The following is a 221,563-nucleotide window of genomic DNA, read 5'->3' as shown; positions in this document are numbered from 1 at the left end:
CAGTCACAAAACAGCTTACAATTCATCACTTCTCTTAGGAAGTGGGGTGGCTAATGGGACTCGAACCCACGACAACTGGAATCACAATCCAGGGCTCTACCAACTGAGCTATAGCCACCATTACTTCTTAACTTCACGCGGTAATACTACCACCGCAGCTCTTGCACACAAACTTAATGGTGCGCCCGACAGGATTCGAACCTGAGACCTCTGCCTCCGGAGGGCAGCGCTCTATCCAGCTGAGCTACGGGCGCATAGCGCCGTTGCGGGAGGGGATACTACGGATTTAACCCAATCCTGTCTAGTGCTTTTTCGCAGAAATGTTGCGTTTGATTACGCTTTGCTCACTCCCGCGCAGGAAAGCGCTATCCGTAGCCCCTTTTTACCGGTTATTGCTGCATTTCTGCCCGCTTTTCAGCCGGATGATGTTTCTTGTGCATGCCGAAAGCAAAGTAACACAGGCTAACACCCGCTAAGAAAATCGCCCCGACCAACAAAGAAATTCGCGTATCCGGGTTAATTCCCATGCCAATCAGCACGCAGACCAGAAAAGCGATGGTCAGATAGTTCACATACGGGAACATCACTGACTTGAAACTGTGGGTTTTGATCGCTTCTTTATGAGCGCGACGGAAATACAGCTGGCTGATCAGCACCACAAACCACGGCACCATACCAGGCAGCACGCTGGCGCTGTAGACGTAAACAAACACCTGCTGCGGATTCGGAATGAGATAGTTCAACCCGGAGCCGACCAGCAGGCAGACGATGGTCACGGCAATGCAGTTCACCGGCACGCCGCTGGCGGACAGCTTGGTCAACGAAGCGGGCAGTTGGCGGTTCTTGGCCAGGGCGTACAACATGCGGCCACCGCTGTACATGCCGCTGTTGCAGCCGGACAGCGCCGCAGTCAGCACCACGAAGTTAATGATACCGGCGGCGGCGACGATGCCGATCTTGGCGAAAGTCAGCACGAACGGGCTGCCGGTAGTGCCGATACCGTTCCATGGGAAGATAGTGACGATGACAAAGATGGCACCGACATAGAAGATCAGAATGCGCCACAGGATATTGTTAATCGCGCGTTTCAGCGTAACCTGCGGGTTCTTGGCTTCGCCGGCGGTAATGCCGACCAGCTCAACCCCCTGATAGGACGCCACGACAATACACAGCGCAAACAGGAAGCCCTTCCAGCCGCCGGCAAAGAAACCGCCGTGCTGCGTAAGATTGGCAAAGCCGATCGGCTCACCGCCGTTGCCAAAGCCAAAGAAGATCACTCCCAATCCCACCAGAATCATCACAATGATGGTGGTCACCTTAATCATGGCAAACCAGAACTCCAGCTCGCCATACAGGCGCACCGCCGCCAGGTTGGCCAGCGCCACCATCGCCACGGCGATCAGCGCCGGCACCCACTGCGGGATTTCCGGGAACCAGAACTGGACATAGACCCCAATGGCAGTGATTTCGGAGATGCCAACGGCAATCCACATAAACCAATAGCCCCAGGCGGTGAGGTAACCGAAATACGGCCTCATATATTTATGCGCATAAACGGCAAAAGAGCCCGCTACCGGCTCCAGAAACAGCATTTCGCCCATCGAGCGCATAATAAAGAACACGAACAGCCCGGCGATGATATAGGCCAACAAGACCGATGGCCCCGCCCATTTCAACGTGCTGGCCGACCCCATAAACAGACCGACGCCAATGGTGCCGCCCAGAGCAATCAGCTCAATATGCCGGGCTTCGAGCCCCCGGTGCAGTCCTTGCGGTTTTTCAATGTGTGCCATAAATCCTCAATGATGTTTTTTTGATTGTGTTTGCATGCCGGCCGCTGCCGGTCGTTATTGTTTTTTGATGAAAATAGAGTAAATCATCCCCCGCCGCTTTGGCTGACATCAATATGTGATCGGGGCAATCTTACGGCGAGAAAAACGTCGTTCAGCACTACCGCACCGGGCGCCGGCAACTGGGGATAATTTCCGGACGGTATCGTTTCGCATTTTGCTGCTATAAGCAAACCGCAACTTAAAACTTTATGGAATAAATGAGGGTGGGCTTAGGGTCTGAGGTTATAGAGGTGCTGGCTAATACGTCATAAAGCAGGTTATTTGAACAAGCGAATACGTCAGGGCAGCACTAAACACCCCGACGCAGTTATCACATCTTACCGCGGTAGTAGTAACTCACAAACTTCAGCAGTTTCAACTGACGGCCAATCCGGCTGGGTTGACTGAGCAGCCGGTAGAGCCACTCCAGACCCAGATTCTGCCAGACCCTTGGCGCGCGTTTCACATGACCGGTGAACACGTCGTAGGTCCCGCCTACGCCCATATACAATGCCTGCGGATGCACCTTGCGGCAGTCGCGCATCAGGATTTCCTGTTTCGGCGATCCCATGGCAACCGTCACTATAGCGGCGCCGCTGACGCGGATGCGTTCAAACAGCGCATCGCGCTGTTCAGGCTTGAAGTAACCATCCTGGCTGCCGACCAGGTTCACATTCCACTGGCTGCGCAGCTTCTGCTCGGTTTCCGCCAATACCGAAGGTTTGCCGCCAATCAGGAACACCGGCGTCCCCTCACGACCGGCACGCTGCATCAGCGCTTCCCACAGATCGGCTCCCGCTACGCGCGACACCTCGGCACCCGGATATTTGCGGCGGATTGATCGCACCATGCTGATACCGTCGGCATATTTGTATTCCGCTTCGTCCAGCAACGCATGCAACGCCGCATCTTCCTCCGCCTTCAGTATCTTTTCTGCGTTCATCGCCACCAGCGTGCCCTGCTTTACCTGGCCGCCGTCAAACAGAAAATCCATGCATTGCGCCATATCGCGAAATCCCCAAAGGCTGAAACCGCGCAGCTCGTATTTGGGAACCCTAATCGTTGCTTCCATCGTTATTCTTATCCTTACAGAAGACCGTCGGCGCGTGGGGAGGATACCGGCGATGCCAGCCTGCGTGAACGCAGCACCCGAGCCTTAATCAAACCGGCAGTGTCAAACAGCCAGTACAGCAATTTCGCCATCAACAGACAGGCGCCAAAAATAAGGCAGAAGAACACCACCCGCGAGACAAACGAATCCACTCCTTCCCTCGCCAATACGATAATGTTGAACACCGCGCCAAAGCAGAAACTCTGCAATATCGCCGCCTTGTAGCGGTTAGGCTCGCTTTTGCCCATTTCGTACAGCCAGTCGAACCATTTGATGATCATGCCAACCAGCACGGCACCGACAGGGATGAACAACGCCCCCCCCATCACCACCAGCGACCCGATCAGCGTCGGTGAGATCGCCAGGCCGGAATGGTTATCCAGCACTTCCCAGGTGAAGTAGTTAGCGGTATTCAGCACCGTATCCGGACGACCCGGCCACAGCCAAGCCGGAATGAATACGTAGAAATCACGCACTATCGGCGCCAATCCCTGGAAGTCGATTTTGTCGTAGTTTTGCAGCAACAGAGCCAGGTTTTCCCATGGCGAGAAGGTATCTCGCGTCAGGTAAAGGAAGGTGTAGAACGCTTCAGAGCCGCTGACGTCGAGGCTATAACGTTTTAACGCCAGCCAGAACATGCCGACGATGCCGAACACGCCGGCGGCCACCAGCATCCACAGCGAGATCCAGCCTCGTACAATGCCGATAAACAGAAACAGCGAGAAAGCGATGATGATATTGGCGCGGGTGCCGCCGACAATCACGTAGGTCAGGATGCCGAAGGCCACCGTAGCCGCCAGGAAGAAGAACCAGGCGCGCAGATCCTGTTTCAGGAAATACACCACCAGCATTGCCGGAATAAAGAAATAGAAGAACCGCTTGAGCGCTACGCCAGACACATCGCTGGAGAAAATCTGGCTATAAGAGTTGAGCTTGAACAGCAGGAAACCGTTTTGCATGAAGAAAATGCCCACGGTACCGATCGCCACCAGCGCCAGCAATATCCAGGTCAGATTGGTTTCCACCCGGTTCATGGTAAAGACCGGCTTACGCGGCCGTACGCTGGGCTTACGCAGCCGGGTTTTATAGCTGACGTAATAAATCGCGTAAAACGCGGTAGCGGAGAGAATGGCGTACAGCAAGAACTCGACCGGCACCACCTCGACGTCGAACTGAAACACCAGCAGACACGTCAGCGGAAAGCCGAAGTAAAACGTCAGCAAGTACAACAGGGAAAAGAAAACGTTGAAGTTAAAGCGGATACGCCGAAACTCCTGATAAGTCAGCGTAAGAATAAACAGCACGCTGACCAGATAGACGACAAACAATCCGCCAAATTGCGCCAACGTCATGAGCCTTCCCCCGCAGCCAGAGCCAATGCCTGTTGCCAGCCATCAATGTAGTTTGGATTAAAGAAGGCGATCGCCTGTTTATCTACCGACGCCAGTTGGCGCTGCGCCTCGCGCACCACCGCCTCATCCAGCGAATCGCCGTAGAACAGCACCGGCAGATGCTGCTCCGCCAAATCCTGCCAGAACGGGTTCTGCCGGCTGAGCACGAACGGCACGCCGAACTGAATCAGCAAACACAGGGTACCGATACCCTGCTGGCGGTTAAAAATAAAGTAGCCGAGATCGCACTCACGCAAAATGTTCAGGTAATCGTCGAACGCCACCTGTTGCGTCAACAGCTGCAGGTTCTTGTCGCCGAACAATTGCAGCCCGGCGCTACGCACCTGGTCAATATAGGCGTCGTTGTTGGCCGGATAACCCATCGGCAGGATCACGCGCACGTCCGCGCCGAACTGCTGGTGGATCGCTTTCAGCGCTTCAACATGACGGTTGGTGCGATCGCCGGAATTCCCTACCAGAATGGTCATGGGTCCGGCCAGGTTCTTCTCAACGCGGATGCCGGTCAGTGCCGGGTCCATTCGCGTTGGAAAATACAGCAGGGAGGCCGGCACGCGCGCATGGCGCTGCTGGTAATGGATCACATCGCCGCGGGTCGCAAATACACGCCCCACCCGCCCTTGCGCGATGCGGCGCAGTACATAGAACAGGCGGAATTTCCAACTGGTGGCGTCCTCGTACAGATCCGCGCCCCAGATATGCCAGCTCACCTGGCGAGCTTTGATTTTACCGCTCAGCAACGCCAACCACAGCGTAGGATTAAACTGGCCATGCAGGAAGAAACGCTGATTACGATCGGCCTGAGCGCGGGCAATCACCGCCGCCGCCAGGCTTTTTTTATCCGGGAAAGCCTCGATGCTCAACTCGGGGAAATCGCCCAGCGCCGCTACGTCTCTGGCTGCCACCATAAAATGGCGCGTCTGTTCGGACGGCAGGCGCTTCGCCAACACGTCGTTGAAGAAACGCAGCACCGTCTGATTGTGATGCGGGATATCAGAACCCAATACGTGAATCAGTATGGTCATACTCGTCTACGATAAAGAAGAAATACGCAGCTACAGAGCGCGAAATACACAATGTAGGTTGCCATGTAAGCCTGCGCCGCACCCAATGCGCCGTGCAGCGGTATCAACCAGTGCGAAAACAGCGTCAGCAGCAGAAATTGGCTGACTTCCGTCAGAATGTAAAAACGCAGCGACGCCTTGGCGATAACCAGGTAGCCAAAGACATAGGCGCCCACCTTCAGTACATCGCCCACCAGTTGCCAGGCGAACAGATCGCGCATGGCGACGAACTTGTCCGTGAACAGCAACCAGATGGCGAAGTCGCGCAGCAGCCAGACGGTGAAACTTGCCGCCGCCACGGCGGGCAGCACAAACTTCAGCGAACGTACGATCTCCTGCGAGATGGCGCTTTTTTCCTTCAGCCGCGACAGCGTTGGCAGCAGGTAGACGGTAAACGAAGCGGTGATAAACTGCAGATAAGCGTCGGAAATGCTGCTGACACCCTGCCAAATCCCCACCTCGTCCCAACTGTAATGGCTGGCCAGCAGGTTACGCATCATCACATAGGCCACCGGCAGCGTCACTGAGGTGATCAGCGCCATGATGGTGAACTTGCCGAGATGACTGGCCAGCGCCTTGTCCCAGGCCAGCGCCAGATAGCTCAGCGGCAAGGTTTTGCGCCGCCACAACATGAAGCCGGCGGGCAAGACCGCCAAGGCCGGCACCAGTGCCAATCCCGCCAGAGCGCCTTCATAACCGCCCAGCGTAAAGCACAGGTAGTAGGCCACCACGCCAATCAGGCTGCCGCCAATCACCGCCAACGCGTTGCCCATCGCATCGCGGTAGCCTTTCAGCACCGCCATAAACAGGTTGGCGTAGGCGATGCCCATCTGAATAAAGGCCACCGCACGCACCACGTTCACATACTCGGCGTGACCGAACAGCGCGATGCTGATGGGAACGGCTGCGAATAAAAACACCAGCGCCAACAGCGTGGAGAAGCCCAGCACGATAGTCGACGCCGTGCCGACAGCCAGGCGCAACCGCTGCGGATCCTGATGGTATTCGGCAACGTATTTCGTGATGCCGTTAAAAATCCCGGCACCGGACAACACGCCCAGCACGGTGATCAACTGGCGGAAGTTACCCGCCTGCCCAACACCACTGGGGCCAAACGCCACCGCCAGCAGTTTCACCACCAATAACTCCACGCCAATTTTGATCAGCGTGGAGCCGGCGGTCCAAATCGATGCTTTTGCCAACGACATATCAGGCGAAGAAACTAAGAATGGTATTGATCACCGTACGCTGATTAACGTCAGACATATTATAGAACAGCGGCAGGCGCACCAGACGCGCGCTTTCCTGGCTGGTGAAGCGGTCTTCACCGGCAAAGCGGCCGAAACGATCGCCCGCCGGGCAGTCATGCAGCGGAATGTAATGGAACACCGCCATGATTTCGGCTTCTTTCAGATAATCGATAAACGCCGTGCGGTCTTCAATATCACGCAGTTTGATATAGAACATGTGCGCATTCTGCACGCAGTCCGCCGGAATGGTCGGCAATACGATGCGGCCGGCCTCGGCCAGCGGCAGGAAGCTGTCATAATAGTTCTGCCATAGCGCCAGGCGGCGCTGGTTGATGCGATCGGCAACCTCGAGCTGGCCCCACAGGTAAGCGGCCTGCAGATCTGACATCAGATAGCTGGAGCCGATATCGCGCCAGGTGTACTTGTCGACCTGCCCACGGAAGAACTGGCTACGGTTGGTGCCTTTCTCGCGAATGACTTCCGCCCGGTCGATCAGCGCCGGATCGTTAATCAGCGTGGCGCCACCCTCACCGCCTGCGGTGTAGTTTTTGGTTTCGTGGAAGCTGAAACAGCCAATATGGCCGATGGTGCCGAGCGCTTTACCTTTATAGGTCGACATCACGCCCTGAGCAGCATCTTCCACCACGTACAAATTGTATTTTTTCGCCAGCGCCATGATGGTGTCCATCTCGCAGGCCACGCCGGCGTAATGAACCGGCACAATGACACGGGTCTTATCGGTGATCGCCGCTTCGATTTTGCTCTCATCGATGTTCATGGTGTCCGGGCGCAGATCGACAAATACCACTTTAGCGCCGCGCAGCACGAAGGCGTTGGCGGTTGAAACAAAGGTGAAGCTCGGCATGATCACTTCATCGCCCGGCTGAATATCCAGCAGGATCGCCGCCATCTCCAGCGAGGCGGTGCAGGAAGGCGTCAACAGCACCTTCGGACAGCCAAAACGCTGCTCCATCCACTGCTGGCAACGACGGGTAAAACCTCCATCGCCACACAGTTTGCCACTGCTCATTGCAGCCTGCATATACTCAAGTTCGGTGCCAACAACCGGTGGTGCGTTAAATGGGATCATGTTTTCCTCTGTATAACCAATACGAGGTGCTTTCGATAGCGGCACCCTGTCGTTGATAGAGCCGTAACGCGGCGATATTACCTATCTGGGTGGCGACCCGCAGGCGCTGCAGCGACCGGCACTCTGCGATAGCAGCCGCCATCAATCGGGAGCCAATCCCTTTGCCGGATGCACCGGGGAACGCCGCTAAAAGGCCGATTCGCGCCTCCTGGCCACCGATATCACGCAGGCTGACAAACCCTTCAGGCTGCCCGGCATCGTCCAGCGCCAGCAAGCACTGGTGGTCAAAAGTCCCCAATACCGCTTTTTCTATCCACATGGCATAGAAACGGCCACTGTCATGAACGCCATACCAGGGCGCGCGAAAACGGCTGGCGGTAAACACCTTGGCCGCCGCGTCACGCAGCGCCGGGATATCGCCCGGCACTGCCGGGCGAATAGCCCCTGGCGGCACGGTCTGAGATGAAGCACATTCCGTGCCGATGTTCAGTACCAGATCGACTTCACCTTCAACCAGTTGAAACCCCAACCTGGCCAATCCATCCGCCCAGGCCGTTTGATGGGCAGGAATTTTGGCCTGCACCAGCGTGTAGGCGTTCAAATCGGTTTCAGCGAGTATGGGGGCTGCCGTGGCAAAATTGAGCTTTGCGCTGTTAAGGGCAAAAAACTCGGTTTCCCAGGCTAAGGGCTCAATACTGGCGCGGACGTGCATGCAATAAATCCAGCAGGTACTTACCGTAACCGGTTTTGAGCAAGGATTGCGCGGCGCGTTTCACGCCGTCATCGTCCAGCCAGCCATTGCGCCAGGCTATCTCTTCCAGGCAGGCAATTTTAAAGCCCTGACGTTTTTCCACCGTCTGCACAAAGCTGCTGGCTTCCAGCAGGCTGTCGTGGGTGCCGGTATCCAACCAGGCGAAACCACGGCCCAGCAGCTCGACGGTCAGCTCACCACGCTCCAGGTACATCTGGTTAATGCTGGTGATTTCCAACTCGCCACGCTCGGAAGGTTTGACCTGTTTGGCAAACTCCACCACCTGATTATCGTAGAAATACAGGCCGGTCACCGCCCAATTGGATTTAGGTTGCTGCGGTTTTTCCTCGATCGACAGTGCGCGGAAATTATCGTCAAATTCCACCACACCGAAGCGCTCGGGATCCATCACCTGATAACCGAACACGGTAGCGCCTTGCGTACGGGCGGCGACAGTTTTCAGTTTCGGGCTAAAACCTTGGCCAAAGTAGATATTATCACCCAGCACCAGGCAGCTCGGCTCGCCGGCCAGGAATTCTTCACCAATTAAAAATGCCTGTGCCAACCCATCTGGGCTAGGTTGTTCGGCATAACTGAGGGTAATGCCGAACTCTTCTCCAGAGCCCAGCAAACGTCTGAATGAGGGTAAGTCTTCCGGGGTGGAGATGATCAGAATGTCGCGGATACCCGCCAGCATCAGCACCGACAGCGGGTAGTAAATCATCGGCTTGTCATATATAGGCAGCAGTTGCTTAGACACGCCACGGGTAATCGGGTGCAGGCGTGTGCCGGAGCCGCCCGCCAGAATAATACCTTTCATACTCACTCCAGACTCCACAGAGCCGCCAAACGGCAGCGGCTTCGCTAAATTTAGTCGGATAAACCTAAACGTTCACCCGCATAGGAACCGTCCTGAACGCGCCGCCACCAGGTTTCGTTGTTCAGATACCAGGAAACCGTTTTGCGGATGCCGCTTTCAAAGGTCTCCTGCGGGCGCCAACCCAGTTCCCGGTCAATCTTTCCGGCATCTATCGCATAACGCATATCATGGCCAGGGCGATCCTTGACGTAAGTAATCAGGTCGCGGTATTTCTCAATGCCCTGCGGCTTGTTCGGTGCCAGTTCTTCCAGCAAATCGCAGATGGTGTGCACCACCTCGATATTCTTGCGCTCGTTGTGGCCGCCGATATTGTAGGTTTCGCCTACCACGCCTTCGGTAACAACCTGGTACAACGCGCGCGCGTGGTCTTCAACATACAGCCAGTCGCGCACCTGCGCACCGTCGCCGTACACCGGCAATGGCTTGCCGGCAACGGCATTGAGGATCACCAGCGGGATCAGCTTCTCCGGGAAGTGATACGGACCGTAGTTATTGGAACAGTTGGTGACGATGGTCGGCAGGCCGTAGGTACGCAACCAGGCGCGCACCAGATGATCGCTGGAAGCTTTAGAAGCCGAATATGGGCTGCTTGGTGAGTAAGGCGTGGTTTCAGTGAACAGATCGTCCGTGCCGTGCAGATCGCCATACACTTCGTCGGTGGAAATGTGGTGGAAACGGAAATTCTGCTTTCTCTTCGCATCCAGCGGATGCCAATAATGGCGAGCCGCCTCCAGCAGGGTGTAGGTCCCCACCACGTTGGTTTCAATAAATGCCGCCGGGCCGTCGATCGAACGGTCAACATGGCTTTCCGCCGCCAGGTGCATGATCACATCCGGCTGATACTGGGCAAGCACCCGATCCAACGCCGCGCGATCGCAGATATCCACCTGTTCAAACGAATAACGTTCGTTGTCGGCAATCACCGCAAGCGACTCAAGATTGCCCGCGTAGGTGAGTTTATCTACCACCATGACGCTGTCTTGCGTAGCGTCGATGATATGCCTCACGACCGCGGAGCCAATAAAGCCGGCCCCCCCAGTGACTAAAATACGTTTCAACGCCATACCCCTTTGGTATCCACTACCCAGGATTGCGTAATTTCTTCCGGCTTGATCGCTTTGAATTGCTTATGGTCGACCAACATTACGATCACATCCGCCTGCTGCAAGGCATCAGCCAACGCTTTCAACGTCACATGGCCGGCCAGGGATTTCGGCAGATGATCAACATTGGGCTCCACCACCAGCGTTTCGCCTACGTGCCAGTCTGCGATCAGATGCGCCACTTCCACCGCCGGGCTTTCGCGCAAATCGTCGATATTCGGCTTGAAAGCCAAACCGAAACAGGCAATTTTCACTTCTGAAGCGCGCTTGTCGCTGGCCGCCAGGCAGTCGGCAACGGCGGCTTTCACACGATCAACCACCCACAGCGGTTTCCCGTCATTCACCAGACGCGCGGTATGGATCAGGCGCGCCTGCTGCGGATTTTGCGACACGATAAACCACGGATCGACCGCAATGCAGTGGCCACCGACGCCAGGACCCGGCTGCAGGATATTCACCCGCGGATGGCGATTCGCCAGGCGGATGAGTTCCCAGACGTTGATGCCCTGTTCGGCGCAAATCAGCGACAGCTCATTCGCAAAGGCGATATTCACGTCGCGGAAGCTGTTTTCGGTCAGTTTGCACATCTCGGCGGTGCGTGAATTGGTCACCACGCATTCGCCTTCAAGGAAAATCTTGTACAGCTCGCTGGCGCGAGCGGAGCATTTTGGCGTCATGCCGCCAATAACGCGATCGTTTTGAATCAGCTCAACCATCACCTGCCCCGGCAGCACACGCTCCGGGCAATAAGCGATATTGACATCGGCGGCTTCACCCACCTGCTGCGGGAAGCTGAGATCGCTGCGCGCCTCGGCCAGCCACTGCGCCATCTGTTCGGTCGCCCCCACCGGCGAGGTGGATTCCAGGATAACCAGATCACCCTTTTTCAGTACCGGCGCCAGTGATTTGGCGGCGGCCTCGACATAAGCCAGGTCTGGCTCATGATCGCCTTTAAACGGCGTCGGTACCGCAATCAGAAAAGCATCCGCGGCCAAAGGTTTGGTCACCGCTTGCAGGTAACCGCCGTCGACGGCCTCTTTAACCACTTTATCCAGATCGGGCTCAACGATATGAATCGCACCGCGGTTAATGGTATCTACCGCATGCTGGTTAACATCTACGCCCACCACTTTTTTCTTGCGAGAGGCAAACGCCGCCGCCGTTGGCAGACCGATGTACCCCAGGCCGATAACCGAAATAGTGTTAAAACTCATAGTGTCACCTGATGATTCTTCAAAGCTGCGAGAATACGCTGGCAGGCATGCCCGTCACCGTAAGGGTTATGCGCCCGACTCATGGCGTGATATTCCTTTTCGTCCGTCAACAGCCGGGTAACCGCATCGACAATTTTAGCCACGTTGGTACCGACCAGGCGGACCGTGCCCGCATCCACCGCTTCCGGCCGTTCGGTAGTGTCACGCATGACCAGCACAGGTTTGCCCAACGACGGCGCCTCTTCCTGGATACCGCCGGAGTCGGTCAGGATCATATAAGCGTTAGCCATCAAATACACAAAGGGCAAGTAATCCTGCGGATCGATCAGGATGATGTTATCGATCCCTTTCAGAATGCGGTTGACCGGCTCGCTGACGTTCGGATTGAGATGCACCGGATACACCACCTGTACGTCAGGATGGGTGCGGGCAATTTCCGCCAGCGCGCTGCAAATCCGCTCAAACCCGCCGCCGAAGCTTTCGCGGCGGTGGCCGGTCACCAGGATCAATTTCTTGCTGGCATCCAGGAACGGGTAGCGCTGCGCCAGGCTGTCATGCAATGCGGCATCGCCCATTACCCGATCGCGCACCCAGAACAGCGCGTCGATAACCGTGTTGCCGGTAACGAAAATATGATCGTCCGGCAACAGTTCACGCAGCAGGTTCTGGCGTGAATTTTCCGTCGGTGCAAAATGATACATCGCCAGATGGCCGGTCAACTTGCGGTTGGCCTCTTCCGGCCACGGCGAGTACAGATCGCCGGTACGCAAGCCCGCCTCCACGTGTCCGACCGGGATACGCTGATAAAAAGCCGCCAGGCTGGTCGCCAGTGTGGTGGTTGTGTCACCGTGGACCAGCACGACATCCGGTTTGAAATCTTCCAGAACGCCTTTCAGGCCTTCCAAAATACGGCAGGTAATCTCACTCAGTCCCTGGCCGGGCTTCATGATATTCAGATCGTAATCCGGCACGATTTCAAATAACCGCAATACTTGATCCAACATCTCACGATGCTGTGCCGTTACGCAGACTCTTGATTCAAAGGCTTCATCCTGAGCCAGGGCATGTACCAGCGGTGCCATTTTGATGGCTTCAGGCCTGGTGCCGAAAACAGTCAACACTTTCACAGCGAATCTCTTTTGGTCGGTTAACCGCAGGCATACCTGCGAATTGGGCGTTCGCACGCCCATAAGCGAATTATTATATTATTTTTAATTACGCGGGCGGCGCACCAGGGCAATACCTGCGCCAACCAAAGCGCCCATCGCGCCCCACATGATCAACCAGAATACCCGCCGCGGGCTGTCACGTTTTACCGGTTCTTCCGGGGTCCGCAAATAGCGGTAAGTCTGAAATTTCTCATCCAGCGTCGGGCCAACATTCAATGTCGACAGCATCGCACGATTTTGATCGTAATCCAGATCGTAAGTTGGCCCTGAAGCCTGCAGCCCTTCCAGACGCGCCTGCAGCATAGGTTTCCCCAGCAGGAACAGATCGGAATCCGGCAATTGTTCGGCCGGCGTATCGGTTTGAGTCCGGCTGATGCCCTGCGTATCGGCAATTTTCAGCGCCTGCTCAATAGTGTTCAGCTCGCGCTTGTAAACCGCGTCCGCCACCGCCTCCTGACGCTTCACCTGCGCCTTCATCGAAGTCGTGCGGGCAGCCCATGCGCCCTGGATTTCTTCATTCAGGTGCTGGGCTGCGCGATGGCTGGCGAATGCCACGTACTGGCGCAACAGGTGATTGGCGTCCGCCGCAGTTTCCGCCGTCAGCTTCACACCGTCGTTGGGCACTTTTTTGTCATCGCGCGGCGTGAACTGAACGTTGTTAATCAGTTCATCGAGCAATGCCGCATCGGCGCGCGCATCACCTTCCTGACGCTGTTTGTAATAATCGCTCTGCAGCCAGAAATCGCGACGCGTATCGTACGCCGCCAGCTGCATAATGAATTCATTATAGGCTTCGTCAGCAATGCCCGGCTGCTCAGCCGAGACCGCCGGCAGAGTGCGCACATCCAGATTACGCAGGAATTGTTGCTGGGAATAATAGCCGCCCAGCGCATTCACCGTTGGCCGGTCGGTAATCGCCGCGGCGCTCCATTCCTGTTTCACCAGGTAGGAGACGACCAGCGCAACCACCGCGAACAATGCCGCAGTGCCGATAATCCATTGCTTGCCGCGCCACAGGGTACGACACAGGCCACGGATATCGAGTTCGTTATCCACTGCCGGGATATTCTTGTCAGACGTTGTTTCTGGATTCATCACTGCCCAAAAGCCTCTGGTTAAGATACTTGCTTATTGTCGGTCGAACGCCGTAAGCGGCGCTTGATACGCTTAATGTAACGTGCAACACGCCAGGCGCGTTTGATGCAATAACCGTACAAGAAGAAGGCAAGCAAGAATAATGCCAACATTACCCATTCAGGAACAAAAGTAAGACGCTCGCCAAGCACGCCAATTGCCGCCAGCAGCGCTGCCGCCAGGGTAATCAGTACGAAAGCCTGCCGCGGCGTAAAACCTGCGCGCATAATCAAATGGTGGATGTGTTGACGATCGGGGGAGAAGGGGCTCATCCCCTTGCGTAAGCGACGGTACATGATCGCAATCATGTCCATCAGCGGAATAGCGATAATCCACAGGGCGGTAACCGGATTGATGGAGTGGACTTTACCCTGCGAACTTTGCAGCAACAACCAGATGGCGGTGAAGCCGATCAGCGTACTGCCTGCATCCCCCATAAAGACCTTATACCGGCGGCCAAGAATGCCGAGGTTAAGCAGGATATAGGGAACGATGGTGGCAATCATCGCGAAGCACCAGAAAGCCAAATCGGCGTGGCCGCTCAGGTACAGCAAAATACCCAGCGCACCGAAAGAAACGCACGAAAGCCCACCCAGCAGACCGTCAATGCCGTCCACCATGTTAAAGGCATTAATCGCCGCCCAAACGGCAAACAGCGTGACCAAATAGCCGAAGGGCCCCAACTGCATTTCCCAGTCGCCCAGCACATGGCCGAAACTGCGCAGATAGAGCCCGGCGAAGGCCATCATCGCAATGCCAACCAATGCCTGAACCAACGCGCGAATTTTCACGCTGATATCGAAACGATCGTCGAGAGCACCAACGAACACCAATATACCCGCACAGGTGAGGTAAAGTTTACCGTGCGCAATCGTTTGGTCAGAGATAAGGAAGGCAAAGCACAGCCCGGCATAAACGGAAATACCGCCGACAAGAGGAATTAACCCCTGATGACGTTTACGGTAATTAGGTTTATCAACCAGGCCAATACGTTTTGCTGCTTTACGGGCAACAAAGAGAAACGCCAAAGAAAACAGGAAAACAAATAGAATTTCAGTACTCATAGTGAGTAAGTTCACAGTTAACAGATCTCTGTAGAAGATAAGGCAGCTTAACACGGGCGACAGGTTGCGCCATGGGATCCCGCTACCTTTCAGTCATTTCCTATGACAACAGCCATTCATTCTTACGCCAATGTGTGTGTGCCCGCCGTTTCGACAGCAACAAAGCGCGAACGGCAAAACGCCGACCGCAAATAAGATGAATTCTCAGTAAGTCACAAAAAACTTACATTTCCATTTCTGTTACTTATCGTATCCGCCAAATGCAAAAAACGCCACGACTAGGCGTGGCGTTCTCTGAATTTTTTACTCAATTATGAGCGCATCGTCATTATGAGCGCTTCATCATATCGAAGAATTCATCGTTGGTCTTGGTCATGGCCAACTTGTTAATGAGGAACTCCATCGCATCAATCTCGCCCATCGGGTGAATGATTTTACGCAGGATCCACATTTTTTGCAGTTCTTCAGACGTGGTGAGTAACTCTTCTTTACGGGTACCGGAGCGGTTGTAGTCGATCGCAGGGAATACGCGCTTCTCAGCGATTTTACGCGCCAGATGCAATTCCATGTTGCCGGTACCTTTGAACTCTTCGTAGATAACCTCGTCCATTTTGGAACCGGTATCTACCAGCGCGGTAGCGATGATGGTCAGGCTACCGCCCTCCTCAACGTTACGTGCCGCACCGAAGAAACGCTTAGGACGATGCAGGGCGTTGGCATCCACACCACCGGTCAGCACTTTACCGGAAGCCGGGACCACGGTGTTGTAGGCACGCGCCAAACGGGTGATGGAGTCAAGAAGGATGATAACGTCTTTCTTGTGCTCAACCAGGCGCTTGGCCTTTTCGATCACCATTTCCGCAACCTGGACGTGACGGGAAGCCGGCTCGTCAAAGGTAGAGGCGATGACTTCACCCTTCACCAGACGCTGCATCTCGGTCACTTCTTCCGGACGCTCGTCGATCAGCAGCACCATCAGCACGCAGTCTGGATGGTTGTAAGCGATGCTCTGCGCAATGTTCTGCAGCAGCATGGTTTTACCGGCTTTCGGTGGAGCAACAATCAGACCACGCTGACCACGGCCAATCGGAGAAGCCAGGTCCAGCACGCGGGCTGTCAGGTCTTCGGTTGAACCGTTGCCGCGTTCCATCCGCAGACGGGAGTTGGCATGCAGTGGGGTTAAGTTCTCGAACAGGATCTTGCTGCGGGCGTTTTCCGGTTTGTCGTAGTTGACTTCGTTGACTTTCAACAGGGCAAAATAGCGCTCGCCTTCTTTTGGCGGACGAATCTTACCGGAAACGGAGTCACCTGTACGGAGGTTGAAACGGCGGATTTGGCTAGGGGATACGTAGATGTCGTCGGGGCCTGCAAGGTAGGAACTGTCTCCAGAGCGGAGGAAACCAAATCCATCCTGCAATATCTCCAACACGCCATCGCCGAAGATATCTTCTCCACTTTTCGCATGCTGCTTAAGGATGGAGAAGATAATGTCCTGCTTGCGCATACGGGCAAGGTTTTCCAGCCCCATATTTTCGCCGAGAGTAATCAGCTCAGAAACCGGCGTATTCTTTAATTCGGTAAGATTCATAGTGGTGGGTTCTTAAACTCGGGGTGTGTCTCGAACTTCTATCGTGAATGGTATGGCAGCGTGATACGTGCCTGTTTACTGGACGTTCGACCACCGGGCGCTAGCTGTCAAGGTAAGAAATGGCTTACAGGAGACGCGCGCATTGACGGCTTAAGATCGAAGGTACCTTAAAATTGATTTTGCAAAACCGTTTGATTGCTAAAACACGGGTTGAGTTCATTTTACTTTCAACACCAGCGGTTCAGCACAGAGTATAGCTTTAGATTCAAACTCTTTAGATTTAAAACTTCGGGCAAGTTCTATATGCAGTGTGGCTAAACTTAACACGCTTATTGGCAGGCGTCTAGCGGTGAATTTAAATCCCCGCAAGACGCCTGAATATCCCCATTGTCTCTGAAGCGACAGCGTGATTGGCTGTTGCTTTAAACCCATAGGATATAGGACGTTACGCCCGATTACAGATTCGCGTTAAGGAAATCTTTGAGCTGACCTTTGGACAGTGCGCCCACCTTGGTCGCTGCCACTTCACCGTTTTTGAACAACAACAGCGTCGGGATACCACGGATACCGTACTTAGGTGCGGTTGCCGGGTTTTGGTCGATATTCAGCTTGGTGATGGTCAACTTGCCTTCGAACTCAACGGCAATTTCATCCAGAATCGGAGCAATCATCTTGCACGGCCCACACCATTCAGCCCAGAAATCGACCAGGATTGGCCCTTCAGCTTGTAGCACGTCGGTGTCGAAGCTGCTGTCAGTCAGGTGAATAATTTTATCGCTCATGTTCTACTCCACAGGATGTATGTCTACCTTGTTGGTGTAGCATTAACCAACCCAAGGTGATTTTATTTCACCGCGTTTATTTCAACGGATGTGCTTTCGTAAAGCAATAGTTAGCTGATATTCTACCACACTATGAGCAAAACACACTTGACCGAACAGAAGTTTTCCGACTTCGCCCTGCACCCGTTAGTCCTTGAAGCCCTTGAAAAAAAAAGGGTTTCACCATTGCACGCCTATCCAGGCGTTAGCATTGCCGCTCACGCTCTCCGGGCGTGACGTTGCAGGTCAGGCGCAAACCGGTACCGGAAAGACGTTGGCATTTTTAGCGTCTACTTTTCACTATTTGCTTTCTAACCCGGCGAAACAGGATCGCCAGACCAACCAGCCGCGTGCCTTGATCATGGCGCCAACGCGTGAACTGGCGGTGCAGATCCACTCCGATGCGGAAGCCCTGTCCCAGTCCACCGGCCTGAAACTTGGCCTGGCTTACGGCGGCGACGGCTACGACAAACAGCTGAAAGTGCTGGAAAGCGGCGTGGATATCCTGGTGGGTACTACCGGTCGTTTAATCGATTACGCCAAACAGAACTACATCGATCTGGGCGCGATCCAGGTTGTAGTGCTGGATGAAGCCGATCGCATGTACGATCTGGGCTTTATCAAAGACATTCGCTGGCTGTTCCGCCGCATGCCTGCGGTCGATCAACGCCTGAACATGCTGTTCTCTGCCACCCTGTCCTATCGCGTACGCGAACTGGCTTTCGAGCAGATGAACAACGCTGAATATGTAGAAGTGGAACCGGAACAGAAAACCGGCCACCGCATTAAAGAAGAGCTTTTCTACCCGTCCAACGAAGAAAAGATGCGCCTGCTGCAGACACTGATCGAAGAAGAGTGGCCGGACCGCTGCATCATCTTCGCCAACACCAAGCATCGCTGTGAAGACGTCTGGGGCCATTTGGCGGCCGACGGGCACCGCGTAGGCCTGCTGACCGGCGATGTGGCGCAGAAAAAACGCCTGCGTATCCTGGAAGACTTCACCAAGGGCAACCTCGATATTCTGGTCGCCACCGACGTCGCCGCCCGCGGCCTGCACATCCCGTTGGTTACGCACGTATTCAACTACGATCTGCCTGACGACTGCGAAGACTATGTTCACCGCATTGGTCGTACCGGCCGTGCCGGCGAAAGCGGCCATTCCATCAGCCTGGCCTGCGAAGAGTACGCGCTCAACCTGCCGGCGATCGAAACCTATACCGGCCACAGCATTCCGGTGAGCAAGTACAACAGCGACGCGTTGCTGACTGACTTGCCTGCGCCGAAACGCCTTGCGCGTCCACGCGGCGGCAACGGCCCACGCCGTAATTCCGCACCGCGCCGCGGTGGCAGCGCGCCACGCAATAACCGTAAACGTCCAGGCTGATAACCATGCTCAGTTCCAGCACGCTCTATGCCGCTATCGACCTCGGCTCCAACAGCTTCCACATGCTGGTGGTACGGGAAGTGGCCGGCAGCATTCAGACCCTGGCGCGCATCAAGCGTAAAGTGCGTCTGGCGGCCGGGCTGGATCAGAACAATCACCTGTCGCATGACGCCATGCAGCGCGGTTGGCAATGCCTGAAGCTGTTCTCCGAACGCTTGCAGGACATCCCTCGCGCCCAGATCCGTGTGGTCGCTACGGCCACGCTGCGTCTGGCGTCAAATGCCGATGAATTCCTGCAGACCGCCGAGCACATTCTCGGTTGCCCGATCCAGGTGATCAGCGGTGAGGAAGAAGCGCGCCTGATTTATCATGGCGTTGCCCATACCACCGGCGGGCCGGACCAGCGTTTGGTGGTCGATATCGGCGGTGGCAGTACCGAGTTGGTCACCGGCACCGGCGCTCAGGCCGCCCAGCTATACAGCCTGTCTATGGGCTGCGTCACCTGGCTGGAGCGTTTCTTCAGCGACCGCAATCTGGGGCTGGATAATTTCGAACGCGCCGAACAGGCCGCGCGCGAAATGGTACGTCCGATAGCGCCGCACCTGCGTCAGCACGGCTGGCAAATCTGCGTCGGCGCTTCCGGCACCGTACAGGCGTTGCAGGAAATCATGGTGGCGCAAGGCATGGATGAACGTATCACCCTGCCCAAGCTGCGCCAGTTGAAACAGCGCGCCATTCAGTGCGGCAAGCTGGAAGAGCTGGAAATCGAAGGGTTGACGCTGGAACGCGCACTGGTGTTTCCAAGTGGGCTGTCGATCCTGCTGGCGATTTTCCAGGAACTGGGCATTGAAAGCATGATGCTGGCCGGTGGCGCGCTACGCGAAGGGCTGGTCTATGGCATGCTGCATCTGCCGGTTGAACAGGATATTCGCAGCCGTACCATCCGCAATCTGCAACGGCGCTATCTGCTGGATACCGAACAGGCCGAGCGCATCAGCCAACTGGCTGCCAACTTCTCGCAGCAGGTGAGCAATGAGTGGCAGTTGGACGCACGATGTCGCGAGTTATTGCACAGCGCCTGTCTGATCCACGAAATCGGCCTCAGCGTTGATTTCAAGCAGGCGCCGCAACACGCCGCCTACCTGATCCGTCATCTGGATTTACCCGGTTTCACACCGGCGCAAAAAAAGCTGTTGGCTACGTTGCTGCAAAACCAGAGCAACCCTATCGATCTGCCGCTGCTGAGCCAGCAAAACGCCCTGCCGCCGCGTATGGCGCAACGTTTATGCCGCATTTTGCGGCTGGCCATCATCTTTGCCAGCCGACGCCGCGACGACACGCTGCCTGCGGTGCGCCTGCGCGCCAATAACGATGACGAACTGACGGTGATCCTGCCGTCAGGCTGGCTGGAACAGCACCCGCTGCGTGCAGAGGCGCTGGATCAGGAAAGCCACTGGCAAAGCTATGTGCACTGGCCGCTGATGCTGGAAGAACAACGTTGATATGACAAGGGCGCCGCCAAGCGCCCTTTCTTTTTAGCCTTCGCCTTTGGCCTTGGCCAGTTGCGCGCGAATATTGGCCAAATGGCTCTGCCCTTTTTGCATCCGCTCCTGCGGGCTGACCACCTTACGTTCGCTTTCCCACGCCAGATCATCCTGCGGCAGTTCCAGCAAGAAACGGCTCGGTTCCGGCCGTACCAGCTCGCCATATTGGCGGCGCTCGCGGCACAGCGTAAAAATCAGCTCTTTTTGGGCGCGGGTGATCCCCACATAGGCCAAACGCCGCTCTTCATCGACATTATCCTCATCGATGCTGCTCTGATGCGGCAATAATCCCTCCTCCATCCCCACCAGGAACACATAAGGGAACTCCAGCCCTTTGGAGGCATGCAGCGTCATCAATTGAACCTGATCCAGCTCTTCATCGCTTTCACCGCGTTCCATCATGTCCCGCAGGGTAAAGCGCGTCACCACCTGGGTCAGCGTCATTGGCTCATCCAGCTCGCTACCTTCGAGCATTTCCGTCATCCAGCCAAACAGCGTGTTGACGTTTTTCATGCGCATTTCGGCGGCTTTTGGGCTGGGTGACGTTTCAAACAGCCAGCTTTCATAATCCACACCGTGGATCAGATCGCGCACCGCGGCCACCGGCTCACGCTCCGCCAGTTGGGCGATACCGTCCAGCCAATGGGTGAAGCGTTGCAGAGACTCCAGCCCGCGGCCGGTCAAATGCTGGCTCAGGCCCAGATCGAAACTGGCGCGAAACAGGCTTTTGTTGCGCTGATTGGCCCACTCACCCAGTTTTTGCAACGTCGCCGGGCCAATTTCACGCTTTGGCGTATTGACGATACGCAGGAAAGCGCTGTCGTCATCCTGGTTGGTCAGCACACGCAGATAGGCCAGCAGATCCTTGATTTCCGGCCGCGAGAAAAACGAGGTGCCGCCAGAAATCTTGTAAGGAATACGGTTCTGCATCAGCATTTTTTCAAACAGCCGCGACTGATGGTTACCGCGATAAAGGATCGCATAATCGCCGTAATTGGTTTTCTTCACGAAGTGGTGGGCAATCAGTTCCCCCACGACTCGCTCGGCCTCGTGATCCTCGTTATTCGCGGTCACCACTTTCAGTTCTTCACCGTAACCCAACTCGGAAAACAGCCGTTTTTCAAACACGTGCGGGTTATTGGCGATCAGAATATTCGCCGCTTTCAGGATACGTTCGCTGGAGCGGTAGTTCTGCTCCAGCTTGATCACCTGCAGCGCCGGGAAGTCTTCCTTCAGCAGCACCAGATTTTGCGGCCGCGCGCCGCGCCAGGAGTAGATCGACTGGTCATCGTCCCCCACCACGGTAAAGCGCGCGCGGTTACCCACCAGCAGTTTTACCAGTTCATACTGGCTGGTATTGGTATCCTGATACTCATCCACCAGCAGGTAACGAATACGGTTTTGCCAACGCTCGCGCACTTCTTCATTACGCTGCAGCAGTAAGGTCGGCAGCAGGATCAAATCGTCGAAATCCAGCACGTTACACGCCCTCATATGGGCGTGATACAGGCCGTAGCAATGAGCGAACAGCTTGTCGCGCTCGGAGCGCGCCAGCTCCATGGCCTTTTTGGGATCGACCAGGTCATTTTTCCAGTTGGAGATAGTAGAGATCAGCTGCGCCACCAGCGTTTTATCATTCTCCAGCCATTTTTCGGTCAGCTCTTTCAACAACGCCAGCTGATCCTGATCGTCAAACAGCGAGAAGTTGGACTTCATCTCCAGCGCAGCGTATTCACGCTTGATGATTTCCAGGCCCAGCGTGTGGAAAGTGGAAATCATCAGCCCACGCGCTTCTTTGCGCCCCATGGTTTGCGCCACACGCTCTTTCATCTCACGCGCCGCCTTGTTGGTAAAGGTCACGGCGGCGATATGCCGCGCCTGATACCCACAGTTGTGGATCAGGTGAGCGATTTTATTGGTGATGACGCGCGTCTTGCCGGAACCTGCACCGGCCAGCACCAGGCAAGGCCCGGTAACGAATTCGACGGCTTGTTGTTGGCTGGGGTTTAATCGCATGGCGCTTTATTGCTCGACTTTATCACGTGGAAGGGGATTGTAGCAGAAAGCGCCGATGAGATTTAACGGGTATACTCGGCACAATTTCTGTATCGATAAGGCAATACCATGGCAAAGACGGCGTGCGCCCTGCACATTCTGGTAGATAACGAAAAACTGGCCAACGATCTGCTGGCCAAGCTTAAGCGCGGCGTCAGCTTCGACACGCTGGCGCGCAAATATTCAAGCTGCCCGTCAAAGCGCAACGGCGGCGCCTTGGGCGAATTCAACAAGGGCACCATGGTGGCGGCCTTTGATAAAGCGGTGTTCAGCATCCCGCTGCTGAAACCTTATGGTCCGGTGAAAACCCAGTTCGGCTACCACATCATCAAGGTGCTGTACCGCAACTGAGGGGGCTGACCGCCCCCTCCGCTTTTACTGTGCGCTGGTCTCCGGTGCCGGAGCGGTGTCGGTCGGCTTGGCCTCTTCCGTCACCACCGCCGGTGCCGGTGCCATAATGCCGTTATAGGTTTCCTGTAACTGCTTCATGCTCATTTCCGGCTCGCCCTTCGGCTGCATCAATACCAGCGTCGCATCCTGCGAGAGCTGAAGCTTCAGCTCCTGGTTCAGCGCTTCCAGCGTTAATCCGGAGAGGAACTCCTGACGCAGCTTCTGATACTGTTCCGGCGCGATGTCCACAACGCCACTTTGTTGCGAACGCAGACGCTGGCTCATCAGCACGTCAGTGTCGGTGCGGGCGTAGGTGGCGAACAACTTGCTCAGTTGATCGTTCTTCTGCGCCAACAGGCCGTTAAACTCGTCCTGCGACAACCCATTGTTACGCACGCTCACCAACTCGCGGGCGATAAAGCCCAGGCTTGTTGTTCAGATTGTTGTTCGGCGTATCAAGGTGAATGCCGCACTGGCCACGCTGGTACTGCACGCGGCAATCGAAGCCCAGATGCAGGTTTTTCTGGTCACTCTTTTCCAGCACCTGCTGAAGATGCCAGAACAGGGCCTCGCGGGCGATGTCGCTGCGCCAGTAACGGCTAAGGTTCTGCGAATCGCGGATCGGGTGCCATGGCGCGTCCCACATGATCGACAACGTATCCTGCTTCACCTGCTCGCTGATCAGGCTGACCGGCTGCGGCGGCAACGGCGTCAACGTCGGCATGGTTGCCGGCGTTTCGCGTTTCCCTTTCAGCGGCGAGAAGGCTTTGTTGATTTGCTCGCCCAGGCTGCGGCTGTCCACTTTACCCACCACGTACAGCGTCATCGCATCCGGCGTGTACCATTGCTGGTAGAACTTCTTCAGTTGATCGATATTCACCGGCCGTTTCACCGGCTGGGCCGGATCGTGCGCCAGCAGCGTCGAGCCTTTCAGGCGATAACGCCACCAGGCATCTTTGGGGTTCGGCGGGAAAGTACCGACCGGGTCGACGCTGGAGTTCATCACCGCATGCACGGTATGTTCGTCGATCGCCAGTTTGCCGGTGGTATCGGAAAGCCACGCCAACGCTTCTTTCAGCAAGTCTGGGCGGTTATTCGGCAGGCTGAGGTTATAAAGGGTGAAATCGTAAGAGCTGATCGCCGGCGGCAAAGGCCGCTCGCTGTCCACACTCTGTTGCCACAGCGAGCGCAACTGCGGAGGCGTAAAGCTTTCGCTGCGCGCCAGCGACAGGCGCGGCAGCAGGTGCGCAAAACCGATCTGCTGGGAAGACTCCACCAGCGAGCCGGTATTGACCATCAACCGCAGCTCGACGCGATCGCTCGGTCGCTGCGGCGTATCAAGTATCTGCCATGAAAACCCGTTGTCGAGCTTACCCTGCTGCCAGGCAGGATCGGGTTGTAGTGCTTCAGCCTGCACGCTGCCGTTGGCGGCAGCCAACAACAGCCCACCGACTATAAGATGAATTCTGGTGCCCTGCATGTGAACCCCTACTTAATTACTATCCAATTTCTGTATACAAATGCGGATATTCCATTCACCGGAATATTAGGCTGTGTCGTACAGCCTACAAATACGCCCTGAGTTTCACAGTGGGGCGGAAAGCGGAAAGTGTACCACTCTGTTAGACCGCATGCCTTTGCGGATGTCACTCATTGAAGTGAAAAATAATGGATAGTCGGGTTTTTAATGCAAGAATGAGTTACTCGGAGGAATAAAACATCACCGGCCACGGCCGCAGCCGGTGATTTGAAGCTAAAATCAGGCAGAAGGCAGTGTTTTATCGGCACCTCCGCCGTGCTTGTTGGACAAGGTGTCTTTCAGCTGTTTTTCATCCAGCTGTTTGCACCATTTCGCCACTACCACGGTTGCCACGCCGTTACCGACCAGATTGGTCAGCGCGCGGGCTTCGGACATAAAGCGGTCAATGCCCAGAATCAACGCCAGGCCGGCCAGCGGCAGATGGCCCACTGCGGAAATGGTGGCAGCCAACACGATAAAGCCGCTACCGGTCACCCCGGCAGCCCCTTTCGAGGACAGCAACAGCACCACCAGCAGAGTCACCTGATGCACGATATCCATATGGGTATTGGTCGCCTGAGCGATAAATACCGCCGCCATGGTCAGGTAGATCGAGGTGCCGTCCAGGTTAAAGGAATAACCGGTCGGGATAACCAACCCCACCACAGATTTTTTACAGCCCAACTTTTCCATTTTGTCGAGCATGCGCGGCAGCACCGACTCGGAAGAAGAGGTCCCGAGCACAATCAGCAACTCTTCTTTGATATAGCGAACAAATTTGAAAATGCTGAAACCATTGGCGCGAGCAATGGTGCCAAGCACCACCACCACGAACAGTACGCAGGTAATATAGAAGCAGGCAATCAACTGGCCGAGTTGCAGCAGCGTACCCACGCCATACTTGCCGATGGTAAACGCCATTGCCCCGAACGCACCCAGTGGCGCCAGGCGCATGATCATATTGATGATGCCGAAAATAACGCGCGAGAAGCTGTCGATCACATTGAAGATCAACTGGCCTTTATCACCCAAGCGATGCAGGGCGAAACCGAACAACACGGCAAACAGCAGCACCTGCAGAATGTTGCCGCTGGCGAAAGCGCCGATGACGCTGCCGGGAATGATGTCCAGCAGGAACGGAATGATACCCTGCTGCTGAGCCTGTTCGGCGTATACCGCCACCGCTTTGGCGTCCAGCGTGCCCGGATCGATGTTCATCCCCGCACCCGGCTGTACCACGTTGACGATCAGCAGGCCAATCAGCAGCGCCAGGGTGCTGACAATTTCAAAATAGAGCAGTGCGATCGCACCGGTGCGGCCTACGGCTTTCATGCTCTCCATGCCCGCGATGCCGGTCACCACGGTACAGAAAATCACCGGCGCAATGATCATCTTGATCAGCTTAACGAATCCATCGCCCAGAGGTTTCATCTGTGCGCCAATCTCAGGATAGAAATGGCCAAGCAGGACGCCCAGCGTAATCGCCGTCAGCACCTGAAAATAGAGGCTCTTAAAGATAGTGATTTTCATATGAACATCCTTTGGGGGGGAAGACACGCACCAGGCGGTAGTCTAGTTATCTCGCCTGTTCATCGCTTGCGCGGAAAATAACACCCACATAACAGCATGGAAATAATTTGTTGCAGCCACAGACACATGTTGATACGAATTTAAGAGCTGAAACGCGCCAGCCCGAATGTAAGGCGGCGAATTGCGTAACTATTTCTTTGCACTAACGCAAAAGGGGTAGCTGATAATCAACGCTTTTTGGGCAGGATAGGCAACGGGCGACGCACGCGCCGCCCGAAGAGAAAGGCAAAGGCGGAGAGCTTAAGCTGGCGGTTGGCAGAACTGCGCTTCAAATTCCGCGCGCGGCAACGGACGGGCAAACAGGAACCCCTGACCACTGTGAATACCGTGCTGCAACAGCCAGTCGCGCTGCCCGGCATTTTCGACGCCTTCAGCCATCACCGGCAGATGCAGCACCTCAGAAATCGAACTGACGATACGCACCATCGCGTCATCCGCCGGCAATCCCTGAATAAAACTCTTGTCGATTTTAATCAAATCGATCGGCAGGCATTTCAGGCGGTTAAGGTAATTAAGGCTGGAATATCCCATACCAAAATCGTCCAGCGCAATCGACAGCCCCAGGTCGTGCAGTTCCCGCAACAACGCCAACGCACGATCGAGATCGTCAATGCGCACCGTTTCGGTAATTTCCAGCAGCAGCTTGCGCGGATCAATATGATGCTGCGCCAACATGCTCTTCAGGTGTGGAATAAAGTCGTCATGCTGCATCTGGGTGGCCGAAATGTTGACCGCCAACGGCAGCGTAATGCCTCTGTTCTGCCAGTCCGCCAGAATGCGGCAGGACTCCTCCAGCACCCAGTTGCCGAGCGGCACAATCACGCCAAGCTCCTCGGCTAACGGAATGACGTCTGCCGGCAGAGTAAAACTGCCGTCGTATTGCTGCCAACGCAGCAGCGCCTCGGCGCCGATCACCGCATTGGACTGCATGTCCATCTGCGGCTGCAAAAACAGGGTGAAGCGGCGTTGCTCAATGGCGTGCAGGATTTCACTTTCCTGCGTCAGGCGCTTTTGGGTGCGTTCCGTCAGGCTTGGCTCAAAGAACAGGATCTGGTTCTTGCCTTCACGATGCGCCGACATCATCGCCGAAGTGGCGCTGCGCAGCAGCTGTTCCGCACTCTCCCCGACATTGAGATAGTGGGCGATGCCGATGCTGGCACTTGGCCGCAACGGCATTTCCTGCAGGCTCAGCGGCGCATTGATCTGCGCCATGATACGGCGCGCCAACTGCATGGCGTGGAACGGTCGCTCGATACCTTTGGCCAAAATAGCGAACTCGGTGTGGCTCAACTGCGCCAGCACGCCGTTCTCATCAAGACATTCACGCAGCGTCTTCGCCAACGCCAGCAACAGCGCTTCGCGCATCGCCGGATTGAGCACGCCGGATGCCTCATGCAGCGTCTCAATGCCGATGACCAGCAGGTTAAAGCGATCGGGCCGCAGGCTGGAGGCGATATGCTGCTCCAGCAAGGCGGTAAACAGCGCCTGGTTAGGTAGCCCGGTTACCGGGTGGCGCGTGCTCAGGCGGCTCATCTCGGCATAGGCTTTGGCCAGCCGCTGCTGATTGCGGTTGTAATTGCGCACCAGCAACCCCAGTTCATCGTCCTGGTGCAGGGCCGGCAGCATCAGTTGGTGATACGGCGCTTCGTCCTGCGAAATATTTTCCAGCTCTTTCGCCATGGCGCGCAGCGGATGCACCATCAGCCGGTTCATACACCAGGTGATGGCGACCGACAGAATCAACGCCAGCAGCAAATAGGTCGACAGCATGGTCGACAACATGCTGAGAATGAATTGGTACATGCGAAACGAATCGGCCTGCAGCACCAGATAGGCCAGAGGCTGCGGATTGGCGGGCACGCGCTCCAGCGAATAGAGTGGAACGGAAATTTGGATCGGCAGCTCGAAGAGACGGGCGATCAACGTAGGCACCGGGCGTTCCGGCGGGAAGTTGGCGTGCAGTGCCTGAAATTCATTCGGCAGCACGATATCCGCACGGGTCAATATGCCCACCGGCAGCAGGGTATTCAGCACCCGCTTGGTTTCCGGCACGTCCATGCGCAGTACGGCTTCCGCTAGCGGTTGGCGTACGGAATGCGCAATGTTTTCCAGTTGCTGGGCATAGTCATCCCTGCGCTGCTGCACAAAGTGGAATAACTGGATCACGATAAATATGCAGATCGTCACCAGCGCCACGCCGGACACCGTTGCCATCTGTTTAATCGTTAATGAACGCCTGACCCGCAAACCTGCTCTCCGCTAATTCGGGCTGAAATAAAAAAGAGGTTAAGAAGCATCCTACCCCCCTTCGGACCGGTCCGAGTATACTCGATTGTCTGCCGTTTTTATCTTGCCATACCCATGGCAGAACCAAGAAAACTGCGGGTTTCAGTCTTTTCTTAATCGAAAGGCCCTATCTCGCCCCGGCACATGCACACCGGTGGCGGAAAATGGCAGGACGCAGCCTTAACACAGGGTAGCAAAACTACCCTGTGTACGACACTCCGAATCTGACTGAGCCGGGTTATTTGAAGTCTGCGTAAGGCGTGAGCGGCTGCGGCGGCAAATCGAGATCGCCCTGCCAGCCAGCCAACGAATAGCGGAGATAAATCAATGCATGGCTCGGTGTATAATCTTTCGCCTGCTGAATATCGATGCCGGCGCCCAGTGTCCAGTGCGAGCTGAGACGGCGCTCAACGATCGCCCGCAAAGTATAACCAACGCCGGAAGAGGAGCTGCCGTCTTCCACCGCGAACTTGTCCGGCAATGAATCCGGTATCAGCCCCTGCAGCGGATAACGCCGTTGGCTGTTGGTTTTCGAATGGGACAGCGATACCGATCCGCCCAGTTCCCACGACCAGTTCTCGGTACGCTGGCGATAATTTACCGGCACCGCCAGCGACATATATTGCTGCGGGCTGTAATACCCCCCCTGGCCGAGCGAGTAACCGCTCAAATCCTTTTGATAGTGCCACAGCATGGTGTTCAGCCCGACGGTGACGCGGCGGTTATCTTCGTTGATCAGCTTGTAGTAATAACCGGCCATAAAGCGCTCGCGCTGGTTATCTTCGACGTTTTTGCCGGTCAGTTGGTGCGCGCTGAGGTCAGCCCAGACGCCGTGAGCTTCGCCGCGATCGTAGCTGGCGCTAAGGCTCACCCCGGTGGCACGCACGCCGCCCCAAGTGGTGCCGGTGTTCGGATCCTTAGTGCCGCCAAACGCCAGCAGCGAGCTGGAAATCGGCCGGCGTGACGCCGCCAGCGTCCAGCCAATGTGGTTCCAGTCATTGCTGTAGGCCAGCCCGCCTACCCAGTCGACCACCTCAAAGCCCATCGGCGTGGTGCCGATGTCCCCTGCCCAGCGGTCGTTTTTCCAACCGGCCGCCACGCTGGTGCCGGTGGTTTTCTGATGTTCATCGCCGCTGCAGCCCTGGGTATGGCAGGTGCCGAAGGTTTCGTAATATTTGCCGCTGCTGTCGGAGGAGAAACTACCGGCATCCAGCTGCACGGTATCGGTCCGCAAGAAGGCCCGCCCGTCGTACAGCGGCATGTCCACCTGCAACATGGTGTCGTGCGCTTTGTAGTCGGAGATGCCGCCGGTACCGCTGGAACGCCAGTAATCGTGATCGAGCGTGACGTTGACATCCTGCTGGCGGTACAAATCCGCCGCGTCTGCTCGAATGCCGCGCTTGAGCCAGTCGTCACTCGGGTTGTTGCGCGTCAGATAAGTGTAACTGTCGTTATCCTGCGGCACGGTTGGCGTAATGCCGCCGGCGACCATCGCCTGCTTATAATCCTGTTGCGCCAATTCCGGCTGCCGCTGTTCACGTTCAATCCTGGCCGCGTCGCGGTAAATCAGCGCTTTCGCCTGCCCCACCGGCTCCTGCTGCGCCGCCGTTTTCAGTCGGGTAAAAATGTCGCTCGCTTTCTGCGGCTCTCCAACGGCATACCAGGCATTGGCCACTCGCCGCCCGCTGTTACTGGAAGGTTCCGGCTCCTGCGGTTCGGTTTGCAGGCGCTGACGCGCTTCGCTGAGTTTGCCCTGTGCCACATAGGCCTCAATCTCACCCAACCGCGCATCCGGGTTGTTCGGCTCACGGGCCCGCACCCGCTGATAATCGGCCAGCGCGGCATCATATTCACCCCGCGCCAGCGCCCAATCGGCCAACTGAAGATCGATACGGGTATCCGCCGGTTGTCGGCGCAGATAGGCTACCGCGCCAGGTTCGTCGCCTGCCGCACGCAGCCGTTCGGCCTGTTCCAGCGTCGCCTGCATTTTCAGCCGCTGCGCCAGCTCGAGCATGTTGTCGTTCCACTGCGCGGCGGGCAAGGTATTCAGTTGCGCCAATGCCTGCCGATCGCGATCGCTGCCGGAGAGGTATAACGCATAGGCATAGGCCTGCTGCGGGTTGTCACGCTGTTTCTGCGCCAACCGGCTGAACAAGGCGTCCGCCTGCTGCGGTTGCCCGGCCTGACGCAGCGTCTGCGCATAGTGATAGGTCAGCCAGACGTCATCAGGGTCCATCAACTGGGCGCGGCGGTATTTTTCCGCCGCCTGAGGCCATTGCTGCTGCCCGGCCAAGTCGTCAGCCTGCTGTTTAAGCATATCGAGCTGCAGGCCGTCGAGCGTACTGCGCAGCTTGTTTTGCTGGCTGCGCGGCAGACTATTGAGATAGGCCAGCGCCTTTTCCGGCGACTGACGCTGGTAGATATTCACCAGACCACGCACCGCACTGCCGTTACCCGGCTCCAGCCTCAGCGCCTGCTGATAATAACGTTCCGCAGCGGCGTCATCTTTACGCGCCACCGCAACGTCACCCAGGCCGAGCGCCGCACTGCTGTCGCGGCCGTCAATCTGGCCCGCCTGCTGGTATTTCTGCTGAGCCAATGCCAGATTGCCGGCTTTCAGCGCCTTGTCGCCTTCGTCAATCGCCAGCCAGTAAGCGTTGCTCTTAATCAGGCTCTGCCATTTACTGCTGTTATTGCCACCTTTATCGGCCTGCAGCGCCTGACGGAACAAGCTCAACGCCTGTGGGCGATTACCGGCGCGTGAATAGGCCTGGCCCAGCGCCCCCAGCACTTCGGCATCATTGGGCGAGGCCGCCAGCGCTTGTTTCAGTTCGGGGATCGCCGCACGGCTGCCGCCCTTGTCCACCTGCGCCAACCCGCGCACTCGCGCCAGATAGGTGGGATCCGACAACAACGCTTGCTGCCGGGCCAGTTCCTGCCGGGCGCTCACCGCCTGATCGCCGGTTTCAAATACGCCGAGGAATCGGTTGAGGGCCGCTACGCTTTGCGGGCTGACCGGCATGGCTTTGACCTTTTCCAGCCACAGATCGGCGGCATCGCCGCGTCCGGCGGGATCGGCGGCCACTTTTTGCAGTAAATCATAAGCCTGCGCGTCACGATCCTGGCTGAACAGCATCCGCGCCAGCGACATGCGCAGCGGCACGTTACCGGAATAGCGTTGATCCAATGACTGTAACTGCTTCAGCGCAGCCGCTTGCTGACCCGGCAGACGAGCAACCAGACGCCAGTATTCCACCGCCAGTTCCAGCGTCGGCGGATCGCCATGGAACAGGTCGTCATACTGCGCTTTCGCCTCCGGCAAACGGCCGGCAGTGGCCATCAGCCGCGCCTGTTGCAGTTTTTGGCGGGTTTCCGGCTGGGTCAGCAGCATGTTCATTTCCGCCTGGCGATAAGCGCTGGACTGCGGCGCAATCTGCTTGAGCTTATCCAGTTGCTGCTGTGCCAGTGCCTGATTGCCCTGCCGCAACGCCAGGCGCATGCGCGCCGAAATCACGTCCGGGTTATTCGGATCCATCAGTTCAAGCCGATAAAGCGACTGGCGCACCAGTTCATCCTTGTTACTGGCCTCCCCGACGCGCACCTGTTCCAGCAACCACTGTTCCGGCGCGACGGCTTCCGCCCCCTGCGCCTGCGGCAGCATTGCCAGGCTTAAAGGCACCAGACCCAGCCAGTTTATTTTGAAGTTACGCATTGGCCGCCCCAGGCGGGTTGAAGTTCACCCTGCCGATTAAAACGATAACGTTGTTGATCCCATCCCTGGCCGAACAGCGTCAAAGAGGCGCTGAAATAGGCATCGTCGCCCGGAGGGTGTTGATTGATGCGTTGGCGCTGGACGTCCAGCGCAGCCGTTTGATTGGCCAGCATCGGCAGCATGACCGCGGAGAAACCCACCGGGCCGTCGCCGCTGGTTTTGCCGCTGGCGGTGTCGGTTTTTTCCGGCGGTACACCCTGTTGAGCGATCGATTGCGCCATCGGCAGCAGCTGTTTGACCAAGGCGGCTTTATGCTCGTCATCGTCCGCCAACATACCGACCCACAGATAAACCCGGATGGCGTCGTAACTGCCGACATCCGGTTTCACGGTATCCGGTTGCCAGCCTTTGCCGGCCTGCCACACCACCCAATCCGGGGAGAAGCCGTGCGGTGCGGTTTCCAGCAACAACCGCTGATTGGTTTTCTGCATCGCTCGCCATGGGCCGTTCAGGGCGGCAAAACGCGCCAGCAGCTGCGGCGGCAGGTAGCTCGGATTGAGCCGCCAGTGATCTTCCGCCACGAACCCGACCTTGCCCGGCAGCAGCATCAGCCCCAGCCCGGGGATATCGGCCACTTCTTCGCGGCCGATACGCTGCAACAGCAGCGTACCCAGGGTTTGATAACGCCGGCTTTTCCACAAACGACCGGCTTCCAGCAGATTGTAGGCAATCCACAGATCGGCATCGGACGCCGTATTGGTGTCCAGCACCGTCCAGCGCTTTTTATCGTCCTCGCCCCACAGCCAGGCGGGCAAATGGGCGCTGAGATCGCCCGCCGCCAGGTTGTTTTCCGTCCATTCCAGCAGCTTGTCGAACGTCGGCCGATCGTTCGCCACCAGGGCGAAGAACAGGCCGTAGCTCTGCCCCTCCGAGGTGGTGATGCGGTTCGGGCTGCTCGGGTCGATCACCCGTCCTTCGTCGCTGATATAAAACTGTTTGTACTGTTGCCAGGCCGGCCACTCGCAGGCCGCCGCCGCGCCGAATGCGCACAGCAGCAGCATACCGAACGTCAGGCGTTTCAGCGTTGCAGACATGGTGATTAATCCCGATCTTCAGGCGACAGGCGACGGCGACTAAAGGCCTTCAGACCACGCCACAGCATCAGCGCCAGAATCACCACCACCGCCACCGCAATCACCGCCAGCAACACCGGATGGGTCGACAACGCGTGCCAGATGCGCTCCCACCACGGCAGGTGACCGACATAATAAACGTCGCCTACGCGCAGGCTGTTCACCCCCGATTCGCGGATCACCGCCACCGAGCCAAACACCGCCGCACGCTTGCCGCTGTCCAACAGCGCCGTGTTCAGCAGATCATAGCCGCGTGGGCTGTCGGCCAGCAGCGCCACAATGCTGCGCTGATCGTTAAACGGCGACTGCACGCCGATAATCGCCGACATCGCGCCTTCGGAACTGATGGTGGTCTGGCTGTCCGGCTTGCTGTCCTCCGGCAGCACCTCCATGGCCGGCAGCGGCAACTGACGCGTTGGCTGTTTCACCCAGCTTTGGGTGGCATCCACCAGCAGACTGATTTTTTTGTCGTCCCGCAGTTCCGGCGGGATAGTGCCGATCATCAGAATATCGGCATCGCGATCTTTGGCCTGCGACCAATCGTCACTCAGCGTCATTGCCAACGCCGGGTAACCGGTTTGGGCGCCGATGATCCCCAGTGCGTTCAGCATGGCGCTGACCTGCGCCGGCTGCGGCTGTTTGTTGACCAGCACCAGCGTCTGCGACAGATCGGCCAGACGGCTGAACGGGAAACCGGCATTGGCGAAGGCGCGCAGATCCGGCATCGCCATAAAGTGACGGTAACCGGAGAAATCAATGGTCGACGAACCGTCGATGACCGCGTGGTTTTGGGTGAACGAATACGTCTCGCAGCGTCCTTCCGCCCCACTGGCCAACAGCGTGGTGTAATCAAAGTCGAACCGCATCTGGTTGCTGGCACCCAACCGCAGCGCCGGAATATTGACGCTCTTGTCGGAGTCGATCAGCCCCTGGGTCAGCGGCAGACGCAGCAGCTGAGCGCCCTGTTCGTGTTCCGGCACCAGCGAATAGGCCTGCACGAACTGGTTGTTCAGGCTAACGCTCAGGCGCGAGCCGTCCTGAATGCGCGGCGCGGTATAGCGGTATTTCAGGTGCATATCGATGCCGGTGCTGCGGATCAGGAACAGATCCGGCGGCAGGTTCATGGTCAGCGAGATCGGGCCAGGCTCGATACCGCTGGTTTGCAGCTGTTCGGCGTACTGTTGCAACTCGGCAAAGGTCATTGGCCGATCGGTGCGCACCCAATTAGGCGCATCGTATGGCGTGCGCGGCGCCAGTTGTTCAACCTTATCCACCGTGACGTTCTGGCCGCGGAACAGAATGTTGCCCTGTGCAATGCCTTTTACCGCGGTGATCAAATCGTTGTCATCGCGCCCCTGCACCAGCAGCAGTTTGACGTAGGGATTGTCAGGATGGCTGATCATCTCCACCGTTGGCCCGTTGACCGCCGGGTAATCGCGCAGGAAATCCGGGCGCTGCTTATTGGTGGCGAAGACGATGGCGTGCTGGTCCGGCAGTTTGTTATACAACGTCGGGAACGACTGGCCTCGCCACTGCGCCTTGCTGCCGAACCACGAGGCCAACATGCCCGCCGCACGCTGCTGAGTGAGGTCCGGCGAGCCGGCGAACACCATCGGCAAGGTCAACGACCGGTTGTCGCGGCTGTCCAGGAAGGGTTCCGGGAAATGCGACAGTTCGTTTTTCAATGGCAGCGTCTGGAAACGCAAATTCAGCGAGCTGGATTTGCTGACGTCGAGCCACAGCGTACTGTTGGCCGGATTTTCGCAGATGTTCTGGTAATGGCCGACGAACACCAACCGCACACGGTTAAAATCGGTGATATAGCGCGGGTCGATCGCCATCTGGATACGATTTGGCTTGCCGAGCTGTTCTTTGGTGAGGGTGGTCACGCCCATCAGTTCGTCATTGAGGTACACCTTGACGTGCGACTCCACCGGGATCAGCGACGGCGAAGGCGTGAACTCCAGATCGAGCGTCGCCTGTGACACCACTTCGTCACTGCGGACGCCGAACTCAACCTGGCCATCTGGCCGGGTGCCGCGCAGGGTAAAGGTCCCCGGCGGCGGTGCTATCTGGGCAAACGGCAATTGCACGTCGCGGACCGGCGCATTCGCATCCTGCGGTGCGGCCATTCCCATGGGCGTGGTGACCGGTGCATCGGCCGGTACACTCGCCGGTGGCGCGACGACGGTCGGCGCGGTGGCGGTTTCAGCCTGAGACAGGGTGCTGATGCCTAAGGCCAGGGCGGTAAACCAGGTTATTTTTCTCGTCATCGTATCATCATCAATGTTAGAGCCTGGGAGCCAGGCAAGTGAACGGGGCGGTTTGCCTATACCACTGTCTCTTTTTGGCTGAAAGCCGGGTTCCTGCCAACACCGTGCGGGATGAATGACGCTATCCACGCAATCATCGTCGTGAATCCGACCAGCAGGCTGCGCACCATCGGCGGCGCATAGTCCGCCATGCGCAGGTAACCCCGGAAGCCCAGCGCCAGAACGTCGCGCAGGCTTTCGATCGGTTTATCTTCAGGGAACCCGTCCTGCCACAGCGCCCAGGTATCGGCGCGGGCAAAGGTGCACTGAATAAAATCAATATGTTCACGGGTGGTGAGATCGACCATGCGGATCCCCACCTTACTGCCGAAGGCGCGCGTGACCACGCACGGGAAGCTGTATTCCTGCTGGCCACGTTTTAGCAGCAGCGATGCCTTGTCGCCGTCTTTCAGCGCATCCGACACGCGCATTTCAATCCCTACCCCGCCGTCGGAATAGTCGCGCAGCGTGCAAGGAAACAGGTGACCATCGGCCCGGGCTATCGCGGCCGGCATGGCAATCTCCACGCGGTGCGCCTGGCGCACCTGCTTGGCCTCTACCGCCACCGCCACCGCGCCGCCGAGAATCGTCATGTTGTACAGCACCCACACCAGGCTGACGATCACTGTCATGACTTCGTCCGTCGGGCCGTAGGCCATCCGCCAGGCGCCGAAGATCAGGCCGGCCAGATTGAGCACCACCAGGAACATGTAAGGGCGGGTAATCACCCAATCGACATGTTCCTCTTCCACCAGCCCGCCTTTGGCGGTCACGTTGAATTTACCCTTGTGCGGATTGAACAGCGCCACCGTGGTAGGGCGGGCGATATACCAGGCCAGCACGGTCTCGTAGATCTCGCTCCAGAAAGAGTGACGGTATTTACCCTGGATGCGCGAGTTGGTCAGGCTGGCATGGATCATATGCGGCAACACATAGAGCGCGATCGCCAGCGCAGGGGCGAAAATGATATAGGCGTGCAGCAGCAGGAACGCCAAAGGCGCGGTGAGGAAAATCAGCCGCGGAATACCGGACAAGAAGTGCAACATGGCGTTGGCGTAACACAGCCGCTGCGCCAGTTTCAGCCCCTTGCCGAACAGCGGGTTATCCAGCCGGAAAATCTGCACCATGCCGCGCGCCCAACGAATGCGCTGGCCAATGTGCGCCGACAGGCTTTCGGTCGCCAGCCCGGCGGCCTGTGGAATACGGATATAGGCCGAGGTGTGCCCGCGACGATGCAAACGCAACGAGGTATGGGCATCTTCGGTGACGGTTTCCACCGCGATGCCGCCTATCTCATCCAGCGCGCTGCGGCGCAGGATGGCGCAAGAGCCGCAGAAGAAGGTCGCGTCCCACATATCGTTGCCGTCCTGCACCAGGCCGTAGAACAGCGTGCCTTCGTTCGGGGTCTGGCGGAAACGCCCGAGGTTGCGCTCAAACGGATCCGGCGAAAAGAAGTGATGTGGGGTCTGCAACATCGCCAGCTTCTTGTCTTTGAAGAACCAGCCCATGGTCAATTGCAGGAAGGAGCGGGTCGGTACGTGGTCGCAGTCGAAGATCGCCACAAACTCGCCGGTGGCCTGCTTCAGTGCGTTGTTGATGTTACCGGCCTTGGCATGCTCATGGGTCGGCCGGGCGATATATTTCACCCCCACCTCTTCGGCGAAGGCTTTGAATTCCGGTCGGTTGCCGTCATCGAGGAGGTAAATATTGACCTTCTCTTTCGGCCAATCAATACCCAGCGCGGCGTAGATAGTCGGTTTCACCACCCCAAGATCTTCGTTGTAGGTCGGCACCATAAGATCGATCGTCGGCCAGGTCGCGCTGTCGGCAGGCAGCGGCACCGGCTGGCGGTTAAGCGGCCAGACGGTCTGGAAATAGCCCAGAACCAACACCACCCAGGCATAGGTTTCCGCCGCCAGCAGCAGCAGGCCACAGGTCAGGCTGAGCGGATCGTCCCAGTTCAGCGTGGCGGTGTAGCGCCACCAAAGGTAGCGGCAGGAAACAGTCAGCGACAGTACGATCAGCATCAGCCCCGGCAAACGGCCCGGTACCCGGCGCACCACCATCGCAATGCCCCACAGCAGCACCACAAACACAAACTGCGCCTGCAAATCGAAGGGTTGCGAAATGCACAGCATGGCGAGGATCGCCGCCAGCACGCCGACAATAATAAACAGCACGCGGCGCATGCGCCGGCTCATCTGGCTCAGGCGTTCCACCGAACGCTGTTCCACCCCGGCGCTCTGCAATCGGTGCGGGAGCCTTTGCAACCAGTTGGCGTAACGCAGTTGCAGACGGTGCCAACCGGCGAAATAATGACGGCCCATCGGCGCGCGGCCGGTACGAAACAGCAACAGCCAAAGCCCCTGCAACAGATAACGCAGCCCATCCGCAGGGCGCGGGCGGCTGAAGGATAAATGCGGGAACCAATAGGCGCGGCTGGCGCGCACCCGCTGCCAGTCCGGGGATTCAAAACGCAGGAAAATCCAGCCCAACGCCACCAGCAGCGTGGCAAGGAAAGCGCTAAAGGCCGAGGATCCGTTACGGCGGTAGGTTCGATAGCGCGTCTGCACCGCCTGATGGACCGGCGGCACCAGCAACAGACTCATCACCCGGCTCATGGTGCCGCATCCTTGAGATTGATCAGACACCAGTTGGCCAGCGTCAGCACCTCATCGGCAGCCAGACTTTCCGGGCGGTACTCGCCCAACGGCTGCTTCACCGCCATTGCCTCGGCCATCGCCTCATCGCGGTGGATAGCCACCGGCAACAGGCCGCCCAGCGTTTGCAACCACAACTGATGCAAATCCTGCTGCAACTGGCTGGCAGCGAAATATTGGTTAATCAGAAAGCGGCAGCCTTCCGGCAACGCCTGTTGATGCAGGCGGATTTGGCAGTTGGCGTCCGGGGCGATCAGCATGAAGATGCTGTCTGCCAGCGCCAACGCCTGACGCGCCAGTACGCTGTCGTCCGCCGGCACGTCGAGCAGGATCCAGTGATATTGACCGCCGGCGGCCAACTGCGCCAGCCTATCTTGCCAGTGGGCGGGGGATTGCAGATTCAGTCGTTCCGTGGCCGTTAGCCGGCCAAAAGGAAGAAAATCGAGCTTTTCGCAATAGCGCATCGCGCCCTGCTGCCAGTCGCCGCCGTCTTGCTCAGCACGGGCCCAGCCGCGCGCCAGCCCAAACGGCATATTAAAATGCAGGCGTAATAGATTATCCGGCGCGAAATCAATCGCCAGCACCGATTCACCCAACTGTTGTAATGCCCAGGCGAGTGCCGCCGTCACTGACGTCGTGCCCATTCCGCCTCGCAGACCCTGCAGAGCAATCACTGGCATAAACTAGCGACTCCCCGTTATCTGCGCCAATTCGGCCAGCAGCGGCCAGCGCGTCATCATCTGAGTTAATCGTTCCTGACGCGAAATATCGACATAACTTAATGTCGGCAGAGAAAATGCCTCGCTAAGGGCCAGCAGATCATCCTGAGTTTCCGACGGTGCCACGGTTTGAAAGCGCGTTAATTGATTATTCATTCTGCCGCCTTTAAAAATAGGCTAATGTTAATTAACTATAGCAACGTAAAAAAAAGACATGGCCAATAAGATGATTCCTAACAGATATTATTACACAGATTGTCAGATTTGTTATTATTGATCCCAATGATACGATGACTGACTAGCATTACTCAGTTGGCCGCAACGACACTTTCAACGAAAGTAGAAAAATATCCTATGGCGCAATCTTTCTCATTAGGTATTCGGCAGATTTGGGAAGAACTGTCAGTGATGCAGTCCCCCGGGCTCTATTGGGTGAATGTCGACCGTCAAACTGATGCCACTCTGCTCTGCCAACAAACCCTGGCTGCCCAGGCCGCAACCAGCCAGGTCGCGCTGATCTGCAGTGGAGAAAAACCCGACAAACTGCTGGCGGAGCTGGCCTCCCCCGCGCTGAAAAAAATTCCGCTGTACCAGTTACCGGAAAAAAAAGCGGCGCTAACGCATTTCTGCGATGACCTGATGCGCGCCTTAAAACCGCAAAACCGCTTATTAATCCTGCTGGCCCACGCAAGCCTGTGGCAAACCTTCACCACCGAAGAGTTACGCGATTGGGCCCGCAACACCGGCAACTGGCTGCGGCGGCAAGGGTGTACCCTGTTGATCCTCAGCCATGGCAGCGGCGTGAATAAACTCAAAGGGCAGCTCAGCCCCCAGCACCGCATTCTTAACGGCCTGTCCAGTTTGCAATGGCAGCAAGACAGCGCGCAGTATCTGGTTAACTGGTGGTGCACGGGAAACGGCATCAACGCCAACCAGTTGCTAACGCTGTATGTCGGTGAAAACGGCTGGCAGGGTGACGATGACAACAACCAAGCCTCGCCCACCTCGATACGCAGCGACGAAGGTCTCTACCTGGCCCAGCAAAGCATTCTTGAGGGCGCACCGCCGCTATCGGCCCACTGGCAACTGTTGGAAAGCAATGAGCAACTGGCTCAGCACGGCATGCTGACGCTCTCGGCGACGCTGATATTTGCGCTGTACCAAAGCGATGAGATCGATGTGCTGGCCCATCAAATTCACAGCCTGCGCCGCCACCGCGGCAACGGGCTGAAGATCGTGGTGCGCGAGATGAGCGCCAGCCTGCGCTACAGCGATGAACGCCTGCTGCTGGCCTGCGGTGCCAACCTGACGGTGCCGCACGTTGCGCCGCTGTCGCGTTTTCTGACCATGCTGGAAGGCATCCAGGGGCAACGCTTCTCACGCCATGTTCCGGCGGATATCGACACCCTGCTGCACGGCTTGCGACCGCTGCAATTGAAAGGCTATATGCGCCCGGACGACTTCAGCCAGGCGGTCATTTCGCTGATGGAAAACACGCTGCTGCCGGAAGACGGCAAAGGTGTGATGGTAGCACTGCGTCCTGCGCCGGGGCTGCGCGCCGAACAGGCGATGACCTTGTGTCATCTGCGCCGCTTCGGTGACGTGATGACCGTGGTGCAAGGCCGGCTGGTGCTGTTTCTCTCCACTTGCAGGATTAACGATCTGGACACCGCGCTGAAATTTATCTTCCGCCTGCCGGTGAACGAGGCGTTCAGCAACCGGGTAATGTGGCACCAGGATGTGGATATTACTTCAGAAATCAAACGGCTGGCGCACAGCGCCAATATTCCGTTAGCGCCGCAGGCCACCAAGCCATCCGCGCCGCGCCAGAGCGCCGCCGTGGCTGACAGCCCGCAGGAGCGCCGTCAACCGGTGGCCTTCACGCTGACTACCGGCGCACAGGAGAACAAGCATGCTGAACCTTAACGATATCGTGCAGTTGATCCTGCTGTGCGCGATCATTTTTATTCCGCTGGGGTACTTCTTTCATCGCCGTTTCCCGCGCTGGCGTCAATATTGGCAAAACCTGTTTTTATCACCGCGCTATTTAAAACCCACCGGGTTATGGGTGCGCGAAGGTTCTTCATCTCAGATTAAGCGTAAAAAACAGCCATGAAGCCAAAAAACAACACCCAAACCGATAACTCCCTGTGGCGCTACTGGCGCGGACTCGGCGGCTGGAACTACTACTTCCTGGCCAAATTCGGCCTGCTGTGGTTCGGCTACCTGAATTTCCACCCGCTGCCGAACCTGGTGTTCATGGCGTTCCTGCTGATGCCGATACCGGCGATGCGTCTGCACCGCTGGCGGCACTACGTCGCCATTCCTGTCGGCATCGCCCTGTTCTATTACGACACCTGGCTGCCGGGTATTAACAGCATTCTCAGCCAGGGCTCGCAGTTGACCGGCTTCAGCGCCCAATACCTGCTGGAACTGGTGACCCGTTTTATCAACTGGCAGATGATCGGCGCCGCCTTCGTGATGCTGATTGCCTACCTGTTCCTGGCCCAGTGGGTGCGCGTCACGGTCTTCACCGTGGGGGCGCTGGTGTGGCTGAATGTCCTGACCATCGCCGGCCCGGCCGTGTCGCTGCTGCCCGCCAACACCACCGCAGCCACCACCACGCCGGCAACGACTGCGCCAGCCGCAGCAGGCGGTGACAACGCCCCGACCGACAGCGCACCGCCGACCAGCGCTAACCTGACAGCCTACCTGAATCAGTTTTACGATCGGGAAAAAGCCCGCACCACCGCCTTCCCGGCCGCCCTGCCGGCCGACGCTCAGCCGTTTGATCTGCTGGTAATCAATATCTGTTCGCTGGCCTGGGCCGATATGGATGAAGCGAAGCTCCAGAACCACCCGTTGTGGTCGAAGATGGACATCATGTTCGACAACTTCAACTCGGCGACGGCCTACAGTGGCCCGGCGGCGATCCGCCTGCTGCGCGCCAGTTGCGGCCAACCGTCCCATCACGATTTGTATCAACCGGTGAATCAGCAATGCTATCTGTTTGATAATCTTGCCAAACTTGGCTTTAAAGAACAGCTGATGCTGGACCACTCGGGCGTGTTCGGCAATTTCCTCAAAGAGCTGCGCGAGCAGGGCGATCTGCAGGCGCCGCTGATGTCGCAAGCCGGTATCGGCAATGAGCTGGCCTCTTTCGACGGCGAACCAATTTACAACGATCTGGAACTGCTCACCCGCTGGCTGGATCAACAGCAGAAGGCCGGAGATACCCGCAGCGCCACCTTCTTCAACGTCATTCCGTTGCATGACGGCAACCGTTTCGTCGGCTCGAACAAGAGCGCGGATTATCAGCCGCGGGCGCAAAAGCTGTTTGACCAGTTGAATACCTTCCTGGAACAACTGGAAAAATCCGGGCGCAAAGTGATGGTGGTGATTGTACCGGAACATGGCGCGGCGTTGGTCGGTGACAAAATGCAGATGTCCGGCCTGCGTGATATTCCAAGCCCGAACATTACCCATACGCCGGTCGGCATCAAACTGGTGGGCATGAAAGCGCCGCATCAGGGCGGCCCACTGCAAGTTAAAACGCCGAGCAGCTATCTGGCGCTCTCAGAGCTGGTGTCCCGCCTGGTCGACGGTAAAGCCTTCACCGCGCCGAGCGTAGACTGGCAAGCGCTGACTCAGAATCTGCCGCAAACGCCGGTTATCTCGGAGAATGACAACGCCATCGTGATGCAATATCAGGGTAAACCTTACATTCGCCTCAACGGCGGCGACTGGGTACCTTATCCGCAGTAAGCGTACAGCCCACCCCGCAGTTAATTCTCAGGCACGCCTTCGGGCGTGCTTTTTTATGGCTTGCAGAATAAAGGATGACTGCAGCGCTGAACCGCCAGTAATTAAACGTCGGGCTATTACAGTGCGATGACGGATATCATGATTTAAAGGACACTCCGAATATAAGTAATATTTTTTAGGATTAGGGTAATAAAACCAATATTTATGAATATATCAGAAAGAATTATTCAATAAATAAAGTTAATGGCTCCGGGAATTTCCCGAAAAAAAATGCCGGCGTAAATGCCGGCATGTTCATTAATTATCAGCGATAACAAAGTTATGCCGCAGGATTTTCATCCTGATCGACCGCGAAACAAGCCACCATCTGGTCGCCGTATTGCTTAAGCTGCGGTTGCAACTGGGTGCATGGCCCGAAGGCGCGACGGCAGCGAGCATTGAATGCACAGCCTGGCGGCGGGTTCATCGGGCTGGGCAGTTCGCCGGTCAACTTGATACGTTCGCGGCGCATATCCGGATTCAACCGCGGCGTGGCGGACAGCAGCGCCTGGGTGTACGGATGGCGCGGATTGTTGAAAATGGCGTCTTTACTGCCCTTCTCCACGCAACGCCCGAGATACATCACCATGACCTCGTCGGCAATGTGCTCCACCACCGACAAATCATGCGAGATGAACACATAAGACAGCCCCAAATCCTGCTGCAGGTCCATCATCAGGTTCAGCACCTGCGCACGCACCGACACATCGAGTGCAGACACGGGTTCATCGGCGATCACCACGTCCGGGTTCAGCATCAGCCCACGCGCGATGGCGATGCGCTGACGCTGGCCGCCGGAAAACATGTGCGGATAACGATCGTAATGCTCGGTTTTCAGCCCGACCTTCGCCATCATCTCCAGCGCCTTTTCACGGCGCTCCGCGCTGGTCAGCGTGGTGTTGATCTGCAAGGGTTCCTCGAGGATCTGCCCGACCTTTTTACGCGGGTTGAGCGATCCGTAAGGATTCTGGAACACAATCTGGATCTTCTGGCGCCGCAGCTTCTCGGCGGTGACGTCCGGTTTCAGCAGATCCTGCCCCTGATAGTAAAGTTCACCGGCCGTCGGCACTTCGATCATCGTCAGCAGGCGGCCAAGGGTCGACTTGCCGCAGCCTGATTCGCCCACCACCGCCAGCGTTTTACCGCGCTCCAGCGTGAAGGAAACGCCGTCCAGCGCCTTGACCAGCCGTTCCGGGGCAAATATCCCCTTCTTGACCGCATAGTGTTTCTTCAGGTCAATCGCCTGCAATAAGGGTTGATTCTGGCTCATACGGTCGGCCTCCCCGCATCATCCAGCGGTGTGTGACATTTAACCTGGCGGCCGGGAATGCTGCGCAGTTCCGGCTCCTCGGCGCGGCAACGCTCATTGGCGTACGGGCAGCGCGGGTTGAGCAGACACCCGTCAGGACGGTCATATTTGCCCGGCACCACGCCCGGCAGCGATGCCAGACGCGCCTTGTCGGCGGCGAATTCCGGCAGTGCGCGCAGCAGTGCCTGGGTGTAAGGGTGACGCGGCGCGCGGAAAATCTCTGCGGCCTTGCCGGATTCCACCACCTGACCGGCGTACATCACGATGATGTGGTGCGCCGCTTCGGATACCAGCGCCAAATCGTGGGTGATCAGCAAGAGCGCCATATTCTCGCGCTGCTGCAACTCCAGCAGCAGTTCGATAATTTGCGCCTGGATGGTCACGTCGAGCGCCGTGGTCGGTTCATCGGCAATCAGCAGCTTGGGCCGACAGGCGATCGCCATGGCGATCATTACGCGCTGGCTCATCCCGCCGGAAAGCTGATGCGGGTACACGTCCAGCCGCGAGGCCGGATCGGGAATGCCCACCTGGGTCAGCAGATCCACGGCCCGCTGGCGGCGAGTACTGCGGCTACCGCCCTGGTGTACCTTCAACGCTTCCATAATCTGGAAACCGACGGTGTAACACGGGTTCAGGCTGGTCATCGGGTCCTGGAAGATCATCGCCACTTCCGAGCCCACCAGTTGGCGGCGCTCTTTTTCGGAAATCTTGCGCAGATCCTGGCCGTTAAACTCCAGTTTTTCTGCCATCACCTTGCCGGGGAAATCGATCAATCCCATGATCGCCAGCGAGCTGACGGACTTGCCGGAGCCGGATTCGCCGACGATGCCGACCACCTGGCCCTGCTCAACGCTGTAACTGATACGGTCGACCGCGCGGAACGGTGTCCCTTCGTCACCGAAGTGCACCGAAAGCTTGTCTACATTTAATAACGCCATCTCTCTCGTCCTCTGTTACTGCTTGAGTTTGGGGTCGAGAGCATCACGCAAGCCGTCCCCCATCAGGTTGAATGCAAGCACCGTCAGCAGAATCGCCACGCCGGGGAAGGTCACGACCCACCAGGCGCTTTGGGCGAACTGCAGCACGTCGGAGAGCATGGTGCCCCACTCCGGCGTTGGCGGTTGCGCACCCATGCCCAGAAAGCCGAGAGCGGCCATATCCAGAATGGCGTTCGAGAAGCCAAGAGAGGCCTGGACGATCAAGGGTGCCAGGCAGTTTGGCAGAATGTTGATGAACATTTGACGCATCGCACCGGCGCCCGCCACGCGTGAGGCAGTGACGTAGTCGCGGTTCACTTCCACCAGCACCGCCGCGCGGGTTAGACGCACATAGTGCGGCAAGGCGACGAAGGTCAGCGCCAGCGAGGCGTTGACGATCGACGGGCCGAAGATCGCCACCAGCACCAGCGCCAGCAGCAGGCTTGGCAGCGCCAGCATGATGTCGACGATACGCATGATGACGGCATCCACCACGCCGCCGAAGTAGCCGGCCAGCAGGCCCAGCACCACGCCCATGATCAGCGACAGCACCACCACCAGGCAACCGACCAGCAGTGACAACCGCGCGCCGTACATCAGGCGCGACAGCACATCTCGGCCCACATCGTCGGTACCGAGGAAATACTGCCAACTGCCCCCTTCCTGCCAGGCCGGCGGCCTGAGCAGCGCGTCGCGGAACTGATCCGCCGGGGCATGCGGTGCCAGTACGCCGGCGCCAATAGCAATCACAAACATCAAAACGATATAAACCAGGCCGACAACGGCCCCTTTGTTGCGCTTGAAATAGTGCCAGAACTCCTGGAACGGGCTCATGGGCTTCGGCGCACCTTTAACAACAGGCTCAGTGACTTGAGACATTAGAGCGCCCCTTATTTCTTGTGGCGAATACGCGGGTTGACCACGCCGTAGAGCACGTCTACCAGCAGGTTAACCAGAATAATCATACAGGCGACCAACAACACGCCGCCCTGAACGACCGGGTAGTCGCGGCGTTGCAGCGCGTCCATCAGCCAACGCCCCAGGCCCGGCCAGGAGAAGATGGTTTCGGTCAGAATGGCACCGGCCAGCATGGTGCCGACCTGCAAGCCGATGACCGTCACTACCGGCAACAGCGCGTTGCGCAGCGCATGCACCACAATCACCCTCATACGGCTCACGCCCTTGGCGCGTGCGGTGCGGATGTAATCTTCGCCGAGCACTTCCAGCATTGAGGAGCGCGTCATGCGCACGATGACCGCCAACGGAATGGTGCCGAGCACGATGGCCGGCAGGATCATATGCATTACCGCATCGGTGAAGTCGCCCGGTTCGCCCCAGATCAGAGTGTCGATCAGCATAAAGCCGGTCAGCGGCAAGCTGTCATCGAGGAACACCGTATCGCTGACGCGCCCCGATACCGGCGTCAGGTTTAGCTGCACCGACACCAGCATGATCAGCATCATGCCCCACCAGAAAATCGGCATCGAATAGCCGGTCAGCGAAATGCCCACCGCGGTATGATCGAATATCGATCCCCGCCGGACCGCCGCCAGCACCCCTACCGGAATGCCCACCAGCACGGCGAAGATCATCGCGCAGAAACCGAGCTCCAGCGTGGCTTTAAAGCGTGGAACAAACTCTTCCCACACCGAGATGCGGCTTTTGAGGGAGGTACCCAAATCGCCATGCAGCACGTTGGATACGTAATGGAAGTATTGTTGATAGAGCGGCTTATCCAGCCCCATTTCCGCCATCAACTGCGCATGGCGTTCTGCGGAGATCCCGCGTTCCCCGGCCATGATGGTCACCGGGTCACCGGGGATCATATGGACGAATGCAAAAGTCAGCAAAGTTATGCCGATAAACGTTGGGATAACTAACCCCAAACGTCGGAGTATGAACTGCAACATATCCCGAACTCTCTGTATCAATGCCCGGCAGCTCATCGTCCGCCAGGCTTATTAAAGCTCACACACTTTGAACAACCCTGATGCCATACGCCGGGGACGACTCAGCAGAAGCGCAACCTGTTGCGCCCCTGCCAAGTCCTTTTGTGCACCCCGGCCGAAGGGCCAGAATCAATCTAGAGAGACGTTCTCAAAGTGATGCTTGCCAAGCGGATCCACGACGTAGCCTTTCACTTCTTTACGCACGGGCTCATAAACGGTGGAGTGGGCAACAATCAGCGCCGGAGCCTGATCGTGCATCACGACCTGAGCCTGTTTGTACAGTTCTACGCGTTTGTCGTGGTTTGGTTCGGCGCGCGCCGGTTGAATCAGATCTTCAAACGGCTTGTAGCACCAGCGGGAGTAGTTGGAGCCGTCTTTCGCTGCGGCGCAGCTGAACAGCGTGGCGAAGAAGTTATCCGGATCCCCGTTGTCGCCGGTCCAGCCCATCATCACCGTCTGATGTTCGCCCGCCTTGGCGCGCTTGAGGTATTCACCCCACTCATAGGTCACGATTTTGGCTTTCACGCCGATTTTCGCCCAGTCGTTCTGGATCATTTCCGCCATGCGACGCGCATTCGGGTTATACGGACGCTGTACCGGCATCGCCCACAGATCGATGGCGAAACCGTCAGCCATACCGGCTTCTTTCAGCAGTTCTTTGGCCTTGACCGGATCGTAAGTGTAATCCTTCACCGCGTCGTTATAGCCCCACATGGTCGGTGGGATCAGGTTCTTGGCCGCCTGGCCCGCACCCTGATACACCGCGTCGATGATCGCCTGCTTGTTGACCGCCAGGGTCAACGCCTGACGCACTTTCAGGTTATCCAGCGGTTTTTTCTCGACGTTGAACGCCAGATAGCCGACGTTCAGCCCCGGTTTTTCCATCAGGTTGATGGTTTTGTCCTGCTTCATACGAGCGATATCAGCCGGGTTCGGGAAAGGCATCACCTGGCACTCGTTTTTCTGCAGCTTGGCGTAACGCACGGAAGCGTCAGGCGTAATGGAGAAGACTAAACGGTCGATCTTCGGCTTGGTACCCCAGTAACCGTCAAATGCCTTGTACAGGATTTTGGAGTCTTTCTGGTATTGCAGCAGCTGGAACGGGCCGGTACCGACCGGGTTCAGATCCACTTTTTCCGGCGTGCCGGCTTTCATCATGTTGTCGGCGTATTCGGCTGACAGGATGGACGCGAAGTCCATGCCCAGATCGGCCAGGAACGGTGACTCCGGACGGTTCAGCACGAAGCGCACGGTGTTATCGTCCACTTTTTCGATTTTGGCGATCAGCTTCGGCATATCCATGCCTTCAAAGTACTCATAGCTGCCGCCGGAGACTTTATGATAGGCATTGTTCGCGTCCAGCTGACGTTCGAACGAGAACACCACGTCGTCGGCGTTAAAATCGCGGGTCGGTTTGAAGTCTTTGTTGCTCTGCCACTTCACGCCTTTACGCAGGTGGAAAGTGTAGGTTTTGCCGTCTTCGCTGACGTCCCATTTTTCGGCCAGGCCCGGCTCCAGTTCGGTGGTGCCGATTTTGAATTCGACCAAACGGTTATAGATAGGCACCGAGCTGGCATCATAGGTGGTACCCGAGGTAAACAGCTGCGGGTTGAACCCTTCCGGGGACCCTTCAGAACAGTAAACCAACGTTTTGGCTTGTACGCTGGCCGCTACGGTCAACGCAATCAGCCCAATCCCGAATTTCAGAATCCCTGTTTTTCCCAAGGAACTTGTCATCGCTGTGCTCCGTTATGTGATGTGATGTGTGTATTACTGCCAGACCCTATATTTTTTATTGCACGGCCTGTGCAGTCAGCGCCCAAAGGCAGAAGGGATAATCGCGCGTGAGAGGCCGGGGGAACGTATCCCGGCGGGGCGTCTGAGCGTGTGGAATTCACTCAAACAACTCTAGCTCTTACCCCTGAGACTACCAAATTGCCAACTGTTTGGGGTGTCGTCAATATAACCAGTGGGGATTTACGCAGACTGTGAGAAACAGCAAACAAACATAAAAAAAACCTTTTTTTAACAGTTACAGCATTAAAAATTATGCTATACGGTCATTTTTAGCTCGATAGGCTGCCTTTCGAAAAGTTATTGGTATTTAACTCCGAGAAAAAACTAAAAAAGTTTGTTGCTGAATGATGAATATCTGAACGGTTATTTTCGTTATCTGGGTTAAAAACAGGATGAAATGCTGATTACTCACTCGAAAGGGTGAGGCGGAGTTGTCTTTTTTGCGCCCTGTGACATCACAATCTGTGCGGCGTGAAAAAACTTTCGTCTGTCAAAAAGCCGGGGGCGAAAGGATATCCCCCGGCAACGTGCTACAACCGAATTATTGCGCGCCGGCGCTATTGCCCAGGCTGGTATTCATATTGTTCAGAATATCCCCGTTGTCGGCGTCAATTTCCCAAGAGAACAATCCCCCCAGCTGCTTATCCAGCACATACTTGCCTTTCGCCTGCACCGAGCGCGGATCGTCGAAGGTGATCAGGTCGCCGGTAGATGGCTTGAACACATAAGGCGCTTCTGCGGTGGCGTCATAGTTGTACTGCCATTCGCCACTCATAAACTCGTTGGCGATCTGACGGTAATCCACGATGCCATTTTCCCAGGTGCCTTTCACCGGCCCGGTGGCGGTGCCGGTAAACGGATTGTTGTTCTGGTAACCGCTCACGCCGGTCCAGCCACGGCCGTATTTGGCCGCACCCACCACAATTTTGCCCGGCTTCACGCCCTGTGCCAGCAACGCATTGACGCCGTTAACCGTGGTATAAGCCGTGTCCGGTTTCCAGGCCGGCGCTTTCAGCGCGGTCTGGTGGCCCAGATTTTTCAGATCAAAAGCGCCATAGAAGTCGTAGCTCATCAGGAAGATGTGGTCCATCGAGTTCTGCGCGGTGTTGTAATCCACTTTGTCGATCTTGTCCTTACCGGCGCTGATAGCGGAGGTCAGCTCATACTTGCGGCCGGTTTCCGCCGAAAGCTGATCCAGCATGGCACGCAGATCTTTCATCAACTGCACATAGGTCGCCCCGTCCTGCGCGCTGCCCAGTTTCGGGTTAGCGCCCTCTCCACCCGGGAATTCCCAGTCGATATCCACGCCGTCAAAGAACTTCCAGGTCTGCAGGAACTCTTTCACCGAACCGACGAAGCGATCGCGCTTCACCTTATCGCCCATAAAGAAGAACGGGTCGGACAGCGTCCAGCCGCCGATAGACGGCAGGATTTTCAGATCGGGACGCGCCTGTTTGAGCGCCATCAACTGACCGAAGTTGCCTTTGTAGGGGTCATCCCAGGCGGTGACGCCCTTTTGCCCTTTCTGCAGCGCGGCGAACGGATCGTGGATCGACACCTTGAAGTCTTCACGGCCCTGGCAGGAACGTTGCAGCGCCTGGAAACTGCCTTCGATCTCTTTGAGACTGTCGTTAATGCCGTCACCGCCGCAGACCGGGATAAAGCCGTACAGCAGGTGCGTCAGGTTCTGCGCCGGAATTTTATCGACGGTGAAGTTACGGTTATAAACGCCCCATTCAACGAAATAAGAACCGACGACTTTGCCGGAGTCTTGTTTATAAGGTTTATTCTTTTCCAGTAACGGTTCTTTTAACGGCGCCAAATGGCTGCCGTCAGTATCCGCCACCACAATTTCTGTCGCGTCGCTGGCGGTGCAGCCCTCGGCATTACATAATGCCACCTGCATTTGATAACGGCCGCCCTTATTCACCTTAAAGTTTGCCGTGCCCGAAGCGCCGGTTGAGGCACCGCTCCAGACTTCCTTGCCGTTTAATAACACTTTTGCCGTGGTGCCGGTATCGCCATTCCATAAATTCCATGAAACGGAAACATCCGCGGCAGTTTTTACTTTCACCAGATTATTATAAGCCGTCGCCGCCTGATCAACCTCGACAATGGCGAACTTGGTATTGCCCCAGGCCAGCGTGGGCTTGCCCGGCGTAGCGGCCTGCGCCGCAGAACACAGCGTGCTGCCGATCAGCAACGCCAACAGCGGTTTATTAAATTTGCGCATAACTGATTCCTTTATTCCGAGAGGATAAACGTAAAAGAGTTAATGACGGCCGCCTATTGTCGGAGCAAAATAATTCCGAAATAATCCTGGCCGATTAAAGTAAAAAATATTAAATATCTTGCCACACAACAGGAATTAATTAATCCCGCTGTATGTACTCAGACTATAGATAAAACCGCCGACAACACAATAGCGCTATCAACCGGGTTTTATTGGGCAACGGTGAATTTATTTAAATATGAATAACAGAAGTAGCCAGGAATAAGGAGAGTAAATTAATTAGTGAGAAAGGATGAATGTTTTTTATGGGGTTGATGTCATCGTTGACATCAAAATAAACTTGATGGTAGCTTAAACATCAACAAGGAATGTTAAATGCCGGCAATACTCATAATGAAGAGACGCATCTGGCTGGACAGAAGCAGTTTGCTCAGCCTGGTTGTCTGGGACGTAACCCCCTCGGTAAGAGGAAGCAACCACAGATACAAGTACCGTTTGGCCTATGTTGTGCAAGATGTGTGCGTATTGCGCTACGACAACGAAGCAGGTAAAGGCGACCACAAACATCTCGGCGCAGCCGAGGTACCCATAGAGTTTATTGACATCAACCAATTGGTTGATGATTTTGTTACCGAAGTAAACCAGCTAAGGAGGCCACAATGAGCATTCTGACGGTAAATGTACTGCCTGCCGAACAGGCGATCAACAGGCTTAAAGCCGATTTTTCCAAAGCATTATCTGGCGCGGATATGGGAAGCGTGCTGACATTTCCAGATATCGAAACAATGACCTATGTTTTGCTGAACACTAACCGCATGGCGCTTATCAGAGAAATGACCGGTGCTGAGCCGATGTCAATCCGCGAACTTTCCAGGCGGGTAAGCAGGGATTTCAAAGCTGTACATACGGATGTTCAAGCGCTACTGAATGCCGGCGTTTTAGAGAAGAAAGGGACGAAGATTGTGTTCCCTTACGACGAAATACATTTCGAATTCGTGTTCGGTAAGGCCGCCTGAACGGCACAAACGACAGGCGAAAAAAAACCTGCTTAAAAAGCAGGTTTCTTAAATGTGGTCGGCGAGAGAGGATTACGCGCATCTTTGATGCTTGCCCTGCGGGCCGTTGCTAAAGCAACGTGGTCTCGCTGCGCTCGGCTCAAACCTCCTTCGGAGGTTCTCATCCTCTTGAACGACAGACGAAAAAAAACCTGCTTAAAAAGCAGGTTTCTTAAATGTGGTCGGCGAGAGAGGATTCGAACCTCCGACCCACTGGTCCCAAACCAGTTGCGCTACCAAGCTGCGCTACTCGCCGATGGGGGCGCATGTTACTGCCGGCCATCATAGGCGTCAATGACTTTTTCAACTGCGCCCGTCAAGTGGCGATAAAAACGGCATAAAGCGCTGCACCAGAGCCTGTGCAGCGCTTTTGCGTTATGCCTTGGCGGTTTTCAGCGCCGGCGACTGGGCGCGCAGGAACGGCAACAGGAACAGCGCGGACAGGCAGGCGGCGATGGAAATCACCACGAAGAAACCGTTCCAGTGCCAGATTTCCATCACCCGGGCGATCGGATAGCCGGACAGCGCCGCGCCTAGGTAAGCGAACAGGCCGACAAAACCGGTTGCCGCGCCGGCGGCATCCTTGTGCGAACATTCCGCCGCCGCCATGCCGATCAGCATCTGCGGGCCAAAGATGAAGAAGCCGATGGCAAAGAAGCAGGCAGCCTGCAACAGGAAGGTGACGCCCGGCATGATCCACAGCGCCGCAACCGACAGGAAAATACCGATGGCGAAGATCAGGTTCATTGGCCCACGGTTACCGCGGAACAGCTTGTCAGAACCCCATCCGGCCACCAGCGAGCCGATAAAACCGCCCACTTCGAACAGCGAGATCGCCGAGTTGGCGGTCATCAGCGAATAGCCTTTCTCCTGCGTCAGGTACAAGTTTCCCCAGTCGTTGATCGCGGTACGCACGATGTACACCAGCACGTAAGAGACCGCCAGCAGCCAGATGTACTTGTTGGTCAGCACGTAGCGCTTGATGATTTCCCGGTTGGTCAGCCCCTGGCCTTCCGATTCCTGCACCAGCTCCATGGCGTCGTTGCGCCATTTACCGACGCTCGGCAGACCCATGGTGGACGGCTTGTCACGCAGGCGCCAGCACATCAGCAGGCCCAGCACCACACCGATGATGCCCGGAATGATCATGCCGTAGCGCCAGCTGAAGTGCAGTGAGATAAAGCCGACCAGCAGCGGGATCAGCGCGCCGCCAAAGTTGTGCGAGGTGTTCCAAATAGCCCACCAGCCACCGCGCTCGGAGCGCGAGTACCAACTGGTGAGGATTTTGGAGCATGGCGGCCAGCCTCAGCCCTGGAAGAAGGCATTGAGGATCCACAACGTGCCCAGCATCATCAGCGAAGAGCTGAGGCCGAAGAAGATGTTGAGTATCCCGGTCATGATCAGGCCCAACCCCATGAAATAGCGCGGGTTCGAACGATCGCTGATCATACCGGAGATAAACTTCGAACAGCCGTAGGTAATGTAAAACAGCGTGCCGAGGATGCCGACATCGGACATCGTCAGGCCAAGATCGCTCAGCATTGCCGGCATGATGAAGTTGAAGCTTTTGCGCGTGAAGTAAAACGCGGCATAGCCGATGTACATCGTCCACATCAGTTGGATACGCCAGTATTTATAGCTGGCATCGATCTGTTTTTGATCGGTGACCTGCGGCACATCCTGGCGGCTTTTAAGGAAAGACCACATGTGAAACCTCAGAAGAAGGGGGAAAGTGCCGCTATCATGCTGCGCGCGTGCGCGAATGGCTTACGCCGGATTCCCGACGCGGCTAGGAGTATTTCCTAGTTTTGCCCTTCTGTCAGTGAAACTGTGGGTAAGATCACATTCAAACAGGTGCCCTGCTCTGACGTCAGCCGCAGCCGGCCACCCAGCGCGCTGATACGCTCCTGCATGCCACGCAGACCGTAGCCCGGCTCGTGGCTGGCCAGATCGATACCCACGCCGTTATCGCGAATGGTCAGCAGGATTTGCGGCGGCCGCCCTTTGCGACGGCCAAGACGCGCATCCAGCTCAATCCGGCTGGCGGCCGCGTGGCGGCAGACATTGGTCACCCCCTCCTGGCACACCCGATACAACGTGATCTTCAGCGTCTCGTCCAGCAACTCATCCGGCACCTGCCACTGCATCACGCTAACCAACGAGGCATCTTGCGGCAATGATTCACGCAGCATCGCCGCCACCGCCGCCGACAGCGGCAGGTTATTCAACGCCGCCGGCCACAGCTGGGTCAGAACGTCATGCACGCCGTCATAGACCCGCAGCGCCAGCGTATCTATGACTTCGGCGCAGCCAATCACCTGCGGCTGCGGCGCCAGGCGTTTAACGATGCTGGCCTGGGTGCGGATGACGGTGATGGTCTGGCCGACCTCGTCGTGCAGCTCCCGCGCCACCTCACGCCGGGTCTGTTCCTCTGCGGTGACCAGCGCGCGCGCCAGTTGGCGGTTTTCCGTCAGCCGCAACCGCAGTTGCTGGTTCAGTTCGCGCTGGCGCTGGATGCCCGCACCGAGCAACAGGCCGGTCAGGCTCTGGGCCAGCAGCGACAGCAGCAGATCGCGGTGTGATTCAGGCTGCGGCGGCTCGTTGGCCACCAGCACCACGCCGTTGAGCAGCGTCGCCAGCAGCGCGCCCTGCCAGCCATAACGGTAGGACATAAAGACAATCGGAATAGCCAGGCAGAACGGCGCGAAGCGGCGCAGCTCGGCGGCGTTCACTTGCTGCTGCAACCAGATACTGAGCGCAAACAGCAGCAGATAGCTGGCCAGATGACGCAGACGCAGCGTCACCGGTTTATGGATCAGGCCCGGCTCGAGCGGTACCCAGATTTGCCGCGCCAGATAGTGCCACAGCAGCAGGCAGGTCGGCGCAATGGTGAAACCGCCCGCCAGGCCAAGCAGCAGCGCACGCGCGCCCTCGCCGTTCACCAGTTGCCACACCATGGCCTGCAACAGGGCCGCCGCCGCGACTACCGCGCCCTGCAGCAGCGGCCATTGCCATTCACTGTCGCTTTGCTGATGGCGCAACAACCAGGGGGAAGCCAGCAGGCTGAGCAGCACCGTCAGCGCCAGCACCACGACCGAAGCCCACAGTGCCGGGCCATAGCCGAACTGATCCGCCAGCAGCACCATCAGCAGCAGATCGGCCAGCAAAATTCCTGGCCAGAAACGGTAAGGGCTTTGCAGCAAAATGCCCATCCGCAGGCCAAACGGGAACAGCAACAGCGCCTGCCACGGCGGGTCGATCAGCGCAGTACCTATGCCCCACAGGCAAAAGGCGCTGGTGGCGTAGATAAAGAACAACGCCAATTGGGTGATCAGGCGTTGCATCACAGGTTCAGCATCCGCTTGGCCAGCTCGACGTTGTTATTGATGCCCAGCTTGGCGAACAAATTGGCGCGATGCACGTGCACCGTTTTCGGCGACAGCCCCAGCACAACGGCAATCTCCCGCACTTCCTGCCCCTGCGCCAGCAACAGCGCGATTTCGCGTTCGCGGCGGGTGAGAGGATCGACCTTCACCCGCGCCAACTGTTGGGCGATTTCCGGCATCAGGTACACGCCACCGCTGGCGACGGTGCGCACTGCGGTGATCAAATCCTCCGGCTTGCAGCGCTTGGACAAAAAACCGCAGGCGCCGCGCTCCAATGCCAGCTCCACCAGCGCCGGATTGTCATGCATCGACAGCATCACTACCCGGATCCCGGAGGGAATGTCCGCCAGCAGATCCAGCCCGCTGCCGTCCGGCATCGAAATGTCGCAGATGCAGATTTCCGCCTCCAGGCCCGGCAAGCCGGCGCGCGCCTGAGCCGCACTGCTGAACTCCCCGACCACCTGAATATCCGCCTCCAGCGACAGCAGTTGTACAAAGCCCGATCGCACAATGTCATGATCGTCAATAAACGCCACGCGCAGGGTCATGGAAATCTCCGGTCCAAGGGGAAAGTGCGCAAGTATACCGCAAGCCTGAGCCGGATGAGTTGAAGAGGGGGACATGCATCCCCAAAATAATTGGAGTCGCATCAAGGCGGCAAGACCGTTCATCCCCAGGAGCTTAGTAAACTAAGTGACTGGGGTACACGGGCACAGCCAACACAGATGCAGCTTCAAGTATGACGGGGATATTAACGCCGGGCGCAGCCGCGCCCGGCGGGAAGAAAATTACAGCGGGGTCGCCGCCGCTTTTTGCTGCGGGATGTTGCACCAGTTGTTTTTATCCACGATGCCGCCATCCGGCGAGGTGTAACCGAGACAACCGAGAATGGTATCAAACAGCTCGACGTGACGGTGGGTCTTGCCGATACGCTGCTGCGCCTGCAGTTGCTCAAACGCGCTGCGATGCTGCGGGTCTTCCAGGAACTTGTCGGAGGTCCATACCATCATCGGCACGCGGAATTGCTCCGGCGGCGCCATTTCGCGTGGCGTGCCGTGCAGGTGTGAATTCTCGCCTATCGACTCGCCGTGATCGGACGAATAGAACACAATCGCCTTCTTATCGCGCACCTGGTCGATCACATTGGCGATAAAGCTGTCGGTATACAGCACCGAGTTATCGAAAGCGTTAACCAACTGATCTTTGGAACAGAAGTCGTCAACACCGATGCACTCCGGCTGATAGCGCGCGTAGCTGCGCGGATAACGCTGCGAATAGAGATAATGCGAGCCTTTGGTGTGCAAAATCACCATGTGCTTGCCTTTCGGGTAACGCGACAGCGACTCTTTCATTTCGTCCACCAGCAGCATGTCGTCGACCGATTTGCCGTCGTTGCGTTTCTCGGAGGCGATCATCTCGCGGAACGAATAGTTGTCCACTTCGGTATTGTTGTAGAACCAGACCTCGCTCTGCATGGCGAACAGCTCGGAGGTGAAGCCCAGGTTTTTCAGCACCGCAAACACGTTTTGTTCTTTCAGCGTGCGCTGCGGGTTGTCCGACGTGCCGCCTTCGCGCACAAACATGCAACGCAGCGACAGCTTGGTGGCGGTATCGCAGGATTCACCGCGGAACGCCACCAGGTTTTTCTCCTGCGACAGCCTTGGCGTGGTATCACGGTCATAGCCGAGAATGCCCATATGATCCCAACGCGTGGTCTCACCAATGATGAATACCACGTAGGTGTCATCGATATCCGCCGGCGGCACATAGGTAAAATTCTTGGCCGGATCGAACAAGTTGGCCTGATCCAGGCTTTCGTCGTAGCGGGTATAGGCAAACAGCCCCAGCGCCGAGATCCAGTTGGATGGCAGGTAGGAATGCGCCACCACGCCGCCGTAGCTTGGCAGATCGACGTTAGTGATTTTTTCCTGCGCGCTTTGCTCTTTGTCCAGCATGCGCAGCGGCAGCCAGACCAACGCCACCACCGCCACCAGCACCATCAGCGGTTTCACCCGGTGTCCGGGAGTTTTCAGCTGTTCGATCAGCGTGTAGCGCAGGTTGTTTTTCCAGATGCACAGCAGCGGCAATGCGCTGAGTACCGCCATCCACAGGACGAAATGCATCCCGACCACTTCTTTCGACAGGTCGATATCCGTGGTCATCACCGAGACGACGATGCCATAGCCAATCACCACGTTGAAGAACGTCATGTAATAGCTGGCGGCAACGGAAATCAGCACTAATAGCGAAGCGATAATGCGGTAAAACAGCCGGCCGCCCAGCGATACCAGCCGCATAATGAAGAAGGTGAACAGAACGATAGCGATAACTTCAGTGACCGCAGAGATAACCTTAATGCCCTGAATACCGTGCGAAAACGAATCAAAACGACGATAAAAAACGGAAAGGTTCAAAAAGATGCCGATATAAATCGCTAACAATAACGATAAATTCTGCTGTGATAGCGATTTAACTTTGTTCATGTAACGCGGTGGCTCCGGAGCTTTAACAGTTCTGAATCAGTCAGACATTGGATGCGGCTGCAGGTTCAGCCGATCGGCAATAAGCGCTATTTTAGGGGTAATAATCAAGTGAATTCTCACAAAACAGGCATTTTTTGCCGTTTTTTGTGATGACGATAAATGCGGGGCAGAAGGGGAAATGGAGAGTTTCCCCTCCATTTTTTCCGTGGTGTCGGCGAAAACGTTATTTAACGTTAAGAGTTACATCAATATTGCCGCGGGTGGCGTTGGAGTATGGGCACACCACATGGGCTTTTTTCACCAGGTCTTCGGCTACGCTGCGTTCAATGCCCGGCAGGGTGATATCCAGTTGCACTTCGATGCCGAACCCGTTGGGGATTTCACCGATACCGACGGTACCGTCGATTTTGGCCTCGGCCGGGATCTTCACTTTTTCTTTCGCCGCGACAAACTTCAGCGCGCCAAGGAAGCAGGCCGAATAACCGGCGGCAAACAGCTGTTCCGGGTTGGTGACTTCACCGCCCGCGCCGCCCATTTCTTTCGGCACGCCCAGTTTCACATCCAGCACGCCATCGGATGAGGTCGCACGACCATCGCGGCCACCGGTGGCGGTTGCATGAGCGCGGTAAACAACTTTTTCAATGGACATAAATCGTTCCTTATTTCTGGGTTGGAGGTATGACATCGGCTTCAGTAGGCTGAACGCCGTCACTGCTCTATCTTTCACGATTAAATCGTACACTACTTATATTGTGCGCTTAATTCAGTGTAGTGCACGATCGGCGATCGTGCTTCTGGCACTGGCCATCAAATCTGGTCGATCAGCTTGCCGCGCAGCTTTTCCAACTGCTGCTTGATATTCACTATTTCGTCGAGGCTGCAATCGGTGGCGCACATCACCGCTTCCGGCACCGCCTGCGCTTTTTCACGCAGCGCGCGGCCGTTTTCGGTTAAGGCGATGATCACCTGCCGCTCATCGGTCGTGGCGCGATAACGCACCAGCAGACCGGCGGTCTCGAGCCGCTTCAGCAGTGGCGTCAGGGTGGCAGAATCGAGAAACAGCCGTTCGCCGATATCCGTTACCCTGATTTCATCCCGCTCCCACAGCACCAACATCACCAGGTATTGCGGATAGGTGAGTTCGAGTTGGCTCAGCAGTTTACGATACACCTTGTTCAACGCCAGGTTGGCGGAGTACAGGGCAAAACACATCTGCTGGTCGAGCAGCAGCAGGTTTTTCGCAGTGGGTTGTTCGGTGTCTTTGGTTTTCATGAGGTAAATATAGATAGTGCGCGATGCAATCGCAAACTATTTTTTACGCGATGTGCTACATTTTTTAATGCAGGGGATGCCACAGCAGGGTGCTGTGCGGAGGGAAAGGATATGACAACCACACTGGTAGAACGTGCGCGCCGTTACGCCACCAAAGCGCATGCGGCGATCGATCAGCGCCGCAAGTACACCAATGACCCCTACATTGTTCACCCACAGGCGGTGATGGAGATCGTCAGCAGCGTACCGCACAGCGAAGCGATGCTGGCCGCCGCCTGGCTACATGACACGGTGGAAGACACGCCGACCACCCTCGGGGATATCGCAAGCCATTTTGGGCCGCAGGTCGCTGAACTGGTGGGCATGCTGACCAACGTCAGCGGCACCGGCGGCGGCAACCGCTTTGAACGCAAAAACCGCGATCGGCGGCACAGCGCCAGCGCCTCGCCGCAGGCTAAAACCATCAAACTGGCGGACTTGATCGACAACACCCGTTCGCTGCTGGAATACGACAGCCACTTTGCCCGAACCTATCTGATTGAAAAACAGCGGCTGCTGGAAGTGCTGACCGAAGGCGACCCGACGCTGTGGCGACAGGCCAGCCATATCGTCGAACAAGGGCTGACCAGGCTCCAGTTGCCGCCGCATAACGTCCCGGCAAGCTGGTTCGAACATGCGCGCCAGCGTTACCGGGAAAGCGATGCGGCGTAGCCGTCAGAACGTGACCACCGTTTTCAACGCCGTCACCCAGGCGTCCTGCGTTTCGCTGACGCCCGCCGGGTGATGCCAATATTGCAGACCCGGCTGCAACTGTAGCCAAGGGGTGACGTTGAAGCGATAGAACAGCTCCGCCGTCACCGAATGCCCCGGCACCGGGCGATAGTTGGGATCCTGATAATCGGTAACGTTGTTGATTTGATTGATATAACGCTGATTATCCCGGTAATGATCGCTCAGCTTGACCATAGACACCCCCAGCCCCAGCCAGTCGTCCGGCCGCGCGTCGAACAAGCCGTGGTAGCGAATGCCGGTCGAGGTGGAATAGTGCATATAGTTGGTGCGTTGATCCGCCAGCCCCAGGCTGTAGAACAGGCTTAACCCCCGGCTGGCGTCATCAGGGTGGCGCGTCACCTGCTGGTTAAAACCGCTATACAGGAACCAGGTACGGTTATGGCTGCGATACCCGTTCGGATCGGTCGCGCCCGCCCCACCGGAAACCCCTTCATACAGATCCTGCTGCCTGGCGTTGGTGAACAGGACACCGATGTTGTACACCCCCGGCAACTGATTGACCGCATTGGTTTTCAGCTCCAGTTCCATCGGCAGTAAAAAGCCCTTGCTGCCCTTGGTGGTGGTGCTCCAGGCATGGCCACGGCTCGTGGCGTTCGGGTTCTGCTCCATCACGCCGGTTTTGAACGTCAGACCGTCGGTCAGTTTGTATTGCAGGGTGGTGCCCCAGTAGTGCACGTTCCAGTTATACCAGGTCAGCGAGTTGGCGGACTTGCCGCCGCACAGCGCCAGCGTCTGGAAATCGCAGGGAATGATCTGATCGAAATCCTGCACCTTGTTCATCATGCCGACACGCCACTGCAGCCGGCGATCGAGAAAACTGCGGCTGAAAGTCAGCCAGCCCAGCCGGGTGATCGACTGGCCACCATAACTTTCCTGCGACAGATCGGTCGGATTGGCGCGCGGATCCTGCAAACGATCGCGCGTCAGGTTATTGTCGTGGTTGCGGTTGACGATATTACCCTCAATGGCCGCGTCCGGGATGCCGGTCAGCGCCTGCAAATCCTGACTGAAGGTCAACGAGAACTGATCGATATACGAAGCCTGCTTATCCTGGTTATACCCGCCGCCGGCGTTATACGACAACTGGCTGAGATAACCGAGGTTATAGTGAAAGCCACTCTCTTCGAGGATCGGTCTGATCCCCAGCATATCGCCCAGCAACCCTGGCGAAGGCGGTTCGAAGCCGAGGGCCAGACCATCCCATTTGGCGGTTGGCGCTTCGACGTCTTTGCCGGTTTGCAACGTTTCCGCCTGCACGCTACTGCAAAACAGCAGCAGTGCCGCGAGTGTCCCGGTGTGAGGTAATGAATATTTCATTATTATATTTCTCCGCATATAAAACACTGACTGCGGGCAACAACATTCCCTGGGCGAGAATTCCCCATAATTGGCAGCAGTGAATAAAGGTGATTGCCCGACGATTGCCGCCGGGCGGGCATTCAGATTTAGCCTTGGTCTTTCAGGCTGTTACCGTTGCTCTGGATCACATCGCGATACCAGTAGAAACTCTTTTTGCGGCGACGTTCCAGGCTGCCGTTGCCTGCATCGTCGCGATCGACATAAATAAAACCGTAGCGCTTGGACATCTCGGCTTTAGAGGCGCTGACCAGATCGATCGGCCCCCAGCTGGTGTAACCCATCACCTCCACGCCGTCGTCAATCGCTTCCGCCACCTGCACCAGATGGTCATTGAGGTAATTGATGCGATAGTCGTCGTTGATGCTGCCGTCGGCTTCAATGCGGTCCTTGGCGCCCAGCCCGTTCTCCACGATAAACAGCGGCTTTTGATAGCGGTCATACAACACGTTGAGCAGGTAGCGCAGCCCGATCGGGTCGATTTGCCAGCCCCATTCCGAACTGGCCAGATGCGGGTTCGGCACCATGTTGAGAATGTTGGCGCGCTCGGCGGTGTTTTGCTGTTCGTCGGTGGTGACGCAGCCGCTCATGTAGTAACTGAAAGAGATAAAATCGATGGTCTCGCGCAGCGCCTGTTGATCCTCGGCGGTGATCTCGACCTGAATGCCGTTTTCACGGAAATAACGCTTCATATAGGCCGGATAGCTACCGCGCGCCTGCACGTCGCCAAAGAACAGCCAGTCGCGGTTCTGGCGCTGGGTTTCCAGCAGGTCCTCCGGCCGGCAACTCAGCGGATACAAAATACCGCCCAACAGCATGTTGCCGATTTTGCCTTCCGGCACGATCTCATGACAGGCCTTCACCGCCTTGGCGCTGGCGACCAGCTGATGGTGAATCGCCTGGTAAATCTCGCTCTTGCTGCTGCCCTCCGGCAGGCCGACGCCGGTGAACGGGGCGTGCAGCGACATATTGATCTCATTGAAGGTCAGCCAGTGCTTCACCTTATGCTTATAGCGTTCAAACACAGTTCGCGCATAGCGCTCAAAGAAGCCAATGGTCTTGCGATTGCCCCAACCGCCGTACTTTTTCGCCAGCCCGTACGGCATCTCATAGTGCGACAGGGTAATCAGCGGTTGAATGCCGTATTTGGCCATTTCATCGAACAGCCGATCGTAAAACGCCAGCCCGGCCTCGTTGGGGGTTTCCTCATCGCCCTGCGGGAAAATGCGCGTCCAGGCAATGGAGGTGCGCAGGCACTTGAAGCCCATTTCCGCGAACAGTGCGATGTCCTGCGGGTAACGATGGTAAAAATCGATCGCCACGTCCTTGATGCCGCTGTCGCCGTCAACCCGTGGCGTCACCGCGCCGAAAATGCCCTGCGGTTGCAGATCGGAAGTCGACAGCCCTTTACCGTCGGTCTGGTAAGCCCCTTCCACCTGATTTGCCGCAACCGCGCCGCCCCACAGAAAATGGTCTGGAAATTTGCTGCTCATCGCTTTCTCCTTGGTTAACGTAATAAAGTCAGCAGCGGCGCCTGTTCCTGCACCCTGCCCTGGCCGCCGGCCAACACGTCGATGTAGTCATCGCTGTTACTGACGATGATCGGCGTGGTGGTATCAAAGCCGGCGGCGTGGATCGCCGCCTGGTCAAACTCAATCAGCAGATCGCCCGGCTTGACCCAATCCCCTTCTTGCACGTGGGCGGTGAAATGCAGCCCGTCGAGCTTGACGGTATCGATGCCGACGTGAATAAGGATTTCCGCCCCGTTCTCCGACTCAATGCCAATCGCGTGTTTGGTTTTAAACAATGACACCACGCGCCCCGCCACTGGCGACACTACCCGCCCTTGCAACGGGACGATCGCCACGCCCTTGCCCAGCAACCCGCTGGCGAAGGTGGCGTCGTTGACCTGTGCCAACGGCATCACCTCGCCGGCGATCGGGCTGACGACAATCTCCTTGCGGTTCAGCGGTGTGACGGGTTTCGGATCCTGTGGTGCAGCCTCCTCTGCCGGCACCACGCCGAACAGATAGCTGGCTACCGCAGCGAAACAGAACGACAACAGGGTGCCGCCAATCGCCCCCCACACCGTGGCATCGAAGCCGCCGGCGGGAATAATCTGCGCAAAGGTGAAGACGCTCACCAGGCCGAAAGAGTATGTGGCGGTATGGAAATAGCCGATCACCGCGCCGCCGAGCGCACCGCCGATACAACCAAAGATAAAGGGCCGTTTATTCGGCAAGGTCACGCCGTAGACCGCAGGCTCGGTAATGCCAAACACCCCGGCGCCGATGGCGGACCCAGCCAGCGCCCGCAGTTTGGCGTCGCGAGTACGCAGCATCACGCCCAGCGTGGCGCCCACCTGTCCCATTACTGCCGGCAACAGCAGCGGCACCATGGTGTCGCGGCCGAGCACGCTCAGGTTATTGATCATCAACGGCACCAGGCCCCAATGCAGGCCGAAGATCACGCACACCTGCCACATCGCCCCCATAAAGGCACCGGCAACGATCGGGTTAAAGGCATAGATACTTTGATAACCGTTGGCCAGCAGGTGGCTGAGCCAGGTTGCCGCCGGGCCGATCAGCAAAAAGGTCAGCGGCACGGTGATCGCCAGGCACAACAGCGGCGTAATGAAGTTGCGCAGCGCGCTGTGGATCACCCGGTTAAACAACGGCTCCAGCCGGCATGAAACCCAGGCGGCGAAAATAATCGGGATCACCGACGAGCTGTAATTGATGAAGGTCATCGGGATGCCGAGGAAATACTCGCGCACTGCGCCTGGCTGCTGCGCGGCTTCAAACGCCGCCATCATCAGCGGGTGGGTCAGCGCGCCGCCGATCGCCATGGTAACGAACGGATTGCCGCCGAACTTTTTCCCGGCGGTATAGCCCAGCATGATCGGCAGGAAGTAGAACAGCGAGTCGCTGGCGGCAAACAACATTTTATAGGTGCCGCCGTCCCCCGACAGCCAGTTGCAGGCCAGGCTCAGCGCCAGAAAACCTTTCAGGATCCCCGAAGCGGCCATCACCCCCAGCAGCGGGGTAAAAATGCCTGACACCACATCGATAAAGCGGCTGAACAGGTTTTCCTTCTTGCCATCGCCCGCGTCATCCGCCGCCGTGCCATCGCCCAGACCGGCGGCCTGATTGACCGCGTTATAAACTTCCGCCACATGGTTACCCACCACCACCTGGAACTGCCCACCGCTCTCCACCACCATGATGACGCCGGGGTTTTCTTTCAGCGCCGCGGCATCGGCACGCTGGCGGTCACGCAGCTTAAAACGCAAGCGAGTGGCGCAATGCACCAGGCTTTTCACGTTGTCGCGGCCACCGACGCCGGCCAAAATCTCACTGGCTAATGTGTCATATTTCATAGCGTTATCCTTGCAAACGATGTTCTGCCGCTCCTGCACAACGATGGCCAATCGCCGTGACGGAATTCAGCGCAAAAAAAAACCTAAACCTCATGGCCCTGCACCCGCAAAGGGGGAACAGAAGCATGAGGTTTAGGTTTTGCCTGCCGGAGCAGTGACAACCCTAAATCGGCTGAGCTATGACGTTAACACTTCGTTTTTTGCCACGGCAAGGCTTTCCGGCAGCAAAGAGTGGAACTGTGATCCGGCATGCAAAACGGCCTCAGTGGGCGAAATAGTGCATGCCGCCATCTACCGGGATCACGGCGCCGGTGATATAGCGCGCCAGCGGGGAACAAAGAAACGCCGCCAGATAAGCCATGTCTTCCGGCTCGCCAAAGTAGCCGATCGGGATATTCTGCTTGATGAACGCCTGGCGCGCGGCCTCGGTCGGGTGCAGTTTTTCACGCACCTGCTCGCTGTTAATCCGCCCAGGTTGCAGCGTATTGACGGTAATGCCCTGCGCCGCCAGCTCGCTTGCCAGCCCCTTGGCCCACAGGTGCAGCGCGCCCTTGGCGGCGGTGGCGGCATTCAGGCTGCGCGGTTCCATCGAGCCGCTGATGGTGATGATTCGCCCCCAGCCCTGCGCCTGCATGCCGGGCAACAGCGCGTGGGTCACCCGGCGGGCCGGCGTAAAGTTCAGGGCGAACGCCTCTTCCCAACCGGCGTCACCTTCGCTCAACGCGGTTGGACGAGCGCCGCCGACCGCATTAATCAGGATATCAATCGTCCCGACCAGGCGTGCCGCCTGCGCCAGCATGTTGTCGAGCGCCGCCGCGTCGGTGATGTCCGCCGCGATCGCATAGGGCCGCGTACCGCCGCTTCGTTCAACCTCGTCGGCCAGAGCCAGCAAACGCTCCTCACGGCGGGCGGTCGCTACCACGGTGACGCCCTGCGCCGCCAGCACCCGAACCATCCCGGCGCCGATGCCTTCGCTGGCGCCAGTGACTAACGCAACACGATCCTGCAGCTGCAAATTCATAAGGTATCCTAATTGAATAATTCAATTTCGCTAAAGAGATAACGGCATTGAATCACAGCCCGCTCTGTGTGAATATTCCATAAAATTGCGGCAATACTGTGCAGGAATTCACTGATGTTCGATTGGCAGGATTTAAAACACTTTGTGGTGCTGGCACGCACCGGTTCATTGTCGGCGGCAGCAAGGGAATTGGGTTGTGACCACGCGACGGTCGGCCGGCGGGTGGCTGCGCTGGAGAAGGCGCTCGGGCTGCGGCTGATCCTGCGGTTGCCACGCAGCACGCCGCTGACGCAGGACGGCCAAAGGGTGGCCGGGCTGGCGGCAGAGATCGAAAATCAAAGTCACGCCATTGTCCGCCATGCCCGCAGCGCCGGTGAAACGCCGCAGGCCCAGGTGCGCATCAGCGCGCCGCCGTCGGTCGCAGCACGGGTCATCGCCCCGCATATCGCCGAGTTTCACCAGGCTTTTCCGCATATTACGCTGGTACTTTCCGGTGAAGCCTCCATCGCCGAACTGGATCGCGGCGATGCCGAAGTGGCGGTGCGCATGGTGCGGCCACAGCAACCGGATTTGCTGGTGCAGCGCATCGGCATGATGCGCTACAGGCTGTACGCTACCCCGCAGCACGCCGCCCTGCCGGAAGCGGCGCGGGCCTTTATCGCCTACGACCATCACCACAGCAACCAGCCGCACCAACAGTGGCTGCTGCAGCTGTTGCAAGGCCGCCCGGTGGTATTTCAGGCCAGCGATCTGTTCTCTCTGCAAGAAGCCGCCCGTTCGGGGCTGGGTGCGGTAGTTTTGCCGACGTTTGTCGCCGATAACGACCCACTACTGGTTGCCCTGCCGACGTCGATAGCGCCGCCAACGCGCGAGTTATGGCTGGTCACCTACCCCGATCTGGCGCGTTCCACCGCCATCCGCACGGTCATGACTTTCCTGAGCGATCTCATCGGAAAAAAATGCCCACTGGCAACATGAAACATCAGAATGGCTAATTGAATGCTGGACAAAAGTCACGCGGGGGATTATTACTGATCACCGCGTAATTTACTTTATGGGCAGCTGTGATCATGACATTGCGTACTGAGTTTGGACGAATTTTGATTACCGGCGCGGGCGGGCGGGTCGCCACGGCATTCCGTCAATCGGTGGGCAATCGCTATCAACTGCGGCTGGCGGAAAGAGACATCAACTTGTTGACCGGCCTGCACCCCGGCGATGAAGTGATCAGCTTCGACATTGCCAATCTCGACGCCTGCCGTGCGGCCTGCGCCAATATCGATACCGTGCTGCACCTGGCCGCCGATCCCTCCCCCGACGCCGATTTTTGCCACTCGTTGAAGGATAACAATATCCTCGGCACCTACAATATTTTCCGTGCGGCGAAAGACGCCGGCTGCAAACGCGTGGTATTCGCCAGCAGCGCGCAGGCGGTAGAAGGCTATCCACTGGATTATCAGATACGGCCGGAAGACGCCCCCAAACCGAAAAACCTGTACGGCGTCAGCAAAGCGTTCGGCGAAGGCATCGCCGCCTATTTTGCCCATCAGGAAGGGCTTTCCGCGCTGTCGGTACGCATCGCCAACTTCACCACGCTGGAAGCCGGCGAGCAGCTAAGCGCCCGTGACATGAGCGCTTTTCTCAGCCACCGCGACGCCGCCGATCTGCTGGAACGCTGCGTCCGTATTGAAGGCGTGCACCATGCGGTGGTGCACGGTGTCTCCAACAACCGCTATAAGCGGCTGTCGCTGGAAGAGACCAGCCGCCTGCTCGGCTACTACCCGCAAGACGATGCGTTCAGCATTCTGGGCTTCGCCTAAAGTTTGTTGTCGATACGCTGTAGCAGGTAGGGGAAGAACGGGTTGGAAGCGATACGCATCAACGAATCGAGATCGACCACCAACACCGACCGTTCGCCGCGCGCAGCGATAGTGCCCAGGCTAATGCCGAACTCATCGCGCTGCGCCGGGAAACGCCCATACAGCGAATCGCTCACCGGGAACGGCAGCGCCACATGCGACAGCGAATAAATATCCGCCGGGTAAGTCATCCCCAGCGGCTGCACGGTTTCCGTGGTTTCACCGGCGGCCGTTATGCGGGCAATCGCCTCACTGCTTTCCGGTGAAGCATTGGCGATTACCGTCGTCTGGTAACGGCGCGGGGGTGCGGGCAACAACTGGCTAACCGCCGCCGCCGCGTTTGGCCGCAGCAGCGGCCCGAAGTTGATTGTACGATTGACGTCAAACAGTACCAGTTCGCTGCCGTTCGCCGGCAATTCGTTGTATAAGGCACGGATCACCGCCCGGGTGCTGACGGTGGAATCCATCACCGACTGGAAGGTCAGCACTGGCGGCAATGCGCCCAGCTTGCCGTCACGCGCCGCACGGGCGATTTGCTGTTGCAGGCTATTGCTGAGCAGATAAGACTGGCGCGCGCCATTCACCGGAAACGAGTTGTATTTAAACGGATTAAACTCCGGCAGCACCCCTAACCACGCCGCTTTGGCAAACGCCGGGAATACCGCCGGCCAACCGGCGATGCCGGCGAAACGGGCAAAGCTGGTGACGCCGATCATCGGCGAAATCAGAATCAGCCGCTGCGGTGCCGCCAGTTTCGGGTCTTCCAGCGCGTCCAGCGCATATTTCATCGCCAGCGCACCGCCGTTAGAAAAGCCCACGATGTGCAGCGGCTTGTCGCCCCCGACTTTACTGCGTGCCTCGCGTACCGCCAACCGCGTCGCCGCCAGCCAATCGCGCCATTCGATATCGGTCAACGCTCCCGGCACCGTGCCGTGCGCCGGCAGGCGAATGCCGACGGCCACAAAACCGCGCTGCCGGTAGTTTTCGGCGATATGCCGCAGGCTGTAAGGGGAATCGGTCAGGCCGTGCAACAACACCACCGCGCCACGCGGTTCGCCCTGCGGCAACAGCTCATAGGAGCGATTCCAGTCCTGGGCGAAGTGCGGCGGATACACAGGGCTGCCGTCGAAATAGCGGTTGAGCGGAATGCGCTCGCTGGCGGAAAGTTTGTCGGTGACGTTGGCCTTCACCTCGTCGAAAACCCGATTTTCGGCGGTCAGGTACGCTTGCCAGTCAGCCTTATCCAGCTCGGCGGTAGCCAACTCGTGCGGCACAAAAGTGTGCCACGGCTCCAACGCCGGGCCGCGTTGGGTGTCGTAAACCCGCACCGCAAGCAACGTGAATACGACGGTGACGACCACAATCGTCAGCCGTTTGATCCCTTTGATTATCGCCCTGGACGGCATACTCACCCCTGAATTCACGGTTCTCCAGCAGCGATTATAGGTGCTAAAGGGGCTTAGGGGCAGCGGTGTGTCCGGATAATAAACAACGCCGGGTCGAGCCCGGCGATTTTAAATAGCTTTCAACCACTGAGTGGCGGCAGTCAGCGCTGGTTCACCAACGGGATGTCGTTGTAGTGCACCACGATCTTGGCATCCTTCGCCACGTAGTAGTTCGGCACTGAATAGGCGATGGTGGCGAAATCAATCTTTCCTCTGTTCTTGAAGTCGGCAATGGCGATACGCGCTACCGACTCATCGGAAATGCGCCATTTGGCGAAAATACCGTTGCTGATATCAATCGCCTTGTAATAGAACACCCCCTGCCACGGCCAGGGACCACGCAGGCCAATAATAAACTCGTCTTCGCCGTCACCGTCGAAATCAGCGCAAACCACCTGATGCCCCGGCCCTTCTCCGTTTTCATTCGGATCGCCATAAATATCCAATAATACGCGGTGCCATTGTGCATCCTGCGGTTGGGCATCATCCTTCTTGTAATACACCGCCACGGTGTTGCCATGGAAAGGCTCGATCGCCGCCACGTAGCTGAAAGCATCATTTCCGATGCGGCCAACGTCCATATCGCCGCTGCCCTTGAAGCCAGTTTTCTCAAACTGCGTCAATTCACCGGTGCCGATCAACACGCGTCGCCAGATATGTACGCTGTCATCGTAATACAACCAGGTGACTCCTTCATCGGAGGCCAGCACCACGGAATCCCTGCCAGACCCGGGGATCAGCCCGCTTTTTTTCTCGGCGCCGTGGATCATGCGGAATGTGCTGTCGTCAATCACCTCCATGTGCCATTCTTCGGCATCCAGCACATCATCGGGCTGGGTGAACAACACCACCGGCAGCACTGCATGCACATCCTCCTTCGCAACAATCGGGAACCCCAGGATCTCGATTTTCTCGCTTTGGGTAAAATACCCAGCGCGCAGGCGATGCATCCCGGTGGTACGCCCGACATAATGCCGTTTCCAACGCTCGCCTTTACTCAGATCGGCCCCCGGGTTTTCAATCCAGTCAATCTTGCCACCGGCGGTATCAGGATCATAAATGGTGCCGATAGGCCCATAAAGTTCATAACAGACAATGGCGTCCGGGTAGCCGTTGCCAGTAATGTCAGCGTAATCAGCACCGACCGGCATTTTGATTTTGTCGACGATAAGGTGCTTCTTCCACTCCGGGCTTTGGTTTTCATACCAATAGAGCTCGCCCAGCGTCAGTCCGTAACCAAACAGATCGGTTTTACCATCCTGATTCAAATCAGCTGCCTCCAGCCAATAGCCATCGCGTAAGTTTTTGGCGACCACTTCTTTGGTAAATTCCGGGATGGTCAGCGGCGTAGGTTTTTCATTATCGGACATGTTCTGCCTCGTCATTGGGTAACGCGTGATATTCCAGGGCCAGCCACACACTGGGTGTGTCAGCGTAATATTGGTGGTAGGGATAGCTGTAGTGCTGTCTATTGCTGATTTGGCAAAATGCCTGTGAAGTCGTTGCCCCAGGGGCCAGCAGCAGGTCTTCACATAGTGAAGCCAATTCGTCGCTCTGGAAGACCTGCATGCGACCAACCCCCAAAATTTGGGTATGGATTTCGATAAAAGAATGCTCGTTGTGAATACCGCAGTGGGTGCCAGGTTCGGCAAACCACAGGTTGGCACGCAGGCTAAAGCGCTGGCTCTCGTAGGCCGCGTCACTGCCCGCAACTAACGCTTGCGGAGGGAAAGACAAGATAGCGATCTCGTCGGGCGGCGATCGGAAAAACGCCACCGCTTCGACACTCTCGGTGCCATAGCGCCTTCCGGGATAACTCTCCTGTTGTTCCCAGTCAATAACCGCGCCTGCTGCCGGGTCGACCGGCAGTTCAAAGATTAGGCAACTTTGCGCCGGGGCAATCAGCTCATTGCAGCGGATAACGGAAGAAAATGCCGGCAATTGTGTTTGCCCGCGATTATTGAGCTTTAGCGCCTGCGGGTTAAAGTTGACGATAAGATGGCGACCGTTCAAATAACGCTCTGTCCCACCTACCAGCAAAACACTGGGCAATGCCGGATGGGAGAAACGAGTGCTACGGCTGGTGACTGCCGTCAGTTCCATGGTATTTCCCCACATATCAGGCGGCGCTGTTAATGAAGTAACGCATCGGCTTCATTTCACAGCCACAATAGAATGGCTGCACCGCCGGACCCAGGCCGAAAAAGTTGGCCATGGCACCAATCACCCGCTGAGTCGCCAAGCCGTCGCCATAATGATCCGTCTGGATATTGGCGCTTTTGAAGGCGGCAAGGTTGTCGAGAATACGATTGACGTGGTGGATAATCAGCTCACCCGAATTGCCAACCAAAATCGCGGAACCTGAGTGAGTGGCTTCCGGCCGTTCAGTCAGAGAACGCAGGATCAGGGTTGGCTTACCGAGCGTTGGCCCCTCTTCTTCCGCTCCGCTGCTGTCGGAGAGAATAATGTCCGCACGGTTCATCAACCGGCAGAAATCGAGGTAATTCAACGGTTCAATCAGATCCACATTGTCCGTGTCGGCCAGGGCGCTTTGTAAAGCTTGCCGGACAATCGGGTTCTTGTGCATCGGGATCACGACACGCACATCCGGGCGCAGGGCGATCTGGCGGATCGCATCCGCAATCTCGGGGATCTTCTCCCAGGCCTCACGACGATGGGCTGAAGCCAGTATGATTTTGCGTGTATCCTGCTGTAATTCCTCCAACAGCCCACTGTCAGCCTGGACCGGCTGACCAATCGCCCAATGCAGGGCATCTACCACGGTGTTGCCGGTGATGACAATACGGTTTTCCGCAATACCTTCGCGGATCAAATTGGCTGCATTGCCTGGTGTAGGGGCCAAATGCAGCGAAGCTATTTGCGCCACCAGCTTTCTGTTGCCCTCTTCTGGGAACGGCGAACTTATATTGCCGCTGCGCAGCCCGGCCTCAATGTGAATCACCGGAATATGGTGGTGGAATCCCGATAGCGCAGCGGCCAAGGTGGTGCCAGTATCGCCATGGACCGTAAGGGCGTCCGGCTTCAACTGCGGCAACAGCCTAGCCAAACCATCAGTAATGCGTGAAGTGATTTGTGCCAGCGTTTGCCCCGGCTGCATCACCTGCAAATTGTAATCCGGCTGGATGCCAAATACAGCAAGCGCATCGTCGAGCATTTCTTTATGTTGCCCAGTTGAAATAATAAATACTTCGAAACGCTTGTCATCTTTTAAAGCATTTATGACGGGGCCATATTTGATAGCTTCAGGCCGAGTGCCTAAAATCACAGCAATTTTCTTCATTATCTTGCTCCTGGAATGGATGATAAATAGAAGTAGCGTTTTATTGATTATTACTTATGTGAAAAAAAATATAAAAACAGAACATGACATTCAATTTATGGGCTATATTTCCATTGAAGACGAAGTCAGGGCTAGTTGAAAGCGATATTTTGGAAAAACTCTTACGCTGGAAAGGAACATATTGAATGAAAAATCTGGATGACCTGGAGGCTTTTATCCGAGTGGTCGACAGCAGTGATTTTTCAAGCGCGGCGCGTTCATTAAACGTTACGGCCGGGGCAATAAGTAAACAAATAAGGCGGCTTGAGGGCTCGCTGGGCGTAACGCTGTTTGAGCGCAGTACCCGGCGTATTCGCGTTACCGATGAAGGATTGCAGATTTATGAATGTATTAAAAGAGGGTTGAGCAGTATTCGTGAAGCCTACAGCATTGCCGAACAGGGCAGACAAAGCCTCAGCGGCAACATCGCCATCAGCAGCCCCTCGACCTTCAATGACTATTTTTTGATCGAGGCTATTGAGAATTTTAAACGGGAACACCCAGATGTTAGTTTCTATCTGGATAGCTCTAACCGGGTGGTGGATATCTATTCCGACGGTATCGATCTAGCCGTTCGTTCCGGCCAACTTTCAGACTCGCAACTGGTGGCGCGCAAGGTATTCGAGCAGCACCGAGTCTTGGTCTGTTCCCCATCCTATCTGGCCCGAATTACTCCTCCGATCCATGTTCAAGATCTTTCCGCCCTCAGTGGCCTGGTGTTTGCCTACCCGGGTTACAACTCGGCATTCTGGACGCTGGAAAATACCGAAAATAGTGAGGTTCGACGCATGCCAATCAAAAAAGCCATGAGCTCCGACGATGGCATGGCGTTACTCAATTGGGCTCTGCAAGGCCATGGCATCGCATTACGCGAGTCCTGGAGCGTACAAAAATACCTCGCAAATGGCGAGTTGGTAAATATATTACCGGAATGGCATGAACCTATTAGCCCGATTCAAATTGTTCGTACCGGCCGCAACTCGGTACCAATAAGAATCTCCATGTTTTCCAACTTTCTCATAGAGTTTTGTCAGAATAAAATAAATAAATCACAATAGTTATTACATATAACCGAACTGGATGATCATTCGGTTATTTAAAAATAAAATTTCGTTGTGACAGATCTTCACAAGTGATGTTCCAAACAATGTATGGCACAAACTTTCTAGGCTGGGCATTATTATCTCCATAGTATTTCCCTTCTCAGGAGTATGATATGCCACTTGCATTATTGGCGTTGGCTATTAGCGCTTTTGCTATTGGCACAACAGAATTCGTCACTACCGGACTATTACAGGATATTGCCCGGGACCTTCATATTACGATTCCACAAGCCGGTTATCTAACCTCTGGATATGCGTTAGGCGTGGTGATCAGCGCTCCCATATTGACCATCTTGCTGGCCCGCTTTAACCGCAAACATACCTTGGTATTTCTGATTCTGTTATTCATTGCCGGCAGCATTGTCTCTGCCAGGGCCGTCACCTTTGAAGAGTTGATGTTTGGTCGCGTATTGTCCGCATTCTGCCATGGCGCCTTTTTCGGTATCGGTGCAGTCGTCGCTACCACAGTGGTGGCACCCAATAAGAAGGCCAGCGCCATCGCTCTGATGTTCACCGGCCTGACGCTGGCGAATGTGGTTGGCGTTCCGCTCGGCACCTACGTGGGGCAACACTTCGGCTGGCGCGCCGCATTTTGGGCGATTGCAGTGCTTGGGGTGATTGGCTTTGCCGGGTTGGCTGCGCTGGTGCCAAAACAGCTGGCCGAGCGCAGCCATATTATGGATGAAATTGCGGTCTTCAAACGCCCACAGGTTTGGCTGGCTTTGGTCGTCACCGCCATTGGTTTTAGCGGGCTGCTGGCTTCTTTTGCCTACATATCCCCAATGATGACCGAGGTAGCCGGTTTTGCGCCGGAAAATCTGGCCTGGATCCTGTCAATCTACGGCGTTGGCTTGGTGGTCGGCAACATTGTGGCGGCCAAATTTGCCGACCGCGCCTTGGTACCCACCATTTTGACCCTGCTGATTCTGCTGACCCTTGTTCTGCTGTTGTTCACCTACACCATTCACATCAAACCATTAGCCATCATTACAGTGTTTTTGCTTGGCGCCATTGGCTTTGGCACCATCCCGCCATTGCAAATGTACGTGATGGAGAAGGCTACCGGCGCCCCGACCCTAGCCTCTGCCGCCAATATTTCGGCGTTCAATTTAGGAGCATCCGGCGGCGTCTGGCTGGGTGGTATGGCTATCGATGCAGGTTATGGTTTCGTCTCGCCTAACTGGGTAGGGGCCATGACCACTGGCATCGGCCTGCTGATCGCTATTTATGCGGTACGACAAAAACAGGAGTTGGCGTTGGAAAACAACTGCTAACGCTTTCCTTATGCACGGTTAATGAGGTTATCGGATGATGAGCAATAATACGATTAACGCACAGCGCCCCAAGAATCTAACCTCATTGACTGGCATGAGGATCTTCGCGGCACTGCTAGTGTTTCTGTTCCATGCATCACTCGGCAAGATGCTTAATCCTTTTGAAGATATGCAGGTTGCCGATAATTACGCCCTGATATTCAAAAATGCGGGTTGGCTGGGTGTTTCATTCTTCTTTATTCTCAGCGGATTTGTGCTGACTTGGTCGGCAAACCCACAGCAGAGCAACCGCCGTTTCTGGCTGAAAAGATTGGGGAAGATCTTTCCCAATCATCTGGTGACCTGGGCGCTGATGCTGACGTTCTTCAGAAGTTACGTTTCGGACAGCAACGCCTGGTTACCGAACCTGCTGCTGCTCAGTTCCTGGTCGAACAACATCGAGATTTTTGTCAGCGTCAATCAGCCCAGTTGGACGCTTTGTTCTGAAATGCTGTTTTACATGCTGTTCCCAGCTATTTTTATGCTGGTGCGCAAATTACCGGCCAATTGGTTGCCATCGGCACTGGGGGCAGTTTTCATCGGGTTAGCGCTAACCCAGCTTGCCATTACTCACTGGGTAAATGGTACTCCTCAGCTCAAAGAATGGCCGCTGTCGGAAAACCAATGGTGGTTAGCCTATAACTTTCCGCCGTTCCGCCTGTATGAGTTTATGGCTGGCATGATCATGGCGCGTTTGCTGCAGACTGGCCGGCACCTTTCTCTCTCGCTGCCTGGTACCGTATTGCTGGTGTTGGTCGCCTATATAGCCACCTATTTTGTTCCTTTCCAGTACTCGCTGAATTTAATCACTTTTATTCCACTGTGCCTGTTGATTACTGCCGCAGCACAAGGTGATCTGGCTGGCAAAAAAACGCTGCTTAATACCCGCTTGATCGTCTGGCTGGGGGAGATTTCTTTCGGCATGTACATGGTTCATTACCTGGTACTGATTGCAGCAAAACAGATGATGGCAGACCGGCTGTATGGCCTGGCGGCATCGCTATCGATCATTCTGGTATGCCTGCTGGCATCTTTGGTTGGGGGCTATCTGCTTTATCGTTATGTCGAATTACCCGTAATGCGTCAGTTGGCCAGGACGGAAAAGAAACTCGTTATTATCGCCGCCGAGTCTGCAACTGAACGTTAATGTATAAGGCTAAAAAATGAATGAAATATTGAGAGAGTTTCTTTCCGAACAAAATAGCAAGGCACCGATTGATTTTACTCAGTTGGATGCCGTCGAGTTTCGAAACAGCTTTCCAGAGCGTTTTGCTGAAGGCAGTTATCAGCAGAATGTTAATAAAGTAGATATAGAGATAAACCTCACTGGAAATAAAATCTCTGCCCGCTTCTATAAACCGTTAAATATTAGCGGAACCTTACCTGTACTGGTCTATTTTCATGGCGGCGGTTTTGTTATTGGCACACCCGCACTGAGCGATTCTGTTTGCGAAGGCCTGGCCTATTGCGCCCAGTGTGCAGTGGTTTCCATCGATTACCGACTGGCACCGGAATACCCTTTCCCTACCGGCTTGCAGGATGCATTCGAAGCCTTGAACTGGATTTATCACAACGCTGCCGCATTGGATATCGACCCTGAACGCATTGCCGTCGGCGGTAACAGCGCAGGCGGAAACTTTGCCGCCGTACTGGCTCAGGCTAGCAAGGATGTAGTCCCGGCGCTCTGTCATCAGGTTCTATTATTCCCGGTAGTGAATTATGGCTTTGACTCCGTCTCAGCACGTGAGTATGGCCAGGGTTATTTCTTAAGCCGAGAAATGATGCAGTGGTTTTGGCAAACTTATCTGCCTGAACACTATGACAAAAGCGATCCACTGATCTCCCCTCTGCAAGCACACCGGCTCAAAGAGGTATGCAGCGCAACCATTGTTACTGCCCAGTACGACATATTGCGAGATGACGCCCATACCTATGCCGAAAAATTAAAACAGGCCGGCGTGCCTGTCACCCTCCGGTGTTGGAATGACAGCATTCATGATTTCATTCTTATGCCGGATAAATTTCCGGTGGCCAATGACGCCATTGTTTTTGCCGCTGAACAATTAAAAAACGCCTTTGCCATCCCCCCCTGTAACCAGTCACGGAGAGCGTAAATGGAACTGAGCTTATCGAATAAAATCGTACTTATTACTGGCGCAGCCTCAGGCATTGGCGCCAGTGTGGTAAGCAAAATGCTGGAAGCCGGCGCCAATGTAGTAGGTGCGGACATCAATCCGGTACCATTCGAAGCTATTCAAAACCGCAAAACCTTTCTGCCGTTAGAAGCAGATCTGGCCGAGCCTAATGCCGCACAATATATCGTGGATGAAACTATCCGCCATTTCGACAGGATTGACGTATTAATCAATAATGCCGCGGTAATCAAAGTGCGTAACGGTTTTCTTAGCGTCAAAGACGAAAACTGGCTTGAAACCTTCAATCTGAATTTTCTCGGTTACGTACGCACCGCGCGCGCAGCGCTGCCCCACATGCTGGCTCAGAAAAGCGGTGTGATCATCCACACAGCGTCGGAAGCTTCGGTGATGCCAAACCCGCTGCTGCCAGACTACAGCGTGTTCAAAGCAGCGGTGGTGGCACTTTCAAAAGCGCTGTCCCGCGAATTCACCCCGCTTGGCATTCGCTCTAACGTGGTCTCCCCCGGTTTTATCCGCACGGCGGTCTATGACGCACCGGGCGGCATTCTCGACACGTTGGCAGAAAAATACGGCACCGATCGCGAAAGCGCACTGGAACAATTCCTTAGCCAGATCGGCATGCCTGCCGGGCGGTTGGGCACTCCAGAAGAAGTTGCTGACCTGATCCTTTATCTGGCTTCAGAAAAAGCAGCGTTTATGTCCGGTTCGAATATTTTGATGGAAGGCGGCATTGTCCCTACTGTTTAACTGAGGTGAGTATGGTTATCGATAATTCCAAACGTAAGGCTCTTGTTACTGGCGCCACTTCCGGCATTGGTTTTGCAGCGGCGAAAGGGCTGCTGGAGACCGGGGCCGATGTCTATATTAATGGGCGTAACCCAGAGAAATTAGCCGCAGCGCTGAAACGCCTCAATATCAGCGATCACAGCAAGGGAATTCTAGCCGACGTAGGCACGGCGGCAGGTTGTGCGGCGCTAATTGAACAACTGCCGCAGGTGGATATTCTGGTGAACAATGCCGGGATTTTTGCCCCCCAGCCGTTGGTGGAAATTGACGATGAAGAGTGGTTCAAATTTATCAATGTCAACTTTATGAGCGGCGTGCGTCTCACCCGGCATTATATCCCGCAAATGCAAAATGCGGGTTGGGGACGGGTAGTTTTTGTGTCCAGTGAGTCGGCAATACAGGTTCCACCAGAGATGGTGCATTACGCCGTGACCAAAACCGCACAGTTAACGCTGGCACGCGGCTTTGCCGAAGCGGCACGCAACACAAATGTGACGGTAAACAGCGTGTTGCCTGGGCCAACCATGAGCGAAGGTGTCGAACGTTTCGTACGAGAAATGGTGCCTGACCAGTCGGTGCCGTTGGATGAAGCCGGGCGTATCTTTATTCGCAATGAACGCGCGACCTCACTACTGGGCCGGATGGCGAGTTCAGAAGAAGTGGCCAACCTGATTGTCTATCTCAGTTCCGAACTGGCTTCTGCCACCACGGGTACCGCCGTGCGCGTGGACGGGGGCGTTCTGCGCGGCATTATTTAGTTGGCATATGGGGGAAGTCCGCTTAGTGCCTGGTGCTTCCGAAGTGGTGATATGGGACACATTAGCGTCCCCATTTTTTGACAGGCGCCTGATCATCGGTCTTCCCCTGGCGCCTGACAGCTTGGCTAAATTACGGTTTTTCGGCGATTTTGCGCAGATATTCGTTATTTTTGAATGCAATGATGATCATTTCAAAACAGACGCGGGTAAACACGCCGCCGAGAATAATCCCGAGCAGGCCACGGAAGAACTCCCCGTAGAACATCGCCCCAATGCCGCTAACAAGAATGCCCAACAGGCACAGCCAGTAAACGGCGGTGATGATTTTCGGTGTCAGCATCGCGTCAAAAAAGAAAATATTTTTCATTGTAAATCCTTCCTTAGGTCAGTATTTAATTATCCCAGAGGCGACTCGTCAGCGTCGATATGGCGGCCGGCCCTATTTGTTACGCCGGTTATGATAACGAGTTATGCGACGCAAAGCGCAAGAAAATCAACGAACCATTGCATGAAAGTTGAGGGTAAAGATGCGCAACAAGATAGGCCACAACATACTGGGCAGTTTGGCGGCATTGCTGCTGTGCAGCCAGAGCGCACAAGCGCAGGAAACGCTGATCTTCGTCCGGCACGGGGAGAAACCCGCCAACAACAGCGGCCAGCTGACCTGTAAGGGGTTGAACCGTGCACTGGCGTTACCGCAGGTGCTGCTGAGCCGCTACGGCAAGCCGGACTTTATCTTTGCCGCCGGGCCGAAGGAAAACAAAAGCGGCAGTTCGCTGCGCGCTTTGTCGACCATTATGCCCACCGCCGTGCGTGCAGAGTTACCCATCAACATTCAGTTCCACGCCGACGACATCGCCGGGCTTGAACAAGAGCTGCTCAGCGAAAAATACCAGAACTCGCGCGTCTTTATCGCCTGGGAACACAAGAACCTCGACAAAGCGGTGAAGCACATCGTTGCCGCACGCGGTGGCGACGCCAATCAGGTGCCCAAATGGCCGGGCAGCGACTTCGACAGCATTTTTGTGGTCACGCTGGATCAGGGCAAAGTGACCTTCAAGCAGGAAAGCGAGGGGCTGACTCAATTGGCGGAGACCTGCCCATCCGCAGAGTAAAGCCAAAAACAGCCTTCAATGGGCTCAATAGATGGGCCTCCTTATTATCTGGCCGCTGTCGCTACCGGTGTAATAAGCCCCAACTCAACGCCCAATCGGATAGCCTGACGGGCGTTGCCGACGCCCAGTTTCACCACAATATGACCCATATGAAACTTCACCGTACTCACGGAAATCCCCGCGATGACAGCAATCTCTCCATAGGTTTTCCCCATGCTGGACCAATACAACACCTCATTCTCCCGTGGGGTGAAAATGGGTTTGCACACACCCGCATGATGCTCGCTTATACCGGAGGAGACCGACCCGGCGAGGCGATACATCTGTTCATTAAAATCGATCAGTAACATCTGCAGAGCGCCGCTATCGGACAAGAGCCGCTTTTCCAGCGCCCCTTGTCCGTTGCTGCCGATGATGACAGACAGCAACGCCAGGTTGTTCATAGGGTCATGCAATACAAAAGTGAAGCCGTTAACGATGTGGTATCGCCTGGAGAGGGAAAATATTTTATCTGACATCAGGGTGATATTTTCGCCCCATACAAAAGGCGAAGCACGTTTGAACGCAGTCAGTATCACCGGGTCAGTGAGCTGGAAATTATTGGTGCGGTAGAGATCCACCCATTCGTCAGGGTAACTGGAAATAATGAGAACATCTGACGGATTATTCTTCCTGACAACCGTGTAGGCGTATGCCGGGCTACCGAGTGATGATAACTTCTTGTCGATATGCTCCCGAAGCGTTCCCGTTATGATTGGATTTTCATTGAGGGTAGAAAACATGCGCGCTCCGTGGCGATCCGGCTTTACCCTTTAGAGGAAAGAACCTAGACTTAAGTACAGCTTATATATTGTAGCCCGAGATATATAATAAACCTCGTTAGGCTCTGGTAAAAAAAACCTGACCTGTACGGTCAGGTAGCCAATATAGCCAACACCAGGGAAAATTTTCCGGTCAGACAGGGCATGCAAAAAGCCACTACTGGCCGGGAACATTACTTTAGCATTATTAACCTATCCTTTCAAATTCATCTGCACCATACCCCTCTGGCCAGCGGCCAGCACCCTGGAAAAAACCGGGTGTATGCAGTCAGGATATCTTTACCCGCTGAGGGTGGGTATTAAGCAACACGCAGAGTTTCTCCAGGCTGACTGACGGGGAGAAATAAAATCCCTGAGCGATATCGCAACCATATTGCTCAAGGTAGTGCAGTGACTCTTGATCTTCTACGCCTTCGGCCAACACGACATAATTAAGCCTATGTAACATATCAATAATGCTTTGCACCACAATTCGGCTCTCGTTGTCCGTTTTCAAGTTTTTGATCAAAGATCCATCCAGCTTAATCACGTTGGCGGGGATATGACGCAGGTAGTTTAGATTGCTGTAGCCAGCGCCGAAGTCATCCAGCGCAATGGTGTAACCTTTGTCCTTAAGCATCTGCAAACAGGCTAACGCCTCACCGCTTTCGAGGATCCGCTGTGATTCCAGACATTCGAGCTCGATATCTTGGGGTTGCAGATTATAGTGGCCGAGTGCGTCGTCCAGCCTGCCCGAAAAGTTTTTCTCGGCAAAGTTTTCGGCGGCGACATTGATCGATACAGGTATATTGACCCCTGCCTGACGCAACCTGAAGACCTCGCGGGTCGCCTGTGAAATCACAAACTCGGTGAGCGGTTTGATCAGCGACGTGTTCTCTGCGAGACGAATAAAATCACCGGTGGGGATTGCCCCGAGTAGCGGATGCTGCCAGCGCAGCAGCGCTTCCGCCCCAACAATCTGCTTGGAGATCAGCTCAACTTTAGGTTGATACTCAAGATACAAACCGACCCTTTGTTTCAGACTTTCCGCCAGTTCATTGAGCAAATTGAATTTGTATTTACGTATGGCATCCTTCGATACGTTATATGCCGAGACGGTCAGGCTCTCATCTATTGCGTCATGTAAGGCGCTGGTCGCTTCGCGCAACACCTCCTGCGGGTTGCTGTCCTGGACCGAGAACAGGGTGTAGCCGGCATAAAGCTCCAGTTTCAACGGCACGATACCGCGCACTTCATGGCGGATCCGCTCTGCACAGGTTTCCAGCATGCCTATTGCCGGGTGTATTTTTTGGGCATCGATAATGGTGGCGAAACGTCCCGGGGAAATGCTGTATAAAAGTTGTTCACCAAGAAACGTACCTTTTAGAAAATGCCCAATATCCACCAACACCAGCTCCACAGCCGAGAGACCGAAAGAGCGCGCCATTTCGTAGGCGTATTTAATGTCGATCGTATCGAGCAGAATCAAGGCATATTCACCGGAGGCCGACGACAGATTGCCGATCTCTCTCATTAACCTCTGGCGATTAGGGAAACGCGTTACCGCATCGACCAAACCAATCTCACTTTGTGCCTCAATCAGCGCAATGACGATGGTGGTCATATTTCTGAGCAAACCGACCCTGACGGCCGAAAAAAAACGCGGTTGTTTGTCGGTGATGCATAACGCCCCGATAATATAGCCTTCGCGGGTACGTATAGGCATGGCGACATAGTGACGAATCGCGGCAGGGCCGGTGACCATCGGGTCTGATGCGAAACGTTTGTCCCGTTGGGTATCCTTGCAGATCAGCGGTTTACCGCTATGCCGAACAAAGTTGAAGAGCGGGCTGTTAAAATCGATATCCTGCAGTTCGGTATTGATTTTTGCCTTGATCCAGATTTTTTTTGAGCCGTAGAGACAGATAAAACAGCCGGGCACTTGCAGAAGCCTGCACGTCAGATCCAACACATTATGGATAGCGTCATTATGGCTGGTATCAAGCCCTTCCAGGGCATCGATCGTGGCTTGTCGTTCATCTTCGTTTTTACTGAGGTGTCTTAGCATGCCTGTAATCCCCCATCAAAGCCGATAAAGACGATTCACCTACCGGATCGTATAGGTCTTTTTGCCTGCGGACTTCGCCTGGTACATGGCGTCATCGGCTTTGCTCAGTAACGCTTCAGCGCTGAGAGTGCCGTCTGAGGAAATCGCTGCGCCGATACTCGCGGACAAGGTCACCTTCTGGTTGCCAATTTGCGTTATCGCCGCCAGCTGCGTGAGTACCTTTTCGCAAAATTCTGTGACCTGGCGCTCCGGATCCATTAGCGGCCACAGGATCACCGTAAACTCATCCCCGGCCAGCCGCGACGCACTGTTGTTGGTGCCGGCACAGGCGCTGAGCAGTTTGGCGAAAGTCTTCAGGATCAGATCGCCAAAATCATGGCCGAAGGTGTCGTTGATGGCTTTAAAGCCATCAAGATCGATGAACAACAGCGCCATCTGCTGCTGAGGGCAACAGCGCTGCAATGTGCCGGCCAGCCGGCGCAGGAAAGCGCGTCGGTTGGTTAACCCGGTCAGCATGTCATGGGTGACATCGTATTCCAGCCGCTGCTGCAAACGTTTAAGCTCAGTGATGTCCATAGACAAAATATAGAAACCCTGCGTTTCACAGGGCACTAATGTGGTATGGATCATCAATAACCCTTGCCGCGTCTGGAGTTCATTCTCAAAGCTTAGGGTTTCCCCGCATAACGCTCTTTCGATCACAGGTTTGGCCGTCGCATAAGCAGCCTCTCCTATCAACTCCCGTACCGTCATTTCCTTGAGGCGCGCTTCATCCAGGCCAAACCAGGTCTTATAAGCGCTGTTGGCGAAAAGATAACGTTCCTCGTTGTCGATCTGGCTGATCAGGGCCGGCATATTGTCGGTAATGGCGCGCAGACGTTCTTTCTCCGCGCTAAGTTGATGTTCGGTAAGGACTCTGCTGTCAATTTCGAGATTGAGTTTATTGACGACCACGCTGAGCTCGTGGGTACGCAGTTCGACCCGCTCTTCCAGCTCATGCTGCAACGCGAACAAATCGGCCTCAGCCGCTTTACGCTCGCTGATATCCACGATGACCGAGATAAAATGGTGAGGACTGCCATTCGGCAAGCGGTTAAGGGCCACCGTAAGCTGAACCCAAATAATTGAGCCATCTGCGCGGTAATAACGCTTTTCCATCGAATAGGTTGCTATCTCGTTGGCTAGCAACTGTTTCAGCAGGCCAAGGTCGATATGCAGATCGTCCGGATGGGTGATGTCCTGGAACGTGCGCTCCAGCAATTCCCGTTCAGAATACTGCAGCATTTCGCAAATGCGTGGGTTGACGCGCAACCAATACCCTTCCAGCGAGACCAGGGCCATGCCTACCGCCGCCTGAGAAAATGTCTGTTCAAACAGGGCTTCAGTGCGCTGCAGGTTAGATTTCAGGCTTTCGGTATAAATATCACGTTCAACACCATGCAGGTGTTCTTCGATCACCGCGGCAAAATCCCGTAAGTCATGCGCCCTGTCATGGGAAAAGGATTGAGGACGGCTGTCAATAATGCACAGCGTGCCCAGCGGCAGGCCATCCAGCGAGAGCAAGGGCTGCCCGGCGTAGAACCCAATCTTTGGGCCACCGGTGACCAGGGGGTTATCGAAAAAACGCGGGTCGACTGCGGTATCGGGCACCACCAGAGTCTCTCGCTGCAAAATGGCGTGCCCGCAGAAAGAAATATTGCGTGGCGTCTCCCTGGCATCCAGGCCAAAGCGCGATAAAAACCACTGACGATCACGATCTATCAGAGAAATCAGCGCAATGCTGACGCCAAAATATTTTGCGGCCAGCCGCGTGATGCGATCCAATTTTTCCACTGAATTCGTGTCCAATACGTTCAACGAATTCAGAACCGACAGACGTTCGGCTTCATTCTCTGGAAAGCATGGCTCGAACATATGTGCTCCGGTTTACTGTTTCAGCGGCGAAGCTCAATGTCCTGCTGAGCTAGCCGCTGTGTTTTTAATCAGAATCAGTTCATTACCTCCCTCACTGGAACGGCAATCAACCTCAGCCATCATGGAGTCAATCAGTATCAGCCCGATATCGCTTTCTGGCCAGGTGTCCTGAATCTCAGGGCTGGCAAACATCCCTGACGCAGGCGACAGCGCATCCCATTCTCCAGCGCTTCAGGCATACAAAGTATAGTGGGTCAATGCACAGCGTGATATCCCAGGCAAATATCGCGTAGCGTGCAGGCGAAAAGGAACTATTCCTGCATCAAACGTCGCTCTTTTCTCATCATGCCTCTTTATCCGCACGGATGAACGCTTTCTGATTCAGAAACGTGATGAGTTTATTTAAATACGGAGTGGTTTTTTATTATCATGGGATAACCCATTATTATTGCATTTGTAATCATTGCATTGAGAATCATGGTGGCGTAATTAAATTTGTCATGCTGATAATATTTAAATAAAAAATTCTCGTGAAGAATAGCGCTCTGAAATCAATGTTAGCCATTCAGAGCAAGGTGTTTATCCTGCCGGTAATATTGCCCCACCCTGTACAGGAGCCGGAGATAATAAGGTCCGCAAGGTAATCATAAATTGCGAGCCAGATTCCAATCCCTGCAACAAATCCCTGTAAATCCATCCAGCCTGTTTCCTGTGCGTTATCGCCGGGATAGAGTCTTCTTGCTGCGGCAAAATCCGCAGTCGGGATTGGAACCCCGCACCCTTCTACTCTGAAAAGACTTGTGTTTTTTCAGCGCCTACGTGCACACTCAGTTCGGTGGCTCAGGCAGGACAACCGCAAGGTTGGCCGGTGATTGAAGGGCCGGAGTTCCAAACCTGTCTGGGCCACCACCAAAGCTTGGAACTCTTTGGCAGTGGTGATAACCATCCTTCAAGGGAATATCATCATGACTGAAATGAATCAAACACCTATCGACAGCTCTATCTCCATCTTCCGCAACCTCATTGCCGACCTGCAATTCTGCAAACTCAGCGATATTCAATTGTGCGATCTCAGCGCCGTGGCTCAGGAATCCGCAGAAGGGTTATGTCATGGCTTATTGTATCTGGCGGAATCGCTGGAAAACGGGGAACAGAGCTCAACAAGCAGCAGGGAGCAAATCAGCGCCTGGCTCAAAGCCTCCGCGCATGTGCTCCCAGCCCTGTTAGAACTCAGCGAACAGGCGAACAACCACCTGTTGCAGATGCATAAAGGCAATGTTTATCAATCCTAGTTTGCCCGCTATGCGTTATTGATTTGATGGCGAAACCTGCAAAAAAGACACCGACCGTGGGTGTCTTTTTGCAGACCAAATGCAGAGCGCCCCTACCTAAACCCAACACTAAAAGTGCTAATATTTTGGCGTTTTAAAGGCTTTATAGAAACAATATTAGCACTCTATGCCACTTAACAAAGCATTCATCATCAGGCCACACGCAGATATGCTAATATTATGGCTATATCCACCGCTTAAAGATAAAATATTATCACTATGGCTAAAAAAACAGCTACTTTACTTCCTGGCACAAACCAGTTGCTTACTGACTTTGGTGAGCGGCTGAAACTTGCTCGCCTACGCCGGAAGTTGACTGCCAAACAGGTTGCAGAACGGGCGGGCATGACGCCAATGACGCTACGCTCTCTCGAAGCGGGGGGCGCAGGCGTCACGATTGGCGCTTACCTGTCCGTCATGCAGGTGCTGGGGCTTGAAAATGACCTGAATAAGCTGGCAGCCGAAGACGAAATGGGTCGCCAGCTTCAGGATTCTCGCCTGATAAAGAACGTAAACGCTTTTCCTTTTAGCGTTACCCCACCTCGCAACAAACCCATGACTGATGCCAGGAACGCAGAGTCAGACAAGCAAGTAACAACAACCGTAAAAGCCAGTTTGCCCCCAAACAATACCGTCCGAAAAACGACAGGTACTACCTCGGCGGCTCTGGCTTCCTTACTAAAACCATTGAAGAAACCAATAAAAGGCAATTAACAATGGCAATGATCGGTGTCTACGCAGACTGGAATGGATTACCAGAGCCAAAACGGATGGGCTTCTTGCATAGCCGACAAACCCGCATGCGGGAGCTCTTTGAATTTGAATACGATCCTCTGGCGTTGACCGATCCCTGCTTCAATCGTCTGCAACTTGACCCAGAGATACAGCTGTTTACCGGTGCTCAGTATCCCACTCAGCCAAAGGATAAGTTCGGAGTATTTGGCGATTCCAGCCCCGATCGCTGGGGCCGGTTGCTGATGAAGCGTCGCCTTGAACGAGATATTCGTGCAGGCAGTAAAGCGGTGGGAACCCGGCTATACGAATCAGATTATCTCTTGGGTGTACATGACCTTTATCGGGTAGGCGCTCTACGTTATAAACTTGAAGATGAAGGTGAATTTCTCGATAACAGGACTGGCGTAGCAGCTCCACCTTTTACCGAAATTCAAGCTTTAGAAAGAGCCAGCCGTGCACTGGAAGATGATCCCGGCAATACATCTCCGCAGGGCCAGGAATGGTTGCGGATGCTCATTGCTCCAGGTGGCTCTCTGGGTGGGGCAAGGCCAAAGGCCAGCGTTGCTGATGAGCACGGCCATCTCTATATCGCAAAATTCCCAAGTACCAGAGATGATTATGATGTCGGTGGTTGGGAGATGGTCGTCAATGCGCTTGCCGTTGGTTGTGGATTAAATGTCGCGGCAGCCGAAGCGCATAAATTTGCCAGCGATTATCACTGCTTTATGGTCCGCCGGTTCGATCGCACCCACACAGGACAGCGCCTTCATTTTGCTTCCGCAATGACGATGACCCGGCATCAGGATGGTGATGATGCCTCGACCGGCGTCAGCTATCTGGAACTTGCCGAAGTTCTGATAAGAGAGGGTTCGCAAACCAACACCGATCTGAAGGAACTCTGGTCAAGGATCGTTTTCAATATCCTCGTATCCAACACAGACGATCACTTGCGTAATCACGGGTTTATTTTGGTGCCCGGCAGGGGCTGGCGGCTTTCAGAAGCCTACGATATAAATCCGGCCCCCTGGTCTGACGGCCTGAAACTTAATATCACCGAGTCGGATAATGCGTTAGATCTCGAATTGGCACGCGAGGTTGCCGGATACTTTCGCCTAAGCTTGGCTGAAGCAGATGAAATAATCGAAAATTTTATTGGCATCGTTAGCCAGTGGAGAACCATTGCTAATCGCTTGGAACTGCCTCTACGGGAACAGGAGCGCATGGCTGAAGCATTTAGGGGTGCCATATAGCCCGCAGAGAGTCACCAGAGATCCACATCGAAGCTCATTACTCGGATAGGGTTATTTTCCGGAAAAATAGCCGGGGGATGATTCACCTGGATAGGATTTCGTTGAATTTGAGAAAGTGCGGAAAACAGTGATTTGGCGGAGATCACAGGAGTGATAAAAAGCACATATCGCAATGATAAATAATGGAAAAAACCAAATGACAGCGATTAAGTATACAGGTCACTATACACATAATCTTTCGTGACTTCAGCTAAAGGTTCTCAACTGAAGCCACTCATATCTTTTCACTTCTTACCAGTCAGGAGAGATGATAAACCGTGAGCGATCTCTATAGGATCACCTTTATACACAGCGTACAACTTATCTGCTAACAAAGGGAGCTTTGCTTTGATTAACTCTTCATCACCGTCTTTGACCAAGGTTAATAACTTCTTATCTCCCTCCGCAATTTCACGAGCCAGTACACTATGCAACTCTTTTAAGGGCCATCTTTTTTCAACGGAGTTACTTGATAATACCGCAACAACAAATTTTGATCTTGCAAGTGCACCATTGATTTTTTCTGTTAATGAGTCTCCCCATTCAATATATTTGGTATCAACAAATGCATGAATATGTAGCTTACATAGCTCATCATAAATTGGCATCACAATGCTCTCTTTATCTTCGCTTGCATGACATAAGAAAACATCGAACATTTCCATAGCTTTCATCGCTCTTCTACCCTCAATCGTAGGATTATCATCATTACTTGACATCCATGCACTTAGTTTCAAATACAGAGGCCATTCTGCCCCTCGGATCATGCGAATAAAACTCAAACGCCCATATATATGATTCCTAAAACTTTCCACTGCGAATTCATCGTTTTTATCACATTTACCATAACGTATTTTATGGTATTTATTTGCAGCTTGAACTTTATCCTTTCCCCATCCGTCAATCATAGCTCTAGTCAAACGAATATATTTACGGTCAAGATTAACCTTCTCATTCACGGTTAATCCCGTAACCACTTGTCTCTCTGTTTTTAACTGCAGCCTGAATTTCTCTTCATTTATTTTAAAACCATTATTTTCTATAGCATGCCTTAATGAATCACCAAGCTCATAACCACCTGTATCCTCTATTTTTTTTGCAATATCTAAAGGAGGGGATTGATTAAAAGAAAACGTGATATCATCAGCATATCGTGTATACCGCATTCTATATTTACCAGCTAGCCGGACTAGAGTCTTATCCAGTGCTGACGCAATAATATTTGATAGGACCGGTGAGGTTGGCGCACCTTGTGGCATTTTTCCGTTATGGACACATAATTGTGCCAATACCGCGGCCGCGGGTCGCCCCATATTAAAAGGATGTTTTTTCAATACACCATATATTCTTGGAAATGTGATGGATTCAAAGAAATCCTTTAAATCTATATTTAACACATATTTCTTTTTTACGTGTTTTTCTGCATTGGTAAATATTCCTTTATTTAAAATAAATCCATGAGCAGATATTTTTGGTCTATAGAACGCATCTAAATATTTCCTAGCTCTTTCCTGAAGAATTTTAATACCCCCTTGAGGAGATAAAATTATTCTCTCACCACCATTCTTTTTTGGAATAGTAAAAGATTTATATTTTATGGAGGAAGATCTGTATAACAAATGTATTAAATTACCAACTGGCACCTCTAGTAAATTAGCAACATCTTGTACGCTTTCTATATTTACATCACCTCTAGAAATAGCAGCGCAAACTTTAGACACTTCTTGTTCTGTTAGGCTAAACACATTTCCTTTAAAACTATTATTCCATATAACCGTGTTACCGACCTTAACACTTGAAGGCTCAGTATCTTTAAGTAATGGAATAAGCCTATCCTCATCTAGACCTTCAGCTCTACATTTCTCATTAAACGCAATTATTTGCTTTCTTAGTTGCAATCTAATACTCCTGAAAATGTACTCCCTTTAATATGATCGGCTCTGCCCAATCACTTTACGCAAAACCAACGCGCCAATCTGGTGTAGCCCATTTCGCGGCACAGCTGACAGGGGCATGATGTCCACACATTTACTACTTCAAAGCGAAACAACTTTGAAAATTTAAGGCAGAGCCGTACCAGCATCTTATCAAAAGATATCCGACAATCAAAAAACCTCTTCATCATGAAAAAAAAGATTTATAGAAAAACTAGTCACACTGTTCACTTTTGATTTTAATTGTTTAAAAACAACAGATTAATCGGTGACCAGTCGGTGATGAGTTTGCTCTGACTGGTCACTCACAGTGAACAGTCAGACCCAAAAATGCAAAATACCGGCCTGAACCGGTGATTTATTGCGCTGTGGGTGAGTGGCAGGGCGAGATTTTAAGCAAAGAAAAGGCCTGCAATGCAGGCCTGAGTAGTCACCGCTACGGGGTTCCCCGGTGTTGGGTGTATGCGGTTTGTACTGCTCGACTATAAGCGGCCCTACACAACAGCGTCCAATGGGTTCGGCAGATCAATAAAAGCCTATTGATCGGCAGAAACGATCGTGACGCCATTCGCTCAGCGCATTTCGCACTTGGGGAGCCAGTCAGCCCCACAGTCTTCGCTCAATATCAGGTTGGTCTGCATCCCCTGATTGGTCTTGCGTTTCAACAGTGCTATTTCATATTCGCGTAGGGTTTGCGGCACGGCGCGTCCGAACGCGGTCAGATTCAATGGGTACTTGTGTCCTCGGGCGTCCATATACGAAAGGTAAGCGTGATACAGGTATTTGCGTGGGTTCGCCGGGGTGATGTTGGCATTTCCGATATACAGACCGTCAGGCGCATTGACTGCCAGCAGATACCCGCAAAAATCAACCAGCGGATCGGCACTGCGTTTAATCTCCAGCGCTTGCAGCAGAAAAGGGCCAAATCATGATGCTCTGCCCACTGTGTACCCATTCGTCTTATACCCGTACTAGTTGTTATGTCACGGAGCGAACGAAAGAAGCCTATTACCAGTGCCAGAACATCGTATGTTCCTGCACATTTAAAACGGTGGATAGCGTCGATAAGATTTTATATCAGCCCATTCAAGCAGAAACGGTGACCAGCGATGATTTACCGCCGCCGGAAAAAAGGACATTAAATCGCTACCGCCGATATAGCCGAAATCAAACACTTCATTGATTGAATTGGCCCCGCTGCAATGCTGATTTTGCTGCGGGCTTTTACTCTTCTCCAATCCCGAAAACAGCCTTTTTTCTAGCTAGCCTGCCTCAAACCACCCGTACATGCATAGGGTGCATGATTTGGCATGGCTCCCCAACCTCTAAAAACAGCCGAAACCCCGCACCATAAGGGCTTACAGGGCCTCTGCGTCATACATGAAATGTGCATGATAAAGTCAGATCGCGTAGGTGAGGGAGTATTGCGCGCACAAAGGTTTTACATGAAAGTGGCCTTTTATCTATTATGGGCTTTACATAATTGCATAAAGAAATTATAAAATGATTTTAACATGAGGAACTTGGGATGCTGGTACCTAATAAATTGGGCGTTGATGTATATCCATCTTATTCTTGGATATTTATTCATTTCAAGGATTATCTAGGCCCAAATAGGTATTTACAAGATGCTATTGATGACTTGAAGTCTGGACAAGAAAGAAGAAACTTTAATAATGCAATAAGAAATGCAAAATCAGCTCTTCACATGAAAGTTGATATCCTTTGTCGTTCCTTTTGTGGGGACGAATACTTTAAATTATCTTTGAAAAACTTTCCACAGAAATTGGATTTTTTAGAAAGCATTGGTATTGTTAGACCAAGAATAATAGATAAAATAAATAAATTAAGAAATAAAATTGAACATGAATATAGAGATGCCACTCTTGAAGAAGCCGAGGATTTTATAGATATCGTTCTATTATTCATTGAGGCAACCAAGTATCTTAACTCAAGATTTCCTTCTGACCTTGAATTCCAACCTCCGATTTTTTTTGATGAAGGATACTTAAGGAAAATAACATGTGAGTGGAGCATTGGTGAGCTCGTATTTAACTTTACCAAGGAAGAGAGCTATAATCACCTACAAATACAAAACCATGTTATTAAAGTAGGCGATAAGCGATACAATCAATGGTTAAAATACATTATTGATAATAACGATTGATTCTTATCATATTTCATATTTATTTGGTGATAATTATTAATCCACCACGTTGTTAAAATACAAAATAAAACATCTTAAGAATAAAGGTGATATGTCATGAGAGTTGAATATCTAGTTACCATTGAGATTACAAATTCTTTTTGCAAAACTAAAAAGTCATTTTTAAATTTCATTCAATCAGACTCTGAGATTAATATAGTAGGAAAAAAAATAAATTACAAAAGTGATGTTTTTGGAATTGAAATAACTGAGGAGAACTCTCCATCAGAAAAAAACAAGATCTTTCATATCAAACTGTCAAACGAAAATGATGAGAAGGTTAATGAATTCACCAACTTATTAAAAGTTTTGAGAAACCTACTCCACATGGCATCAAAAAATAATATACAGACCTTGTGGGATGATATAGGGTTTAACTATTCGTTAAAGTGCTATCCAATCATTCATGAAATAGAAAACATGATGAGAAAACTCATCACAAAATTCATGCTAACAAATGTCGGCGTAGGTTGGGTTGAAACAGCTATTCCAGAGGAACTAAAAAAATCCAAAAGAGCTAAATCATCGGTAAACGAAAGCAACTATCTATATGATACTGACTTTATACAGCTCTCTAATTTTTTATTTGACACATACAGAACCCAGGATATTGAAAGTCTTATTTCCAAGATTAAAAGCCATAAAGAAAAGTCAATTAATTCTGACGAATTAAAAGATTTCATTCCACAATCTAACTGGCAGCGATATTTTCAAAAACATGTTGAATGCGAAGGTAGCTATCTAAAATCAAAATGGGAAAAACTCTATTTATTACGGTGTAAAGTTGCTCATAATAAAAACTTCGATAAAATCGATTATGATTCCACCTTTGAAATAACAAATGAGATAAGACCTATATTAGAAGACGCCATTGCATCTCTTGATAAAATAACCGTCCCAGAAGATGAACGTGAAGAATTAGCAGAGAATGTAGTAATCAATAACAGTGAACACTACGGTGATTTCATTGTGTTGTGGAAAAAATTAGAGTCGAAAATTTCTGAAGCAGCATACAAAAATGGAACATCCATAAGTAAGTTTCCATTTTTTGCAAGACCAGAGAAGGAATTACACAGCGCGAATATTATTAGTGAGGACATTCTAAAGAGCATTTCTCAATTAAGAGAGGTAAGGAATATTATTGTTCACAATTCCAACAAAGACTTTTCTATTGATGATCTTGTTTTCTACAATCAACAAATAAAAAGTATTATAAACATTATTTAGCCCCAAATTTAATAAAGTGATAGTGTTTTACTCTATCACTTTATTAAAAATCACGATACCACTGCAACATGTCCCTGCGTTTTTCCAAATATTGAGCATGATTATAAGTTCCCCGAATGCCATTCTTATCCACATGAGCAAGTTGCATCTCAATCCATGCGGAATCAAACCCTTGTTCATGAAGGATAGTAGACATCGTATGCCTGAAACCGTGACCGGTGGCTCACCCCTTATATCCCAGCAGCTCTATAACCTGATTCACACTTTCCTTATTTATAGGCTTTCTACGGTTGTTTCGTCCAATGAAAATGTAAGGATAGTGACCGGTTGTAGCTGTTTAAACAGTTCAACCACCTGAGTAGAGATCGGCACAATATGCGGACGACGCATTTTCATACGTTCGGCAGGCACTTCCCAGATGGCACGTTCAAGATCGATCTCATCCCAAGTGGCAAAGTGCATTTCTTGCGTGCGTATGCCGGTCAGCATAATGATCTTTGCTGCATTCTTAGTGATGATGCTGCCGGTATATTCTTCTAAGCCCTTAATAAAGTAAGGCAGTTCCTCGCGGATGGTGCATTTTCTTGGGCACAGCTAATACGCTGGCGAGATCCGGTGCTGGATTGTACTCCGCCCTACCGGTAATGATTGCGTAGCGGAAGACCTCTCCGCAGCGCTGTCGCACCTTGCGGGTCTTCGCCAATACCCCACCGTCGCAGTACTTCCAGCAACGCCAAGGGCTTAATTTCGGCAATGGGGCGTTGACCAATATACGGAAACTCATCCTGCTCAAAAGTGCGCATTATTTCCTCCCTGTAGGCCAGAGTCCACCGGTCGGCTTTATTCGTGTGTCATTCACGGCTGATCGCGTCAATTGCGGGAACTATCAGGACAAGCGTTGGCGGAAGATCACAGGAGTCGAACCTGCCCAGGACCGCTGGCGGCCCCAACCGGATTTGAAGTCCGGCCGCCCCACCGGGGACGAGGATCTTCCTTCGGGAGTCAGAAGCAAGAGGCTGATTATAGCGCAGTTTATCCTTAGCGCTAAGAGGGAATAGCGATGGCCCCCGGCAACGATACCGGAGGCCGGCGGGGTTAAGGCTTCAGCAGATCTTTCACGTCCAGCAGGATAAATTCGTTGTCGTCCGCCACGTTCGGCTGGCGGCTGGAAGAGAACGGGAAGTTATTGTCGTTGCCGACGATAATATGGCTGTCGTCTACCACATCAACATTCTCGATAGTGAAGAACGGGAAGGTCAGTACGCCGTTATTGAGCGGCTTGCGCGCCAGCTTGTTCGGGTCCTGAATGTTCAGCAGATCGATATACGCCAGCTTTTCCACCGGTTTGCCGACGTTGGCGTCTGAGAAGGCGATTTTATACACCCGTTTGAACTTCGCCACCTGGCTGAAACAGTTGTCGGTCGGCGCACCCGCAGCGCAGGCTTTGTCCGGCGTGCCTTCGCCGTTGTCGCGCTCAATTACCAGGCCGTGCGTGGCGTCGATCATATTGAAATCGCCGATGGCGTTCTGGTTATCTTCCAGTACGTATTGCCAGCTGCGGCCGGTCCATGCCTGCTGTTTCACGTCAAACTCCAGTACCCGCAGGTAGCGTTTGCCGTCGACGTTTTCAAACTTCTCGCCGTCCCACAGTGCGCCTTCCAGCAGCGGGTAGAGTTTGCTGCCGTCCGGTGACGCCGCCATGCCTTCAAAGCCCTTGGAACGCGCCACCTGGAAGTTCTGTTTGCCGTCCGGTGCGCCCGGCAGGGTCAGCGTCGGGTTGTCCGGCGATTTCACCACCTTGCCGTCCACCTTGGTGTCGAACACCGCCAGCACCTTGCCGTCCAGATCGGCCTTGATCAGGTAAGGACCGAATTCATCGCCGATCCACAGCGCATTGTCGGCGAACTGGAAACTTTCCGGATCGAAATCGCTGCCGGTCAGATAACGTTTTTCGGTGCTTTCATTGATGATATGGAAGGGCACCTTCTGGTCTGGGTCGTGCAGGAATACCGTCTTCAGCGGCGTGACCGTGCCGGTGCTGAAGTCGATTTTGTAATGATTAAGATACAGCATGGCGTCCGGCGAGTTGGCCTTGCTGCCAAAACCGTTGTCGGTCAGCACCCAGTAAGTGCCGTCGGGCATATGTTTGATGCCGGAATGGCCCTGCAAGGGTTGGCCGTTGATCGGCAGGCCGATGCCGGTCATGCGATCGGCAGATTTGCCCGCCACGCTGCCCAATTCGGTGACACGTTTTCCGCTGGTGTATTTGCCGCTTTGCCGTAAATCGGACGGCGCATCCTGTGGCGCGGAGATGCTGGATTTAACCGGCAGCAGCGCATGCCCGGCCAGGATCGCCTGCGCCGGCTGCGCGTCGGCCCACAGGTTACTGCTTAATGCCATACATCCTGCCAACAGCGCCAAACGGGTTTTGGTGATGTGCATGTCATGGTTCCCTAATCGTTGTTATCGCCCCGAGGTAAAAGCAACGTCACTATAGGGAGCCGCAATGACAGAAATATTATTCGCTAAATGCCTGCCGGTAGCTGCGCGGATGAAAACGCCCGGTGATGGCGATTAACGCCACCACCAGCAGCGCATGGATTTGCCAGTCCAGCGTAAAGCCGCCGCTGTAGTCGCGCAGCAGGCCGGAAAGATACGGCGTCACCCCCGCCAACAGAAAACCGATGCCCTGCATAAACGCCACTAACCGCCCTGCCGCCGCCGGGTGCGGGATATGATCGAGCGCCAGCACCAGGCACAGCGGAAAGGCGCCGCCCAGCCCCAGGCCGGCGATCAGTACCCACAGCCACGGCAGCGTCTGCGGCAGGTAAATCAGGCCGATAAAACCGATCAGTTGCAGCGCCAGCGCCAACCATAACAGCGGCCGACGATCCTGCGCCCGCGCCACCGCCGGCAGCAACAGCGCGCCAATCACCTGGCCGAAGGTCATCAGCGCCAGCAGCGTCCCGCTGGCCTGCGGCTGCCAGCCAAGTTGCATGTAATACGGCGGCAGCCAGGCGATCAGGCTGGTATAACCGCCGTTGATCAAACCAAAATAAGCGCCCAGCAACCAGGCGCGGCGGCTAAACAACAGGTTTGGACCGGCAGTAGCGCCGGATGGCGCAAGGCGAGCCAGCCCACGGCTGACCGGCCACCAGGCGATCAACGCCACCAGCGCCGGTGCGGCCCACCAGGCCAACGCACTGTGCCAGTCATGCCCGGCGCTCATCAGCCACGGCGTTATTGCCGCCCCCAGCCCGCCGCCACCCATCAGCGCCGCCGACCACAGCCCGGCCACCAACGCCATCTGCCTGAGAAAGTGATGCTTGATAATGCCGGGCATCACCGCCTGAATCACCCCAATCCCCAGCCCACCCAGCACCGCGCTCAGCATCAGTTGCGTGCTGCCCGGAGCCAGTTCGCGCCAGGCGGCACCGAGGCCGATCGCCAGCAGGCTCAGCACCACGCTGGTCCGTTCGCTGAACAGGCGGTTGATCACCCCACCCGCCAGCGCCATCAGCCCCATCATCAGCACCGGCAAAGTGGTCAGCAGCGCAGCGCCGCCAAAGCTCAGCCCGGTGGCCTGCCGCAGCGTCGGCAGCAGCGGGCCGACAGAGGTCAACAAGGGCCGCATATTCAGGCCAATCAGCACCAGCGCCCACAGCAGCGGGGTAAACCCGTGGCGCGGGGTGGCGGGGGAAACGGAATGATTTAACACGGCATAATCCTGGTCTTGCGGGATGAAGAGTGCAGCGTCACAGCCTGTGCGCCACAGCGTTGCGTTACTGTAGGCATCGCCGCTAGTATTGGGAAATTAAATAATAAAATAGCCGGCAGTGGGAAAATGAATCGTTACCCGATGTTCAATCCGCAGTTATTGCTCAGCTTTGTCGCGGTCTGCGACAGCGGCAGTTTCACCCGCGCCGCGGATCGGGTGTTCCTGTCGCAATCGACCGTCAGCCAGCAGGTAAGGCGGCTGGAGGAGATGCTCGGCAAGCCACTGTTTGAACGTTCATCCCATCAGGTGTTGCTGACCGAAGAGGGCGTCAAGCTATTGAGCTATGCGCGGCGGATTATCGCGTTGAATGAAGAAGCGCACGACGCGCTGACCGGCATCTGGCGCGACGGGGTATTGCGGCTGGGGATGCCGGAGGATTTCGCGGTGCCGACCACCGAGCTGCTGGCGGAATTCAGCCGTGCGCACCCACACTTGCGCCTCGATGTCGCCAGCGGTCTGAGCGCCGATCTGCACAGCGCCTACGCCCGTGAAGAGCTGGACCTGATCCTGGTCAAGCAGCGCCGCAGCCAGCAGCCGCGCGCCGCCAGGCCGGAACCGCTGCTGTGGCTCGACAGCCTGGCCTTTCCGGCGATCGAACAATCCCCGGTGCCGTTGGCGGTGTTTCCGCTCAATGGCCTGTACCGCGAGGAGCTGTGTCAGGCGTTGGATAACCTCGGCAAACGCTGGCGCATCGGCTACAGCAGCGCCAGCCTGGCGGCACTCACCGCCGCCTCCGCCGCCGGGTTGGGCGTCACCCTGTTGCCGGCCGGCTGCCGGTTACCGAGCCACCGGGTGCTGGGCATCGCCGAAGGGTTACCGCCGGTCGGCAGCTTCGAGCTGGCGCTTTACTACCGCGACAGCGCACCCGCCGCCACCCCGGCGCTGGCCGAGCGGCTAAGGGCGTTCTGCGGGTTGGTTTGAGGGACATTATTCCAAAAGCTGGGGATGTTTGAGTCGAAGCCAGTCATTGACCGCCAGCCATAATGCCTCGGCCTGTTCCAGACAAGCCTGCACCGCCGCATCTGTGACCAAATCACCTGAATAATCCGCAATGTTGCGTTGTTTTCGCAAAGTATCCAGACAAATCATGGTTTCACGGGGGATCCCCACCGTAAGCGGCAATGATTGAATCACAATCTGGTGATGGCCTGGTTTACTGGTCAACGTCCGAAAGCCTTGCGCCTGCAAAGCCGCATTGGCCATTTGCATGACCGCTTTATACGCCGTGTCAAAACGGCTTTCATTGCTGAGCTGCGTAATACTGGCATCCCGCCTATTACGTGCAGCGGCGGAGAGTAATTTTCTAATAGCGCCCGAATCAGGCGGTATCGCCTCCAGGCCGATGCCGACCAAATTGTCCAATGTCATCCTTGTCTCCCAAAATCCATAATTGCGGTTTATTCATAATGTCCTGAATAAACGCAGAACCCTCAGCCAAAGCCAACCGCCATTCTGCTGAAGAGTACAACTTAGGGTTAATTTCCCTGCCCAGCGTCTCCTGTAGCGGATAAAAAGTGTTGATAATCTCCGTGAAAGGCACATCGCCGACGATCAAAACATCTATGTCGCTGTCTGCATTAGCTTTACCACTGGCGATTGAGCCAAAAACAAAGGCCAACTCAAGCTCGGCGTCGAGCCCGGACAAGGCCTGTTGCAAACACCCGACAATCCCGGAAGTTTTGCGGAAAACGGCCGCCAGCTCAGTAAAAATCAGGCAATCGGGATTAGCCCTGTAACAAATTTGATTCCCCTGTTGCTGCCTGAGCAAAATGCCGCCCTGCGCCAGTTTATTCAACTCTTTATGCAGAGTGCCGGCCTGAGTTGCGGTCCGGCGCGCAATTTCACGCACATGAAACGCTTGCTCCGGCTGAGTTAGCAGCAGGCTTAGCACTTTTCGCCGATATTCGCTGAACAGGATGTCGAGCAGAGGATGGGACATAACGCCTCTTTATGTAGCTTTATTGGCTACGAATGTAGCCTTTAAGGCTACAAAAAGGCAACTAATACCCGGTTTCACCGTGGCGTTCGCGGTACTCTTTGGGCGTTGCGTCATAGCCTTTTTTGAATACCGAATAGAAATATTGCAGCGACGGGTAGCCGCACATCTGGGAGATCTCGTTGATGGTCAGCGAGGTCGCCGTCAGCAGATTACGGGCGCGCTCCAGCTTTTCCTGATGGATCATATGGTGGATGGTTTCGCCGGTCTCGTCCCGGAAGCGTTTTTCCAGGTTGGAACGCGACATGCCGACCGCATCCAGCACCTGCTCAACCTTGATGCCCTTGCAGGCGTGATGACGGATGTAATGCATGGCCTGAATCACCGCCGGATCGCGCAGCGAGCGGAAATCGGTGGAGCGGCGTTCAATCACCTTCACCGGCGGCACCAGGATACGTTGCAGCGGCAGTTCGCGGTGGTCCAGCAACTGATGCAGCAGTTTGGCGGCGCGGTAACCCATCTGGCGAGTGCCCTGCGCCACCGACGACAGCGCCACCCGCGACAGGTAGCGCGTCAGCTCTTCGTTATCGATGCCGATCACGCAGAGTTTCTCCGGCACCGCGATATCCAGGTGCTCGCACACCTGCAGCAAATGGCGCGCCCGCGCGTCGGTCACGGCGATGATGCCGGTCTGCTGCGGCAGGGTCTGCACCCAATCCGCCAGCCGGTTCTGCGCGTACTGCCAGTTCTCCGGCGCGGTAGCCATGCCCTGATACACCACGCCCTGATATTGCTCCGCCGCCACCCGCTGGCGGAAAGCCTGTTCGCGCTCCTGCGCCCAGCGTTTGCCGCCTTCCGCCGGCAGGCCGTAAAAGGCAAAGCGATTGATCCCCTTCTCCTTCAGGTGCATAAACGCCGCCTCCACCAGCGCCTGATTATCGGTGGCGATATAGTGCACCGGCGGGTAGTCCTCTTCACAGTGATAGGAGCCGCCAACGCCGACGATCGGCACATTGACGTTATGCAGCAACCGCTCAATCTCGCGATCGTCGTAATCGGCGATCACCCCATCACCCAGCCAGTCCTTGATGTTGTCGATACGGCAGCGAAAATCCTCTTCGATAAAGATGTCCCAGTCACACTGTGAAGCCTGTAAATACTCGCCGACGCCCTCGACCACCTGGCGGTCATACACTTTATTGGCGTTGAACAGTAACGTAATGCGAAAGCGCTTCGCGAACATGCGGCATCCCCGATAAATAAACTGCTCTCTGGGATAACATAACCCTCTGCGAGAGCAGCAGACGTCAACTCATAACTGTGAGCTCAAGCGCGATTCTTATGCCCGGCGCTTGGTGGCAGAGTCCATCCACACCGCCAGCAGCAGGATCGCGCCCTTGACGATGTACTGCCAGAAGGTCGGCACGTCCAGCATGCTCATGCCGTTATCCAGCGACGCCATGATAAACGCCCCCATCACCGCGCCGGCTACGCTGCCGATGCCGCCGGCCAGGCTGGTGCCGCCAATCACGCAGGCGGCGATGGCATCCAGCTCGGCGATATTGCCCGCCGACGGCGAGCCGGCGCCCAGCCGCGAACTGAGGATCAGCCCGGCAATCGCCACCATCAAGCCATTGATGGCGAACACCGCCAGCTTGGTGCGTTCGACATTGACCCCCGACAGGCGCGCGGCGTCGATATTGCCGCCAATGGCATAAATCCGGCGGCCAAAAGCGGTGCGGGTAGCCATAAATATCCCCGCCAGCATCAGCGCGGTGAGGATCAGTACCGGCGTAGGTACGCCGCGGTAATCATTGAGCAGATAAATGGCCCCCAGCACCACCACCGCCAGAAGGCTTTGCCGGGTCACGTCGCCGGTCGCGGCGGCCACCGGCAGCCCGAGCTGCGCACGTCGGCTGCGTCGCCGCCATTGCCAGGCAACGAACAGCATCAACCCGACGGCGCCGATGCCAAAACCCAAACCGCTCGGCAGATAGCTTTGGCCGATCTGCGACATGGCGCCGCTGGTCGGCGCGACCGTGGTGCCGTTGGTGATACCGATCAGAATGCCGCGAAAGGCCAGCATGCCCGCCAGCGTGACGATAAACGACGGCACCTTGCGGTACGCCACCCACCAGCCGTTCCAGGCCCCCAGCAACAGGCCGGCCAGCAGCGTCACCACAATAGTCAGCGGCAGGGGCCAGCCGAGCCAGACGTCAAAAATCGCCGCCGCCCCGCCCAGTAGCCCCATCATCGAACCGACCGACAAGTCGATCTCCGCCGAAATAATCACGAACACCATGCCCACCGCCAAAATGCCGGTAATCGCCGTCTGGCGCAGCAGGTTGGAGACATTGCGCGCGCTGAGATAGGCGCCCTCGGTGGTAAAGGTAAAGAACAGCATAATGACGGCGATCGCCGCCAGCATCACCAGCACCTGAAAATTGATGGATTTCAGCTTCAGGATGGGCTTTTTCTCGGCGATTTCCTGCACTATCGCGTCAGACTGCGTGCTTTTCGACATCTGTTTCACTCCTCAATGCGGCTTCCATCACCTGTTCCTGGGTCAAACCCCGGTTCTCCAGCGACGCCTTGATACGCCCCTGATGCATCACCAACACGCGGTCACTGAGGCCCAGCACTTCCGGCAGTTCCGAAGACACCACGATCACCGCGATACCTTGCTGTACCAGCTGATTGATTAATTTATAGATTTCCTGTTTTGCGCCGATATCGATACCGCGGGTCGGCTCATCAAGAATGAGGATTTTCGGCTTCAGCAGCAGGCATTTGGCCAAAATCGCCTTCTGCTGGTTACCGCCGCTCAGCCTGGCGATCGCCAGCTCGGGTGACGACGTTTTCACCTTCAGCTGCGCCAGCGACTGGCGAATGGTCGCCTGCTCCTGCGCGTCGTCGATCACCGTCAATGCGCCACTGAAATCGCTCAGCGCCGCCAGCGTCATATTCGCCCCGACGCCCATCACCGGCACAATGCCGTCGCGCTTGCGGTCTTCCGGCACCATGGCGATGCCGTGGCGCATCGCCTGTCGGCAATTATCGATAACGGTCGGCTGGCCGTTAATGCGGATGCTGCCCTGCCAGCGGCCGGCATAAACGCCGAACAGGCACTGCATGGTCTCGGTACGGCCGGAGCCGACCAACCCGGCGACGCCAAGAATTTCGCCGCGCCGCAGGCTGAACGACACCTCATCCACCCGGCGGACGTGGCGGTTCACCGGGTGCCAGGCGGTCAGGTTATCCACCTGCAAAATCACGTCGCCGATCGCATGTTCCTGCTGCGGGTACAGCTCGGTCAGTTCGCGCCCCACCATCATGGCGATAATGTCTTTTTCGCTCATCTCGGCCGCCGGCCGCGTGCCGATATGCTTGCCGTCTCGGATCACGCAGATCAGATCCGAGATCGCTTTCACCTCGTTCAGCTTGTGCGAAATGTAAATGCAGGCGATGCCGTGATCGCGCAGATCCTGAATGATCGCCAACAGCGTGGCGGTTTCGCTTTCGGTCAGCGACGCCGTCGGTTCATCCAGCACCAGCAGCCGTACCTGCTTGTTGAGCGCCTTGGCGATCTCCACCAGTTGCTGCTGCCCCAACCCCAACTCGCCGACGCGGGTATTGGGATCCACCTCCAGCTTGACCTGCGCCAGCATGCGCCGGCAGCGCAGGTACATGGCGTCGTAATCCATCACGCCACGGCGACACTGTTCGTTGCCGAGAAACATGTTTTCCAGCACCGTCATCTGTTTCACCAGCGCCAGTTCCTGATGAATGATGGCAATGCCTTTTTTCTCGGTGTCGCGGATATTTTTTGCCGCTAACACATCGTCGGAAAAATAAATATCGCCCTGATAACTGCCGTGCGGATATATTCCGCACAGCACTTTCATCAGCGTGGATTTTCCCGACCCGTTTTCACCGCATAACGATAATACCTGGCCGGCCTCCAGTTGCAGGCTGACATTATCCACGGCCTTAACTGCGCCGAATTGCATGGTGATATTTTTCATTTCCAATAGGCAGGGCATTATTCCCTCCACGTCACCGGATATCGGTATTAATTAAGATCGGCTTTTTTATGGAAACCGTCGGCAATAATAGTGCTGTCGATATTCGATTTATCCACCGGGATCGGCGTCAATAACCAGGCCGGCACCGGTTTGACGCCGTTATTCAGGGTCGCGTTGGATTTGGGTTTTTCGCCTTTGCCCAGTTGCACAGCAATGCTCGCCGCCTCATCGGCCAGCTTGCTGATCGGCTTGTAGACCGTCATGGTCTGGGTACCGGCCATGATGCGCTTCACCGCTGCCAGATCGGCGTCCTGGCCGGTAATGGCCACCTTGCCCGCCAACCCCTGTGCGGCCAGCGCCTGGATCGCCCCGCCGGCGGTCGCGTCGTTGGAGGCCACCACGGCGTCGATATGATTGCTGTTGGCGGTCAGCGCATTTTCCATGATTTTCAATGCGTTTTCCGGCAGCCAGCCATCAACCCACTGATCGCCCACCACCTTGATTTTCCCGCTGTCGATCAAGGGTTGCAGCACCTTCATCTGGCCCTGACGGAACAGTTTGGCGTTGTTATCCACCGGTGAACCGCCCATCAGGAAATAATTCCCCTGCGGCACCCGCTGCACCAGGCTTTGCGCCTGCAGTTCACCGACCTTTTCGTTATCGAAGGAGATATAGAAATCGATATCGGCGTTATTGATCATGCGATCGTAGGCCAATACCTTAATGCCTTCCCGCTTGGCCTCGCTGATGACGTTGCTCAGCACCTGGCCGTTATAGGGAATGATCACCAACACGTCGACGCCGCGGTTGATCATGTTTTCTATCTGCGCCATCTGGGTTTCTTCATTGCCGTTGGCCGATTGAACGAAGACGTCCGCCCCCAATGTTTTGGCTTTGCTGACGAAAATGTCGCGGTCCTTTTGCCAGCGCTCCAGACGCAGATCGTCGATCGCCATGCCGATTTTGATTTCTTTGCTCAGGGCCGGTTGGCTGGCCAGCGCCAGCAGCGCGCAGACCGAAAGGAACAGGGGTTTTAATTTCATCTTATATACCTTTGTTATTTAATGTGTAAGGGCAATAATTGAAACGAACTGGTTAAGGATTGTTGTCGGTTATTTACTGTTCGGCAATTACAGATTTTTACCGGCGAATTATGTTTTTTGGTTTAATGTTATTTTTATGATGGCGGTCATGCTTTCCCCCTGAAAAAAACCTTCGCGCACCATAAAATTCAAATGAAACGCGCTTAAACGCCCTATTATGAGATCTACCGCACATTTAATAATTCTGTGAATTTAAGAGTGAAATAACGTAATTGAGCCACAGGGTTCTAACTCCGAAGATAAATGCATCCCGTAAACCGGGCATCGCTACCCAGGAGTCGAAAATGCAATCCTATTTTGATCAGCTTGAGCAAGTTCGCTACGAAGGCCCCGACAGCAATAACCCGCTGGCTTTCCGCCACTATAATCCCGATGAGTTGGTGCTCGGCAAACGTATGGCCGATCACCTGCGCTTCGCCGCCTGTTACTGGCACACCTTCTGCTGGAACGGCGCGGACATGTTCGGCGTCGGCGCCTTTGATCGGCCCTGGCAGCAACCGGGCGATGCGCTGGCGCTGGCAAAACGCAAGGCCGACGTGGCGTTCGAATTCTTCCACAAGCTGAACGTGCCTTACTATTGCTTCCACGACGTCGACGTGTCGCCGGAAGGCGCTTCGTTGAAAGAGTATCTGAATAACTTTGCGGTGATGACCGACGTGCTGGCGGAAAAACAGCAAAGCAGCGGCGTGAAGCTGTTGTGGGGCACCGCCAACTGCTTTACCCATCCGCGCTACGGCGCAGGCGCGGCCACCAACCCGGATCCGGAAGTGTTCAGTTGGGCGGCCACGCAGGTATTCACCGCCATGAACGCCACTCATCGACTGGGCGGCGAGAACTACGTGCTGTGGGGCGGGCGCGAAGGTTACGAAACCCTGCTGAATACCGATCTGCGCCAGGAGCGCGAGCAGATTGGCCGCTTTATGCAAATGGTGGTGGAGCACAAACACAAAACCGGTTTCCAGGGCACGCTGCTGATCGAACCCAAACCGCAGGAACCCACCAAGCACCAGTACGACTACGACGTCGCCACGGTGTACGGCTTCCTGAAGCAGTTCGGGCTGGAGAAGGAGATCAAGGTCAATATCGAGGCCAACCACGCCACCCTGGCCGGGCACTCCTTCCACCATGAAATCGCCACCGCCATCGCGCTCGGTATCTTCGGCTCGGTCGACGCCAACCGCGGCGATCCGCAGCTGGGCTGGGATACCGACCAGTTCCCCAACAGCGTGGAGGAGAACGCCCTGGTGATGTTCGAAATCCTCAAGGCCGGCGGGTTCACCACCGGTGGCCTGAACTTCGACGCCAAGGTCCGCCGCCAAAGCACCGACAAATACGATCTGTTCTACGGCCATATCGGTGCGATGGACACGATGGCGCTGGCGCTGAAAGTGGCGGCCAGGATGACCGCCGACGGCCAGCTTCCTCAGCAGGTCGCCCGACGTTACGCCGGCTGGAACGGTGAGCTGGGCCAGCAAATTTTGCAGGGCAAACTGTCGCTGGAAGCCCTGGCGCAGTACGCTGAACAACATGCACTGGCGCCGCAGCACGCCAGCGGCCGTCAGGAACAGCTTGAGAACCTGATGAACCGCTACCTGTTCGGTTAACTGACCCGCGCGGCGCACCGTCCGCCGCGTTTTAAAGGATCTCAATCATGTACATCGGCATCGATCTCGGCACCTCCGGCGTAAAAATCATTTTGCTCGGTGAGCAGGGCCAACTGCTCGCCAGCCAGAGTGAAGCGCTGCCCATCTCCCGCCCTCATCCCCTGTGGTCAGAACAGGCGCCGCAGGACTGGTGGCACGCCACCGATCGCGCCATGCTGGCGCTGGGCAAGCAGCACAGTCTGCAACAGGTGAAGGCCATTGGCCTCAGCGGCCAGATGCACGGCGCCACGCTGCTGGATGACCGCCAACGGGTGCTGCGCCCGGCCATTCTGTGGAACGACGGCAGAAGCGCCGCGCAGTGCCAGGCGCTGGAGCGGGCGGTGCCGCAATCGCGGCAAATTACCGGCAACCTGATGATGCCCGGCTTTACCGCACCCAAGCTGCTGTGGGTGCAACAGCACGAACCGCACCTGTTCAGCCAGATCGATAAGGTGCTGTTACCCAAAGATTATCTGCGCTGGTGCATGACCGGCGAATTCGCCGGCGATATGTCGGACGCCGCAGGCACCGGGTGGCTGAACGTAGCGCAGCGCGACTGGAGCGACGAGATGCTGGCCGCCTGCGGCCTGTCGCGCCGCCACATGCCGCAGCTGTTCGAAGGCAATCAAATCACCGGTCAGACCCACACCGAGCTGGCAAGGCGCTGGGGCATGCCGCCGGTGCCGGTGGTGGCCGGTGGCGGCGACAATGCCGCCGGGGCGATCGGCGTAGGGCTGTATCAGGCCGGGCAAGCCATGCTGTCGCTCGGCACCTCGGGCGTTTACTTTGCGGTCAGCGACGGCTTTCTCAGCAACCCGGCCAGCGCGGTGCACAGCTTCTGCCATGCGCTGCCCGACACCTGGCACCTGATGTCGGTGACGCTCAGCGCCGCCTCCTGCCTGGACTGGGTCTGCAAACTGACCAACGTCGACAGCGTCACCACCCTGCTGCGCAACGTCGAACAAGCCCCTCCGGCGGAAGCCCCGCTGTGGTTTTTGCCTTACCTTTCCGGCGAACGCACGCCGCACAACAATCCCAACGCCAAAGGGGCGTTCTGGGGGCTCACTCACCAGCACGGGCCAAACGATCTGGCGCGGGCGGTGCTGGAAGGCGTCGGTTTTGCCCTGGCGGACGGCATGGACGTGCTGCACGCCAGCGGCCTGCAACCTTCGAGCATCACCTTGATCGGCGGTGGCGCACGCAGCCCGTTCTGGCGGCAGATGCTGGCGGATATCAGCGGCCAACGGCTGGAATACCGCACCGGCGGCGACGTCGGCCCGGCGCTGGGGGCCGCGCGTCTGGCGCAGATCGCCCTGAATCCGCAGCGCCCGCTGAGCGACCTGCTGCCCGAATTGCCGCTGGAACAGCTGCACGAACCGGATGCCGAACGCCATCGGCACTACGCCGCGCGGCGCAGCACGTTCCGCGAGTTGTATACCTGTTTGTTGCCGCTGATGTAACGCCCAGGGGGCAGTAACCCTGCCCCCTCATTATTACCAAATCGAATAGCCGCCAGTGGCAAATGTCGCTGCCAACCTGCGGGTTCCTCTCGTGACTGCTCCCCGCCCTGTCGGGCGAGACTTCCCACTTCCTAGGCCGCAACCGTCTGTGCGACGGATTTACGCAGGCCTCCGTGGGCAGAAACGACGAGTCCCGCCGCCTGTAGTTCAAATATTCCTTGCTGTTTGATATTCAGTGCTGCGTTGAGATCCCGATCGTGCTCTGTGTCGCATTCCGGACATTGCCAGAGCCGTTTGTGGAGCGGCATTTCCGGCATTTTATGCCCGCAACAATGGCAGGTTTTCGAGCTGGCGAACCATTGATCCAGCTTCACCAGATGAACACCTGTTTCTGCCGCTTTGTATTCCAGTTTAGTGATGAATCCAGCCCAGCCTGCGTCCCCAATAGAGCGTGCCAGTCTGCGATTTTTCATCATATTTGCCGCTTTTAGCGTCTCGACAACTACCGCTTGGTTTTCGTCAACAATTGCGCGAGATAGTTTGTGTTGAAAATCGGCACGAGCATTGGCTACCCGTTCGTGAACTGCTGCAAGCTGTATACGAGCTTTACGCCTGTTGGCGCTACCCTTTTTCTTACGAGAAAGCGCTTTCTGCTTCCGCCGCAGATTGTGACTGGCGTTGATAAGGTGGCGCGGATTGGCAATCTTATTACCGTCCGATTTGATGGCGAAATGCGTCAGCCCCATATCCAGACCAGTGATATTTGATATCAATGTTGGCTTCGCGGGCGCTTCCATCTCGTCATCACAGAGTAGCGAAGCATAGTATTTCCCGGTTGCGCTGCGGCTCAATGTTATGCTTTTCAACGCACCGGTAATTTCACGATGTAAACGCGCTTCAATCGGCGGGATTTTCGGGATTTTTATCGCGGCATCAAGCACTTTTATGCCAACACAGTGATAGCTGGACTGCCTGCCATGTTTGCGCTTGAACGCGGGGAAACGGGCTTTCAGTTTCGGGTTAAAAAAGTTGGAAAAAGCAACATCCAGATTTATTACCGCCTGCTGCAACGCAATGGCGTCATACACTTTTAGCCATCCATATCTGCGAGATTTTTTCGCTACAGCAAGCAGCGGTTTAAGGTCTTTACGTGGGTTTAAATTAACACCGTGCCGCTGGTAGGCGTGTTGCTTAATGCACAGAGCTTTGTTGTACGCGAAACGAACCGCGCCGAACTGACCATTGAGAAATTCAGCCTGTTCTGGTGTCGGATATACGCGTACTTTCGTGGCTCTTAACACAATCAGCGCTCGTTGGAATATTCTATTTATTTTAACATGTTAAGTTCGAATATCAATTGAGTAATCATCATGGATCCCTTGAGGGCTTTCTTCGAAAACGCCATAGTGTAAGTAAACTGGTCGTGCATCTGATCTTTACGACAAAGTATCGACGCAGGCTATTTGACGAACAGATGATCGCTCAGCTACGCGAGGCTTTTGGTTCAGCCGCAGCAAAGCTTGAATGCGACATTATCGAGATGGACGGAGAACGAGATCACGTCCATCTGCTGGTAGCCTATCCACCCAAACTGGCAGTCAGCGTGATGGTCAATAATTTAAAATCGGTATCGTCGCGCCTGCTTCGACAGCAAAACACACATTTACGTATGCCGAGCAAAACCGGGCTGCTGTGGCCACGTTCTTACTTTGCCTGTAGCGCAGGTGGAGCCACGATAGAAACGCTCAAAGCGTACGTGCTCAGCCAGAATACTGCGGAGTAGCCAGCCCTAAAGCCCTTCGGGCTTTTCGCCTTATATCCCCGCCCGCACTGGGCGAGGGTTTACGGCGAATTTTGCTAAATTGGTGGATGTTTTTTGACGCACCTCACCTCTGGATTAAGGAACTGAACGTGGAAAAAACCCAACAACAAAGCCGCAGAGCTTTCCTCAGCCAAACTGGCAAGCTCACCACCGCCTGTGCGGTGATCGGGCTGACCGGCGGCGTGGCGCAGGCCGCACCGCAGGCTGGCGGCCACTGTGCGTCGGAGGCCAAACCCATGACCCTGACCGACCATCACTACGTGCTGAGCGACGTACGGCTGGAGGAGGGTTTCGAATACGATGGCGATACGGTGATCGGCACCCGCACCGCGCTCTACCAGTTGGAAATCAAAGACGGCAACATCGCCGCCATCCATGCGGCGGATGCGGCGCCGATCGCGGGCGTGCCGCGTTATCAGACGCAGGGTCAGTTGCTGCTGCCGGCGTTCCGCGACATGCACATCCATTTGGACAAAACCTTCTACAGCGGCCCGTGGCAGGCACCGCGCCCACGCCAGGGCAAAACCATCATGGACATGATCGCGCTGGAACAAACGCTGATCCCCAAGCTGCTGCCGACCTCGCAGCAGCGCGCGGAAAACCTGATCGCCTTGTTGCAATCCAAAGGCAGCACCGTGGCGCGCAGCCACTGCAATATCGATCCGGTCAGCGGGTTGAAAAGCCTGGAGCACCTGCAACGTGCGCTGGAAAACCACCAGGCGGATTTCAGCTGCGAAATCGTCGCCTTCCCGCAGCACGGCCTGTTGCATTCTAAGGTCGACGGCTTGATGCGCGAGGCCATGCAGATGGGCGTGCAGTATGTCGGCGGGCTGGATCCGACCAACGTCGACGGGGCAATGGAGGCGTCGCTGGACGCGATGTTCCAGATTGCGCTCGACACCGGCAAAGGCGTCGACATCCACCTGCATGAAACCAGCCCCGCCGGGGTAGCGGCGATTAACTACATGATCGCCACCGTAGAAAAAAACCCGGCGCTGCGCGGTAAGGTCACCCTCAGCCACGCGTTCGCCCTGACCACGCTGAACCCGAATGAGCTGGCGGAAACCGCCACCCGCCTGGCGGCGCAGCAAATCACCCTCGCCTCCACGGTGCCGATCGGCGGGCTGATGATGCCGCTGCCGCAGCTCAGTGAAAAAGGGGTATTTGTGATGACCGGAACCGACAGCGTGATCGACCATTGGTCGCCGTTCGGCACCGGCGACATTCTGGAAAAAGCCAATCTCTACGCCCAGCTGTATCGCGGTTCGGATGAGTTCCATCTGTCGCGCGCCCTGGCCATTTCCACCGGCGGCGTGCTGCCGCTGAACGACAAAGGCCAACGCGCATGGCCCAAAGCCGGCGACAGCGCGGAGTTCGTGTTGATCGACGCCAGTTGTTCCGCCGAGGCGGTGGCCCGCCTGCCCGCACGCCGCGCCACCTTCCATCGGGGGCGTCTGGTCGCCGGCCAGGTCAGCAAAGCCTGATGCTGGTCCGCTGATGCCATCATGATGGCCGTTTTTGGCCTTCTTCCCTGCAGGATAACGGCGCAGTATGGCGTTATACCCCACAGGCGGAGGCCGAAAATGTCACATAGCGCATTATTGATCATCGATGTTCAGCAATCATTCCAGCATCGCCCTTTCTGGCAAGAGGACGATCTGCCCGCTTTCCAGCAGGCGATCACAAGATTAATTGAAGGCTGCCGCCGGCAGGGCGTGGCGCTGGTCGACGTGTTCCACGTTTCCCCGCAGGGGCCATTCTCGCTGGCGTCCGGTTTTGTGCAGCGTCTGCCGTTCCTCAGCCACCAGGCGGACGTTACCCTGCACAAACATGTGCATAACGCGCTGACCGAATCCGGGTTGGATGCCTGGCTACGTGAACGGGAGATCAACCACCTGATTATCTCCGGCATTCGTACCGAGCAATGCTGCGAAACCACCACCCGCGTGGCAAGCGATCTCGGCTATCGGGTGACCTTCGTCACCGAGGCGACCCTGACATTCCCGATGCAACACCCCAACGGCCAGATCTTTACCACCGAACAGCTCAAGCGGCATACTGAGACGGTGCTGGTCGACCGTTTCGCCCAGCTCGCCAGCGTGGATGAGGTGCTGGCGCAACTGTCACAGGAGTCATAATGCCGCAGGCCGTCTACTTTCTGATGCTGCCCCAGGTGCTGTCGCTGGACGTCAGCGGCCCGGCCGAAACCCTGCGCCTGGCCGGAACGTTCAGCCTGCATTACATCGGCCCGGAGCCGCAGATAACCTGCTCCATCGGCATGACGCTGAGCCGGCTGGAACCGCTGCCTGCCCGATTGGAAGACGGCGCGATTTTGGTGGTGCCGGGAGTCAGCGATTCGGCGCGCTACTTTGCCACCCCGCAAGCCGAACAGGCCCGCCGCTGGCTGGCGGCGCTGCAACCCGATCTGCAAAGCCGCCGCATCACGCTGGTCTGCGTGTGTTCCGGCGCGTTGCTGGCGGCGCAGGCCGGCTTGCTCGACGGCTACCAGTGCACCACTCACCATGACGTGCTCGAACGTATGCGCTTGCAGGCACCGGCGGCGCTGGTGAAAGAAAACCGCATTTTTGTCGAAGACCGCAGCGTCTACACCAGCGCCGGCATTACCGCCGGTATCGATCTGGCGCTGCACCTGATTAACCGCCAGTGCGGCGCAACCCGGGCGACGGAAGTCGCCCGCGAAATGGTGGTGTATTTCCGTCGTTCCGGCGACGACCCGCAGCTTTCGCCGTGGCTGCGCTATCGCAATCATTTGCACCCGGCGGTCCACCGCGCCCAAGACGTGATGGCCGCCGAGCCGGAGGCCGAATGGTCAGTGCCGCAGGTGGCGGAAAAAGCCCACGTCAGCAGCCGCCATCTGGCGCGGCTGTTCCGCAGCCATATCGGCATCAGCGTGCGGGAATATCATGAACAGCTGCGGCTGGCGGTCGCGCAACAGCGGCTGCAACAAGGCTACGGGCTTGAGAAAGCGGCGCTGGCGGCCGGGTTCTCATCCGGCCGCCAGCTGCGGCGCGCGCAACAGCGCGGGCAAAACCCGTTATGACACCAGCCTTCGAACGTCCAGCTTTTGCAGCCCCATCGACAGCAGCAGGCTGAGCGCCAGCGCCACACCGAATACCCAGAAGATATCCAGCAGCGGATAAGCGGTGAGTTCAAGATGCCGACTGCGCATAAAGTTGACGATAATGGCGTGAAAACCGTAGATCGCCAGCGAATGGCGGGAAAAAACGCTCAGCCAGCCGATCGGATCCGGCAGGCAGTTCTTAAACCACACCAGCAGCGATACCGCCGCGATAAACACCAGCGGGCCGCAGTAGATGTAAAAGGTATCGGCAAAGCTGCCGTTGATGAACATCTGGCTTTTGGTGCCGCGCACAATCAGCGCCACGCTGAGTACAAAGCCCAGCGCCGCCAGCCAGCTGATGCCGCGCCGCCCGGTGTCCATCATGCCAATCGCCCGCCCGGCCAGCGCGTACAGCAGGTAATAGAAAGTGTCGCCGTAGATATACAGATTGACCGGCAGCAGGTGAGCGTTGCCGAGGGTCACCGCACCGGTATTGGGGTTGGCAATCACCGCCAGGATCACCAGTACCCCGGCCAGATAACGGCGCGAGACCGGTTTGACGCTGATCAGCGGCGAGAGCAGGTAAATCACCGCAATCGCATAGAAGAACCACAGGTGATAAAACACCGGTTTTTGCAGCATGCCGCGCAGCGACGGCCAGAAGCCGATTTTGGTGAAGGCCGCGATATAGGCCAGCGCAATGAGGCTGTAGAACAGGATGCAGCAGCCGATACGGATGAAATGTTTTTTGCCGGCGCTTTTCTCGCCGAAAAACAGATAGCCGGAAATCATGAAAAACAGCGGCACCGACACGCGCGACATGCCGTTCAGCACGTTAGCGATGTCCCAGTTATGTTCCCCCACCGCCAAGCCGTTGGTGACGTAATAGGTGGTGGCGTGGATCATCACCACCATCATGCACGCCACCGCGCGCAGGTTATCTATCCAGCCAATTTTAGTGCTCAAAACGGTGCCCGACGTTGTGTCATATTGATCTGTTAATAAGAGGTTATATACCCGTCATACTTGAAGCTGCATCTGTGTTGGCTGCGCCCGCACACCCCAGTCACTTAGTTTACTAAGCTCCTGAGGATGAGCGCGCTTGCCGCCTGGATGCAACTCCAATTATTTAGGGTATAGAGCACGGGCCGCGGCGACAACCCAAAAGCGAAATATCAGAATGTGCTGAAACAACACCTTATCGTTGCTAAGGTGAACAATTGGCGGCAAAATAGCCGCCATAACTCGCTCAGTTTGCGCTTCCCGCCCTGGCAGTTCCTTTTTTCTTCTTCACTATCAGTACTATAAATATGAAAACGACATTACCACCTGCGGCACGCTTGGGCCGACAGGCGCTTTTATTCCCTCTTTGTCTGGTGCTGTTCGAATTTGCCACCTATATCGCCAACGATATGATCCAGCCCGGTATGCTGGCGGTGGTGGCGGAGTTCAACGCCGGCGAAGAGTGGGTGCCGACATCCATGACCGCCTATCTGGCCGGCGGTATTTTCTTGCAATGGCTGCTCGGCCCGCTGTCGGATCGACGTGGCCGCCGCCCGGTGATGCTGGCCGGCGTGGCGTTCTTTATCGTCGCCTGTCTGGCCATTTTGCTGGTGACCAACATCGAGCAGTTTATCTTTATGCGTTTCCTGCAGGGTATTGGCCTGTGCTTTATCGGCGCGGTCGGCTACGCCACGATACAGGAATCCTTCGAGGAATCGGTGTGCATAAAAATCACCGCGCTGATGGCCAACGTGGCGCTGATCGCCCCACTGCTCGGGCCGCTGGCCGGGGCTGCGCTGATCCACGTCGCGCCGTGGCAGAGCATGTTCGTGCTGTTCGCGGCGCTGGCGGCGATCGCCTTTTATGGCCTGTGGAAGGCGATGCCGGAAACCGCCTCGCTGCAGGGCGATAAATTCTCGGCCGCCAACCTGTGGCGCGACTATCGCCAGGTACTGAGCAACCGCCGCTTTGTTTGCGGGGCGCTGGCCATAGGTTTTGCCAGCCTGCCGTTGCTGGCCTGGATTGCCCAGTCGCCGGTGATCCTGATCAGCGGTGAATCGTTGTCGACGCTGGATTACGGCCTGTTGCAGATCCCGGTGTTCGGCGCGCTGATCCTCGGCAACCTGACGCTGGCCCGCATGACCGGTAAAAACAGCGTGGAACGCCTGATCAAGCTGGGCGCGGTACCTATGATGCTGGGGCTGCTGGTCGCGGCGCTGGCGACGCTGTTCTCCAGCCACGCCTATCTGTGGATGACCGCCGGGCTGAGCCTGTACGCCTTCGGTATCGGGCTGGCCAACGCCGGGCTGTACCGCCTGACGCTGTTCTCAAGCGCCGTCAGCAAAGGGACGGTCTCCGCCACCATGGGCATGCTGAGCATGCTGGTGTTTACCGTCGGTATCGAGCTGGCGAAAGTGGCCTATGTCTGGGGCGGCAGCGGGTTGTTCAACCTGTTTAACCTGATCAGCGGCCTGTGCTGGCTGGCGCTGGTGGCGCTGTTCCTCGGCAAACGCCGCAGCGGCGACGCAACGCCTGCGCCTAACGAAGCGCTGTAACGAGCGCCGAGCTAACGACACGGGAAGAGACGATATCTCTTTCCGTGTTTCAAGATTTACACTGGATTTAACACTATCAGTCAGATGAATCAGTTCTCAAACTTATAGCCCATGCCAGTACCGCCTCATGGCTGATAAAATTCATCTGTTCAACGTCACGAAGTGCCTCTAGCGTCAAGCACCTCTGTTCTTTCTCTCGCACAGGCCCGTCATACTTTTCATCATCTTTTCTTACGAACAGTGGTGATAAACCTTCAGTATTCATCCTGATGACCTCGCGATTTAATCAAAATACACGGCTATACCCAAAATAATTGGAGTTGCATCACAACAAAGCCACGGCTTTGTTGAACAGCGCTTGCGCTGGCCCCAACGGGGCGAGGCTTTGCCGAGTAACGCGGCAAGAGCATGAGTCCCCAGGAGCTTACTCAAGTAAGTGACTGGGGTGAGTGCTCGCAGCCAACGCAGAGGCAGCTTCAAGTATGACGGGTATACAGCCCGCCATCGCGCAGCAGATGTTGATTGCCTTTGCGGCGGGTAAAGCCGCTGCGATCGAAAAACTCCAGCACCTGGATCGCCAGCTTGCGGCCGACGCCGAGCCTGTCGCGGAAATCCGCGGCGTTGGTGCTGCCCTGCGTTGCATCCAGCTCGCGGATAAGCGCAGCGAACTGTTCGATACGACGGCTGAGATAATAACGGTCCACCACCACCGCAGTGACATGCCCCAACTGAGCGGCTTTACGCAGCGTCGCCCGCACGGGGGCCTCTTCTTCGCCCAATTCTGCGGCCAAATCGCGCACCCACCAGGCTTCGTCACCGAACAGCGGCGCAATACGGCTCCACAGACTCTGTTCTTCCGCGCTGAACGCCAGGCCATGCTCCGGCAAGTGCAGCCAGCCGCGCGTATTACGCACGCTTCCGGCAGCCAGCAACCGATCGATCATCATAAATACCAGCGCTTCAGGCAATGAAGGCAACGCCATGCGCCGCAGACGCGCTCGCCCCAGCCCAAGCTGATCGGCATGCTGCTGGTGATACTCGAACAGGACTTGCAGCAAGCGCTGTTGGCCCTGCTGTGCATTCTCCTGCGCCAGTGCCCACTCGCCGGCAATCAGCCATTCATGGTCCGCCAACAGCTCGGCCAGACCGCCTTCGGTCAGTTGCCGCGCCCAGGCGAACATCGCCAGATCCAGCGGCCCGTTGGGCAGGTGCAGCGCCAGCGCCTGGCGATCGTCGCCGGCTTGCGCCAATGCCGCCAACCAGGCAAGGTAATCCGGCTGGCGTTTACCGCGTTTCGGCGTCGTCAAACTCAGCACCCGTGCGCCGCCCAGGGTCTGGCGGGCGCCGATATCGCGCAGCACCAGCCGATCGTTGTCCGCCAGCCACAGCGGGCGATCGAGGATCAGCTCCGCCAGCTGTTCATTCAATAACGCAATCCGGCCGGTGATATGGCTGGCGGCGTGATGCAGATGCAGCGGTTGCCAATGCTTGATCGGCTGGTCGAGATCCAGCGCCACCAGAATGCGTTCTGCCGCCTGCAACGGCTTTTTCGCCAACAACCAGTCACCGCGAGCCACCTGCTCTTTGCTGACGTCACCGCTGATGTTCAGTGCGATGCGCTGCCCGGCCTGCGCCTGCTCAACCTGTTGATTCTGCGCATGCAGGCCGCGTACCCGCACCGGAGCGTCCGCACCGGTCAGCCACAGCGTATCCCCTACCGCCACCTGCCCGCCCAACGCTGTACCTGTGACGACCAGACCCGCCCCTTTCACGCTGAAGGCGCGGTCTACCGCCAGCCGGAAACGGCGCGTCAGCGCATGCTCATCAGGCCGTAACGCCAGCAGATGCGCGCGCAGGGCGTCAATCCCCCGATCCCGCACCGCTGCGGTGACAAACAGCGGCGCATCGGGCCAGCCCTGCCGCGCCAGTTCATCGCTGACCTGCCGCCGCACCTCGTCAACCCGCGTTTCGTCCACCCGATCGGCCTTGGTCAATGCCACCGTCAGCGCCGGGCGCCCACTCAGCCGCAGGATCGCCAAATGTTCACGCGTTTGCGCCATCACGCCGTCGTCGCAGGCCACCACCAGCAGCGCATGATCGATGCCGCCGATGCCCGCCAGCATATTGGCGAGGAATTTTTCATGGCCGGGCACGTCGATAAAACCCAGCACCCGGCCGTCGGGCTGCGGCCAGTAGGCATAGCCCAGATCTATGGTCATGCCGCGGCGTTTTTCTTCCGGCAGGCGATCGGCGTTGATCCCGGAGATCGCCTGCAACAGGGTGGTTTTGCCATGATCGACATGGCCGGCAGTGGCGATAATCATGCGTTTAACGCCTCGATCAGCGCTTGTTCCTGCTCAAGGCAGCGCAGATCCAGCCACAGCCGGCCGTCGTTAATTCGGCCGATCACCGGCTGCGGCAGGCGGCGCCAGCGTTCTGCCAGCGCTTCCAGCGTCGCCCCACGGCCGTCGAGCGGCGTAAAGGTCAATGCGTAGCTGGGCAACCTGTCCACCGGCAGCGAGCCGCTGCCAATCTGCGACCAGCACGGTTCGGCGCGCAGTTGGAAACGTTCGCCAAACTGCGGTTCCAGCGTGTGCAGCAAGCGTTCGGCTGCGGCCTGCATCGCCTGTTGCGGGCGGGTCAGCAGCCGCAGTGTCGGCAGTCGCTCCACCAACCATTCAGGCTGCTGGTAGAGACGCAGCGTGGCTTCCAGCGCCGCCAGCGTCAGCTTGCCGACACGCAGCGCGCGTTTAAGCGGATGCTGCTGCAACCGGGCGATCAGCGCCTTTTTACCGACGATAATCCCGGCCTGCGGGCCGCCCAGCAGCTTGTCGCCGGAGAAAGTCACCAGATCCACCCCGGCGGCCAGCAGCCGCTGCGGCATCGGCTCGGCCGGCAGGCCGTACTGCGCCATATCAATCAGCGAACCGCTGCCCAGATCGGTGGCGGTCGGCACGCCATATTCGGCGCCAAGCTGCGCCAGTTCGGCTTCATCCACCGCGGCGGTAAAGCCCTGGATGCTGTAGTTGCTGGTATGCACCTTCATCAGCAGTCCGGTTTGTTCATTGATGGCGTTGCGGTAATCTTTCAGGTGGGTACGGTTAGTGGTGCCGACCTCAACCAGCCGGCAGCCCGCCTGGCGCATCACGTCGGGGATGCGGAACGCGCCGCCGATTTCCACCAGCTCACCGCGCGACACCACCACGTCCTTGCCGGGCGCAATCGCCGCCAGCATCAGCAACACGGCCGCCGCATTGTTATTGACGATGCAGGCATCTTCCGCACCGGTCAGGCGGCACAGTAAATCCGCCACGGCGCGATCGCGATGCCCGCGCCCGGCGCCGTCCAGATCGTATTCCAGCGTCACCGCCGCCCCCATCGAATGGCTCACCGCGTCGATTGCCGGTTGCGCCAGCAGGGCACGGCCAAGGTTGGTGTGCAGCACGGTGCCGCTGAGATTGAAGACCGGCGTCAGCGCCGAACGCTGCCGTTGCGCCAAACCGGCGCTGAGCGCCTGCGGCCAGTCGCTGCACCAATCGGGCAGCCGCTGCTGCTGCTTGATCGTCTCACGCGCCTGCAACTGCAATTCGCGCAGCAGATCGCTAATCAGCGTCTGGCCGTATTGGGCCACCAGCGGTTCGATAGCGGGATCGTGCAGCAGGCGGTCGATGGCGGGTAACTGGCTGTAAAGAAGGTGGGATTCAGTGCTCATGGTCGCTCGGTTTTTTTGTGTGAGGATGCGGCATAAAACAAACTCCCCGCCAAAGCGGGGTGAGGGAATTCAGGGGGGTGAAGTGCGGGCAAAACTTTCGCGGGCAAACAGCCGCTCGGCCAGTTTGATCAACGCAGGCCGTTCGACGCACCAGTTAGGCATGATGCGGCGGAAATTGAGGTAGCCCAGCGCGCAGCCGGTAGCGATGTCCGCCAACGTCAGCTCGGCGGCGTTCAGCAGCGTCTTTTCCTGCGCCAGCCTCTCCAGTGCGTCCAGCCCGTGCGTCAGCTTGTCGCGCTGGCGCAGTATCCAGTTTTCGTCCTGTTTTTCCGGCGCGCGTTTGCTCTCGCGAAACAGCGTGGCGGCGGCTTCGGTTACGCCGTCGGCCAGCGCTTCCACCTGGCGAATGCGCAGCGCAGCCGTGCGATCGGCGGGCAAAAATGCCGGGACGGCGGGAAGCAGTTCGAGGTATTCGGCAATGACACGCGAGTCGTAATAAGCCACGCCGTCATCGGCCACCAGCACCGGCACCTTGGCGAGCGGATTCAGCTCCACCACCCGGCTGCCCGGCTCATACGGCGGATCGTTAACGAATTCGAACGCGATCCCCTTTTCCAGCAACATCACGGAAATCTTGCGTACAAAAGGGCTGGTATAACTGCCAATCAGCTTCATCCGTCTTCCCCCCGAGCTGTCGAATCACAGCGTTGTTATTTCACCACCAGCGTGTCGATAATCCGCTGAACCAGCGCCTGGTGCGCCTCCGGCGTTTTGGCCGGTGACAGCATTTGCAACGTCACCACCCTTTTATTCAATACCGTCAGCACAAAGGTGGAGAGTACCTTTTGCCCATTGACGCTTTGCTCGGTATCCAGCCGATGGAACTTCTGCTTACCGACGCTGAAGTTCTCTTCTTTGGTGGTCTTGATATTCTGATAGCGGTCGGCCAGCTCGGTGATGATGCTTTGCGTCAAATCTTTCAGCATTTTATCGCTGGTGTTGAGCTTCATGTCATCAGGCGGGACCACTTCGGAGGAGACGGTGCTCTGGCGTGTCTTGCCGTCGAGGAAACGCTGAATGGTGGATTTGCTGTCGTTGACGATGCCGCTGTTCTGGGTCTGATCGCTAAACCCCGCCGGCAGTAAAAAGGTCACGTTACCCCTTTGCAGCGATACCTTCAGCCCCACAGGCTCGCTTTCCACCGGTGGCGGTGGCGGCGCAATGGGCTGCGTCACGATCGGCTTGGGGTCCGGCTTAGGTACTGCCGGTTTGGTGTCTTCCTTGTTGTCACAGGCCGACAGCCCGATCGCCAGAACGGCGACCGCCGTGAGTTTCGCAATGGTCTTCAACATCGTCCCTTTCCTTTCGCGTTGCGCGTCATTGCGTAAACGTAGCAACTCGCCCCTGTGAATGCCAGATGCGCAGTCTGAAATTAATCATCTGACCACTCGTAAGGGGCAAATACCGACATTTTGCGATTTACTCCCCCGGGAACAGGAACGGGTTGATGCTGCTGCGGGCAAAACCTTCATCTTCCAGCTTGGCGTCCAGCACCAGCGAGGCCAGATCGTCGGCCACCGCTTCGATATGCGGATCTTTTTCCTGATACAAAATCTTCAGGTAAGTGCCGCAGTCGCCACAGCTTTCCGCTTTCACCGCCGCCAGTTCGCTGTCCAGCGACCAGTAATTCAGATCGCGGGTTTGCTCGCAGTTGCTGCATTTTATCCGCACCACGTGCCACTCGCTTTCGCACAGGTTGCAGTGCAAATAGCGCAGGCCGCTGACGGTGCCGATATGCACCACGCTGGAGACCGGAATGCTGCCGCACACCGGGCAGAACTGGCGATGCTCGCCATATTCCGCGCGCGCCTTGCCGGGGATCAGGCTTGCCATTTGCGCCCAGTAAAGCGACAGCGCAGCCCAGATGAACGGCGCTTTCTCGCTGCCGATCTTGCCGAACTCGCGGTTGAGCAAGGCGTCGGCCATCAGCTCCAGCTCATGCGCCGATGCCTTTTCCAGGTTATCCAGCACCGCCAGAATGTGTTCCGGCGCCTGTGGACGCAGCTCGGCGATCAACGAGCCCAGCAGCCGGTGCCAATGCTCGCTGCGCGGATAAACGCTCAAATCCAGCGGCGGCTTGCCGCTGGCCGCGCCCTGCTGCAGCGCTTCGGTCAGATCCAACTGCAACGGGTTGTCGTGCAGCGCATGGTGCTGCGCCTCGGCCAGTTGGGCGGCGAAGTTCAGGTAGTCGCCCAGCGGGTTGTCCGTCGCCAGCTTGCGCAGGCGTTCGGCGCGGCGGCTGTAGAGGCTTTTCAAATTGGCGAAAAGTAACGGCGGAATTGTCTCCGCCGTTGTGGACTTCTCGCGCTGTGCCCCTAACTGCTCTTTAGGAACGATGCGGATGCTCATCAGGGTTTGTCTTCCTGTCGTTTCTCGCGGACCTCTCGGTACCAGCGCGGATGATGTTTTTTAGCCCAGGCCGCAGGCACCCAGCCTTCGACCATCGCGGTGATGGTGCCTTTTACCCACAGCGCGGCGTAAATGTGCACCATAATCACGATGATCAGGCCGACCGCCGCCAGCGAATGCACCAGCAGCGCGATGCGGATCAGCGGTATCGGGAACGACGGCGCAAAGTACGGCCGCCAGATCACCACACCGCTGGCCAGCAGCAGCACCAGGCTGACGATAGCTGCCCAGAATACGCACTTCTGACCGAAATTATAACGCCCGGTGTCGCCCACTTCCTCGTTCATGGCGATTTTGTGGATGTTTTTGGCCCAGACGATGTCTTCGCGGTTGATCAGATTATGCTTCCAGTAGCGCAGGAACATCAGCAGGAAGGCCGCAAACATGAGCACCCCGACAAAGGGGTGCAGGATGCGCGCCAGCTGCGGCGTACCTAAGATGTTCATCAGCCAGTTGAAGGAGGGGAAAAAGAACCCCAGCCCGCTGATGGCCGCGAACACAAAGCAGAACGCCACAATCCAGTGGTTAATCCGCTCCGGCGCGCTGTAGCGCTGAATCCGCTTTTCCTTCTTCATTTGCGCGTCTCCTCATCGTGCAGCTCGTCGTTGTCTTCCTCTTCGACGCGATTAGGACCGACGCCGACATAGTGGAACACGCTCGCTGCAAAGGTGGCGGCAAAGCCGATGGCCGCCAGGGGTTTCCACACGCCTTTCCAGAACGTGATCGCCGGGCTGATGGTCGGGTTATTCGGCAAACCGTGATACAGCTGCGGTTTGTCGGCGTGGTGCAGCACATACATCACGTGGGTGCCGCCCACGCCCGCCGGATCGTACAGACCGGCGTTCTGATAACCGCGGGTGTTCAGCTCGCCGACGCGCTCGGCGGCAATCTGCTTCATCGCGTCCTTGGTGCCGAAGTGAATCGCGCCGGTCGGGCAGGTCTTCACGCAGGCCGGTTCCTGGCCGACATCAACGCGGTCGACGCACAGGGTGCATTTGTACACCCGATTGTCGTCCTTGTTCATACGCGGCACGTCGAACGGGCAGCCGGCGATGCAGTAGCCGCAGCCGATGCAGTGCTCGGACTGGAAGTCGACGATGCCGTTGGCGTACTGAATGATTGCGCCTTCCGACGGGCAAGCCTTCAGGCAACCCGGATCGGCGCAGTGCATGCAGCCATCCTTGCGGATCAACCATTCCAGCTTGCCGTTTTCCTCCACTTCGGAGAAGCGCATGACCGTCCACGACTTGGCGGTCAGATCGGCGGGGTTATCGTACACCCCGACGTTGCTGCCGATTTCATCGCGGATGTCGTTCCATTCGGAACAGGCCACCTGACAGGCCTTGCAGCCAATACAGGTGGTGACATCGATAAGTTTGGCCACTTCTTCCTGGTGGTCACGGGCGCGCGGGGCCGGCGTGAAACCATTGGTGGCGGATTTACGAATGATGTCCTGAGATTGCATTGCCATAATTCGTCTCCGTTACACCTTTTCCACGTTAACCAGGAACGCCTTGAACTCCGGCGTTTGCGTGTTGGCATCGCCGACAAACGGCGTCAGCGTGTTGGCGATAAAGCCTTTCTTCGCCACCCCTTCGTAACCCCAGTGGATCGGGATGCCGATGGTGTCGACCTCCTGGCCGTTCACCTGCAAAGTACGGATACGCTTGGTCACCACCGCCTTGGCCTTGATATAGCCGCGGTTGGAGCTGACTTTCACCGTATCGCCGTGCTTGATGCCTTTTTTCTCCGCCAGCTTCTCGCCGATCTCCACAAACTGCTCCGGCTGCGCGATGGCATTGAGCTCCGCGTGCTTGGTCCAATAGTGGAAGTGCTCGGTCAGACGATAGGTGGTGCCGACATACGGGAACTTGTCGGATTTGCCCATCGCCGCCAGATCGTCCTTGAACACGCGCGCCGCCGGGTTGGAGACCACGTTCGGGTGCAGCGGGTTGGTGCCGAGCGGCGTTTCAAACGGCTCGTAGTGCTCAGGGAACGGCCCTTCCGCCATTTTGTCGGTGGCGAACAGGCGGCCCATGCCTTCCGGCTGCATGATAAACGGCCCGACATCGCTGCCCGGCGCGGCGGCGCTGTAGTCCGGGATATCCACCCCGCCCCACTTGGCGCCGTCCCACTCCAGCAACTGACGTTTCGGATCCCAGGGTTTCCCCTGCGGGTCGGCCGAAGCGCGGTTATACAGAATGCGGCGGTTGAGCGGCCAGGCCCAGGCCCAACCCAGCGTGTTACCGAGGCCGGACGGATCGGCGTTATCGCGCCGCGCCATCTGGTTGCCGGCCGGCGTCCAGCTGCCGGCAAAGATCCAACAGCCGCTGGCGGTGGTGCCGTCGTCACGCAGGTGAGCGAAGGTGCTGAGCTGTTCGCCCTTTTTCGCCAGCACTTTGCCGTCGGCGTCGAGAATGTCCGCCAGCGCCTTGCCGTTGCTTTCCATCGCCACTTCTTCCGAAGCGGGGTTTTCCGGCGTCAGGTAATCCCAGGTCATGTTCAGCACCTGTTCAGGCACCGCGCCGCCGTCGCGCGCGTACATCTCGCGCAGGCGGATGAAAATGCCCGCCAGGATTTCCCCGTCGTTCATCGCCTCACCGGGGGCGTCCGCGCCTTTCCAGTGCCACTGCAACCAGCGGCCGGAGTTGACGATCGAGCCGTTTTCTTCGGCAAAGCAGGTGGACGGCAGGCGGAACACCTCGGTCTGAATCTTCGACGGATCGACGTCGTTGAACTCGCCGTGGTTCTGCCAGAAGTTGGAGGTCTCGGTGTTGAGCGGATCTATCGTCACCAGGAACTTCAGCTTCGACAACGAGGCCACGACCTTGTTTTTGTTCGGGAACGACGCGACCGGGTTAAAGCCCTGGCACAAATAGCCGTTGACCTTCCCTTGCGACATCATCTCGAAGTACTGCAGTACATCGTAGCCTTTGTCCCACTTCGGCAACCAGTCAAAGCCCCAGCCGTTGTCTTTCTGCGCCTTGTCGCCGTAGAAGCTCTTCATCATGCTGACGAAGAATTTCGGGTAGTTGCTCCAGTAGTTCACCTGGCCCGGCAGCAGCGCCTTCGGCGTGTTGGCCTTCAGGTAGGTGTCGATATCCGGATGTTTTTCCGAAGGCAGCGTCATATAGCCCGGCAGGCTCTGCGACAACAGACCCAGATCGGTCAGACCCTGGATATTGGAGTGGCCGCGCAGCGCGTTGACGCCGCCGCCCGCCATGCCCATGTTGCCGAGCAGCAGCTGGATCATCGCCATGGTGCGGATGTTCTGCGCGCCGACCGAGTGCTGAGTCCAGCCCAGGGCGTACAGGAACGACGCGGTTTTATCCGCCACGCAGGTTTCGGCGATGTATTCGCAGACCTTGATGAAATCCTCGGTCGGCGTGCCGCAGATATTGTTCACCACCTCCGGCGTATAGCGGCTGACGTGCTGTTTGAGCATGTTCCACACGCAGCGCGGATCCTGCAACGTGACATCGCGCTTGGCGAAGCCGTTTTCATCGAGCTGATAATTCCAGGTGGTTTTGTCGTATTTGCGGTTTTCCGCGTCGTAGCCGCTGAACAGGCCGTCTTCGAAGGTAAAGTCTTCCCGCACCAGCAGGCTGGCGTTGGTGTAGGCCTCGACGTACTCGCGGTTGATCTTGTCGTTGGTGATCAGGTACAGCAACACGCCCGACAGGAAGGCGATGTCGGTACCGGAACGGATCGGCGTGTAGAAATCCGCCACCGATGCGGTACGGGTAAAGCGCGGATCGATGACGATCAGCTTGGCTTTATTGTGAATCTTGGCTTCCATCGCCCAGCGGAACCCCACCGGATGCGCTTCCGCCGCATTACCGCCCATGACGATAATCAGATTCGCGTTCTTGATATCAACCCAGTGGTTGGTCATCGCACCGCGACCAAATGTTGGAGCAAGACTTGCTACCGTTGGTCCGTGTCAGACACGCGCCTGGTTGTCTACGGCAAGCATGCCGAGAGCGCGACTAAATTTTTGGGTTAAATACCCGGTTTCGTTACTGGAGGCGGAGGCACACAGCATGCCGGTGCTCAGCCAGCGGTTGACGGTGACGCCCTGTTCGTTGGTTTTCACGAAGTTGGCGTCACGGTCTTCCTTCATCAGTTTGGCGATGCGGGTAAAGGCATCGTCCCAGCTAATGCGCTGCCATTTATCTGACCCTGGCGCACGATACTCCGGGAACTGGAGACGGCTTGCACTGTGGATGAAGTCGACCAGCCCCGCGCCTTTCGGGCAAAGCGCGCCGCGGTTTACCGGGTGATCCGGGTCCCCTTCAATGTGGAATATGCTTTCTTTGGCGTTTTTGGCGCCATCACCAAGGCTGTACATCAACAGCCCACAGCCGACGGAACAATACGTACAGGTATTACGGGTTTCACGGGCGCGCAGCAGTTTGTACTGCCGGGTCTCCGCTAACGCCACTTCCGGGGCAAAGCCCAGTGCGGCTACCGTCGTTCCTGCCATACCGCCAGCGCAGATCTTAAAGAACTGCCTTCTGCTGACCTGCATGGGGGTCTCCTTTCACTCTCGATTGTCACATTGTTTCAAATGGCGCTTTCCCCCTTGAAGCGGGAAGCGCTAAAATCCATCTTGTTTTTACGCGGCAATATTACCACAGCGTATATGGGGTTGTTACAAACAGGTGCCAGTTAAGTGAACACTATAAACCCAGAGCAGCACATAAATGAGACCCCGCTCACAGGGGTGACCCAGGCCCAGGTTTATCAGCGCGGGCAGCTCGCCACCGCACAGCCTGACTGGCTGGCGGAAGAAGTGCCGGTCGCCCTGGTCTATAACGGCATCTCTCACGTGGTGATGATGTGCACGCCAAAAGATCTGGAGGCATTCGCCCTCGGCTTTTCGCTGTCCGAAGGCATTATCGAGTCACCACGCGATATCTACAGTATAGAGATTAACCAAACCTGTAACGGGCTGGAGGTGCAAATTGAGCTCTCCAGCCGCCGCTTTGCCGGGTTGAAGGAGCGCCGCCGCGCCATGGCGGGCCGCACCGGCTGCGGCGTGTGCGGCATCGAACAGTTGGCGGACATCTTCCGCCCGCTGCCTGCGCTGCCGTTCACCCAACGCTTTTCTTTCGCCAACCTCGACCACGCGCTGAGGCAGCTCAAGCAGGTGCAGAGCGTCGGGCAGCTCACCGGCTGTACCCACGCCGCCAGCTGGATTTCGCCGCAGGGTGACCTGTTGGGCGGCTGTGAAGACGTCGGCCGCCATGTAGCGCTCGACAAGTTGCTCGGCGTGCGCGCGAAGCAAGATTGGCAACAGGGCGCGATCCTGGTCTCCAGCCGCGCCAGCTATGAAATGGTACAAAAATCCGCGATGTGCGGCGTCGAGATCCTGTTCGTGGTTTCCGCTGCCACCTCGTTGGCGGTGGAAATCGCCGAGCGCAGCAACCTGACGCTTGTCGGTTTCAGCAAACCCGGCCGCGCCACGGTGTTTACTCACCCGCAGCGCATTGAGGATTAATTTAATCCCCTACACCAAGTAGGGCATTGATAATCATTTTCAAGATCATTTAATTAACTATAATGATCCGACTGCTTACGCGGTGCTCGCACCTTGCGCCGCCCATACCCCACTGGAGATGATGATTATGAGTTATTCACTGCCATCCCTGCCGTACGCCTACGACGCACTGGAACCGCATTTCGACAAGCAGACGATGGAAATCCATCACACCAAACACCACCAGACTTACGTCAACAACGCGAACACCGTGCTGGAAGCGTACCCTGAGCTGGCTTCGCTGAGCGTTGAAGCGCTGATCCAGGATCTGGATAAAGTGCCAGCCGACAAGCGCACTTTCATGCGTAACAACGCCGGCGGCCACGCTAACCACAGCCTGTTCTGGAAAGGCCTGAAAATCGGTACCACGCTGGGTGGCGATCTGAAAGCCGCTATAGAGCGCGATTTCGGCAGCGTCGAGAAATTCCAGGAAGAGTTCGAGAAAGCCGCAGCGACCCGCTTCGGTTCAGGTTGGGCCTGGCTGGTGCTGAAAGGCGACAAACTGGCCGTGGTGTCTACCGCTAACCAGGACAGCCCGCTGATGGGCGAAGCCGTTGCCGGCGCTTCAGGCTTCCCAATCCTGGGCCTGGACGTGTGGGAACACGCTTACTACCTGAAATATCAGAACAAACGCCCAGACTACATCAAAGCGTTCTGGAACGTGGTTAACTGGGATGAAGCGGCAGCACGCTTCGCTGCGAAGAAGTAATTCGCCCCCAGTACTGATGATGCCCGCGTGAAGCGGGCATTTTTTTACCCAAAATCCGCTAAAGTTTGACCGCCCTTTGCCGATGGTTTGTTCAATAGAGGTTCGCCCGCAAAGGAAAAATAATATGGCGGCATTGCAAACACTGGCAGGAAAGTTCGTTCATCTCACCGTGGGTAAAAAACTCGGCCTCGGATTTGGCCTGATGCTACTGCTGACGGCGATCATCGCCGGCACCGGCGCACAATACCTGAATATCATCGAATCCCGCGCCGACCGCATCGATTTCAGCAACCGGCTGAATGACGAAATCAATCAGGCCAAATATAACCGGGCGCTGTTCGGCCAGACCTACCGGCCGGAGTACCTGAAGAATAACCGCGCCAATATCGAAAACGCGGTACGCTTGATCAACCAGGGCCAGGCGCTGGACTGGGACGCCCAGAGCCGGCAAGACCTGCAGCGGCTGGTGGTCTTGATCGGCGAATACCAGCAGCAGCAAAACGCCTTCGAAAAGGCGGTGGCGGCAAAAGACGCGGTACGCCAAAGCTGGAACATGTCGGAAGTGCAAGACAGTCTGAATCAGGTAGAGCGCCAGTTGACCAATGGCGACCTGCAACTGGCTTTTGTGCAGTTGAATCAGAAGCTGACCCTGGTGCGCTACGGCGCACGCGGCCTGTTGCTGAGCCTGAACCGTGAATCCGAAGCGCCGCTGTTAGCGGCGATTGATGACGCGCGCAGCACGGCAAACGCCCTCAGCCGACGGCTCAGCGATGCCCAGCGCCCCCTGCTGCAACCGCTGTTGAGCGCGCTCGACGACTACAAAAACCGAATCGAAGCTTATCTGCCGGCTTATGAACAGGAACAGCAGATCAGCCAGCGGCTGGGGGACAGCGCCCAGGAGGTCGGTACGCTGGTCAACGCCTTTATGCGGGACGAACTGGCGCAAACCCACAACGATATTAATGCGGCTCAGCTGCAGATGGGCATCACCACGCTGATTGCCATTATCGCCGGGTTGCTGATTGCCTGGCGCATCACGCTGCAAATCACCCGGCCACTGCGCAGCACTCTGGCGCTGGCGGAACGCATCGCCAACGGCGATCTGCGCCAGGCGCAGACCAGCACCCGCCGCGATGAACTGGGCCAGTTGCTGAATGCGGTGGCGGCGATGAGCCGAAACCTGCGCGATATGATTGAGAAAATCCAGATGGGGGTCAGCCAGGTCTCTACCGCTGCGGCGGAGATTGCCGCAGGCAACACCGATTTGTCCTCTCGCACCGAACAGCAGGCGGCGGCGGTAGAGGAGACCGCCGCCAGCATGGAACAACTGACCGCCACGGTGAAGCAGAACGCCGAAAACGCCCACCACGCCAACCAACTGGCTACCGACGCTTCGCAAACCGCCCAACAGGGCGGCAAGTTGGTAGAGAACGTGGTCAGCACCATGCGCGATATTTCCAGCAGCTCGCGACGAATCGCCGAAATTACCACCCTGATTAACGGTATTGCTTTCCAGACCAATATTCTGGCGCTCAATGCCGCAGTAGAAGCGGCGCGCGCCGGCGAACAGGGGCGCGGCTTCTCGGTGGTGGCCAGCGAGGTTCGTAATCTGGCACAACGCAGTGCCCAGGCGGCAAAAGAGATCGAAGGGCTGATCGCCGAATCGGTCAGCCGGGTGCAAACCGGCACCACCCTGGTGGAGAATACCGGCAGCACCATGGAGCAAATCGTCCTATCGGTGACCCACGTGCGCGACATCATGGCGGAGATCGCCGCCGCCTCCGACGAGCAAACCCGTGGTATCGCCCAGATCGGCCAGGCGATTGTCGAAATGGATCATACCACCCAGCAGAACGCCGCACTGGTGGAGGAATCCGCCGCCGCCGCCGACTCGCTGGAAGAGCAGGCTGACATGCTGCTGCAAAGCGTCTCGGTATTCCGCCTGGCGGAGCAGAAAGCCCCCGCCGCCGTGGCGAAAGCCAGCGCGTCAAAAGCCCCGGTGATTAAAGCGCGGTCAGCAGCAGCGCAAGACAACTGGACCACGTTCTGATGCACCTCCCCGCCCGGTTATTTTCGGGCGGGATGTTCTGTCCCTCCCGATCAACTCAGGCTATGCTGAACCTCTGACGCAAAGAACGGAGGCGCATATGCATCACCCTGAGGTTTATATCGGCACCATCCAGCCTTATGACGGCGGGCGGCCCAGCGGCATCGCCAAACGCCTGGTGGAGGGCGCCATCAAGCTGACCCCGCTCGGCCTGGAAGGCGACGAGCAGGCGGAAAAAAGCTATCACGGCGGGCCGGACCGCGCTTTGTGCCACTATCCGCGCGAACATTACGCCCACTGGCGGGAACAGTTTCCTGCACAGGCGGAACAGTTCTGCGCGCCGGCTTTCGGCGAGAATATTTCCACGCTGGGGCTGACCGAACACAACGTGTTTATGGGCGATATCTTCCGCTGGGGCGAGGCCTTGATTCAGGTCACCCAGCCACGCTCTCCCTGCTTCAAACTCAACTACCACTTCGCGATCGACGACATCTCGGTGCTGATGCAGCAAAGCGGCCGTTGCGGCTGGCTGTACCGGGTGGTGTCCGCCGGTGCCGTCAGCGGCGATCGTCCGCTGGAACTGGTGATGCGCAGCAGCGACGTCTCGGTGGCCGAAGCCATCGGCATTGCCTGGCATATGCCGTTCGATGAAGAGCAGTATCGCCGCTTGCTGGCGGTCGCCGGGCTGTCCGCGAGCTGGAGTAAAACCATGCTGACGCGCATCACTACCGGCCGTATCGAAAACCTTAACCGCCGTCTGCTGGGCCGTTGAAAAAGACCGGCCGCTAGACTGTTGTGCAACCTCTTTCAGGCAGGAGCAAAAGTTATGACCACCCCCTCTCATTCGATCCACCACGCCGCAGCCGTTGGTTATCAGGCCAATGCCGACCGCTACGTGAAAGGGAGACCGGATTATCCGCCGGAGATCGCCACCTGGCTGCGTGAGGTTATCGGCCTGCACGACGGCATGACGGTTGTCGATCTCGGCGCCGGCACCGGTAAATTCACCCCGCGCCTGCTGGAAACCGGCGCGCAGGTGATCGCCGTCGAACCGGTAGCGCAAATGCTGGAAAAACTGTCGGCCGCGCTGCCGCAGGTGAAAACGCTGGCGGGCACCGCCGAGTCGATTCCGCTGCCGGACGAATCGGTCGATGCCGTAGTCTGCGCGCAGTCCTTCCACTGGTTCGCCACGCCGCAGGCGCTGGCTGAAATTCAGCGTATCCTCAAGCCCGGCGGCAAGCTGGGTCTGGTGTGGAACATGCGCGATGCGCGCGTGAGCTGGGTGCGCAAGCTGAATCAGATTGTCGACAGACATGAAGGCGACGCGCCGCGTTTCTACACGGGCGAATGGCGCAAACTGTTTCCGGTCAAGGGGTTAGAACCGCTGCAGGAGCAGGTGTTTATGTTCGGCCACCAGGGTGCAGCAGAAGATGTGATTTACAACCGAGTGCGTTCAACCAGCTTTATCGCCGCCTTGCCGCCGCAACAGCAGGAACAGGTGATCGATCAGATTCGCCAGTTGGTGGCGGAGGAAGGGGAATTGCAGGGCAAGGAAACCCTAACCGTGCCTTATCAAACCAAGGCGTATTTCACGACCAAGGGATGAAATACCGGGCGTCGCAGGGCGGCGCCCGGGTGAATCAGAAGGCTTTTTTGGCGTAGCCGGTGACCACTTTCAGGCCCATCTCACGGCCCAGTGCAGTCATCGGGTGCACCACGATCAGGCCGCGCGCGCTTTTTTTCAACGAGCCCATGTCCGCCTGTTCTTTCTTGGTGATTTCACGGCTGAAGGGCAGTTGGCTCAGCTTCTGCGCTTCCGCACTCAGCTTCTCGACGCGCACGCCTTTCAGACGTTCGATTTCCGTCGCCAGCTTCTCTTTTTCTTTGGTGTGCTGGGCAATCAGCTCGATATTGCCCTGTTGGATCACCGCCGTGTCTTTGTGATTCAGTGCGTCCAGCAGGTCGCTAAGGCGCTTAATTTCTGCCTTTTCTTTCTCTTTCATGGTTTATGGCCTGTCTGTGCCTGTACGGCACGCTAATCAATGATGCCCACATTGTAGCAAAATGCGCACGCAGTTACTCGCCTTGCTCGATTCCCGGCGGCAACCCGCTCATCTCGCAGGCTTTCGCCCCCACGCGCGCCAGCGCCTGGGTATAACGTGCATTAAACGGATAGCAGCAAGAGAGCCGCAGCCCGTTGCGGTGGCGGCCGCTGGGGGAATACAGCGTGCCCGGCGTCAGGCAGATTTGTTCCTCCAGCAACTGATGGAACAGCGCCACGCTGTCGACACCGGCCGGAAACTCGACCCAGAACACAAAACCGCCCGCCGGCTGCGTTGCCCGCGTGCCGCGCGGGAAATGGCGGGCAATCAAGGCCCGTGCCGCCTCCACTTGGGCGGCGTAGCGCTTACGCAGGTTACGTAAATGGTGATCGTAGCCGCCGGTTTCCAGGAACATCGCCAGCGTTTCCGACAACAGCTGTGATTCCGCCATCGATGACACCGCCTTCAGCTTGCGTAGCGCTTCGTTGAAACGCCCACCGGCAATCCAGCCGATGCGGAAATCCGGCGCCAGCGTCTTGGTAAAGCTGGAGCAAAACAGCACCCAGCCGTCACGATCGAAAGATTTCACTGCCGGCGACAGCGCGCCGCCGAACTGAATCTCGGCGTACAGCCCGTCTTCAATCAGCGGTACCTGATGATCGTTCATCAGCCGCGCCAGCCGCTTTTTGGCCGCCAGCGGCATGGTGCACCCCAGCGGATTCTGTACCGTCGGCATGGCGATCACCGCATCCAGCCGCTTCTCATTCAACAACAGCTCCAGCGCGTCCAGCGACAGGCCATGCTGCGGATCGGTCGGGATTTCCAGCGCCTTCAGCCCGAGGCTGGCCAGCAGCGGCAGCAGATAAAAATAGGTCGGCGACTCCAGCCCGATACAGTCGCCCGGCTTGGTGGTCACACGCAACGCCAGTTGCAGCGCCTCCATGCAGCCGTGGGTCAGGGTGATATCGCCAGGTTCCACCAGCATGCCCAACGTCATCGAGCGGCGGGCGATCTGCTGACGCAGCCGCAAACTGCCGGGCGGCAAGGCGTACTTGCCGATCAGATCGGGCTGGCGACGCAACTGAGACGACAGCATCCGCCCCAGTTTGCCGCCCGGATAAAAATCAGAGGTTTGCGGGCAGGCCAGCGACAGGTTGGTGAACGCCGGGTTCTGCTGGGCGGCAAACACCGTGTCGATCAGCGCCAGCACGTCGTCCGCCGGCGGCTCTATTCGGCTACTGGGTTGCGAGGCAGCTTTCAGCGCCGGCAACGTGCTGCGCACATAGAAGCCGGACTGCGGCCGCGCTTCGATCAGCCCACGGTCTTCCAACGCGCGGTAGGCCGCCACCACGGTATTGATGCTGACGCTGTGGGTCTGCGCGCAGCGGCGCACCGAAGGCAAACGGCTGCCGGGCAGCAGCGTGCCGCGGCGAATGGCCTGTGCCAGGGTATCCGCCAGTTGCTGATAACGCGTTTCAGGCATTTCATCGAGCAGGGTCACAGTTTCTCTCCAGGTTATGGGTACAGTTTGCTTCCTGCAAAACTGTACCCATAACAATAGCGTGTTTCTGGTTCTGTCACCATCCGCTCGCAGGTTTTATGCTGGTTCCCTTGCTACTGTGTCGTTTAAGGAACCCGTTATGCTGGACTCCGCCTTTATCAGTTATGTCACGGTGATGTCGATCACCCCCGGCCCCAACAACCTGCTGCTGGCCTCTTCCGGGGTCAACTTCGGCCTGCGCCGCACCCTGCCGATGGTGTTCGGCATCAGCCTGGGTTGTGGGGTACAGTTGGCCCTGACCACCAGCCTGCTGGCGTTGGTGCTCAGTTGGGCCGGAGCGATACGTTTCCCGCTGGCGGTGATTGGCTGCGCCTATTTACTGTGGTTGTCGTGGAAGCTGTTCCAGGCGACCTCGCCGGATGCCAAACAGCAGGCGCAACCAATGCGGTTGCTCAACGGCGCGCTGTTCCAGGCGGTGAACCCCAAAGCCTGGTTGATGGCCATTAACATCGCGATCCTGTTCACCCCGCGCGAAGGGACCAGCCTTAGCCACACGCTAATGCTCGTTGCCGGCTTTGTCGCCTTGAATATCCCTTGCGTGCTGGTGTGGGCGGCGCTGGGCGATCGCCTGCGCGATGCGCTGCGCGTCACCTGGAAGCTGCGGCTGTTTAACGCGACGATGGCGGGTTTGATGGCGGTAACGGCGCTGTGGCTGTTGTTCGATGAGTGGCGCGCGGCCTTTGCTTAACCGCGGCCGAGAGGAGAAAGCCGGGACGGCTGTTTGGCGCCGATGCCGGCGATCAGATCGGTAATCGACAGCACCATGGTGGAACGCACCACCTGCTGGTATCGCTGACGCTGCATGGCGATCAGCGATTCTTCCGCTTCGCCGGGCTGCAGAAAAGTCGGCACCGGCGGCAGCGCGGCCACGCAGTGAAGTTCGCCGAACGGGCCGAGGATTTCATCGTCGACAAAGCGGTATTCCGAGCCGTCGTGATTGAGCTCTTCACGCATCGCCATCAGCAGTTCGGCATCTTCGTACTCATGACGCGAGATAACGCCCAGCCCGTACATCAGCTTAAGGCGCACCGACAGCTCACCCAAGGGGCCGGCGCCGGACAATAGCGGTTCAACGGCATACTTCACCGCATAGTCGTCCTTGCGGAACACCTGCACCACCAGCACGTTAAGCGCTTCCGCCAGCAGCTCTACCGCTGCGATCAGAAAACTGCGCACCGTCTTGCCTGCGTTCAGCTTTTCCAGAACCTGATTTTCAAATGCCTGTGGCTCGATCATCGTCGCTTTTCGAATGGCCTGGGAGATGCCGTCAATGCTGAAGTCGGGGTATAGGGGCGCAGCTTGCCGCGCCCGTGGATTCGTCATACTGAATCTACTTTTGCATGGCGTTATACACAGCAACCGCCTGTTCTACAACCTCACTTTCAACCGGCAAGCCGGAAATTTGCGCCAGCGCCGCTTTTGGCCCCAGTTTGGCCAGCAACGCCACCAGCTCTTGCGCCTGCGGATCCTGCTCGCTGCGGTAGCTCATGGCAGCGGCGATGCCCTGGATCAGGTTGTCGTGCGGCAGGCCATATTCCAGCGTGCCCAGCAGCGGTTTGATCAGGCGATCACCGGCGCTCAGTTTACGCAGCGGCTGGCGGCCCACGCGCTCGACATCATCGTGCAGATACGGGTTTTCAAAGCGGCTGAGGATTTTGTCGATGTAGGCGGCGTGCTTGTCGGCGTCAAAGCCGTAGCGTTTGATCAACACCGCACCGCTCTCTTCCATCGCGCCTTTCACCACGCGGCGGATGGCCGAATCGAGGATCGCATCACGGATGGTCAGCAGACCGGCCTGTTGGCCAAGGTAAGCGGTGATCGCGTGGCCGGTATTGAGCGTAAACAGCTTGCGTTCGACAAACGCCATCAGGTTATCGGTCAGTTCCATGCCGGCGATCGCCGGTGGCTGACCCTTGAACTGGGTCTGATCGACAATCCATTCGCTGAAGGTTTCTACCGTCACTTCCAGCGGATCGTTGCTGCCCGCTTCCGCCGGCGGCACGATGCGGTCCACCGCCGAATCGACAAAACCGACATGCTGTTCGACCCACGCCTGCTCATCTTGCGGCAGCGCGTCGAACACGTGCTGTTTTAACTGGCTGGTGCCGCGCACCATGTTTTCGCAGGCGATGATGTTCAGCGGCTGAGTGTTGCCCTGCTGATGGCGTTTGATCAGCCCTTTGGCGACAGTGCCGGCAATTTTAGCCAGGATCTGCGGGCCGACGGCGGTAGTCACGATGTCCGCTTCGGCGATCAGCGCCACCGCTTCTTCGCTGCCGCTGTTAACCGCGCTGACGTTATTCACGCCCTCAACCCGAGCCTGCTCACCCACGACGTGAACCTGATAGCTTTTGCGGCTGTTCAGCAAGTCCAGCACGGTTTGGTTAACGTCGGCAAAGGTCAGTTCGGCGTGCGCGTCCGCCAGCAGTTTGCCGATAAAGCCACGCCCAATATTCCCTGCACCGAAATGTAATGCTTTCATATTCCTACCTTTCCAATGTCGAAGGGTGCAGCAAGCTGCACCCTTTAAAATGATTCTGTTATCCGACTTTTTTGCCACCCAGCAGGTCCAACACTTCCTGCACACTGGTGGTATTCGCCAACCGCTCGATGACGCCTTCGTCATCCAACGCGTTGGTCAGGCTGGTGATCACCTGGATATGTTCGTTGTTGCGGGCGGCAATACCGATAACCAACCGCGCCACTTCATCCTCTTCATCCCCGAAGCGCACGCCCTGCGGATACTGGCAGAACACCACGCCGGTGCGCAGCACCCGATCTTTGGCTTCTATGGTGCCATGCGGCACCGCGATCGACTCGCCCAGATAGGTGGAGGTGAGTTTTTCACGCTCCAGCATCGCCGGGACGTATTCCGGCTCTACGTAGCCGCCTTTAACCAGCTGTTCGCCGGCGAAGCGTATCGCCTGCTCTTTGTCGCTGGCTTGCAGGTTAAGGAACACGTTGCTTTCGCTCAGTTTGAACAGGTTTTGCTCGGTCGCTTCAAAGCTGTCGTCCAACGTGCTGATGACTTTTTGCTGGTTGTCGGTGATTTTGTTGGCCGCCACCAAGCGTTCGGTCAGATCGCTGTACAGCTTGCTGTCGAGGAAGTTGGTCAGCGAGATGTGCTGGGCCTGTGGCGCATGGCGCATCGCACGCTCGGTCAGATCGCGGTGGGTGATCACCAGATCCACATCGTCCGGCAGGCTGTTGATGGCGCTGTTGGTCACGGAGATGTTTTTCAGCCCGGCGTCCGCCACTTTTTTGCGCAGCACGCCGGCGCCCATGGCGCTGGACCCCATACCCGCATCGCAGGCGACGATGATTTTACGCACAGTGGTCAAATCGCCGTCCACAGCAGCTTGTACTGCGGCACCGCCTTTAGCCTGAGATTTCATCTCATGCATGCGGCGGGTCGCTTCTTCCAAATCGTCCTCGTCCTTCACTTTGGAGGTTTTCAGCAGGAAAGCGGAGACCACGAAGGACACGGCAAAGGCTGCACCGATCGCCGCCAGGTTAGCAAAATAAGCGCCCTTCGGTGTCATCGCCAGCACCGCCAGGATGGAGCCAGGCGAAGCCGGAGACACCAGGCCGCCGTTCAGCAGGGTCAGGGTGAACACGCCGGTCATGCCGCCCAGAATCACCGCCAGCAGCAGGCGTGGATTCATCAGCACGTACGGGAAGTAAATTTCGTGGATCCCCCCGAAGAAGTGGATGATCGCCGCACCGCCGGCAGACTGCTTGGCGCTGCCGCGGCCAAAGAACATGTATGCCATCAGCACCCCCATGCCCGGGCCTGGGTTAGCTTCAATCAGGAAGAAGATAGATTTACCGGTTTCGGTAGCCTGCTGAATGCCCAGCGGCGAGAAGATACCGTGGTTGATGGCGTTGTTCAGGAACAGGATTTTCGCCGGCTCGACGAAAATGGACGCCAGCGGCAACAGGTTGTTGCTCACCATGATATTTACACCGGCGGCGAGGATATGCGACAACCCTTCGACCAACGGACCAATGGCCATAAATGCCAAAATCGCCAGCAGCATACCGATAATGCCGGCCGAGAAGTTGTTCACCAACATCTCGAAACCGCTTTTGATTTTGCCGTCGACCCAGCGGTCAAAATGCTTGATCGCCCAGCCGCCCAGCGGACCGGCGATCATCGCACCGAGGAACATCGGCATGTCTGCACCGACGATCACCCCCATGGCGGTGATGGCACCGACCACACCGCCGCGATCGCCCCCCACCAGCCGCCCACCGGTGAAACCGATCAGCAACGGCAGCAGGTAGGTGATCATCGGGCCAACCAGTTTGGCCAGAGTTGCATTCGGCAGCCAGCCGGTAGGAATGAATAACGCGGTGATGATACCCCAGGCGATAAAGGCGCCAATGTTGGGCATCACCATGTTGCTCAGGAAGCGGCCAAAGTTTTGAACTTTGACTTTGATGTCTGGTGAAAACATAAAACACACCCCTATTGTTACGCGCTGACAATAGAGCGCGTGATTATTGTTGTTACGATCCAGCCGTGTTGGTGCTGTCTGCGAGTGGACTCTATCACGCTGTTTTTACCACGCGAACTTCACGGACTTTTCGTGATCAGTGTCACACCAAACACCCCATGCACCGGGCACTTACAGTGATATTCGTCACAATTACTCCGTGTAAAAAAAACACAACGAGAACAAAACCCGCGTAAATGCGCAAAAATAGTGATAAGCATCACACTTTCTAGTCGCGTGTTTGTTTTTAAATTGTGACATTAATCACAATTTATTTTATCAGTGACTACCGAATCCTGGTTTGAGGAAGACCTTCCCTGTGAGCATTCATCCCGCCGGGAAATAGCGATGTGATGAATGTAAGAAAACTACATGACGAAATACGATGATGAATTGAGTGTAGTACAGAAGCGATGGAGAAGAAGTGAGCAAGCTATTGGAAAGCTGGGGGGATAAATAACAGAAGCCGGCAAGCCGGCCTCTTAAAAAACAATTACTGGGTCACGCTAGCGACGGTTTTCTGTGCATTCAGCAAATCCTGCTGCTTGGCCACCAGATTCGACATCATGGTGTTGTACTGCGTTGCCTGCTGAGAAGTACGGAACTGCACGCCGTTGTTGTTAAAGCTTACCTGATTGCCCTGAGTGCGCAGGAAATCCCCGACCTGCACCAGATCCTGAACGAAACTGGCGGTAGTAGGAATAACCGGCATCAGCGCATTGGCCGGCCCGGTGACAATCTTGTCATACACCTGATTATAAACGGCTTTCAGATCGTCAGGTTGCTTCAGCGCCGCCCGGGAGGTGTCCGCCTGTGACTTGGCAGACTGAATCTGCTGGCCCAGCAGGTTCAGCGCCCCAACGGATTGCTGCAGCGAGTCGCGCTTGCTCATGTAATCCTGCGCGGTGCGGATCTGGTTAATCTGATCCAACGCCGGCGTCAGGCTGGCATCCAGCGATTTGGACAACTGCTGTGAAAAACCGACCAGGATGGCGTAATCACCGGCATAGTTGCCGAATTTCTGCTTCTGATCTTCGCTCAGCGTCGGGATTTTCGCGCCGCTGCGCATAACCGTATTCTGTAAGTAATCAACAAACGCCTTGCGTTGTTCCGGCTCTTTATCGCCGCAGGCAGTCAATTGCATGACCACCAACAATGCCAATACCGGGGCCAACCAACGCGCGAAAACTCTGCTCTGGATCCCTACCGCCATGTGACATAACTCCTGTTATAAACCTGCTTTCTCATCGGACTCCGTCCCTTTTGTTGCACTCCGTGCGCCTATAAGAATAGATCAACTGCGTGCGATCCGATACGCGATTCACCATTCGGTTGCGATTCTGTGGCTAAAGGCGGCGCAATGACGGTAACGGGGACTCTGTCAGATGCACCGACTGCGCACCCTTTGTGGAGTTTATGCTGGAGATGATTTTGCGGGCGCTGGAGCAAAGTCTTACCCCCCAAGTCACCCCCCAAGTCACCCCCCAAGTCGGCGAGCTGTTAGCGGCGCTAAAGGGAGAGATGTCGCGCGAGGCCATTCAGGGCGCGTTGCAACTGCAGGATCGGAAATCTTTCCGCGAGCGCTATCTGCAACCGGCGTTGAATGCAGGATGGATCGAAATGACGCTACCGGATAAACCCAACAGCCGTCTGCAAAAATACCGGCTCACCGCAGAAGGCGCAGCCCTGCGCCGCCAGCAATAGAAAAGGCGCCCGCAGGCGCCTTTTTCACGGCAGAACCGCTTACTGCAATACGGAGATATCCGCCACTTGCAGGAACAGCTCACGCAGCTTGCTCAGCAGCGTCAGGCGATTGACGCGCACGGCGTCATCCTCTGCCATAACCATTACGTTGTCGAAGAATGCGTCCACCGGCTCGCGCAGGGCAGCCAGTTGCACCAGCGCATCCTGATAGTCGCCTGCCGCGAACACCGGCTCCAGCTTGTCGCGCAGCACCACCAGGTGGGTCGCCAGTTGGATCTCGGCCGCTTCCTTCAATACCGATGCGTGAACGCGATCGTTCAGCGTATCGGTGGATTTAGCCAGGATATTGGACACCCGCTTGTTGGCCGCCGCCAGCGCCGCCGCTTCTTCCAGCGTACGGAAGTAGGTCACCGCCTTGACGCGCGCATCGAAGTCCGCCGGTTTGGTCGGACGACGTGCCAACACCGCCTGAATGGTGTCGACGGCGTGGCCTTCTTCCTGATACCAGGCGCGGAAACGGCCCAGCATGAATTCGACAACCTCGTCGACGACCTTGGCATTGCTCAGTTTGCTGCCGTACAGGCGCACGGCCTCTTCGGTCAGGGTCTGCAGATCCAGCGGCAGGTTTTTCTCAACGATGATACGCAGCACGCCCAATGCAGCACGGCGCAGAGCGAACGGATCCTTGTCGCCTTTCGGATGTTGCCCGATGCCGAAAATACCGGCCAGGGTGTCCATCTTGTCGGCGATCGCCAGCGAACAGGCCACCAGCGATTCCGGCAACGCATCGCCGGCAAAACGCGGTTGATACTGCTCGTTCAGCGCAACGGCAACGTCTTCCGCTTCGCCATCGTGGCGCGCGTAGTGCATGCCCATCACGCCCTGGGTGTCGGTGAATTCGAAGACCATGTTGGTCATCAGATCGCACTTCGACAGCAGGCCCGCGCGGGTGGCGTGGTTTACGTCGGCGCCAATTTGGCTGGCAACCCAGCCCGCCAGCGCCTGGATACGATCGGTCTTGTCGCGCAGGGTGCCCAGTTGCTGTTGGAACAGCACGGTTTCCAGACGCGGCAGATTGTCTTCCAGGCGTTTTTTGCGGTCGGTGTTGAAGAAGAACTCGGCATCGGCCAGACGCGGACGCACTACCTTCTCGTTACCGGAGATGATTTGCTGCGGATCTTTGGATTCGATATTCGCCACGAAGATAAAGTTCGGCAGCAGTTTGCCCGCGGCGTCATACACCGGGAAATACTTCTGGTCGCCCTTCATGGTGTACACCAGCGCTTCCGCCGGCACCGCCAGGAATTTCTCTTCGAATTTAGCGGTCAGCACCACCGGCCATTCCACCAGCGAGGCCACTTCTTCCAGCAGGCTTTCGCTCAGATCGGCCTTGCCGCCAATCTGCTGCGCCGCCAGCTCGGCGTCACGTTTGATCAGCGCCTTGCGAGCTTCGTAATCGGCAATCACTTTACCGCGCTCCAGCAGGATCTGCGGGTATTGGTCGGCGTTGTCGATAGTGAACTCGGCTTCACCCATAAAACGGTGGCCGCGAAGGGTGCGGGCGGACTCGATGCCCAGCACGGTGCCCGGGATCAGTTCAGCACCCAGCAGCAGGGTCACGGTGTGTACCGGGCGCACAAACTGCACCTCGGAGTCGCCCCAGCGCATCAATTTCGGGATCGGCAATTTGGACAGCGCAGTGCTGACCATGCCCGCCAGCAGCGCCTGCGCGGACTGGCCTTTGACATGGGCGCGATACAGCAGCCACTCGCCTTTGTCGGTCACCAGGCGCTCTGCCTGATCGACAGTGATGCCGCAGCCACGCGCCCAGCCTTCGGCCGCTTTGCTCGGCTTGCCTTCGGCGTCGAACGCCTGGGCGATCGCCGGGCCGCGTTTTTCAACTTCGCGATCGGACTGTGCGGCGCTCAGATTGGCCACTTTCAATGCCAGACGGCGCGGAGCGGCGAACCAGCTCACTTCGCCGTGCTCGAGGTTGGCGCTATCGAGCTCAGCGGTAAAATTCGCGGCAAAGGATTCTGCCAGTGAACGAAGAGCCTTCGGCGGCAGCTCTTCCGTGCCGATTTCCACCAGGAAAGTCTGTTGAGTCATGGCTGCCTCTTAGTTCTCGTTCTTTTTGCACATCGGGAAGCCCAGCGCTTCACGGGAAGCGTAGTAGGCCTCGGCAACGGCTTTGGTCAGCGTGCGGATGCGCAGAATATAGCGCTGACGCTCGGTCACCGAGATCGCCTTGCGCGCATCCAACAGGTTGAAGGTGTGGCCGGCCTTCAGAATACGTTCGTAAGCCGGCAACGGCAGCGGTTTTTCCAACGCCAGCAGCGACTGAGCTTCTTTCTCGTACTGCTCGAAGCAGGAGAACAGGAAGTCGACGTCGGCATACTCGAAGTTGTAAGTGGACTGCTCCACTTCGTTCTGGTGGAACACGTCGCCATAGGTGGTCACACCCAGCGGGCCGTCGCTCCAGACCAGATCGTAGACGCTGTCCACGCCCTGGATGTACATCGCCAGGCGCTCCAGACCGTAAGTGATCTCGCCGGTAACCGGTTTGCACTCCAGGCCGCCGACCTGCTGGAAGTAAGTGAACTGCGTCACTTCCATGCCGTTCAGCCAGACTTCCCAGCCCAGGCCCCAGGCGCCGAGCGTCGGGTTTTCCCAGTTGTCTTCTACGAAGCGGATATCGTGGATGGTCGGATCCAGACCCAGCTCTTTCAACGAGCCGAGGTACAGTTCCTGAATGTTGTCCGGCGACGGTTTAATGATCACCTGGAATTGATAGTAGTGTTGCAGGCGGTTAGGGTTTTCACCGTAACGGCCGTCGGTCGGGCGACGGGACGGCTGCACATAGGCGGCGGCAATCGGCTCTGGGCCGAGTGCGCGCAGGCACGTCATCGGGTGAGAGGTTCCCGCGCCGACTTCCATGTCCAATGGTTGAACAATGGTGCAGCCCTGGCGCGCCCAATAGTCCTGCAGTGTCAGGATCAGGCCCTGAAAGGTCTTGGTATCAAACTTTTGCATGTTGAATTCGCACGCGATACAAGTGGATTTATATGGAATGGGCCAGTATACCCGTTGACCGTAAGATATACAGCCAGAATCCGGCAACAAGTGCGAATCGGCGAAGAGGCGTCGCCTTTTCATGCACCATCACAGGGCAAATGCCCATGCAGGATGCCCGTTCAACGCATCCGCACCGCCGCCATCTCCCGTCCCGCAACGGCCAACGAGACTGGCACCAACCTTGCAGCGTCCTGATATCAAACGTTTCAGGAGGTTCGCTGATGACCAACGCCTTAACCGACAGCCGCTATCGCTACCGTATTTTCGCCATGGTGTTTTTTATAGCGCTGATCAACTACGTCGATCGCGGCGCGTTATCCTTCGCCGCCAACGATATCTCGCATGAATTCAACTTCAACAAGGCGCAACTGGGTGCCGTACTGGGTTACTTCGGCTTCGGTTATTTGTTCGGTTCGCTGTGCGGCGGCTTTCTGGCCGACCGTATCGGCACCAAAAAAGTCTGGCTGATGGCCGGGGCGCTGTGGTCGCTGCTGGAGATCGCCACTGCCTGGGCCGGCGAGTTGGGGGTGGCGCTGTTCGGTGGCTCGGCGATCATGGGTTTCGCCGCGCTGCGGATCATGTTCGGCTTTGCCGAAGGCCCGGCCTACGCGCTGATGAACAAAACCATCGCCAACTGGGCACCGCGCAAGGAACGGGGATTTTCATTGGGCATAGGCCTGTTGAGTACCCAGGTGGGCTCGCTGCTCACCGCACCGCTGGCGGTGGGGCTGCTGCTGCTGACCGATGACTGGCGCAGCATGTTTATCCTGCTGGGCCTGTTCTCGCTGATCGCCATTTTGCTGTTCGCCCGCGTCTTTACCGATACGCCGCAGGAGCATCCTCGGGTTAACGCCGCCGAACTGGCGACCATCGGCGCCGATCAGGAACCGGACAGCCGACAACCGCACCTGCCGTGGTGGGCATTTTTCACTAACCGCACGCTGGTGTTTAACGCCCTGGGTTACTTCTCTTTCCTCTACGTTACCTTTGTGCTGGTCACCTGGGGGCCAAAATACCTGCAGGACACCTTCAACTACGATCTGCACTCGCTGTGGTATGTGGCGATGATCCCCTGGAGCGGTGCCTGCTTTACCGTGCTGCTCGGCGGCCGCATCGCCGATGCGCTGCTGAGGCGTTTTGGCAACCTGCGGCTGGCGCGCAACCTGTTTGCGGCGGTGACGCTGCTGCTGACCGCCACCTGCTTCCTGCTGATCCCGTTTATGAGCACGCCGACCGAAATCATTTTGTTGATGACGCTGGGCAATGCGCTGAACGCGCTGGTGAATAACGTGTATTGGTCGGTGGTGATCGACGTCACGCCGAAGGCGTCGGTGGGCGCTTACAGCGGCATGACGCTGGCGATCGCCAATATTGCGTCGATCACCGCGCCGATGCTGAGCGGTTGGTTGGCGCAGCACCACGGCTATGGCGCCATGTTCTTCGCCACCGCCGCGGTATCCTTCTGCAGCATGCTGTGCATGACCCTGCTGCAACCGGAAAAGAAGCTCGTGGCCGGCAGCACGCTTGCGCACCGCCGTGGTATTCAGCAAGTCGCTCCCTGACAACGGTAATACTCCTGAGGCAAGGATGCCTTCAGGTCAGCGCATTCTGCATTAAGTGAATTTCAGCTCCCGCCGATAGTGACGCTTCATATTATCTATCGCGTATCTACCGCGGAAATTAATGGGTTTACGTACAAATTGACGACCGCAACCGGCAAATATTGGTCGTTCGCATCAGCCAACCCAGGCTTCAAATCAGATTGCGATACTCGCGCGTTAACCTTCCGCGTCAAGGAGCACAGGCCTGATGAGCTGTAACTCGACCCCAAGTCTAATGGCATGCTTAGCATTGGTGACGCCCAGTTTTTTTACCGCGTTACCAACATGATATTTTATTGTCGTTAACTTCACGCCCAAGATAAGTGCAATTTCTGGATAGGATTTCCCCATACTTGCCAGATAAAGCACTTCATTTTCGCGAGCGGAGAAAATTTCTTTGTCATTTATTCTTTCAAAATATCTCGCACTGCTAATATTCTGGTATTCAGTGATTAATTTTTCATGCGTAGTTATTAATAACATCTGAATTTTGTTTTTATTTTTCTCTAACTTCCCTCTATTTTCAGAGTACAGAGCATCCAAAAAGAAAGACAACACGACGAGATTATGATGATGATCATGCAGCACAAAAGTATAACCATTAACGATGTTATAATCTTTAGCCGCGTCAAATAACTTTGAGAATTTCACCCCTGACTCGACGATGAGGTTTTCATCCCAGGGAAATGGGGTAATCCGACTGGATGCAGTGATAAGGACGGGGTCGATAAACTGAAAATTACTTTTCGTGTAGAGTTCAAACCAATCCATTCTGTTTGATATGACAGAAAAATTTGCCGGATTTCTTTTATTCATTATTGCATAAACGTACTTTATATTATTATAACTTATAAGACTGTTTTCCAGATCCCTTTTAATTTTCTCATTGATTGATTCATTATCGAAGAATGAACTAGTCACGTAACACCTCCTTGAAAGAAAACAAAAGTATAATATAGCATGCTAATCCAATGCCACACTGATACATTTGTTAACTGACATTCATCAACAACGCATTTAATGATTATTATTTCACATCGAAATAATAATCATGATAGGCACATTATGAAATATATATTAAGTTCCGATCACAATAGAGATTGTCATAGGGTAAAAACAAACCGACCGCTCGTCTAAAGTTATATCTGGATAAAAGGCATGGCACGAAGTGGTTAATGAATGAGCTGAAAAATCAGCGAACAATGCCGTTACTTGACCTGAAATGAACATCCTTACGCTATATCGATACCAGGCAGATCGCCAGAGAGGAAAATAGAAGCGCCAGAAGGCACATTCGAGTGGGATGGAGGACTAATAACAACGATGAAAATATCATCCTATTGATTAATAAGGATTCCCTGGTGTTGCGCAATAAATTCTAAAGCGACTTTTTTCTTTAACTTCATACGTTGTCGCCGTAAGGCACCTCACATCAAGCACCCTACTAAAGTACAGTCGATACACTATGCTTTTTCTTATGGCATGTAAATAGCCTGTACGGCGAGCGCCTTACTCCTGCAGTTCGAATGCCAATAAACACAATATTTTCAAACCGTAGCAGGAAAGGATTCCAGCCAGAAGATGAGTCATTATTTATGGCAATTGTGTGATTTTGTCGCATAAGGCGAAGGAGCAAGCGGAAAGAAAATGACTGATGAAGATGTGTGGGCCTTGTGCCTTAGGCCCACGAGCCTTAACGATCAAAACCGCGCGCTGACGCCGACGTTATACATAAACTGCTCGCCGCTGCTCAGGCCGCCGGTTTGCGAAACGGCGGCGAACGCCGCCACCTGATCGGTCAGCGGCATGTTCGCCCCCAGCGTCACATCCACCCAGTTTTTATCCTGCCCAGCGCTGTCGCGGGTGAACGAGGTTTGCGTGGACTTCAGCCCACCGCCGGCCCGATAAACATCGTCGCCAAACTGATGCTGATAGCTCACCTCGGCATACGGATTAAACAGGCCAAATTGGCTGTCCAGCCGCCAGCCCAACGCGCCGATCTGCGAATGATAGGTCTGGTCGTTAAAACGCATTGAGGTACTGTTGTTGCCATCCTCGCTGTAACCGGAGACGTTGCTGTAATCCCAGGCAAACTGCGCCATTGGGCCGGTCGTCAGATAAGAGGTGATCGGGAAATCATAACCGGCGGTGAGGCGTGCGCCCCACTGCTTGCCGGAGGTCGAGCCGGTTTCGGTGCGGGTTAGCGGCCCGAGCTGCATGCTGCGGCGAATATCGTCGTAATCCATCGTCGCGTAGTGCAGATCGGCATTCACCCAACCGTGCTCAAACAGATCAAGGGCGGTAAAGGCCGACAACAGCAGGCCCCGCGCCTTGTATTCATAGCGGCTGGACGGCTGCTGATCGTCATTGGAACCGGATATCAGTGCGCCAATCAGCCAGCCTTCGGCCAACTGATAATCTACCCCAACCGTCAGATTATGGGTGGTGGCATTGCCGTCGCCCGCAGCCTTATTGGCCGAGTAATCATAATGCTGCCCGGCATAGCCGCCGAAGACGCCCAGCGATCCCTGCGGGTTGTCGCCATTGCGCAGTTGCTGAAAACGGCTGTCGAGCGTCGCGCGGCTGTCACGCGCCATCGCCGCCGTCGCCTGATTCAGCGCCACCACCTGCGCCGGGCCATCCAGCACCGCCTGAATATAATCGGCAATCAACAGATGCGCCTGCGGGCTGGGGTGAAAATGATCGGAGAACAGATAGGACTGACTGGCGTCGAAGCCCGGCGTGGCGGAACTGCACACCGCCGACGACACCCCGGCCGGACAAGCCATGCCGGCGGTATTGGCGAAGCCAAACTGCGCCGGATTGGCTATCGCCTCGGCGAACAGCTTGTTCACGTCGACGCGAACAACATTGCCACTGCCCTGCGCCAGCAGGCGATCCTCACTCTGGTTATAAAAATCGGTCAGTTGCGCGGCCTGAGCGCTCAGGCTGTCAAAGGCGGCAATCAGCTGTGCGGCGATCGCCTGCTGCACCTGCGGGATTGCGCTGGCCTGTGCGGCGGCGGAAGTCAGCGCCTGATGGATAGCCTGGGTGCGCGAAGCATTATCCGGCGTAGTCAGTGAATTGAGGGTGGCATAGGCCGCCTGTACTGCGGCGCTCTGCACCGGCGTCAGCGCCTGCTGGATAATCAGCTCCATCAGCTGCGGCGTTGAACCAATATTCGGTACCGTCGGTACGATCACCGTACCGGCGCCGGCATTCAACAGCGAACGAACCTGCACCGCGGCGGCGGCTGCACTGTTATAGGCCACGTCCGACGCGGTTGTCGGGTTTAACGCCGCCGCCGCCAGATCGTTGCCGCCAATCCAGTGAATATACAGACCCTCGCCATCGGCCCGGCCATCGACCCGGCCAAGGTAGCTCTGCACCTGATCCTGAGTATTGTCCGCCGGGTTAAGCGCCGGCACCGCCACACCGCCGCCGGCGGCATAGTTGTAGCCGCCGTCGTCCGACGCCACCAACGCGGCGCCGATGCGTTGCGCCAGCACTTCGTCATACAGCAGGTGTTTATTGCCGTCGTAGGTAAAGCGGCCATTGTTGCCGGTATCGCTCAGGCTATCGCCAAATACGTAAACCTGGTCATAGGCCAGCGCCGGGGTAGTCATACTGCATAATATCGCCACTGCAAGCACCGCCGGGCGGGGCATGCGAGTTATTTTTAGAGGCATGAAGAGACTCCTGAGAGCCAGCAAATGAAGGAAACCCGTTTTTTATCATTGGCCTTTTTCTGCCTGCGGCCATCTAGTAAATATTGCTGGCTTTTCCGTCACGTCAAGCCAGTTGATGATAAAACAATCAGGGGCTTGCCAAGCTTGCCGCTTCAGGCGATGATTACTGTAAATAAACACAGCTTAAGGACAGGCAGTATGGCCAGCGAACGTTGCGGTTGGGTGACGGCAGATCCGTTATATCTCGACTATCACGATAAAGAATGGGGCGCACCGACCACCGATGCGCGTGAACTGTTTGAAATGCTGTGCCTGGAAGGCCAGCAAGCCGGGCTTTCCTGGATCACCGTGCTGAAAAAGCGTGAAAATTACCGTCGCGCCTTCCACAATTTCGATCCGCAACGGGTGGCGGCCATGACCGAGCAAGACGTGGAAACGCTGCTGCAAGACAGCGGCATCATCCGCCATCGCGGCAAAATCGAAGCCATCATCACCAACGCCAGAGCCTACCTGGCCATGGAAGCGGCCGGCGAAGATTTTTCCGCCTTTATCTGGGGCTTTGTCGGCGGCGAGCCACAGCTCAACGGCTGGCAAGCGCTGAGCCAGGTGCCGGCGAAAACCGAGCTGTCCGATGCCTTGTCCAAAGCGTTGAAAAAACGCGGCTTCAAATTTATCGGCTCCACCATCTGTTACGCCTTTATGCAGGCCTGCGGGTTGGTGAACGATCATCTGACCGGGTGTATTTGCTACCCAAAGCAGAAATGATCCGCCCCTGCCGCCCGGCCGATATTCCGCGGCTGATGGCCCTGTGGCTACCCAGCACCATCGCCGCCCACCCGTTCGTGGTGGAAAGCTACTGGCGGGAAAGCGCTGTGCTGGTGCGGGATAGCTATCTGCCGCGGGCGCAAAGCTGGGCGTATTGTCACGCAGGGGAGATCGTCGGGTTTATCAGCGTGCTGGATGACCGTTTTATCGGCGCGCTGTTTGTCGAACAAGCCTTTCACGGCCACGGCGTCGGCCAGGCGCTGATGACGCACGTACAGCAGCGCTATCCCCGGTTGAGCCTTGAGGTGTATGAGCAAAATCTGCGTGCCTGCGCGTTTTACCGTAAGCAGGGTTTTCAGGTATCCCAACGGCTGTACAATGAAGAAACTCAGGCTTATACGCTGATCATGAACTGGCCGCCGGCCGTCTGAACCCTGTCGATTTCGCTTAAAAATAACGCATCCCGCACCGGGATCCGGTCAATTCAGAATCCGCTGCATGGTATTCCTCTGATTTTTCCCTGATAACAGGCTCAGCTTCTATCTGCTTGTTAAGGAAAAAACATGAAACGCATTGCGATTATTGCCGGCGCGGTGAGCGTTGCGCTCACGCTGTCAGCCTGTACCACCAACCCGTACACCGGGGAATCTGAAGCCGGTAAATCCGGTATTGGCGCCGGCATTGGCGCAGCGCTGGGTGCCGGCGTGGGTATGATCTCCTCGTCGAAAAAAGACCGCGGCAAAGGTGCGCTGATCGGCGCAGCAGCCGGTGCGGCGCTGGGCGGCGGCGCGGGGTATTACATGGACGTGCAGGAAGCCAAGCTGCGCGACAAAATGAAAGGCACGGGCGTCAGCGTCACCCGCCAGGGCGACAATATCGTGCTGAATATGCCGAACAATGTCACCTTCGACAGCAGCAGCGCCACCCTGAAACCGGCGGGTGCCAACACCCTGACCGGCGTTGCCATGGTGCTGAAGGAATACCCAAAAACGGCGGTTAACGTGATCGGCTACACCGACAGCTCCGGTTCCCGCTCCCTGAACATGACCCTGTCGCAGCAACGCGCCGACGGCGTGGGCAGCGCGTTGATCACCCAGGGCGTAGCGGCAAACCGCATCCGCACCTCAGGCGCAGGCCCGGATAATCCGATCGCCTCCAACAGCACGGCGGAAGGCAAGGCGCAAAACCGCCGCGTCGAGATCACCCTCAGTCCGCTGCAGTAATCCCGTGCGGGGCGCCAAGCCCCGCCGCTTCTCGCTTTGCGCCTATCCCTTAGTCACACACAACCTGCCATTCAACATTCCCGGCCCCACGCCGGGTGTGGTAGTCTCCTTGGCAATTAACCGCAGGGGAGATCGGCAGTGAGCACTGTTAAGGCAATGCGCGCTTCGGGGCGCGCCACCATCAGCGATGTGGCGAAAACCGCCAAAACCGGCAAGACCAGCGTATCGCGCTATCTGAATGGTGAGCAGCACCTGCTTTCTGACGATCTCAAACAGCGCATCGAACAGGCAATCCACCAGCTCGACTACCGGCCGAGCCAGATGGCCCGCAGCCTGAAGGGCGGGCAAACGCGCCTGATTGGCCTGATCATCGCCGATATCACCAACCCCTACTCGGTGGACGTCATGCGCGGCATCGAAGCCGCCTGCCGTCAACACGGCTTTACCCTGCTGGTGTGTAACACCAATAACGAGGTCAATCAGGAGCAACACTACCTGCAGTTGCTCAGCAGCTACCGGGTGGAGGGCATCGTGGTCAATGCCGTCGGCATGCGTGAAGAAGCCTTGTCGACGCTGCAACAATCCATGCTGCCGATGGTCCTGATCGACCGCAAAATCCCTGATTTTGCCTGCGACGTGGTCGGCCTGAACAACCATGAGGCGGCGACCACCGCCACCGAACATCTGTTGCAGCAGGGATTCGAAGCCATCCTGTTTCTCAGTGAACCCATCGGCACGGTCAATACCCGGCTGGAGCGACTGCACGCCTTTAACCAAACCATGGCGCAACATGCCGGGCTGCTGGCCGAGCAGGCCGAGACGCCGCTTAACGACCTGAAGCAGTTGGAAAGCGTGCTCAGTGGCTTTAACGCCCGCCACCGCGGTATGCGCAAGGCGGTGATTTCCGCCAACGGCGCGCTGACATTGCAGGTCGCGCGCGCCATGCGCCGGCTGGGCATTCAATGGGGCAGCGACATCGGCCTGCTCGGCTTTGACGAGCTGGAATGGGCCGAACTGGCGGGGGTAGGCATCACCACCTTGAAGCAGCCGACCTATGAAATGGGCCACGCGGCGCTGGAACAACTGGTGCAACGTATTCAAGGCCTGGATGCGCCGATCGGCGAACAGATGTTCTCCGGTGAGCTGATCGTGCGCGGCTCCACCACCCGCTAACCTCCTCTTTCCCCAGCAGTGGCGCGGTTTACGGCGCCTCGCTGCTTCCCTCGAAAGACTATTTTTTGCTCATGTTCGTGATTGCGATCATATTTTTACATTCTGTCGCTTTCACCTGGAACCGGTTCCATTTAACGTACCCTTAACAGCAGCGGTGGGAATAACGCCACCTCAGGAGCCAAAATGAAAAGAGAAATTATCGTAGTGACCGGCGCATACGGCACCGATGTGGTTCAGCAACAGGGTGGTCAAGCCGCTTTACTGCCGATCATTGCCGGGGCGGGCGCGGATGGCGTGGAAATCCGCCGCGAGCTGTTTTCCGCCCAGGAGCTGGAAAGCCTGCCGGCGCTGGCTCAGGCGATTGAACAGCAGCAGCTGTTTGCCGTTTATTCCGCTCCTGAAGCGCTGTTTACCCCACAGCATACGCTGAACCCAAACCTGCCGGCGCTGCTGGCGGAAGCTCAGGTGCTGCATGCACGTCAGTTGAAACTCTCCCTTGGGCATTACCAACCGGGCTTCGATTTTACCGAATTGAAAGTGGCGCTGGAGCAGCACCCGGTCAAGCTGGTGGTGGAAAATGACCAGACCCCTGACTGCGGCATCCTGTCGCTGTTGAATGCCTTTTTCCATGCGGCGGAAGACAACCGCCTGCCGGTCAGCATGACGTTCGATATGGCCAACTGGCACTGGGTGGGGCAAGACGCCTTCGCCGCCGCAGAACGCCTGGCGCAGCACGTCAGCTATGTTCACGTTAAAGCCGCCATCCACGGCCCGCGCGGCTGGCGCGCAGTGGCGCTGGACGACACCGACGGCAGTTGGCGCGAACTGCTGGCCCGCCTGCCGCTGGACGCGCCGCGTGGCATCGAATTCCCTCTGCAGGGTGACAGCCTGGAAGCCGTTACCCGCCACTACGTTAACCTTCTGCGTGCGGAGTAAACATCATGACAACGCTGACCGCGGCGCGTAATGCGCCATTGGACGTAGTTACGCTGGGTGAGGCCATGGCGATGTTCGTGGCCACGCAAACCGGCGATCTGGCTGAAGTCGAGACCTTCACCAAACGCATTGCCGGTGCCGAGCTGAACGTGGCGATTGGCCTTGCGCGCCTGGGCCTGAACGTGGGCTGGGTCAGCCGGATCGGCAACGACGCTTTCGGCCGTTTCGCCCTGCAACAGCTGAAAAAAGAAGGCATTAACTTCCAGCAAGTCACGGTAGACGGCAACTATCCGACCGGTTTTCAGATCAAATCGAAAACCACGGATGGTACCGATCCCAGCGTGGAATATTTCCGCAAAGGCTCAGCGGCCAGCCATTTGTCGACCGCCGACTTTAACCGCGATTACTTCAGCTCCGCACGCCATCTGCACCTGAGCGGCGTGGCTGCGGCCCTGTCCGGCCAATCGCTGGAACTGTGCAACCATGCCGCCCGTGAAATGCGCGCCATGGGCAAGACCATTTCATTCGATCCCAACCTGCGCCCGGTGCTGTGGTCCAGCCAACAGGTGATGATCGATCAGTTGAACAAGCTGGCGTTCGCCGCCGACTGGGTACTGCCGGGGCTCAAAGAGGGGCAAATCCTTACCGGCCAATCCACGCCGGAAGGCATCGCCGATTTCTACCTGGAACGCGGCGTGCAAGCGGTGATCATCAAAACCGGCCCGGACGGCGCCTGGTTTAAAACCGCCGCCGGCGATCGGGCCACGGTGCCGGCGATAAAAGTCAGCAACGTAGTGGATACCGTAGGTGCAGGAGACGGCTTTGCCGTTGGGACGATCAGCGCCCTGCTGGAGGGCAAAACGCTGAAACAGGCGGTGCAACGCGGCAATAAAATCGGCTCGCTGGCGATCCAGGCCATCGGCGACAGCGAAGGGTTGCCAACCCGCGCGGCACTGGCTGAATAAAAATAACAAACAAAATCAGTTAACAGCCTTCTCCGAACGGCACACGCCTCTGGCCCTACAACCAGACTCGCCGGGAGAGCAATACCCAATGATTTCCAAGTTGCCGCGTTGTTGGCTGCAGCTTGAAAGGCAACGGGAATACGACACCACTGAGGAATCTGAACATGAATACAGTCACTCTCGCGGCCAAACGCTGGTGGTACATCATGCCCATCGTGTTTATCACCTACAGCCTGGCCTACCTCGATCGCGCTAACTTCAGCTTTGCCTCGGCCGCCGGCATCAACGACGATCTGGGCATTACCAAAGGCATGTCTTCGCTGCTGGGCGCGCTGTTTTTCCTTGGCTATTTCTTCTTCCAAATTCCCGGCGCGATCTATGCCGAACGCCGCAGCGTAAAAAAACTGATCTTCTGGTGCCTGATCCTGTGGGGTGGCTGCGCCTCGTTGACCGGCGTGGTCAGCAATATCCCGATGCTGGCCGCCATTCGCTTTGTTCTCGGCGTAGTGGAAGCGGCCGTGATGCCGGCGATGCTGATTTACATCAGCAACTGGTTCACCAAATCAGAACGTTCACGCGCCAATACCTTCCTGATCCTCGGTAACCCGGTCACCGTGTTGTGGATGTCGGTGGTTTCCGGCTACCTGATCCACGCCTTCGGCTGGCGCGAGATGTTCATCATCGAAGGTATTCCGGCGGTACTCTGGGCCTTCTGCTGGTGGGTGCTGGCGAAAGACAAGCCGGCGCAGGCCAAATGGTTGAGCGAAGACGAAAAATCGGCGCTGCAAAAGCAGCTTGATGAGGAGCAGAAAGGCATCAAGGCGGTGCGCAACTACGGTGAAGCCTTCCGTTCACGCAACGTGATCTTGCTGTGCGTACAGTATTTCGCCTGGAGCATCGGCGTGTACGGCTTCGTGCTGTGGTTGCCGTCCATTCTGCGCAGCGGCATGCAAATGGGCATGGTGGAAGCCGGCTGGCTGTCGTCGGTGCCTTACCTGGCGGCGACTATCTCCATGATCCTGGTGTCTTGGGCTTCGGACAAAATGCAGAACCGCAAACTGTTCGTCTGGCCGCTGCTGCTGATCGGCGCGCTGGCGTTCTTCGGTTCCTATGCCGTCGGCACCAACCATTTCTGGGTTTCCTACGGTCTGCTGGTGATCGCCGGCGCGGCAATGTATGCCCCGTACGGGCCCTTCTTCGCCATCATTCCGGAAATGCTGCCGAAAAACGTCGCCGGTGGCGCGATGGCGCTGATCAACAGCATGGGTGCGCTGGGCTCCTTCTTCGGCTCCTGGTTCGTCGGCTACCTGAACGGCGCGACCGGCAACCCGTCAGCTTCTTATATGTTTATGGCGATAGCGCTGGTCGTGGCGGTCGTCGTGACGCTGATCGTCAAACCCGCTCGCAACGAGGTTCATCCACAAGTAGCCTGATCTCGTTATACTTTATTTTCTGTTGAACATACCCGATGGATTTCAGGTTGTAGCCAACAACGCTGCAGCCTGAAAGACAAAGGGTATTGCTGGAGTTCGTGATGAAGCCTTCTATCGTATTGTACAAAAGCATCCCCACCGAATTGCGTCAACGGCTGGAACAGCACTTCACCGTGCACGCCTTCGACGGCCTGTCGCCGGATAACCGCGACGAGCTGAAACAAGCGCTCGCTCAGGCGGAAGGGATCATCGGTTCCGGCGGCAAGATTGATGAAGCTTTCCTGCAACAAGCACCCAAGCTGCGCGCCGCTTCAACCATTTCCGTCGGTTACGACAATTTCGACGTCGACGCGCTTAACGCCCATAACGTGGTGCTGATGCATACCCCGACCGTGCTGACCGAAACCGTCGCCGATACCATCATGAGCCTGGTGCTGGCGACGGCGCGCCGCGTGGTGGAAGTGGCCGAGCGGGTAAAAGCCGGTGAATGGCAAGGCAGCATCGGGCCGGACTGGTTTGGCGTCGACGTGCACCATAAAACCCTCGGCATCCTCGGCATGGGCCGCATCGGCTTGGCGCTGGCGCAGCGTGCTCATTTCGGCTTCGGCATGCCGATACTGTACAACGCCCGCCGCACCCACGAAGAGGCCGAGACGCGTTTTAACGCCCGTCGCTGCGATCTGGACACCCTGTTGGCCGAGTCCGATTTCATTTGCATCACGCTGCCGCTGACCGAAGAAACCTTCCATATGATCAGCCGCGACCAACTGGCGAAGATGAAAAAGAGCGGTATTTTGATCAACGCCGGCCGTGGCCCGGTGGTGGATGAAGCCGCACTGATAGAAGCGTTGCAGAACGGAACGATCCACGCCGCCGGGCTGGACGTCTTCGAGAAAGAGCCGCTGCCGGTCTCTTCGCCGCTGCTGACGCTGCCGAACGTGGTGGCACTGCCGCACATCGGCTCCGCCACTCATGAAACCCGCAATGCGATGGCCGAATGCGCGGTAGATAACCTGATTGCCGCCCTGACCGGTACGGTAAAAGAAAACTGCGTCAATCCGCAGTTGCTGAAGAGGTAACTTGCCAGGATGTCAGCAGGTGACCCACTGGCATCCTGGCAAAACTACCAACCGCCTTTCGGTGGGCGTCTCCGTATATGAAATATCCTAAGAATATGTATTTCATTGCTTTTAACTCTGTAAGGGATCAGATAAGGAAAGGTCTGCATCACGATTTCCCGGGTTCCCATCACTCTGCCGGCCCGGCCCAGGGCCGGATTTGTAACCAGTAAACTCACTAAACGAAAAACCTCCCTGGCAAATTCTGTCGCTACCTGCGGACTCTCCAGATAAAGCCACTCGTATTCATCGTCAAAATTGCTTGCGGCTTTCCTTAGCCATTTAATTTTCAGCGTTATCACTCACTCCCATCCTCTTGAAGCGGGCTTCCATTTCATCATCAGCAGCAAAATCCCCCTTATCCGCCTCAGTGATGGCCTGTTGAATTTCCGCAATCTGCCAGGCTTCACGGTTGATGAAATCCCGGATAGCCTGCCCGGCCAGAAATGATTTTGTTCGGCCGGTCGCTTTGGCCAAAGCTTCTAGCTGCTCACTGAGATCTTCCGGGAGTCGAACGGACATCACGCTCATAGGTCACCTCACACTACAATGTATACATTGTAATATAGATTAAAAAAACACCGGATAACAGACGGGGTTCTCCCCCTTCTCCCTCCTCCCTGAAAATACGCCATCGGGATGAGGCTATTTTTTCTTCATTTGTCACACTGAGCGTTACCCCAGAATAAAAACGCTTCCTGCCACGCGTAAGGAGAGCCATGAAACGCCTGACCCTACCCCTGCTGATGCTGCTGTCACCGGCCGCACTAGCAAGCTGGACGCTGCAAAGCTTCCCGACCTTTGACGAATCCACCGCCGGGCTGTTCACCAGCCACGCCACGCTGCCCAAGGGCGAACTGCCGCTGAAAATTTATCAGGATCGGCAATGCTGGCAGCCGACCGCGGCGGCCAGGCTGAACCAAACCCTGTCGCTGCAACCTTGCGGCGATGCCCCACCGGTCACCTGGCGGTTGTTCCGCGACGGTGAATACCAGGTGCGCGTCGATACCCGCAGCGGTACGCCGACGCTGCAACTCAGCCTGAAAACGGCCCCACAGGCCGCCGCCGCAGCGGTAACCCGCACCTGTCAGCGCTGGGACGGCAAGCCCGTCACCCTTGACGTAGCGGCGACCTTCACCGAAGGCGAAACAGTGCGCGATTTCTATTCCGGCCAAACGGCCAGGGTCAGCCAGGGCAAAGTGACCCTTCAGCCTGCCGCAGGCAGCGGCGGCATGCTGCTGCTGGAATCCGCCGGCACGGAAAAACCGGCACCGTTCAACTGGCACAACGCCACGGTCTATTTCGCACTGACCGATCGCTTTGAAAACGGCAACCCGGCCAACGACCACAGCTACGGCCGCCGCAGCGACGGCATGCAGGAGATCGGCACCTTCCACGGCGGCGATCTCGCCGGGCTGACGCAAAAGCTGGATTACCTGCAACAGCTTGGCGTCAACGCACTGTGGATCAGCTCGCCACTGGAACAGATCCACGGTTGGGTCGGCGGCGGCACCAAAGGCGATTTCCCGCACTACGCTTATCACGGCTACTACGCACTGGACTGGACCCGGCTCGACGCCAATATGGGCACCGAGCAAGACCTGCGCAAACTGGTCGAACAGGCGCACCAACGCGGCATCCGCATTCTGTTCGACGTGGTGGTGAACCATGTCGGCTACGCCACCTTGGCCGATATGCAGACCTTCCACTTCGGCTCGCTCTACCTGAAGGGCGCGGAGATCGAAAAAACGCTGGGTAAAAACTGGGGCGACTGGCGGCCTGGTCCAGGGCAAAACTGGCACAGCTTCAACGATTACATTAATTTCAGCGACAAGGCAGGCTGGAGCCCGTGGTGGGGGAAAAACTGGATCCGCACCGATATCGGCGACTATGACTCGCCGGGTTATAACGACCTCACCATGTCACTGGCCTTCCTCCCGGACATCAAAACTGAAGCGCCCGGCGCCAGTGGCCTGCCGCTGTTCTATCGCCACAAACCCGACACCGCCGCACAGGATATTCCCGGTGCCACGACCCGCGACTACCTGACCACCTGGCTCAGCCAATGGGTGCGCGATTACGGTATCGACGGCTTCCGCGTCGATACCGCCAAGCACGTGGAGAAACCCACGCTGGCGCTGCTGAAACAGCGAGCCACGGCGGCGCTGGCGCAATGGAAAGCCGCCAATCCACACCAGGCGCTGGATGACGCCCCATTCTGGATGACCGGCGAAGCCTGGGGCCACGGCGTGATGAAAAGCGACTATTACCAGAATGGCTTTGACGCGATGATCAATTTCGACTTTCAGGATCAGGCTTCGCAGGCGCTGAGCTGTTTCTCCAGTATCGACGCCACTTACCAGCAAATGGCCGACAAGCTGCAGGATTTCAACGTACTGAGCTATCTCTCCTCGCACGATACCCGGCTGTTCTTCGCCAGCGATGCCAAAGGTTCGCTGCCATTGCAGCAGCGTGCGGCAGATTTGCTGCTGCTGGCCCCGGGGGCGGTGCAAATTTACTACGGTGATGAAAGCGGCCGCCAGCTCGGCCCGACCGGTTCGGATCCGCTGCAGGGCACGCGTTCCGATATGAACTGGCGTGAACAGCAAGGTGCCAAAGCGCCACTGCTGGCGCATTGGCAAAGGCTTGGGCAGTTCCGTGCCCGCCATCCGGCGATCGGGGCCGGTGTGCAACAGTCGCAGCAAACCGCAGGCTACTATGCCTTCAGCCGCCGGCTTGGCGACGACAAGGTGATGGTGGTGTGGGTCGGCGATCGGTCACATTAATTCAGTACAATCTGCTGGAAAACAACCACCGGGTGAAGTTTATCCCCGGTGGTTGTTTTATGAACCGCATTGCGCCGAAAATTATCTGGCGGTATGGTGGGCGATTACCTGCTAAAAACAATACTGCTGCACCTATGACTTTTTCACTTTTCGGCGACAAATTTACCCGTTACGCGGGCATTACCCGTTTAATGGATGACCTGAACGAAGGCCTGCGCACGCCCGGTGCCATCATGCTCGGCGGCGGCAACCCGGCGCAAATTCCAGAGATGGAAAGCTACTTCAAACAGCTGTGCCAGGACATGCTCGACCAGGGCAAACTGACCGAGGCGCTGTGTAACTACGATGGCCCGCAGGGCAAAGACGCCCTGCTGAAAGCGCTGGCTACTTTGCTGCGCGACGAGCTGGGCTGGCAGATTTCACCACAGAATATTGCACTAACAAACGGCAGCCAGAGCGCGTTTTTCTACTTGTTTAACCTGTTTGCCGGGCGTTATGCCGACGGCAGCCGTCGCCGCGTGCTGTTCCCGCTGGCACCGGAATATATCGGCTACGCCGACGCCGGGCTGGACGAGGGTCTGTTCGTGTCGGCCAAGCCCAATATCGAGCTGCTGCCGGAAGGCCAGTTCAAATATCACGTTGATTTCGAACACCTGCATATTGGCGACGACATCGGCATGATCTGCGTGTCGCGCCCGACCAACCCAACCGGTAACGTGATCACCGACGAAGAGCTGATGAAGCTCGATCTGCTGGCGCAGCAACGCAATATTCCGCTGGTGATCGATAACGCTTACGGCGTGCCGTTCCCCGGAATTATCTTCAGCGAAGCGACGCCGCTGTGGAACCCGAACATCATCTTGTGCATGAGCTTGTCCAAGCTCGGGTTGCCCGGCTCACGCTGCGGCATCGTGATTGCCGATGAGAAAATCATCAGCGCCCTGACCAACATGAACGGCATCATCAGCCTGTCACCGGGCAGCATGGGGCCGGCGATGGCAGCGGAAATGATCGAACGCGGCGATCTGCTGCGCCTGTCGAACGAGGTTATCCGCCCGTTCTACAAACAGCGCGTTGAACACACCATCGAGATAATCCGCCGCTATCTGTCGCCAGAGCGTTGCCTGATCCACAAACCGGAAGGGGCGATTTTCCTTTGGCTGTGGTTCAAGGATCTGCCGATCACCACCGAGCTGCTGTATCAGCGCCTGAAAAAACGCGGCGTGCTGATGGTGCCGGGCCACTACTTCTTCCCGGGGCTGGAGCATGAATGGCCGCATACTCACCAGTGCATGCGGATGAACTACGTGCCGGATCCGGAGAAAATCGAGCGCGGCGTGGCGATTTTGGCGGAAGAGATCGAACGCGCGCACCAGGAAGCGGGCTGATGCCTGAGCCGGGGCGCAGTTAGCAGGTAACAGCTGCGCCCCGGCTCGTTACATCACCCAAAACAGCACCGCCAGCAACTGCGGCGACATGATGCGCAGGAACATCGCCAAAGGGTAAACCGTGGCGTAAGACAGCGCGGCAGCGCCGCTGGTCGGGTGCAGGCCATTGGCGAAGGCCAGCGCCGGCGGATCGGTCATCGAACCTGCCAGCATGCCGGACAGCGTCAGATAATTCATCTTGCCCACGACCCGCGCCAGCACACCCACGCTGAGCAACGGGATAGCGGTAATCAACGCGCCGTAGCCAATCCACGCCAGCCCTTCGCCATGCATCAGGGTATCGACAAAGTTCCCCCCCGATTTCAGCCCCACCACCGCCAGAAACAGCACAATGCCCAACTCGCGCAGCGCCAGGTTGGCGCTCGGCGGCATAAACCAGTACAGCTTGCCAATGCTGCCGATACGCCCGAGGATCAATGCCGCCACCAGCGGCCCGCCGGCCAGCCCAAGGCGCAATGCCGCCGGGAAACCCGGTACAAACAGCGGGACAGAACCCAGCAACACTCCCAGCCCGATGCCGATAAATACCGGCAACATCTGCACCTGTTGCAATTTCTGCTGAGCGTTGCCGACGATGGCCGCGACCGCTTCAATCGATTCCGGCCGGCCAACCAGGTTGAGGATATCGCCAAATTGCAGCGTAACGTTGCTGCCGGCCACCAGTTCAACCCCGGAACGGTTCAGGCGCGAGATCACCACGTCATATTTCCGCTTCAGGTTGAGATCGCGGATTTTGCTGCCCAGCACCTTCTCATTGGTCACCACCGCCCTCACCACCTGTAACGCCGTGCCGCGCGTTGACAACGAAACGTCCACCTCTTCGCCAATCACCAGCCGGGCATTTTCCAGGCTCTCGCGCTTTCCTACCAGATGCAGATAGTCACCCAACTCCAGCCTCTCGAGCGGCTCGGGCACCATCAGCAGCTCGCCGCGTTTCAGCCGTGAGCAGACGATGTCCTCCCCATTCAGCAGCGGCACATTTTTTATCGCCATCCCCTGCAGATTGGGATTACGCACCGCCACGTTCATGGTGTGCAGCAGTTCGTGGTGATTGCCCAGGCTGTTTTCAAACGCCTGCGCTTCCTTATCGATATTGATACGAAAGAACAGGCGGATCAGCCACATCACCAGCAGGATGCCGCAGATACCGAACGGATAGGCCATGGCGTAACCCATCCCCATGCGATCGACCAACGCCGGATCGGACCCCAGATCGGTAAGAATTTGCTGCCCGGCACCGAGCGCGGGAGTATTGGTGACCGCTCCGGAGAACACGCCGAGAATGATCGGCAGCGGCACGGCAAACAGCTTGTGAACCCCCGCCGCCACCACGCCGCCAACCAGCACCAGTAAAATGGCGAAACCGTTGAGCCGCAGCCCGGACACCCGCAGGGAAGAAAAGAAACCTGGGCCCACCTGAATGCCAATGGTGTAAACGAACAGGATCAGCCCGAATTCCTGAATGAAATGCAGCATGTCGCCGTTAAGACTGACTTGCCAGCTCTGGGCGAAATGCCCCACGATAATGCCACCGAACAGGACCCCGCCAATGCCCAGCCCGACGCCATACACCTTCCAGTTACCCATCCACAGCCCGAGAACGGCCACCAACGCCAACATGCTGACGGTCAGGGCGATATCGCTCATAGGTCACATCCTTGCCAGAAGTTTAACAACCGGTTTGCGGTTAAAGCACACAATTAATAGGGATTCTGGCATAAGCGGGACGGGGGGAATGTGGGTTACGCCACAGAATGCAACGGGGGAAGCCCGCTAGGACTTCCCCCGTGTTATTACCGATTTTTTTCAGTCGGTTACTGAGCGTCTAACCCCGGCGTGGTGCCGATGGCGATGCGTTGCGGTTGCAAGGCATCCGGCACCTGACGCACCAGATCGATGTGCAACAGGCCATTTTCAAACTGCGCCTCAGCAACCTGCAGGTGCTCGGCCAGCGTGAAGGTCAGAGTAAACTCTTTGCATACCAGCCCCTGATGCAGGTATTCCACCTGTTTTTCCGGCGGTGTCGGCTTACCGCTCACGGTCAGGCGCGGCCCTTCCACTTCAATGTTCAGTTCGCTTTGTTTGAACCCGGCCAGCGCCAGAGAAATGCGGTAGTGGTTGTCGTCGCTTTTCTCGATGTTGTACGGCGGGAAACCCTGGGGTTCCTGGCCGCCCATTGAGCTGGCCAACTTGTCGAAACCAATCCACTGACGCAGCAAAGGTGACAGATCGTAATTACGCATAATGTAAAACTCCTTCTATGAAGCGAGATGTTACCCGTTGTCTTTCAAGCTACAGCGTCGTTCTCGGTTATGTGGCTCGTTCAAATCTGCTCCCGGCAAATTTGTCACCCCAATCACTGACCTTAGTAAGCGCCGTGGGATGAATGAGCGGGTCGCCTGGCTGCCACTTAAAATTCATAGGGCAAATTAAGCTATGCCCCCTGACGGCGGGCAAGTTAACATTTAACACCAGCGAGACGTTTCGCTGATGAAATAAAAATTATTTAATTTCAATCCGGCGCGGTTTTAATGTTTCCGGTACGATGCGTTCCATGTCGATATACAACAACCCATTTTCCAGCTTCGCGCCTTTAATTTGGATATGCTCGGCCAGCTGGAATTTACGCTCGAAGTTACGCTCGGCAATACCTTGATATAAGTAGGTTCTTTCAGCAGGTTCGTTATTATGGGCACCACGCACAATCAGAAGATTGTCCTGGGTGGTGATTTCCAGTTCCTGCTCGGCAAACCCGGCCACGGCGATCGCAATGCGATAATGGTTTTCATCCACCAACTCAACATTATAAGGTGGGTAGCCGCCATTCCCCTGGCTCTGCCCAGCCTCCAGCGCGTTAAACAAGCGGTCAAAACCAATGGCGGAACGGTATAGCGGGGAAAGATCGAAATTGCGCATAAAACAGCCTCCTAAGGCACTTCAGCGAGGTTTAATAATTACGCCTTCCACTAAGGACAGGCTAATAATAAGAATTCCCTTACGGCAAATTCTTAATTTGCTTCTGATAAGAAAATGGGGGTTGATTGCATCATTTCAACCGGCGGCGATCAAAAAAATGACAATCAGTTCGGCGAAAGTTTTTTTATCCCTTACAATAAAGTGAGAGAGCCGCCACAGAGCGTGACCTTGCTCCTTTTAAAACATCGACAAGATGTTATAGATCAGCAAATTTTAGGGAACAGCACCCTGCAGGATGGAATAATGAAAACGATAAAAGTGATAGCAACCAGTTGCATGCTGCTGGCGACAAACGGCTGCTCCAGCGTGATGAGCCACACCGGCCCGAATCAGGGCTACTATCCGGGTACCCGCGCCAGCGTGGGCATGCTGAAGGACGACAACACCAGTTGGGCGATGATGCCGCTGGTGGCGCTGGATCTGCCCTTCTCGGCCGTGATGGACACCGTGCTGCTGCCTTACGACTATATGCGCTCCGGCAGTGACGACACCGCAGACTCACCGAGAGCACGCATCCTGCGCGGCGAAGAGCAGAACCTGGCGGCCAGCGGCGATCCCAGCCATGCAGCCAGCGTAGCCGCACATTAAAAAGGCTCTGACGCGGGCTGCCCGGCCCGCATCCTGATCACACCGTAGCCACAAAAATCTGGCTGAAACCCTCAACCTCGCGCATAAACGCCACTTGATTACCGTCCGGCGAAAAGACAATGGCATCGCCCGACGGTGGCAGCGCGGTGCGTTTCGTCAGGCGCTGCATGCGGCCGCTGGGCACCTCGCACAGCATCAGGCTGTTATCGCACACCAGCGCGATTCGCCCGCCCTGCGGATGCCAACTGAACGCAGACTGGATCCCATGCTCACCCCGGGTAATTTGGCGCGGCTCACCGCCGTTCGGCGAAACCGTCCACAGCTGCACTACACCCTCGTCATCCTTCATCAGAAAGGCAATCATGCTGCCATCAGGCGAACTGCGCAGCCAATGGCGCGGTGCGGTGACAACGCCGGGATAACGACGCCCGTCGGTAAAGGTCAGGCGACGTTGGTGCACGCCCAAAGGGGGAGCGGGTAAATGGGTCGGGGTGCCCTGCAGCGGTCGGGAGCCGGCTTTAGCGTAATCGGCGTCGTCGCGCGGCAGGTCGACAATAAACACTTCCGGCAACTTTTCGCCGGCAGCGGAACGCGTGTCGCCGATAAACGCCAATGCCCAACGCTGTTGACGTCCATCGGGCCGCAGATAGCCACGTTGCCCGACCCAACCCTCTTCGTAGGCACGGTTAATCTGGTCACTGCCCGGCTGCGGCTGCGGCGTCGTTTCGCTGACCAACACGCAATAATGGCTGCCATCATATTCACGCGGATGCTGCTTGGGCGGATTTACGCCCTGCAACGGCACAGCCACACCTACGTTACGCAGATCCCGTGCAGGGTCCAGCTCGTGCATCACGTGGTCGTTATAGGTAAAACTCAGGCGACTGCCGTCCGGGCTGAACACGTGAACGTGCGTGCCACCGCGCAGCGCCCCGGGGGTATAGGGCGCAGTGATATCCATCGCATCAAGAGTCACGGCCAGTTCAAGATCCGGTTCGCTGACGATCACGCCACGGCGATGATGAAAGTCGTAATGCCAAACGCTGTCCGGGTGTTCCGGGCCGTGAATAAAAGCGTAACGGGCCGGCGCGTCCGGGCTGACGGTCACTACGCCCACATGTGCACCCTGCTGCGCGCGATATACCACCTCGACCTTGCCGCTGTTGGCATTCACCCTTTCAATACTCAGACCGGTAAAGGAAGCGCCGTTCGGACGCACGTCGTAAGCCAGCCACTGGCTGTCTGGCGTCCAGACGTTGATATTGGTTAACTGGTGTCCGCGTGGTTCAAAAGTCAGTTGTTTTTCCCGATAGCTCATGGCGGCTCCCCTGCACATGTTGGCACTAAGTCACCATCTTACCGGATTGGGCAAGGGCTTCACATCGCCCATCAAGGTGCTTCCCATCGACGCAGGGGGGTTTACAATGAATACAATAAAGTACAATATGGATTTTAAAGTCCACATCAATGGAAAATACCCATGTGGAAAATCAGATCAAAAAGATCGTCAACTCGATGAAAATAAAAGGAACCGGTATGAGCAGCTTATTCGACGCAATTGTTTCCGCCCATCAGCAGTTGCGTCCTCAGGTACGCGTGACCCCGTTGGAGCGCAGCGTGCTGCTGTCGCAGCAACTGGGTTGCGAGCTGTATCTGAAATGCGACCATCTGCAGCCAACCGGTTCATTCAAATTTCGCGGGGCCAGCAATAAACTGCGGCTGCTGAGTGACGAACAGCGTCAACGCGGGGTGATCGCCGCCTCCAGCGGTAATCACGGCCAGGCGATGGCGCTGGCGGGCAAACTGATGGGCGTCAGCGTGACGGTCTATGCGCCGGAAACCGCCGCCGCGATCAAGCTCGAAACCATCCGCGCTTTGGGCGGTAAAGTCGTGACAGTGCCGGGGGATGCTCTGAAAGCGGAACAGGCGGGCGAGAAGGCGGCCCAGGAACAGGGCAAAGTGTATGTCTCCCCTTATAACGACGAACAGGTGATCGCCGGCCAAGGCACCTGCGGCATGGAGTTGGTCGAACAGCAACCGGATCTGGATGCGGTGATTGTCGCCGTAGGCGGCGGTGGCTATATTTCAGGTATTGGCACCGTACTGCAGCAATTGTCGCCGAAAACCCAACTGATCGCCTGTTGGCCGGAGAATGCCACCAGCATGTACAGCGCGCTGGAAGCCGGCCATATCTTCCCGGTAGAGGAGCAGGAGACTTTGTCCGACGGCACCGCCGGCGGCGTGGAGCCTAACGCCATTACCTTCCCACTGTGCCAGCAGCTGATCGATCGCAAAATTCTGGTCAGTGAAACGGAAATCAAACGGGCGATGCGCCAGATTGCCGCCAGCGATCGCTGGATTATTGAAGGCGCGGCCGGGGTAGCCCTGGCGGCGGCCATCAAGCTGGCACCGGAATTTCAGGGAAAAAAAGTGGCTGTGGTGCTGTGCGGAAAAAACATCGTGCTGGAGAAATACCTCAAGGCCATCGCCGATGAAAATCATTAACCAGCAGCAGATAATTGACAGTTTCGACGCAGATAGCATCACGTCACTGCTTAAATCCGGATTTATTGCTTACTCGCGCCAACAGGTACAACAGCCGCCGGTACAGCATTTTCTGTTTGAGCAAGCCGCAGGCGACTGCTGTATCAAATCGGCGTGGCTGGAAGGCGATGAGCAGTTTGTTGTCAAGGTGTCCGCCGGTTTCTACCGCAACCCGGCGCAAGGGTTGGCCAGCAATCAGGGGTTGCTGATGGCCTTCTCTGCACTGACCGGCGAACCACAGGCGCTGCTGCTGGACGAAGGCTGGCTGACCGCGTTACGCACCGCGCTGGCGGGGCGTATTGCCGCCGAACTGTGCGCCCCGACGGACATCCCGGCGATCGGCATCGTCGGCTGCGGCATGCAGGCCCGGTTGCAACTGCAACAGCTAAAACCGCTCACCCCATGCCGCGATGTCTGGGTATGGGGCCGTAACGAACCGGCTCTGCAAGCCTTTCGCCACGATGCCGAAGCTGAGGGTTTCCGGGTGCAGACCACCCAAAACGCGGCAGAGCTGGCGGCGCATTGTCGGCTGATTGTCACCACAACCCCCAGCCGCGAGCCCATTCTGCAGGCGACGGATATTCAGCCTGGTACCCATATCACGGCAATTGGCGCAGACACCCACGGCAAGCAGGAGCTGGCGACCGATCTGGTCGCCAGGGCGGACCTGTTGCTGGTTGATGCCTTGTCGCAGTGTGCAGACTACGGCGAGATCGCCACCGCTTATCGGCAAGGTTTGCTGACATCGAAGCCGATCGTCGAATTTGGCACTGCTCTGGCGCACGGGGGAAGGTTGCGCAGCAGCCCGCAACAAATCACTATTGCCGATCTTACCGGGCTGGCGATTCAGGACGTACAGATTGTGAAAGGCATTTTAGCGCGCCTCTGACGCGCTTCAGGGGCGCAGGTGCGCCCCTGGGGTGCAACAACGCCTCAGGCATTCAGCACAAACTTCTCAATGGCACGCGCCACGCCGTCTTCAGTATTGGCGGTGGTAACGAACTGCGCCACCGCTTTCAGTTCCGGGATGGCGTTGCCCATCGCTACGCCAACGCCGGCGTATTCGATCATCGCGGTATCATTGGCCTGATCGCCCAATGCCATCACGTTTTCCTGCGCAATGCCGAGGTGTTCGGCCAGCATTTTCACCCCGGTGCCCTTATCAACCCGCTTATGCAAAATCTCCAGGAAGTAAGGCGCGCTTTTCAGGATGGTGTAACGCTCCCACGCTTCGGCCGGCAGGCGGGCAATCGCGCGATCGAGCAGTTCCGGCTCATCAATCATCATCACTTTAGGGAAACGCATCTGGCGGTCCATTTCTTCCACGCTGCGGTATTTCAATGGAATACCGGTCATGTGGGCTTCATGGATGGTGTATTTGCCGATGTCTTTGTTCGGCGTATACAGGGTATCGAAATCAAACGCTTGATAGTGCACGCCAAACTCGCGCGCCAACCCTTCAACATAGACGTAGTCTTCGAAATCCAGGGTTTCCTGCAGGATGCAGGCGCCGTCTACGGCCTGTAAAACCAGGGCACCGTTATAGGTAATGCAGAAATCACCGCTGCCCTGAATGTCCAATTGACGCAGATAATCCTGCACGCCGACGTAAGGCCGCCCGGTAGCCAGCACCACGTGAACCCCTTTGCGGCGCGCTTCGGTGATGGCCTGCTTCACCGCAGGCGTAATCTGGTGCTGCGGATTAAGCAGCGTGCCGTCCATATCAATTGCAATCAGTTCAATAGCCATAACGTCCTCTCCCAGGTGTATTTTCTTCATGCTAACGCGTTTAAGCCTGCGGTGTCAGCGCTAAAAAAAGCGTAAAAAAATCCGCGCGGGTTGCCCGGCGCGGATTTTCACAGCCATTAATGCGTTAAATATCGATATTTGCCGCTTTCAGGGCATTTTCTTCGATAAAGGCACGACGCGGTTCGACCGCATCCCCCATCAGGGTGGTGAACAGTTGATCGGCGGCGATGGCGTCCTTCACGGTCACGCGCAGCATGCGGCGGCTTTCCGGATCCATGGTAGTTTCCCACAGCTGCTCAGGGTTCATTTCGCCCAGACCTTTATAACGCTGTATCGACAGGCCACGGCGCGACTCTTTCACCAGCCACTCCAGCGCTTGCTCGAAGCTGTCTACCGGCTGACGGCGTTCGCCACGTTCGATGAAGGCATCTTCTTCGATCAGGCCACGCAGTTTTTCGCCCAGTTGGCAGATTTTGCGATATTCGCCGCCGTGGAAGAACTCGAAGTCCAGCGGGTAGTCGGTATCCACGCCGTGGGTACGGATGCGCAACACCGGCTCAAACATCTGGCGCTCGCGGTTCTCGAAGATTACCGAGTCATAGCTGCTGCCATGCTGCTCATTATCGTTCAGCAGTTTCACCAGCGACTCAATCCATACCTGCACTTTGCTCTGATCGCTCAGATCGCTTTCATTCAGGGTTGGCTGGTAGATCAGGTTGTTCAGCAGCGCGCGCGGGTAGCGGCGTTCCATACGACCGATCAGCTTCTGCACGCTGTAGTGCTCGGCCACCAGTTTTTCCAGTGGTTCACCGGCAAGCGCCGGCGCGTTGGCATTGGTGTGCAGGGTTGCGCCGTCCATCGCGATGGCGATCTGATACTGATCCATCGCTTCGTCATCTTTGATGTACTGCTCCTGCTTGCCTTTTTTCACCTTGTACAGCGGCGGCTGGGCAATGAACACGTGGCCGCGTTCAATGATTTCCGGCATCTGGCGGTAGAAGAAGGTCAACAGCAGCGTACGGATGTGCGAACCGTCGACATCGGCATCGGTCATGATGATGATGCTGTGGTAACGCAGCTTGTCCGGGTTGTACTCGTCACGGCCGATGCCGCAACCCAGCGCAGTGATCAGCGTCGCCACTTCCTGCGAAGACAGCATCTTGTCGAAGCGCGCCTTCTCGACGTTGAGGATTTTACCTTTCAGCGGCAGAATCGCCTGGTTCTTACGGTTACGCCCCTGCTTGGCAGAGCCGCCCGCAGAGTCCCCTTCCACCAGGTAGAGTTCGGACAACGCCGGATCGCGTTCCTGGCAGTCCGCCAGTTTGCCCGGCAGGCCGGCCAGATCCAACGCGCCTTTACGACGGGTCATTTCACGCGCTTTACGCGCCGCTTCACGGGCACGCGCCGCATCGATGATTTTGCCGACGACGATTTTCGCATCGCCCGGGTTTTCCATCAGATAATCGACCAGCTTCTCGTTCATCAGCGTTTCAACCGCGGTTTTCACCTCGGAGGAAACCAGCTTGTCTTTGGTCTGGGAAGAGAACTTGGGATCTGGCACCTTCACCGAAACCACGGCAATCAGGCCTTCACGCGCATCATCGCCGGTGGCGCTGATTTTAGCCTTTTTGCTGTAGCCTTCTTTATCCATGTAGCTGTTCAGGGTACGGGTCATCGCGGTACGGAAACCGACCAGATGGGTACCGCCATCGCGCTGCGGGATGTTGTTGGTGAAGCAGTAGATGTTTTCCTGGAAACCGTCGTTCCACTGCAGCGCCACTTCCACACCGATGTCGTCTTTCACGGTGGAGAAATAGAACACGTTAGGGTGGATTGGGGTTTTGTTTTTGTTCAGGTATTCAACAAACGCCTTGATGCCGCCTTCGTAGTGGAAGTGGTCTTCTTTGTCCGTGCGCTTGTCTTTCAGGCGGATAGACACGCCGGAGTTAAGGAAAGACAGCTCGCGCAGGCGCTTGGCCAGAATGTCGTACTCAAATTCAACGTTGTTGGTGAAGGTTTCGTAGCTCGGCCAGAAACGCACCGTGGTGCCGGTCTGATCGGTTTCACCGACCACTTTCAGCGGCGCCTGCGGCTCACCCATGGCGTAGGTCTGCTCATGCACCTTGCCTTCGCGGCGAATAACCAGTTCCAGCTTCTCGGACAGGGCGTTAACAACGGAGACACCCACGCCGTGCAGGCCGCCGGATACCTTGTAGGAGTTGTCGTCAAATTTGCCGCCGGCATGCAGCACGGTCATGATGACCTGCGCCGCAGAAACCCCTTCCTCTTCGTGAATACCGGTCGGGATACCACGGCCGTCATCCTGTACCGAAACGGAGTTATCGGCATGGATGACCACCTGAATGTCACTACAGTGGCCCGCGAGTGCTTCGTCGATAGCGTTGTCCACAACCTCGAATACCATGTGGTGCAGACCGGTGCCATCATCGGTGTCGCCGATATACATGCCCGGGCGCTTACGCACCGCATCCAGCCCTTTTAATACCTTGATACTTGAGGAGTCATAAGAATTCGACATCAACGTTTCTCGCTCATTTTAGTCCTGTGGTTGAACCTCTATTTTACCCTGTTCCACGCGGAACATCTTGCCCTTTTCACCGGCCATATCGGTCACTTGTTCAGCGCTTACCGCGCTGACAAAGACCTGGGCCTGGGTGGCTTTCAGGCGATCGGCCAGCAACCGGCGACGGCCGGTGTCCAGCTCGGAGGCAAAATCATCAATCAGATACAGGCAACGCCGCCCGCTCTGCCGGGTGAGAAACTCACCCTGCGCTAAGCGCAACGCGCACATCAGCAGCTTTAACTGACCGCGCGATAATAAATCCTCTACCGGTGTGCCCTCGGCACGGATGCGAAAGTCCGCCTTATGCGGCCCCACGGCGGTATAGGTTAACGCCCTGTCGCGCTCAAACTGGCGCTCCAGCAGCTCTCCGTAGTCGCTCTCTTTGTCCCAGCCGCGCTGGAAAGAGAAACTCAGGGCAAATTCGGGCAAAAACTGCGCGCACGTCGCGGTGATATCCGCGGCAATCGCGTCGCTGTAAGCTGCCCGCCACTCGCTGATACGCTCGGCCAACGGGATCAGTTCCTGATCCCAGGCGCGGATCTGCGCATAGCGACTGACCTGGCGCAGCGCGGCATTACGCTGCTTCAGTAACCGTTTCAGGTTGCTCCAGGCGGTGAAAAAACCGGGTTCGTTATGAAAACAACCCCAGTCCAGGAAGGCGCGCCGAAATTTCGGCCCGCCGTTTAGCAGGGTAAAACCTTCGGGGGTAATCAGCTGCATCGGCAATAACTGCGCCAGCTCAGCCACTTTGTGGCCGTCGCTGCCATCGATGCGTACTTTGCTGTCTCCCTGACGGCTCTTGCTTAATCCAACGGATATTTCACGCTCAGCGCCTTCAATACGGCCGTGCAAAATGAACTCCGGCTGGTCGTGGCGGATCACCCTTCCGGCCTGCAGGCTGCGAAATGCGCGCCCGTGGCCAAGGGTATACACCGCCTCAAGCACGCTGGTTTTCCCACTGCCGTTGGCCCCAACCAGGAAATTGAATCCCGGCGCCAGAGCCAAATCCGCCGCTTCGATATTGCGGAAATCTTTAATCAGTAAACGCGTCAGAGCCATGCTGCAGTTATCTTAATCATCGAACAGCCCAGGGCGTAATCGTCGCAGGCCATTTGCGCACGGCCAGCGCGCAGCAACCGGAGCGTACACAGAGTACACGAGGATTGCGAGCACTGCCCAATCGCAAAGGGGCAAGTAAGATAGCCCGATAATTTCTACAACCGCATCGGCATGACGACGTACGCCGCCGCCTGACTCGCACCGTCTTCGATCTGCACGCTGGAAACCGAGTCGGTCAACAGCAGGCGCACATCTTCACACTTGAGCGCATTCAACACATCCAGCACGTAGCTGACGTTGAAACCAATTTCCATCTCGGTGCCGTCGTAGCTGACATCAAGGATCTCTTCAGCTTCTTCCTGCTCCGGGTTGTTGGCGGTGATCTTAAGCTGGTTCTGGCTCACATACAGGCGCACGCCGCGGAACTTTTCGTTCGACAAAATGGCTGCGCGGGCAAACGCCTGCTTGAGCAAGTCGCAGCCGGCTTCCAGCGTTTTGTCCGGATTCTTCGGCAATACGCGGCGATAATCGGGGAAACGGCCGTCAACCAGCTTGGAGGTGAAGATAAAATCACCGACGTGGGCACGAATATTGTTACTGCCGATCTGCAGTTGCAGCAGCGTATCGCCACCGTCCAGCAGACGCACCAGCTCCATCACCCCTTTACGCGGCACGATCACCGAATGCGAAGGCAGCTGCTGACCGATAGGCATCGAGCACACCGCCAGGCGGTGACCGTCGGTCGCTACGGTACGCAGTTCTTCACCTTCGGTTTCGAACAGCATGCCGTTTAAGTAGTAGCGCACGTCCTGATGAGCCATCGAGAACTGCGTGGCCTCAATCAGGCGCTTCAGCGTCGCCTGCGGCAGAGTAAATTCAACTTCGCTCTGCCAGTCGTCCAGGTTCGGGAAATCCACCGCCGGCAGCGTTGACAGCGAGAAACGGCTGCGGCCGGAGCGCACCAGCATGCGTTCGCTTTCAAGCGTTACGGCGATCTCTGCCCCTTCCGGCAAGCCACGGCAGATATCAAAGAATTTACGCGCGGGGACGGTAGTCGCGCCCGCTTCATGGGGTTGGGACAGGGCAACGCGCGCCACCATCTCCATCTCCAGATCGGTGCCGGTCAGCAGCAGGCAGCCTTCCGTCACCTGCAGCAGCAAGTTACCCAGAATTGGCAATGTTGGGCGGCCGCCCAGCGGGCTGCTCACCTGTTGCAGCGGTTTTAGCAGATGCTCACGTTCAACGATAAATTTCATAGCGCTAGGAAGATAATGTTCTGATTAAATTTGAGAAATCTTCTTTGATGTCGTGACTTTCCTCACGCAGCTGCTCAATCTTCCGGCAGGCGTGCAACACCGTGGTATGGTCGCGGCCACCAAACGCATCGCCGATTTCTGGCAGGCTGTGGTTGGTGAGTTCTTTTGCCAATGCCATCGCCATCTGGCGCGGGCGGGCAACCGAACGCGAACGCCGCTTGGACAGCAAATCCGCGATTTTAATTTTATAGTATTCCGCCACCGTCTTTTGAATATTATCGATGGTGACCAGCTTCTCCTGCAGTGCCAGCAGATCGCGCAGCGCTTCGCGCACGAAATCAATGGTAATGGCACGGCCGGTAAAGTTCGCGTTGGCGATCACGCGGTTCAGCGCCCCTTCGAGCTCACGCACGTTGGAACGCAGGCGCTTGGCAATAAAGAACGCCACTTCGCCCGGCAGACGGATATTGTTCTCGTCGGCCTTTTTCATCAGGATCGCCACTCGGGTTTCCAGCTCCGGCGGCTCTATTGCCACCGTCAGGCCCCAACCGAAACGGGATTTGAGGCGATCTTCCACCCCGTTAATTTCTTTGGGATAGCGATCTGACGTCAGGATAATCTGCTGATTGCCTTCCAACAGGGCGTTAAAGGTATGGAAGAACTCTTCCTGCGAACGCTCTTTGTTGGCAAAAAATTGGATGTCATCGATCAGCAACGCGTCGACCGAACGGTAGTAACGCTTAAATTCTTCAATGGCGTTGTTCTGCAAGGCTTTTACCATGTCCTGCACGAAACGTTCAGAGTGCATATAGACCACTTTGGCGTTGGCCTTGCGCGCCATGATGCCGTTGCCGACCGCGTGCAACAGGTGAGTTTTACCCAACCCGGTACCGCCATACAGAAACAACGGGTTATAGGCACCGCCCGGATTATCCGCCACCTGACGGGCCGCCGCGCGCGCCAGTTGGTTGGATTTACCCTCAACAAAGTTATCAAAGGTGTGCTTTGGATTAACGTTGGAACGGTAAGAGAGTTCGGGCTGTGGCGCCGCGTTATCCCAGCTTGGCCGGGAAGGCGCTACGGCGCGCACCACCGGCGCGCTAGGTGCGCTGACGCTGGCAGTGACGGTCTGGCTGATGATTTGGGTGAGCGGTTTGCTGCCGACTTCAAAACGCAGCAAAGGGGCATCCGTACCGCAGAAATCATTCAGCAGCCCATTGATATTGTTTAAGTATTTGTCGCGAACCCAATCCAGCACAAAGCGATTGGGCGCATAAAGCGCCAGGGTGTTGTCACTCAGTTCCGCCTGCAATGGGCGTATCCACATACTAAATTCTGTGGCAGGTAACTCATCCTGCAATCGGGCAAGACACTGCTGCCAAAGCGAAAGTGACACGGCGGACTCCACTCGAACAAGATCAATAAAAGAAAAGAATCAGGCTAATTTTTTATAACTCATGATTTTTGACACATGCCCGGCATCGGCTGAACACCAGTGGGGCATGCGAACCGCCTTTCACGGTTTATGTCCCTCACGATCCCCGCTTGAGAGATCGCGATCGGAATGACGGATCATAGCGCAATCCGAGCAAGAGATCCTCCCCTTCATCACAGATTAGATCCATTTTATCCACAGGCCGCGGCCTGCGGCGATCTTTTCGCCATCCACGTCAAATTGCAGGCGAGATCGCGCCCGAAGGACGGTATTTTTTACATTGTCAACCGGTTATACCCTGTTATCCACCCCGGATCCTGGCTTTTAACCGCAAGGATCGCTTCAGGATCCTTGCGGTTTACCCCCGAATCCGTATAATATTCGCCCTACGTGTAATACCTGGTTCCTTATGGTGAGTCATTAGCCAGACAGGATTCAGCTGTGACCACGGGCCAAGACCGGATTTTACTCCGTATTGGCAGACAACCAGGTAGGCTCGCGCGATGTGAATTGACTCAGGACTGTACAATTATTACAATCCCGCCTCTTTATATATTGCGATTGAGGCGTCGGTAGCTTTCACGCCGAGTAGCCAAACGCATTTGACTTATGTCCTTATTTAAGTTTAGGTAGAAATCGCCATGAAACGCACTTTCCAACCGTCCGTATTGAAGCGCAACCGTAGCCATGGTTTCCGTGCTCGTATGGCCACCAAAAATGGTCGTCAAGTTCTGGCCCGCCGTCGTGCGAAAGGCCGTGCTCGTCTGACTGTTTCTAAGTAATAAAAGCTAACCCGCTGAGTGGTTAAGCTCGCTTTTCCCAGGGAGTTACGTTTGTTAACTCCCACTCATTTCACTTTCGTCTTCCAGCAGCCACAACGGGCTGGCACGCCGCAAATCACCATCCTCGGCCGCCTGAACCAGCTGGGGCATCCCCGCATCGGTCTTACCGTCGCCAAAAAACACGTCAAACGCGCGCATGAACGCAACCGGATCAAACGCCTTACCCGCGAGAGCTTCCGTTTACGTCAGCACGAGTTACCGGCGATGGATTTTGTCGTGGTGGCCAAAAAAGGGATAGCGGATTTGGATAACCGCGCGTTGACGGAAGCTTTGGAAAAATTATGGCGTCGCCACTGTCGCCAGGCTCCCGCATCCTGATCGGGCTGGTGCGGGCTTACCAGCTCGTCATCAGTCCGTTGCTTGGGCCTCGTTGTCGCTTCCAGCCGACATGTTCTCATTACGCAATTGAGGCATTAAGCAGGTTTGGCATGATAAAAGGCAGTTGGTTAGCATTGAAACGCGTATTAAAATGCCACCCCTTGAACCCAGGTGGCGATGATCCCGTGCCGCCGAAAACCGACGATAACAGAGAACACTAACGATGGATTCGCAACGCAATCTTTTCCTCATCGCTCTGCTGTTCGTGTCTTTCATGATCTGGCAGGCCTGGCAAACGGACAACGCTCCGCAACCAGTCGCCCAGACCACGCAACAGACTTCGAACACAGCTACCGGTGATGCTGCAAGCCAGGCTGTGCCAGCCAGTGGCCAGGGTAAACTGATTACCGTTAACACTGACGTGCTGTCGCTGACCATCAACACGCGTGGTGGTGATATCGAGCAGGCTAAACTGTTGGCCTACCCGGATACCCTGGGTTCATCGACTCCATTCCAACTGCTGGAAAACACCCCGTCATTTGTTTATCAGGCGCAAAGCGGTCTGACCGGCAGAAACGGCCCGGATAACCCGGCAAACGGCGAACGTCCTTTGTTCCAGGCAGCGCAGGACAACTACACCCTGCCGGAAGGCCAGGATGAGTTGCGCATCCCGCTGACCTTCACCGGCAAAGACGGTGCGGTTTACACCAAGACTTTCGTGCTCAAGCGTAACCATTACGCGGTTGGCGTTGACTACAACGTCGACAACAAAAGCACCGCTCCGCTGGAGCTGACCCTGTTCGGCCAACTGAAGCAGACTACTGAACTACCTAAGCACCGCGACACCGGCAGCAACAACTTCGCTCTGCACACCTTCCGCGGCGCGGCGTACTCTTCCAGCGAAGACAAATATCAGAAGTATGCGTTCGACAAGGACGAGAACCTGAATGTCACCACTCAGGGCGGTTGGGTTGCGATGCTGCAACAATACTTCGCCACCGCATGGGTGCCGGCAACTCAGGGCAGCAATACCTTCTATACCGCTAAACCTGGTGACAACCTGTCCACCATCGGCTTCAAATCTACCCCGGTTGTGGTGCAGCCTGGTGCGCAGCAACAGCTGAATGCCACCCTGTGGGTGGGTCCGGAGCTGCAGGATCAGATGGCCCAACTGGCGCCGCATCTGGACCTGACCGTGGATTACGGTTGGTTGTGGTTCATCTCCCAGCCGCTGTTCAAACTGCTGAAGTTCATCCACGGCTTTATCGGTAACTGGGGCTTCTCGATTATCATCATCACCTTCATCGTGCGCGGCATCATGTACCCGCTGACCAAAGCGCAGTACACCTCGATGGCGAAAATGCGCATGCTGCAGCCAAAACTGCAGGCGATGCGTGAGCGTATCGGTGACGACAAACAGCGCATGAGTCAGGAAATGATGGCGCTGTACAAGTCCGAGAAAGTGAACCCATTGGGAGGTTGTCTGCCGCTGGTTATCCAGATGCCAATCTTCCTGGCGTTGTACTACATGTTGATGGGCTCGGTTGAGCTGCGCCATGCGCCGTTCGCCCTGTGGATCCATGACCTGTCGGCGCAAGACCCGTACTACATTCTGCCAATCCTGATGGGCGTGACGATGTTCTTCATCCAGAAGATGTCGCCAACCACCGTGACTGACCCGATGCAGCAGAAAATCATGACCTTTATGCCGGTGATCTTCACAGTGTTCTTCCTGTGGTTCCCGTCCGGTCTGGTGCTGTACTACATCGTCAGTAACCTGGTCACCATCCTCCAGCAGCAGCTGATTTACCGCGGCCTGGAAAAACGTGGCTTACACAGCCGCGACAAGAAAAAGACCTAAGCGTATTGTAGGGGTTCGGCACGCTGAACCCTTGCAGCGAAAGATAAGAGGCGGTCATTAGACCGCCTTTTTGCATATTGAATCGTCAGAGAGAACCGTTATGAGCAGCACTACCGATACCATCGTAGCCCAAGCCACTCCGCCGGGACGCGGCGGCGTCGGCATTCTGCGTATTTCCGGTCGTGGCGCGAAAGACGCCGCCCAGGCCCTGCTCGGCAAGTTGCCGAAGCCACGATACGCCGATTATCTGCCGTTCCGCGACGCCGCAGGCGCCACCCTGGATCAGGGCATTGCGCTGTGGTTCCCCGGCCCAAACTCGTTTACCGGCGAAGACGTGCTGGAACTGCAAGGCCACGGTGGGCCGGTAATCCTCGATCTGCTGCTGAAACGCGTACTGGCGCTACCCGGCGTGCGCATCGCGCGGCCCGGCGAGTTCTCCGAACGCGCCTTTCTCAACGACAAGCTGGATTTGGCGCAGGCCGAGGCAATTGCCGATCTGATCGACGCCAGTTCCGAACAGGCAGCACGTTCTGCAATGAACTCATTGCAGGGGGCGTTTTCCACCCGCATCCACCAGCTTGTGGAAGCACTCACTCACCTGCGAATCTACGTGGAAGCCGCGATCGACTTTCCCGATGAGGAAATCGACTTCCTGTCTGACGGTAAAATCGAAGCGCAGCTCAACGGCGTGATGGCCGATCTGGACAACGTACGCGCCGAGGCACGTCAGGGCAGCCTGCTGCGCGAAGGGATGAAGGTGGTGATCGCCGGGCGACCAAACGCCGGTAAATCAAGCCTGCTCAATGCGTTAGCCGGCCGCGATGCGGCGATCGTCACCGACATTGCCGGTACCACCCGCGACGTACTGCGTGAGCATATTCACATCGACGGCATGCCGCTGCACATCATCGACACCGCAGGCCTGCGTGAAGCCAGCGACGAAGTGGAGCGCATCGGCATCGAACGTGCATGGAACGAGATCGAACAGGCCGATCGTGTTCTGTTTATGGTTGACGGCACCACCACCGCCGCAACCGAACCGGCAGAGATTTGGCCAGAGTTTATGGCGCGCCTGCCGCACAGCCTGCCAATCACTGTTGTGCGTAACAAAGCCGATATCACGGGTGAAACGCTGGGCATGACCGAAGTGAATGGTCACTCACTTATTCGCCTCTCGGCGCGCACCGGCGAAGGCATCGACCTGCTGCGCGATCATCTGAAACAGAGCATGGGGTTCACCAGCAATATGGAAGGCGGCTTCCTGGCGCGTCGTAGGCATCTGCAAGCGCTTGAACAGGCGGCCAGTCATCTGGTCGAGGGCAAAGAACAGTTAGTGAGCGCTTACGCGGGGGAGCTGCTGGCCGAGGAACTGCGCCTGGCGCAGCAAGCGCTGAGTGAAATCACCGGCGAATTTACCTCAGATGACCTGCTGGGGCGCATTTTCTCCAGTTTCTGCATCGGAAAATAATCGGCGACGGGTGCTGGAAACGGCACCCGCATCCAACAATCCCCCCGCCATTTCCCCTTTACCCGCCCAAACTGGCCTAAGCTTATCTCAGCGATTTTTGCCGGGAGACATAAGCATAAATGAACGAACCACTGGATTTACTGGGCGTCGGCCTGGGGCCATTCAATCTCAGTCTGGCAGCCATGGCCTTCGAAAGCGGTGAGGTGAACTACGCCTTTCTCGATCGCAACGCCAGCTTTCGCTGGCATCCCGGCATGTTGTTACCCTCGGCGTATATGCAGACTTACGTGCTGCAGGACTTAGTGACCGCCGTTGCGCCGCGCAGCCAGTTTTCATTTATCAATTATCTGGTCGAGCAGAAAAAAATTTACCGTTTTCTGATCACCGAGCAGCAAATTATCAGCCGTGAAGAGTTTTCGGACTACCTAAGTTGGGCCTGCGATAGATTAGATGGGCTACAGTTTTCGCAGTCGGTAGAAAGCATTGATTTTGACGATGACCAGCGGCTGTTTGAAGTCCGTACTCTCAACCAAACCCTGTGGGCAAAAAACATCTGCCTGGGCACCGGCCACGATCCCTGGATCCCCGATGAGTTCTACCCGGCTCTGGGGGTAAATTGCCTGCATGCCGCAGAGATCGCCCTCCGCAATCCGGATCTTACCGGCAAACGGGTTATGGTGGTGGGCGGCGGCCAAAGCGGTGCCGATATTTTCCTCAATGCGCTGCGCGGGCATTGGGGAAAACCGGCGCAGCTGGACTGGCTTTCCCGCCGGCCCAACTTCCAGCCTCTGGATGAATCCGCCTTCACCAATGAGTACTTCACCCCGGAATACGTCGATTATTTCTATACGCTGCCGCAAGATATCCGCGAACGGGAAATCAAGGCGCAGAAGCTACCCGCCGACGGCATCAGCAACCATACGCTGCGTACCCTGTATCGCGAGCTGTACATGCGTTTTGACGTAATGCACCAGACACGTAACGTACGCCTTTTGCCGCACCGAACGCTGTTGGCGATAGAGCCAACGGGAAAGGATTTCCAGTTGCGTGCCCGGCATGGCCTGGAAAATCGTCAGGAAGGATTTAAGGCCGATATGGTCATTCTAGCCACCGGCTACCGCCCTTCACTGCCTTCCTGCCTGAAACCGCTGTTGCCGCGCATCCCCTTCGACAATCAACAGCACCTGCCGCTGTTACCGGATTTTAACCTTGAGTGGCAAGGGCCGGAGCAGAACCGGATTTATGCGGTGAATGCCGGTATCCACAGCCACGGCAGCGCTGAAGGCGGCCTGAGCCTGATGGCCTGGCGCTCTGCCCGTATCCTCAATCATTTGCTCGGCAAACCGCATTTTGATCTGACGCCAAATGCCTCGCTGATACAATGGTGGAGTGATGCGGCGCCAGACAATGACATTCAAGAAACAGATAAATAGGATAAACCTCATACTGTTTTTTAATGATAAATCCGCGACTTATGCTTAATCTAACACTCCTGCGTTATCAGAGACCTCTCTGTCATGGAGTGAACAATGGCGTGTCATTTTGCCCGATGGATCCCCGCTAGCGCCGCCCTGGATACCCATAGATTATCTGCCGAGATGTTGACCGCGACCGCGGCTTTTTCCGCTAAACGCCGCCAGCGTTTCCTTCAGGGACGCATCCTGCTCGCCGAAATGATGTTTTATCTTTATGGGCTGCCGACACTGCCGCCGATAGCCACCACGCCCACCGGGCGCCCCTGTTTTGCCGACAACCACCTGCCTGATTTCAGCCTGGCCTATGCCAGCGATACCGTAGGCGTCCTGCTCAGCAATGAAGGCAAAGTAGGGTTGGATATAGAGGTCATGCGCGCGCGCGGCGGCCAGCAAAAAAAACTGCAACACCAGTATCAGACACCGACAGAGACCGCCTGGATCAGCGCACAGTACGATCAGCTGGAAGCGGAAACCCAGTTGTGGAGTATCCGCCAGAGCGTGCTGAAGCTTTCCGGTCTGGGGAATAGCGGGCAATCAACGCTGCTGCTGCACCCCTTTTCCGGCCATCTTCGCTCCAGCGCTACCCCCCAGGTTCAGGTGATGAGCGATATCGACGAGTATCTTAGCTGGGCCTGTGCGCATGAGCCCAATCTTGATCGGCTGGTGTGCTGGCAGTACGAAGAGCACAAAGGCCTGCAGAAGTACGGCGAGATCTCATCACGCACCCCCACCATCTCCACCCGCTTTGTAAAACTGACCAGCCTGGCCCATCACCGCTGACATCGGCGGCTTATGGCAAAAAAGATAAGATAAAACTTTCTTTAACCTATTAATTTCTGAATAAAATTGTAAAGGCAGGCAAATATGCAGGAATTGGCTATTCTCACCGCCATGTTTGCCCTACTATCGGCAGGTGTTCTAAGCTGAATCTGTTCATTCGAAAGGGAGAATCACCATGTCAGACCAAGCCTTAAAAATAGTCACCCTGCTCGGTAGCCTGCGTAAAGGTTCTTACAACGCCATGGTGGCCCGAGCGCTGCCAGACCTCGCCCCTCAGGGGGTGATCATCGAAGCGCTTCCCTCAATCCGTGATATCCCGCTGTATGATGCCGATGTGCAACAAGATGAAGGTTTCCCCGCCTCGGTTGAGGCTATCGCCGCGCAAATCCGTCAGGCTGACGGCGTGATCATTGTGACCCCGGAGTATAACTACTCGGTGCCGGGCGGATTGAAAAATGCCATTGACTGGCTGTCCCGCTTACCGAACCAGCCGCTGGCCGGTAAACCGGTAGCGATTCAGACCAGCTCGATGGGGCCCATTGGCGGCGCGCGTTGCCAATATCATCTGCGCCAGATTCTGGTGTTCCTCGACGCCATGGTGATGAACAAGCCGGAGTTTATGGGTGGTGTCATCCAGAACAAAGTGGATGCGCAGGCCGGGCAATTGGTCGAACAAGGCACGCTGGATTTCCTGACCGGCCAGTTGTCCGCATTCAGCGACTATATCCGCCGCCTGAAGTAAATCCTGTTTTTGAGGCCTTCGGCCATCAATCGGCTGAAGGCGCTGCTCCCGTGAGAGGATTTTCTCTAACCCATTAAAAAATAAAGTTATGCAATTATGTATTTTTTTATTTTAGCCCTATTACTGGCCTTGTTCACCAGACCTTCGTTCGCCACAGAAATGCGCTATCCAGCCGGAGAAGAACCGATCGAGCTGCCGGCACATAGCCTGCTGAACGCTCAGTTGCCGCGCTCCGCCCAAAGCCAGGAAGACAAGAAACTAGGAGCCATGTCGCTCTATCTGACGCTGATGCGAGAAGATGGAAGCAACGTATGGGCACCCTATCAGTTAGCGGCCTCTTCGGCTGAAAAGGGCCAGACAGAGCTGGCTGAGCGCTATCTGCAACTGAGCGCCAATCGTGGGTTGTGGTATTACTACGCATTGCTCGAAGACGACGCCTTTAACAGCATCCAGCACCGTGCCACCTATCAGTCGATCCTCGCCGCCACCAAAGCTCGCTACCTGCGGCACGCCCCGTTGTTTGAAGGCAAAGCCAGCTATGCCATACCGGACGGCACTCCTCCGGCTGGAGGATGGCCAATCGTGGTGTTCCTGCACGGCTATGGCAAAGGCGCCAATATCAGCCCCGAAGAACGCTTGCTGTTCAGTGAGATGGGCGTCGCCTATATTGAGATCAACGGCACCCAGATGCTGTCGGAAAACAGCTTCCGCTGGTCGAATTACAGCGAGGAAAGTACCCAAAACGCCATTCAACAGGCCCTCCGGCCGCAGGAAGAATTACAGCTCAACCCGCAAAAGATCTACCTCGCGGCCCGCGGACAGGGGGCGTTGCATGCCGCCAACCTGCTGAGCAAGTATCCGCAGTTTTATGCCGGTGCAATGCTGATTGCGCCCAATGGCGAGATCAAACCGGCGCAGCAGTCGCTGGCGGCGAACAAGAAGGTGGTGGTGGCGTACTACGATCGGCAAAACTTCAGCGAGCAGGCGCTGGCCCTGCACTTCGCCAATCTTTTCAGCGAAAATAATCAGGTAGAGACGTTGCATTTTCCCCAGGGAGAGAACGCGGAAGGCGGCTGGCAGGCGCGTTTCAAACGGCCATTACAGTGGGTATTGAATCAGGCACCGGACGCGAAGCCTGGGGTATAGAGAACAGGGCCGACAAATATCGGCCCTGGTCGTATTAATGGCCGTCTACAAAGACAATCTTCAGTATAAACAGCAGCGCCACGACAACCACGCAGGGGCTGATTTCACGCCAGCGGCCGGTACCGAGCTTCATCACGCAGTAAGAAATAAAGCCCAGCGCGATGCCTTCGGTGATCGAGAAACTGAACGGCATCATCACCGCGGTGACAAACGCCGGCACGGCCTCGGTCAGATCATCCCATTTCACGCGCGCCAGGCTCGATGTCATCAGCACGCCAACGTAGATCAACGCGCCGGCGGCGGCATAAGCCGGCACCATGCCCGCCAGCGGCGACAGGAAGATCACCAGCAGGAACAGGATACCGGTCACCACCGCCGTCAGGCCGGTGCGGCCGCCAACGGATACGCCGGCAGAGCTTTCGATGTACGCGGTGACGGAAGATGTGCCGACAAACGAACCGGCGACCGAACTGATGCTGTCCACATACAGCGCCTGTTTCATGCGCGGAAACTTGCCCTTGTCGTCGGTCAGCCCCGCCTTATCGGTCACGCCAATCAGGGTGCCGGAAGAGTCGAACAGGTTAACCAGCATAAAGGAGAAGATCACCCCCGCCAGGCCGATATTCAGCGCACCGGCCAGATCAACCTGGCCCACCACCGAGGTAATGTTCGGTGGCATGGAGAACACGCCGCCGTATTTAACATCGCCCAGCGCCCAGCCGATCAGAGTGGTCACCACGATAGAAACCAGTACCGCCGCATGGAAATTGCGTGAGGACAGCACGGCAATGATAAAGAAGCCCAACGCTCCCAACAGCACATTGTGCGAGGTCAGGCTGCCGATGGTGACCAGAGTGTCCGGATTGGCCACCACGATGCCGGCGTTTTTCAGCCCCATCATGCCGATAAACAAGCCGATACCGCTGGTGATCCCCACCCTCAGGCTCATCGGAATGTTGGCAATCATCCAGTAACGGATGCGGAAAATGGTCAACAGCAATAAACCGACGGCGCCCCAGAAAATAGCGCCCATGCCGATCTGCCACGAAATGCCCATGGCGCCAACCACCACAAAGGCGAAGAACGCATTCAGGCCCATCGCCGGCGCCAACGCTACCGGCAGGTTAGCCAGCAAGCCCATAAAAATACTGCCAAAAGCGGCAATCAGGCAGGTTGTTACGAACACCGCCTGCGTATCCATGCCCGCCGCGCCCAGGATCTGGGGGTTAACGAACACGATATACACCATGGTCAAAAAGGTAGTAATACCGGCAATCGTTTCCGTACGCGCCGTGGTTCCATGCTGCTTGAGTTTAAACACGCGCCCAAGCAAGCCTTGCTCAACGTCAAGGCCAGATACTGGTTTGCTCATTATCAGAATTCCGAAGAGGGGAATGGACAGTCGTTGGCTATCCTATAACAAAAAGTCTGGCTTTTGACGCAGGTCACAGGTTTTTTTCGCCGTCTTTACGGCTAAAGTAGTCAACAGACTGTATTTATTGATATTCATTGGCAAAGTGGATTAAGGAGTCGCAATCTTGCCTGATACGGTTAAAGTGGTTTATCGCCGCTTAACCGAAGGACGCTTACCCTGATGAATCAGATCGACTGCATTTTGTTTGATTGCGACGGCACGCTGGTAGACAGCGAAGTGCTGTGCAGCAAAGCTTATGTGCATATGTTCGCCCACTACGGCCTTCAGTTGTCGTTGGACGAGATGTTCAGGAAATACAAAGGGATAAAGCTGTACGAGATCATCGAACAGGTTAATGCGGAGCACGGCATCACGCTGCCGAAAGAGGAATTGGAACCCTTATATCGCCGGGAAGTAGCCCGTCTGTTCGACAGTGAGCTACAGGAGATCGCCGGCGCGCGCGAGTTGCTGGCACAAGTAGCGGTGCCGATGTGCACCGTCTCCAACGGCCCGGTCAGCAAAATGCAGCACTCGCTCGGCCTGACCGGCATGCTGAACTATTTTGATGACCGGTTGTTCAGCGGCTATGACATCCAGCGCTGGAAACCGGACCCGGCGCTCCTGTTCCACGCCGCCGAAAAAATGCAGGTGCCGGTAGAGCGTTGTATTCTGGTGGATGATTCCGCCGCCGGAGCCCAGGCCGGGATCGCCGCCGACATTCCGGTGTTTTACTTCTGTGCCGATCCGCACAACCAGCCTATCGATCACCCGTTGGTCACCCCGTTTGACGATCTGGCCCAACTTCCGGCGTTATGGCGGGAACGCGGCTGGCAGTTGACCCGTTAATCGACCCCGATCAACTCGCCGGCAGCGGCGGTTTGTTGCGCCACCAGCGCCAGGAACGTCTCAATGCCCTGGCCTGCGGGCTGAGGCGGCGGTTAACCGCATTGGCCAGCAGATCAAGCGCCAGGCAGAACACGAAGTACACCAGCGCGACAAACAGGAACACTTCCATCGGGTACACCATGCTGCGGTTATTGACCTGGGTCGCCAGAAAGGTCAGTTCGCTGACGCCGACGATATAAGCCAATGAGGTGTCCTTGATCAGGGAAATCCACTGGTTGATAAACGACGGCACCATCATGCGCAACGCCTGCGGCAGCACGATCATCCGCAGCGTTTGCCAACGGGTCAGCCCCAGCGACAAACCGGCCTGCCACTGGCCGGGACCAATGGCGACAATGCCTGCTTTCACCGCATGGGCCAGATAGGCCGACGCGATCAGCGCCAATGCGCAGACCACGGTGGTGATCTCCGGGATATCCACGCCAAACAGGATCGGCAGCAGGAAGTAGGTCCAAAAAATCAGCATGATGACCGGGATTGCGCGGAAAAAGCCCAGCACCGCAGCCAATAACCCGGCGGCTACGCCGCGCGACATCGCCAACGCCACGCCCAGCAGCGTGCCGAGGACAGCCGAAGCCACGCCGGCCATCAGGCTGATCGCCAGCGTCAACGCCGCGCCGCCCAATGGCCCATCCGGCCAGGTGCCCCACAATAAATAACCCAGATTGTCGTAAATAACGCCGAAATCCATGTTAGTGCCCTCCCAGGGGTTTACGTTGCTGTCGCCACATGCCCCAGCCTTCCAATAACGCAATGATGGCGATGTACAACACCGTCGCAACGCCGAACGCCTGGAAGGTGCGCAGCGTTTCGGTTTCCACCTGACGCGAGGCGTAAGACAGCTCGGCAACGCCGATCGCCATGGTCAGCGAAGAATTTTTTATCACGTTCATGTATTGGCCCAACAGCGGCGGAAAGGCAATTTTCAGCGCCTGCGGCAGCACCACGTAACGCATGGCCTGCCAGCCGGTCAGCCCCAGCGCATTGGCCGCGTATTTTTGCCCGCCTGCGACACCGCGGATACCGGAGCGGATCTCTTCGGCGATAAAAGCAGTGGAATACAACGTCAGGCCAAAGAAGCCGGCGAGAAACTCGAACGACGGCCAGGCGATTGGCCCGATTTGATGCGAAGTGTTCAGCCACTGCATGGCGGAGGAAGGCAGGATCTGCCCGGCAGCGAAATACCAGAAGAACAGCTGCACCAACAGCGGCGTATTGCGAAACAACGAACTGTAGCCCACCGCCAGCCAGCGCAGCGGACGCAGGCTACTGTCGCGCATCGCCGTCAGTATCAAGCCCAACAGCGTGGCCGCCAGGCTCGCGCAAGCGGAAAGCCACAGCGTCAGCAGGAAGCCATCCCATAACCAGCCCAGATACTGAGGCGCCAGCAGCCAGTCCAAATTCATGTTCAATCCTTGTTTTGCCAAATGCATCAGGGGCGCAGCAAGCTGCGCCCCTCCGTTCAGATCTCGGCACTCCAGATCGTCAGGCTTTTGGCTGTTGATCCAAAGGCGCGATCTTGAAATCGCCGCGCGGTTGGGCGGTTTTGGTTTCCGGGCCGAACCAGCGGTCGTAGATCTTAACCGCTTCGCCGTCTTTTTCCAGCTTGATCAGCGTGTCGTTAATGCTGGCGGTCAGGCGATCTTCCCCTTTTGGAATGCCAACGCCCTGGTACTCTTTGGTGATGCTGAACGGTGAAATCTCAAAATCGGCTTTCTGCGCCGCCGGCAGGTTGCCGAGCAGGCCAACCAGCTTGGCGTCATCCTGAGTGATCGCCTGTACGTTGCCGTTACGCAGCGCCACAAAGGCCAGCGGGGTATCGTCGTAAGAGATCACTTTTGCCGTTGGGTAATGTTCACGCAGGGTGATTTCCTGCACTGTCCCTTTATCTGCACCGATGCGCAGCTTTTTAATGTCTTCCGGGGTTTTCAGCACGCCTTTACGGGCGATAAATTTCTGGCCGGTAGCGAAATACGGCACGCTGAAATTCACTTCCTTGGCGCGCTCGTCGGTAATGGTGAAGTTGGCGGCGATCAAATCGACCTTCTTGGATACCAGCAAGGGAATGCGGTTAGCCGGGTTGGTGGCGCGCAACTCAACTTTTACGCCCAGCGCCTTGCCGATCGCGTCTGCGACATCAACGTCATAACCGACCAACTTTTTGCTTTGCGGATCGATATAGCCGAACGGCGGGTTACTGTCGAACACCGCGATACGCACTACGCCGGCTTTCTTGATGTCGTCGAGTTTATCCGCATGTGCGGCGCCGGTGGCGAGGCTGGTCAGGCTGGCTAACAGAGTTAAGGCCAAAGCGCGGTGTTTCATGAAAAGCTCCTAAGTGGTTGATGTCCTGCTGGCTGCTAAGCTAGCAAGAGCCACATAGGTCAGGAAATAATATAAAAAGCTATATTTATAACCTTTTTATCTTTGAGGGTTTTAAACAGCATAAAGGCGCAGTTTTCTGCGCCTTCCGGGGAGTAACTCGCGGGGAAAATTACTCTTTTTTCTCTTCTTTGCCGTCGGCAGACAGCAGTTTTTCCAGCGCATCGCCGCCAATGTGACGGAAATCCTGACCTTTCACGAAGTAGAAAATAAATTCGCAGATGTTCTGGCAACGGTCGCCGATACGCTCGATCGAACGGGCACAGAACAGCGCAGTCAGCACGCTTGGAATAGTGCGGGTGTCTTCCATCATATAGGTCATCAACTGACGGACGATGCCCTCATACTCCTGATCGACCTTCTTGTCCTCGCGGTAAATCCGGATAGCTTCATCCAGATCCATACGCGCAAAGGCGTCCAGCACGTCATGCAGCATCTGCACGGTATGGCGGCCAAGCGACTCCAGGCTGACCAGCAACGGCTGATGCTGGTGCGAGAATTTCTCGAGCGCGGTGCGACAAATTTTATCCGCCACGTCGCCGATACGTTCCAGCTCGGAGATGGTCTTGATGATCGCCATCACCAGACGCAAATCGCTAGCGGTCGGCTGGCGCTTGGCAATGATGCGCACGCAGGCTTCGTCGATCGCCACTTCCATCATATTGACCTTGGCGTCACCTTCGATAACGCGTTTGGCCAGTTCACCGTCCTGATTATGCATCGCGGTGATAGCGTCGGTCAGTTGCTGTTCCACCAGCCCGCCCATGGTCAACACCTGGGTACGGATGTGCTCAAGTTCTGCGTTGAACTGGCCGGAAATGTGTTTATTTAAATTCAGGTTGTCCATTTGGGTTCCCGTAATCAACCGTAGCGGCCGGTGATGTAGTCTTCGGTCTGTTTTTTCTGTGGCGCGGTGAACAGGTTATCAGTATCACTGAACTCGATCAGTTCGCCCAGATACATAAATGCCGTGGAGTCAGAACAACGCGCGGCCTGCTGCATGTTGTGGGTCACAATCACCACGGTGTAGTCAGACTTCAGTTCGCTGATCAGCTCTTCGATTTTGCCGGTGGAGATCGGATCCAGCGCAGAGCAGGGCTCGTCCAGTAATAAAACGTCCGGGCGAATGGCAATGCCGCGTGCGATGCACAGGCGCTGTTGCTGACCGCCAGACAGGCTGTAACCGCTCTGGTGCAGCTTGTCTTTGGTTTCGTTCCACAACGCCGCCTTGGTCAACGCCCACTGGACGCGCTCGTCCATGTCGGCACGCGACAGCTTTTCAAACAGGCGCACGCCGAAGGCGATATTGTCGTAAATCGACATCGGGAACGGCGTCGGTTTCTGGAACACCATGCCGACTTTGGCGCGCAGCAGGGCGATATCCGAGTTGTCGGTCAGAATGTTCTGCCCATCCAGCAGGATGCCGCCTTCAGCACGCTGCTCGGGGTACAGCTGGTACATCTTGTTGAAAGTACGCAGCAGAGTGGATTTGCCACAGCCGGACGGACCGATAAACGCGGTGACCTTGTTCTTGGCAATATCCAGCGTGATGTTTTTCAGCGCATGGAATTTGCCATAGTAGAAGTTCAGATCGCGTACCTGAATTTTGCTGCTGGAAGCGTCAGTAACCATACTCATCAAGACTTCTCTCTTTTCATCAGCGCCGCCACGGCAGCGCTCAAAATTTTATGAATGCTTCTGCTTGGCGAAAACCACACGCGCCAGGATATTCAGTAACAGTACACACAGGGTAATCAACAGCACCCCTGCCCAAGCCAACTGTTGCCATTCGGCGAACGGGCTCATGGCGAATTTGAAAATGGTGACCGGCAGGTTGGCGATCGGCTGCATCAGGTCGGTGCTCCAGAACTGATTCGACAGCGAGGTAAACAGCAACGGTGCGGTTTCCCCGGCGATACGCGCAATGGCCAGCAACACGCCGGTGATAATGCCGGAGATCGAGGCTTTCAGCGTGATGGCAGAAATCATGCGCCATTTCGGCGTACCCAGCGCGTAAGCCGCCTCACGCAGCGTATCCGGCACCAGCTTCAACATGTTTTCAGTGGTACGGATAACGATCGGTACCTGCAACAACGCCAGCGCGATGATCCCGGCCCAGCCGGAGAAGTGTTCCATCTTCGCCACCACAATGGTGTAGACGAACAGGCCCACGACTATCGACGGCGCCGACAGCAAAATATCGTTAATAAAGCGGATGACTTCCGCCAACCAGGATTTACGGCCGTACTCCGCCAGGTAAATGCCGGCCATGATGCCCAGCGGCGTACCGAACACGGTGGCCCACAGGATCAACAAGCCGCTACCGGCGATGGCGTTCGCCAGGCCACCGCCTGCGGTGTTCGGCGGCGGCGTCATTTCGGTGAACAACGCCAGCGACATGCCGTCGATGCCTTTGGTCACGGTGGAGAACAGGATCCACACCAGCCAGAACAGGCCGAATACCATGGTCGCCATCGACAAGAACAGCGCCAGTCGGTTTTTCTGGCGGCGCCAGGCCTGCATTTTGCGGCGGCTTTCTAACAGCGCCACGTCGTTTTGCATTTCCATAGTCGCCACGTTAGCGCCCCTCTTTCTTGGCCAGACGCATGATCATCAACTTCGACAGCGCCAGGACGATAAAGGTGATAACAAACAGAATCAGGCCCAGCTCCATCAACGCTGCGGTGTGCACGCCCGATTCCGCTTCGGCGAATTCGTTGGCCAGCGCAGAGGTAATACTGTTACCCGGCATATACAGTGAAGCGCTGTCGAGCTGGTAGGTGTTACCGATGATGAAGGTCACCGCCATGGTTTCCCCCAGCGCGCGACCCAATCCCAGCATCACGCCGCCAATCACGCCATTCTTGGTAAACGGCAGCACGATACGCCACATCACCTCCCAGGTGGTGCAGCCGATGCCATAGGCCGACTCTTTCATCATCACCGGGGTCTGTTCGAACACGTCGCGCATGACGGCGGCGATGTAAGGAATAATCATGATCGCCAGGATCACCCCGGCTGCCAGAATACCGATACCGAACGCCGGGCCGGAAAACAGCTCGCCGACAATAGGAATGCCGGACAGCACGTCGCCAACCGGAGTCTGGAAATATTCGGCAAACAGCGGCGCAAACACGAACAGGCCCCACATGCCGTAAACGATACTCGGGATTGCCGCCAGCAACTCAATAGCGATGCCCAGTGGGCGTCTCAGCCAGTTTGGCGCCAGCTCGGTCAGGAACAGCGCGATACCGAAGCTCACGGGTACGGCAATAATCAGGGCAATCAACGACGTGACGACGGTACCGTAAATCGGAACCAGCGCACCGAACTGTTCGGCAGGCGCGTCCCATTCTTTGGTCCACAAGAAGGCGAAGCCGAATTTCTGCATGCTCGGCCAGGAGGCGAAAATCAGCGAAACAATAATGCCGCCCAGCAACAATAGGGTAATCAGCGCCGCCAGTTTGACCAGCGCGCTGAAGATGACATCACCATTTTTACTCGGTGCTTTAATGGTCGGCTTATACTCAGCCATAGATCACTCTCTGTTTTAACCCTGGCGAGCTCAATGGGTGAGCCCTGCAAAATAGGCTGGAGCGCGGTGAACCCGCGCCCCTGCGTTCTTTAGTACAGTGCTTTACCGGAACTGTCTTTTACGTTGGTTTTCCATGCTGCACGCACCTGCTCAACCACTTCGTTAGGCAGAGAGGCGTAATCCAGATCGTTGGCCTGCTTGGCGCCGGTTTTGTACGCCCAGTCAAAGAACTTCAGCACTTCTGCGCCCTGAGCCGGGTTTTTCTGCTCTTTGTGCACCAGGATGAAGGTGGTGGAGGTGATTGGCCATGCGCCATCGCCTTTCTGGTTAGTCAGGTCCTGAGCGAAAGTTTTGCTCCAATCCACGCCTTTAGCGGCGGCGCTGAAGCTCTCTTCGGTTGGGCTGACCGGCTTGCCGTCGGCAGAAATCAGCTTGGTGTAAGCCAGGTTGTTTTGCTTGGCGTAAGCGTACTCAACGTAGCCGATAGAGCCTGGCAGACGCTGTACGAACGCGGCGATGCCGTCGTTGCCTTTGCCGCCCAGACCGGTTGGCCAGTTAACGGTAGAGCCTGCGCCGATTTTCTCTTTCCACTGCGCGTTGGCTTTAGACAGGTAGCTGGTGAACACGAAAGAGGTGCCTGAACCGTCAGCGCGGCGTACCACGGCGATATTCTGATCCGGCAGCTTGACGCCCGGGTTCAGCTTGGTGATTGCCGGGTCATTCCATTTCTTCACGTTGCCCAGGTAGATGTCACCCAGCGTTTTACCGTCCAGGGTCAATTCACCGGATTTGATACCCGGGATGTTTACGGCCAGCACTACACCGCCGATCACGGTAGGGAATTGGAACAGGCCATCGGCCGCCAGTTTGTCGTCAGACAACGGGGCATCAGAAGCACCAAAGTCAACGGTGTTGGCGATGATTTGCTTCACGCCGCCAGAGGAACCGATCCCCTGATAGTTAACCTTGTTGCCGGTTTCTTTCTGATAAGAATCTGCCCACTTGGCATACACCGGAGCGGGGAATGTCGCACCTGCACCGGTCAGGCTGGCAGCAGCGAACGCGGACACGGCGGTCAGGGAGAAAGTCGCTGCCACAATACTGGCGACGGTGGTACGCATCAGTTTCATAATCCCTCCTAATGGGATATTCAAAAATCGACTTCAAGTCGTTTTCATCAGAGTAAGTATTGCTGCAGGAGGGAAAATAGGACAGTTTGGTGACAGTAAAATGTACGAAATATGACAGTTATATTACAAGACACCAAGAGTGCAATTAACATATTGATTAGGCTATTATTTAACCTGAAACATTCTGTTATACCTTACCCAGGAAAAGGGACTTCATATGAAAAAAATACTTATATTGTCAACGGTTAGCCTTGGTTTGCTGGCTATGGCCAACGCCACGGCGGCGGATGGATTACAGCGCAGCAAGCAATCGAGCGGCAGTACCGATAACATTCTTCTTTGGAGCCATTACGACCAAGGCTACATCATTTCCAATTATGATCTTGGAGATTTAGACGGCTTCAAAGAACAATTAAGGCTTCAGGAACAGGCCATCAAGAAACTGCAAGACAAGCTGAGCAATATGGAAAGCGAGAACCGAAATCAAAACAGCGAGATCGACAATCTGAAACGTAAGTTACAAGGGCAAGACAATGCCCAAAGCGAAATCAGCGATCTGAAACGCTCGGTACAAGACCTGAATAACAAAATTAAATGATAAAAAAGCCGGCGCTCAGGCCGGCTTTTCAAACATAACAGCAGCTGATTACTCTACCGTGACGGACTTCGCCAGATTACGCGGCTGGTCAACGTCGGTGCCTTTGATCAGCGCTACGTGATAGGACAGCAGCTGCAACGGCACGGTATAGAAGATCGGCGCCACGATTTCTTCCACGTGCGGCAATGGAATGATGGTCATCCCTTCGCTGCTGACGAAACCGGCGTCCTGATCGGCGAACACGTACAGCTGGCCGCCGCGCGCGCGCACTTCTTCGATGTTGGACTTCAGTTTTTCCAGCAGTTCGTTGTTCGGCGCCACCACGATGACCGGCATATCGGCGTCGATCAACGCCAGCGGGCCATGTTTCAGCTCACCCGCCGCATAGGCTTCCGCATGAATGTAGGAGATCTCTTTCAGCTTCAGTGCGCCTTCCATAGCGATCGGGTACTGATCGCCACGGCCAAGGAACAGCGCGTGATGCTTGTCGGAGAAACCTTCCGCCAGCGCTTCAATATTTTTGTCCAGCGACAGCATCTGTTCGATACGCGCCGGCAGCGCCTGCAGAGCATGCACGATTTCATGCTCAACGCTTTCCGCCATGCCTTTCAGACGACCCAAACGCGCCACCAGCATCAGCAATACCGCAAGCTGTGTGGTGAAGGCTTTGGTAGAAGCTACGCCGATTTCAGTACCGGCTTTGGTCATCAGCGCCAAATCGGACTCACGCACCAGCGAAGAACCGGCCACGTTACACACCGCCAGGGAACCGAGGTAACCCAGCTCTTTAGACAGGCGCAACGCCGCCAGGGTATCGGCGGTTTCACCGGACTGCGACAGCGTGATGATCAGGCTGCCCGGGCGCACGGCAGATTTGCGGTAGCGGAATTCCGAGGCGATTTCGACGTCGCACGGCACGCCGGCCAGCGCTTCGAACCAATAACGCGCCACCATACCGGAGTGGTAGGAGGTGCCGCAGGCGATGATTTGCACGTGCTGCACTTTAGCCAGCAATTCATCGGCGCGCGGACCCAGTTCGCTCAGGTTGATTTGGCCATGGCTGAAACGCCCTTCCAGGGTGTTTTTCAGCGCCAGCGGCTGTTCGTAGATCTCTTTTTGCATGTAGTGACGGTAAGCGCCTTTGTCACCGGCGTCATACTGCACTTTGGATTCGATCTCAGGACGCTCGATGGCGTTCCCCTGTTTGTCGAAAATGCTGACGGTGCGGCGGGTCACTTCCACCACGTCGCCTTCTTCCAGGAAGATAAAGCGGCGAGTTACCGGCAGCAGAGCCAGCTGATCGGAAGCGATAAAGTTTTCGCCCACGCCGCGGCCGATAACCAACGGGCTACCGGAGCGCGCAGCCACCAGCACGCTAGGATCGCGGCTGTCCATGACCACGGTGCCGTAGGCGCCGCGTAATTGTGGAATCACGCGCTGCACCACTTCCAGCAGCGTACCGCCCTGGCGCTGTTCCCAATGCACCAGGTGTGCAATCACCTCAGTGTCGGTCTCAGAGCTGAAGTGATAACCGCGCTCGATCAGCAATTCACGCAGCGGTTCGTGGTTTTCGATGATGCCGTTATGCACCACGGTGATGTAATCAGAAACATGCGGGTGCGCATTCGCTTCGGTAGGTTCACCGTGCGTTGCCCAGCGGGTGTGAGCAATACCGGTGCCACCATGCAGCTCGTGTTGTTCTGCGGCTTCGGTCAGTTTATTGACTTTGCCTACGCGGCGTAAACGGCTTACGTTGCCTTCGGCATCAACCACCGCCAGACCGGCGGAGTCGTAACCGCGGTACTCAAGACGGCGTAACCCTTCCAACAGAATTTCTGCAATATCACGTTGCGCTACTGCGCCTACAATTCCACACATCAGTTGTATTCCTAATTAAACGCCTTTCGGGGCGCTTTCGATGCCTTGACCTGATTTTGCCGGTTTTTACCGTGCGTCCCCGAGCCTGTAGAGAATGGGGATTATTATGTTTTGTATTGGGCTCATCTTCGGAGCCCAATACAAAACATAATTTTTTAACTACCGCCCAATAGATTTCGGGTTGCAGCTAGACGGCAAGTGCCAGAATCCCCAGGAGCTTACTCAAGTAAGTGACTGGGGTTCTGGCATGAAGCCAACAACGCTGCAGCTCGAAAGATGAAGGGCTATCTCTTTTTCACCGGGCGCTGCCAGCCCTGAATATGCACCTGCTTGACGCGGCTCAGCACCAGCTCGTTTTCAGCGATATCACGGGTGACCGTGGTACCCGCAGCAATGGTGGAACCTTTGCCAACGGAAACCGGCGCCACCAGTTGGGTGTCTGAACCGACAAACACGCCGTCGCCAATAACGGTTTTATGCTTATTGGCACCATCATAGTTACAGGTAATGGTACCGGCACCGATATTCACATCATCGCCAATTTCAGCATCACCCAGGTAGCTCAGATGGCCCGCTTTGGAACCTTTGCCCAGACGCGCTTTTTTTATCTCCACGAAATTGCCGACGTGAGCGCCTTCTGCCAACTCTGCGCCCGGGCGTAAACGGGCAAATGGCCCCACGGTACAAGCAGATTCCAGCACCGCATCTTCCAACACGCTGTACGGACTGATTTCGCAGTCATCGCCGATCACGCAGTTTTTCAGTACACAGCCGGCACCGATCTTCACCCGGTCCCCCAGCGTTACCGATCCTTCGATGATGACATTAGCATCAATAGAGATATCGCGGCCGTGCACAAGTTCCCCACGCAGGTCAAAACGCGCCGGATCCAGCAGCATTACGCCGGCCAGCAGTAATTTTTCAGATTGTTCTGCCTGATAGATACGCTCAAGCCGCGACAGCTGCAGGCGGTTATTCACGCCTTCCACTTCGCTCAGGCGTGACGGGTGCACCGCTTCAATTTTCTTACCATCGGCATGGGCCAGCGCAATAATATCCGTGATGTAGAATTCACCCTGCGCATTGTCGTTGTTCAACATCCCCAACCAGCGCTTAAGATCGCGCCCGTTAGCGACCAAAATACCGGTATTGATTTCAGTAATCTGGCGCTGGGCTTCGCTGGCATCCTTATGCTCAACGATACCCACTACATCGTCGTTCTCACGCACGATGCGGCCGTAACCGCTTGGGTCAGCCAGCTTTACCGTCAGCAGGCCAATGCCGCCCTGCGGCTTCGCCGCCAGCAGGCGAGTGAGCGTATCGACGGAGATCAGCGGCACGTCACCGTACAGCATCAGGACGTCTTCATCATCGGCAAAATGCGGCGCAGCCTGCTGCATGGCATGGCCGGTACCCAGTTGCTCGGCCTGCAGCACCCAGTTCAACGCTTCATCGGTCAGGGTACTTTTCAGCAAATCACCGCCGTGGCCATACACCAGATGGACGTTTTTCGCGCCCAGTTTCATCGCGGCATCAATGACGTGCTGCACCATCGGCTTGCCGGCCAACGGATGTAACACCTTGGGAAGATCGGAATACATGCGTGTTCCCTTGCCCGCGGCGAGGATCACCACACTCATTGCGCTGTTCGACATAAGCAACCTGATAACTCCATTTTGATGGACGAAAGTAGAACCCTTTGGTGACAATATTACTACATATTTCTCTGCACGAACCGGGCATAAGCCATGTGGCACTAGGCGTTCCGCAGCTCAGCCTGACATCCCGTTATGCAGGGTATAATTGTCGGCAATCGGAGACATTTTTAGCCTGTACCGGGTGTTATACATCACAATCCCCGCCGGGTAGAAACGCTTATTTTAAAGCAAAAAAAAAGCGACCCTATAGGCCGCTTTCTTAATTTTAGCTGCGTTATGCACACGCCAAAATATTACATCGATCTTCTGGTAAGCTCGATAACGCGCAGTTTCGCGATCGCTTTCGCCAGTTCTGCAGATGCCTGAGCATAGTCGACATCGCCATGAGAGCTGCTGATATGCTCTTCAGCTTTACGCTTAGCTTCCAGCGCTCTCGCTTCGTCGAGGTCCGTTCCACGGATAGCAGTGTCAGCCAGCACGGTTACCACGCTCGGTTGTACCTCAAGGATACCACCGGACAGGTAGATGAACTCTTCTTCACCGTGTTGTTTAACAATACGCACCATGCCAGGCTTGATGGCAGTCAGCAGCGGCGCATGGCCAGGGAAAATCCCCAGTTCGCCTTCGCTACCTGTCACCTGGATCTTTTGCACCAGGCCGGAAAACATATGTTTTTCCGCGCTGACTACATCCAGATGGTAAGTCATAGCCATATCACCCTCCTCTCAAGACGTTACAGTTTCTTGGCTTTTTCCACTGCTTCTTCAATGGTGCCAACCATGTAGAACGCTTGTTCAGGCAGGTGGTCATAGTCGCCGTCCATAATGCCTTTGAAACCACGAATGGTGTCTTTCAGCGATACGAACTTGCCCGGAGAACCGGTAAAGACTTCTGCCACGAAGAACGGCTGAGACAGGAAGCGTTGGATTTTACGCGCACGGGATACGACCAGTTTGTCTTCTTCTGACAGCTCGTCCATACCCAGAATTGCGATGATATCTTTCAGTTCCTGGTAACGTTGCAGAATGGACTGCACGCCACGCGCTACATCGTAGTGCTCCTGGCCAACTACCAGCGGATCCAACTGACGGCTGGTGGAATCCAGCGGGTCAACGGCCGGGTAGATACCCAGAGAAGCGATATTACGGCTCAGTACCACGGTTGCGTCCAAGTGGGCAAAGGTGGTGGCTGGTGACGGGTCAGTCAAGTCATCCGCAGGAACGTAAACGGCCTGTACGGAGGTGATAGAACCGGTCTTGGTAGAGGTGATACGTTCTTGCAGAACGCCCATCTCTTCCGCCAGCGTTGGCTGATAACCTACCGCAGATGGCATACGGCCCAGAAGTGCGGACACTTCGGTACCGGCCAGGGTATAACGGTAGATGTTATCAACGAACAGCAGAACGTCGCGGCCTTCGTCACGGAATTTCTCCGCCATGGTCAGACCGGTCAGAGCAACGCGCAGACGGTTACCCGGTGGCTCGTTCATCTGGCCGTAAACCAGGGATACTTTGTCCAGTACGTTGGAGTCGTTCATTTCGTGGTAGAAGTCGTTACCCTCACGAGTACGCTCACCCACGCCCGCAAACACGGAATAACCGGAGTGTTCGATCGCGATGTTACGGATCAGCTCCATCATGTTTACGGTTTTACCCACGCCCGCACCGCCGAACAGACCCACTTTACCGCCCTTAGCGAACGGACAGATCAGGTCCATAACCTTGATACCGGTTTCCAGCAGATCCTGGGAGTTGGCCAAATCTTCGTAGCTTGGCGCTGGACGGTGAATTGCCCAACGTTCTTCTTCGCCGATGTCGCCTTTCATGTCGATTGGTTCACCCAATACGTTCATGATACGGCCCAGGGTAGCTTTACCTACCGGTACTTCAATCGGGTGATCCAGGTCGATCACTTTCAGACCGCGACGCAGACCATCAGAGGTCCCCATCGCGATACAGCGAACCACGCCACCGCCCAGCTGTTGCTGAACTTCCAGCACCAGCTTATTGGCACCGTTTTCTACCTCAAGAGCGTTGTACACTTTCGGTACGGCATCCTGAGGGAACTCGACGTCCACTACGGCGCCGATTACCTGGATAATCTTTCCAGTAGCCATCTTGAATCCTCTACGTAATTCGTAAACCTAGCTTAAACCGCGGAGGCTCCCGAAACGATCTCGGTGAGTTCCTGAGTGATGCTGGCCTGACGAGCCTTGTTGTATACCAACTGCAGCTCTTTGATCAGGCTACCGCCGTTATCGGTTGCGGCTTTCATCGCTACCATTCGTGCGGCCTGCTCGCTGGCCAGGTTTTCCACGACGCCCTGATAAACTTGCGATTCCACATAGCGGCGCAGCAAGGTATCAAGCAGCACTTTTGGATCGGGTTCATACAGGTAATCCCAGGACGTTTTCTTCAGCTCACCGTCATCGGAAGGCGGTAACGGCAGCAGCTGAACGATCTGTGGTTCCTGGGACATCGTATTGACAAATTTGTTGCTGACAATGTACAGCTTGTCCAAACGACCTTCGTCGTAGGCTTGCAGCATCACTTTCACCGGCCCGATCAGATCCGACAGGGAAGGTTTATCCCCCATGCCGGTCACCTGGGCAACCACGTTGCCGCCCACGGAACCAAAGAAAGAAGCCGCTTTCGAGCCAATCAACGCCAAATCAACTTCGACGCCTTTTTCGGACCAGCCTTTCATCTCTGACAACAGCCGCTTGAACAGGTTGATGTTCAAGCCACCACAGAGACCACGGTCAGTAGACACCACCAGATACCCGACGCGCTTAACGTCACGCTCATCCAGGTACGGGTGCTTATATTCCAGATTACCTAACGCAAGGTGACCAATCACTTTGCGCATGGTCTCTGCATAAGGACGGCTGGCCGCCATGCGTTCCTGCGATTTACGCATTTTGGAGGCGGCGACCATTTCCATCGCTTTAGTGATCTTTTGCGTGTTTTGCACGCTCGCGATCTTACTACGTATCTCTTTTGCGCCGGCCATCTCTGCTTCTCCTCATTACCAGACGGCCTGCTGTCTTTCAACAGCAGGACCGTTAGGCGTTACCAGGACTGGGTTTTCTTGAAGGTCTCGAGGATAGCTTTCAGCTTGCCCTCGATCTCATCGTTGAAATTGCCAGTTTGGTTGATGTGGTTCAGCAACTCGGCATGCTCGCGGTCTGCGTAAGCAACCAGCGCGGCTTCGAAGCTCACGACTTTCGCGACTTCAACGTCGTTCAGGTAGCCACGTTCTGCGGCAAACAGCACCAGAGACTGTTGTGCGACGGACATCGGCGCATACTGTTTCTGTTTCAGCAGCTCGGTCACTTTCTGACCGTGGCTCAGCTGTTTGCGGGTCGCATCATCCAGATCGGAAGCGAACTGAGAGAACGCAGCCAGTTCACGATACTGTGCCAGCGCGGTACGAATACCACCGGACAGTTTTTTCATGATCTTGGTTTGCGCTGCACCGCCCACACGGGATACAGAGATACCCGGGTTAACTGCCGGACGAATACCGGAGTTAAACAGGTTGGATTCCAGGAAGATCTGACCATCGGTAATCGAGATTACGTTGGTCGGAACGAACGCGGAAACGTCACCTGCCTGGGTTTCAATGATCGGCAGAGCGGTCAGTGAACCGGTTTGGCCTTTGACTTCACCTTTGGTGAAGGCTTCAACGTAGTCGGCGTTAACACGCGCAGCACGCTCCAGCAAACGGGAGTGGAGGTAGAATACGTCGCCTGGGTAAGCTTCACGACCTGGTGGACGACGAAGCAGCAGGGAGATCTGACGATAAGCGACAGCCTGTTTGGACAGGTCATCGTAAACAATCAGTGCATCTTCACCGCGGTCACGGAAGTATTCACCCATCGCACAACCGGCATAGGGAGCCAGGTATTGCAGTGCAGCGGATTCAGACGCGGTCGCAACCACAACGATGGTGTTAGCCAATGCGCCGTGCTCTTCCAGTTTGCGTACCACGTTAGCGATGGTGGATGCTTTCTGGCCGATAGCCACGTAAACACATTTGATGCCGGAGTCGCGTTGGTTGATGATCGCATCGATGGCCAGAGCGGTTTTACCGGTCTGACGGTCACCGATCACCAGCTCACGCTGGCCACGGCCGATTGGGATCATCGCATCAACAGATTTGTAGCCAGTCTGAACCGGCTGATCTACGGATTGACGCTCGATAACACCAGGGGCGATAGCTTCAACCGGGGAGAAACCGTCGTTATCAACCGGGCCTTTACCGTCGATAGGTGCGCCCAGGGTGTTAACTACACGGCCCAGCAGGCCACGGCCAACCGGAACTTCCAGAATACGGCCGGTACATTTTACCTTCATGCCTTCGGCCAGATCCGCGTACGGACCCATAACCACGGCACCTACGGAGTCGCGCTCCAGGTTCAATGCGATTGCGTAACGGTTGCCTGGCAGCGCGATCATTTCGCCCTGCATAACTTCGGCCAGACCGTGAACGCGGATGATCCCGTCACTGACGGAAACAATAGTACCTTCATTGTGAGCTTCGCTCACCACATTGAACTGAGCAATGCGCTGCTTGATCAGTTCGCTGATTTCGGTGGAATTCAGTTGCATGCTCCAGTCCCCTTAAGACTGCAAGACGTCTGTCAGGCGTTCAAGACGACCGCGAACGCTGCCATCAATCACCATATCGCCGGCGCGGATAATCACGCCAGCCAGAACAGACTTGTCAATTTTGCAATTCAGCTTAACTTTGCGTGACAGACGTTTTTCCATCGCAGCGGCAATTTTAGCCTGCTGTTCGTCGTTAAGTACGCTCGCAGAGAGCACTTCGACTTCGACGGTGGATTCCAGCAAAGCGCGCAGTTCGATGAACTGCTGCAGCACCGCAGGAAGAACCAGTAAACGTCCATTTTCGGCCATTACACGGATAAAGTTCTGGCCATGTTCGTCGAGCTGCTCGCCACAAACAGCGATGAACGTTTTGGACAGCGTCTCCGGCGCGACAGCACCAGACAGCAGTTCAGAAATTTGTTCATTGCGAGTGGCAACAGCGGCAAACGCCAGCATATCCTGCCAGCGTTCTACGCTTTGGTGCTCAACGGCAAAGTCAAAAGCTGCTTTGGCGTAGGGGCGAGCTACAGTTACAAATTCAGACATCAGCCCCTCCCTCCTTACAGTTCAGCGACCAGTTTATCAACGATGTCGCTGTTAGCAGCTTCATCCACGGAACGTTCGATGATCTTCTCGGCGCCGGCAATTGCCAGCATCGCGACTTGCTTACGCAACTCTTCACGAGCGCGCTTACGTTCGGCTTCGATCTCAGCCTGAGCCTGCGCCACGATTTTGTTACGTTCCTGCTCGGCTTCGGCTTTCGCTTCATCCATGATCTGAGCTTTGCGTTTGTTTGCTTGCTCGATGATCACCTGAGCTTCTGCTTTAGCAGTTTTCAGCTGGTCGGTCGCATTGGCTTGCGCTAAGTCCAAATCTTTTTTGGCACGCTCTGCAGAAGCGAGACCGTCAGCAATTTCTCCCTGACGCTTCTCGATGGCAGCCATAATCGGCGGCCATACATACTTCATGCAGAACCAGACAAACAGAACGAACGCGATGGCCTGGCCGAGGATTGTTGCGTTAAGATTCACAGCACAATGCCTCTTTAAAAGTTAATAGTGTGGTTTCAGTGTAGAGAACTTCTCTACTTACGCGACAGCAAACATCACGTACAGACCCAGACCAACAGCGATCATCGGGATGGCGTCAACCAGACCCATAACGATAAAGAACTGTGTACGCAGCAGAGGAATCAGGTCAGGCTGACGTGCAGCGCCTTCCAAGAATTTACCACCCAGGATGCCGATACCGATCGCAGCACCGATTGCCGCTAAACCCATCATCACAGCGGCAGCCATGTACAGCAGATCCATACTCAGGTTTTCCATGACAGTCTCCAGTTTGTTTCAGTTTAAAAGTGCAAGTGTTTTAAGAAAATCAGTGCTCTTCAGATGCCATCGACAGATAGACAATCGTCAGAACCATGAAAATAAAGGCTTGAAGCGTAATGATCAGGATGTGGAAAATAGCCCAAGGCAAGCTCAGGACCCACTGTGACCACCACGGCAACAGGCCGGCAATCAGGATGAAGATCAACTCACCCGCATACATGTTGCCGAACAGTCGCAGGCCCAGAGAAACAGGCTTGGACAGCAGGCTGACACCTTCAAGAATCAGGTTGATAGGAATGAATACAGGGTGGTTGAACGGCTGCATGGTTAACTCTTTAACGAACCCGCCAACGCCTTTCATTTTGATGCTGTAGAACAAAATCAGGATAAATACGCCCAACGCCATCGACAAGGTCACGTTGACGTCCGCGGTAGGCACGACGCGCAGCGCAGGCAGACCGAGGTAACGTTCACCAATGGTTGGCAACAGGTCGATCGGCAGCAAGTCCATCATGTTCATCAGGAATACCCAGACAAACACAGTCAGCGCCAACGGAGCGATCACCTTGCTCTTGCCGTGGTACATATCTTTGACGCTGCTGTCGACGAACCCAACGACCAGTTCCACCGCGGTTTGCAGTTTACCCGGCACGCCGCTGGTGGCGTTTTTAGCCACTTTGCGGAAGATCACCAGGAAGAGCGCTCCGAGGACGACGGAGAAAAACATCGAGTCGATGTTGATCGACCAGAACCCCGTCCCGACCTGAAGCTGCGTCAGGTGGTGACCGATATACTCCTGTGGAGTCAAGACTTCTCCTGCAGACATGATGCCTCTACCCTTATTTAGTTAATTTCGGTAACTGTTAATCACGGCGGGTGCCACTATTTGCACCACTAACACCGCTAAATAGGTCAGGCCAAGCGGTATAAACTCCGCCTTGAACACCCCAAGCGCCACGATCAGCAAAACGATGGTGATCACGACCTTTAGCCCCTCGCCTATGGCGAACGACCAGGCAACCCGACCGGGCGCCGGCGTCTGCGCCTGATGGCGCAAGGCAAACAGCATAAACATTGCACTCGGCAACCAGGCGGCGAGACCACCTGCCAATGCCGAAGCGCTCCATTCCAGGCTTTTCAGCAAGAAAACAGCGCTGATCAGAACAAAAGTCATTAACTGCAGGAACAGCAGTTTGCGTGCTACTTTTCCGCTGTAAAGGGACACAGACATGACGTTTGTTCTCTCCGTACCCCAGAGGGGGTATGCTGAGTGACGTATAAAACTGTCTTTGCTGTCCTGAGTCAAGCAGCAAAAAACGAGCAAATTATACGGGGCATACCAACGAATTCAATCGATAAGTAGCGAAAAGGTGAACAATTATTTAAATTCCCCCATTTCAGGCCATTTTCACAAGAAAACGGTCGGAATAATAGGGCTAATTTAATTGTCTGATTATTCCAGCATTGCACCAAGAAACGTGGAGCCGCTCACAATAATGCCTCGTAATGATTTATAGCTCATCGTAACGCAAACAGTCTTTAGCTAATTGGGCGATCAAAAAATATTATAAATCAAAACATTACAAGTTAACTGTTCAAAAACAATCCATATACCCGATAAAAACCTTTTATTGACAGCTTCCGGGCTAATATTACAACAGCCAATTAACATTAGCAGCAAAGCAGAATCGTTCGCCTATCGTTGCTAACGTGACTATTTCAAATGGCAATTACTCTATTGTCGCTAATTAGCGGCTATTTTTGTGTTAATAAAAAGTAAATTAACTAAAGAAACCACCATTTAGTTAGCCTGCTTACCTTCTGCGTTGGGCCCCCTCTTTAATTCACGCTTATTTGATCAAAAGCAAACTCAGTTTGCCTTAAGTACCACCAAATGGCGTTCACCTTCGAGTTCCGGTACCTGCAGACGCACCACCGACTCCAGCACTATGCCTTCAGGCAGTTGCGCCAGCTCTTCATCCGGGCGTACCCCTTTCAGCGCGTAGAACCTCCCCTGCCCTCTTGCCGGCAGATGATGGCACCAGGACAGCATATCCTGCAGCGAAGCGAAAGCGCGGCTGATGACGCCGTCAAAAGGCGGTTCGGCCGGAAACGCTTCAACACGACTCTGCACCGGCTCGATATTGGTCAATCCCAGTTCATGCTGCACCTGGCGCAGGAAGCGCACGCGCTTGCCCAGACTGTCGAGCAGGGTGAAATGAGAATCAGGACGAACGATAGCCAATGGGATCCCCGGCAGACCAGGCCCAGTGCCGACGTCGATAAAACGTGAGCCTTGCAGATGCGGGTTCACCACGATGCTGTCGAGAATATGGCGCACCAGCATTTGCTGCGGATCGCGCACGGAGGTGAGGTTGTAAGCTTTGTTCCACTTATCCAGCATGCCGACATAACCCAGCAACTGCTGTTTTTGCTGATCGGGAAGCGCAATGCCTGCCGCCGAGAGCAGCGAATCTAATTTTTTCTGCACAACGTGTCCTCTGACAGGCGCGAAACGGCAAGCCTAATCAGGGCTGGCCAATAAGGCGACCATGATAATTCAGGCCCGGGATGATGTCAGCGGCCGTTTGTTCACTGAGTAAACAAACGGCCGTTCAGAAACAGGATTTATGCGCTGCGGCGCAGCAGCCCCTGCTTTTTCAGCCAAATAAGCAGGATCGAGATCGCCGCCGGAGTGATGCCGGAGATACGCGAAGCCTGACCGATAGAGTTCGGTTTATGATCGTTCAGTTTGGCGATCACTTCATTCGACAAGCCGGACACCTGCTGATAATCGAGATCCAGCGGCAGCACGGTATTCTCGTTACGCTGTTGCTTTTCGATCTCTTCCTGCTGGCGAGCGATATAACCTTCGTATTTTACCTGGATCTCAACCTGTTCGGCAGCCTGAGTATCCGCCAGCGGCGGCGCGAAAGCGGCAACGGTGGTCAGTTGCGCGTAATCCATTTCAGGTCGACGCAGCAGTTCCTCGCCGTTAGCCTCGCGTGACAGCGGGGCTTTCAGCAACGCGTTGACCTGCTCGACGTTTTCGGCGTGCGGATGCATCCAAATGTCCCGCAAGCGCTGACGTTCTTGTTCGATATGTTCCAGCTTCTCGCTGAAACGCGCCCAGCGGGCATCGTCAACCAGGCCCAGTTCACGGCCTTTTTCGGTCAGGCGCAGATCGGCATTGTCTTCGCGCAGCATCAGGCGGTATTCGGCGCGTGAGGTAAACATGCGGTAGGGTTCTTTGGTACCCAGCGTGCTGAGATCGTCTACCAGCACGCCCAGATAGGCCTGATCGCGGCGTGGCGACCAGCCTTCGTCTTCATTGGCATAGCGCCCGGCGTTCAGACCGGCCAGCAGGCCCTGGGCCGCGGCTTCTTCATAGCCGGTGGTGCCGTTGATCTGGCCGGCGAAGAACAAGCCCTGGATAAATTTGCTTTCCAACGTGGGTTTCAGATCGCGCGGATCGAAGAAATCATATTCGATGGCATAGCCTGGTCTAATGATGCGGGCATTCTGCATCCCTTCCATCGAACGAACGATCTGCATCTGTACGTCAAACGGCAAGCTGGTGGAGATGCCGTTTGGATAAATTTCATTGCTGGTCAGGCCTTCCGGTTCGAGGAAGATCTGGTGCGCGTTACGATCGGCAAAGCGCATCACTTTGTCTTCGATCGACGGGCAGTAGCGTGGGCCGATCCCTTCGATGATCCCGGCATACATCGGGCTACGATCGAGGTTATTACGGATCACGTCATGGGTTTTTTCGTTGGTATGGGTGATGTAGCACGCCATTTGTTTCGGGTGCTGATTGGCATTGCCCATGAACGAGAAAACCGGAATCGGCGTATCGCCATGCTGCGGAGCCAATACGCTGAAATCGATGGTGCGTGCGTCAATGCGCGGTGGCGTACCGGTTTTTAGACGGTTTACCCGCAACGGCAATTCGCGCAAACGCTGTGACAGCGAGATCGACGGTGGATCCCCGGCACGGCCACCGCTGTAATTTTCCAGACCAATGTGGATCTTGCCGTCCAGGAAGGTGCCTACGGTCAGTACTACCGCTTTGGCACGGAATTTCAGGCCCATCTGGGTAACGGCACCGACGACTCGATCGTTTTCCACAATCAGATCTTCGACCGGCTGTTGGAAGATCATCAGGTTAGGTTGGTTCTCCAGAGCGGTGCGAACTGCCTGGCGATACAGTACGCGGTCTGCCTGAGCACGAGTCGCTCGTACCGCAGGGCCTTTACTCGCGTTTAGTATCCTAAACTGGATGCCGGCATGGTCGATCGCCGTGGCCATCAGGCCGCCAAGTGCATCAATTTCCTTAACCAGATGCCCTTTACCAATACCGCCAATTGCCGGGTTGCAAGACATCTGCCCCAGCGTATCGATATTGTGTGTCAATAATAAAGTCTGACGCCCCATGCGTGCCGCAGCCATAGCGGCTTCGGTACCGGCATGGCCACCACCGATGATGATGACGTCAAATTGATCTGGATAAAACATGGAACTGCACCTCGCCGTATTGCGAACGATCGTTGTTTGCCCTGGGGTGGGAGATTCTACTCAAGTTTAGTCGATCGACCAAGTGGTCAGGATCTTAGGTAATTAAAAGAAGATCTTTTTTATTTAAAGATCTCTTTATTAGATCTCTTATTAGGATCGCGATCCTCTGTGGATAAGTGATTATTCGCGAGTGAGATCAGTGGATTAAGGAGGATCGTTAGCTGTGAATGATCGGTGATCCTGTTGCTTATAAGCTGGGATCTAAATGGCATGTTATGCACAGGACAAAAAGCGACCTAGGGTTGTTATTGGGATAACTACTGCTTTTACCCTGCTTTCAAGCATAGTTATCCACAATCGTTCGCGTGATCTTTGAGCAAATCAGAGTAAATTAACCCAGTTTTTCACCCATTCCTCTGCCGGATCCTCAGGAATTTCGTGTTTAGTCACGTCGATCTCCAACCGATCGCCGATCCTTTTCGCTCCACAGGCGATCAAAAGATCGTTGATCCGTTGGATCGCGCCACAAAAGGTATCGTATTCAGAGCTGCCTAAACCGACGGCACCGAACTGCACCTGGGATAAGTCAGGTTGCTGTTCTTCTATTTGTTCCAGAAGCGGCTGCAGATTATCCGGCAAGTCGCCGGCGCCGTGGGTTGAAGACACCACCAGCCAACGTCCGGACAGGGTCAGTTCATCCAATTCAGGACCGTGCAGCATCTCGGTAGTGAAGCCCGCTTCTTCCAGCTTTTCAGCCAAATGTTCGGCTACATACTCGGCGCTGCCAAGCGTACTGCCACTGATCAGGGTTATATCTGCCATGAATGAATGATCCCAGCCTTCTTAAAGTCGCAGCATTGTACGCTGTGAATCGGCTGGGATCTACCTGTGGATAATATGGGTATACTAATTAACTGACTAAGGCGTGATGGTACGCATGATGGGGTTCTGCAGCGAGATCAGGGTTTCGGTGGACTGGATCTCGTCAATCGTCTGGATCTTGTTGATAAGTACTTGTTGCAATGCATCTATCGAGCGGCACATCACTTTGATAAACACGCTGTAGTGGCCAGTGGTGTAGTAGGCCTCGACCACTTCCTCCAGGCTTTCGAGTTTTTTAAGCGCGGAAGGATAGTCTTTGGCACTCTTTAATATAATGCCGATAAAACAGCAGACGTCGTAACCCAGACGTTTGGGGTTCACGTCTACCCGTGCGCCGGTGATGATACCGGCCTGCTTCATTTTCTCTACCCGCACATGGATGGTGCCGGGACTGACGGCAAAGGTCTTCGCCAGTTCGGCATAGGGCGTGCGCGCATTCTCCATCAGGGCGTTGAGAATGCCGCGATCGAGATTATCGATCTGGTAATTTTCCGCCATTTAAACCCCCATTAATTGCTGATTGTTGAATTATCACCGCCTAAAAATGAATGATTAAAAGTGAAAAGGCAATATTAGTTAGCGGATATTGAATTACGCTGCCGTTCTGTTGCTTAATCGATGGCAACAGAGACAAATTTATAAGAGATACGGCAATGAAAAAACAGTTTATCCAAAAACAACAACAAATCAGCCTGGTTAAATCCTTCTTCTCCCGCCAGTTGGAACAGCAGCTTGGCCTGATCGAAGTGCAGGCGCCTATCCTCAGCCGTTTGGGTGACGGCACTCAGGACAACCTGTCCGGCAGCGAGAAAGCGGTGCAAGTGAAGGTGAAAACCTTGCCGGACGCCACCTTCGAAGTGGTGCATTCGCTGGCCAAGTGGAAACGCAAAACCTTGGGCAGCTATGATTTCGGTGCAGGTGAAGGCCTGTATACCCATATGAAAGCGCTGCGCCCGGATGAAGATCGTCTGAGCGCGATCCACTCGGTTTACGTTGATCAATGGGATTGGGAACGGGTGATGGGCGACGGTGAACGCAGCCAGGATTACCTGCAAAGCACCGTGCGCAGCATTTATACGGCTATTAAGGCTACGGAGGCCGAAGTGAGCCGCGAATACGGCTTAACGCCGTTCCTGCCAGAGCAAATCCACTTTGTTCACAGCGAAACCCTGTTGCAACGTTACCCCGAGCTGGACGCCAAAGGCCGCGAGCGGGCTATTGCCAAAGAGCTGGGTGCGGTATTCCTGATCGGTATCGGCGGTAAACTGTCGCATGGCAAATCCCACGACGTGCGTGCGCCGGATTATGATGACTGGACCACACCGGCGGCTGAAGGGCTGGCCGGCCTGAACGGCGATATTGTGGTGTGGAACCCGATATTGCAGGATGCCTTTGAACTTTCTTCTATGGGGATCCGCGTTGACGCCGAGGCGCTGAAACGCCAACTGTCGCTGACTGGCGATGAAGATCGTCTCAAGCTGGAATGGCATCAGTCGTTGCTGCGCGGCGATATGCCGCAGACCATTGGCGGTGGCATCGGTCAATCGCGTCTGGTCATGCTGTTGCTGCAGCTGTCGCATATCGGCCAGGTGCAATGCGGCGTGTGGTCGCCGCAAGTGCGTGAAGCGGTCGAAGGGCTGTTGTAATCCTCAGCGCCGCCAGCGGCGCATTAAACGGCTTTTTAACCCGGTATCAAAGCGCCAGATATGATCGAAGATGCGCATGATGCCGGGTTTGCCATAGGCAGACATCGCCACGGCATGAAAGCGCTGCTGGTGGCTTTGTTGCTGCTGTTTCACCTTCTTTATGACCTCCTCCGGCAACCGCTGGGCAATAAAGTCAGAAATGATCACCGCATCGGCGTCAAACCAGCCGCTGTCTGCCATTTTTGTGACCGTGGCGTTCAGGCAGGCGGCCAGATCGGTACCGCCGCGAAAATGCTGGCCGAGAAAACGCACCGCCTGCTCGATACCGCTGGCGGCGGTAAGTTCGTAATGCACGATCTGGTTGGCGAACAGCATAATGTAGCAACGGCGGTTATCCGCCAACGCGATGCGCAGCAGCGCCAGGCAAAAAGCCTTGGCGCACTGCTCATTGAAACCGCCCATCGAACCTGAAGTGTCCACGCAGACGATAAACGGCCCACGCGGCTGCTGATCTTGCTGCTGGTGGGTGACCTGTCGGATCAGGATTTGTTCCTGCCAGACGTCGCCCTGCAGGCGATACGTCAACAGCCGCCTTTCCAGCAGGCGACGGTAAAATTCGAACTCCAGCTCTTCAATGCCCAGCGTGGCCAGTTCCGGCGGCAGCAGGCGCAGAATATCGTCGCTTTGGTGAATGCCGCTGACCTCTTCCGGTAGCGTGGCCGGCACCTGGACCATTACGCGGAACGGTTCCGGCAGAGCATCTTGCTGTTGCACCGCCTTGGCCTGATAGCTCCGGCCCAATTGCTGCGCCAATTTTTTCAGCTCCGGCTGCTGTTGCAGGAAATTGCCATATTCCACCAGCCGCTGGTAGTCGCCGCGTTGCAGGTGGCCTTTGCTCATATCCCACAACCGCCCGGCGGCGGTGTCGTTTTCCGACAACAGCGGCTCCAGCGCACCGCTCAGCGCCAGACGTTCCTGCAACTCCGCCATCAGTTGCTCTCGCTCCTGTTCCAGCAACTGATGGTGCAGCATGGTGGCCTGTAGCGTCAGGCTGATGCGCCAGCGCTGCAAAAACAGGGTCTGGAAACTGTCGTCCAGCGGATGATTGGGCAGATCGGCGGCATCCACCAGCGAACGGGCCTGCTCATAAAACGGGGAAACCAGCTGGCGCAGTAGATCGAGGGTGTCGTTCAGGTGGTGATAGAACTGGGTATTGTTCTCCAACTGGCACTGTTGATAGCGATAAAACTCCTGAGCCAGCGCCGGCGGGACCATGGCTTCATGGATACGCTCTTTCAGTTGCAGCTTCCAGCGTGGCAGGTCGCGATCCAGCGCCCGGCGGATGGCCGGAAATTTCTTGAAGAAAACCGTTAGCTGCGGGGCTGCCAGCATGCCGACGATCATCTCCTCGATCAGCTCACCTTCGGTGATCGCCAGCAGCAGATCGAGCGTTTCCAGGCTGAGCATCGTTACTGGCCGCGCATCTGCTGGTGCTGCTGTTTGATCTGTTCCGCCACCTGCAACAGGCTGGCTTCAATTTTTGCCAGGCCACCGGCAGGGGTAAACAGGCAGGGCTGGTGTTGGCTGAACAACCGGCGCTGTTCCGCCAGACGCTGTGCCAATACGTCCATTTCGTCCAGCATCGCCTGGGGCGTACCGCCGGTCTGTTTACCGGGCAGGGCCAGCAGCGAAGGCTGGCGGCTGACGTCCAGCACCGTCAGGTGCAACTGCTCGTCCACTTCCAGGTCGATCTGCTGGGCAAAGCCGATGCCGTTCAGCTTGGCGCGCACGTCGCCGCCCTTTTGCAGCCAGTTTTCCAGCGCGCTGCTTTCAATGCTCAGATGGTTGACCTGAATATCATGCAGTTGCAGCGGTTTTTGCAGCAGCAGGGTCAGGGTGCCGGTGCCTAACGGCGCCGCCGCCATGTATTGGGGCTTTCTGCTGAACATACCGCCTTTTTTCACCAGCGCTATCGCCTGACGATCGCTTTGCTGCTGTTGGTGTTGCAGCCAGCGGGTGTGGATCTGTTGCAGTTGAATCAACAGCGTCTGCTGCTGATAGGCCGACTCGGTCAGCAATTGGTCGATTTGCTGTTGCAGCAGCTTTAGCGAAGTGAGGTCATGCCACAGACAATCTTTCAATAACATCAGGTCGAGCGGGGCGACGGCGTCGCGGCCGCTGAAGAAGGCGCAGGCCTGCAACAGCCGCAAGGCCTTTTTCCAACGACGGTCGGAGACGTAGGGCGCACTCTCCAGCGCATCCAATCGCTGGCGCAACTGGAATATCAGTTCAAAACAGCCTTCGGGCAGCTTGACCTTGTCGATCTGCGACTGCCACTGGTGAAACTCTTCGTCGCTGATGCTCAAGGCTTCAGGGACCGGGTTGTCATTCTCGTTCTGGCGGCTGACCAGCAGTGAGCGGAAATTCTGTTTATCCTGAACTTTGTCCAGCCACAGGCGGATCAGCATACGGTCGTACAGCGCCTCCAGACTGTTGTCGGCCTCAGGCAGTTCGTTAGAGGCGGTAACCAGTAACCGCAGCGGGATCGGTTCTTCACTGTTGCCGTTGCGGAAGCGGCGTTCGTTGATCGCCGTTAACAGGGTATTGAGGATGGCCGGGCCGGCCTTCCAGATTTCATCCAGGAACACGATCTCTGCCTCGGGCAGATAGCCGGCGGTCAGACGCTGATAGCGGCCTTCATCTTTTAATGCCTGGATAGACAGCGGGCCGAACACTTCTTCCGGCGTCGAGAAACGCGTCATCAGGTATTCAAACGAGCGCGCGCTGCGAAAGGCGAATTTTAACCGGCGGGCAATCAGGCTTTTGGCGATGCCGGGCGGGCCGAGAAGAAACACGCTTTCGCCGCTGAGCGCCGCCAGTAAACACAGGCGAATTGCTTCCTGCCGTTCATAAAGACCGCTCTCCAGCGCGCTGCTGAGGCGGGAGATCCGTTCTGCCAGAAGTGATGATGGCGCCATATTATTGTCGTGTTGTCCGAGAGTTAGCCAATCTTGGTGGATAATCCGATGATAAACCACCATTATTTTTAATGGTATAGCTTGTTGATTAGTAAAATCTTTCTATTATCAAAAGAGTGGCTGGTTCACATTTTGTTTATTTTTTGGGACTGATATAAGAGTAGGCAAGCAGTATAAATCGTGCATACTGTGCGCCTTTTAGTGGGCGTAACGGATCTTAGAGCCCGTATCTCTGGCTGATGCGGATGCATCGCTAACGGATGTTCTAATAAAGAAACGAATTATGAGCACAGAACATAAACAGTCCTTATCAGCGGTAACTCTGGCGGCCATTGGGGTGGTTTACGGTGATATCGGCACCAGCCCTCTTTATACCCTGAGAGAATGTTTCTCCGGCCATTATGGCTTCGATGTGCGTCCTGACGTGGTGTTTGGCTTCCTGTCCCTGATTTTCTGGATGCTGATTATCATTGTTTCGCTTAAATACCTTAGCTATGTCATGCGTGCGGATAACGCCGGTGAAGGCGGTATCCTGACGCTGATGTCGCTGGCCGGGCGCAATACCTCGGCGCGCACCACTGCGGTGCTGGTGATTCTCGGCCTGATTGGCGGCAGCTTCTTCTATGGTGAGGTGGTGATCACCCCGGCGATATCGGTGATGTCGGCGATAGAGGGGCTGGAGATTGCCGCGCCGTCGCTCGACGGCTATATCGTCCCCTTATCCATTCTGGTGCTGACGCTGCTGTTCGCTATCCAAAAACACGGTACCGGCAGCGTCGGCAAGTTGTTTGCCCCGGTGATGCTGCTGTGGTTTATCGTGTTGGCGGTGCTGGGCGCGCGCAGCATCATCGCTAACCCGGAAGTGTTGCAGGCGATGAACCCGAAATGGGCGCTGAACTTCTTTATGGAATATAAGAAGGTCTCGTTCTTTGCGCTTGGCGCGGTGGTGCTGTCGATTACCGGCGTTGAGGCGCTGTATGCCGATATGGGGCACTTCGGCAAATTCCCTATCCGCCTGGCCTGGTTCACCGTGGTGTTACCTTCGCTGGTGCTGAACTATTTCGGCCAGGGCGCGTTGCTGCTGAAAAATCCCGAGGCGATCAAGAACCCGTTCTTCCTGCTGGCGCCGGATTGGGCGCTGATCCCGCTGCTGATATTGGCGACGCTGGCTACGGTCATCGCCTCTCAGGCGGTGATTTCCGGCGTGTTCTCCCTGACCCGTCAGGCGGTGCGCCTGGGGTATCTGTCGCCGATGCGCATTATCCATACCTCGGAAATGGAATCGGGCCAAATCTATATTCCGGTGATTAACTGGACGTTGTATATCGCGGTAGTGCTGGTGATTGTGGGCTTCGAACACTCCAGCAACCTGGCGGCGGCGTATGGCATTGCCGTGACCGGCACCATGGTGCTGACCAGCATTCTGGTGACCTCGGTGGCGATCAAAAACTGGCATTGGAACCGCTTCTTCATGGTCGGCATCCTGATTATCCTGCTGATTATCGACGTGCCGATGTTCTCCGCCAACGCCCTGAAACTGTTCTCTGGCGGTTGGCTGCCGTTGATGCTGGCGCTGGTGATGTTCATCATCATGACCACCTGGAAAAGCGAACGTTTCCGTCTGTTGCGCCGCATGCATGAACACGGTAACTCTCTGGAGGCGATGATTGCCTCACTGGAGAAATCGCCGCCGGTGCGAGTGCCTGGTACGGCGGTATTTATGTCGCGCGCCATTAACGTGATCCCTTTTGCGCTGCTGCATAACCTGAAACACAACAAGGTGCTGCATGAGCGGGTAGTGCTGCTGACGCTGCGCACCGAGGATGCACCTTACGTACATAATGTGCGCCGGGTGACCATCGAACAGCTTTCACCGACCTTCTGGCGGGTGGTGGCCAGCTACGGCTGGCGCGAAACGCCGAACGTTGAAGAAGTATTCCACCGCTGCGGGCTGGAAGGGCTGCCGTGCCGCATGACGGAAACCTCGTTCTTTATGTCGCATGAGTCGTTGATCCTGACCAAACGGCCTTGGTATCTGTTCCTGCGCGGGAAGCTGTTTATCGCGCTGAGCCGTAACGCGCTGCGTGCGCCGGACCAGTTTGAGATCCCGCCGAATCGGGTGATAGAACTGGGAACCCAGGTCGAGATTTAACTCCCTCTCAGGGGCTCAGCAATGCTGGGCCCCTTTTGTTTCCGCTTTTTAGTTGTGTGAGCGAAACGTTTCGATAGCGATCACATTTCTGCATTATCCCAGTTGCCTTCCCCTGCCGTTTTTTTAAACTCATCCGATAGCGAAACGTTTCGCTGCTGGAGTGAGAAGATGAAAAAAGGCGTACTGCTGAATGCTGAGGTTTCTGCCGTGGTTTCCCGGCTCGGCCATACCGATCAGATTGTCATCTGCGATGCAGGGCTGCCGATCCCGGCGGTAACGCAGCGTATCGATCTGGCGCTGACTCAGGGAGTGCCGACGTTTTTGCAGGTGGTCGGGGTAGTGACGCAGGAGATGCAGGTTGAAAGCGCCATTCTGGCGGAAGAGATGGTGAATCAAAATCCGCAGCTCCACCAAGCTTTGTTGGCTCAACTGATACAGCTTGGCCAACACCAGGGAAACACCATTAGCGTGAGTTATATCAGCCACCAGGCTTTTAAAGCGCAAACTGAACACAGCCGGGCGGTGATCCGCAGCGGTGAATGTTCGCCGTACGCGAACGTCATCCTCTGCGCCGGCGTAACTTTCTGAGGCATTTATGCAACCTTTACTGCAACTGAAAGGGATCGATAAAGCCTTTCCCGGCGTGAAGGCGCTTTCCGGCGCCGCGCTCAGCGTCTATCCCGGTAAGGTGATGGCGCTGGTGGGCGAAAACGGCGCCGGGAAGTCCACCATGATGAAAGTGCTGACCGGCATCTATGACAAAGACGCCGGCAGTCAGTATTTTCTCGGCAAAGAGGTGGCGTTCAACGGGCCAAAGGATTCGCAGGAAGCGGGCATCGGCATTATCCATCAGGAACTGAACCTGATCCCGCAACTGACGATTGCGGAAAACATTTTCCTCGGGCGTGAGTTTGTTAACCGCTTTGGCCGCATCGACTGGAAGCGAATGTACGCCGAAGCCGACAAACTGCTGGCACGGCTGAACCTGAGTTACAGCAGCCACCGGCTGGTGGGCGAACTGTCGATCGGCGATCAGCAGATGGTGGAAATTGCCAAGGTGCTGAGCTTCGAGTCGAAAGTCATCATCATGGATGAGCCGACCGATGCGCTGACCGACACGGAAACCGCGTCTTTATTTAAAGTGATCAACGAACTGAAGGCCGAGGGGCGCGGCATTGTTTATATTTCGCACCGGCTGAAGGAGATCTTCGAAATCTGCGATGACGTCACGGTGTTCCGTGACGGGCAGTTTATCGCCGAACGGCCGGTCAGTGAGCTGCAGGAAGACCTGCTTATCGAAATGATGGTCGGCCGCAAGCTGGAGGAGCAGTACCCGCGGCTTAACCTGCCGCGTGGCGAAAAGCGGCTGGAGGTCAGCCAGCTTTCCGGCCCCGGCGTGCATGACGTCAGCTTTACTCTCTACCGCGGTGAAATCCTGGGTGTGGCTGGGCTGATGGGAGCCGGGCGCACCGAGTTGATGAAAATTCTCTACGGCGCCGCGCCGCGCAAAGCCGGCACGGTCAGCCTCGATGGCCATGAGGTGGTGACTCGCTCCCCGCAGGACGGCCTGGCGAACGGCATCGTGTATATCTCCGAAGACCGCAAGCGCGATGGCCTGGTGCTGGGGATGTCGGTGAAGGAAAACATGTCGCTGACTGCGCTGCGTTATTTCAGCCGCGCCGGCGGTAGCCTGAAACAGGCTGATGAGAAGCTGGCGGTAGGGGATTTCATTCGCCTGTTCAATATCAAGACCCCCTCGATGGAGCAGCCGATTGGCCTGCTTTCCGGCGGTAATCAGCAGAAGGTGGCGATTGCCCGTGGCCTGATGACGCGACCAAAGGTGCTGATCCTCGACGAGCCGACACGCGGGGTCGACGTCGGTGCCAAAAAAGAAATCTATCAGTTAATCAACCAGTTCAAGCAGGAAGGGCTGAGCATCATTCTGGTGTCTTCGGAAATGCCGGAGGTGCTGGGCATGAGCGACCGCATCCTGGTCATGCACGAAGGGCACCTAAGCGGTGAATTCCCGATTGAACAGGCCACCCAGGAAGTGTTGATGGCAGCGGCCGTCGGCAAGCAATACGGCGTAAAGCAGGAGTAATCAGATATGAGTTCCCAGAGTGTCGCAAAGCGCTGGTTCAGTAAAGAGTGGCTGTTAGAGCAAAAGTCCCTGATTGCTCTGCTGGTGCTGATTGCCGTGGTCTCTTCAATGAGCCCGAATTTCTTCACCCTGAACAACCTGTTCAATATTCTCCAGCAAACTTCGGTGAACGCCATTATGGCGGTCGGGATGACGCTGGTGATCCTGACTTCCGGTATCGATCTGTCGGTGGGATCGCTGCTGGCGCTGACCGGTGCGGTGGCGGCGTCGATCGTCGGTTTTGAAATTAACGCGGTGGTGGCCGTTGCGGCGGCGCTGGCGTTGGGTGCTGCGGTGGGCGCCTGCACCGGCGTGATTGTCGCCAAAGGCAAGGTGCAGGCATTTATTGCCACCCTGGTGATGATGTTGCTGCTGCGCGGCGTCACCATGGTGTACACCAACGGCAGCCCGGTGAATACCGGCTTTACCGACGTGGCTGATACCTTCGGCTGGTTCGGTATCGGCCGCCCGCTGGGGGTGCCAACCCCGATCTGGATTATGGCGATAGTGTTTATCGCCGCCTGGTACATGCTGCACCACACCCGTCTGGGCCGCTATATTTATGCCCTGGGCGGTAACGAAGCGGCGACCCGCCTTTCCGGTATTAGCGTCGATAAAGTGAAGATTATCGTTTATTCACTGTGCGGGCTGCTGGCGGCGCTGGCTGGCGTTATCGAAGTGGCGCGCCTGTCTTCTGCGCAGCCGACTGCCGGTACCGGCTATGAGTTGGACGCTATCGCGGCCGTCGTGCTGGGTGGCACCAGCCTGGCGGGCGGCAAGGGCCGCATCGTCGGCACGCTGATCGGGGCGCTGATCCTCGGCTTCCTGAATAACGGCCTGAATTTACTGGGTGTTTCTTCCTACTACCAAATGATCGTGAAGGCAGTGGTGATACTGCTGGCGGTTCTGGTAGATAACAAAAGCAACAAGTAACCTCCCCTACAGGAATCACGATGATGAAAATGAAAAAACTGGCAATCCTGGCTTCGGCCTTCGCTCTGACCGCCACCTTGAGCGCTAACGCGTTGGCGAAAGACACCATCGCGCTGGTGGTGTCCACCCTGAATAACCCGTTCTTCGTTTCCATGAAAGAAGGCGCGCAGCAGGAAGCCAACAAGTTGGGTTATAACCTGGTGGTGCTGGACTCGCAGAACAACCCGGCGAAAGAGCTGGCTAACGTGCAGGATCTGATGGTGCAGGCACCTAAACTGCTGCTGATTAACCCAACGGATTCCGATGCGGTGGGTAACGCCATCAAGATGGCCAATCAGGCCAAGATCCCGGTCATTACGCTGGACCGCGTGGCAAGCAAGGGCGAGGTGGTCAGCCATATCGCCTCGGACAACCGCGTTGGCGGCAAAATGGCCGGCGACTTTATCGCTAAAAAAGTGGGCACCGACGCTAAAGTGATCCAGTTGGAAGGGATTGCCGGCACCTCTGCCGCCCGCGAGCGTGGCGAAGGGTTCAAACAGTCGCTTGATCAGAACAAGTTCAAACTGCTGGCCAGCCAGCCGGCAGATTTCGACCGCACCAAGGGCCTGAACGTAATGCAAAACCTGCTGACTGCTCACCCGGACGTGCAGGCGGTGTTTGCGCAGAACGACGAAATGGCGCTGGGCGCACTGCGCGCGCTGCAAACCGCCGGTAAAACCGATGTGGTCGTGGTAGGCTTCGACGGCACCGCCGACGGCGTGAAAGCGGTTGAAGGCGGCAAGTTGGCGGCGACCGTGGCGCAGCGTCCGGATCAAATCGGCGTGATTGGCGTGGAAACGGCAGATAAAGTCTTGAAAGGCGAGAAAGTGCCGGCCACCCTCCCGGTTGATTTGAAACTGGTCACTAAATAAGTCATACTAGCGCCATCAAAACGGGGCGTTTGTGATGGCGCGCAATTCAGGAATCAATGCGATGGAAACAGGTAAGCTGGTGGTGCTTGGCAGTATCAATGCCGACCATATCCTCAATATTGAGCAGTTTCCCCGCCCGGGCGAAACGGTGATCGGGAAACAGTATAAGGTGGCATTTGGCGGTAAAGGCGCGAATCAGGCGGTGGCGGCAGGGCGCAGCGGTGCGGATATCGCTTTTATAGCCTGCGTCGGCGCAGATGACATCGGTGAACGCATCCGCCTGCAATTGGCGACCGATCGCATTGATACCCAACCTATTGAGGCGATTGCCGACAACACCACGGGTGTGGCGCTGATTTTTGTTAATGCTGAAGGCGAGAACGTGATCGGCATCGATGCCGGCGCCAATGCCGCCGTAACGCCCGACTATCTGGCGCGTTACCAGCAACGGGTTATTGAAGCCGATGCTTTGCTGATGCAACTCGAGTCGCCGCTGGAAACGGTGATGGCCGCCGCCCGTCTGGCGAAGCAGCATCAAACGCAGGTGATCCTCAATCCGGCACCGGCGCGTGAGCTGCCGGATGAACTGCTGGCGTTGGTCGATATGATTACACCCAATGAAACAGAAGCACAGCGCCTCACCGGCATAGCTATCGCTAATGATGATGACGCGGCGCGTGCGGCGAAAGCCTTGCACGATAAAGGCATCGGCACGGTGATCATAACTCTTGGCAGCCGTGGCGTTTGGTTGAGTGAGAACGGTAACGGTAAGTTGGTGCCCGGCTTCAAGGTTAAAGCGGTAGACACCATCGCTGCCGGTGATACCTTCAACGGGGCGCTGGTGACGGCGCTACTGGAAGGTAAAACTATGGCGAATGCGGTGCGCTTTGCCCATGCGGCGGCGGCGATTGCGGTAACCCGTCCCGGCGCTCAGCCCTCCGTACCCTGGCGTGAAGAGATCGACGCCTTCTTGCTGCAGCAGGAGTAACGCCTTTGGCCACCATGAAAGATGTCGCCCGCCTGGCGGGCGTTTCAACCTCGACGGTTTCACACGTTATCAATAACAATCGCTTTGTCAGCGACAGCGTGCGCGACAAGGTCATGGCGGCTGTTGAACAATTGAACTATGCGCCCTCCGCGCTGGCGCGCAGCCTGAAGCTGAACCAGACGCGGACCATTGGCATGCTGGTTACCTCCAGCAACAACCCGTTCTATGCCGAAGTGGTGCGTGGCGTTGAGCGCAGTTGTTACGAGCGCGGCTACAGCCTGATCCTGTGCAATACCGAAGAAGATGCCGCACGCATGAACCGCAGCATGGAGACGCTGTTGCAAAAACGCGTCGATGGCTTGCTGTTGATGTGCACCGAAAACCACCGACCGTCGCAGGACGCGTTGAGCCGCTATCCGTCGCTGCCGATTGTGATGATGGACTGGGCGCCCTTCGAAGGGGCTAACGATATCATTCAGGATAACTCGTTGCTGGGTGGGGAGATGGCGACCGATCACCTTATCGCCCGCGGTTATCGCAACATTGCCTGTATCGCCGGCCCGCAGGATAAAACCACTGCACGCCATCGTTTGGAAGGCTACCGCCGCGCCATGCAACGCGCCGGGCTGGCGATCCTGCCCGGATACGAAGTACACTGCGACTTCGAGTTTGAAGGTGGCGTTGCCGCGATGAAACAGCTGCTGGCGCTGGCCGAACCGCCGCATGCGGTATTCGCCGGTAACGATGCAGTAGCGGTAGGTGCCTATCAGGCGTTGTACCGGCCGGACTGTCGGTACCGCAGGACATGGCGGTGATGGGCTACGATGATATCGAGCTGGCCAAGTACCTCGCGCCGCCGCTAAGTACTATTCACCAGCCGAAAGATTCGCTGGGCGAACTGGCGATTGATGCGTTGATCAACCGTCTGCAGAACCCTGAACGGGAAGCCCAGGTCCTGGTGCTGACCCCGGAGCTGGTGGAACGCGCTTCGGTGGGCCACCGCTAGCCCGCCGCTTTCGCTTCTTTCTTCGCTTCCCGGCCGCCGATCAGATTGCGGCCATCCTTTGTTCTCAACAGCATGAAGACAAACGCCGACGCGACGGTGACAATCCCCATGGTAATAAAGGTGTAGTGGAAGTGATCGATCATGGTGCCGAGCGACATTGACTCGTAGAAACGCAACACTGCCGCGCTGATCGCCACGCCGAAGCTGATGGAAAGCTGCTGGGTGACCGCCAGCACGCTGTTGCCGGAGCTGGCATTGGCATCGTTCAAATCCGCCAGGCTGATGGTATTCATGGCGGTGAATTGCGTAGACATCGCCATGCCCAGAACGAACAGCGGCAAGATCATCAACCACAGCGGCATCCCCGGGCTTTGCAGCGCGAACTGAGCAATCAACACGCCGATAATCACAGTGATGCCAACCAACGTCTTGCGGTAACCGAACCAGCGCAGCACCTGTGTGACGGTGGATTTTGCCATCAGCGAACCGACGGCGGTCGGCGCCATCATGCAGCCGGCGATAATCGCAGAATAACCGAAGCCCACCTGCAGCATCAGCGGCATCAGGAACGGCACGCAGCCGGTACCCAGGCGTGAGGCGACGTTGCCGGCAATACCCACCGAGAAGGTGCGGGTCTTGAACAAATCCAGACCAATCAGCGGTTGGGGATGTCTGCGGGCATGAGCGATATAACCGAACAGCATCACCACGCCGCTCAGCAGGATACCCAGCGAGATATAGCTGGCCAGGACCCGTTCGCCGAACAGCTCAAGCCCGGTGGAAACCAGCACCAGACTCAGGCCAAACAACATAAAACCAATGAGATCGAAACGGCGCTTGGGGGTGGTGAAGTCCGGCATGTATTTACGCGCATAGAAGATGCCGAGCAGGCCTATCGGGATATTAATCAGGAAAATCCAATGCCAGGTGGCGTAGGTCACCAGCCAGCCGCCCAGCAGCGGCCCCATGATCGGCCCAACCAACCCTGGCATGGTCACGAAGTTCAGTACCGGTAATAGTTCGCTACGCGGGTAGGCGCGCAGCAGCGCCAGACGCGCTACCGGCATCATCATCGCACCGCCGATCCCCTGAATGACACGTGAGGTCACCAGCACGCTCAACGTAGGGGAAAGCGCACACAGCAGTGAGCCGAGGGTAAACAGTGACACCGCGAGGATAAATACCCGGCGGGTGCCGAAGCGGTCCGCCAGCCAGCCACTGACCGGGATCAGCATGGCGACCGTCAGCGTATAGCTGATCACGGCAGACTGCATTGCTAATGGCGAGCGATCCAGACTGTGGGCGATCGCCGGCAATGCGGTGTTGAGAATGGTGGCGTCCAGCGCCTGCATAAAGAACGCCATTGCGGCGATCCAGGGTAGTCCTGCCATACTACGCGCGGATTTGGTCATTGTCGGTCCTGGTTAACTGTCGTATCCGTCTCTCTCACCTTTCTTCTCTATATATAAGTAGGGGATGAGTCAGTCTTTCTCTTTAAGTAAAACCTGGCATGCGGCTAACGCCTGGGGGCCGTCACCGGCCAGTATCGCATCTACGATGGCCTGATGGTGTTGGAGCTTAATCACTTCGTTGCCGGTAATGGCGCGGAAGTAGCTTTGATACACCGAACTGAACAGGTTGGCGAATGATGTCAGGAACGGGTTGCCGCTGGCTTTATAGATAAGCTGGTGGAATTGGGTATCGACCTGGATCCAGCGTTCGCGGTCAAACTGGGTATGCAGCGCGCGCATCTCCGCCATCAATTCGGCCAGAAGCGCGGTTTGCTGAGCGCTGGCGTTAGTCGCAGCCAGTGAGCAGGCTTGCGGTTCCAATGACGTGCGTAATATAAGGAAGTGTTGCATCACCTGATCGAAGTTTTCCCGGGTCATCCACCAGGTCAGTAAATCCTGATCGAGAAAATTCCACTGGCTTTGCGGCATCACCCGGGTACCGATGCGCGGGCGTGGCAACAGCATACCTTTGGCTGCCAGCATCTTTACTGCTTCGCGCACGGCCGTGCGGCTAACGCCGAATTGTTCTCCCAGTTCCATCTCTCCGGGCAAGATACTGCCCGCCTGATAATCGCCAGCCAGAATTTGTTGGCCGAGTTTCTCTGCAAGCAGATAAGAAAGGTTACGTTGGGCGGCCTGTTGTTGAGCGTTAAATTGCATGGCTGCGGGTCCTTACTGACATCGTTATTCTTATTTTACTCTACGGATCGCCAGCTTTTGTGGCTGTTTGCCGGAAAAAGTGACGGAATC

General features: G+C 56.2%; 185 protein-coding genes, 4 tRNA genes, 1 other RNA gene and 6 pseudogenes. 72 read left to right on the top strand and 124 right to left on the bottom strand.

From position 1 onward, the window contains the following. Positions 1-42 precede the first annotated feature (42 nt). The 17 genes from SPL01S_RS09470 to trxA form a co-directional block, all read right to left on the bottom strand. Positions 43-118: transfer RNA gene (locus SPL01S_RS09470), tRNA-His, on the bottom strand. Between the two features lie 59 nt (positions 119-177). Continuing rightward, a tRNA-Arg gene (locus SPL01S_RS09465) sits at positions 178-254 on the bottom strand. Positions 255-389: 135 nt separating this feature from the next. Beyond that, positions 390-1,793, bottom strand: a complete 1,404-nt coding sequence (thrP, locus tag SPL01S_RS09460) for a bifunctional threonine/serine APC transporter ThrP (protein WP_063199137.1) — start codon at positions 1,791-1,793, stop codon at positions 390-392. A gap of 370 nt (positions 1,794-2,163) precedes the next feature. Further along, positions 2,164-2,904, bottom strand: a complete 741-nt coding sequence (gene wecG, locus SPL01S_RS09455) for a lipopolysaccharide N-acetylmannosaminouronosyltransferase (protein WP_006323014.1) — start codon at positions 2,902-2,904, stop codon at positions 2,164-2,166. A 14-nt stretch (positions 2,905-2,918) separates the two neighbouring features. Next, positions 2,919-4,295: an ECA oligosaccharide polymerase gene (gene wzyE, locus SPL01S_RS09450; protein WP_004950893.1), complete on the bottom strand. Its 1,377-nt coding sequence runs from the start codon at positions 4,293-4,295 to the stop codon at positions 2,919-2,921. Continuing rightward, positions 4,292-5,377: a TDP-N-acetylfucosamine:lipid II N-acetylfucosaminyltransferase gene (locus SPL01S_RS09445; protein WP_063199133.1), complete on the bottom strand. Its 1,086-nt coding sequence runs from the start codon at positions 5,375-5,377 to the stop codon at positions 4,292-4,294. Before SPL01S_RS09445 ends, wzyE begins: the two co-directional genes overlap by 4 nt. After that, on the bottom strand, positions 5,374-6,624 hold the full coding sequence (gene wzxE, locus SPL01S_RS09440; protein ID WP_063199129.1) for a lipid III flippase WzxE: 1,251 nt from the start codon (positions 6,622-6,624) through the stop codon (positions 5,374-5,376). The genes SPL01S_RS09445 and wzxE overlap by 4 nt, the downstream gene beginning before the upstream one ends. A gap of 1 nt (position 6,625) precedes the next feature. After that, positions 6,626-7,756, bottom strand: coding sequence for a dTDP-4-amino-4,6-dideoxygalactose transaminase (rffA, locus tag SPL01S_RS09435; RefSeq protein ID WP_062869211.1), 1,131 nt, complete (start codon positions 7,754-7,756; stop codon positions 6,626-6,628). Continuing rightward, positions 7,743-8,468 carry a dTDP-4-amino-4,6-dideoxy-D-galactose acyltransferase gene (rffC, locus tag SPL01S_RS09430; protein WP_063199126.1) on the bottom strand — a complete coding sequence of 242 codons (726 nt, stop codon included), beginning with the start codon at positions 8,466-8,468 and terminating at the stop codon, positions 7,743-7,745. The genes rffA and rffC overlap by 14 nt, the downstream gene beginning before the upstream one ends. Then, a complete protein-coding gene (rfbA, locus tag SPL01S_RS09425; protein WP_006323006.1) occupies positions 8,446-9,327 on the bottom strand; it encodes a glucose-1-phosphate thymidylyltransferase RfbA in 882 nt (293 codons plus the stop codon). Before rfbA ends, rffC begins: the two co-directional genes overlap by 23 nt. A 50-nt stretch (positions 9,328-9,377) precedes the next feature. Beyond that, positions 9,378-10,451: a dTDP-glucose 4,6-dehydratase gene (gene rffG / locus SPL01S_RS09420; protein WP_174523954.1), complete on the bottom strand. Its 1,074-nt coding sequence runs from the start codon at positions 10,449-10,451 to the stop codon at positions 9,378-9,380. Then, positions 10,442-11,704 carry a UDP-N-acetyl-D-mannosamine dehydrogenase gene (wecC, locus tag SPL01S_RS09415; RefSeq protein ID WP_063199123.1) on the bottom strand — a complete coding sequence of 421 codons (1,263 nt, stop codon included), beginning with the start codon at positions 11,702-11,704 and terminating at the stop codon, positions 10,442-10,444. The genes rffG and wecC overlap by 10 nt, the downstream gene beginning before the upstream one ends. Continuing rightward, positions 11,701-12,831: a non-hydrolyzing UDP-N-acetylglucosamine 2-epimerase gene (gene wecB / locus SPL01S_RS09410; protein ID WP_006323003.1), complete on the bottom strand. Its 1,131-nt coding sequence runs from the start codon at positions 12,829-12,831 to the stop codon at positions 11,701-11,703. Before wecB (SPL01S_RS09410) ends, wecC begins: the two co-directional genes overlap by 4 nt. An 84-nt stretch (positions 12,832-12,915) precedes the next feature. Further along, positions 12,916-13,968 (bottom strand): ECA polysaccharide chain length modulation protein, encoded by a 1,053-nt coding sequence (gene wzzE / locus SPL01S_RS09405; protein ID WP_004950878.1) that lies wholly within the window; start codon positions 13,966-13,968, stop codon positions 12,916-12,918. Between the two features lie 20 nt (positions 13,969-13,988). Then, positions 13,989-15,086: a UDP-N-acetylglucosamine--undecaprenyl-phosphate N-acetylglucosaminephosphotransferase gene (gene wecA, locus SPL01S_RS09400; protein ID WP_111738549.1), complete on the bottom strand. Its 1,098-nt coding sequence runs from the start codon at positions 15,084-15,086 to the stop codon at positions 13,989-13,991. A 313-nt stretch (positions 15,087-15,399) separates the two neighbouring features. Further along, positions 15,400-16,659: a transcription termination factor Rho gene (gene rho / locus SPL01S_RS09395; protein ID WP_004950874.1), complete on the bottom strand. Its 1,260-nt coding sequence runs from the start codon at positions 16,657-16,659 to the stop codon at positions 15,400-15,402. Between the two features lie 455 nt (positions 16,660-17,114). After that, positions 17,115-17,441, bottom strand: coding sequence for a thioredoxin TrxA (gene trxA / locus SPL01S_RS09390; RefSeq protein WP_062869208.1), 327 nt, complete (start codon positions 17,439-17,441; stop codon positions 17,115-17,117). Between the two features lie 132 nt (positions 17,442-17,573). Between trxA and rhlB the strand changes: the two are divergent. Both rhlB and ppx read left to right on the top strand, forming a co-directional pair. Further along, positions 17,574-18,864 (top strand): annotated as a pseudogene (gene rhlB / locus SPL01S_RS09385) (ATP-dependent RNA helicase RhlB). 5 nt (positions 18,865-18,869) lie between these two features. Then, positions 18,870-20,366 (top strand): exopolyphosphatase, encoded by a 1,497-nt coding sequence (gene ppx, locus SPL01S_RS09380; protein ID WP_063199116.1) that lies wholly within the window; start codon positions 18,870-18,872, stop codon positions 20,364-20,366. 33 nt (positions 20,367-20,399) lie between these two features. Here the strand turns inward: ppx and rep are convergent, their stop codons facing one another. Next, a complete protein-coding gene (rep, locus tag SPL01S_RS09375) occupies positions 20,400-22,424 on the bottom strand; it encodes a DNA helicase Rep (RefSeq protein WP_020438282.1) in 2,025 nt (674 codons plus the stop codon). A 108-nt stretch (positions 22,425-22,532) separates the two neighbouring features. On the opposite strand from rep, the gene ppiC reads away from it, so the two are divergent. Beyond that, a complete protein-coding gene (ppiC, locus tag SPL01S_RS09370) occupies positions 22,533-22,814 on the top strand; it encodes a peptidylprolyl isomerase PpiC (RefSeq protein WP_004950862.1) in 282 nt (93 codons plus the stop codon). A gap of 24 nt (positions 22,815-22,838) precedes the next feature. Here the strand turns inward: ppiC and SPL01S_RS09365 are convergent. The 9 genes and pseudogenes from SPL01S_RS09365 to bcsR all read right to left on the bottom strand — a co-directional run bounded on the left by SPL01S_RS09365 (position 22,839) and on the right by bcsR (position 38,940). Further along, positions 22,839-24,333: pseudogene (locus SPL01S_RS09365) on the bottom strand (M16 family metallopeptidase). Between the two features lie 279 nt (positions 24,334-24,612). Further along, positions 24,613-25,902 (bottom strand): dicarboxylate/amino acid:cation symporter, encoded by a 1,290-nt coding sequence (locus SPL01S_RS09360; protein ID WP_063199111.1) that lies wholly within the window; start codon positions 25,900-25,902, stop codon positions 24,613-24,615. Between the two features lie 300 nt (positions 25,903-26,202). Continuing rightward, entirely contained in the window at positions 26,203-28,209 is a 2,007-nt protein-coding gene (hmsP, locus tag SPL01S_RS09355) for a biofilm formation regulator HmsP (RefSeq protein WP_063199108.1), read from the bottom strand. Positions 28,210-28,486: 277 nt separating this feature from the next. Continuing rightward, on the bottom strand, positions 28,487-31,960 hold the full coding sequence (gene bcsC, locus SPL01S_RS09350; RefSeq protein ID WP_063199104.1) for a cellulose synthase complex outer membrane protein BcsC: 3,474 nt from the start codon (positions 31,958-31,960) through the stop codon (positions 28,487-28,489). Beyond that, the gene (gene bcsZ / locus SPL01S_RS09345) at positions 31,942-33,054 is read right to left on the bottom strand and encodes a cellulose synthase complex periplasmic endoglucanase BcsZ (protein ID WP_063199101.1); all 1,113 of its coding nucleotides are present in this window, start codon (positions 33,052-33,054) and stop codon (positions 31,942-31,944) included. Before bcsZ ends, bcsC begins: the two co-directional genes overlap by 19 nt. Before the next feature lie 5 nt (positions 33,055-33,059). Next, positions 33,060-35,366 (bottom strand): cellulose biosynthesis cyclic di-GMP-binding regulatory protein BcsB, encoded by a 2,307-nt coding sequence (gene bcsB / locus SPL01S_RS09340; protein WP_063199098.1) that lies wholly within the window; start codon positions 35,364-35,366, stop codon positions 33,060-33,062. A 56-nt stretch (positions 35,367-35,422) separates the two neighbouring features. Beyond that, positions 35,423-38,026, bottom strand: coding sequence for a UDP-forming cellulose synthase catalytic subunit (bcsA, locus tag SPL01S_RS09335; RefSeq protein ID WP_063199095.1), 2,604 nt, complete (start codon positions 38,024-38,026; stop codon positions 35,423-35,425). Next, positions 38,023-38,745, bottom strand: coding sequence for a cellulose biosynthesis protein BcsQ (gene bcsQ, locus SPL01S_RS09330; protein ID WP_063199092.1), 723 nt, complete (start codon positions 38,743-38,745; stop codon positions 38,023-38,025). Before bcsQ ends, bcsA begins: the two co-directional genes overlap by 4 nt. Positions 38,746-38,748: 3 nt before the next feature. Then, a complete protein-coding gene (bcsR, locus tag SPL01S_RS09325) occupies positions 38,749-38,940 on the bottom strand; it encodes a cellulose biosynthesis protein BcsR (RefSeq protein WP_062869197.1) in 192 nt (63 codons plus the stop codon). A gap of 198 nt (positions 38,941-39,138) precedes the next feature. Here bcsR and bcsE point away from each other — a divergent pair, with 198 nt between their 5' ends. From bcsE to bcsG, 3 genes are read left to right on the top strand one after another with little or no spacing between them, the layout of a single operon-like run. Further along, on the top strand, positions 39,139-40,710 hold the full coding sequence (gene bcsE, locus SPL01S_RS09320; RefSeq protein WP_063199088.1) for a cellulose biosynthesis protein BcsE: 1,572 nt from the start codon (positions 39,139-39,141) through the stop codon (positions 40,708-40,710). Beyond that, complete coding sequence (gene bcsF / locus SPL01S_RS09315; protein WP_004950833.1) at positions 40,697-40,900, top strand: cellulose biosynthesis protein BcsF; 204 nt, start codon at positions 40,697-40,699, stop codon at positions 40,898-40,900. Before bcsE ends, bcsF begins: the two co-directional genes overlap by 14 nt. After that, on the top strand, positions 40,897-42,549 hold the full coding sequence (gene bcsG, locus SPL01S_RS09310) for a cellulose biosynthesis protein BcsG (protein WP_063199084.1): 1,653 nt from the start codon (positions 40,897-40,899) through the stop codon (positions 42,547-42,549). Before bcsF ends, bcsG begins: the two co-directional genes overlap by 4 nt. Positions 42,550-42,868: 319 nt before the next feature. Here the strand turns inward: bcsG and dppF are convergent, their stop codons facing one another. From dppF to chiA, 6 genes are all read right to left on the bottom strand, one after another. Then, a complete protein-coding gene (gene dppF / locus SPL01S_RS09305; protein ID WP_004950828.1) occupies positions 42,869-43,858 on the bottom strand; it encodes a dipeptide ABC transporter ATP-binding subunit DppF in 990 nt (329 codons plus the stop codon). After that, on the bottom strand, positions 43,855-44,835 hold the full coding sequence (gene dppD, locus SPL01S_RS09300; protein WP_063199081.1) for a dipeptide ABC transporter ATP-binding protein: 981 nt from the start codon (positions 44,833-44,835) through the stop codon (positions 43,855-43,857). The genes dppF and dppD overlap by 4 nt, the downstream gene beginning before the upstream one ends. A gap of 15 nt (positions 44,836-44,850) precedes the next feature. Then, complete coding sequence (dppC, locus tag SPL01S_RS09295) at positions 44,851-45,753, bottom strand: dipeptide ABC transporter permease DppC (RefSeq protein WP_020438278.1); 903 nt, start codon at positions 45,751-45,753, stop codon at positions 44,851-44,853. Positions 45,754-45,764: 11 nt separating this feature from the next. After that, positions 45,765-46,784, bottom strand: coding sequence for a dipeptide ABC transporter permease DppB (gene dppB / locus SPL01S_RS09290; protein ID WP_013811014.1), 1,020 nt, complete (start codon positions 46,782-46,784; stop codon positions 45,765-45,767). Positions 46,785-46,952: 168 nt separating this feature from the next. Next, complete coding sequence (dppA, locus tag SPL01S_RS09285; protein WP_062869194.1) at positions 46,953-48,560, bottom strand: dipeptide ABC transporter periplasmic-binding protein DppA; 1,608 nt, start codon at positions 48,558-48,560, stop codon at positions 46,953-46,955. A gap of 601 nt (positions 48,561-49,161) precedes the next feature. After that, on the bottom strand, positions 49,162-50,853 hold the full coding sequence (gene chiA / locus SPL01S_RS09280) for a chitinase ChiA (protein ID WP_063199078.1): 1,692 nt from the start codon (positions 50,851-50,853) through the stop codon (positions 49,162-49,164). 375 nt (positions 50,854-51,228) lie between these two features. Between chiA and SPL01S_RS09275 the strand changes: the two genes are divergently transcribed. Both SPL01S_RS09275 and SPL01S_RS09270 read left to right on the top strand, forming a co-directional pair. Beyond that, positions 51,229-51,516 (top strand): toxin-antitoxin system TumE family protein, encoded by a 288-nt coding sequence (locus tag SPL01S_RS09275; RefSeq protein ID WP_063199074.1) that lies wholly within the window; start codon positions 51,229-51,231, stop codon positions 51,514-51,516. Beyond that, the gene (locus SPL01S_RS09270) at positions 51,513-51,869 is read left to right on the top strand and encodes an HVO_A0114 family putative DNA-binding protein (protein ID WP_063199071.1); all 357 of its coding nucleotides are present in this window, start codon (positions 51,513-51,515) and stop codon (positions 51,867-51,869) included. The genes SPL01S_RS09275 and SPL01S_RS09270 overlap by 4 nt, the downstream gene beginning before the upstream one ends. A gap of 55 nt (positions 51,870-51,924) precedes the next feature. Here the strand turns inward: SPL01S_RS09270 and SPL01S_RS09265 are convergent. The 8 genes and pseudogenes from SPL01S_RS09265 to SPL01S_RS09230 all read right to left on the bottom strand — a co-directional run bounded on the left by SPL01S_RS09265 (position 51,925) and on the right by SPL01S_RS09230 (position 59,049). After that, positions 51,925-52,053: non-coding RNA, RtT sRNA (locus SPL01S_RS09265), on the bottom strand. Between the two features lie 34 nt (positions 52,054-52,087). After that, positions 52,088-52,164 (bottom strand) — tRNA-Pro (locus tag SPL01S_RS09260). 119 nt (positions 52,165-52,283) lie between these two features. Further along, positions 52,284-53,615 (bottom strand): annotated as a pseudogene (locus tag SPL01S_RS09255) (MFS transporter). A gap of 95 nt (positions 53,616-53,710) precedes the next feature. Continuing rightward, on the bottom strand, positions 53,711-55,252 hold the full coding sequence (gene uhpB / locus SPL01S_RS09250) for a signal transduction histidine-protein kinase/phosphatase UhpB (protein ID WP_063199068.1): 1,542 nt from the start codon (positions 55,250-55,252) through the stop codon (positions 53,711-53,713). Beyond that, the gene (gene uhpA, locus SPL01S_RS09245; protein ID WP_004950803.1) at positions 55,252-55,842 is read right to left on the bottom strand and encodes a response regulator transcription factor UhpA; all 591 of its coding nucleotides are present in this window, start codon (positions 55,840-55,842) and stop codon (positions 55,252-55,254) included. The genes uhpB and uhpA overlap by 1 nt, the downstream gene beginning before the upstream one ends. Positions 55,843-56,082: 240 nt before the next feature. After that, complete coding sequence (gene eptB / locus SPL01S_RS09240; protein ID WP_063199063.1) at positions 56,083-57,777, bottom strand: kdo(2)-lipid A phosphoethanolamine 7''-transferase; 1,695 nt, start codon at positions 57,775-57,777, stop codon at positions 56,083-56,085. Positions 57,778-58,000: 223 nt separating this feature from the next. Then, positions 58,001-58,426, bottom strand: a complete 426-nt coding sequence (locus SPL01S_RS09235; protein WP_004950797.1) for an organic hydroperoxide resistance protein — start codon at positions 58,424-58,426, stop codon at positions 58,001-58,003. Positions 58,427-58,584: 158 nt separating this feature from the next. Beyond that, positions 58,585-59,049: a MarR family winged helix-turn-helix transcriptional regulator gene (locus SPL01S_RS09230; RefSeq protein WP_063199059.1), complete on the bottom strand. Its 465-nt coding sequence runs from the start codon at positions 59,047-59,049 to the stop codon at positions 58,585-58,587. 111 nt (positions 59,050-59,160) lie between these two features. On the opposite strand from SPL01S_RS09230, the gene SPL01S_RS09225 reads away from it, so the two are divergent. Beyond that, positions 59,161-59,760 carry an HD domain-containing protein gene (locus tag SPL01S_RS09225; RefSeq protein ID WP_063199056.1) on the top strand — a complete coding sequence of 200 codons (600 nt, stop codon included), beginning with the start codon at positions 59,161-59,163 and terminating at the stop codon, positions 59,758-59,760. A 3-nt stretch (positions 59,761-59,763) separates the two neighbouring features. Here the strand turns inward: SPL01S_RS09225 and SPL01S_RS09220 are convergent, their stop codons facing one another. From SPL01S_RS09220 to SPL01S_RS09205, 4 genes are all read right to left on the bottom strand, one after another. Then, positions 59,764-61,158 (bottom strand): carbohydrate porin, encoded by a 1,395-nt coding sequence (locus tag SPL01S_RS09220; RefSeq protein WP_063199052.1) that lies wholly within the window; start codon positions 61,156-61,158, stop codon positions 59,764-59,766. Between the two features lie 128 nt (positions 61,159-61,286). Next, positions 61,287-62,690, bottom strand: coding sequence for a glycoside hydrolase family 1 protein (locus tag SPL01S_RS09215; protein ID WP_062869184.1), 1,404 nt, complete (start codon positions 62,688-62,690; stop codon positions 61,287-61,289). Between the two features lie 14 nt (positions 62,691-62,704). Beyond that, complete coding sequence (gene bglF, locus SPL01S_RS09210; protein WP_063199048.1) at positions 62,705-64,576, bottom strand: PTS beta-glucoside transporter subunit IIABC; 1,872 nt, start codon at positions 64,574-64,576, stop codon at positions 62,705-62,707. A 262-nt stretch (positions 64,577-64,838) separates the two neighbouring features. Next, positions 64,839-65,597, bottom strand: coding sequence for an SDR family NAD(P)-dependent oxidoreductase (locus tag SPL01S_RS09205; protein WP_063199044.1), 759 nt, complete (start codon positions 65,595-65,597; stop codon positions 64,839-64,841). 114 nt (positions 65,598-65,711) lie between these two features. Between SPL01S_RS09205 and SPL01S_RS09200 the strand changes: the two genes are divergently transcribed. Then, on the top strand, positions 65,712-66,575 hold the full coding sequence (locus tag SPL01S_RS09200; protein ID WP_063199039.1) for a LysR family transcriptional regulator: 864 nt from the start codon (positions 65,712-65,714) through the stop codon (positions 66,573-66,575). Positions 66,576-66,667: 92 nt separating this feature from the next. Beyond that, positions 66,668-67,417 (top strand): NAD-dependent epimerase/dehydratase family protein, encoded by a 750-nt coding sequence (locus SPL01S_RS09195; RefSeq protein WP_063199035.1) that lies wholly within the window; start codon positions 66,668-66,670, stop codon positions 67,415-67,417. Here the strand turns inward: SPL01S_RS09195 and SPL01S_RS09190 are convergent. From SPL01S_RS09190 to wecB (SPL01S_RS09175), 4 genes are all read right to left on the bottom strand, one after another. After that, the gene (locus SPL01S_RS09190; protein WP_063199031.1) at positions 67,414-68,862 is read right to left on the bottom strand and encodes an alpha/beta hydrolase; all 1,449 of its coding nucleotides are present in this window, start codon (positions 68,860-68,862) and stop codon (positions 67,414-67,416) included. The genes SPL01S_RS09195 and SPL01S_RS09190 overlap by 4 nt on opposite strands. 140 nt (positions 68,863-69,002) lie before the next feature. Beyond that, positions 69,003-70,271, bottom strand: coding sequence for an FG-GAP repeat domain-containing protein (locus SPL01S_RS09185; protein WP_063199028.1), 1,269 nt, complete (start codon positions 70,269-70,271; stop codon positions 69,003-69,005). After that, positions 70,261-71,004 (bottom strand): hypothetical protein, encoded by a 744-nt coding sequence (locus tag SPL01S_RS09180; protein ID WP_120978348.1) that lies wholly within the window; start codon positions 71,002-71,004, stop codon positions 70,261-70,263. The genes SPL01S_RS09185 and SPL01S_RS09180 overlap by 11 nt, the downstream gene beginning before the upstream one ends. Positions 71,005-71,020: 16 nt before the next feature. Beyond that, entirely contained in the window at positions 71,021-72,202 is a 1,182-nt protein-coding gene (gene wecB, locus SPL01S_RS09175; protein WP_063199020.1) for a non-hydrolyzing UDP-N-acetylglucosamine 2-epimerase, read from the bottom strand. Positions 72,203-72,387: 185 nt separating this feature from the next. Between wecB (SPL01S_RS09175) and SPL01S_RS09170 the strand changes: the two genes are divergently transcribed. The 6 genes from SPL01S_RS09170 (at position 72,388) to SPL01S_RS09145 (ending at position 78,357) form a co-directional block, all read left to right on the top strand. Beyond that, positions 72,388-73,299 carry a LysR family transcriptional regulator gene (locus tag SPL01S_RS09170; RefSeq protein WP_063199017.1) on the top strand — a complete coding sequence of 304 codons (912 nt, stop codon included), beginning with the start codon at positions 72,388-72,390 and terminating at the stop codon, positions 73,297-73,299. Positions 73,300-73,457: 158 nt separating this feature from the next. Next, positions 73,458-74,618: an MFS transporter gene (locus tag SPL01S_RS09165; protein ID WP_063199014.1), complete on the top strand. Its 1,161-nt coding sequence runs from the start codon at positions 73,458-73,460 to the stop codon at positions 74,616-74,618. A gap of 34 nt (positions 74,619-74,652) precedes the next feature. After that, entirely contained in the window at positions 74,653-75,804 is a 1,152-nt protein-coding gene (locus tag SPL01S_RS09160) for an acyltransferase family protein (protein WP_063199010.1), read from the top strand. A 16-nt stretch (positions 75,805-75,820) separates the two neighbouring features. Further along, positions 75,821-76,771, top strand: a complete 951-nt coding sequence (locus SPL01S_RS09155; RefSeq protein WP_063199004.1) for an alpha/beta hydrolase — start codon at positions 75,821-75,823, stop codon at positions 76,769-76,771. Then, complete coding sequence (locus SPL01S_RS09150) at positions 76,772-77,560, top strand: SDR family NAD(P)-dependent oxidoreductase (RefSeq protein ID WP_063199001.1); 789 nt, start codon at positions 76,772-76,774, stop codon at positions 77,558-77,560. An 11-nt stretch (positions 77,561-77,571) separates the two neighbouring features. After that, entirely contained in the window at positions 77,572-78,357 is a 786-nt protein-coding gene (locus SPL01S_RS09145) for an SDR family NAD(P)-dependent oxidoreductase (protein ID WP_063198998.1), read from the top strand. A 130-nt stretch (positions 78,358-78,487) separates the two neighbouring features. Here the strand turns inward: SPL01S_RS09145 and SPL01S_RS09140 are convergent, their stop codons facing one another. Then, positions 78,488-78,724 carry a DUF4282 domain-containing protein gene (locus tag SPL01S_RS09140; RefSeq protein WP_004950762.1) on the bottom strand — a complete coding sequence of 79 codons (237 nt, stop codon included), beginning with the start codon at positions 78,722-78,724 and terminating at the stop codon, positions 78,488-78,490. 160 nt (positions 78,725-78,884) lie between these two features. On the opposite strand from SPL01S_RS09140, the gene SPL01S_RS09135 reads away from it, so the two are divergent. Next, entirely contained in the window at positions 78,885-79,472 is a 588-nt protein-coding gene (locus SPL01S_RS09135) for a histidine phosphatase family protein (protein WP_063198995.1), read from the top strand. A 44-nt stretch (positions 79,473-79,516) separates the two neighbouring features. Here the strand turns inward: SPL01S_RS09135 and SPL01S_RS09130 are convergent, their stop codons facing one another. The 3 genes from SPL01S_RS09130 to SPL01S_RS09120 all read right to left on the bottom strand — a co-directional run bounded on the left by SPL01S_RS09130 (position 79,517) and on the right by SPL01S_RS09120 (position 84,254). Beyond that, positions 79,517-80,254 carry a helix-turn-helix transcriptional regulator gene (locus SPL01S_RS09130; RefSeq protein ID WP_063198992.1) on the bottom strand — a complete coding sequence of 246 codons (738 nt, stop codon included), beginning with the start codon at positions 80,252-80,254 and terminating at the stop codon, positions 79,517-79,519. Positions 80,255-80,561: 307 nt separating this feature from the next. Beyond that, a complete protein-coding gene (locus tag SPL01S_RS09125) occupies positions 80,562-82,340 on the bottom strand; it encodes a sensor domain-containing diguanylate cyclase (protein ID WP_232246037.1) in 1,779 nt (592 codons plus the stop codon). A 39-nt stretch (positions 82,341-82,379) separates the two neighbouring features. Continuing rightward, a complete protein-coding gene (locus SPL01S_RS09120) occupies positions 82,380-84,254 on the bottom strand; it encodes a diguanylate cyclase domain-containing protein (protein WP_063198989.1) in 1,875 nt (624 codons plus the stop codon). A 965-nt stretch (positions 84,255-85,219) separates the two neighbouring features. On the opposite strand from SPL01S_RS09120, the gene SPL01S_RS09115 reads away from it, so the two are divergent. From SPL01S_RS09115 to SPL01S_RS09105, 3 genes are all read left to right on the top strand, one after another. Continuing rightward, positions 85,220-85,546, top strand: coding sequence for a hypothetical protein (locus SPL01S_RS09115; protein ID WP_063198986.1), 327 nt, complete (start codon positions 85,220-85,222; stop codon positions 85,544-85,546). A 258-nt stretch (positions 85,547-85,804) separates the two neighbouring features. Beyond that, entirely contained in the window at positions 85,805-86,299 is a 495-nt protein-coding gene (locus tag SPL01S_RS09110; RefSeq protein ID WP_063198983.1) for a helix-turn-helix domain-containing protein, read from the top strand. Between the two features lie 2 nt (positions 86,300-86,301). Next, the gene (locus SPL01S_RS09105; RefSeq protein WP_063198980.1) at positions 86,302-87,570 is read left to right on the top strand and encodes a type II toxin-antitoxin system HipA family toxin; all 1,269 of its coding nucleotides are present in this window, start codon (positions 86,302-86,304) and stop codon (positions 87,568-87,570) included. A gap of 284 nt (positions 87,571-87,854) precedes the next feature. Here SPL01S_RS09105 and SPL01S_RS09100 read toward each other — a convergent pair whose 3' ends face one another. Together SPL01S_RS09100 and SPL01S_RS24530 are read right to left on the bottom strand one after the other, a co-directional pair. Continuing rightward, complete coding sequence (locus SPL01S_RS09100; RefSeq protein ID WP_111738383.1) at positions 87,855-89,507, bottom strand: TIR domain-containing anti-phage reverse transcriptase; 1,653 nt, start codon at positions 89,505-89,507, stop codon at positions 87,855-87,857. Between the two features lie 608 nt (positions 89,508-90,115). Next, positions 90,116-90,451 (bottom strand): annotated as a pseudogene (locus SPL01S_RS24530) (winged helix-turn-helix domain-containing protein); the annotation flags it as partial. A gap of 20 nt (positions 90,452-90,471) precedes the next feature. Here SPL01S_RS24530 and SPL01S_RS24525 point away from each other — a divergent pair. The 3 genes from SPL01S_RS24525 to SPL01S_RS09080 all read left to right on the top strand — a co-directional run bounded on the left by SPL01S_RS24525 (position 90,472) and on the right by SPL01S_RS09080 (position 92,976). Further along, positions 90,472-90,726, top strand: coding sequence for an ogr/Delta-like zinc finger family protein (locus SPL01S_RS24525; RefSeq protein WP_073972036.1), 255 nt, complete (start codon positions 90,472-90,474; stop codon positions 90,724-90,726). A 345-nt stretch (positions 90,727-91,071) separates the two neighbouring features. Continuing rightward, complete coding sequence (locus SPL01S_RS09085; RefSeq protein WP_063198970.1) at positions 91,072-91,710, top strand: hypothetical protein; 639 nt, start codon at positions 91,072-91,074, stop codon at positions 91,708-91,710. 96 nt (positions 91,711-91,806) lie between these two features. After that, on the top strand, positions 91,807-92,976 hold the full coding sequence (locus tag SPL01S_RS09080) for a HEPN domain-containing protein (RefSeq protein WP_063198967.1): 1,170 nt from the start codon (positions 91,807-91,809) through the stop codon (positions 92,974-92,976). A gap of 43 nt (positions 92,977-93,019) precedes the next feature. Here SPL01S_RS09080 and SPL01S_RS25675 read toward each other — a convergent pair. The 4 genes and pseudogenes from SPL01S_RS25675 to SPL01S_RS09060 all read right to left on the bottom strand — a co-directional run. Continuing rightward, positions 93,020-93,845: pseudogene (locus tag SPL01S_RS25675) on the bottom strand (tyrosine-type recombinase/integrase); the annotation flags it as partial. Positions 93,846-93,875: 30 nt separating this feature from the next. Beyond that, a tRNA-Sec gene (locus tag SPL01S_RS25205) sits at positions 93,876-93,970 on the bottom strand. Between the two features lie 101 nt (positions 93,971-94,071). Continuing rightward, the gene (locus SPL01S_RS09065; RefSeq protein ID WP_063198954.1) at positions 94,072-95,418 is read right to left on the bottom strand and encodes an esterase-like activity of phytase family protein; all 1,347 of its coding nucleotides are present in this window, start codon (positions 95,416-95,418) and stop codon (positions 94,072-94,074) included. Between the two features lie 76 nt (positions 95,419-95,494). Next, positions 95,495-96,694, bottom strand: coding sequence for a cyanate transporter (locus tag SPL01S_RS09060; RefSeq protein ID WP_063198950.1), 1,200 nt, complete (start codon positions 96,692-96,694; stop codon positions 95,495-95,497). 126 nt (positions 96,695-96,820) lie between these two features. Between SPL01S_RS09060 and SPL01S_RS09055 the strand changes: the two genes are divergently transcribed. Further along, entirely contained in the window at positions 96,821-97,675 is an 855-nt protein-coding gene (locus tag SPL01S_RS09055) for a LysR family transcriptional regulator (protein ID WP_063198947.1), read from the top strand. Positions 97,676-97,681: 6 nt separating this feature from the next. On the opposite strand, the gene SPL01S_RS09050 is transcribed toward SPL01S_RS09055, so the two are convergent. From SPL01S_RS09050 to xylF, 6 genes are all read right to left on the bottom strand, one after another. Next, positions 97,682-98,122: a HEPN domain-containing protein gene (locus tag SPL01S_RS09050; RefSeq protein WP_062869151.1), complete on the bottom strand. Its 441-nt coding sequence runs from the start codon at positions 98,120-98,122 to the stop codon at positions 97,682-97,684. Continuing rightward, positions 98,073-98,693 (bottom strand): nucleotidyltransferase domain-containing protein, encoded by a 621-nt coding sequence (locus tag SPL01S_RS09045; protein WP_063198943.1) that lies wholly within the window; start codon positions 98,691-98,693, stop codon positions 98,073-98,075. Before SPL01S_RS09045 ends, SPL01S_RS09050 begins: the two co-directional genes overlap by 50 nt. Positions 98,694-98,754: 61 nt before the next feature. Continuing rightward, a complete protein-coding gene (gene xylR, locus SPL01S_RS09040; protein WP_063198939.1) occupies positions 98,755-99,933 on the bottom strand; it encodes a D-xylose utilization transcriptional activator XylR in 1,179 nt (392 codons plus the stop codon). Positions 99,934-100,029: 96 nt separating this feature from the next. After that, positions 100,030-101,214, bottom strand: a complete 1,185-nt coding sequence (gene xylH, locus SPL01S_RS09035; RefSeq protein ID WP_063198936.1) for a xylose ABC transporter permease XylH — start codon at positions 101,212-101,214, stop codon at positions 100,030-100,032. After that, a complete protein-coding gene (locus SPL01S_RS09030) occupies positions 101,192-102,733 on the bottom strand; it encodes a xylose ABC transporter ATP-binding protein (RefSeq protein WP_063198933.1) in 1,542 nt (513 codons plus the stop codon). Before SPL01S_RS09030 ends, xylH begins: the two co-directional genes overlap by 23 nt. A gap of 29 nt (positions 102,734-102,762) precedes the next feature. Further along, positions 102,763-103,758: a D-xylose ABC transporter substrate-binding protein gene (xylF, locus tag SPL01S_RS09025; RefSeq protein ID WP_063198930.1), complete on the bottom strand. Its 996-nt coding sequence runs from the start codon at positions 103,756-103,758 to the stop codon at positions 102,763-102,765. A 344-nt stretch (positions 103,759-104,102) separates the two neighbouring features. Here xylF and xylA point away from each other — a divergent pair, with 344 nt between their 5' ends. Together xylA and xylB are read left to right on the top strand one after the other, a co-directional pair. After that, the gene (gene xylA / locus SPL01S_RS09020) at positions 104,103-105,422 is read left to right on the top strand and encodes a xylose isomerase (RefSeq protein ID WP_063198928.1); all 1,320 of its coding nucleotides are present in this window, start codon (positions 104,103-104,105) and stop codon (positions 105,420-105,422) included. Positions 105,423-105,469: 47 nt separating this feature from the next. After that, positions 105,470-106,921, top strand: coding sequence for a xylulokinase (gene xylB, locus SPL01S_RS09015; RefSeq protein WP_063198926.1), 1,452 nt, complete (start codon positions 105,470-105,472; stop codon positions 106,919-106,921). A 131-nt stretch (positions 106,922-107,052) separates the two neighbouring features. On the opposite strand, the gene SPL01S_RS09010 is transcribed toward xylB, so the two are convergent. Beyond that, the gene (locus tag SPL01S_RS09010) at positions 107,053-108,222 is read right to left on the bottom strand and encodes an RNA-guided endonuclease InsQ/TnpB family protein (protein ID WP_063198924.1); all 1,170 of its coding nucleotides are present in this window, start codon (positions 108,220-108,222) and stop codon (positions 107,053-107,055) included. Between the two features lie 56 nt (positions 108,223-108,278). Between SPL01S_RS09010 and tnpA the strand changes: the two genes are divergently transcribed. The 4 genes from tnpA to SPL01S_RS08990 all read left to right on the top strand — a co-directional run bounded on the left by tnpA (position 108,279) and on the right by SPL01S_RS08990 (position 111,804). Next, a complete protein-coding gene (tnpA, locus tag SPL01S_RS09005; protein ID WP_063198922.1) occupies positions 108,279-108,704 on the top strand; it encodes an IS200/IS605 family transposase in 426 nt (141 codons plus the stop codon). Positions 108,705-108,832: 128 nt separating this feature from the next. After that, on the top strand, positions 108,833-110,227 hold the full coding sequence (locus SPL01S_RS09000) for an amidohydrolase family protein (RefSeq protein WP_063199141.1): 1,395 nt from the start codon (positions 108,833-108,835) through the stop codon (positions 110,225-110,227). 99 nt (positions 110,228-110,326) lie between these two features. Continuing rightward, entirely contained in the window at positions 110,327-110,881 is a 555-nt protein-coding gene (locus tag SPL01S_RS08995) for a cysteine hydrolase family protein (protein ID WP_063198920.1), read from the top strand. Continuing rightward, the gene (locus SPL01S_RS08990; protein ID WP_063198917.1) at positions 110,881-111,804 is read left to right on the top strand and encodes a GlxA family transcriptional regulator; all 924 of its coding nucleotides are present in this window, start codon (positions 110,881-110,883) and stop codon (positions 111,802-111,804) included. The genes SPL01S_RS08995 and SPL01S_RS08990 overlap by 1 nt, the downstream gene beginning before the upstream one ends. On the opposite strand, the gene SPL01S_RS08985 is transcribed toward SPL01S_RS08990, so the two are convergent. After that, entirely contained in the window at positions 111,799-112,791 is a 993-nt protein-coding gene (locus SPL01S_RS08985; RefSeq protein ID WP_063198915.1) for an acyltransferase, read from the bottom strand. The genes SPL01S_RS08990 and SPL01S_RS08985 overlap by 6 nt on opposite strands. Positions 112,792-113,135: 344 nt before the next feature. Here SPL01S_RS08985 and SPL01S_RS08980 point away from each other — a divergent pair, with 344 nt between their 5' ends. Continuing rightward, positions 113,136-114,383: an MFS transporter gene (locus tag SPL01S_RS08980; RefSeq protein ID WP_063198913.1), complete on the top strand. Its 1,248-nt coding sequence runs from the start codon at positions 113,136-113,138 to the stop codon at positions 114,381-114,383. Positions 114,384-114,859: 476 nt separating this feature from the next. Here SPL01S_RS08980 and selB read toward each other — a convergent pair whose 3' ends face one another. From selB to fdnG, 8 genes are all read right to left on the bottom strand, one after another. Beyond that, on the bottom strand, positions 114,860-116,707 hold the full coding sequence (selB, locus tag SPL01S_RS08975; RefSeq protein ID WP_063198911.1) for a selenocysteine-specific translation elongation factor: 1,848 nt from the start codon (positions 116,705-116,707) through the stop codon (positions 114,860-114,862). Further along, positions 116,704-118,095, bottom strand: coding sequence for an L-seryl-tRNA(Sec) selenium transferase (gene selA, locus SPL01S_RS08970; RefSeq protein WP_063198909.1), 1,392 nt, complete (start codon positions 118,093-118,095; stop codon positions 116,704-116,706). The genes selB and selA overlap by 4 nt, the downstream gene beginning before the upstream one ends. Positions 118,096-118,164: 69 nt before the next feature. Next, the gene (locus SPL01S_RS08965; protein WP_063198907.1) at positions 118,165-118,770 is read right to left on the bottom strand and encodes a glutathione S-transferase; all 606 of its coding nucleotides are present in this window, start codon (positions 118,768-118,770) and stop codon (positions 118,165-118,167) included. A gap of 35 nt (positions 118,771-118,805) precedes the next feature. Then, positions 118,806-119,447 (bottom strand): DcrB/PsbP domain-containing protein, encoded by a 642-nt coding sequence (locus SPL01S_RS08960; protein WP_062869136.1) that lies wholly within the window; start codon positions 119,445-119,447, stop codon positions 118,806-118,808. A 127-nt stretch (positions 119,448-119,574) separates the two neighbouring features. Continuing rightward, positions 119,575-120,504, bottom strand: a complete 930-nt coding sequence (gene fdhE / locus SPL01S_RS08955) for a formate dehydrogenase accessory protein FdhE (RefSeq protein ID WP_004950679.1) — start codon at positions 120,502-120,504, stop codon at positions 119,575-119,577. Next, a complete protein-coding gene (fdoI, locus tag SPL01S_RS08950; RefSeq protein WP_063198905.1) occupies positions 120,504-121,139 on the bottom strand; it encodes a formate dehydrogenase cytochrome b556 subunit in 636 nt (211 codons plus the stop codon). Before fdoI ends, fdhE begins: the two co-directional genes overlap by 1 nt. Continuing rightward, the gene (gene fdxH / locus SPL01S_RS08945) at positions 121,136-122,035 is read right to left on the bottom strand and encodes a formate dehydrogenase subunit beta (protein ID WP_004950673.1); all 900 of its coding nucleotides are present in this window, start codon (positions 122,033-122,035) and stop codon (positions 121,136-121,138) included. The genes fdoI and fdxH overlap by 4 nt, the downstream gene beginning before the upstream one ends. Before the next feature lie 12 nt (positions 122,036-122,047). Further along, positions 122,048-125,095, bottom strand: a complete 3,048-nt coding sequence (gene fdnG, locus SPL01S_RS08940; RefSeq protein WP_147424922.1) for a formate dehydrogenase-N subunit alpha — start codon at positions 125,093-125,095, stop codon at positions 122,048-122,050. A 144-nt stretch (positions 125,096-125,239) separates the two neighbouring features. On the opposite strand from fdnG, the gene fdhD reads away from it, so the two are divergent. From fdhD to SPL01S_RS08910, 5 genes are all read left to right on the top strand, one after another. Then, positions 125,240-126,067 carry a formate dehydrogenase accessory sulfurtransferase FdhD gene (gene fdhD / locus SPL01S_RS08930; RefSeq protein ID WP_063198901.1) on the top strand — a complete coding sequence of 276 codons (828 nt, stop codon included), beginning with the start codon at positions 125,240-125,242 and terminating at the stop codon, positions 126,065-126,067. Positions 126,068-126,194: 127 nt separating this feature from the next. Then, the gene (sodA, locus tag SPL01S_RS08925) at positions 126,195-126,815 is read left to right on the top strand and encodes a superoxide dismutase [Mn] (protein WP_004950661.1); all 621 of its coding nucleotides are present in this window, start codon (positions 126,195-126,197) and stop codon (positions 126,813-126,815) included. A 124-nt stretch (positions 126,816-126,939) separates the two neighbouring features. Then, on the top strand, positions 126,940-128,865 hold the full coding sequence (locus tag SPL01S_RS08920) for a methyl-accepting chemotaxis protein (RefSeq protein ID WP_063198899.1): 1,926 nt from the start codon (positions 126,940-126,942) through the stop codon (positions 128,863-128,865). Positions 128,866-128,962: 97 nt separating this feature from the next. Next, complete coding sequence (yiiM, locus tag SPL01S_RS08915; protein WP_063198897.1) at positions 128,963-129,634, top strand: 6-hydroxyaminopurine reductase; 672 nt, start codon at positions 128,963-128,965, stop codon at positions 129,632-129,634. Between the two features lie 54 nt (positions 129,635-129,688). Beyond that, on the top strand, positions 129,689-130,468 hold the full coding sequence (locus SPL01S_RS08910; RefSeq protein ID WP_063198895.1) for a class I SAM-dependent methyltransferase: 780 nt from the start codon (positions 129,689-129,691) through the stop codon (positions 130,466-130,468). Between the two features lie 34 nt (positions 130,469-130,502). Here SPL01S_RS08910 and SPL01S_RS08905 read toward each other — a convergent pair whose 3' ends face one another. Next, positions 130,503-130,865: a YibL family ribosome-associated protein gene (locus tag SPL01S_RS08905; RefSeq protein ID WP_062869127.1), complete on the bottom strand. Its 363-nt coding sequence runs from the start codon at positions 130,863-130,865 to the stop codon at positions 130,503-130,505. 73 nt (positions 130,866-130,938) lie between these two features. Further along, positions 130,939-132,405, bottom strand: a complete 1,467-nt coding sequence (locus SPL01S_RS08900; RefSeq protein WP_063198892.1) for an aminotransferase-like domain-containing protein — start codon at positions 132,403-132,405, stop codon at positions 130,939-130,941. A 139-nt stretch (positions 132,406-132,544) separates the two neighbouring features. Between SPL01S_RS08900 and SPL01S_RS08895 the strand changes: the two genes are divergently transcribed. After that, the gene (locus SPL01S_RS08895) at positions 132,545-133,153 is read left to right on the top strand and encodes a LysE family translocator (protein WP_006321722.1); all 609 of its coding nucleotides are present in this window, start codon (positions 132,545-132,547) and stop codon (positions 133,151-133,153) included. Here the strand turns inward: SPL01S_RS08895 and SPL01S_RS08890 are convergent. The 4 genes from SPL01S_RS08890 to SPL01S_RS08875 all read right to left on the bottom strand — a co-directional run bounded on the left by SPL01S_RS08890 (position 133,150) and on the right by SPL01S_RS08875 (position 138,177). Continuing rightward, on the bottom strand, positions 133,150-133,701 hold the full coding sequence (locus SPL01S_RS08890) for an MltR family transcriptional regulator (RefSeq protein ID WP_041415802.1): 552 nt from the start codon (positions 133,699-133,701) through the stop codon (positions 133,150-133,152). The genes SPL01S_RS08895 and SPL01S_RS08890 overlap by 4 nt on opposite strands. Positions 133,702-133,795: 94 nt before the next feature. Further along, complete coding sequence (locus SPL01S_RS08885; protein WP_063198890.1) at positions 133,796-134,947, bottom strand: mannitol-1-phosphate 5-dehydrogenase; 1,152 nt, start codon at positions 134,945-134,947, stop codon at positions 133,796-133,798. Between the two features lie 58 nt (positions 134,948-135,005). Next, positions 135,006-136,925: a PTS mannitol transporter subunit IICBA gene (locus SPL01S_RS08880; RefSeq protein ID WP_063198888.1), complete on the bottom strand. Its 1,920-nt coding sequence runs from the start codon at positions 136,923-136,925 to the stop codon at positions 135,006-135,008. Between the two features lie 532 nt (positions 136,926-137,457). Further along, positions 137,458-138,177 carry a DUF3053 domain-containing protein gene (locus SPL01S_RS08875; protein WP_004950637.1) on the bottom strand — a complete coding sequence of 240 codons (720 nt, stop codon included), beginning with the start codon at positions 138,175-138,177 and terminating at the stop codon, positions 137,458-137,460. Positions 138,178-138,380: 203 nt separating this feature from the next. On the opposite strand from SPL01S_RS08875, the gene SPL01S_RS24505 reads away from it, so the two are divergent. Beyond that, complete coding sequence (locus SPL01S_RS24505) at positions 138,381-138,668, top strand: Fic family protein (RefSeq protein ID WP_232246038.1); 288 nt, start codon at positions 138,381-138,383, stop codon at positions 138,666-138,668. A 39-nt stretch (positions 138,669-138,707) separates the two neighbouring features. On the opposite strand, the gene glyS is transcribed toward SPL01S_RS24505, so the two are convergent. Both glyS and glyQ read right to left on the bottom strand, forming a co-directional pair. Further along, entirely contained in the window at positions 138,708-140,777 is a 2,070-nt protein-coding gene (gene glyS / locus SPL01S_RS08865) for a glycine--tRNA ligase subunit beta (protein WP_063198883.1), read from the bottom strand. Positions 140,778-140,786: 9 nt separating this feature from the next. Next, positions 140,787-141,701, bottom strand: a complete 915-nt coding sequence (gene glyQ / locus SPL01S_RS08860) for a glycine--tRNA ligase subunit alpha (protein ID WP_006321728.1) — start codon at positions 141,699-141,701, stop codon at positions 140,787-140,789. 263 nt (positions 141,702-141,964) lie between these two features. Here glyQ and SPL01S_RS08855 point away from each other — a divergent pair, with 263 nt between their 5' ends. Further along, complete coding sequence (locus tag SPL01S_RS08855; protein ID WP_063198881.1) at positions 141,965-143,305, top strand: MFS transporter; 1,341 nt, start codon at positions 141,965-141,967, stop codon at positions 143,303-143,305. Positions 143,306-143,521: 216 nt separating this feature from the next. On the opposite strand, the gene SPL01S_RS08850 is transcribed toward SPL01S_RS08855, so the two are convergent. Together SPL01S_RS08850 and SPL01S_RS08845 are read right to left on the bottom strand one after the other, a co-directional pair. After that, entirely contained in the window at positions 143,522-144,265 is a 744-nt protein-coding gene (locus SPL01S_RS08850) for a helix-turn-helix transcriptional regulator (RefSeq protein WP_062869120.1), read from the bottom strand. A gap of 779 nt (positions 144,266-145,044) precedes the next feature. Next, entirely contained in the window at positions 145,045-147,033 is a 1,989-nt protein-coding gene (locus SPL01S_RS08845) for an autotransporter outer membrane beta-barrel domain-containing protein (protein WP_063198879.1), read from the bottom strand. Positions 147,034-147,231: 198 nt separating this feature from the next. Here SPL01S_RS08845 and SPL01S_RS08840 point away from each other — a divergent pair, with 198 nt between their 5' ends. From SPL01S_RS08840 to ghrB, 8 genes are all read left to right on the top strand, one after another. Further along, complete coding sequence (locus tag SPL01S_RS08840) at positions 147,232-147,798, top strand: DNA-3-methyladenine glycosylase I (protein ID WP_062869118.1); 567 nt, start codon at positions 147,232-147,234, stop codon at positions 147,796-147,798. Continuing rightward, entirely contained in the window at positions 147,795-148,229 is a 435-nt protein-coding gene (locus tag SPL01S_RS08835) for an N-acetyltransferase (protein WP_062792224.1), read from the top strand. Before SPL01S_RS08840 ends, SPL01S_RS08835 begins: the two co-directional genes overlap by 4 nt. A 132-nt stretch (positions 148,230-148,361) precedes the next feature. Continuing rightward, positions 148,362-149,021, top strand: a complete 660-nt coding sequence (locus SPL01S_RS08830) for an OmpA family lipoprotein (protein ID WP_063198876.1) — start codon at positions 148,362-148,364, stop codon at positions 149,019-149,021. A gap of 156 nt (positions 149,022-149,177) precedes the next feature. Beyond that, on the top strand, positions 149,178-150,194 hold the full coding sequence (locus tag SPL01S_RS08825) for a LacI family DNA-binding transcriptional regulator (RefSeq protein ID WP_063198874.1): 1,017 nt from the start codon (positions 149,178-149,180) through the stop codon (positions 150,192-150,194). Positions 150,195-150,377: 183 nt separating this feature from the next. After that, complete coding sequence (locus tag SPL01S_RS08820; protein ID WP_063198872.1) at positions 150,378-151,130, top strand: sugar phosphate isomerase/epimerase family protein; 753 nt, start codon at positions 150,378-150,380, stop codon at positions 151,128-151,130. Between the two features lie 5 nt (positions 151,131-151,135). Then, entirely contained in the window at positions 151,136-152,095 is a 960-nt protein-coding gene (locus tag SPL01S_RS08815; RefSeq protein ID WP_063198870.1) for a sugar kinase, read from the top strand. A 164-nt stretch (positions 152,096-152,259) separates the two neighbouring features. Further along, entirely contained in the window at positions 152,260-153,528 is a 1,269-nt protein-coding gene (locus SPL01S_RS08810; RefSeq protein ID WP_062869113.1) for an MFS transporter, read from the top strand. Between the two features lie 101 nt (positions 153,529-153,629). Further along, positions 153,630-154,607: a glyoxylate/hydroxypyruvate reductase GhrB gene (gene ghrB / locus SPL01S_RS08805; protein WP_062869112.1), complete on the top strand. Its 978-nt coding sequence runs from the start codon at positions 153,630-153,632 to the stop codon at positions 154,605-154,607. 44 nt (positions 154,608-154,651) lie between these two features. On the opposite strand, the gene SPL01S_RS24500 is transcribed toward ghrB, so the two are convergent. Continuing rightward, the gene (locus tag SPL01S_RS24500; RefSeq protein ID WP_373282281.1) at positions 154,652-154,948 is read right to left on the bottom strand and encodes a type II toxin-antitoxin system RelE/ParE family toxin; all 297 of its coding nucleotides are present in this window, start codon (positions 154,946-154,948) and stop codon (positions 154,652-154,654) included. Then, positions 154,929-155,177 (bottom strand): CopG family ribbon-helix-helix protein, encoded by a 249-nt coding sequence (locus SPL01S_RS08800; protein WP_063198868.1) that lies wholly within the window; start codon positions 155,175-155,177, stop codon positions 154,929-154,931. Before SPL01S_RS08800 ends, SPL01S_RS24500 begins: the two co-directional genes overlap by 20 nt. Before the next feature lie 188 nt (positions 155,178-155,365). Between SPL01S_RS08800 and SPL01S_RS08795 the strand changes: the two genes are divergently transcribed. Both SPL01S_RS08795 and SPL01S_RS08790 read left to right on the top strand, forming a co-directional pair. After that, positions 155,366-157,432, top strand: a complete 2,067-nt coding sequence (locus tag SPL01S_RS08795) for an alpha-amylase (RefSeq protein WP_063198865.1) — start codon at positions 155,366-155,368, stop codon at positions 157,430-157,432. A 134-nt stretch (positions 157,433-157,566) separates the two neighbouring features. After that, entirely contained in the window at positions 157,567-158,820 is a 1,254-nt protein-coding gene (locus SPL01S_RS08790; protein ID WP_062869746.1) for a valine--pyruvate transaminase, read from the top strand. A gap of 48 nt (positions 158,821-158,868) precedes the next feature. On the opposite strand, the gene SPL01S_RS08785 is transcribed toward SPL01S_RS08790, so the two are convergent. The 3 genes from SPL01S_RS08785 to ibpA all read right to left on the bottom strand — a co-directional run bounded on the left by SPL01S_RS08785 (position 158,869) and on the right by ibpA (position 161,796). After that, positions 158,869-160,527 (bottom strand): putative transporter, encoded by a 1,659-nt coding sequence (locus SPL01S_RS08785; RefSeq protein ID WP_063198862.1) that lies wholly within the window; start codon positions 160,525-160,527, stop codon positions 158,869-158,871. A 167-nt stretch (positions 160,528-160,694) separates the two neighbouring features. Continuing rightward, the gene (gene ibpB / locus SPL01S_RS08780; protein ID WP_063198860.1) at positions 160,695-161,123 is read right to left on the bottom strand and encodes a small heat shock chaperone IbpB; all 429 of its coding nucleotides are present in this window, start codon (positions 161,121-161,123) and stop codon (positions 160,695-160,697) included. 259 nt (positions 161,124-161,382) lie between these two features. Further along, positions 161,383-161,796 carry a small heat shock chaperone IbpA gene (gene ibpA, locus SPL01S_RS08775; RefSeq protein WP_004950577.1) on the bottom strand — a complete coding sequence of 138 codons (414 nt, stop codon included), beginning with the start codon at positions 161,794-161,796 and terminating at the stop codon, positions 161,383-161,385. Between the two features lie 303 nt (positions 161,797-162,099). Between ibpA and SPL01S_RS08770 the strand changes: the two genes are divergently transcribed. Beyond that, positions 162,100-162,444, top strand: a complete 345-nt coding sequence (locus SPL01S_RS08770) for a YceK/YidQ family lipoprotein (protein ID WP_004950571.1) — start codon at positions 162,100-162,102, stop codon at positions 162,442-162,444. 37 nt (positions 162,445-162,481) lie between these two features. Here SPL01S_RS08770 and SPL01S_RS08765 read toward each other — a convergent pair whose 3' ends face one another. Then, complete coding sequence (locus SPL01S_RS08765) at positions 162,482-163,762, bottom strand: YidR family protein (RefSeq protein WP_063198858.1); 1,281 nt, start codon at positions 163,760-163,762, stop codon at positions 162,482-162,484. Between the two features lie 218 nt (positions 163,763-163,980). Between SPL01S_RS08765 and SPL01S_RS08760 the strand changes: the two genes are divergently transcribed. Both SPL01S_RS08760 and SPL01S_RS08755 read left to right on the top strand, forming a co-directional pair. Beyond that, complete coding sequence (locus tag SPL01S_RS08760; protein ID WP_062869744.1) at positions 163,981-164,949, top strand: threonine/serine dehydratase; 969 nt, start codon at positions 163,981-163,983, stop codon at positions 164,947-164,949. Then, positions 164,936-165,877: an ornithine cyclodeaminase family protein gene (locus tag SPL01S_RS08755; protein WP_063198856.1), complete on the top strand. Its 942-nt coding sequence runs from the start codon at positions 164,936-164,938 to the stop codon at positions 165,875-165,877. Before SPL01S_RS08760 ends, SPL01S_RS08755 begins: the two co-directional genes overlap by 14 nt. 44 nt (positions 165,878-165,921) lie before the next feature. On the opposite strand, the gene yidA is transcribed toward SPL01S_RS08755, so the two are convergent. From yidA to dnaA, 5 genes are all read right to left on the bottom strand, one after another. Next, entirely contained in the window at positions 165,922-166,737 is an 816-nt protein-coding gene (gene yidA, locus SPL01S_RS08750; protein ID WP_020438240.1) for a sugar-phosphatase, read from the bottom strand. 124 nt (positions 166,738-166,861) lie between these two features. Next, on the bottom strand, positions 166,862-169,276 hold the full coding sequence (gene gyrB, locus SPL01S_RS08745; protein WP_062869106.1) for a DNA topoisomerase (ATP-hydrolyzing) subunit B: 2,415 nt from the start codon (positions 169,274-169,276) through the stop codon (positions 166,862-166,864). Positions 169,277-169,294: 18 nt separating this feature from the next. Then, the gene (gene recF / locus SPL01S_RS08740) at positions 169,295-170,380 is read right to left on the bottom strand and encodes a DNA replication/repair protein RecF (protein WP_006322860.1); all 1,086 of its coding nucleotides are present in this window, start codon (positions 170,378-170,380) and stop codon (positions 169,295-169,297) included. Between the two features lie 155 nt (positions 170,381-170,535). Then, a complete protein-coding gene (gene dnaN / locus SPL01S_RS08735; RefSeq protein WP_004950557.1) occupies positions 170,536-171,636 on the bottom strand; it encodes a DNA polymerase III subunit beta in 1,101 nt (366 codons plus the stop codon). Positions 171,637-171,640: 4 nt separating this feature from the next. Then, on the bottom strand, positions 171,641-173,032 hold the full coding sequence (dnaA, locus tag SPL01S_RS08730; RefSeq protein ID WP_004950554.1) for a chromosomal replication initiator protein DnaA: 1,392 nt from the start codon (positions 173,030-173,032) through the stop codon (positions 171,641-171,643). A gap of 680 nt (positions 173,033-173,712) precedes the next feature. On the opposite strand from dnaA, the gene rpmH reads away from it, so the two are divergent. The 9 genes from rpmH to SPL01S_RS08695 all read left to right on the top strand — a co-directional run bounded on the left by rpmH (position 173,713) and on the right by SPL01S_RS08695 (position 181,703). After that, the gene (gene rpmH / locus SPL01S_RS24490) at positions 173,713-173,853 is read left to right on the top strand and encodes a 50S ribosomal protein L34 (protein WP_000831330.1); all 141 of its coding nucleotides are present in this window, start codon (positions 173,713-173,715) and stop codon (positions 173,851-173,853) included. Between the two features lie 18 nt (positions 173,854-173,871). Then, entirely contained in the window at positions 173,872-174,231 is a 360-nt protein-coding gene (rnpA, locus tag SPL01S_RS08725; protein WP_004950547.1) for a ribonuclease P protein component, read from the top strand. Next, a complete protein-coding gene (gene yidD, locus SPL01S_RS24485; RefSeq protein ID WP_004933881.1) occupies positions 174,195-174,452 on the top strand; it encodes a membrane protein insertion efficiency factor YidD in 258 nt (85 codons plus the stop codon). The genes rnpA and yidD overlap by 37 nt, the downstream gene beginning before the upstream one ends. Positions 174,453-174,454: 2 nt before the next feature. Further along, positions 174,455-176,092 (top strand): membrane protein insertase YidC, encoded by a 1,638-nt coding sequence (gene yidC / locus SPL01S_RS08720; RefSeq protein WP_004950541.1) that lies wholly within the window; start codon positions 174,455-174,457, stop codon positions 176,090-176,092. A gap of 100 nt (positions 176,093-176,192) precedes the next feature. Continuing rightward, positions 176,193-177,560, top strand: a complete 1,368-nt coding sequence (gene mnmE / locus SPL01S_RS08715) for a tRNA uridine-5-carboxymethylaminomethyl(34) synthesis GTPase MnmE (protein ID WP_063198853.1) — start codon at positions 176,193-176,195, stop codon at positions 177,558-177,560. Between the two features lie 119 nt (positions 177,561-177,679). Then, complete coding sequence (locus tag SPL01S_RS08710) at positions 177,680-178,993, top strand: lysine N(6)-hydroxylase/L-ornithine N(5)-oxygenase family protein (RefSeq protein WP_063198851.1); 1,314 nt, start codon at positions 177,680-177,682, stop codon at positions 178,991-178,993. A 96-nt stretch (positions 178,994-179,089) separates the two neighbouring features. After that, a complete protein-coding gene (locus tag SPL01S_RS08705; protein WP_062869103.1) occupies positions 179,090-179,815 on the top strand; it encodes a 4'-phosphopantetheinyl transferase family protein in 726 nt (241 codons plus the stop codon). Positions 179,816-179,990: 175 nt separating this feature from the next. Further along, on the top strand, positions 179,991-180,557 hold the full coding sequence (locus SPL01S_RS08700) for an NADPH-dependent FMN reductase (protein ID WP_062792216.1): 567 nt from the start codon (positions 179,991-179,993) through the stop codon (positions 180,555-180,557). Between the two features lie 96 nt (positions 180,558-180,653). Further along, the gene (locus SPL01S_RS08695; protein WP_063198849.1) at positions 180,654-181,703 is read left to right on the top strand and encodes an alpha/beta hydrolase; all 1,050 of its coding nucleotides are present in this window, start codon (positions 180,654-180,656) and stop codon (positions 181,701-181,703) included. Positions 181,704-181,737: 34 nt separating this feature from the next. Here the strand turns inward: SPL01S_RS08695 and SPL01S_RS08690 are convergent, their stop codons facing one another. After that, positions 181,738-183,075, bottom strand: coding sequence for an NCS2 family permease (locus tag SPL01S_RS08690; RefSeq protein ID WP_013815077.1), 1,338 nt, complete (start codon positions 183,073-183,075; stop codon positions 181,738-181,740). Between the two features lie 222 nt (positions 183,076-183,297). Between SPL01S_RS08690 and yieH the strand changes: the two genes are divergently transcribed. Beyond that, complete coding sequence (gene yieH, locus SPL01S_RS08685; RefSeq protein ID WP_063198847.1) at positions 183,298-183,963, top strand: 6-phosphogluconate phosphatase; 666 nt, start codon at positions 183,298-183,300, stop codon at positions 183,961-183,963. Positions 183,964-183,973: 10 nt separating this feature from the next. Here the strand turns inward: yieH and SPL01S_RS08680 are convergent, their stop codons facing one another. The 8 genes from SPL01S_RS08680 to pstS form a co-directional block, all read right to left on the bottom strand. Beyond that, the gene (locus SPL01S_RS08680; protein WP_063198844.1) at positions 183,974-184,714 is read right to left on the bottom strand and encodes an amino acid ABC transporter permease; all 741 of its coding nucleotides are present in this window, start codon (positions 184,712-184,714) and stop codon (positions 183,974-183,976) included. Position 184,715: 1 nt separating this feature from the next. Beyond that, the gene (locus SPL01S_RS08675; RefSeq protein ID WP_004950513.1) at positions 184,716-185,429 is read right to left on the bottom strand and encodes an amino acid ABC transporter permease; all 714 of its coding nucleotides are present in this window, start codon (positions 185,427-185,429) and stop codon (positions 184,716-184,718) included. 79 nt (positions 185,430-185,508) lie between these two features. After that, positions 185,509-186,348, bottom strand: a complete 840-nt coding sequence (locus SPL01S_RS08670) for an ABC transporter substrate-binding protein (protein ID WP_004950512.1) — start codon at positions 186,346-186,348, stop codon at positions 185,509-185,511. Positions 186,349-186,517: 169 nt separating this feature from the next. Next, the gene (phoU, locus tag SPL01S_RS08665) at positions 186,518-187,252 is read right to left on the bottom strand and encodes a phosphate signaling complex protein PhoU (RefSeq protein WP_013815073.1); all 735 of its coding nucleotides are present in this window, start codon (positions 187,250-187,252) and stop codon (positions 186,518-186,520) included. Between the two features lie 14 nt (positions 187,253-187,266). Then, positions 187,267-188,037, bottom strand: a complete 771-nt coding sequence (pstB, locus tag SPL01S_RS08660) for a phosphate ABC transporter ATP-binding protein PstB (protein WP_369982368.1) — start codon at positions 188,035-188,037, stop codon at positions 187,267-187,269. A 54-nt stretch (positions 188,038-188,091) separates the two neighbouring features. Further along, complete coding sequence (gene pstA, locus SPL01S_RS08655) at positions 188,092-188,982, bottom strand: phosphate ABC transporter permease PstA (protein WP_013815072.1); 891 nt, start codon at positions 188,980-188,982, stop codon at positions 188,092-188,094. A gap of 1 nt (position 188,983) precedes the next feature. Beyond that, a complete protein-coding gene (gene pstC / locus SPL01S_RS08650; RefSeq protein WP_004950505.1) occupies positions 188,984-189,940 on the bottom strand; it encodes a phosphate ABC transporter permease PstC in 957 nt (318 codons plus the stop codon). Positions 189,941-190,029: 89 nt separating this feature from the next. Beyond that, positions 190,030-191,070, bottom strand: a complete 1,041-nt coding sequence (gene pstS / locus SPL01S_RS08645) for a phosphate ABC transporter substrate-binding protein PstS (RefSeq protein ID WP_004950502.1) — start codon at positions 191,068-191,070, stop codon at positions 190,030-190,032. 217 nt (positions 191,071-191,287) lie between these two features. Here pstS and SPL01S_RS08640 point away from each other — a divergent pair, with 217 nt between their 5' ends. Further along, positions 191,288-191,668 (top strand): hypothetical protein, encoded by a 381-nt coding sequence (locus SPL01S_RS08640; protein WP_063198842.1) that lies wholly within the window; start codon positions 191,288-191,290, stop codon positions 191,666-191,668. A gap of 48 nt (positions 191,669-191,716) precedes the next feature. Here the strand turns inward: SPL01S_RS08640 and glmS are convergent, their stop codons facing one another. The 15 genes from glmS to asnC all read right to left on the bottom strand — a co-directional run bounded on the left by glmS (position 191,717) and on the right by asnC (position 207,046). After that, positions 191,717-193,546 (bottom strand): glutamine--fructose-6-phosphate transaminase (isomerizing), encoded by a 1,830-nt coding sequence (gene glmS, locus SPL01S_RS08635; RefSeq protein WP_063198840.1) that lies wholly within the window; start codon positions 193,544-193,546, stop codon positions 191,717-191,719. 284 nt (positions 193,547-193,830) lie between these two features. After that, a complete protein-coding gene (gene glmU, locus SPL01S_RS08630) occupies positions 193,831-195,201 on the bottom strand; it encodes a bifunctional UDP-N-acetylglucosamine diphosphorylase/glucosamine-1-phosphate N-acetyltransferase GlmU (RefSeq protein ID WP_063198837.1) in 1,371 nt (456 codons plus the stop codon). Between the two features lie 296 nt (positions 195,202-195,497). Further along, positions 195,498-195,917 carry a F0F1 ATP synthase subunit epsilon gene (locus SPL01S_RS08625; RefSeq protein WP_004950490.1) on the bottom strand — a complete coding sequence of 140 codons (420 nt, stop codon included), beginning with the start codon at positions 195,915-195,917 and terminating at the stop codon, positions 195,498-195,500. Between the two features lie 20 nt (positions 195,918-195,937). Beyond that, positions 195,938-197,320, bottom strand: a complete 1,383-nt coding sequence (atpD, locus tag SPL01S_RS08620; RefSeq protein WP_063198834.1) for a F0F1 ATP synthase subunit beta — start codon at positions 197,318-197,320, stop codon at positions 195,938-195,940. A 32-nt stretch (positions 197,321-197,352) separates the two neighbouring features. Beyond that, positions 197,353-198,216: a F0F1 ATP synthase subunit gamma gene (atpG, locus tag SPL01S_RS08615; protein WP_013815069.1), complete on the bottom strand. Its 864-nt coding sequence runs from the start codon at positions 198,214-198,216 to the stop codon at positions 197,353-197,355. A 59-nt stretch (positions 198,217-198,275) separates the two neighbouring features. Continuing rightward, positions 198,276-199,817 carry a F0F1 ATP synthase subunit alpha gene (gene atpA / locus SPL01S_RS08610; RefSeq protein ID WP_006321797.1) on the bottom strand — a complete coding sequence of 514 codons (1,542 nt, stop codon included), beginning with the start codon at positions 199,815-199,817 and terminating at the stop codon, positions 198,276-198,278. Positions 199,818-199,829: 12 nt separating this feature from the next. Continuing rightward, on the bottom strand, positions 199,830-200,363 hold the full coding sequence (atpH, locus tag SPL01S_RS08605) for a F0F1 ATP synthase subunit delta (protein ID WP_004950480.1): 534 nt from the start codon (positions 200,361-200,363) through the stop codon (positions 199,830-199,832). A 14-nt stretch (positions 200,364-200,377) separates the two neighbouring features. Continuing rightward, complete coding sequence (gene atpF, locus SPL01S_RS08600) at positions 200,378-200,848, bottom strand: F0F1 ATP synthase subunit B (protein ID WP_004950476.1); 471 nt, start codon at positions 200,846-200,848, stop codon at positions 200,378-200,380. A gap of 57 nt (positions 200,849-200,905) precedes the next feature. After that, positions 200,906-201,145, bottom strand: a complete 240-nt coding sequence (atpE, locus tag SPL01S_RS08595) for a F0F1 ATP synthase subunit C (RefSeq protein ID WP_004093904.1) — start codon at positions 201,143-201,145, stop codon at positions 200,906-200,908. Between the two features lie 49 nt (positions 201,146-201,194). Further along, positions 201,195-201,974, bottom strand: coding sequence for a F0F1 ATP synthase subunit A (gene atpB / locus SPL01S_RS08590; RefSeq protein ID WP_062793001.1), 780 nt, complete (start codon positions 201,972-201,974; stop codon positions 201,195-201,197). Positions 201,975-201,995: 21 nt separating this feature from the next. Further along, positions 201,996-202,379, bottom strand: a complete 384-nt coding sequence (gene atpI / locus SPL01S_RS08585) for a F0F1 ATP synthase subunit I (protein WP_004950471.1) — start codon at positions 202,377-202,379, stop codon at positions 201,996-201,998. A gap of 639 nt (positions 202,380-203,018) precedes the next feature. After that, positions 203,019-203,639, bottom strand: a complete 621-nt coding sequence (gene rsmG, locus SPL01S_RS08580) for a 16S rRNA (guanine(527)-N(7))-methyltransferase RsmG (protein ID WP_063198831.1) — start codon at positions 203,637-203,639, stop codon at positions 203,019-203,021. Between the two features lie 137 nt (positions 203,640-203,776). Continuing rightward, on the bottom strand, positions 203,777-205,666 hold the full coding sequence (mnmG, locus tag SPL01S_RS08575; protein WP_063198829.1) for a tRNA uridine-5-carboxymethylaminomethyl(34) synthesis enzyme MnmG: 1,890 nt from the start codon (positions 205,664-205,666) through the stop codon (positions 203,777-203,779). A gap of 381 nt (positions 205,667-206,047) precedes the next feature. After that, positions 206,048-206,488, bottom strand: coding sequence for an FMN-binding protein MioC (gene mioC, locus SPL01S_RS08570; RefSeq protein ID WP_004950463.1), 441 nt, complete (start codon positions 206,486-206,488; stop codon positions 206,048-206,050). A 96-nt stretch (positions 206,489-206,584) separates the two neighbouring features. Continuing rightward, positions 206,585-207,046 (bottom strand): transcriptional regulator AsnC, encoded by a 462-nt coding sequence (gene asnC / locus SPL01S_RS08565; protein ID WP_062869092.1) that lies wholly within the window; start codon positions 207,044-207,046, stop codon positions 206,585-206,587. Between the two features lie 155 nt (positions 207,047-207,201). Between asnC and asnA the strand changes: the two genes are divergently transcribed. Next, positions 207,202-208,194, top strand: a complete 993-nt coding sequence (gene asnA / locus SPL01S_RS08560) for an aspartate--ammonia ligase (RefSeq protein WP_063198827.1) — start codon at positions 207,202-207,204, stop codon at positions 208,192-208,194. 3 nt (positions 208,195-208,197) lie between these two features. On the opposite strand, the gene viaA is transcribed toward asnA, so the two are convergent. Together viaA and ravA are read right to left on the bottom strand one after the other, a co-directional pair. Continuing rightward, positions 208,198-209,661 carry an ATPase RavA stimulator ViaA gene (gene viaA, locus SPL01S_RS08555; protein ID WP_004950455.1) on the bottom strand — a complete coding sequence of 488 codons (1,464 nt, stop codon included), beginning with the start codon at positions 209,659-209,661 and terminating at the stop codon, positions 208,198-208,200. 2 nt (positions 209,662-209,663) lie between these two features. Continuing rightward, on the bottom strand, positions 209,664-211,172 hold the full coding sequence (gene ravA / locus SPL01S_RS08550; RefSeq protein WP_120978345.1) for an ATPase RavA: 1,509 nt from the start codon (positions 211,170-211,172) through the stop codon (positions 209,664-209,666). A gap of 283 nt (positions 211,173-211,455) precedes the next feature. Between ravA and kup the strand changes: the two genes are divergently transcribed. The 7 genes and pseudogenes from kup (at position 211,456) to rbsR (ending at position 219,302) form a co-directional block, all read left to right on the top strand. Next, positions 211,456-213,324, top strand: a complete 1,869-nt coding sequence (gene kup / locus SPL01S_RS08545) for a low affinity potassium transporter Kup (protein ID WP_063198823.1) — start codon at positions 211,456-211,458, stop codon at positions 213,322-213,324. Between the two features lie 168 nt (positions 213,325-213,492). Continuing rightward, entirely contained in the window at positions 213,493-213,912 is a 420-nt protein-coding gene (rbsD, locus tag SPL01S_RS08540; RefSeq protein ID WP_004950445.1) for a D-ribose pyranase, read from the top strand. Positions 213,913-213,919: 7 nt separating this feature from the next. After that, positions 213,920-215,425 (top strand): ribose ABC transporter ATP-binding protein RbsA, encoded by a 1,506-nt coding sequence (gene rbsA, locus SPL01S_RS08535; protein WP_062869090.1) that lies wholly within the window; start codon positions 213,920-213,922, stop codon positions 215,423-215,425. Positions 215,426-215,431: 6 nt separating this feature from the next. Beyond that, positions 215,432-216,397 carry a ribose ABC transporter permease gene (gene rbsC, locus SPL01S_RS08530; RefSeq protein ID WP_004950441.1) on the top strand — a complete coding sequence of 322 codons (966 nt, stop codon included), beginning with the start codon at positions 215,432-215,434 and terminating at the stop codon, positions 216,395-216,397. A gap of 23 nt (positions 216,398-216,420) precedes the next feature. Further along, positions 216,421-217,308: a ribose ABC transporter substrate-binding protein RbsB gene (gene rbsB / locus SPL01S_RS08525; RefSeq protein WP_006328997.1), complete on the top strand. Its 888-nt coding sequence runs from the start codon at positions 216,421-216,423 to the stop codon at positions 217,306-217,308. A gap of 61 nt (positions 217,309-217,369) precedes the next feature. Then, positions 217,370-218,296 carry a ribokinase gene (gene rbsK / locus SPL01S_RS08520; RefSeq protein WP_062869089.1) on the top strand — a complete coding sequence of 309 codons (927 nt, stop codon included), beginning with the start codon at positions 217,370-217,372 and terminating at the stop codon, positions 218,294-218,296. Positions 218,297-218,301: 5 nt separating this feature from the next. Further along, positions 218,302-219,302 (top strand): annotated as a pseudogene (gene rbsR / locus SPL01S_RS08515) (ribose operon transcriptional repressor RbsR). Here rbsR and mdtD read toward each other — a convergent pair. Together mdtD and SPL01S_RS08505 are read right to left on the bottom strand one after the other, a co-directional pair. Further along, positions 219,299-220,714 carry a multidrug transporter subunit MdtD gene (gene mdtD / locus SPL01S_RS08510; protein ID WP_062869088.1) on the bottom strand — a complete coding sequence of 472 codons (1,416 nt, stop codon included), beginning with the start codon at positions 220,712-220,714 and terminating at the stop codon, positions 219,299-219,301. The pseudogene rbsR and the gene mdtD overlap by 4 nt on opposite strands. A gap of 69 nt (positions 220,715-220,783) precedes the next feature. After that, positions 220,784-221,473, bottom strand: coding sequence for a FadR/GntR family transcriptional regulator (locus tag SPL01S_RS08505; RefSeq protein ID WP_062792579.1), 690 nt, complete (start codon positions 221,471-221,473; stop codon positions 220,784-220,786). Positions 221,474-221,563: the final 90 nt, after the last annotated feature.

This window comes from Serratia plymuthica NBRC 102599 (assembly GCF_001590925.1).
Lineage (GTDB): Bacteria > Pseudomonadota > Gammaproteobacteria > Enterobacterales > Enterobacteriaceae > Serratia > Serratia plymuthica.
The sequence above is the reverse complement of the archived record's forward strand: the minus strand, read 5'-3'. Positions and strand labels throughout refer to the sequence as shown.

Excerpts from the sequence above, each read along its gene's own strand:
- thrP (WP_063199137.1), bottom strand. The coding sequence starts at position 1,793 with ATGGCACACATTGAAAAACCGCAAGGACTGCACCGGGGGCTCGAAGCC.
- wecG (WP_006323014.1), bottom strand. The coding sequence starts at position 2,904 with ATGGAAGCAACGATTAGGGTTCCCAAATACGAGCTGCGCGGTTTCAGC.
- wzyE (WP_004950893.1), bottom strand. The coding sequence starts at position 4,295 with ATGACGTTGGCGCAATTTGGCGGATTGTTTGTCGTCTATCTGGTCAGC.
- SPL01S_RS09445 (WP_063199133.1), bottom strand. The coding sequence starts at position 5,377 with ATGACCATACTGATTCACGTATTGGGTTCTGATATCCCGCATCACAAT.
- wzxE (WP_063199129.1), bottom strand. The coding sequence starts at position 6,624 with ATGTCGTTGGCAAAAGCATCGATTTGGACCGCCGGCTCCACGCTGATC.
- rffA (WP_062869211.1), bottom strand. The coding sequence starts at position 7,756 with ATGATCCCATTTAACGCACCACCGGTTGTTGGCACCGAACTTGAGTAT.
- rffC (WP_063199126.1), bottom strand. The coding sequence starts at position 8,468 with ATGCACGTCCGCGCCAGTATTGAGCCCTTAGCCTGGGAAACCGAGTTT.
- rfbA (WP_006323006.1), bottom strand. The coding sequence starts at position 9,327 with ATGAAAGGTATTATTCTGGCGGGCGGCTCCGGCACACGCCTGCACCCG.
- rffG (WP_174523954.1), bottom strand. The coding sequence starts at position 10,451 with ATGGCGTTGAAACGTATTTTAGTCACTGGGGGGGCCGGCTTTATTGGC.
- wecC (WP_063199123.1), bottom strand. The coding sequence starts at position 11,704 with ATGAGTTTTAACACTATTTCGGTTATCGGCCTGGGGTACATCGGTCTG.
- wzzE (WP_004950878.1), bottom strand. The coding sequence starts at position 13,968 with ATGAATCCAGAAACAACGTCTGACAAGAATATCCCGGCAGTGGATAAC.
- rho (WP_004950874.1), bottom strand. The coding sequence starts at position 16,659 with ATGAATCTTACCGAATTAAAGAATACGCCGGTTTCTGAGCTGATTACT.
- trxA (WP_062869208.1), bottom strand. The coding sequence starts at position 17,441 with ATGAGCGATAAAATTATTCACCTGACTGACAGCAGCTTCGACACCGAC.
- ppx (WP_063199116.1), top strand. The coding sequence starts at position 18,870 with ATGCTCAGTTCCAGCACGCTCTATGCCGCTATCGACCTCGGCTCCAAC.
- rep (WP_020438282.1), bottom strand. The coding sequence starts at position 22,424 with ATGCGATTAAACCCCAGCCAACAACAAGCCGTCGAATTCGTTACCGGG.
- ppiC (WP_004950862.1), top strand. The coding sequence starts at position 22,533 with ATGGCAAAGACGGCGTGCGCCCTGCACATTCTGGTAGATAACGAAAAA.
- SPL01S_RS09360 (WP_063199111.1), bottom strand. The coding sequence starts at position 25,902 with ATGAAAATCACTATCTTTAAGAGCCTCTATTTTCAGGTGCTGACGGCG.
- bcsC (WP_063199104.1), bottom strand. The coding sequence starts at position 31,960 with ATGCGTAACTTCAAAATAAACTGGCTGGGTCTGGTGCCTTTAAGCCTG.
- bcsZ (WP_063199101.1), bottom strand. The coding sequence starts at position 33,054 with ATGTCTGCAACGCTGAAACGCCTGACGTTCGGTATGCTGCTGCTGTGC.
- bcsB (WP_063199098.1), bottom strand. The coding sequence starts at position 35,366 with ATGACGAGAAAAATAACCTGGTTTACCGCCCTGGCCTTAGGCATCAGC.
- bcsA (WP_063199095.1), bottom strand. The coding sequence starts at position 38,026 with ATGAGCCGGGTGATGAGTCTGTTGCTGGTGCCGCCGGTCCATCAGGCG.
- bcsQ (WP_063199092.1), bottom strand. The coding sequence starts at position 38,745 with ATGCCAGTGATTGCTCTGCAGGGTCTGCGAGGCGGAATGGGCACGACG.
- bcsR (WP_062869197.1), bottom strand. The coding sequence starts at position 38,940 with ATGAATAATCAATTAACGCGCTTTCAAACCGTGGCACCGTCGGAAACT.
- bcsE (WP_063199088.1), top strand. The coding sequence starts at position 39,139 with ATGGCGCAATCTTTCTCATTAGGTATTCGGCAGATTTGGGAAGAACTG.
- bcsF (WP_004950833.1), top strand. The coding sequence starts at position 40,697 with ATGCTGAACCTTAACGATATCGTGCAGTTGATCCTGCTGTGCGCGATC.
- bcsG (WP_063199084.1), top strand. The coding sequence starts at position 40,897 with ATGAAGCCAAAAAACAACACCCAAACCGATAACTCCCTGTGGCGCTAC.
- dppF (WP_004950828.1), bottom strand. The coding sequence starts at position 43,858 with ATGAGCCAGAATCAACCCTTATTGCAGGCGATTGACCTGAAGAAACAC.
- dppD (WP_063199081.1), bottom strand. The coding sequence starts at position 44,835 with ATGGCGTTATTAAATGTAGACAAGCTTTCGGTGCACTTCGGTGACGAA.
- dppC (WP_020438278.1), bottom strand. The coding sequence starts at position 45,753 with ATGTCTCAAGTCACTGAGCCTGTTGTTAAAGGTGCGCCGAAGCCCATG.
- dppB (WP_013811014.1), bottom strand. The coding sequence starts at position 46,784 with ATGTTGCAGTTCATACTCCGACGTTTGGGGTTAGTTATCCCAACGTTT.
- dppA (WP_062869194.1), bottom strand. The coding sequence starts at position 48,560 with ATGACAAGTTCCTTGGGAAAAACAGGGATTCTGAAATTCGGGATTGGG.
- chiA (WP_063199078.1), bottom strand. The coding sequence starts at position 50,853 with ATGCGCAAATTTAATAAACCGCTGTTGGCGTTGCTGATCGGCAGCACG.
- SPL01S_RS09275 (WP_063199074.1), top strand. The coding sequence starts at position 51,229 with ATGCCGGCAATACTCATAATGAAGAGACGCATCTGGCTGGACAGAAGC.
- SPL01S_RS09270 (WP_063199071.1), top strand. The coding sequence starts at position 51,513 with ATGAGCATTCTGACGGTAAATGTACTGCCTGCCGAACAGGCGATCAAC.
- uhpB (WP_063199068.1), bottom strand. The coding sequence starts at position 55,252 with ATGCAACGCCTGATCACCCAATTGGCGTTGTTCTTTATCTACGCCACC.
- uhpA (WP_004950803.1), bottom strand. The coding sequence starts at position 55,842 with ATGACCCTGCGCGTGGCGTTTATTGACGATCATGACATTGTGCGATCG.
- eptB (WP_063199063.1), bottom strand. The coding sequence starts at position 57,777 with ATGAACAAAGTTAAATCGCTATCACAGCAGAATTTATCGTTATTGTTA.
- SPL01S_RS09235 (WP_004950797.1), bottom strand. The coding sequence starts at position 58,426 with ATGTCCATTGAAAAAGTTGTTTACCGCGCTCATGCAACCGCCACCGGT.
- SPL01S_RS09230 (WP_063199059.1), bottom strand. The coding sequence starts at position 59,049 with ATGAAAACCAAAGACACCGAACAACCCACTGCGAAAAACCTGCTGCTG.
- SPL01S_RS09225 (WP_063199056.1), top strand. The coding sequence starts at position 59,161 with ATGACAACCACACTGGTAGAACGTGCGCGCCGTTACGCCACCAAAGCG.
- SPL01S_RS09220 (WP_063199052.1), bottom strand. The coding sequence starts at position 61,158 with ATGAAATATTCATTACCTCACACCGGGACACTCGCGGCACTGCTGCTG.
- SPL01S_RS09215 (WP_062869184.1), bottom strand. The coding sequence starts at position 62,690 with ATGAGCAGCAAATTTCCAGACCATTTTCTGTGGGGCGGCGCGGTTGCG.
- bglF (WP_063199048.1), bottom strand. The coding sequence starts at position 64,576 with ATGAAATATGACACATTAGCCAGTGAGATTTTGGCCGGCGTCGGTGGC.
- SPL01S_RS09205 (WP_063199044.1), bottom strand. The coding sequence starts at position 65,597 with ATGAATTTGCAGCTGCAGGATCGTGTTGCGTTAGTCACTGGCGCCAGC.
- SPL01S_RS09200 (WP_063199039.1), top strand. The coding sequence starts at position 65,712 with ATGTTCGATTGGCAGGATTTAAAACACTTTGTGGTGCTGGCACGCACC.
- SPL01S_RS09195 (WP_063199035.1), top strand. The coding sequence starts at position 66,668 with ATGACATTGCGTACTGAGTTTGGACGAATTTTGATTACCGGCGCGGGC.
- SPL01S_RS09190 (WP_063199031.1), bottom strand. The coding sequence starts at position 68,862 with ATGCCGTCCAGGGCGATAATCAAAGGGATCAAACGGCTGACGATTGTG.
- SPL01S_RS09185 (WP_063199028.1), bottom strand. The coding sequence starts at position 70,271 with ATGTCCGATAATGAAAAACCTACGCCGCTGACCATCCCGGAATTTACC.
- SPL01S_RS09180 (WP_120978348.1), bottom strand. The coding sequence starts at position 71,004 with ATGGAACTGACGGCAGTCACCAGCCGTAGCACTCGTTTCTCCCATCCG.
- wecB (WP_063199020.1), bottom strand. The coding sequence starts at position 72,202 with ATGAAGAAAATTGCTGTGATTTTAGGCACTCGGCCTGAAGCTATCAAA.
- SPL01S_RS09170 (WP_063199017.1), top strand. The coding sequence starts at position 72,388 with ATGAAAAATCTGGATGACCTGGAGGCTTTTATCCGAGTGGTCGACAGC.
- SPL01S_RS09165 (WP_063199014.1), top strand. The coding sequence starts at position 73,458 with ATGCCACTTGCATTATTGGCGTTGGCTATTAGCGCTTTTGCTATTGGC.
- SPL01S_RS09160 (WP_063199010.1), top strand. The coding sequence starts at position 74,653 with ATGATGAGCAATAATACGATTAACGCACAGCGCCCCAAGAATCTAACC.
- SPL01S_RS09155 (WP_063199004.1), top strand. The coding sequence starts at position 75,821 with ATGAATGAAATATTGAGAGAGTTTCTTTCCGAACAAAATAGCAAGGCA.
- SPL01S_RS09150 (WP_063199001.1), top strand. The coding sequence starts at position 76,772 with ATGGAACTGAGCTTATCGAATAAAATCGTACTTATTACTGGCGCAGCC.
- SPL01S_RS09145 (WP_063198998.1), top strand. The coding sequence starts at position 77,572 with ATGGTTATCGATAATTCCAAACGTAAGGCTCTTGTTACTGGCGCCACT.
- SPL01S_RS09140 (WP_004950762.1), bottom strand. The coding sequence starts at position 78,724 with ATGAAAAATATTTTCTTTTTTGACGCGATGCTGACACCGAAAATCATC.
- SPL01S_RS09135 (WP_063198995.1), top strand. The coding sequence starts at position 78,885 with ATGCGCAACAAGATAGGCCACAACATACTGGGCAGTTTGGCGGCATTG.
- SPL01S_RS09130 (WP_063198992.1), bottom strand. The coding sequence starts at position 80,254 with ATGTTTTCTACCCTCAATGAAAATCCAATCATAACGGGAACGCTTCGG.
- SPL01S_RS09125 (WP_232246037.1), bottom strand. The coding sequence starts at position 82,340 with ATGCTAAGACACCTCAGTAAAAACGAAGATGAACGACAAGCCACGATC.
- SPL01S_RS09120 (WP_063198989.1), bottom strand. The coding sequence starts at position 84,254 with ATGTTCGAGCCATGCTTTCCAGAGAATGAAGCCGAACGTCTGTCGGTT.
- SPL01S_RS09115 (WP_063198986.1), top strand. The coding sequence starts at position 85,220 with ATGACTGAAATGAATCAAACACCTATCGACAGCTCTATCTCCATCTTC.
- SPL01S_RS09110 (WP_063198983.1), top strand. The coding sequence starts at position 85,805 with ATGGCTAAAAAAACAGCTACTTTACTTCCTGGCACAAACCAGTTGCTT.
- SPL01S_RS09105 (WP_063198980.1), top strand. The coding sequence starts at position 86,302 with ATGGCAATGATCGGTGTCTACGCAGACTGGAATGGATTACCAGAGCCA.
- SPL01S_RS24525 (WP_073972036.1), top strand. The coding sequence starts at position 90,472 with ATGATGCTCTGCCCACTGTGTACCCATTCGTCTTATACCCGTACTAGT.
- SPL01S_RS09085 (WP_063198970.1), top strand. The coding sequence starts at position 91,072 with ATGCTGGTACCTAATAAATTGGGCGTTGATGTATATCCATCTTATTCT.
- SPL01S_RS09080 (WP_063198967.1), top strand. The coding sequence starts at position 91,807 with ATGAGAGTTGAATATCTAGTTACCATTGAGATTACAAATTCTTTTTGC.
- SPL01S_RS09065 (WP_063198954.1), bottom strand. The coding sequence starts at position 95,418 with ATGCACATCACCAAAACCCGTTTGGCGCTGTTGGCAGGATGTATGGCA.
- SPL01S_RS09055 (WP_063198947.1), top strand. The coding sequence starts at position 96,821 with ATGAATCGTTACCCGATGTTCAATCCGCAGTTATTGCTCAGCTTTGTC.
- SPL01S_RS09050 (WP_062869151.1), bottom strand. The coding sequence starts at position 98,122 with ATGACATTGGACAATTTGGTCGGCATCGGCCTGGAGGCGATACCGCCT.
- SPL01S_RS09045 (WP_063198943.1), bottom strand. The coding sequence starts at position 98,693 with ATGTCCCATCCTCTGCTCGACATCCTGTTCAGCGAATATCGGCGAAAA.
- xylR (WP_063198939.1), bottom strand. The coding sequence starts at position 99,933 with ATGTTCGCGAAGCGCTTTCGCATTACGTTACTGTTCAACGCCAATAAA.
- xylH (WP_063198936.1), bottom strand. The coding sequence starts at position 101,214 with ATGTCGAAAAGCACGCAGTCTGACGCGATAGTGCAGGAAATCGCCGAG.
- SPL01S_RS09030 (WP_063198933.1), bottom strand. The coding sequence starts at position 102,733 with ATGCCCTGCCTATTGGAAATGAAAAATATCACCATGCAATTCGGCGCA.
- xylF (WP_063198930.1), bottom strand. The coding sequence starts at position 103,758 with ATGAAATTAAAACCCCTGTTCCTTTCGGTCTGCGCGCTGCTGGCGCTG.
- xylA (WP_063198928.1), top strand. The coding sequence starts at position 104,103 with ATGCAATCCTATTTTGATCAGCTTGAGCAAGTTCGCTACGAAGGCCCC.
- xylB (WP_063198926.1), top strand. The coding sequence starts at position 105,470 with ATGTACATCGGCATCGATCTCGGCACCTCCGGCGTAAAAATCATTTTG.
- SPL01S_RS08995 (WP_063198920.1), top strand. The coding sequence starts at position 110,327 with ATGTCACATAGCGCATTATTGATCATCGATGTTCAGCAATCATTCCAG.
- SPL01S_RS08990 (WP_063198917.1), top strand. The coding sequence starts at position 110,881 with ATGCCGCAGGCCGTCTACTTTCTGATGCTGCCCCAGGTGCTGTCGCTG.
- SPL01S_RS08980 (WP_063198913.1), top strand. The coding sequence starts at position 113,136 with ATGAAAACGACATTACCACCTGCGGCACGCTTGGGCCGACAGGCGCTT.
- selB (WP_063198911.1), bottom strand. The coding sequence starts at position 116,707 with ATGATTATCGCCACTGCCGGCCATGTCGATCATGGCAAAACCACCCTG.
- selA (WP_063198909.1), bottom strand. The coding sequence starts at position 118,095 with ATGAGCACTGAATCCCACCTTCTTTACAGCCAGTTACCCGCCATCGAC.
- SPL01S_RS08965 (WP_063198907.1), bottom strand. The coding sequence starts at position 118,770 with ATGAAGCTGATTGGCAGTTATACCAGCCCTTTTGTACGCAAGATTTCC.
- SPL01S_RS08960 (WP_062869136.1), bottom strand. The coding sequence starts at position 119,447 with ATGTTGAAGACCATTGCGAAACTCACGGCGGTCGCCGTTCTGGCGATC.
- fdhE (WP_004950679.1), bottom strand. The coding sequence starts at position 120,504 with ATGAGCATCCGCATCGTTCCTAAAGAGCAGTTAGGGGCACAGCGCGAG.
- fdoI (WP_063198905.1), bottom strand. The coding sequence starts at position 121,139 with ATGAAGAAGGAAAAGCGGATTCAGCGCTACAGCGCGCCGGAGCGGATT.
- fdxH (WP_004950673.1), bottom strand. The coding sequence starts at position 122,035 with ATGGCAATGCAATCTCAGGACATCATTCGTAAATCCGCCACCAATGGT.
- sodA (WP_004950661.1), top strand. The coding sequence starts at position 126,195 with ATGAGTTATTCACTGCCATCCCTGCCGTACGCCTACGACGCACTGGAA.
- SPL01S_RS08920 (WP_063198899.1), top strand. The coding sequence starts at position 126,940 with ATGGCGGCATTGCAAACACTGGCAGGAAAGTTCGTTCATCTCACCGTG.
- yiiM (WP_063198897.1), top strand. The coding sequence starts at position 128,963 with ATGCATCACCCTGAGGTTTATATCGGCACCATCCAGCCTTATGACGGC.
- SPL01S_RS08910 (WP_063198895.1), top strand. The coding sequence starts at position 129,689 with ATGACCACCCCCTCTCATTCGATCCACCACGCCGCAGCCGTTGGTTAT.
- SPL01S_RS08905 (WP_062869127.1), bottom strand. The coding sequence starts at position 130,865 with ATGAAAGAGAAAGAAAAGGCAGAAATTAAGCGCCTTAGCGACCTGCTG.
- SPL01S_RS08895 (WP_006321722.1), top strand. The coding sequence starts at position 132,545 with ATGCTGGACTCCGCCTTTATCAGTTATGTCACGGTGATGTCGATCACC.
- SPL01S_RS08890 (WP_041415802.1), bottom strand. The coding sequence starts at position 133,701 with ATGATCGAGCCACAGGCATTTGAAAATCAGGTTCTGGAAAAGCTGAAC.
- SPL01S_RS08885 (WP_063198890.1), bottom strand. The coding sequence starts at position 134,947 with ATGAAAGCATTACATTTCGGTGCAGGGAATATTGGGCGTGGCTTTATC.
- SPL01S_RS08880 (WP_063198888.1), bottom strand. The coding sequence starts at position 136,925 with ATGTTTTCACCAGACATCAAAGTCAAAGTTCAAAACTTTGGCCGCTTC.
- SPL01S_RS08875 (WP_004950637.1), bottom strand. The coding sequence starts at position 138,177 with ATGGCGGTAGGGATCCAGAGCAGAGTTTTCGCGCGTTGGTTGGCCCCG.
- SPL01S_RS24505 (WP_232246038.1), top strand. The coding sequence starts at position 138,381 with ATGCTGGAGATGATTTTGCGGGCGCTGGAGCAAAGTCTTACCCCCCAA.
- glyS (WP_063198883.1), bottom strand. The coding sequence starts at position 140,777 with ATGACTCAACAGACTTTCCTGGTGGAAATCGGCACGGAAGAGCTGCCG.
- glyQ (WP_006321728.1), bottom strand. The coding sequence starts at position 141,701 with ATGCAAAAGTTTGATACCAAGACCTTTCAGGGCCTGATCCTGACACTG.
- SPL01S_RS08855 (WP_063198881.1), top strand. The coding sequence starts at position 141,965 with ATGACCAACGCCTTAACCGACAGCCGCTATCGCTACCGTATTTTCGCC.
- SPL01S_RS08845 (WP_063198879.1), bottom strand. The coding sequence starts at position 147,033 with ATGCCTCTAAAAATAACTCGCATGCCCCGCCCGGCGGTGCTTGCAGTG.
- SPL01S_RS08840 (WP_062869118.1), top strand. The coding sequence starts at position 147,232 with ATGGCCAGCGAACGTTGCGGTTGGGTGACGGCAGATCCGTTATATCTC.
- SPL01S_RS08835 (WP_062792224.1), top strand. The coding sequence starts at position 147,795 with ATGATCCGCCCCTGCCGCCCGGCCGATATTCCGCGGCTGATGGCCCTG.
- SPL01S_RS08830 (WP_063198876.1), top strand. The coding sequence starts at position 148,362 with ATGAAACGCATTGCGATTATTGCCGGCGCGGTGAGCGTTGCGCTCACG.
- SPL01S_RS08825 (WP_063198874.1), top strand. The coding sequence starts at position 149,178 with ATGCGCGCTTCGGGGCGCGCCACCATCAGCGATGTGGCGAAAACCGCC.
- SPL01S_RS08820 (WP_063198872.1), top strand. The coding sequence starts at position 150,378 with ATGAAAAGAGAAATTATCGTAGTGACCGGCGCATACGGCACCGATGTG.
- SPL01S_RS08815 (WP_063198870.1), top strand. The coding sequence starts at position 151,136 with ATGACAACGCTGACCGCGGCGCGTAATGCGCCATTGGACGTAGTTACG.
- SPL01S_RS08810 (WP_062869113.1), top strand. The coding sequence starts at position 152,260 with ATGAATACAGTCACTCTCGCGGCCAAACGCTGGTGGTACATCATGCCC.
- ghrB (WP_062869112.1), top strand. The coding sequence starts at position 153,630 with ATGAAGCCTTCTATCGTATTGTACAAAAGCATCCCCACCGAATTGCGT.
- SPL01S_RS08800 (WP_063198868.1), bottom strand. The coding sequence starts at position 155,177 with ATGAGCGTGATGTCCGTTCGACTCCCGGAAGATCTCAGTGAGCAGCTA.
- SPL01S_RS08795 (WP_063198865.1), top strand. The coding sequence starts at position 155,366 with ATGAAACGCCTGACCCTACCCCTGCTGATGCTGCTGTCACCGGCCGCA.
- SPL01S_RS08790 (WP_062869746.1), top strand. The coding sequence starts at position 157,567 with ATGACTTTTTCACTTTTCGGCGACAAATTTACCCGTTACGCGGGCATT.
- SPL01S_RS08785 (WP_063198862.1), bottom strand. The coding sequence starts at position 160,527 with ATGAGCGATATCGCCCTGACCGTCAGCATGTTGGCGTTGGTGGCCGTT.
- ibpB (WP_063198860.1), bottom strand. The coding sequence starts at position 161,123 with ATGCGTAATTACGATCTGTCACCTTTGCTGCGTCAGTGGATTGGTTTC.
- ibpA (WP_004950577.1), bottom strand. The coding sequence starts at position 161,796 with ATGCGCAATTTCGATCTTTCCCCGCTATACCGTTCCGCCATTGGTTTT.
- SPL01S_RS08770 (WP_004950571.1), top strand. The coding sequence starts at position 162,100 with ATGAAAACGATAAAAGTGATAGCAACCAGTTGCATGCTGCTGGCGACA.
- SPL01S_RS08765 (WP_063198858.1), bottom strand. The coding sequence starts at position 163,762 with ATGAGCTATCGGGAAAAACAACTGACTTTTGAACCACGCGGACACCAG.
- SPL01S_RS08760 (WP_062869744.1), top strand. The coding sequence starts at position 163,981 with ATGAGCAGCTTATTCGACGCAATTGTTTCCGCCCATCAGCAGTTGCGT.
- SPL01S_RS08755 (WP_063198856.1), top strand. The coding sequence starts at position 164,936 with ATGAAAATCATTAACCAGCAGCAGATAATTGACAGTTTCGACGCAGAT.
- yidA (WP_020438240.1), bottom strand. The coding sequence starts at position 166,737 with ATGGCTATTGAACTGATTGCAATTGATATGGACGGCACGCTGCTTAAT.
- gyrB (WP_062869106.1), bottom strand. The coding sequence starts at position 169,276 with ATGTCGAATTCTTATGACTCCTCAAGTATCAAGGTATTAAAAGGGCTG.
- recF (WP_006322860.1), bottom strand. The coding sequence starts at position 170,380 with ATGGCTCTGACGCGTTTACTGATTAAAGATTTCCGCAATATCGAAGCG.
- dnaN (WP_004950557.1), bottom strand. The coding sequence starts at position 171,636 with ATGAAATTTATCGTTGAACGTGAGCATCTGCTAAAACCGCTGCAACAG.
- rpmH (WP_000831330.1), top strand. The coding sequence starts at position 173,713 with ATGAAACGCACTTTCCAACCGTCCGTATTGAAGCGCAACCGTAGCCAT.
- yidD (WP_004933881.1), top strand. The coding sequence starts at position 174,195 with ATGGCGTCGCCACTGTCGCCAGGCTCCCGCATCCTGATCGGGCTGGTG.
- yidC (WP_004950541.1), top strand. The coding sequence starts at position 174,455 with ATGGATTCGCAACGCAATCTTTTCCTCATCGCTCTGCTGTTCGTGTCT.
- mnmE (WP_063198853.1), top strand. The coding sequence starts at position 176,193 with ATGAGCAGCACTACCGATACCATCGTAGCCCAAGCCACTCCGCCGGGA.
- SPL01S_RS08710 (WP_063198851.1), top strand. The coding sequence starts at position 177,680 with ATGAACGAACCACTGGATTTACTGGGCGTCGGCCTGGGGCCATTCAAT.
- SPL01S_RS08705 (WP_062869103.1), top strand. The coding sequence starts at position 179,090 with ATGGCGTGTCATTTTGCCCGATGGATCCCCGCTAGCGCCGCCCTGGAT.
- SPL01S_RS08700 (WP_062792216.1), top strand. The coding sequence starts at position 179,991 with ATGTCAGACCAAGCCTTAAAAATAGTCACCCTGCTCGGTAGCCTGCGT.
- SPL01S_RS08695 (WP_063198849.1), top strand. The coding sequence starts at position 180,654 with ATGTATTTTTTTATTTTAGCCCTATTACTGGCCTTGTTCACCAGACCT.
- SPL01S_RS08690 (WP_013815077.1), bottom strand. The coding sequence starts at position 183,075 with ATGAGCAAACCAGTATCTGGCCTTGACGTTGAGCAAGGCTTGCTTGGG.
- yieH (WP_063198847.1), top strand. The coding sequence starts at position 183,298 with ATGAATCAGATCGACTGCATTTTGTTTGATTGCGACGGCACGCTGGTA.
- SPL01S_RS08680 (WP_063198844.1), bottom strand. The coding sequence starts at position 184,714 with ATGGATTTCGGCGTTATTTACGACAATCTGGGTTATTTATTGTGGGGC.
- SPL01S_RS08675 (WP_004950513.1), bottom strand. The coding sequence starts at position 185,429 with ATGAATTTGGACTGGCTGCTGGCGCCTCAGTATCTGGGCTGGTTATGG.
- SPL01S_RS08670 (WP_004950512.1), bottom strand. The coding sequence starts at position 186,348 with ATGAAACACCGCGCTTTGGCCTTAACTCTGTTAGCCAGCCTGACCAGC.
- phoU (WP_013815073.1), bottom strand. The coding sequence starts at position 187,252 with ATGGACAACCTGAATTTAAATAAACACATTTCCGGCCAGTTCAACGCA.
- pstB (WP_369982368.1), bottom strand. The coding sequence starts at position 188,037 with ATGGTTACTGACGCTTCCAGCAGCAAAATTCAGGTACGCGATCTGAAC.
- pstC (WP_004950505.1), bottom strand. The coding sequence starts at position 189,940 with ATGGCTGAGTATAAGCCGACCATTAAAGCACCGAGTAAAAATGGTGAT.
- pstS (WP_004950502.1), bottom strand. The coding sequence starts at position 191,070 with ATGAAACTGATGCGTACCACCGTCGCCAGTATTGTGGCAGCGACTTTC.
- SPL01S_RS08640 (WP_063198842.1), top strand. The coding sequence starts at position 191,288 with ATGAAAAAAATACTTATATTGTCAACGGTTAGCCTTGGTTTGCTGGCT.
- glmS (WP_063198840.1), bottom strand. The coding sequence starts at position 193,546 with ATGTGTGGAATTGTAGGCGCAGTAGCGCAACGTGATATTGCAGAAATT.
- glmU (WP_063198837.1), bottom strand. The coding sequence starts at position 195,201 with ATGTCGAACAGCGCAATGAGTGTGGTGATCCTCGCCGCGGGCAAGGGA.
- SPL01S_RS08625 (WP_004950490.1), bottom strand. The coding sequence starts at position 195,917 with ATGGCTATGACTTACCATCTGGATGTAGTCAGCGCGGAAAAACATATG.
- atpD (WP_063198834.1), bottom strand. The coding sequence starts at position 197,320 with ATGGCTACTGGAAAGATTATCCAGGTAATCGGCGCCGTAGTGGACGTC.
- atpG (WP_013815069.1), bottom strand. The coding sequence starts at position 198,216 with ATGGCCGGCGCAAAAGAGATACGTAGTAAGATCGCGAGCGTGCAAAAC.
- atpA (WP_006321797.1), bottom strand. The coding sequence starts at position 199,817 with ATGCAACTGAATTCCACCGAAATCAGCGAACTGATCAAGCAGCGCATT.
- atpH (WP_004950480.1), bottom strand. The coding sequence starts at position 200,363 with ATGTCTGAATTTGTAACTGTAGCTCGCCCCTACGCCAAAGCAGCTTTT.
- atpE (WP_004093904.1), bottom strand. The coding sequence starts at position 201,145 with ATGGAAAACCTGAGTATGGATCTGCTGTACATGGCTGCCGCTGTGATG.
- atpB (WP_062793001.1), bottom strand. The coding sequence starts at position 201,974 with ATGTCTGCAGGAGAAGTCTTGACTCCACAGGAGTATATCGGTCACCAC.
- atpI (WP_004950471.1), bottom strand. The coding sequence starts at position 202,379 with ATGTCTGTGTCCCTTTACAGCGGAAAAGTAGCACGCAAACTGCTGTTC.
- mnmG (WP_063198829.1), bottom strand. The coding sequence starts at position 205,666 with ATGTTTTATCCAGATCAATTTGACGTCATCATCATCGGTGGTGGCCAT.
- mioC (WP_004950463.1), bottom strand. The coding sequence starts at position 206,488 with ATGGCAGATATAACCCTGATCAGTGGCAGTACGCTTGGCAGCGCCGAG.
- asnC (WP_062869092.1), bottom strand. The coding sequence starts at position 207,046 with ATGGCGGAAAATTACCAGATCGATAATCTCGATCGCGGCATTCTCAAC.
- asnA (WP_063198827.1), top strand. The coding sequence starts at position 207,202 with ATGAAAAAACAGTTTATCCAAAAACAACAACAAATCAGCCTGGTTAAA.
- viaA (WP_004950455.1), bottom strand. The coding sequence starts at position 209,661 with ATGCTCAGCCTGGAAACGCTCGATCTGCTGCTGGCGATCACCGAAGGT.
- ravA (WP_120978345.1), bottom strand. The coding sequence starts at position 211,172 with ATGGCGCCATCATCACTTCTGGCAGAACGGATCTCCCGCCTCAGCAGC.
- kup (WP_063198823.1), top strand. The coding sequence starts at position 211,456 with ATGAGCACAGAACATAAACAGTCCTTATCAGCGGTAACTCTGGCGGCC.
- rbsD (WP_004950445.1), top strand. The coding sequence starts at position 213,493 with ATGAAAAAAGGCGTACTGCTGAATGCTGAGGTTTCTGCCGTGGTTTCC.
- rbsA (WP_062869090.1), top strand. The coding sequence starts at position 213,920 with ATGCAACCTTTACTGCAACTGAAAGGGATCGATAAAGCCTTTCCCGGC.
- rbsC (WP_004950441.1), top strand. The coding sequence starts at position 215,432 with ATGAGTTCCCAGAGTGTCGCAAAGCGCTGGTTCAGTAAAGAGTGGCTG.
- rbsB (WP_006328997.1), top strand. The coding sequence starts at position 216,421 with ATGAAAATGAAAAAACTGGCAATCCTGGCTTCGGCCTTCGCTCTGACC.
- rbsK (WP_062869089.1), top strand. The coding sequence starts at position 217,370 with ATGGAAACAGGTAAGCTGGTGGTGCTTGGCAGTATCAATGCCGACCAT.
- mdtD (WP_062869088.1), bottom strand. The coding sequence starts at position 220,714 with ATGACCAAATCCGCGCGTAGTATGGCAGGACTACCCTGGATCGCCGCA.
- SPL01S_RS08505 (WP_062792579.1), bottom strand. The coding sequence starts at position 221,473 with ATGCAATTTAACGCTCAACAACAGGCCGCCCAACGTAACCTTTCTTAT.